This is a genomic window from Pseudomonas sp. D3-27 (assembly GCF_051132165.1).
Taxonomy (GTDB): Bacteria; Pseudomonadota; Gammaproteobacteria; order Pseudomonadales; family Pseudomonadaceae; genus Aquipseudomonas.
Window position 1 is genome coordinate 1,309,494 of the sequence record NZ_CP071667.1, and the last position, 224,741, is coordinate 1,534,234.

Below are 224,741 nucleotides of genomic sequence, written 5' to 3' on the forward strand. Positions count from 1 at the left end.
GACTAAACCCGATCACTGATGAGCAGTGACGAGATCAAAAGTACCGATGGGATCCAAGGCGCACAAGCCGGCGGATTCTGGCGTATTTGTAGGCAGAGGCGCAAGGAAACGTAGCCTTGCGTCGCACATTTGAAGGACGCCTTTGAAGCCTTTTCCCAAGGGCTTGTAGGAAGAATTCCGTGGCGAGGGAGCTTGCTCCCGCTGGGCTGCGCAGCAGACCCTTCTTGTGAGCGCTTCGCACTCAAGCGGGAGCAAGCTCCCTCGCCACAAGAAATGCGCGACGCTGGAATTGCATATTTATGCAAATCAGCATTTGTCTTCCGCCAAAAGAACAAGCATTATGCGCGTTATGCAAAAACGCAACGTTTCTACTGTATTAAGAGTATTGCTCGATCAGCACGGGATCTCCCCCACGGAGCTTCACCGGCGTACCGGCGTGCCTCAGTCCACCCTCTCGCGGATCCTCAGCGGCAAGATCGTCGACCCTTCGGATAAACACATCTCGAAGATCGCCGAATATTTTTCCGTGAGCACCGACCAGTTGCGCGGGCGCGCGGACGTTGTGCCCGCCGGCAATGCCCGCCGCGACGAGCCGCATTCCGAACTCAAGGACATAAGCCTGTGGGACGATGACACACCCGTCGAGGAAGACGAGGTGTCCGTTCCTTTTCTGCGTGAGGTTGAATTGGCTGCTGGATCAGGAAGATTCGTCATCGAGGAAAGCGAGCGCTCCAGCCTGCGCTTCGGCAAGCGCAGCCTGCGCCACAACGGCGTGCAGTTCGACCAGGCCAAGTGTGTGACGGTACGCGGCAACAGCATGTTGCCGGTGCTGCGTGACGGCGCCACGGTTGGGGTGAACGCGGGCAAATGCGGGATCGGCGATATTGTCGACGGTGACCTCTACGCCATCAACCACAACGGCCAACTGCGGGTGAAACAGCTATACCGCTTGCCCACTGGCATTCGTCTGCGCAGCTTCAACCGCGATGAACATCCGGATGAGGACTACACGTTCCAGGAAATGCAGGACGAGCAGATCGTCATCCTCGGTCACGTCTTCTGGTGGGGTATGTACGCCCGTTAACCCCTCCGCTGTCAGATAAAACCCGCCGCCGCGCGGGTTTTTTTTCGCCTCCTGAAAACTGGCAACCCTCAGTGTTTCTGCGGGATTCATGCGTTCATGCATTTGCCATGCATAAATAAATGCATTTACGCATTGACTGTATATGCATCCATGCATATTCTGTGTCCAAGCCGCTCGACAAAGCGGCTGGCAACAAAGCTCTTTAGTTCCACCAACAGGCAGCGATGAACCGGCCTTAACGGTTCAGAGGGTTGGCAACTGGCCCGGGTGTGCAGCGTAAAGCACCAGAAGCAGTTATCCGGCGGGCAGGGACCGCGGCCGGAAAAACAATTTGAATGGATCCGTACCGCGCCAGTCGCGCCGAAAGATCAAGCGCATTACTGAAAAGCCTGGGTAACCGGGCTTTTTGGAATGCCTGTGCCGCGAGGCACTTCAAACCGCCGCCAATGGGAGGGCTTTCGATGCTGAAGGATTTCAGATGCGGTCACTGTAAAAAACTTCTGGCCCGGATGGGCGAGAACACCGAACTCCAGATCAAGTGTTCCCGATGCGGGACGTTGAATCATGTGAAGGCCGTTGAGCTTCGAGTGAACGCCAGCGAGCGAACAGCGTGCGGGATAGTCCCTGCATGCCGTACCCAATGACAGTCCTTCGCGAACAATCATTCGACTCAATAGGTATCACCATGAACTCTATTAAAAAAACCATTGCTCCATTCCTGCTGGCCTTCACGCTATTCAGCGCAACGGGCAACGCCACGGCGGCCAATCTTTTGGTCAACGGCAGCTTTGAACAGCCGGGCTGCGCTGACAGTTGTGTGTTGAATAGGACGGGACAGGCCGATTTCATCACCGGTTGGACAACCTTCCTGTCTGGGGCGGAGTACTTCAATGTCGCCGCTTCGATCCGTGGTTCCGTAGCGCCGGCAGGTGTGGTGATTGTCGATTTGGCTAACAGCGTTTATAGCAACGGAGGTGGGATTCAACAGAACTTCGCCACGGTGGCCGGTGCTAAATATCGCTTGACCTTCAGCGCAGGTAATTCGGTTTACGCCAATCGCTCTGGGGAAGGTGTTATCCAAGTGAAAGTCGCCGGGCAAACCGCAACATTCAATACGCCAGTAGCCCGAGGCAGTGTGGTCGAATGGGCCACCATGACCTTGGATTTTACGGCGGTCACCACTCAAACAACCCTGGCCTTCTCCAACGAACAGAATCCTTACGTCAACTTCGCTTTCATCGACAACGTCATCGTTGAGCGACTGTAGAACGTCGCCTGTCTCCAAACGCTCATTACTCACCCCCAGGAAGCCTGACATGACAAACGAGCAACAAGCGTTGCTGGACATGCCGATCTGGCTGGTCATCGTGCTCGCCCTGGTGGGCGGGGTGTCCGGCGAGATGTGGCGCGCCGACAAGGAGGGAGCCCGTGGCTGGCCGTTGCTGCGCCGCGTGGTTCTGCGCTCCGGTGCCTGCGTGGTCTGCGGCGTATCGGCAACGATGCTTTTGTACGCCCTCGGGATGTCGATCTGGAGCGCTTGTGCCCTGGGTTGCCTGACCGCCATGGCCGGTGCCGATGTGGCGATCGGTCTCTATGAACGCTGGGTCGCCAAGCGGATTGGCGTCTGCGAAGTGCCACCGCGGGACATTCCTCCCGACCAGCCGTGAATCGTCCTCGCTGATCCAAAATAAAGGAGGCGATCAATGCCCGTCCTTATCGAAAAACCGTCGCAGCTGTTCTTCGCCATTGCCCAGACGCTGCGCGCCACTTATCCCGCCTTGAAGATCGGCAGCCCCCAAGAATTCGACGGCACCGACGACCAACCTTGGGTGCTGATCGCCATTGAGCGCGATGCGTCCGGCCTTCGCGCCAACGACGGGCGTATCGCCCATGTGCTGACGGTGTCTTTGCAGGTGGTCATGGCCGTTCCGGGATGGGACGCCTGCGATTTGGCCGCAGAGCTGAAGCAATTGGTCATGGATAACCGCTGGGGGCTGTCCGGTGATCAATGCGACCTGCCGACGGAGCTCGATGGCCTCCCGTCTACATTCATCCATCCGGCGCGGCAATACACCGCCTGGACCCTTTCTTTCAGCCAGGCCCTGTACCTGGGGCCAACGCTGCTGGATGACCCGTTGGGCATTCCGAAATTCGCGCGAACCTGGGAAGTCTCGAGCATCGACGACCCAGATCAATACACAGCACTCGAGGGTTGAACCATGTTTGATGCGCTGTTGCGGATGCATCTGGGGCCGATCATCGAGCGTCTGGCGCAAATGGAAACCGAGCTCGAAGACCTGCATCGGCGTGCGGAAAGTTTCTGTCGCATCGGTGTGTGTCAGGAAGTCGATGCCGCCACCAATACCTGCAAGGTCAGCCATGGCGGGCTGCTGACACCGGCGATCCGCTTCTTCAACCCGAGCGCCGGCGCCCAGAGCGAGTCGCGGATTCCGTCCGTGGGCGAGCAGTGCCTGTTGCTCAACCATGGCGGCGGCGACGGCGGTGGCCAAGCGGTGGCGCTGTTCGGCCTTAACGGTGGTCAGTTTCCGCCCGTCTCGACCCAGGCTTCGCTGACGCGTCGCCTCTATCAGGACGGCGCGGAAAACGGCTACGACCACGCCAGCCATGTCCTGCATTGGAACAACGGTCCGGCGGCATTCAGCGGTTCCCGCGAATCCCTCCGGTTGAACATTGGCCCATCCAGTTTGGTGATGACGCCGCAAACCATCGAGTTGCAACTGGGCGCTGTTGGCATTCGCCTCGACGCGTCGGGTGTGCACCTGAGCGGCCCGGTGGTGGATCACCAGGGACGCGTCATCAGTACCGCATAAGAGATTTCCCCATGATTGGAATCGATCGAAATACCGGCGCCACGGTCGACGACTGGCTGCAGTTCGTGCAGCGCGCTACCCGTGCCTTGACCACGCCGTTGGGCACTCGTCAGAAGCGTCCGTTGTATGGCTGCGCACTCACGCAGTTACTGGGGCAGAACCTCGGTGACGACCTGCTGATCCTCGCCCAGAGCCATGCGGCCCAAGCGTTCTACAACCCGCACAACGGTATCGATGATTTCGAGCCGCAGGTCATCGTTGCCAGCCGGCACGGTGCGGGATTGCTGCTGCGTTTCGCCGGCACCTGGAGAAACCGCAAACAGACTTTCGAGGTGGTGGCATGAGCATGTTGATACCCGGCCAGAACCAACTGGCCGAACCGGCCATCGTCACCGTCGAGGCATTCGAGGATCTGCTCGCAGAATTCAAGACCTTCGTGGTGGAGTATGTCGCGGCACGCTCTCCCGCAAGCGCCGCAAAACTGGTGGACAGCCTCGAAAACGAAAGCGAACTGCTGACCCTGGCCCTCGAGGCGTTCTGTGTCCGGCTGCAAACCCACGAGCGCAAATACAACGCCCGCATCAAGCAGATGCTGGCGTGGTGGGCCACCGGCACCAACCTCGATGCTCGCCTCGCGGACATGGGTCTTGAACGCCAGTTGCTCGACCCGGGCGATCCGGCGGCATTCCCGCCCGTTCCCCCGGTCTACGAGAGCGATGACGATGCGCGGCTGCGCTACTACCTGGCGCCCCATGCCCCGGCGGCTGGCTCGCGCATGCAATATCGACGGGAAATTTTCACCCTGGGGCAACGCCCCGTCGTGAAGGTTGAAAGCGCTTCGGCGGGTGTGGTGACGGTCACGTACACCTTCGACCCGGACAGCTACGCCGCCCAGATCAAGGACGGCAACGGACGCCGCACCGCGCCCGGCGAAGTCACGGTCACGGTGCTGTCCCGCGACGGCGATGGAACGCCATCCGAAGGGCTGCTCGACGGTGTTCGCGAGCACTTCGCCCGACCGGATGTACGACCGGAAACGGACCGGGTCATCGTCCAACCCGCGCAGATCGAGAGCTACAAGATCCGCGTCGTGGCGAAGATCAATCCCGGCCCTGACTCGGGCCTGACCCAGGTTGCTGCACAGCGGCAACTGCAGGAATACGCCGAGGCCTGCCATCGCCTGGAAGGTCGGGTGGACCCGAGCTGGATTGACTACACGCTGCACAGCGCCGGCGCGGTTCAACTGCAGATTCTCGAACCGCTTGTGCCGATCGTGACGACGGCTTTCCAGGCGCCGTACTGCACGGGCGTCGAGGTCGAGGTGGATACGTTATGAGCGACGACACATCTCGACCGAGCCTGCTGCCGGTCAACAGTTCACCGCTGGAGCGGGCGCTGGATCTTGGGTTTGCCCAATTGCTGGAACGCATCGATCCGCCGTTTCCCGAGTTGATGAACCCGGCGGCCACGCCTTTGGCGTTCCTGCCGTATTTGGGGGCGGATCGTGGGGTCAGTGAATGGGACACAGGAGCCGACGACCTGGAAAAGCGCTTGACCGTTTCGTTGTCCTGGCAGATCCAGCGTCAGGCTGGTACGCGTCGAGCCCTGAGTCATGCCGTCGAGTCCATGGGGTTTATACCCCATGTTGTCGCCTGGTATGAGCAGCAACCTCCTACACATCCCTACACCTTTGATGTGCAAGCGATCATCGGCCAGAGCTGGTCCAGCGGCGACCACAATCGCTTGATACGGCGCATCAATGCCGCCAAGAGCGAGCGCGACCAGGCCACTATCACGCTTGTACATCAAACGAGGGGCAGTCTGGCGCTCGCGTCAGCTCCCCATGGAGCATTGAGCGAAGCAGAGCTGTTTCTGTGGGGGGCGCTGCCAGCACTTGATCTTGATGCACGACTTATCAGCACCAGCTTTTTCCAACCCTACACCATTAACGATTACGACCTCAGGGCGCAGCCATGACAGAAGACATTACGCGCTTGGTTCGTTTCACTTCCGCCGGCCTGGCCGAAGTGCTGCAGGCAAAGAACCAAGGCTTGAAAGGTGAGATCACTCACATTGGAGCTGGCACCGCCCGCTACGATCCCAACGGATCGGAAACGGCGCTTCGCAATGAGCGACAGCGTGTGCCAATCGTGGATTACGAAGGCCTGGATACAGGGCAGTTGCGAATGGCCGCTTTGTTTGAGGGGGCGGATGAATATGAGATTGGCGAGTTCGGTTTTTATCTTTCCACGGGCACGTTGTTGGCGGTGTATTCGGTGGCTGGGAAGCTGCTGACCTACAAAGCCGCTGCAGCGCGAGTCTTGCAAAAGTTCACGCTGGATATTTCACCATTGCCGGCGCAAAGCGTCACGGTGGTGGTCGGGTCCGACAACCTGAACATTCTATTGAGTGAAGAAATCGCCACGTTGGCTACCGCTAATATCGACAACATGGCGCGGCACGTTGGCCTGATATTTCGGGTAATGGCGCTCGAAGCCAAATAATCAAATAGCACAAGGAACCTGAATGTGAGTCTGGAAACCACTATCGCGTCGCTGGTATCAGCGGCCAACAATTTGACCTCGGTGGTCAATGGGAAAATCGGCAGTATCAACACGACCATGGCCACGGCGCTGACGCAGTTCAACGAATGGCGAAGTCAGAAGGATGTAGAAGGGGATCCAAGCGCGCTCGGTACGATTCGTCGCAATGTGCTGCAGGGCCATGTCTATGGGACTGGTGGTGTCTATGGCGCCACGGCTCAAGGTGATTTTGTATCGACGAACCTGGGTGCCAGCGCGAATGTCTATATGCATTTCAAAGTGCCGTTGAACATCAATGTTCACTCGGAGATGTTCTGGTTCAACATCAAGGGTTACAGCTACGGCACAGCAAAAATAATCGACGAAACGTTGGTGGGGTATTGCTATCAGCCCACTCGGGTTCTGCAAAACGCTTCGACTTTTGGAAACATGACCCCTTCTATCTATGTCGATACTAACGGCAATATCGTCATGCGAATTCTGATTCCAAACATTTATTACACCACCGTGCGCATTGACACCATGCGCGTGGGCAATGGTCGGTTGTTCAATCTTGGGGACTTGGTCACCAGGTTGTCGCTGGCCGAAACCGTTATTTTCAGCTAAGGAACGAACATGTCTGATCTGTCCAACATTGACATACCCGAAATTCCACTTGCCGTACCGTCGCCTGAAATCGAATGGGCCGCCATTCGCACACGCCGTAATCAACTGTTGCGAGACACGGATTTCACCCAATTACCAGACTTCCCCGCAACAGAAACCCAGCTCGCCGATATCAAGGCTTATCGCCAGGCCTTGCGAGACATCCCCGAAACGGATGTGGAGCCGTCCAGCCTGCTCTGGCCCGTGCTGCCAGATTTCATCAAGTAATCCACGACCGCGAGAGCGGTTTTTTTCGCCTGCACTAAGCCCCGCCATGGGGCTTTTGTGTTTTTCGCATCTGGAGAGACCGTAGATGCCCGTTCGTAAGCAATACACCGTGCTGCTGCCATTTCCTACCGGCGGTGGGCACTGGTCGAGCGTCGGCCAGACGTTGGATTTGTTGGATGTTCAGGCCAGCGCGTTGCGCAGTGCCGGTCGCCTCGAACTGACCAGCGTCCTGAATTCGCAGGAGCCGGCTTCTGACACGCAAGCCACCACAACCACCCCGGCCAAAAAGGCCACCACCAAAAAGGCTGAATAACCATGGCTGAGGTTTTGAACTTCGAGCACAACGGCATCACCGTCAATGCCACCGAATCTCCCGAGGCCATGGGTGGCCTGGGGGACAACGTCATCGGGCTGGTCGGCACCGCGCCGAATGCCAACCCGCTGATTCCGAAAAATACTCCGTTTCGCATCAACAGTTTTACCACCCAAGCCCAGCTCGACCCGAGCGGTGCCGAGGCCGGGACGTTGTTCCACGCGGTGTACCAGATCCTCAAAGTGGTCAAGGTGCCGGTGTATGTGGTCATCGTCGAAGAGGGCGCGACACTGGCCGACACGCAGAACAATGTAGTCGGCGGCATCGAGGCGCAGACCGGGCGCAAGTTGGGCCTGGCCGCGTTGAGTGGCGTGGCCGAAGACCTGACGATCATCGGCGCGCCGGGCTTCACCGGCACCAAGGCCGTGGCCGGCGAGTTCGCTTCGTTCGGCAAGCGCATCAAGGCCCGTGTGGTGCTGGATAGCAAGGACGCCTCGGTCGCTGATCAAGTGACCTACAGCCAGGAGTTGGGCGGCGCCGACCTCGGTTTCGACCGTTGCCTGGTGGTGCACAACATGCCGGCGGTGTACTCCAAGGCGGCGAAGAAAAACGTCTTCCTGGCCCCGTCGAGCCTGGCCATCGCCGCACTTGCCAAGGTCAAGCAGTGGGAGAGTCCGGGCAATCAGGTGACTTTCGCCGAGGACGTTTCCCGCACCGTCGAATACAACATCCTCGACACCTCCACCGAAGGCGATCTGCTCAACCGCTACGGCGTCAGCTACTACGCCCGCACCATCCTCGGCGGCTTCTCTTTGCTGGGCAACCGTTCCATCACCGGCAAGTTCATCAGCTACGTCGGCCTGGAAGACGCCATCAGCCGCAAGCTGGTGAAGGCCGGCCAGAAAGCCATGGCCAAGAACCTGACCAAGTCGTTCATGGACCAGGAGGTCAAGCGCATCAACGACTGGCTGCAAACCCTGGTGGCCGACGAAACCATTCCTGGCGGCAGCGTGTACCTGCACCCGGAACTGAACAGCGTCGAGAAGTACAAGAACGGCACCTGGTACGTAGTCATCGACTACGGCCGCTATGCGCCGAATGAACACATGATTTATCAACTCAATGCCCGCGATGAAATCATCGAGCAGTTTCTGGAGGACGTTCTCTAATGTTTACCAACCGCGTAAGACAGGCCATTGCGGCCACCCTGCAGGGCCTGCCGTTGTCGGCGACCGTGGAAGAATTCACGCCGCCGAAAATTGAATTCGAAATGGAAGAAATGCGCGGCGGACGCTTCATCGGCGAGGAAATGGCCAAGAGCGGCAAAGCGCTGACAGCCAAACTGGTGCTGCAAGGTGTCGGCCCGGAAATCATGCTGGCGCTGGGCGTGAGCGTCGGAGACGACATCCTGCTGAACGTGCGCGAGGCGGGCCAGGATCAGGACGGCAATACCTGGTTCACCTACCACACTGTGGGCGGCAAGTTGAAATCCCTCGACGAAGCCGCCCTGAAAATGAACGAGACGCCCACCACCACCCTGGAGCTGTCCTGCCGCACCTACAGCCGCCTGGAAAACGGCATCCCAGTGATCGACATCGACGTGCGCACCCAGAAGTTCGTGCTCAACGGCGTCGACATTCTTGGCGATGCGCGTCGTGCGGTGTTGCTGCCTTAAGCAGTTGCCAGCCGGCTAGATGCAATCCCTGTGGGAGCGAGCTTGCTCGCGATAGCGGAGTGTCAGACACCTTGATATTGAATGAACCGTCGCCATCGCGAGCAAGCTCGCTCCCACAGGGGATCCCCGATTTTTCAAGGAATTGATTTTATGTCCTGGATGCCTCCAACCCTTGAGCTGTTATCGCCGATCACCGATGACGATGGTTCGCAGCTCGAGCAACTGCAACTCAGGCCGCTGTACTACGCCGCGCAAAAAGACGCCTTGGCCCGTGCCGGCGATGACGAAGACGAGCAATTCTTCGAATTGGCCAAATTGGCCACCGGCCTGTCGGGCAAGGAGCTCGATCAGCTCAAGCGTCCGGATTACGTGAGCATTGCCCAGTACGTGCACGAAATGTCCACGCGCCCGGCGTCGTATTTTCTGGATGACCCACAGGCCGATCCTGACCAGATGCCGCTGCTGCAACCACTCGACGTCGCGGGCCGCAGCCTGACCTCATTGACCCTGGAAATGCCGGTTCTGCGGGCCACCAAGGCGATGAAGAAACTGAAGACGGCCAAGGAACGCGCCGAGTTCATCACGGCTCATTGCACCGGCCTGATGCTGCCCGATCTGGCCTCGCTGACTGTGCCTGACTGGACGCAACTTCAGGTGCGCATCGACGATTTTTTAAACAAACCGGCGGACTTCTTTCGGAGCGCGACATCGAAGTGATCCTCGATGTGGTGCCGCTCATTTACTCGGTAAGTGAAGCGGAAATCCTGGAGTGGGACGCCGGCAAGGCCTTGCGCCGATACGACATCGCGATCACTCGCCTTGGCGTGAAACTGGAGTAGAGCGGGATGGCGGACGATAGATATTCGCTCAGATACGCAGCCTTCACTGAGAGTGGGTCGGCGGCCTCAAATACGAACCCTGCGAGCAGTGTGATCATCTCCGCTGGGGATCGGCTGCCAGGACTGAGCCTCGCGATGGAAAACCTTGGGCTCAAGCTCGGCCGACTGACCACGGCAATCGAGTCGCTGACCGTCAAGCTTTCGGCGCAGCGATTGTTTTCCCAGGCAATGGGAACCGGCGCCAAGGGCGAGACAGCCAAGGAACCGAAGGGTCAGCCGGCCGGCGGTATTGAGCCACCAGAACTGCTGAAACCCGCGATAGCGATGGATTCAGCCATTGCCGATCTGAAGCTGGCCACCCAATTCGGCCCTCGCCAGATTGCCGAGATGGCTGAGCCCACCCAGCGCATCGCCAGCGCGCCATTGGTGGCGGCGGGCGGGACCACGGCGGTTGATGTCGTGAGGATGGAAAGCCTGGCGGCCAGGGCGGGAATCAGCAGCGATCTGCCCAATGCCTCGGACCGGCAATTGGCACTGTTGCGCTTTGCCAGTGATGCAGGCGTGACGGCATCCACATTCAAGATGCCGGCCATGGAAGCCGCCGAGATGCTGCTCGGCTGGCGCACCGCCATGAAACTCAGCGCTGAAAAAGCGTTCGACCTGGCGGATGCAACCAACCACCTCGGCAAGCTCCCCGGCGGTGCGAAAGCCAGTGAGATCGGTACCGTGTTGCAGCGTGACGGTGCGGCCGCGACCTCGGCGGGTTTGCAACCAGCGCAAGCCGCAGCGTTGACGGCGGCGTTGCTCAACACCGGTTCGCAACAAGCTGAAGCCGGCGCCGCGCTGGATAGCTTCGCGAAGGCTTTGGGCAAGGGCAATCAAGCCTCCGCGACCGAGCAGGCAGCCTGGAAGCAGTTGCGGCTTGACCCAGAGGAAGTGGCGAGTGGGCTGCGTGACAAAGACGCAGCGCCCGGTACGGTGATGTCGGTATTGGCGGCCTTGAATGCGCAGCCTGTGGACCAGCGCCCGAACCTCGCCGCTTCGCTGTTTGGCGTGAGCGACCAAGCGGTGCTACGCATGGCGCAGAAGCTTGACGATGTGAACGCAGCGTTCTGGCAGGTGAAAGACCCGGCCCACTACGCCACGTCGCTATTGGGTGACAAGGGCTCGGTGCGGCAGGATGCGTTGGCGTTGTCGAACACCCAGCAAGGTCGGTGGAACGTCTTCAACGCCAGCAATGAGCGTTTGTCGGCGGCCGCTGGCAATGCCGTGACACCCGTTGTGGACAGCTCGCTGCAATGGCTCGGGTCGTTGAACGATGACATGAGCGAGTTGGCCGAAACCTCACCTAAAGCCGCCGCCGCCATTGTGCTGGTCGGCGCGGCGATCAAGCCGCTGGTGGGGGCGTTGCTCAAGGCCCTCACGGATGAATTGGGCAGTCGAGCTGCCAAGCGAATTTTGGAGCCGACGAGCGCTGCGAAGGCCGAGGGTGGTGTGAGCGGCGGCCGCTCCCTGCAAGGCGTGACCAGTTCATTGCGTACGGTGACTCGTTTAATGCCCAAAGCGATGGTTTTAGGTGCCGCCGCTGAGGTCGTCGAGGGCGCGATCAATGGGGACGGCGGAATGATCGGAGAGGGCCTGGGGGCCGCTGGCGGCGGCTGGGCGGGCGCGTCGGCAGGCGCTGCGATTGGCACCTTTTTCGGTCCGGGCATCGGCACCGTCCTCGGTGGAGCGATCGGCGCGCTTGTTGGCGGCCTGACGGGAAGCTCGATGGGCAGGGAGGCGGGGTCCTGGCTGGGTGACAAACTCGCCACGCCCGCCGACAGGCTCGCCGTCCCAGAGCAGGTCAGCAAAGACCTGGCCGGCACCCAGGCAACCACCCAGCAAAACACCCTGACCGCAAACATCTACATCAACGGCCAGGATCAGGCCAGTGCCGCCCAATTGGCGAACCTGGTGGTGCAACAAATCAGCAGCCAATTCCAACTCATGCCCAACTCACTCGCCATGCGCAGTGACGCGGCCCTGACGGACGGAGGTACGTGATGCGTCAACAAATGGCGTTGGGCAATTTCATTTTCGGCCTCTCCCGCAACTTCGCTTATCACTCGCTGGTTCGCACCTCGGACGGTGGCTGGAAAAACATCGACATCCTCACCAGCAAACCAAGGTCCAGTCAGGTCGGGCAAGGCTTGCAAGGGCTGACGATCACCGGCAAATCGATGTACGCGACCGCCATGGATCGCCTCGATGAATTGCGAGCGCTGCAAGCCTTGCGCATCCCTTTGCCATTGGTCGATGGCATCGGTCGAAACTGGGGGCTGTGGCAGATCAACAAGGTGTCGGAGACCCAGACCGAGGTCATCGACGATGGCACGGCGATGGTGGTCGGTTGGGTGATTGATTTGACGGAGTTCGCCAATGCGTAGGGTTCGAAGTATCGCCGGTGATTCGGTGAATCTGTTGCTGTACCGCGAGCTTGAGCGCTGTGACGACCTCGTTGAGGAGGCGCTCTGGCTGCTCAATCCGGGGTTGGCGCAATGGGGCCCGGTATTGCCGGCGGGCGTATGGATCGTCCTGCCGGAAGTGGATCTCAAGCCCGTGGCGATCCCTCCGGTTTCGGCCTGGGATTAAGGAGGCGACATGTCATTGGGTTTCACGCCTGCGGTGGAAATTTATGGTGCGAACGCCGCGCTGCTCAACGAACGCCTGCTCGGTTGGAGCCACGTCGACGCGGCGGGGATCGAGTCCGATCAATTGACGCTCACCATCAGCCTGGACGGACTCGAAGGGTTGCCAAGCCTGGGCGGGAAAATCGGCCTGCGGGTCGGTTATCTTGAATCGGGGCTGGTGGACAAAGGCGAGTTTGTCATCACTCGGCGCACGCCGTTGCTGTTTCCTCTGCAACTCGTTCTGGTGGCCATGGCGGCGCCGTTCAGCGCGGCTGACCAGACGGGCTTCAAGCAGCGCCGATCCATCAGCCATGGCCCGACGACCCTGGGGGCGTTGTTTCGGGAGCTGACGTCCAGGCACGGGTTCTCGCCCCGTGTGGCGCCGGAGCTTTCGCTGATTAAAGTCGAGCACATTGACCAAACCAACGAAACCGACATGGGCTTGCTGACCCGCCTGGCCCATCGTTATGACGCTGTGGCCAAACCAGTCAACGAGTTGTATGTGCTGGCCCGGCGCGGTCAGGCGAAGTCGTTGTCGGGCAAGGTCCTGCCCGAGATAAGGCTGTCGGTGACGACGAACAACCGCCCGGGCGACCACGCTTTCATTTCGGCCAAGCTGGATGAAACCGCGCGGGCGAAGTACGAGGGTTGCAAGACCTGTTGGTGGGATGCGGCGGCGGGCAAGCTGCGGGTCGAGGAGAGCGGCATCGCGCCGTTCAAGACCCTGCGCCAGCGCTTCCAGAGCGCAGAAGAGGCCCGCGCCGCCGGCGAAGGCGAGGTGCGCCGGATGCTGCGCGAGGCCCTCAAGGTGACGATCGAATGCCCGGGTAACCCGGGGCTGTCCGCCGAGGGCATCGTGCTGCTCGATCCTTCCTGGCCCGATTTCATGCGCGGTCGCTGGTCGATTGACAAGGTCACCGCCAGCGGTAGCCGGGAGAAAAGCTACCGCTGCAGCGTTGAGGCGACTTGCCTGGATGCAAGAGCGTGACCGGGGCTTGGAGGGGCCATCATTCAGTTACGTAGCATTCGCCGTGCGTCGTCGAGACTGATTTTTTTGATGATATCTGCCGGCACCCTTGAGGTCGCGGACAAGTTATACACCTGAAAATCATCATCAATGATCTGCTTGGACATCAGTTTTAGAGAAGGCAGGATGCGAGTCTTGTAATGCTGATCCAACCCGCAGGGCGAGCGTTTGCTTTCGACCGTTTCATAGAATCGGCCGGCCGCTTGGTCCAAGTCGAAACCTACAAGGAAAACCCTATTGAAGCCCAGATGGTAGGCGACCTGTAAGGCCAAATACATCACCGTCCTGGCATCGAAGCAACCGAGGGTCATATTTTTGCTGAAGCCGATGTCTTTGCTTCGCTTGCTAAAAAGAGATCTGTACCTGACGAGAGACTTCTGCGGGTTGAATAACGTGGAGCAGATCGAGGCCCTGGGAGCTTTTTTCAAGCCGAAGGCTCGCCCGCTTGGCTTAGCTTGGACGATGTCGAACTGGTCCTCCCATAAGGCAACGTTCTCACTGAGCCGCATAGCGGTTGCAAAAAGATCGGGCTGCTGGAGCGGGAAGTGGGTATCGGAGCAGATGTAAAAAAAGGGTTTTGTATGCGCTTGGCTGAACATGGATATAGCGCCGTTCATGGTAATCATGGGTACGGCTGAAAACTCCTCCAGCGGAAAGCCCTTCGCTGAGTTGCCCGAGGCGATGATGAAAACCGGTCCACTTTTTACATTCCTACATTCGCTAAAGCTCATGTTTTCAAACGGTGTAAACGATGACTCCGTAATGAGCGATTTCTCAAAACTACTTCGCCTGCTCATTCATTCCATTCCGTTAGTCAATGATCGTTGTTGTATTCATTCGCGTTAAAGAGAGCGCCATGTTCATCACCCCAGCCCAACTACTGCGTATCCTCCCAAGCGCCGGCGACAATGCCGGCGTTTTTGCACCTCTCCTAGGCACTGCCATGGAGCTTTACCAGATCATCGGCCCCAAGCGTGCCGCTGCATTCATTGCGCAGGTGGGGCACGAGTCCGGCCAGCTGCGGCACGTACGGGAGCTAGGCAACGATGTTTATTTATCAAAGTATGACACTGGCCGATTGGCTTCGTGCCTGGGCAACTCCCCCGAAGCCGATGGCGACGGGCAAAAATACCGTGGGCGAGGTCTGATCCAGATCACCGGGCGGGCTAATTACCAGGCCTGCGGTAAAGCCTTGAGTCTGGATCTGATGGAGCAGCCTGCATTGCTGGAGCTGCCGCGATGGGCCGCGCTTTCGGCTGCGTGGTTCTGGGCGTCGCATGGGCTTAATTCTCTCGCTGATGCTGGTCGATTCGACGCCATCACGCAGCGGATCAATGGCGGCCAGAATGGCGCGGCGCAGCGGCGGGCCTTGCATGGGCGGGCGTTGCAGGTGTTGGGATGAATCCGGCGCTGTTGAGGTTCTTTCCCATCACAGTATTGGGGCTTTTACTGCTGGCGACCAGCATGGCATGGAAGGTCCAGGATTGGCGTTACGGCAGGGTCTTGGCCGAGCAAGCGCGGGCGCAGGCCGAGACCTTAAAGCAGATGACCGCGGCAGCTGCGGCTTCCCAGCATAAGGAAACACAGAAACGCCTCGCCCTGGAACAACAACTCTCCACCAGCGAACAAACCCATTACCGAGCCCTGAGCGATGCCCAACGTGATCAGGATCGCCTGCGCGATCGCCTTGCTACTGCCAATGTCCGGCTGTCAGTCCTCCTCGACGCCGACGATGTCGCCGCCGGTTGTACAGTGCCTGCCACCACCGGCACCGGCGGCGTGGATCATGGCGCCTCACGCGCCCGACTTGACCCGGCGCATGCTCAACGAATTATCGCCATCACCGACGCGGGCGACCGTGGACTGATTGCCTTGCAGGCCTGCCAGGCGTATGTCAGGGCGCTGGGCCGGTAATCCGCCGAGTCTTGCAAGCGGCGATTGCTCGTGTACGGTAGGGCCCATTGCGTCGAATCAGGAGAGCAGCGTGGACGACATCACTGAACTGGCCGCTGAATTGGGTAGGCGCTTGCAGGTGCTAAATGCCCATGTCACCACGGCCGAGTCTTGCACCGGCGGGGGGATCGCCGAGGCAATCACTCGGATTCCGGGGAGCTCGGCCTGGTTCGAGGCCGGTTTTGTCACGTATTCCAATCGCCAGAAAACCCAGCAGTTGGGTGTTCCCGCAGAGCTGTTCGACAAAGTCGGCGCGGTCAGTCGCGAGGTGGTGGAGGCCATGGTGCGCGGCGCCCAGCAGAAAAGCCTGGCGCGGTTTGCCGTGGCGGTCAGCGGCGTGGCCGGGCCGGACGGGGGCTCGCCGAGCAAGCCGGTGGGCACGGTGTGGCTTGCCTGGGGTGTTGGCGAGGCGGTGTACAGCGAGCAGAAATTCTTACCTGGCAACCGCGACGAGGTCCGCCGACAAACGGTGAAGGCCGCGCTAGACGGGCTGTTACAACATGCCGCCGCAGAAATCTCAAATCAGGGGTAGGCGATCCCCGATCGCTGTGGAATAATACTGGCTACTTATACAGGTGTTGGCCGTCAGGCCTTATTGATTACGTGAGGACTTTAATGGACGACAACAAGAAGAAAGCCTTGGCTGCGGCCTTGGGTCAGATCGAACGTCAATTCGGCAAGGGTGCCGTAATGCGTATGGGCGATCAGGACCGCCAGGCTATTCCCTCCATCTCCACCGGCTCCCTGGGCCTGGACATCGCGCTTGGCATCGGCGGCTTGCCAAAAGGTCGTATTGTTGAAATCTACGGTCCCGAATCTTCCGGTAAGACCACGCTGACGCTGTCCGTGATCGCCCAGGCTCAAAAAGCGGGCGCTACCTGCGCCTTCGTCGACGCCGAACACGCCTTGGACCCGGAATACGCCGGCAAGCTGGGCGTCAACGTCGATGACCTGCTGGTCTCCCAACCGGACACCGGCGAGCAGGCCTTGGAGATCACCGACATGCTGGTGCGCTCCAACGCAGTTGACGTGATCATCGTCGACTCCGTGGCGGCCCTGGTACCGAAAGCGGAAATCGAAGGTGAGATGGGCGACACGCACGTGGGTCTGCAGGCTCGCCTGATGTCCCAGGCCTTGCGCAAGATCACCGGTAACATCAAGAACGCCAACTGCCTGGTGATCTTCATCAACCAGATCCGCATGAAGATCGGCGTGATGTTCGGCAGCCCTGAAACCACCACCGGTGGTAACGCGTTGAAGTTCTACGCCTCGGTTCGCCTGGACATCCGTCGTACTGGCGCGGTGAAAGAAGGTGATGAGGTTGTCGGCAGCGAAACCCGCGTCAAGGTTGTGAAGAACAAGGTGGCATCGCCGTTCCGTCAGGCTGAGTTCCAGATCCTGTACGGCAAGGGTATCTACCTCAACGGCGAAATGATCGATCTGGGTGTGCTGCACGGTTTCGTCGAGAAGTCGGGCGCCTGGTATGCCTACAACGGCACCAAGATCGGTCAGGGCAAGGCCAACTCGGCCAAATTCCTGGCGGACAACCCGGAAGTCGCGGCAGCCCTCGAGAAGCAACTGCGTGACAAGCTGTTGAGCCCGGTGGCGGACGTCAAAGCCGTGGCCAACCGCGAGACTGCCGACGACCTGGCCGACGCAGATATCTGATTGATCCGATGACCGCCGTACTCGATACCCTCGTCGCGGTGCGGCGAGCTGCGATGGACCTGCTCGCCAGGCGCGAGCACGGTCGTGTGGAGCTGACGCGTAAACTGCGTCAACGCGGGGCTCATGATGAGTTGATCGACGCCGCTCTTGACCGTTTGACGGAAGAGGGGCTGTTGTCGGAAGCGCGGTACCTCGAGAGCTTCGTCTCTTATCGCGCCCGCTCCGGCTACGGTCCGGTGCGCATTCGTGAAGAGCTTGGCCAACGCGGGTTGCAACGAGCGGATATCGAATCAGCCTTGCGCGAGAGCGGTATCGATTGGCAGCAACAGTTAGCTGAGACCTGGCGCCGCAAGTTTTCGGGACATTTGCCTATCGACATTCGGGAGCGTGCCAAGCAAGGGCGTTTCCTGGCGTATCGAGGCTATTCCATGGAAATGATCAACCGCTTGTTCAGTGGTCGCAGCATGGACGACTAAAAACGGCCCGCTATGTCGATAGCGGGCCGTTTTTTTATGGGCTCACGTTACCTTGATCGGCTCCCAAGTCAGGGGGTGGGCCTTGGCGGTGGGTTGGGCCCAGTTTTCCGGCAGGTTGATGTAGTCCACCAATTCCCTTAAACGACCGTGGTCACGGGCGTTGAACGTAAATGCCAATCGCGTCAGATGACTGAAGGGCGCTTCCTCGGGTTCTTCGCCGTTGTAAGCGTGCTGATGGAAACAGTCATTCAGGCACAGGTCGGCGAACTCGGCCTGCATTTGTTGCAGTGCTTGTTCACTGAGTTCGTGATTCATGCGGATCACGAACTGATGCTTGAGCCAGCGGCTGGAATGGAAGTTACGGTAGAACTGGTTGATTTCCTCCACAGCGTCCTCGGCGCAGTACACCAGGCGCATCAACTTCATGTCGGTCGGCAGGATGTAGCGGTTTTCCTCCAATTGTTCGCGGATAAAGTCCAGGGCGCTCTGCCAGAACTTGCCTCCGGGCACGTCCAGCAATACCACCGGTACCAATGGGCTTTTGCCCGTCTGCACCAGCGTCAGGACCTCCAATGCTTCGTCAAGAGTGCCGAAACCGCCGGGGCACAGCACCAAGGCATCGGCTTCCTTGACGAAAAAAAGCTTGCGAGTGAAGAAGAAATGGAACGGCAACAGGTTCTGCGTCCCTTCGACGGTCGGGTTCGCATGCTGCTCGAAGGGCAGGGTGATGTTGAATCCCAGGCTGTGCTCGCGGCCCGCGCCTTCATGGGCCGCGGCCATGATCCCGCCGCCTGCGCCGGTGATCACCATCATGTCTGACCGAGCCAGCGCCGCTCCCAGCTCCCGTGCCAAGCCATACAAAGGGTGTTCGATGGGCGTTCGGGCCGAGCCGAAGACCGTAACCTTGCGGCGCCCTTTGAATTGTTCCAGCGTTCGAAACGCATGTTCCAGTTCCCGAAGGGCCTGAAGCGTGATCTTCGCATTCCAGCGGTTGTGATCTTCCTGGGCCATGCGCAGCACAGTCAGGATCATGTCGCGGTAGATGGGGAGGTTGGGGCTGTTGGGCGATACCAGGTTGAGTTGCTCTTCGACCTTGCGGGTGAGGTCGTGGCCATGGCTCTCAAAATGACGGCTGAGCAGGTCATTCGGTTTGTAAGGCATTCAGCTTCTCCTTCTGAACAGGACCCCGGTCCTGACGAGAGATTCATCAGGGCCACGACACTTCCTGTGCCGTTGTGAGTCCGGGCGCGTGCCCGGGCGTAAACCTGGCTCGACGTAATCTGCAGCAAGGCGGCCAAGCCATCCAACGGGTCCTGCTGTTTCCCTTGGATGAAAAACGGTTGAACATCGCTTATTGGTGAGGGCAGCCTCTTTCTGCCCAGTAAAAACGATACGTTGAATCTAGCCTCTGGCGGTGAACTTCGCTGTCCAGATCATGGCGCTCGAATGTGAACGTTTGCAACATTTCCCCGTAGTCCTACGCTCATCGGTCGCTCGCGATGGGTTCAGTAATGACCTCGGCCCGTACCGCTCGTCAGCTCACCGGCTGGGTGCGTACCGCTCTGATTAACTCCATTAAAGGCGTGCCAACGTAGTTCGACGTCCGGGGCTGGACGTCCGCGCGATGAAATGCTGCATTGATGGGCAGGGAGGCGGGAGAAATGACCAGGGTAACGCTGGAGCTCGAAGGGCAGTTGTATTTGATGTTGTTGGAAGCGGCTCAAGCCAATCGGGTAAGCCTGGAAGAGGAATGTTGCCGTCGGCTGGAAGGTCGGGAATGGCGCTCACGCTATTTGCAGGCGCTGGTGGCGGAACTGCGCGCCGACGAAGAGCAGCGGCGCGCGCGCGCGGGTTGATTATTTCTTGGTCTTGGCCGGTTTCGGGCAATCCGATTCCTGGAAACGTTCGCTGGCGACCGGACGGTTGGTCTTCACTTCGGTGAACTCGTAGCGCATGGTCGCGCCCTTGGCCATCAGTTTGCGGAACCCTGGATTGGTGCACACCGTGGAGCCCAGCTGGAAATAAACCGCCTTGGGATCCGCGCGCATTTTTTGCGCATGGCTGCTTTGGACGCTGAGATGGTTGATCAGCTCGGTGCCTTCGACGGTGTAGCCCTGGTCAAGAATGTCTTCGTTGATCGCACGCGGCGTGCCGACACTGCTTTGCTTGGCAACGTTCTGCAGCATCTTGTTCAGTTCGAGTTCTTTCAGCGACGCAGCCTGAGCGCTGATGGACGTCGCCAGCAGAACGGCAACGGTTGGAACGATAAGGCGCAGCATGAAACTCTCCTGGTTCAGTAACTGGTGGTTCGACCGGTCACGTGACTGTGCGTTCAGTGGCGGCGATTATAGGGAAGCCCGGGTAGACGGTACAGGTTTGCGCGCTCTGGTAGACTGCCGGTCTTCATTGCCCTTGCGAGTGTGGTTCGTGTCAAGTTTTCCTGTCTGCGGGCGTTGCCCGCGATGAGCTGTGCTTCCAACGCCGTAGCCCGCTTGCGCGACCAACGCGTCGATGAAGGCATCAAGCCGCTCCAGGCCCGAGGGTGGCGCGCGCCCCGTTGTGGCGCCTGTCGAGTGATCGAGAGCCATTGCTTGTGTGCCTGGCGTCCGAGCGTCGAGACCCGTTCCGGCGTCTGCCTGATCATGACCAATAAGGAAGTCTTCAAGCCGAGCAACACGGGCTGGCTGATCGCCGATGTGGTACGGGATAACCATGCCTTCATCTGGTCGCGCACTGATGTCGATGAGCAACTCCTGGCTTTGTTGAACGATCCACAATGGCAACCGTACCTGGTATTTCCAGGTGAGTATGTCGAACCCTCCCGGGTAACCCACACGGTTGATCTGGCTCGGGGCAAGCGTCCCTTGTTCATCTTGCTGGATGCCACTTGGACGGAAGCGCGCAAGATGTTCCGTAAAAGTCCTTACTTTGACCGGCTGCCCATCTTGAGCTTGCTGCCCGACAGGCTGTCGCGCTATCGCTTGCGGCGCTCCACACGCAGTGAGCACCTGTGCACCGCCGAGGTCGCGGCGCTGTGCCTTGAGCTGGCGGGCGATAGCGACGCGGCGTCGGCCCTGGACGCCTATTTCGATGTGTTCAGCCAGCATTACCTGGGTGCCAAGCGTCAGCAGGAAGTGAACGTGTCGACTCCGGCCCATGCCGAACTGCTGCCCTTTGTCCGCTCGGCTCAGGCGGCGTTGGCCTAATAGTGGCCCATACTGGGTGCAGCGGTGGCCGTGCAGCTTGACCACCCCGGTTTCGCTGGGCATGCTTGGCGCCGACCAGGGTGCGGCCGGAGTTTAAGACGCTGTGATTGGCGTTGAACGTGCCCCTGTGGATAACGCTGAATGGCGTTATCTTGAGTTGCATGGCGAGGCGCGAATGCATCGGGCCTGCCTTAAAAAAACAGGATCATTTGAAAAATGGCCACATACGAAATCCTGATTGCCGATGACCACCCGCTCTTTCGCAGCGCGTTGCATCAGGCGGTGACCCTGGGCCTTGGTTCGGATGTCCGGTTGACGGAGGTGGCCAGCATCGCGGAGCTGGAAGCCCGATTGGCGGAAAAGGCTGATTGGGACCTGGTGCTGCTGGATCTGAACATGCCCGGCGCGTATGGTTTTTCAGGGCTGGTCCTGTTGCGTGGGCAGTATCCGCAGATTCCTGTGGTGATGGTCTCAGCCCAGGAAGAAGCTTCGGTGATGGTCAAGGCCCGCGAATTTGGTGCCAGCGGGTTCATCCCCAAATCCAGCTCCCTCGAAATGATTCAACGGGCGGTAAAGGCCGTCCTCAGCGGTGATGTATCCTGGCCGCCGCAGGCGTTCGAGGCGGTGAGCGTGTCCGACGAGGCCAAGGCGGCCAGCGAAGGGCTCGCGAGCCTGACGCCCCAGCAGTTCAGAGTGCTGACCATGGTTTGTGAAGGTCTGTTGAACAAGCAGATCGCTTACGAACTGAATGTGTCAGAGGCCACCATCAAGGCTCATGTTACGGCGATCTTTCGTAAATTGAATGTGCGCACCCGGACCCAGGCTGCCTTGTTGTTGCAACAACTTGAGTCAATTTCGCCGCAGTCGTAGCGCCTGAATTCACGCTTTTTTGACTGCAATTACAGTAGCTTCTCCACTCCTATCGATCAGTTGCCCACTCTATGTCTCCTTTCAAAGGCCAAACCGGCCTGAAACGCATCCTCAATGCCTCCGGCTATTCCCTGGACGGGCTGCGTGCAGCTTTCGTCGGCGAAGCGGCGTTCCGTCAACTGGTCCTGCTTAACGTCATCCTGATTCCGTTGTCGTTTTTCCTGAACGTGAGCCGCGTGGAGCAGGCGCTGTTGATAGCGGTGTGCCTGCTGGCCTTGATCGTGGAGTTGCTCAACTCGGCGGTAGAGGCGGCGATCGACCGTATTTCCCTTGAGCTGCACCCCTTGTCGAAAAACGCCAAGGACATGGGCAGCGCGGCCCAACTTGTCGCCCTGACGATGATTGCCCTGGTCTGGGGCCTGGTGCTGCTCTGATTCAAGCGATGGCAGGCAGGACGATCTCGTCGCTGCGCTGGACCCCAGCGGTGAAAGCTCGGCAGAGGTCGAGGAATTCACGCATGGCTGAGGTCTGGTACTTCTGTTTGTGCCAGATGAAATAAAACTGCCGCGCCAGGTCCATGTCCGGGGTTTCCACGGCCACGAGGCTGCCGCGACGGAAAGCATCACGCAAGGCCAGGCGCGAAATGCAGCCAATGCCCAGGCCCGATTCCACTGCTCGCTTGATCGCTTCGGTGTGTTCCAATTCCAGGCGGATGTTGAGCGCGCTGCGGTGGTGGCGCATGGCCTGATCGAAGGTCAGCCGCGTACCTGAACCCTGCTCCCGCAAAATCCACGCTTCATGGGTCAATTCCTCCATGGTCGCCTGACCACGCTTGGCCAGTGGATGCTGGGGCGCGCAGAACACCACCAATTCATCCTCGACCCAGCTCTGCACCTCAATGTCCGGATGGCTGCAATCGCCTTCGATTAGACCCAGATCAATTTCGTAATGGGCGACCTGGTGCACGATATTGGCAGTGTTTTGCACGTGCAGCTTCACCTGGCTTTCCGGATGGCGCTGCATGAATCCGCCGATCAGCAGCGTCGCCAGGTAATTGCCGATGGTCAGCGTGGCCCCGACCGCCAGCGAACCGAAGCCGGACTTGCCGTTGAGTAAGTCTTCGATCTCTTTGGCCTGGTCCAGCAATGCCACGGCCTGGGGCAGCAATTGCTTACCCAAGGCGTTGAGGCTCAGGCGCTTGCCGGCGCGGTCGAACAGTTGGCAGCTGGATTGACGCTCCAATTCAGTGATGGAAGTGCTGGCGGCCGACTGCGACAGATTGAGCAAGCCCGCGGCACGGGACACGCTTTCCTGCTGGGCGACAGCGACGAAGACTTGAAGTTGCCGTAGAGTAAATCGCATATCGATATAACCGATAACCATTATCTTAATAATCCATTTAACAGATATTGTCGCCGCCATTAGAATGCGATGCAATTGCGCAGATTACCGGCGCAGGTATCATTTCCAGGAGTCCCCCGTACATGAGCAACATGAACCACGAGCGTGTCCTCAGTGTTCATCACTGGAACGACACTCTGTTCAGCTTCAAGTGCACCCGCGATCCGGGCCTGCGCTTCGAGAACGGTCAGTTCGTGATGATCGGCCTGCAGCAGCCCAACGGCCGCCCGCTTATGCGCGCTTACTCGATTGCCAGCCCGAACTGGGAAGAGCATCTGGAATTCTTCAGCATCAAGGTCCCTGATGGTCCGCTGACTTCCCAGTTGCAGCACTTGAAGGAAGGCGACGAGATCATCATCAGCAAGAAGCCCACCGGCACGCTGGTGCTGGACGACCTCAAGCCTGGCAAGCATTTGTACCTGCTCAGCACCGGTACTGGCCTGGCGCCTTTCATGAGCGTCATCCAGGATCCGGAAACCTACGAGCGTTTCGAAAAAGTGATCCTGTGCCACGGCGTGCGTTACGTCAATGAAGTCGCCTATCGCGAATTCATCACCGAGCACCTGCCACAGAACGAGTTCTTCGGCGAAGCGCTACGCGAAAAGCTGATCTACTACCCCACCGTGACCCGCGAGCCGTTCGAGAACGAAGGTCGCCTGACCGACCTGATGCGCAGCGGCAAGTTGTTCCGCGACATCGGCCTGCCGCCGATCAACCCGCAAGACGACCGCGCGATGCTGTGCGGCAGCCCAAGCATGCTCGACGAAACCAGCGAAGTGCTCAACAGCTTCGGCCTGACCGTTTCGCCGCGTATGCGCGAGCCGGGTGATTACCTGATCGAGCGCGCGTTTGTAGAGAAGTAAGCTTCGGCAGTTGCGGTGGCTGACCGACCGCCATCGCGAGCAGGCTCGCTCCCACACTGGATATGTATGACCACAACTTTGGTGGTCGCTGCAAATCAGTTGTGGGAGCGAGCCTGCTCGCGACGGCAGCGACTTGGTCCAACTGACAGACCATAAAAAGCCCGCGCCGCCTGATGAAGGCCGCGCGGGCTTTTTCGTTTCCGGGTTTTATCCAGCCGTAGGAACGACTTCCAACACCCGAATCACCCCCGGCTCCGGGTAATGCCAGCGCACGTCCAGATCCCAGAACCGCGCACCGTATTCCCGTTCAGCTGTAGGAACCTGATACGCCGGGCGTGGGTCTTGGGCCAGGCATTGTTCGATCAGCTCCACCAAGGGCTCTTCGAGGCGCCTTGCGTGGTCGCGTGCCTGAAGCAGGGCAGAGTCCGCCCATTGCACTGGAATCAACTCAGGCGCGGCGCTGGCGATCCTGTTGGAGGCCGAGTCGATGATGTCCGCATAGGGGACGTAGGGCTTGATATCGAGCACGGGTGTGCCGTCCAACAGGTCGATGCCCGAGATCCACAGTCGAGCGGCCTCCACCCGTTCCAGCTTCACCACCGACTGGCCGATACCGTTGGGGCGATGGGTGGCTCGGGTGGCGAAGACGCCCATGGATTTATTGCCACCCAGGCGCGGCGGCCGTACTTTCAATCGTGGCTTGTCTTCCAGGGCTTGATGGAACAGGAACAGCAACCAGACATGGCTGACCTGCTCCAGACCCTGCACGGCCTCGCCCTGGTCGAACGGCGCCACCAGCTCCAACACACCGCGCGCGGCCGGGGCCAGTTGTGGTTGGCGCGGAATGGCGAACTTCTCCTTGAAGCAGGAGCGTACGAAGCCGATGGGGGAGACGTTGTAGGTCATGGGCTGGGATCAAGGCAGGGTTGAAAGGGCATCATAGCGCGGGCAGCTGGTCTTGCCGTTTATGGCGGGGGCTTTTGTGGCGAGGGAGCAAGCTCCCTCGCCACAAAAGCTCTGCCACCATCAGCAGCGCTTCAAGAAATGACAGCCCTTCGGCATTAGCCGCGAACGCGCAGCGTCAGGCCCTTGAGGAAGTTGCGCAGCAACTGGTCGCCACACGGCCGGTAGTTGGTATGGCCAAACTTGCGGAACAATGCGCTCAGTTCCGGCTTGGACACCGGGAAGTCGGCGGCCTTGAGGATGGTGTGCATGTCGTCTTCCTTCAGCTCGAAGGCCACCCGCAGCTTCTTCAGGATGATGTTGTTGGTGACCGGCACTTCGATCGGCTGCGGCGGACGGCTTTCGTCCTTGCCGCGCTTGAAGATCACCAGCCCGTCGAGGAAATGCGCCATGACCAGGTCGGGGCAGAACACAAAGCCTTCTTCTTCATCTTTCTTGAGGTAGCCGGCCAAATCTTCCAGGGAGATTTCCAAGCCGCCCAGCTTGATGATCTCGACGACTTTTTTGTCGCTGATGTCGAGCATGTAGCGCACGCTGCGCAGTACGTCGTTGTGAATCATATGTGCAATCCTGATGAAGGCAGTGGGCGCCCCGGTTCGGTGCGGCGCCGGAAAATTAGAATTTCTCTTTGGCGGACAGGTAGCGCCATTGGCCCAACGGCACCTTGCCGATCGACACGCCGCCTATGCGGATGCGGCGGATGGCAACGACCTTGAGCCCGACGGCCTGGCAAAACAGCGCGATAACGCCCGGTTGCGGGTTCTTCATGGCGAAGCGCAGGCGGTTCTCGTTCTGCCAGCTGGCCTTGACCGCCGGCAATTCCTTGCCTTTGTAGGTCAGGCCGTGGTTCAAGCGATTGAGACCGTGGGCGACCATCTCGCCCTCGACTTCCACCACATACTCCTGCTCGATCTTGGCCGCGTCGGCGGTGAGCTTGCGCAGGATCTTCCAGTCTTGGGTGAATACCAAAAGGCCGCTGGCGCCAGCCTGCAAATCGGCGCTGGCGGTCAGGCGCAGGAAGTGGCCCTTGAGCGGGCGCTTGCCGAAGCGATGTTCTTCGCTCAAGGTCTGTGGCCCCAGGGTTGCCATTGCCGCGTCGACATCCATGCCAGCCGGGACGTTCAGCAGGAGGGTCACAGGCTCTGGCGCGGTGGCCTTGGCTTGGGGGTCGAGTTCGACCTTTTGGGTGGTGACCTTGAACTGCGGTTCATCGATGACTTCGCCGTCCACGGTGACCCAGCCGCCCTCGATGAACAGCTCAGCCTCCCGACGGGAACAGCCGACGAGTTCGATGAGACGCTTGGAGAGACGAATCGGGTCAGTCATGACGGGGCCGTAACAAAAAGGGGTGGGCATTGTACCTGTCTGGCGCCGGTTAATCGCGGGTCCATTTGCCTCATGCCGTTTTTAGCCGCGCCCCGCTTTCAGATCGGGCTGCTTGTAGCGCATATGCAGCAGCGGGTAGGGCTGGTCCATGCCATCCTTTGCCGAGCGACCGATAACTTCGAACCCTTGCTTGAGATAAAAGCCAAGGGCTTGCGGGTTCTGTTCGTTGACGTCCAGTTCATCGGCGTTCAGGTGTTCAATGGCATAGCGCAGCAATTGTTTGCCCAGGCCTTGGCCGCGATGCTCGGGGTCGATGAAGAGCATTTCGATCTTGCCAGCCGCGACCCCGGCGAACCCTGTGATGCGCTGGCGTGAATCACGGGTGCAGATGAGCATCACCGCGTCCAGGTAACGGGTGAGCACCAGGTTTCTGAGCAGTTCGATATAACTGTCGGGCAGGAAATCATGGGTGGCCCGTACCGATGCCTCCCAGACCCGGGTCAGTTCCTGATAATCGCTCGGTTTCGGTGTGTGGATGACCGAATGCTGGCGCATGTCCGCCTGTTCCTTGTGGTGGAGTTTTCTTGTCTGCATACGATAGCCGTAAAAAAGCCCTGCTTCTTGTTACAGAGCAGGGCTTCAGAAAGTTTTTTTTAGAGGCGGCGAGTGGCTGGCAAACAACCTGTGGCGAGGGAGCTTGCTCCCGCTCGATTGCGTAGCAATCGCAAGGATAGGGCTACTTCGTAGCCCAGCGGGAGCAAGCTCCCTCGCCACAAAAGCCTATTCGGCTTGAGTCCAGGCCTGGATCAACCGATCTGCTCAGCCCACAAGTCATACTCGTCGGCGTCGGTGACCTTGCACCAGACCTTGTCGCCCGGCTTGAGATTGCTGCCGTTGTCGATGAACACGTTGCCGTCGATTTCCGGAGCATCGAAGAAGCAGCGGCCGACGGCACCTTGTTCGTCGACTTCGTCCACCAGCACTTCGATCTCACGGCCGATGCGCATTTGCAGGCGCGCCGAGCTGATGGCCTGCTGGTGCGCCATGAAGCGCTCCCAACGGTCCTGCTTGACGTCATCCGGCACCACGTCCAGGTTCAGGTCGTTGGCCGGTGCGCCTTCGACGGGCGAGTACTGGAAGCAGCCGACGCGGTCGAGCTGGGCTTCGGTCAGCCAGTCCAGCAGGTATTGGAAGTCTTCTTCGGTTTCGCCCGGAAAGCCGACGATGAAGGTCGAGCGGATGATCAGCTCGGGGCAGATTTCACGCCAGCTCTTGATGCGCGCCAGGGTCTTGTCTTCGAAAGCCGGGCGTTTCATGGCCTTGAGGACTTTCGGGCTGGCGTGCTGGAACGGGATGTCCAGGTACGGCAGGATCTTGCCGGCGGCCATCAGCGGGATCAGCTCGTCGACGTGCGGGTACGGGTAGACGTAATGCAGGCGGACCCAGACACCGAGGGTGCTGAGGGCTTCGCACAGTTCGGTCATGCGGGTTTTCACCGGCGCGCCGTTCCAGAAGCCGGTGCGGTACTTGACGTCGACGCCGTAGGCGCTGGTGTCCTGGGAAATCACCAGCAATTCCTTGACGCCGGCCTTGACCAGGCGCTGGGCTTCGTCGAGCACGTCACCCACCGGACGGCTCACCAGTTTGCCGCGCATCGAGGGGATGATGCAGAAGCTGCAGCTGTGGTTGCAGCCTTCGGAAATCTTCAGGTAGGCGTAGTGACGCGGGGTCAGCTTGATGCCTTGTGGCGGCACCAGGTCGATCAGCGGATTGTGGTCCTGGCGCGGCGGCACGACTTCATGCACGGCGTTGACCACTTGTTCGTACTGCTGCGGCCCGGTCACGGACAGCACGCTCGGGTGCACGTCGCGGATGTTGCCTTCTTCCACACCCATGCAGCCGGTCACGATGACCTTGCCGTTTTCCTTGATGGCTTCGCCGATCACTTCAAGGGATTCGGCCTTGGCCGAGTCGATGAAGCCACAGGTGTTGACCACCACCACGTCGGCGTCCTGGTAGGTGGACACAACGTCATAACCTTCCATGCGCAGCTGGGTCAGGATGCGCTCGGAGTCGACCAGCGCTTTCGGGCAACCCAGGGATACGAAGCCAACCTTGGGATTGGCTGGCGCGGTAGTGGTGGACATGTCTAACCTCGGTGTAGGGGGATCGTCTCTTGCGGAGACAGGGCGCCTGACGCGCCTCTGATCAAAAAGTGCGCAATTCTATCCGTGGTCGCCGCACTTGACCAGCTTTATACCGGGAAATACGACGAGTGCTGCGCTATGCTTCGCGCCTTTGCCTTCTGGCGAACGCTGCAGTCAACAGAACGTCTGTTACAAAGCGTAAAACCGCCCATGCTGCGTCACAAGAGCGTACGGCTTCTTTCAAGAAGGCAGGTCTGGAAATCAGGAGTGTTGGATGGGTCATGCAGGTAGTCAGGCGGCGGGCGCCGAGCACTCGGCGGCCAAACCGCTGAGCATGCTGGTCGCGGCGGTCGGGGTGGTTTATGGCGACATTGGCACGAGCCCGCTGTACACCCTTAAAGAAGTGTTTTCCGGTGGTTATGGCGTGCCCGTCAACCATGACGGGGTGCTGGGGATCCTGTCGCTGATTTTCTGGTCGCTGATCTGGGTCGTGTCCATCAAGTACATGATGTTCGTCCTTCGCGCGGACAACCAGGGCGAAGGCGGAATCATGGCCTTGACTGCCCTGGCGCGGCGCGCGGCGGCCGGCAGGGCGCGGCTGCGTACGTTGTTGGTGATCTGCGGTTTGATCGGTGCGGCGCTGTTCTATGGCGACAGCATGATCACCCCGGCGATCTCGGTATTGTCGGCGGTCGAAGGCCTGGGCCTCGCATTCGAAGGCATCGATCACTGGGTGGTGCCGCTATCGGTGGTGGTGCTGGTGGCGTTGTTCCTGATCCAGCGCCACGGCACCGCGCGCATTGGCATCCTCTTTGGTCCGATCATGGTGACCTGGTTCCTCGTCCTCGGCGCCTTGGGCGTGTATGGCATCAGCCAGCACCCGGAAGTATTGAACGCAGTGAACCCGGCCTGGGCCGTGCGTTTCTTTGTCGTCCACCCGGGCATGGGCGTAGCGATCCTTGGCGCGGTGGTGCTGGCGCTGACCGGGGCCGAAGCGCTGTACGCCGACATGGGCCACTTCGGCCGTAAACCCATCGCCCGTGCCTGGTTCATCCTCGTGCTGCCGGGCCTGATGCTCAACTATTTCGGCCAGGGCGCCTTGCTGCTCGGTGATCCTGAAGCGGCGCGCAACCCGTTCTATCTGCTGGCGCCGAGCTGGGCATTGCTGCCCTTGGTGGGCCTGGCGACGCTGGCGACGGTGATTGCCTCGCAAGCGGTGATCTCCGGCGCGTTCTCCCTGACGCGCCAGGCAATCCAGCTCGGCTACATCCCGCGCATGTACATCCAGCACACCTCCAGCGCCGAACAGGGCCAGATCTACATCGGCGCGGTGAACTGGTCTTTGATGGTCGGCGTGGTCTTGCTGGTGCTGGGCTTCGAGTCGTCCGGAGCGCTGGCATCGGCCTACGGCGTGGCGGTGACCGGTACGATGTTGATGACCACGATCCTGGTCTCCGCCGTGATCCTGTTGCTATGGAAATGGCCGCCGCTGCTGGCGGTGCCGGTGCTGTTCGGTTTCTTGCTGGTAGATGGGCTGTACTTCGCCGCCAACGTGCCGAAAATCATCCAGGGCGGCGCATTCCCGGTCATAGCCGGCATCGCCTTGTTCGTATTGATGACCACCTGGAAACGCGGCAAGCAGCTGTTGGTGGAGCGGCTGGACGAAGGGGCGTTGCCGCTGCCGGTCTTCATCAGCAGCATCCGCGTGCAGCCGCCGCACCGGGTCCAGGGCACGGCGGTGTTCCTGACGGCGCGCTCGGATGCGGTGCCCCATGCGCTATTGCACAATCTGCTGCACAACCAGGTGCTGCATGAGCAGGTGGTGTTGCTGACAGTGGTCTACGAAGACATTCCCCGCGTGCCGCCACAACGGCGTTTCGAGGTCGATGCCTATGGCGAGGGCTTCTTCCGGGTGATCCTGCATTTCGGTTTTACCGACGAGCCGGACGTGCCCGAGGCGCTCAAGCTCTGTCATTTGGACGACCTGGATTTCAGTCCGATGCGCACCACCTACTTTCTCAGTCGCGAGACTGTTATCGCCTCCAAGCTGGAGGGCATGGCGCGTTGGCGTGAATCGTTGTTTGCTTTCATGTTGAAAAATGCCAACGGCAACCTGCGCTTTTTCAATCTGCCGTTGAATCGGGTGATTGAATTGGGGACGCAGGTGGAGATGTAGCACCGGGAAACAAAAAGCCCCCATTGCCTTGCGGCGGTGGGGGCTTTTTTGTGGGAGCCTCTTGGGCATTTGGTCGGTTTGTCTTTCCTTACCTTGATTTGCGTCTAATATGACGTAATATTTTACAGTTAAAGATGCGTTTTAGAGTATGCGGAATCAGGTAAAAGGAGGTGGGGTATGGCAGCACTACTGGAGCGGGCGGATCAAGCGATATCCGTTACGGCAATGGTCAGGGGGTTCAGCGCGAAGCTCAAGGAAGTATCGAGTCGTGCAACCGAAAGGCTGGTGATCTTCAAGGACAATGAACCCGCAGCGGTGATCATCAACGTCGACGCTTATCAGGAAATGCTCGATGAGCTGGAAAATCTTCGCGTCGAGGCGACGGCTCGTGAACGCTTGATCAATTTCGATCGGGCCAAGGCCGTCAGTCATGAGGATATGCGGGCGCGGTATGCCAAAAACGACTGAAGGGGCGGTGAATGGCTTGGAACGTTGTTTACCATCCGGAGGTTCAAGACGATCTGGATCAGTTGGGTGCTGCGGCTGCGAACCGTATCCTTGATGTCATCGAAGAGCGGATCATCAATGGCGAGCCGGACAAGATCGGCAAGCCGCTCAGAGCCAGCCTGGCCGGGTGCCGAAGGATCCGAACGGGTGATACCCGCATTGTTTACAGGGTCGACGGAAAAGCGATTCAGGTGCTGATAGTCGCCGTTGGCGCGCGGCGAGATAAAGAAGTATACGACGCGGCAGAACGTCGCCGTTAACAAAAGCCCCCAAGTGCCTTGCGGCGGTGGGGGCTTTTGTCTGGCTTGCCCCCCGCTTATTGCACGGCAGGCTTGGTTTGGCGCTTGTCGATCTCGCCGATCAGGCGCTTGGCCAGGGCCGGGTAGTTTTCATCGAAGTGGTGGCCGCCCGGCAACTTGATGACTTCGCCCACGGCAGTCTTGTCGGTGCAGCCGCTTTCGTTGGCCTCTTCGGCGCCGTAGATGCACACCACTTTTTCGGCGGGCAGCTTGGCCATCTCCGGGCCGGTTGCGGCTTCGGTGCCGGCGTTGCCGAGCCAGCCCTCGACTTCGATTTCGAAGCTGCCGGTGCGAGCGAAGGCGAGCAGGATGATTGCATCGACACGCTGTTGCTCTGTCGCCGGTAGACGGTTGTAGATCGCCGGCAGCACATCGGCGCCGAAGGAGTAGCCGGTCAGGATGAAGCGCTTGGTGCCCCAGATCTGGCGGTAGTGTTGCATCAGCTCGGTCAGGTCGGCGGCGCTCTGTTCGGGGCTCTTGTGCTGCCAGTAGTAACGCAGGGTGTCGATGCCGACGACCGGGTAGCCGACCTTGGCCATTTCATCGGCCACGTCGCGGTCCAGGTCACGCCAGCCACCGTCGCCAGAGAGAAACAGCGTCACGGTATCCCGGGCCTGGCTGGCGGGCACCTCCACCACCGGGATGCTCAGGCCGCCCTTGCCCTTTTCGGCACCTACCAGGATCTTGCGCAGTTCATTGTTCAGCACTTGCGGCAGGTTGATGTCGTAGTCGCTGATGCTGGTTTCGGCATTGTGTTGATCACGAACGAACCCGGCGCTGGTGTCGTCGGGGTTATCGTTCCAGGCGACCAGCCAGTGACCGTGTGCGGCGCTCTTGGGCAGCAGGTGCGTGCAGCCAGGTTTTTCCAGAGCCAGGTCCACCGAGACGGCCCGGGCATTGTCGTCCTTCTGCTCGGCCAACCAGCGCCAGGCCAGCACGGCGCCGGGGCCGATGCCGCTGACCAGCGTGGCCGGGCCGTGGAGTTGTCTCAGGCCGGCCTGTAGAGCACGGCCTTGCAACATGCAGTCCTTGGGCAGGATCACTTGGACGATCTGTGCCGAGCCGCTGCGGCTGAGGGTCGTCAACTGGGTGTCGCTGAGCTTTTGGTCCTCATTCACGGCCACCAGCACCTGGGCGCGGGGCTTGGTGCCGGGGATGATGCGCGTCATTGGCACGCCGTCGGCGGGTTCCAGTTGTTCCAGGGTCGGTTGCGGGGCAGGGCGGTTCCAATACCAGTAGCCGCCACCGAGAATCACAGCCAGCACCAGCAGGGCGGCCACTACGTATCGCCACGAGCGTTGCATCATCAGCGTTTCACCAATCCAGTCAGGCCGCCTGCAATCAGGGCGGCGGTATCAGCCAGTGCAACCAGCGGATCGAGTCCGGCGGGCACGGCCATGTAACGAGGTTCCCAGTCAGGCTGGAATTTGTCTTTGAAGCGGCGCAGCCCCTGGAAATTGTAAAGCTGCTCGCCACGGCGAAACACCATCGACCCCAGGCGCTGGGTCAGCGGTGCGCCGCGACGCGGCTGCAAGCCCGACAAAGGGACCATGCCGAGACTGAAGCGAGCGTAGCCATGGTTTTTGTAATGCTGAATCAGGCCGACCATCATGAATTCCATGGTCAGCTTCGGCGCCTCGGGGTGGGCGCGCATCAGGTCGAGGCTGGCCAATTCGTGGTTGTGGGTTTCCAGCAGGTTGGCGAATGCCACCGGCCGGCCTTCGAAACGAATCACCGCGATGCGGAAATGCTTGAGGTAGTCATCGCTGAATCGTCCGAGGGAGAAGCCTTTTTCCCGGACGTTCTTGCCGGTCAGCCAGGCGTCGGAGATGACTTTCAGTTCGTCCATGGGCGCCTGGCCCGGCTCGTGGATTTCCAGCGACAGGCCATCGCGGGTGCCGCGATTCCAGGTGTAGCGCAGGTCCTTCATCTCTTTGCCCTTGGCTTCGAGATCGAAACGTTTGAGGTCGACTCGCGCCTCTTCGCCCAGCTTGATCGCGGTCAGGCCGATGTCCATGTAGTAAGGCAGGTTCTCGGCGCGTACCTGGTAGAACACTGGCCGGGCGTGATAGATGTCGCACAGGTCACGGAACTGCCAGATCATTTCCGCCCGTTGCTGGGTCGGCCCGATCGGGTCGTACAGCGCGACAAGGCTGCGGCCGCGACGGGCGTACATCAAAAATGCCTCGTCGTTGGGGTGAAACAGCAGCGCCTTGTCGACGGTCAGGGCCAAGCCGCCGTCGGGTTGAGACGACGCCATGAGAATGGTCTTGGCGCGTTCCAGCTCTTGTGCCGTAGGCAAGTGAATCACCGGCCGCGCGGTGCGCAGCAACCAGGTCAGCGACACCACCACCAGCAGCACCGCGGCACCTAGCAATGAGCGCAGGCCGCGGGGAGCGTCGGCATCCAGGGTGAATTGCCACCACAGTTGATGGCTGTAGGGCACGTCCTGATAGGCGAACAGCAACAGCCAGATCGACGCCCCCAGGACGCACAGGCTAGCGATCAAGAACAACGGCGAAAACGGCAACTCGGTCAGGCGACTCGGCCTGTAGAACGAACGCCGGAAGATCGACAGCAGGGCAGCAGTCAAGGTCAGCAGCGTGGCTTCTTCCCAATCAAAGCCCTTGAGCAGCGAGAGCAGGGCACCCACCAGCAATAACACGGTGGTGAGCATCCAGGCGGCGGACAGGCGACGGCGCAAGCCTTGGGCCAGCAACAGGCACAGCACGCCAATCAGGCTGGCGCCAAAGTGCGAGGCATCCACCAGTCGGTGAGGAATCAGAAACCCGATGTGCTCCAGGCGGGTGTCGATTTCGGGTGTCACCCCGGAAAACAGCAGCACCACGCCCGACAAAAACACCAGCACGGCCAGGATCGGTGCCGCGAAACCTGACGCCGCCCGCAAGGACTGGCGTGTCTGGAAGAGTCGTTGCGCCTCGTTGATCAGCAGCAGCACGCACGCTACCAGCATCGGCAGCAGCACGTAGATCAAGCGATACAGCAGCAAGGCGGCCGCCAGCGGCGCGGCACCCAGCTTGTCGGCAAACGCGGCCAGCAGGATCGCCTCGAACACCCCGACCCCGCCCGGCACGTGGCTGAGTACACCGGCGGCCAGCGCGAGCAAGTACACCAACAGGAATGGACCGAACGGGGGCGCCTCGGGCAGCAACAGATAGAGCACCGTCGCGGCAGCTGCGACGTCCAGCGCGGTAATCACCAATTGCAGGAGCGTCAGGCGTCGGCCGGGCAGCCGCAAGGTCCGGCGACCGGCCCTGACCAGCAGGCTGTCGCGGTAGGGTTGGTCCGGCAGGCGACGGCGATAGATACCCACCGCCAGCACGCCAGTCAGCAGCAGCACCGCGACGGCGATCGATCCCAGCAACGTGGCTGGAAGATGCAAGGCGGCGGATGCCGCAGGCAGATTGCTCAGTGTCGCCAGGGCGGCCAAGGGCGGCAGGGCGCAGCCCAGCGACAGGCTGGCGAACAACGTCATATGGGCGACGTCCGTCGCCCCCAGGCCATGGCGAGCATACAGGCGATAACGAACCGAGCCGCCCGACAGCAGCGACAGGCCGATGGCGTTGCCAATGGCGAAAGCGCTGAAGCCCCCTAGCACCAGGGTTTGCGGCGGCAGCTTCACCCCCGCGTAGCGGCTGGCGGACCACTCATAGCCCAGCAGAATGACAAAACCGGCCACGGTCGCGGCGATCGCGCCGAGCAGGGCCGGCCTCGGCACCTCGAGGATCGAGTCGTGAAGGGCGTAAAGGTCGAGCTCGCTCAACAGATGGCGGCAGGCGATCAAGGCAATTGCAAACAGGAGCAGCGTGACAGCGAGGCCGATCGGTTGCCGGTACTGGCTGATCCGCTCCATCCAGCGCAATCGCTCGGCCTTGATCGGTTGTGTCGCAGAAACAGTGTCTTGTGGGTCAGACGAGTGGGCGCGCATCAATCACCTCTTGAGCTATGCGCGACAGGATGGGGGTATCCAGCCAAGTTACCAATCCCTGCGGTGGAAAATATTACAAAATATTTGTCATGGAGTTTTTTCGACACGCACAAAAAAGGCCACTCTTTCGAGTAGCCTTTCTTGATGTTTGGTTGCGGGAGCCGGATTTGAACCGACGACCTTCGGGTTATGAGCCCGACGAGCTACCAGACTGCTCCATCCCGCGTCTGTGTGGCGGCATTCTACAGGCGAACGCCAGAGTGTCAACCGTTAATAAGGGGCTGGGTGAAATAAACGACGAGTTCACCTAAATACACGAAAACAAAAGAAAATTGTCCTACAACCATCAGCAAGGGCTTAGGTTGATAGAAGCGCCATGGGGCGCAGGCGCATAAATCAGGCGTGCACAAAAAAGGCCACTCTTTCGAGTAGCCTTTCTTGATGTTTGGTTGCGGGAGCCGGATTTGAACCGACGACCTTCGGGTTATGAGCCCGACGAGCTACCAGGCTGCTCCATCCCGCGTCTGTGAGGCGGCATTCTACAGAAGATCGACGGGCTGTCAACCCTTGCTTAGGAAAAACATGTTCCGCTTCAAGCGGTTAGCCCAGGGGCAGGGCCAGGTTTCGCGCTGTGACGCAAGCCGGGCAAGGGCTGGCGCCCTATTGGCGGGCTCTGGGTGATTGAGGAAATACATCCATGTAGGAATTTTCAAGGTTCAACGAAGGATCTTTCAAAGCACTGGTGCTATATACAGGTTCGAATGAGATACTGGCGCCCCGAATCAATCCGTGTGCCGCTTCTCTCATGACGCAACGCAAAATCATCCACGTCGACTGCGACTGCTTCTATGCCGCTATCGAGATGCGTGATGATCCGCAGCTGGCCGGCAAGCCATTGGCGGTCGGCGGCTCGGCGGACCGGCGCGGCGTAATCGCGACCTGCAACTATGAGGCCCGAGCCTATGGCGTGCGCTCTGCCATGTCTTCCGGCCATGCGCTGAAGCTCTGCCCTGACCTGACCATCGTCAAGCCGAGGATGGACGCCTACCGAGAGGCGTCGAAGGAAATCCACACGATCTTCAGCGATTACACCGATCTGATCGAGCCGCTGTCCCTCGACGAGGCTTACCTGGATGTTTCCGCCAGCGCGCATTTTGGCGGCAGCGCCACGCGTATTGCCCAAGACATTCGCCGGCGTGTCTCCAATCAGCTGCACATCACCGTGTCCGCTGGCGTTGCGCCGAACAAGTTTCTCGCCAAGATCGCCAGTGATTGGAAGAAGCCCAATGGCTTGTTTGTCATCACCCCCGACCAAGTGGAAGATTTCGTCTCGGCATTACCGGTGAATAAACTCCACGGTGTTGGCAAGGTCACCGCCGACAAGTTGAACAGGCTCGGGATCACCGATTGTTCACAGTTGCGTCAGTGGGACAAGCTCGCCCTGGTGCGTGAATTCGGCAGTTTTGGCGAGCGCCTCTGGAGCCTTGCCCGTGGGATCGATGAGCGTCTGGTGCACAACGACAGCCGTCGTCAGTCCATCAGCGTGGAAAACACCTACGACGTTGATCTGCCCGATCTGAAAAGCTGCCTGGATAAGTTGCCGGAGCTGATGGAAACCCTCAGCGGGCGCATGGCGCGGATCGACAGCAGTTACCGCCCGGGCAAGCCATTCGTCAAAGTCAAATTCCATGATTTCACCCAGACCACCCTGGAGCAGTCCGGGGCCGGGCGGGATCTGGGCAGTTACCAGCTTTTGTTGACCCAGGCCTTCAACCGTGGCGGCAAGCCGGTGCGGTTGTTGGGGATCGGGGTACGGTTGGAGGATTTGCGGGGAGGGTATGAACAGTTGGAGCTGTTTGATCGGTAAGCGCTCGTTGTGGTGAGGGATAATCCCCTCACCACAGGGGAAGCATCCCTCGTTCAGCCAGGTTCAACTCGCCCCTGGATCCGCCACCAACCGTCCGCCATCCTTGGTCAAAGCCTTCAGGAACTCGGTCTGCAGTTCCGGATCGTTGCGGGTCAGTTCGATCAGGCTTTGCTCCAGCTCACTGGCTTCTTCTTCAAGGCCCAGTTCCGACAGGCGTTTGACCCGGTGAACCCACTGGCTCACTTCGTCATCTTCCAGGTCGTCGTAGATCAATGCGTGGGCTTCGACCAATTTGCTGCGCAGGGTGCTGCTGATGCTCAGCGACGAGTCGGTATGCACCTCGTCCTGGGCATCCGTCACGCTGATCTGCAATTTGCCGAACTGGCTCAGGTCATGTTCGGCGAACGGGCTTTCCAGCAGGTTCAAGCGCAGCACCCCGTTGCGGTCGGTGCTCATCTCGAATGTCTGGCGGGCGGCCTTCACCTGTACCGGGCGTTCGCTCCAGGGCAGGCTCGAGTGCTCGGTGCGCTTGTCGCGCTGGATTTCGTCGATACCGGCCAGGTTTTGTTGCGCTCGACCGTTGGACGGGACGTTCATGAATGGGTTCAGGCCGGCGAAACCGTAGCTGATCCAGTCACGGGTCGCGGTGTCAGGCAAGGTGCCCAGGGCGAACACATTGACCACGTTCGCGCCGACACCGGCCACCACCGCCACCGCGCCCAGCGGGATCTCATAGACCTCGCGCCATGGCTGGTAGGGCGTGTAGCGATCGTAGTGCCGGGTGACTTCGAATTCAGTGACCTCGAAAGTCTTTTGCTCGTTGATCCGAACCCGACGCTGCGGCAAGTCGAGCACCTTGGGCTCGCCCACATCGATCTGCAGACTATGGTCGAGCAGCTTGCGCTCGATCCGTTCTTCGTGCTCGTTGCGTTGCGACATCTGGTTGGCGCAGCCGCTGACCAACAGGGCGCCGCACAGTGCGGCGCCCCCGAGGCCTAAGGTGTTTCGCTTGAACATGACGTCTCTATCTGGTCTCAGCGGCGGATACGAGCCTGGAGGAAGGACAGCGCTTCGGCGACCGGTAGCGCTTGCGGCTCGGCCTCGGTGCGGCTCTTGTATTCCAGGTTGCCTTCGGCCAGGCCGCGATCACTGACTACGATCCGGTGCGGGATACCGATCAGTTCCATGTCGGCGAACTTGATACCGGGGCTGGTTTTCTTGTCGCGGTCGTCCAGCAGCACCTCGAAGCCAGCGGCCGTCAATTCGGCGTAGAGCTTGTCGGTCGCTTCGCGAACCTGTTCGGTTTCATAGCGCAGCGGCACCAGCGCGACCTGGAAGGGCGCCAGTGTGTCGCTCCAGATGATCCCGTTCTCGTCGTTGTTCTGCTCGATGGCAGCGGCCACCACGCGGGATACACCGATGCCGTAGCAGCCCATCTGCAGGGTGACCGGCTTGCCGTTGTCGCCCAGCACCTCGCATTTCATCGCCTTGCTGTACTTGTCGCCCAGCTGGAAGATGTGTCCGACTTCGATACCGCGCTTGATTTCCAGAGTGCCCTTGCCGTCCGGGCTTGGATCGCCGGCCACCACGTTGCGCAGGTCCGCGACGGCTGGAACCGGCAGATCGCGCTCCCAGTTCACGCCGAAATAATGCTTGTCGTCGATGTTGGCGCCGATGGCGAAATCGCTCATCAGCTCCACCGAGCGATCAATGATGATCGGCAGCGGCAGGTTCAGCGGGCCGAGGGAGCCGGCGCCGGCGCCGATGGCGTCGCGCAGCTCGGCGTCGGTGGCCATGACCAATGGGCTTGCGACGCCAGGCTGGTTGGCCGCCTTGATTTCATTGAGCTCGTGATCGCCGCGGACGATCAGGGCGATCAGCTTGCCTTCTTCTTCCGCGCGCACGATCAGGGTCTTGATGGTGCGTTCGATCGGCAGGTTGTAGCCTTCCACCAACTGGGCGATGGTCTTGGTGTTGGGTGTATCCACCAGGCGCAATTCTTCGGTCGGCGCGGCGCGGGACGTTTCCCGTGGCACGGCTTCGGCTTTCTCGATGTTCGCGGCGTAGTCGGAGCCGTTGCTGAAGACGATGTCGTCTTCGCCGGACTCGGCCAGTACGTGGAATTCGTGGGAGCCGGCACCGCCAATGGAGCCGTTGTCGGCTTCAACCGGGCGGTATTTCAGGCCCAGGCGGGTGAACACGTTGCAGTACGCCTGGTGCATGCGGTCGTAAGTAACCTGCAGCGACGCCAGGTCGGCGTGGAACGAGTAGGCGTCCTTCATGATGAACTCGCGACCGCGCATCAGGCCGAAGCGCGGACGGATCTCGTCACGGAACTTGGTCTGGATCTGATACAGGTTGATGGGCAGCTGCTTGTAGCTGCTCAACTCGTTGCGCATCAGGTCGGTGATCACTTCTTCGTGGGTCGGGCCTGCGCAGAAGTCGCGACCGTGACGGTCCTTGATGCGCAGCAGCTCGGGGCCGTACTCCTCCCAGCGTCCCGACTCCTGCCACAGCTCGGCCGGTTGGGTGCTCGGCATCAACACTTCCAGAGAGCCGGCGGCGTCCATTTCTTCACGGACGATGGCTTCGACCTTGCGCATGACCCGCAGGCCCATCGGCAGCCAGGTGTACAGGCCGGAGGCGAGTTTGCGGATCATGCCGGCACGCAGCATCAGCTGGTGGCTGATCACGACGGCGTCGGAAGGCGTTTCTTTCTGTGTGGCGAGCAAAAATTGACTGGTGCGCATGGTTGGCCGTTGTCGGTTGCTGATGACGAGAAGTGACGCAGCATTGTACGGGCGAGATGCCCTGGCGTACAGGCGCGTGGCCTGTTGCCGGATCCAGGCGCCGCTTTCTTCGGCGCCTGCTGAGCTTTCCTACGATTCTTGGGCCTACGACTCTTGGGCGGGCCGGGTCGGCGTCGATTTCGACTCCGGCTCTGACTCCGTTCCGTGCGTCGAGTCCTGGCGGCGATTTTCCTGGTACCAGTGGAGCGCGATCAGCAGCAAGGTTGGAACGCCGAGCAGGGCGGTGATCAGGAAGAAATCGTGATAGCCGAACTTTTCCACCATGACCCCGGAATACCCACCGATCAGGCGCGGCAGCAAGAGCATGATCGAGCTGAGCAGGGCGTACTGGGTTGCGGAGAATTTCAGGTTGGTCAGGCTGGACAGGTACGCAACAAATGCCGAGGTCGCCAGGCCGGAGCTGAAATTGTCCAGGGAGATGGTGACAATCAGCATCTCCAGGTCGGCGCCCATCCCCGTGAGCATCAAGAACAGGATATTGGTGGCCGCCGAGGACACGCCGCCAATGAACAGGATCGGCAAGATGCCGAATCGCACGATGAGCAGGCCGCCCATGCCGGCGCCCACCAGCGTCATGATCAGCCCGAATATCTTGCTGACGCTGGCGATCTGGTCCTTGGTAAATCCTTGGTCGATGTAGAACACGTTGGCCATGACGCCCATGACCGTGTCGGACATGCGATAGGTGGCGATCAGGCCGAGCAGCAGCAGCGCCTGCCAGCGGTAGCGCAGGATGAAGTCGTTGACGGGGGTGAGCACCGGCGCCAGGCCGCGACGGCCCATCGACGACAGGCACATGACAGTCAGGAGGATATAGAGGATGGCGCGCAGGAACGCCCGGTCCTCGAGCAGCAGGTCGAGCAGGCTGACGCCCTCGAACAGCACGCTGGCGAAGTCGGTGTTATAGAGTTGGGTGAACATGGCCGGGACCGACACCAGGAGCACGATCAGGACGAACACCGATGCGAGCTGATGGACGAAGGTATAGCGCCCGGCCTGCAACTGTGTGCGCAGTGGCACCGGAGGCTCGCGCATGAACAGTGAGGTCAGCAAGGCGGGCACCATCAGCACGCCGAACAACAGGTACGTGCCCGCCCAGGCCGAATGTTTGTAGCTGAACCCGGTGGAGCCGAAGCCCTCGGCGAAAAACAGCGCGCCGGCCGTGGCCAGCAGGGCGGCGACCCGGTAGCCGGACATGTAGCTGGCGGCCAATGCGGCCTGGCGGGTGTCGTCCACGATTTCCAGCCGATAGGCATCGACGGCGATGTCCTGGGTCGCGGAGGCGAAGGCCACTATCACCGCGATTGCGATCAGCCAGGACAGGTGCTTTTGCGGATCGCAGAAACCCATGCCCACCAGGCCCAGGATGACCAGCCCTTGGGATAGCACCAGCCAGGATCGGCGGCGTCCCAGCTTGCCCAGCAGTGGCAGGCGCCATTGGTCCAGCAATGGCGACCAGACCCATTTGAAGGCGTAGGCGAGGCCGATCAGGCTGGCGTAACCAATGGTCTCGCGAGCCACGCCGGCTTCGCGCAACCAGACCGAGAGCGTGGAAAACACCAGCATGTACGGCAAGCCGGCGGCGAAGCCAAGCAGCAACAGCACGAGCGTCGAAGGACTGGCATAGGCGGCGAGGGCGGCGCGCCAGGTTTTACGGGGCATGGGCTGGAGTCTGCCTCAAAAATTGCGAAAACAAAGCGCGCACTCTAACCGCTGTGCTCTACCGGGCGCCAGCCATGGCGCTGAATATCAACACGATTATTCAGGACACTGATCCCCTCCGTGCGCAAGCGCGCGCGTTGTTCGTCCCCTGAGGGGCTTCCCACCGGCAGGCTGATCCGACCGCCGGCACCGAGCACGCGATGCCACGGCAGCTTCGTGTCGCCGGGCAATTGGCTGAGGGTTCGTCCGACCCAGCGCGCGGCGCGGCCCAGCCCGGCCATTTCGGCGAGTTGGCCGTAGGTTACGACTTTGCCGGCAGGCACCTGTGCCAGAGTGAGGTAAAGCGTGGTGCGGCGGATCTGGGCGGCGTTCTCGGTGGCCGAAGTGGCGTCAGTCACAAGCGCGGTTCCTGAAAGTGTCCGTCTGTAGATTAATTCCTACAGGGCGGGTTGATAAATGAACTCATCTTCCATACGTGGGTCAGTCGTTGCTGAGGTGTCATCCTGGGGGATAATGCCGCTTTTTCATCGCAAACTTGAGCCCATTATCGCTTATGTTGTCCAGAACCCTGCTTTGCCTAGCTGTTACGAGCGCCTCCATGCCTTTGCTTGCCGATACCGTCTGGTTGAAGAACGGCGACAAGCTCAGCGGCAAGATCACCGTTTTCGACGGCGGCAAGTTGCTGATCCAGACCGATTATGCCGGCGCGGTCCCTATCGATTGGAAACAGGTCAAGACCCTTGAAAGCGACCAGCAGTTGTTGGTCAAGCAGGACGCTTACAGTGGCGAGAAAGCCAAGGCGTTGCAGGCGGCCGAGGATGGCAAGGTGACCTTGGCCAATGGTGATGTGCCCAAGACCGTCGAGCTGGCGAGCATCCAGCAGATTCTCAAGCCCAAGCCGGTGGTCGAGGATTTGGTGTGGAAGGGCAATATCGACGCCGCACTGGATTACCAGCGGGCGGAAAACGACACCGACGACTACGACATCGACTTCAAGACCTCGGCGCGCCACGGCAGGTGGCGGCACACCGCCGAAGGCGAATACAACCGCGAATTCCAGGACGACATAGTCTCGGCTGATAACTGGCGACTGGAGTACTCCCTCGACCGGTTCATCACCGATAAATGGTTCTGGCAAGGTCGGCTCAACTACAAGCGCGACAAAGTCGAGGACCTGGCCCGCCAGCGTGTCGTGGGTACCGGTCCGGGCTACCAGTTCTGGGACGACGAACTGGGTGCGTTCTCCCTGGGTTCGCTGCTCAACCGCACCGATTACGAGTACAGCGATGGCGGCAAGGACAACTTCTATTCCGTCGCCATGAAATGGGACTACAACCGTTACCTGATCGGCAAGCGGGTTGAGTTTTTCACCAATGGCGAAGTCGGCAAGCCGCTGTCTGGCGTGGCGGATTATGCCTACGACGCAGAGTTGGGGTTGCGCTATAAAGTGACCGACTGGGCGTCACTCAATCTCAAGGCCGAGAAAGATGTCATCGAAGGGACGGAAGACAGCGACATCAGTAAGACGCGCTACACGGCTGGGTTCGGTGTGACCTGGTAATCCCAGGCTAATCAACGAACCCTCCTGTGGGAGCGAGCTTGCTCGCGATAGCGGTGGATCAGACAGACCGCTATCGCGAGCAAGCTCGCTCCCACAGTTTTTTTGTGCCTGAAAAATCAACAGGCACAAAAAAGCCCCGCTTTTAAGGGCGGGGCTTCTTACTAAAGCAAGTACAAGTTAGATAACTTGAACTTCTTCAGCTTGCATGCCTTTCTGACCGCGGGTAGCGATGAAAGAAACCTGTTGGCCTTCTTTCAGGCTTTTGAAGCCGTCGGATTGGATAGCTTTGAAGTGAACGAACAGATCGTCACCGGATTGTGGAGTGATGAAGCCGAAGCCTTTTTCATCGTTGAACCACTTAACGGTACCGGTTTGGCGATTAGACATGGTGTAACTCCTTGAACAAAGATAACTGCGACTCAGGAAGAACCCTGGCCGAGACTGAGTGCAAAGAGCAGGAAAAATTCTTGTAGATGGTTGGATCGAAATTCAACATATCGTGTAGAGATTCTCAGTGACACAAGCAGCACAGTGACGCCACCTTAACCCTTTTTCCGGAACGTGCCAATGGTCTTTGCGAAGGTTTCTCGGTTTTAATGACTGACGGCGCTGACGGTTGCCGCCAGGGCCCGGAAATCAAGGTGGATCGGCGAGAATTGCGTCCCGCACTTTGAACCCGCCCCGCGCCCCGGTAAGATGCCGGACAGTTTTTTCCACCTCGCTATTTCAGGAAACCCGCCATGAGCATCAAATCGGACAAGTGGATTCGCCGCATGGCGCAAGAGCACGGCATGATCGAGCCCTTCGTAGAGCGCCAGATGCGTGGCGAAGGCGCCGACCGGCTGATTTCCTTCGGTGTTTCCAGCTACGGCTACGATGTGCGCTGCGCCGATGAATTCAAGGTGTTCACCAACATCAACTCGGCCACAGTCGACCCGAAGAACTTCGACGAGAAGAGCTTCGTCGACATCAAGAGCGATGTCTGCATCATTCCGCCGAACTCCTTCGCCCTGGCCCGCACCGTCGAGTATTTCCGTATTCCGCGCAACGTGCTGACCATTTGCCTGGGTAAAAGCACCTATGCCCGTTGCGGCATCATCGTCAACGTCACGCCGCTGGAACCGGAATGGGAAGGCCATGTGACCCTGGAGTTTTCCAACACCACGACCCTCCCGGCCAAGATCTACGCCAACGAAGGCGTGGCGCAGATGCTGTTCCTCGAATCCGATGAAGAGTGCGAAGTGTCCTACAAGGACCGGGGTGGCAAATACCAGGGCCAGCGCGGCGTGACACTGCCGCGCACCTGATTCTGACGAGCTGTTGGAATTCCTGGGCGGGCAGGCACTCTATGAAGTGTACTGCCCGTTTTTTGCGTCAGCCCAATGGGCCTTCGCTCAGGAGTAGCTCTATGAAGATCGATCCGCGAATCAGTGCCGAACTGGCAAGTCTTGAGCCCAATCAGATCGGCGTCCTGGCTTGGTCACTGCTGGCCCATCCTGCTGAAGCGGCAGGCGGCATCCCCGGTCAGCCAGATCCCGATACCCCCAACGAGCAGCCAACCGAACCCGGCGAACCGACACTTCCCGACGAGCCGCCTCCTGCGCCCGTAGCCTGATCACATATGGCCCGTCAGTTGAAGCGAATGCGCTTCAGCTGACGGGCCATATTTCGTTGTCGCCAATCACGAAGATCTTGCAGTCGTTGTCCTGCTCGACCCGATAGCCTCCGGTGAACGCACCGAAGGCCGGCAGCAGGCTGACATCACTACCGAGGCGGAAACACGGAAGCCGAAGCCGTTGCCGGCCTTTGCCTGTCAAGTGATAGACCGGGTGCACATGCCCGGCCAGCACATGTCGGCTTGGGTGCGGCGTGGGTTCGTGTTGCACGGCGAACGGGCCCAGCAGCAGTGGCTCGGGTACGACGCGGATATTCATCGAGGGCGGTGGATCGCCAGCGCTCTTGTCGTGATTGCCACGTATGAGCGTGATGGGAAGTGCTTGATGCCGTTCACGCCAACCGGCGAGAGCGTTCAGAGTGCCGGGGGCATGGGAACCAGGCCCGTGAAGGAAATCCCCAAGGAAAATCAGCAATCGGCACGGCACGCTTGCCAGCAGTTGATCCAGCACGACGATATTGCTCGCCGTCGTGCCGTGGGGCACCGGTTGGCCGAGGCTGCGATAGGCAGCGGCCTTGCCGAAATGTGCGTCGGCCACCATCAGGGTTTCCTGGGCCGGCCAGTACAGGGCTTTGTGCGGCAGCAGCCAGAGTTCTTCACCGGCGAGGTTGATGGGGTAGGGCGCGGGCATCAGACGGTACCTTTATCGGCGGTTCGTTCCAGTTCGCTGACCATCCGGCGGATGCGATCGGCAAGTTTTTCCGAGCTCATGCTTTCGCGGAACCGTTCCACCAATAACGGGAAGCCCAGCGGGGTGGGGCGTTTAATGATGTGCAGGTCCAGCTTCAACGTATCGAGGCGTTCCAAGGTCTGCTCCAATCGGCGTATATCCAATTCTTCGCGCAGGACCTCCTCGCCGGCCTGGGCCAGCAGCAGGTTATCGGCGTCGTATTGCTTGAACACTTGAAAAAACAGTCCGCTGGAGGCCTGGACTTGCCGTGTGCTCTTCGGCGCGCCGGGATAGCCGGCGAACACCAGCCCGGCGATTCGGGCGATCTCGCGAAAGCGCCGCAGCGCCAGTTCTCCGGCATTCAGGCTGGCGAGCACGTCCACCAGCAGATTATCGGTGCGCAAGAGCCCCGGGTTCAGGTGCGCTGACCAGTCCACTTGGGTGGCGCTGAGCAGTTCCAGTCCGTAGTCGTTGACCGCGATGGAAAATGTCACCGGTTGTCGCTGGCTGACGCGCCAGGCCAGCAGGCTGGCAAGCCCGAGGTGAACCTGGCGCCCGGCGAACGGATAGAGGAACAGGTGCCAGCCCTCCCGGGACTTGAGCGCTTCGGCCAGCAACGTGCCCTGCGTGGGGAGGCCGGACCAGCGCAGTTGCGTCGATAGCAATGGTTGCACGGCGCGCATCTCCGGGCCGTCGAAATGGCCTGCGGCGGCCTCGCTCAGGCGTGCTACGACCGCGGCGGCAAGTTCGCTGGAAAGTGGCATGCGGCCGCCGTTCCAGCGTGGCACGGCAGCTTTTTTCGCCTGGCTGCGCCGCACGTAGGCCGTCATGTCTTCGACCCGGACCAGTTCCAATAACCGCCCGGCGAAGAGAAACCCGTCGCCGGGACGCAGCCGCGCGATAAAACCTTCTTCCACGCTGCCCAAGGTTTTTCCGCCACCGCCCTTGCTCCAGAACTTCAGCTGCAGGCTGGCGTCGCTGACGATGGTGCCGATGCTCATGCGGTGGCGCCGGGCCAGGCGTGCGTCAGGCACGCGCCATACGCCGTGCTCGTCCGGCTCGACCCGTCGATAGTCAGGGTAGGCCGTCAACGAGAGTCCACCGTGGCGCACGAACGCCAGGGCCCATGCCCATTCGGCAGGGTTCAAATCGCGGTAAGCCCAGGCGCCACGCACCTCGTCGAACAGTTCGTCGGGCCTGAAACCGCCGCCCAGGGCCATGCTGACCAAATGCTGGACCAGCACGTCCAGGGGTTTGTGCGGCGATTCCCGGGGCTCGATGCGCCGCTGCGCCACGGCGTCCTGCGCGGCGGCGGACTCGATCAGTTCCAGGCTATGGGTCGGCACGAGTGTGATTCGCGAGGTCCGTCCCGGCGCGTGACCGGAGCGTCCGGCGCGCTGCATCAGCCGCGCCACACCCTTGGCCGAGCCGATCTGCAACACCCGTTCTACCGGCAGAAAATCCACCCCAAGGTCCAGGCTTGAGGTGCACACCACCGCTTTGAGCTGGCCATCCTTGAGGGCTTGTTCCACCCAATCCCTGGTCTCGCGGGACAACGAGCTGTGATGCAGCGCGATCAGCCCGGCCCAGTCCGGACGTGCCTCGAGGATCGCCTGGTACCAGATTTCCGACTGCGCACGGGTGTTGGTAAAGACCAGGCAGCTGCTGCTGGCGTCGATTTCGGCGACGACCTGGGGCAGCATTTTCAAGCCGATGTGCCCGGCCCAGGGGAAACGTTCAAGGGTCGGCGGCAACAGCGTATCGACCTGTAGGGCCTTGGCGTTGGCACCCTGCACGCTGGCACCATTGCCTTGTGGGATAAGCACCTGTTCGGCGTGGGCCTGGTTACCCAGGGTCGCGGAGACTCCCCACACGATCAGCCCCGGATGCCAGCGCCGCAAGCGGGCCAGGGCCAGTTGCAGCTGCACGCCACGCTTGTTGCCGAGCAATTCGTGCCATTCATCCACCACGACCATGCGCAAGGTCGAAACGGCGGTTTGCGCGTCGGCGCGGGCCAGCATCAGGGTCAGGCTTTCCGGGGTGGTGATCAGCGCCGTGGGCAGGCGTCGGCCTTGGCGGGCGCGTTCGTTCGCGCTGGTGTCACCGGTGCGCAGGCCGACGGTCCAGGGGATCTGCAACGGGTCGAGGGGCGCTTGAAGTGCCTTGCCGGTATCAGCGGCCAGCGCGCGCATCGGCGTTATCCACAAGACTGTCAACGGCTCGGCCGCAGGTTTGCGTTTTCGGGGTTTGTCCGGCGGCGGCACGGCGCGGGCGAAACGGTTGAGAGCGGCAAACCACACGGCGTAGGTCTTGCCGGCGCCGGTGCTGGCGTGCAGCAGCCCCGACTCGCCGCGCTTGACCGCGGCCCACACATTTTTTTGAAAAGCGAACGGCTTCCAGCCCCGGGCGTCGAACCACTTTTTTGCGAAGTTGCTGGATGTCGCCATGCGTGCCGTGTGCGCCCTGAAGGTCCTTCTTCAGTGACCACGGCAGGAGATGAAGGTTTATTTGATCGACTGGTCGGGCGCGGACCCCTGTGGGAGCGAGCTTGCTCGCGATAGGGCCAGCTCAGGCAGCATCGATGGCGACTGGTCTATCGCCTTCGCGAGCAAGCTCGCTCCCGCAGGTATTGCTGTGTTTAAGACTCGTTGATTGAACGCCAGCGGGAGCAAGCTCCCTCGCCACGGAGGCGGGGAGTTATTTCAGATTGCCGCTGAGGAACTGCTTGAGTCGCTCGCTCCTGGGGTTGCCCAGCACGTCTTGCGGCGCGCCTTCTTCTTCCACCAGGCCCTGGTGCAGGAACAGCACCTGATTGGAAACCTTGCGGGCGAAGCTCATTTCGTGAGTCACCATGATCATGGTGCGGCCTTCTTCCGCCAGGCCTTGGATCACCTTCAACACTTCTCCCACCAGCTCCGGGTCGAGGGCGGAAGTCGGTTCGTCGAACAGCATGACTTCCGGCTCCATCGCCAAGGCGCGGGCAATCGCCACGCGCTGTTGCTGCCCGCCGGACAGGAACGCCGGGTATTGCTCGGCGACGCGGGCCGGCAGGCCGACCTTGTCGAGATAACGACGGGCGCGCTCGTCGGCTTCCTGCTTGCTGACGCCCAGCACCCGGCGTGGCGCCATGGTGATGTTTTCCAGCACGGTCATGTGGCTCCATAGGTTGAAGTGCTGGAACACCATGGCCAGGCGCGTACGGATGCGTTGCAGCTCGTCGGCATCGGCCACGCGCATGCCGTGATGATCCTTGATCATCTGGATCGACTGGCCGTCCAGGGTCATGGCGCCGTCGTTGGGTTGTTCGAGGAAGTTGATGCAGCGCAAGAAGGTGCTTTTGCCCGAGCCGCTGGCGCCGATCAGGCTGATCACGTCGCCGGTCCTGGCCTTGAGTGAAACCCCTTTGAGCACCTCGTGCTGGCCATAGCTCTTGTGCAGGCCTTCGATGGTCAGTTTGTACATGGAACAGGCATCCTCAAGGCGAAAGTAAGTAGCCGCTGCGGTAGGCTTCGGTTCCGGCGACATGGGCGATGACCATGCCGGCGGTGGCCATGCGGCGCAGCGAGCGGGCATAAAGCAGCCCGGCGTTGCGGCAATGAACGGGCGTGACGGTGTCGTTGACCGGGTCGATGATTTCGGCGATCAGTTGCCCCGCCTGCATGTACTCGCCGGGCAGGGCGTTGTACACCAGCAGCCCGCCAACCGGCGTCGCCACCGGTTCGACGGCCGCCAGCGGCGTGGCCGGGTAGGGCAGGTCGGGCAACGGCACCGGTTCGCCGTCGATGGCGCCGTAGTTGATCAGGTACTCGATCAGTGCCTGGCAGTCGAGGCTCGCCAGGCCGTGGTTGACGTCACCCTGGCCGCGCAGTTCGACGGTGACGGAAAAGCTTCCCAGGGGAATCTCGAATCGTTCGCCAAAACGTTCCTTGAGTTGCCACCACAGCAGCGTGAAACACTCATCGAACGACTGGCCGCCCGAGTCGGTGGCCAACAGGCTGGCCTCGGCGCCGATGTAGCGCGCCAGCGGCTCGACCTGCGGCCAGGCTTCGGGGGTGGTGTAGAGGTGGGCCACGGCTTCGAAATCGCAATGCAGGTCGAGCACCATGTCGGCGTCGCAGGCCAGCCGCTGCAGGACCAGGCGCTGGGATTGCAATTGCGTGCTGGCGCTCTGGCGGCTCAGGGCATCGCGCAGGCTGGTACGGATCAGCATCAGGTTGTGCTGCGGGTCGTCGGTCAGCAAGCCTTCGATTTCGTTGCCGATCTCTTCGCTCAAGTCGACGAACCGGCGGTTGAAATTCTGCCCGCTCTCCAACTCATAGCGGCCCAGCGGCACGTCCATCAGCACTTGTTCAAGGCCGATGGGGTTGGCGATCGGCACCAGCACGATCTCGTGTCGCAAATGGCCGGAGGCCTCCAACTCGGCCAGGCGCTGCTTGAGGTGCCAGGCCACGAGCATGCCGGGCAGCTCATCGGCGTGCAGGGACGACTGGATGTAGATTTTGCCATCGGCCTTTTCCGGGCCGAAGTGAAAGCTGTGGATCTTGCGTGCGGTCCCCGGCAGCGGGGCCAGCAGGTCATGTATCTGGTGGCGCATGTGCGTGTATGTCCTGGAACGGAAGCCTTAGTGGGTTGGCCCGAGGAAGGCCAGCCAGCGGCGTTCGGCGAGGCGGAAGAGGCCCACCAGTGCAAACGTTATGGTCAGGTAGATCAAGGCGGCGATCCCGAACGACTGGAACGTCAGGAACGTGGCCGAGTTTGCATCCCGCGCGACCTTCAGCACGTCTGGAACGGTAGCGGTGAACGCCACGGTCGTCGAGTGCAGCATCAGAATCACTTCGTTGCTGTAATACGGCAGCGAACGACGCAGGGCCGACGGCATGATCACGTAGGCGTAGAGTTTCCAGCCGGTCAGGCCGTAAGCCTTGGCCGCCTCGACCTCGCCGTGGTTCATGCTGCGAATGGCCCCGGCGAAAATCTCCGTGGTGTAGGCGCAGGTGTTCAAGGCGAATGCCAGGATCGTGCAGTTCATCGCGTCGCGAAAGAAACTGTCGAGCATGGGTTGGGCGCGCACCGCCTCGAGGCTGTAGATGCCGGTGTAGCAGATCAGCAGCTGAATGTAGAGCGGCGTGCCACGGAACAGGTAGGTGTAGAACTGCACCGGCCAGCGGACGTAGAACCTGGGTGAAACCCGGGCGATGGACAGCGGGATCGATACCACGAAGCCGATCAGCAACGAAGCGCTGAGCAGCCACAGAGTCATCGCCAGGCCCGTGATGTTGACGCCGTCGCTGTAGAGAAACGGTCGCCAGTATTCCTGCAGGAGTTCGATCATCGCACCGCCTCCCGGGCTCCGGCGGCGTAGCGCCGTTCAAGCCAGCGCAGGATGATATTGGACGCGCTGGTGATCATCAGATAGATCAGCGCCGCGAGCACCAGAAAGTAGAACAGCTGGTAGGTGCTCTTGCCGGCGTCCTGGGCCGCCTTGACCAGGTCAGCCAGGCCGATGATCGACACCAGCGCGGTGGCCTTGAGCATCACCATCCAGTTGTTGCCAATGCCCGGCAGGGCGAAGCGCATCATTTGCGGGAACACCACGTAGCGGAAACGCTGGCCACGCTTGAGGCCATAGGCCGTGGCCGCTTCGACCTGCCCGCGAGGCACCGCGAGGATCGCGCCGCGAAAGGTTTCGGTGAAGTACGCGCCATAAATGAAGCCCAGGGTGATGACCCCGGCGCCGAATGGGTTGATCTCGATGTATTCCCATTCCATGAAATCGGTAAAAGACGTCAGCCAGGTTTGCAGGCTGTAGAAGATCAGCAGCATCAGCACCAGGTCGGGTACACCGCGAATCAGCGTGGTGTAGAGCTGGGCTGGAACACGCAGCAGCTTGACGCTGGACAGCTTGGCGCTGGCGCCCAGCAGGCCGAGCAGAACGCTTAACAACAGGGACAGGGCAGAGAGCTTGATCGTCATCCAGGTGCCTTGCATCAGGAGCGGGCCAAAGCCCTGCAGGCTGAAGGCCGAGAGCCCCAGATTTTGTAGGAGTTGTTCGAACATGGAAGATTGCCTTGGGCAGAAAAAAAGTGCCCACCCGAAACCGGGTGGGCACTGCGCATTATTTGCCGCTGTACAGATTCAGATCGCCAAAGTGTTTTTTCTGGATTTCGGCGTACTTGCCGTCGTCGTGTAACGCTTTGATACCTTTATCCAAAAGCGCTTTCAGCTCTTTGTTACCTTTCTTGATACCGATAGCGGTCTTGGAGGGCAGCAATTCACTGTCAACAGGCTTGCTGACTTCATAGCCTTCGCCTTTTGGCGACTTCAGGAAGCCCAGCTCAGCCTGAAGCATGTCCTGGATCGCGGCATCGAGGCGGCCGGAGGTCAGGTCGGAATAGACCTGATCCTGGTTCTGGTAGGCCTGGGTCTTGACGCCAGCCTTGTCCAGCACGGTCTTGGCGTAGGTTTCCTGGATGGTGCCTTGCTCGTAGCCAACGGTCTTGCCTTTGAGCGAGGCAACGTCTTCGCTCAGGCCCGAACCTTTCTTGAATACATAAGCCGTTGGGCCGGAGAACAGCTCGTTGGAAAAGTCGATGACTTTTTCGCGGGCCGGGGTCACGGTCATGGACGAGATCACGCCGTCGAATTTATTGGCCTTGAGGCCTGGGATCATGCCGTCGAAATCGCTTTCGACCCATTTGCATTTGACCTTCAGTTCTGCGCAGATCGCATTGCCCAGGTCGATGTCGAAACCCACCAGATTGCCGTCGGCGGCCTTGGATTCGAACGGGGCGTAGGACGGGTCGACACCAAAACGCAGTTCCTTGTATTCCTTGGCCGTGGCAGCGCCAGCAGCCACGCACAATGCCAGTGCAGAAAGGGTCAGCAGTGCTTTTTTCATTATTGAGTCCCTAAAACCAATTTGAGCGCTTGTGGCGCGTTGGATTGTTACCGGTGAAGGTCTGAACGGTATGACGGCATAAAGGTAGCAATTTCCGAACCATAGTGCCGAACAAGTGTTTTAAAAGCACTCGCGGCAGGTGACGGAACGCGATGGTGCGCGGGGATGAGCGTACATCAAAAAGCGCACCGGGATGGAGCGTGCGCTGTTTGGAAAAACGCTATGGCAAAAGACGAACGGTTTTTTGTGGCGAGGGGTGTTATTTCAGCAAGTCCTGAAGGGTTGCCAGTGTGTCGGCCTCATCGACGCTCTTATCCTGGCGCCAGCGCAACATTCGCGGAAACCGCACCGCGATCCCACTCTTGTGGCGCTTGGACAGGGCGATGCCTTCGAAGCCCAATTCGAACACCAAGGTGGGGGTGACGCTGCTTACCGGGCCGAACTTTTCCACGGTGGTCTTGCGCACGATGCTGTCGACCTGGCGCATTTGTGCATCGGTCAGGCCTGAATAAGCCTTGGCGAACGGCACCAGCGTGCGTTCGCGACTGCCCGGCGGGTTGTCCCACACCGCGAAGGTGTAGTCGCTGTACAGGCTGGCGCGTCGGCCATGGCCGCGTTGGGCGTAGATCAACACGGCATCGACGCTGAACGGATCGATTTTCCATTTCCACCAAACGCCCATGTCCTTGGTCCGCCCGACGCCGTACAGCGCATTGCGGGCCTTGAGCATCATGCCTTCGACGCCGAGGCTGCGTGAGGCTTCGCGCTGGCGGGCGAGGTCGAGCCAGTCCCGGCCGGTCACGACGGGCGACGGCAACAGCACGGGGCTGTGGCAACGGGCGACCAACGTTTCCAGCTGTTCGCGACGCTCGGCCTGGGGCCGGCTGCGCCAGTCCTCGCCTTGCCATTCCAGCAGGTCATAGGCCATCACCACCACGGGGGCGTCTTCGAGGATTTTCTTGCCCAGGGTCTTGCGACCAATGCGTTGTTGCAACAAGGCGAAGGGTTGCACCGCAGGTTGCAGTGGCGCCTGCGGGTCGAAAGCGTCGTCGGTGACTGACTGCGGCGCTTTCCAGACGACGATCTCGCCGTCGATTACCGTGCCGTCGGGCAACGCCTGGGCCAGGGGGTGCAGTTCCGGGAATCGTTCGGTGACCAGGTCCTCGCCTCGGGACCAGATCCACAAGTGGCCGTCGCGCTTGATCACCTGGGCGCGGATCCCGTCCCATTTCCACTCAACCTGCCAGTCACTGGCTGGCCCCAGCAGGGTGTCGAATTGCTCCGCCGGTTGCGACAGGGCGTGTGCCAGGAAGAACGGATATGGCTGGCCGCCGCGCTGGGCATGTTCATCGTCGGACTCGGCGGCGATCAGCTTGAGGTAGCTGGCCGCCGTGGGACGATGGGACAGATCGGTGTAGCCCACCAGTCGTTGGGCCACCCGTTTGCTGTCCAGCCCGGCCATTGTCGCCAGGGCACGGGTCACCAATAGCTTGGACACACCGACGCGGAAACTGCCGGTGATCAGCTTGATGCAGAGCATCAGGCTCGACCGGTCGAGCTGCGCCCATAGCGCCGGAAGCCGTTGAGCCAGGACGTCGGGCGACTCACCGCGCAGCGGCAACAGTTTCTCTTCGATCCAAAGCGCCAGGCCCTCGTCGCTGTTGTGGGTCGATTCGGGAAGGACCAGAGAAATGGTTTCGGCCAGGTCGCCCACGGCCTGATAACTCTCCTCGAACAGCCAGAGCGACAACCCGGACACCCGGACCGCCAGCTCACGCAGGATTTTCACCGGCACCAGTTGCCGTGGACGGCCACCGGAGAGGAAGTACACGGCCCAGGCGGCATCTTCCGGCGATGCCTTGCCGAAATAATCCTGCATGGCGGCCAGCTTGGCGTTGCTGGAGGTGGTGGCGTCCAGTTCGGCATACAGCTCGGCGAAGGCTTTCATGGTGCCTCCTCGCCGCTGACGGGTGCCTGGGCGAGGTCTTCTTCATCGTCGCCGTACTCGGTGGTGAAACCCTGGGCGTCGAGACCTTGTTCGCAAAGGTGGCGCACCAGCACGGCGACCGAACCATGGGTGACCATGACCCGCTCGGCGCCGGTCTGCTCGACGGCCCAGAGCAGGCCAGGCCAGTCGGCGTGGTCGGACAATACGAATCCGCGGTCCACGCCGCGGCGCCGACGGGTGCCGCGCAGGCGCATCCAGCCACTGGCGAAGGCGTCGCTGTGGTCGCCGAAACGACGCATCCAGCTGCTACCGCCGGCGGAAGGTGGAGCAATGATCAGCGCCTGGCTCATGATCGGGTCGTTCTTTTTGAAATCGCCCGCATAAAGTGTCGGCGGCAGGTGAATACCTGCTTCTCGGTACACCCGGTTCAACGGTTCCACCGCGCCGTGGGCGAGGATCGGCCCGAGGCTGTCATCGATGCCGTGGATAATCCGCTGGGCCTTGCCGAAGGAATAGCAGAACAACACGCTGGCCCGGCCGGCGGCAATGTTCCCGCGCCACCACTGGTTGATCTCATCAAAGACTTGCGCCTGGGGTTGCCAGCGATAGATCGGCAGGCCGAAGGTGGATTCGGTGATGAACGTGTGACAATTCACCGGCTCGAACGGTGCGCAGGTGCCGTCGGGCTCGACTTTGTAATCGCCGGAGGCGACCCACACTTCGCCTTCGTATTCCAACCTGACCTGGGCCGAGCCCAGCACATGGCCGGCGGGATGAAAGCTCAGCGTCACGCCGTGATGCCGCAGGCGTTCGCCATAGGGCAGCGTTTGCAGGTTGATGTCCTGGCCCAGCCGGGAACGGAGAATGCCTTCGCCGGGGGCCGCTGCGAGGTAGTGCTGGTTGCCGCCGCGGGCATGATCGCCGTGGGCGTGGGTAATCACTGAGCGTTCTACCGGGCGCCAGGGGTCGATGTAGAAATCTCCGGGCGGACAGTACAGGCCTTCGGGGCGGGCAATGACAAGATCCATGCGGTCACCGGGGCGATGGGCTTGTCAGGTAGAGGCGGGGGCGGGGGGAGAAGTTCGATCGGTTTTCAGAGGACGGACTGACGCCATCGCGAGCAAGCTCGCTCCCACAGTGGCTTGGTGTGATGCGGAAATACGGAACTCAACACCGCCTCATTGTGGGAGCGAGCTTGCTCGCGATGGCAGTTTTCAACTCACCGCAAATCTCAAAGGCCGTTCCAGGTTATTTTCCAGGCACCAACGTCAACCGCGCCTTGCCATACCCGCGATCAAAGTTCTGTGGTTGCATCGGCAGGCTTTGATACTGCGCCTTGATCCACGGATCGATGCCGTTCACATAGTTCGGGCTGGCCGGGTTCCCCGATTGACCGGCGCCGCCCTGGATCGTCAACGGCTCGGGCTGGCTGAAATCGACGATCAAGCGCAGGGCCGGCGCCAGGGCGGTGTTGAAATCCTGGCCCCAGGCGAATGCGGCGGCATTGAGCGTGGTGCCATCACCGCCAGCCGCCAACGGCCCACGTACGACCTGGCCGCTGGTGTTTTTCCACTCGTAGCGGTGCAGTTTCCCCCACTGCCAAGTGGTGTGATCGCTGCCCAGTTGGCTCTCGCCGACAGTGATTGCCGCTGCCAGGCTGCGAGCCAGGATCACGGCCTTGTCTTCTTTCTGCGGGGTGCGCACGTCGTCCCAGAACGGGCTGTCCTCGCGGCCGAGCAGGTGATCGGCCTGGGCCGAGTAGGATCGTTGGCCGTTCGCGACCAGTGCTTTCCAAGCCGGGCTGCTTTCCGGACCCAGTTCATCGAGGAACGTCTGCTTCATGCTTTCCTGCAGGAACAGCTCGTAGAGCGCCGCGTCGGTGGACACCGGGCTGAGCCTGCCGTCGAACGCCATCAGGCGGGTGTAGGCCTCGCGAGCCTTGGCCCGGTCCGCCACCGGCAGGGCTTCGATCGCCTGTTTCAGCGGCTGGGCCATGCCTGGGGCTTCGAAGACTTTCTTGAGTTTGGCCGCGAACGTCGTGGTCTGGTCATATTGCATGGCGCTCAGGCTGCGGGCGTCGTGCTTGCCGGCGCCGGCCAGTTCGGCCAGGCGCTCGCCACGCTCCGGCGCCGCCCAGGAGTTAGACAATTGCATGCCGTAGCCATGGGGAATGACTCGCTGGTTGGTAGTGCCGAGCCAACCCTGGACCGGGTCCTGGTCGTAGGGGTGCAGCATCGGGTCGGCATAACCGTCCCAGTCATAGCGACCCTCCCAGCCGGGCGATGGCAGCAATCCTTCGCCTTCACGGCGGTTGGGGTAGCGGCCGGTCACTTGCCAGCCGATGTTGCGCGCGTCGGCAAACACCATGTTCACCGCCAGGGCGCGAATCTCCCGGCTGGCATCCGAGGCTTTCTCGATATTTCGCGAGCGTGACAGATCGAAAAACGCATCCAGGGTCTTGTCGTCGGTGAAACTCGGCAATTGCAAGGCCAGCCCCAGACCGTTGGCCATGGCTGGGCCTTGGGCGCTGTTGAGCAGGGGGCCGTGGCGGGTCTCGTACACGGCTTCACGAATAGACCGTTGACCCTTGATGAAATAGGTTTCGTTGCGCACGGTCGCCGGCTGCCATTTGCCGTTCACTTCGTAGGACAGCCCGTTGCCCTGGCGTCGGATCTTTTCCAGGAACAGGTCTTGGTTGTCACCAAGGACGCTGGTCATGCTCCACGCCACGTGGCCGTTGAAGCCGGCCAGGATCATCGGAATACCCGCCACGGAAAGCCCGGCCGCCTGGTACTTGGGCGCGCGGATCTGCACCGGGCTCCAGAGCGACGGCACGCCCAGCGGGCCATGGCTGTCGCTGGCCAACAGGCTTTTACCGTTGCGGCTGCGTTGCGGGGCGATGGCCCAGTTGCTCGAAAACGCTGCGCCCAACAGATTCAGGTCGGACAACTGGGCGCCAGCCTTGCTGATTTGGTCCAGGCCGGGCACCTGGCCATTGAGGCGGACGCCCTGAAGTTTATCGGCTTCCGCCAGGGGCAGCGGTTCATCGGGGTAGGACGGGCTCAGCCAGGCCAGTTTGTCGTTTGTGACGGTCTGGGCCAGCACCAGGGTGGCCAGCTCTTCCGGCAAGTTGGCCGACTGGCTGAAATTCAGCAGGCAGAACAGCAGCGCCGAGTCTTCCGGCTTCCAGTATTCGGGCTTGTAGCCGGTGGCAGCCAAGTCCGCCGGCAACTTGTCGCGATAGCGGAACAGGTAGGCATTGACGCCCCGGGCATAGACTTCAAAGAATCGCTTGAGGCGCGGCGATGACGCTTTATAAAGCTCGTCGGCGTTTTTCTTCAGGTTCACCGCCCGCATGTAGCGGTCGATATCGAGCCGTTCGGCCCCGGACATTTCCGCCAGCCGACCTTGGGCAAGCAGGCGCAGGGTCGCCATCTGCGTGATCCGGTCACTGGCGTGGACATAGCCGAGGGCGAACAGGGCGTCGTGGAAACTGTTGCTTTCGATCAGCGGCATGCCCATGGCGTTGCGCCGGACCGAGACATTCTGCGCCAGCCCCTTGAGCGGTTGCACGCCGGTGGTAGGCGGGACAGTGTCCTGGGTATTCCAGGCCTGGCAACCGCTCAAACCGAGCACACTGGCCGCTGCTGCGGCTACGCCGAGCTTGGGAATGAGGGAAATAAAGGCTGGCGAGGCCATGGCAAAGCTCCTGCGGGAGGGGTGGCACCAATAAAGGCGCTACGTTAGTGAGCAGGAAGGGGCCGCGCAAGCGGGCGGTGGGGTTATTTGTTGATTTGGCGATGAAAGCCTGCGGCGAAGCCCGCGGCGAAGCTCGCAATCCGCTGAACACGTGGCGATGAAGCGGCCCCTCGCCACGGGCCGATCGACGACTTGCTCGTAGGGAACGGTGATGTTCAAGTGGTGCAAAATCCAACGATCGATCATGGGAAATCCGACATGGATCTACAGAAAAACGCGGCGCTGATTCTTATTGATCAACAAAAAGGCATCCTCCACCCCAAGCTCGGCCCCCGCAACAACCCCGAGGCGGAGCTGCGCATGCTTGAGCTGCTTGCCCGCTGGCGGAATTCGGCGCGGCCTGTCATCCATGTCCACCATCTGTCCCGCTCTGAAGACTCGGTGTTCTGGCCCGGGCAATCAGGCGTGCAAGTCCAGGAACGGTTCGAGCCGATGGCCGGGGAGCGGTTGGTTCAAAAGCAGGTGCCGGATGCGTTCTGCGGCACCTCCCTGGAGGCGGATCTGCGCGGCGCGGGAATCGGGCAACTGGTGATCGTCGGCGTCGCGACGAACAATTCGGTGGAGTCCACCGCGCGGACGGCCGGCAACCTGGGATTCGATACATGGGTGGCCGAAGACGCCTGTTTCACCTTCGACAAGGCCGATTACTTCGGCAATGCCCGTTCGGCTGCCGAGGTGCATGGGATGTCCCTGGCTAACCTGCACGGGGAATATGCGACGGTGGTCAGTGTGATGCAGATTCTGCAGGCGGGGTAATGGATGGGGTACAGGGCGGCCGCATCGCGAGCAGGCTCGCTCCCACAACATTCTTAGGCGGACTTTGAATCCTGTGAGAGCTAGCTTGCTCGCGATGACGGTCTAACAGGCAAAAAACCTTTTAGCCATCAAGCCCCGTGGCACTTCTTGAATTTCTTGCCATTGCCGCAAGGGCATGGATCGTTGCGGCCCACATCCTTCAAGGCATTGCGCACGGGCTCTTGGTGGGCGTGGCCGCAGTTCGGGCCATGGACGTGGCCGTGATCATGGTCGTGGTGGTCATGATCGTGGTTGCAATCAGGGCCATGGACATGGGGTTGCTGTGTCATCGGGGTTACTCCGCAATTAAATCGGCGGCGATTATCACGCCATTGCGCTCCAGGTGCACGTAGTGGGCGATGAATAAACCGGTTTCCAGCTCACCTTCCAGGCGATAGGGGATCTGCTCACGAGGTTTCTCCAACAGCTTTACCAGCTCCCGCACCTGGGGCCACAGGTTGGTGCGAACCGGCAGCTTGAAATACCCGCTGCGTCCGGGGCGAACCGTGAACCAGTGCTCATGCTCGCCTTCGGTCAGCAAGAGGTCGCCCAAATGAACCCGGTAGGTCAGGCCGCGCACGGTGAGGTCGCTATCACCGGGGTTGTCGACGCGAAAGTGCAGCATGAACCTTTGTTCCACCAGGCGCGCCCGCACCACCTCGACCTTGACCAGGTGGACTCGCGGCTCGGGTGCCTCTTCAGCTTGCCAGGACGCGCAACCGCCGAGCCCTACGATCAGTAGCAGGCAGGTGACGCATAGCCATTGGAGTTTGAAGGTCATGTCCGTGCCTCTGGTTTGTCCCCAGTTTAGCCCTCGGGTGGTGGACGAGCGTCAGACGTTTGCAAAATCAGCGATTGAAATACCCGGCGCAGCATTTTTTGAATTTATGCCCGCTGCCACAAGGGCAACTGTCGTTGCGGCCGATCTTCACCGGCACGGTGGGGTCGATGAAGTACCAACGCCCGCCGTTCTGCACGAACGATGACTGTTCGCGATGGCTGTGCTCACCTTGGCCGTCGTGCCAGCGCGCGGTGAACGTAACGAAAGCGTGTTCCGGTTGGCCGCCGAACACTTCGCTGCTTTCCACTTCCAGCCCCAGCCAGGTGCTCCTGGCGCTCCATTCGCTGATGGACTGGCGATCGAGGCCATCCTGCTGGGCCGGCAGAGTGGTGCTGACCAGGTAGTCCACAAGGCCCAGTACATAAGCGCTGTAGCGCGAGCGCATCAAGGCTTCGGCACAGGGCGCGGGATGGCCGTCATGGTAACGGCCGCAGCAGCCATCCAATGGGTTGCCACTGCCACAAGGGCAAATGGTCGTGTGCAGGCTTGTGTCCACAGCTACCACCAATATTTTCCAAAGTTTTCGGGGTTAGCCCAAAACCGTGAGTTGAGCCAGTCGGGGACCTGCTTGTATTCAAGCAGATCGTAGGTAAACAGGGTCAGCACCTGGTCCTCGCGCTGGAACCGCTCGCTGGCTTGCAAGGCCAGGGAAAAGAAGTCCGTTTCCTGCCAGCCGCAGGCGTTGAGGTCGGCCAGCACCGCAATCCGGCTGGCGTTGAGATTGCGGATGCCGCCCAACAGGTTCAGACCGTCGCGCTTGGGCAAATGCTCCAGGCAATCGAGCGCAAGGGCCAGGTCGAAACGCCGCGCCGCCACGTCCGCCGGCAGCGCGCCGGGGCCCGCGTGGACCACTTCGGTGGCGGGATGGGCCTGCTGGAACGCCTCCAGCGCAGGAAAGCTGCTGGCGCCGATCAGCAGCAGCCTTTGCGGGGCGTAACGGTCAAGCACGGCGGCCAGGGCTTGCTGGGGCGTACGCGAAGAAATGGCAACGGTCATCGAAGTTCCTCAATCAGAACCGCCAAGATAGCCTGCCCGGACATCATGGCCTAGAGCGGTTTGTCCACGAACGTACGGAACCTGCGCAAACACGTGGCGAAAACCTGTAATCGTTGGGGCTGGCGCAGATCCGAAGTCCGGTCTTTACTCCCCTGAATCGGCGGCGAAGCCGATCCTTCAAGGAGAAAACCCGATGAGCATAGTTCGGACAGCGTTACCCCTGGTTCTGCTAACGAGTGTGTTGACTGGTTGCGCAGGTTTGCAGAAAACCGACTGGCCGATCTGTGCGGCCACCGGTGGTGTCGTGGGCGCGGGATTGGGCGCCATCGAGAGCAGTTCCTGGATTGGGCCGGGCGCGTTGGTGGCCGGCACCGTGGCGGCAGGTTGGTGCTGGGCCCATGGCGATGGCGACGAAGACGGCGATGGCGTCCCGGACAGCCGCGACAAGTGCCCGGGCACACCGAAAGGCGTGCAGGTCGACGCCGACGGCTGCCCACCGCCCGCCCCGGCGCCAATGGCCGAAGAGCCGGTAGTGGTCAAGGAAGAAACGATCGTGGTGCGCGATGTGCATTTCGAATTCAACAAGGCCACGCTGACACCAACCGACAAGGAAGTACTGAGCACCATCGCGACCCGGTTGAAACAGGAAACCTCCACCGCGCAACTGCGGGTGACGGGGCACACCGACAGTGTCGGCAGTGATGCCTACAACCAGAGACTGTCGGAAAAACGCGCCAATTCCGTGGTGCAGTACCTGGTGGAAAGCGGCGTGCCTCGCGCCAGTTTCGTCTCGGTGGAAGGCGCCGGGGAAGGCCAGCCGGTGGCGGACAACAAAACTGCTGATGGCCGGGCGATGAACCGTCGTACCGAAATCAAGATAAACCGTTGAAACCCTTGTCATCCGCGGCTTGTACAGTCGCGGATGCGGGTCTTTACTCCTGTGTGACCGGTATGGGCCGGTGACACAGGAGCATTCATCATGAAGGTTCTCATCAGGGTTGCCATGCCGGTGCTGCTCGCGAGCAGTCTGTTATCCGGTTGCGCCACTCACAGCGACGGCAGCGCATCACTCAATCAACGCACCTGGCCGATCTGCAGCCTGATCGGCGGGCTCGTCGGCGGCGGTCTGGGTGCCATCGAAAGCACTGGCTGGGCGGCCGGTGGCGCCGCGTTGGGGCTGCTCGGCGGTGGCTTGATCTGTTATGCCCAGGATGGCGACGAAGATGACGATGGCGTGTTCGATCGTCGCGACCGTTGCCCCGACACGCCGGCCGGTACGGCCGTTGAACACCACGGTTGCCCGCTGCCGCAGTATCCGGCCAGCGCACCACCGGACGAGCCGCAAACGCCGACCAGTGAAGTCATCACCCTCAATGACACCGGCAAGGTGCTGTTCGAATTCGATAAATCCGATCTCACCCCGGCGGCTCGAAGCCAGCTCGACGAGCTGATGGGCAAGCTGAGCCACGCCAACGTCGCGAGCATTCGCGTGGTCGGCCATACCGACGGTGTCGGTACCGACGCTTATAACGAAGGCCTTTCCGAGCGCCGGGCCGGCAGCGTCGTGGAGTATTTGCTGACCCAGGGCGTGGCGCCGGCAAAAGTCACCAGTGAAGGCAAGGGCGAAAGCGAACCGGTGGCCGACAACGAGACCGACGAAGGCCGCGCCCAGAACCGTCGGGTTGAGTTGCGCATCCAGCGTTGATAACCGTTGCGACAAAGGGCCAGAGCCGTCGGATCGCAAAATTAAATTTGCCCGGCCCTCTGGCTTATCCTTTGCGCGAGCCGTTACTGTTCACGCAAAGAATAATTTCGAATGGGGGGCGTATGAAGGTGTTTTGGGGGCTGGGGCGCTTGTTGACCCTGCTGTTCTGGCTGGTGGTGCTGGTCAACCTGCTCTTGCCGTTTGTCCACCCGCTGCATGTCTTGGTCAATCTCGCCGGGGCGCTGTTGCTGGCGGTCCATTTGCTTGAGCTGTTGTTGTTCAGGGCACAGTTTCGCGGGCGTCCCGCTCCGGGCCGTGATCGCCTCCGAGTGCTGCTGTTCGGCATCTTCCACTTGCAAACCCTTCCGACCGCGCCAGAGGCTTCCCATGCGTAAATTGTGTCTACTCGCGGCATTCGTGTGCCCGTTGGCCTGTGCCCAAGTGGTTCAGGTCGAAAGCAATTCCTTGATGCGCCTGCCGAACACCACCAGCGTGCTGGCCCTGGAGCGCTTGGATGTGGCCGATTACGGCACGCTGTTGGTGCCTTCGAACGTCACGCAACTGTCCATCGCAGAGCTGCACCTGGGGCGCGAGGCACGCATTGCGATCGTGCCGGCGCAACAGGCATTGGAGATGAAGGTGGCCCAGGCCGAACTGGACGAAGGCAGCCAGATCACGGCTCGCGGCGCGCCGGGAACCTACACGAAGGCGGCGCGGCCGGGGCGCAATCTCAACCTGCGCTTCAATGCGCTGAACGCACCGCTACTGTCAGTCGATGCCCGTGGCGGCAGCGGTGCGCCAGGTTATGTGGGGCTCGACGGCGCCAACGGACAAGCTCCGGGGTGTACCTGGGGTTCGGCCGGTCGCGGCGCCGACGGCAGCAATGGCGGCGACGGCCAGCCGGGCGCGGCCGGTGCGCTGGTGCGGCTCGAGTTGCCTCGCGCCTACCCCGATGAACAGATAAAGGTCACGGTGGACGGCGGCGCCGGCGGCAAACCTGGGCACGGTGGCAAACCCGGAGCAGGCGGCAAGGCCAAGGGATGCCTGGTCTATACCGCCGACGGTGGCAAGAGCGGCCGGCCAGGCGCCGATGGCCAGCCAGGGCCTGCCGGAACGGCGGGCGCGGTGACGGTGCAGCGGTTCTGAATAACATTCATGACCCAGAGGGAGCGAGTTCCCACTGGGTTTGATGCGATATCAAAACATCGGCCGCGCCGCGCCTATCGCCACCACCAGCAACCCGATCAACAGATTGATGCCCACCAAGCGGCGTATCTTGCCCAGCATCGCTGCGCCAGTCGGCCAGTCTTGGGCCGTCACGGCGGTGCGCAATGCAGGCAGTTGCAGGCCCTGAATGCGGATGAACAGTGCCGTCATCACGATATACAGCCCCATCATCACCTGCACATAACGTGGCGCGGTTTCGAAGCCGGTGAAGCGCAGGTGGATCAGGCCCACGCCGCTGATCGGCAAAAGCACCACCGCCACCCAGACCCAGACAAAAAAACGCTGAAACACTTCTACCCATAGTTTTAGCCGGGCGGGGCCTTCAAGCGCCGTCATTGCGGCGGGACGCAGGATCATCCAGGCGAAAAACATGCCGCCGACCCAGATCAGGGCCGCCAGTAAATGCAGGGTGTAGACGAGGGCAAAGGGTGTCATTGGGTCACTCCGTTCTGCGCGAGATTCATTAGCGGGGTATGATAGCCGCCGATCCGAACCACTGAAAATTTATCCAGCGTTTTTTGCGCCCGACATTCATGATCAGCACCGAACTCAAAACCACGATCCAGGGCGCCTACTCGCGTTTTCTCGAAGCCAAGAGCCTCAAGCCGCGATATGGCCAGCGCCTGATGATTGCCGAAGTGGCAAAAGTCCTGGGCGACATCGACACCGATGACGAAGGACGGCGCAGTGGCGAGCCGGCCGTCGTGGCGGTCGAGGCCGGCACCGGTACCGGCAAGACCGTGGCCTACAGCCTGGCGGCGATTCCGAGCGCCAAGGCTGCCGGCAAGCGGCTGGTGATCGCCACAGCCACCGTCGCCCTGCAGGAGCAGATCGTCTACAAGGACCTGCCCGACCTGATGCGCAACAGCGGGCTGAATTTTACCTTCGCCCTGGCCAAGGGCCGCGGGCGCTATATGTGCCTGTCCAAGCTCGACATGTTGCTGCAGGAAGGCCACGCCCAGACCGCCACCGCGCAGTTGTTCGAAGAGGAAGGCTTCAAGATCGAAGTCGACGAGGCGAGCCAGAAGCTGTTTACCAGCATGATTGAAAAACTGGCCGGCAATAAGTGGGACGGTGACCGCGACAGCTGGTCAACGGCCCTGGAAGACGCCGACTGGTCGCGCCTGACCACGGATCACAGCCAGTGCACCAATCGTCACTGCCCTAACTTCGGCCAGTGTGCTTTCTACAAGGCGCGCGAAGGCATGGGCAAGGTCGACGTGATCGTCACCAACCACGACATGGTCCTGGCCGACCTGGCCCTGGGCGGTGGTGCGGTGTTGCCGGACCCGCGCGACACCATCTACGTGTTCGACGAAGGCCATCATCTGCCGGACAAGGCCATCGGCCATTTCGCCCATTACACGCGGCTGCGCTCCACCGCCGACTGGCTGGAAACCACGGCGAAGAACCTGACCAAGCTGTTGGCTCAGCACCCACTGCCGGGTGACCTGGGCAAATTCATCGAACAGGTGCCCGAGCTCGCGCGTGAGATCAAGACGAACCAGCAGTTCATGTTCACCGCATGCGAACAGGTGGCTGATTTCAAGCCAGGCGAAGATGTAGAGGGCCGCGAGCGGCCTCGCCATCGGTTTGTCGGCGGGATCATCCCCGAGCATATGCGCGAGATGGGCATCGAGCTCAAGAAGGGCTTCGCGCGCCTGACGGATTTGTTCACGCGCCTGACCGACTTGCTCAAGGAAGGCATGGATGGCGAGGTGAACATCGGGATCGCCAGCAACCAGGCCGAGGAATGGTATCCGCTGTTCGGCAGCCTGCTGTCCCGCTCGCAAGGCAATTGGGAGCTGTGGACGGCTTTCACCACCGAAGACCCGGAAGACAACCCACCGATGGCGCGCTGGTTGACCCTGGCCGAGAGCGGTTCGCTGTTCGACATCGAGGTCAATGCCAGCCCGATCCTGGCGGCGGACATGCTGCGGCGCAACCTGTGGAACGTTGCCTACGGCGCGCTGGTGACGTCCGCCACGCTGACCGCCCTGGGTACGTTCGACCGTTTCCGTATGCGCGCCGGCTTGCCGAAAATCGCCGTGACGGCCGTGGTCCCGAGCCCATTCCACCATGCCGACGCCGGCGTGTTGCGAGTCCCCGACCTCAAGGCCGACCCACGGGACGCCGCGGCCCACACCGCGGCGATCATCCGTGACTTGCCGGACCTGGTGGAAGGTTCCCGTGGCACCCTCGTGCTTTTTTCCTCACGCAAGCAGATGCAGGACGTGTTCGACGGTCTCGACCGTGACTGGCGCAAGCAAGTGTTCATCCAGGGCAATCTGTCGAAGCAGGAGACCCTGAACAAACACAAGGCGCGGGTCGATGGCGGCGACTCCAGCGTACTGTTCGGCCTGGCAAGTTTTGCCGAAGGCGTCGACTTGCCCGGCGCCTATTGCGAGCACGTGGTGATCGCAAAGATACCGTTTTCGGTCCCGGACGACCCGGTTGAAGCCGCGCTGGCCGAATGGATCGAAGCCCGGGGTGGCAATCCGTTCATGGAAATCTCCGTGCCGGACGCCTCGCTAAAACTTGTCCAGGCCTGCGGTCGCTTGCTGCGCACCGAGGAAGACCGCGGCACCATCACTTTGCTCGACCGCAGGCTGGTGACCCAACGTTATGGCAAGGCCATCCTCAACGCGCTGCCACCGTTTCGGCGGGAGATTTCCTGACGGTCTTGTGTGGCGAGGGGGCTTGCTCCCTCGCCACACAAGACTGCGCTTAACCAGCCGTCTCGCGAAGGTTCACAAAAACATCAATGACTGAAACAATGCCAGCCAGCTGAAAAAAAGCGTGTGTTTCAAAGGAGTTGCGGGTGCAAATTCAAGGCCATTACGAACTTCAGTTCGAAGCAGTGCGTGAAGCGTTCGCGGCACTGTTCGACGATCCGCAGGAGCGCGGCGCGGCGTTGTGCATCCAGGTTGGGGGCCGCACGGTCGTCGACCTCTGGGCCGGCACAGCCGACAAGGATGGCCATGAGGCTTGGCACTGCGACACCATCGCCAATCTGTTTTCTTGCACCAAGACATTCACCGCCGTTGCCGCCTTGCAATTGGTCGCCGAAGGCAAGTTGCAACTGGACGCGCCGGTCGCTCGCTATTGGCCTGAGTTTGCGGCGGCGGGCAAGCAATCCGTCACCCTGCGCCAGTTGCTCTGCCATCAGGCCGGACTTCCCGCATTGAGGGAGTTGATGGCCCCCGCGGCACTTTACGATTGGCAGACCATGGTCGATGCACTGGCTGCCGAGACGCCTTGGTGGACCCCGGGCGAGGGCCACGGCTATGCCGCGATCACGTACGGCTGGTTGGTGGGCGAATTGTTGCGCAGGGTCGATGGCCGTGGGCCAGGCGAGTCCATCGTGGCCCGGGTTGCCAAACCCCTGGGACTGGATTTCCACGTTGGCCTGGCCGACGAAGAGTTTCATCGCGTGGCGCATATTGCCCGCGGCAAAGGCAACGTTGGCGACGCAGCGGCCCAGCGTCTGTTGCAGGTCACGATGCGCGAACCGACGGCCATGACCACCCGGGCCTTCACCAACCCTCCATCGATCATGACCAGCACCAACAAGCCGGAATGGCGGCGGATGCAGCAACCGGCTGCCAACGGTCACGGCAACGCCCGCAGTCTCGCCGGGTTCTACGCCGGCCTGCTGGACGGAAGCTTGCTGGAAGGTGAAATGCTCGACGAACTGACTCGCCAGCACAGTTTCGGCGAGGACAAGACATTGTTGACCCAGACCCGTTTCGGCCTGGGTTGCATGCTGGATCAACCGGATGTGGCCAATGCGACCTACGGCCTGGGGCCGCGGGCGTTTGGTCATCCCGGAGCCGGGGGCTCCATCGGTTTCGCCGATCCTGAGCATGACGTTGCGTTCGGGTTCGTGACCAATACCCTCGGGCCCTATGTCTTGATGGACCCACGTGCCCAGAACCTTGCACGGGTGCTTGCCACTTGTCTATAAAACGCCATTGGCGGTAGTGGGTAAAGGAACAAGGTGTTGTTTTCGCTTTCCAAGCGACTGTTTATGCGGCCGGAACATGGCCTTCGTTTTTTACTTCAGATCATTTTGTGGATATCCAATGTCATCGAACAAAACCCTCGCTCTGGCGCTGTGCTTCGCTATCACCGGTTGCGCACAAAACCCACAAAATGATGCCGAGGGCGGCGGTGGCTGGTGGCCGTTCGGGTCCTCCGACAAGGTCGCGGCCAAGGAGCCGGTCCCGCCGGCTCCCCTGAAACCCGCCGCCGTGGCGCCGCAAGCCAAGGCAGAGGGGGCCACGCATTGGTGGTGGCCGTTCTCCTCCGACGATGGCGCCGATGTCGCCAAGAAAGAAGAAGCGAAACCTGTCGCCAAGCCTGAAACCAAGGCGCCGGCTACCGTCGCCAAGGCCCAAGCCGAGAGCAGTGGCAAGTGGTGGTGGCCGTTCGGCGGCAAAGAGCAGGAGACCGCGAAGGCAGTGCCGATGCCCGACCCGAAAGTCACTCAGGCCTGGCTCGACGACTATGAGCCAAAGCTGCGTACCGCCATCAAGGACAGCAAGCTTGAGCTGGAGCGCCGCGATAATGTGCTGGTGGTTACCGCTCCCGTGGACGGCTCGTTCAACCCGGACCGTCCGGCCATGCTGCTGCCGGTGACACTCGGCCCGTTCACTCGCGTCGCCAAGATTCTAGAGGCCGATCCGAAAACCGCGGTGCTGATCCTCGGTCACGCCGATACGTCGGGCGCGGCGCCGGCGAATCTGAAGCTCAGCCAGGAACGCGCCCAATCCGTCGCGGCGATCTTCCGGCTCAGTGGCTTGCAGCGTGATCGCCTGATGCTGCGCGGGATGGGCTCGGTGGCGCCACGTGCGGCCAACGATAGCGTCGAGGGTCGGGCTTTGAACCGTCGTGTCGAATTGCTGGTCACGCCCGCCAATACCATGGTCGCGTTGTTGAGCAAGTACAACATGCCGACCCCTGCGCCGGTGACCATGGTGGCTGCCCAGGACGTCAAGCCCGCGGCACCTGCCCCGGCCCCGGCGGCGAAAAAATCCGCCGCGCCGGCAACCAAGAAAGCCGCAGCCAAGAAGGCTCCTGCAAAGGCCCCGGCAAAAAAAGCCCCGGCCAAGAAGGCGACTCCGGCGAAAAAACCTGAACCGGCCAAGGCCGCGGCTGACGGAAAAAAAGTTGCTGCCGCCGACTCCTCCAAAAAACAGTGATTGGCTGATCACAAGGAACGCGCCATGACCCAAGCGCTGGCTGATATGCGCCGTGACTACACCCGCGATGGCCTGACCGAGGCGCAAGCCCCGGCCGAGCCGTTCGCGTTGTTCCACCAATGGTTCGCCGACGCGGTGAAAACCGAACAGGCTCCGGTGGAAGCCAATGCCATGACCCTGGCAACAGTGGACGCTGACGGCCGGCCTCATTGCCGGATCCTGCTACTGAAGGGCCTGGATGCCCAGGGCTTTACTTTCTTCACCAACTACGACAGCGCCAAAGGCCAGCAACTGGCTGCGAATCCGTACGCGGCCATGACGTTTTTCTGGCCGACACTGGAGCGTCAGGTGCGTATCGAAGGCAAGGTAGTGAAAGTCACTGCGCAGGAGTCGGACGCCTATTATCAGGTCCGACCGCTGGGCAGCCGCCTTGGTGCCTGGGCCTCACCCCAGAGCCGGGTGATTGCCGGGCGCGGCGAGCTGGAAGACTTGCTCAAGGCCACTGAGCAGCGTTTCAGCGCCAGCCAACCCCATTGTCCCGAGCACTGGGGCGGCTACCGCTTGCTGCCCGAGCGCATCGAGTTCTGGCAGGGGCGCCCCAGTCGCCTGCATGATCGTCTCAACTACCGCCTGCAAGAGGCGGATTGGACTCGCGAGCGCCTGGCGCCTTGATGGGGTAACCTGCCGCTGCCGCCTGGAGCCATTGCGGCAGGTCCCGTCGCTTGACGCCTTGTTCGCGGGCGCGAGCCAGTTGTTGCAGCATGTAGTGTTTTTTCGGTTCATCCTGCCCCGCCAATGACAGCGCCAGGTCTCGGTCCATCCAGCGTTTGATGCGTACGTACAGCCACCAGTGGAAGTACAGGCCGGCTAGGGTGGTAGCGACTATGATGAAGTAATCCATGGAGAGTCCTTGGAGCGGTAACGCTGCTGACTGAATCTGGCGCTGATGTTTGATGAATTTTCTCGGGTGCGGCTGTATCCCACCTGAATGAAAACAATTTTATCCTGGCGAGGCCGTGACAGGTGTCAAGCCGGGGAGTTTAATGGATCCCTGTCTTTTGGAGTTTGATGCTATGCGTAAGTCTGTTTTGCTGGTTGCTTCCTTTTCCACGATGGCGATGTTGCTCACTGGCTGTCAGTCGAGCCTGACCGGTGACTCCTACTCCCGTGACGAAGCGCGTCGCGTTCAGACGATTCGCATGGGCACTATTGAATCCCTGCGTCCGGTCAAGATCGAAGGCACCAAGACGCCTATCGGCGGTGCGGCGGGTGCTGTAGTAGGCGGCGTGGGTGGCAGCGCGATCGGTGGTGGCCGTGGCAGCATCGTTGCCGCCGTAATCGGCGCGGTGGCTGGCGGCTTGATCGGTTCGGCCACTGAAGAAGGCCTGACCCGTACCCAGGGTGTTGAAATCACGGTTCGTGAAGACGACGGCAGCATGCGTGCCTATGTTCAACAGGTTCAGGAGAATGAAGTGTTCCGCGTGGGCGAGCGGGTGCGGATTTCTACTGTCGGTGGAACCAGTCGCGTTTCCCACTAAGTGGCTTTGATCGCGAACGCCGCTGATAACGTTGAATGAACTGGCCTCTTCGCGAGCAAGCTCGCTCCCACAGTGGATCGGGGTATACACCGAATGGTGCGTCCGCCGAAAAAACCGTGGGAGCGAGCTTGCTCGCGATAGGCGCTGGTTCAGCTATGAAAACGCTGGATGAGTGCCCCGCTGTACGGCCCGCTCAACACGTCATGAATGCTGCGAAACGGGCTTGCGACTAGCCATCGCCGTAACCCCATACCCAATTACCGCCGCCAGGATCGACCCGGTAAGAATCCCCATCCGGTCCATTCCTGCATACTCACTTGCACCCGGTGCGAACGCCAGGGAACCCACGAACAGGCTCATCGTGAAACCGATCCCGCAGAGAATCGCCACCCCCAGTATCTGCCCCCAGTTCGCCCCGGCGGGAAGGCTGGCAATGCCGACTTTCACCGCGAGCCAGGTCAGGCCGAACACACCGACTGCCTTGCCCAGCAACAGCCCGACCGCGATGCCCATCGGCACGTGGTGAGTAAAACTTTCGACGGTGACGCCGCTCAACGACAGACCCGCGTTGGCGAAGGCGAACAGCGGCAGGATGCCATACGCCACCCAGGGATGAAGCGCATGTTCGAGGGTCAGTAATGGCGACGTTTCAGCGTTTTTCGTGCGCAGTGGAATGCAGAAGGCCAGGGTGACACCCGCCAGGGTGGCATGGACACCGCTCTTGAGCACGCAAACCCACAGAATCAGCCCGACCACCATGTAGGGGCCGAGTTTGACCACGCCCATGCGGTTCATTGCCACCAATGCCGCGATGCAGGCCGCAGCCAGCCTCAATGACAGGGTCGACAGGTCGCCAGAGTAGAAGATCGCAATGATGATAATGGCGCCCAGGTCATCAATGATCGCCAGCGTCATCAGGAACAGCTTGAGCGACACCGGCACTCGCTTGCCCAGCAAGGCCAGCACGCCCAGGGCGAAGGCAATATCGGTGGCCGTCGGGATCGCCCAGCCGGCCAGTGCGGCTGGGTTGTCGCGGTTGAGGAACCAGTAGATGAGCGCCGGCACCAGCATGCCGCCGACGGCCGCAGCGCCCGGCAGGACAATCTGCGATGGTTTGGACAATTGCCCGTCGAGGACCTCCCGCTTGACCTCAAGGCCGATGAGCAGGAAGAACATAGCCATCAGGCCGTCGTTGATCCACAGCAGCAAGGGCTTGGCGATCTGCAAGGCGCCGACCTGAGCCACCACCGGAGTCTCCAGCAAGCCGTTATAAAGCCAGTCCAGCGGCGAATTGTTGATCACCAGGGCCAGCACAGCGGCCGCGATCAACAGAAGACCGCTTGCCGCTTCCAGTTGGAAAAAACGTGTCATAGAGCTACGTAGAGCCAAGACTGCTCTCCATTCATCGGATCCAAAGATAGGGACACCCTAACCCGTACCCTTAGTTGTTAAAACAAAAGTTATATTCTTTTTTGTTATATGCTGTTACAGCGCCTGTATTGCCGTCGGGCAGTTGACGGGCATATTGGACCTTAGCTGTACCTGTGCGCGATGTCGGTTTTTTCCTAAGCTTGCGTCTCGTATTTCCGAACCAGATCGTGCCCCGTGGCTATCGGTCTGCCTGCGTCGTACCGATCCAGCGAGAAAACACCATGAACGACCACCGCCAGTGGGCGCGTGAAGCCATCCGTATCATCGAGGCGGACTTCCAGCGCAGCGCCGATACGCACTTGATCCCACTGCCGTTGCCGGGGTTGCCGGGCATTGAGCTGTACTTCAAGGATGAGTCCAGCCATCCCACTGGGAGCCTCAAGCATCGATTGGCTCGTTCGCTTTTCCTCTATGCGTTGTGCAACGGCTGGCTCAAGCCGGGGGCGCCGGTGATCGAAGCCTCCAGCGGATCGACGGCAATTTCCGAGGCCTACTTCGCCCGGTTGCTGGGCCTGCCATTCATTGCGGTGATGCCGGCGACGACCTCTCGGGAAAAAATCGCACAGATCGCCTTTTATGGCGGCCAGAGCCATTTGGTGGATGATCCTACGCAGATCTACGCCGAGTCCGAACGCCTGGCGCGTGAGCATGACGGCCATTTCATCGACCAATTCACCTACGCCGAGCGCGCTACGGACTGGCGCGCCAACAACAACATCGCCGAGTCGATCTTCCAGCAGATGCGTTTTGAGCAGCATCCGGAACCGACCTGGCTGATTTCCAGCCCCGGAACCGGTGGCACGACCGCCACCCTGGGACGTTATGTGCGTTACCGCCAGCACTGTACCCGTGTGCTGTGTGCCGACGCCGAGCGCTCGGTATTCTTCGATTACTACCGCAGCGGCGACGCCAGCCTGCGCCTGGATTGCGGCTCGCGGATCGAAGGCATCGGCCGACCACGGGTCGAAGCGTCGTTCCTGCCCACGGTCATCGATGCGATGGTCAAGGTCCCGGACGCCTTGTCTCTCGCGGCCATGCATTACCTGGCCCAGCGGTTGGGGCGAAGGGTAGGTGGGTCCAGCGGTACCAACCTGATCGGCGCGCTGATCGCCGCGAAGGGGATGGTGGATGCTGGTGAGTCAGGGTCGATCGTGGCCATTCTTTGCGACGGCGGGGAGCGTTATGCCACGACTTATTATGATCCGGCGTGGCTCAAGCAGCAGGGGTATGAGTTGAGTGGGTTGATCGATGCGGTGGCTGCGTGTGCGGAACGCGGAGAAGCGCTGCCGGAGAGTGTGTTGCGGGCTAACATCTGAGTTCTTGAACACGCTGAGATCCCTTGTGGGAGCGAGCCTGTTCGCGATAGCGGATCAACATTCAACACAAATGCTGGCTGATCCACCGCCACCGCGAGCAAGCTCGCTCACACACCGGGATGAATGTCAGGCCTCGAGGCCGAGCATATCCCGCGCCACCGCCTCGGCAATCCGGATTCCATCCACGCCCGCCGACAGGATGCCGCCTGCGTAACCGGCGCCTTCACCTGCGGGGAACAAGCCCTTCACATTCAGGCTTTGCAGCGTTTCGTTTCGCGTGATGCGCAGCGGTGACGAGGTGCGCGTCTCGATGCCGGTGAGCACTGCATCGTGCAGCGAATAGCCACGGATCTGTTTCTCGAACGCCGGTAACGCTTCACGAATGGCTTCGATGGCGAAATCCGGCAGGGCCAGGGCCAGGTCGCCCAAGGCAACCCCCGGTTTGTAGGACGGTTCAACGCTGCCCAGCGCCGTCGAAGGCTTGCCGGCGATGAAATCGCCCACCAGTTGCGCGGGGGCCTCATAGTTGCTGCCGCCAAGTACGAAGGCGTGGGACTCCAGACGCTCCTGCAACTCGATTCCCGCCAGCGGGCCCCCCGGGTAATCCACTTCCGGGGTAATGCCGACAACGATGCCGGAGTTGGCGTTGCGCTCGTTACGTGAATACTGGCTCATGCCGTTGGTCACGACCCGGTTCGGCTCGGAAGTCGCCGCCACCACTGTACCGCCCGGGCACATGCAGAAGCTGTACACCGAACGGCCGTTCTTGGCGTGGTGCACCAGTTTGTAGTCGGCCGCGCCGAGCTTCGGATGGCCGGCGTACTTGCCCAGGCGTGCACTGTCGATCAGTGATTGCGGGTGTTCGATGCGGAAACCCACCGAAAACGGCTTCGCTTCCATGTACACGCCACGGCTGTGGAGCATGCGGAACGTGTCCCGGGCGCTGTGGCCCAGGGCAAGGATCACGTGTTTGGAATGGATCTGTTCACCGCTGGCCAACTCGACACCGACCAATTGGCCGTCTTCGATCAGCACATCGGTGACTCGCTGCCCGAAGCGCACTTCGCCGCCCAGCGCGCGAATCTGCTCACGCATGTTTTCCACGACGCCTGTCAGGCGGAACGTACCGATGTGTGGCTTGCTGACGTAGAGGATTTCTTCGGGCGCCCCGGCCTTGACGAACTCGTGCAGGACCTTGCGCCCAAGGAATTTAGGGTCCTTGATCTGGCTGTAGAGCTTGCCGTCGGAGAATGTCCCCGCACCGCCCTCGCCGAATTGCACGTTGGATTCAGGGTTGAGCACGCTTTTGCGCCACAGGCCCCATGTGTCCTTGGTGCGCTGGCGCACCTCCGGGCCGCGCTCGAGGATGATCGGCTTGAAGCCCATCTGCGCGAGCAACATGGCGGCGAAAATGCCGCACGGGCCGAAGCCGACCACGATCGGCCGTTCGCCCAGGTCGGCCGGCGCCTGGCCAACCACTTTGTAGCTGACGTCCGGCGCTTCGTTGACGTTACGGTCATCGGCGAACTTGCGCAGCACGCTGGCTTCATCGCGCACCGTCAGGTCGATGGTGTAAATGAAGCACAGTTCGGAAGATTTCTTGCGTGCGTCATAGCTGCGCTTGAACAAGGTGAAGTCGAGCAGGTCATCGCTGGCGATGCCCAGGCGTTGCACGATGGCGGGACGCAGGTCTTCTTCGGGATGGTCGATCGGCAGCTTGAGTTCGGTGATTCGTAACATGACAGGATCCGGTTCGCGGGGCGCACAACTGCGCCAGGGCGTGCTTCAAACCGGCGATTATAAGCTGCATTCCCTGCTACCCGTGAGGTTAAAACAGACTGGCGACAAGTCAGTCGTCCCGTGCGCCACCGAAATAGGCACATCCGCGCTGGACCTGGCCGTTGACCCGCAATTCGGCGCTCATGTGTTGCACGCTGCCGCTGGCGCTGTCGACACAGCGAGCCGGGGTGACCCATAGCTCGACTTTCTGGCCATTGGCTTCGGTACCGAGGTTGAACCTGCCATCGCCCAATTGCTCCTCGACATAGGGCACCGCCAGTGGCGGCTGACCTACCCGATCCAGCACCAGGCCCTTGCCGCTGGCCGTGAGGGTCCATTCAGGGCTGTGGCCCGTTGCACGCAGAATCACGCGCTTGAAGTCTGCGTCGCCGCACGCGGTCCCCGAAGGTTCCAGGCGATAGAGCTGGCCAACGTCCAGCTGGCTGTCGGCGCCGGCCGATGCGCTGGAAACGATGCGGCCGCGCAGGTCGGCGAACAACTTGCCGCTATCATCCGCCAGGGTGGCGGCTTGTTGCAGGACGCTGGTGCCGCCGGCGTCATTGACCATGTAGCGGCGCTGTTCCTGGCACGGCTGGAACATCAACTTGCCGTCCGCGGCTGTCAGTTCGCCTTGCATACGTGTTTGCCCCGCATGGGGCGCGCTCTGGCGCGGGGCTTCGAGCAGCTGGCAGCCGGCGAAAAGCGGGAGGAGGGCGACAAACAGCAGGGAACGAGCGGCACGCATCATTGGGTCTCCAGACAAGTGCCGCCACGTTACTCAGACTGTCCCTCTATCACAAGGGGTCAGCCCACGTGAAAGGTCTGGCCGGTTTGCAGGCCTTCGACACTCTTCGCGTAGGCCAACGCCACTTCCGCCGCAGGAACGGGCTTATAGCCACGGAAGTACGGCGCATATTTGTCCATGGCTTCCAGAAGCACGTTCGGGCTTACCGAATTGACCCGTAGCCCGCGCGGCAATTCGATTGCCGCCGCGCGCACGAAACTGTCGAGGGCGCCGTTCACCAGTGCCGCCGAAGCGCCGCTCTTGATGGGGTCGTGGCTAAGTACGCCAGTGGTGAAGGTAAAGGATGCACCGTCGTTGGCGAACTCGCGGCCGATCAGCAGCAGATTGACCTGGCCCATCAGTTTGTCCTTCAGGCCTAGGGCAAAGCTGTCTTCGGTCATGTCGCCCAGAGGAGCGAAGGTGACATTGCCCGCGGCACAGATCAGCGCGTCGAAGCGGCCGGTCTTTTCAAACAGGGCGCGGATCGAGGCGCTGTCGCTGATATCGACTTGTACGTCACCGCTATGGCGGCCGATGCGTACGATTTCGTGGCGGGGCGATAATTCATTATCGATGGCCGAACCGATGGTGCCGTTGGCGCCGATCAACAGGATTTTCATGGGCTGTTCCTCATTGGTTTGAACGAGGTTGCAGTTTAGGCTGGATTTTCTTCGGGATAATCGTGCTAATAGGAAACCTTTGGTTTTCAATTGGAAACAATCCAGTGAGCGAGATAGATGACCTCGCAGCGTTCGCCGTGCTGGTGGAGGCTGGGAGTTTCACCTTGGCGGCGCAGCAGTTGGGGTGCAGCAAGGGGCAACTGTCCAAGCGCATCAGTCTGTTGGAAGAGCGGTTTTCGGTGCTGCTGCTCCAGCGCACGACACGACGCCTTAGCCTGACGGCGGCGGGCGCTGCGCTGTTGCCCCAGGCCCAGGCATTGTTGGTCCAGGTGGAAAGGGCGCGTCAGGCGTTGGCGCGCTTGAAGGGCGAAATTTCCGGGCCGGTGCGCATGACGGTTCCGGTTTCGTTGGGCGAAACGTTCTTCGAGGGATTGCTTACGGAATTTGCCTGTGCCTATCCCGACGTGCAGATTGAGCTGGAGCTCAACAATGGTTACCGCGATTTAACCCGCGATGGCTTCGATTTGGCGATTCGTTCGGATGCGGCGGTCGATGAGCGGTTGGTGGCTCGACCGTTGCTGGCCTGGCATGAAATGACCTGCGCCAGCCCGGCCTACCTGGAACGCTACGGCGAACCCGAGTCCCCCCACGCCTTGGTGGAGCACAAGTGCCTGCTCAACAGCCACTACAGTGGTCGGGAAGAGTGGCTGTATCACCAGCAGCACGAATTGTTGCGGGTGCGAGTGTCCGGGCCGTTCGCCAGTAACCATTACAGCCTGTTGAAAAAAGCCGCCTTGGCCGACGCGGGTATCGCCCGTTTGCCATCGTATTTGCTCCATGAAGAGCTGGCGGACGGACGCCTGCGTTGGCTGTTGCGCGATTTCCAGACCCGGCGCATGCCGATGTACCTGGTGCATCCTTATCAGGGTGGGTTGCCCAAGCGTACCCAGGTGCTGGCTGATTATTTGATTGAATGGTTCAAGCGCAGTGGGGAGGCGTTGGATCGGTTGTAGAGTGAAGACGCTATACCCGTGGCGAGGGAGCTTGCTCCCGCTCGGTTGCGTAGCGACCGCAAGAACTGGGGGCCGCTACGCCCGAGGCGTCGGACCGGCCCAGCGGGAGCAAGCTCCCTCGCCACGGGGGCGTGCGCATCCAGATAAAAAAAAACGGCCCGAAGGCCGTTTTTTTCTTGGTGACAGCCTCAGCCGCCCAGGTACGCCTCGCGCACTTTCGGGTCGGTCAGCAGCGCTTCACCGGTGCCTTGCATCACCACGCGACCGTTCTCCAACACGTACGCCCGGTCGGCGATTTTCAGCGCCTGGTTGGCGTTCTGCTCCACCAGGAACACCGTCACGCCATCCTTGCGCAGCTGTTCGATGATGTCGAAGATCTGCTGGATGATGATCGGTGCCAGGCCCAGGGAAGGCTCGTCGAGCAGCAGCAGCTTGGGCTTGCTCATCAGCGCACGGCCGATGGCGAGCATTTGCTGTTCGCCACCGGACATGGTGCCGCCGCGCTGGGTAAAACGCTCTTTCAGGCGTGGGAAAAGGTGCAGCACCTTGTCCATCTGTTCCTGATAGTCGCCCTTGTCGGTGAAGAACCCGCCCATGGCGAGGTTTTCTTCCACGGTCAGCCGGGCAAATACCCGACGGCCTTCAGGCACCACAGCGATGCTCTTGCGCATGATCTGCGCCGACTCCTGGCCCACCAGTTCCTCGCCCATGTAGCGGATGCTGCCGCTGTGGGCCTGGGGCGAACCGCAGAGGGTCATCAGCAGCGTCGATTTGCCAGCACCGTTGGCGCCGATCAGCGTGACGATTTCGCCCTGGCGGACCTCGACGTTGACGCTGTGAAGCGCCTGGATCTTGCCGTAGAAGGTGGAAACGTTTTCGAATTGCAGCATTTACGCTTCCCCCAGGTAGGCTTTGATCACTTCGGGATTATCGCGGATCTGTTCCGGCGTACCGTCGGCCAGCGGCGTGCCCTGGTTGATCACGACGATGTGGTCGGAAATGCTCATGACCAGCTTCATATCGTGCTCGATCAGCAGGACGGTGACGTTGTGCTCCTCGCGCAACACGCTGATGAGCGCCTTCAGGTCTTCGGTTTCCTTCGGGTTCAGGCCGGCGGCCGGTTCGTCGAGCATGAGGATCCGCGGGCGGGTCATCATGCAGCGGGCGATTTCCAGGCGCCGTTGCTGACCGTAGGCCAGGGTGCCGGCGGTACGGTTGGCGAACTCGGTGAGGTTGACCTTGTCCAGCCAGTACGCGGCGTACTCCATCGCCTCGCGTTCGCTCTTGCGGAACGCCGGGGTCTTGAACAGGCCCGCGAAGAAGTTGGTGTTCAGGTGACGGTGCTGGGCGATCAACAGGTTCTCGACCGCCGTCATGTCCTTGAACAGCCGCACGTTCTGGAAGGTCCGCACCACGCCCTTGCGAGCGATGTGATGGCCGGCCAGGCCCTGGATCGGCTCGCCGTCCAGCAGGATGGTGCCGCCGGTGGGCTGGTAGAAGCCGGTCAGGCAGTTGAACACTGTGGTCTTGCCCGCGCCGTTCGGCCCGATCAGGGCAACCACCTGTTTCTCTTTCACGGTCAGGGCCACGCCGTTGACCGCAAGCAAGCCGCCGAAGCGCATGCTCAAGTTTTCAACTTTGAGGATCTCGCGGCTCATTTGCGCAGCTCCATGTGTGGGCGTTGCATAGGCAGCAGACCTTGAGGACGCCAGATCATCATCAGCACCATCAAGGCGCCGAACATCAACATGCGGTATTCACTGAATTCACGCATCATTTCAGGCAGCAGGATCATCACGATCGCCGCCAGGATCACGCCCAGCTGCGAGCCCATCCCGCCCAGCACGACGATGGCGAGGATGATCGCCGACTCGATGAAGGTGAACGATTCGGGCGTCACCAGGCCCTGGCGAGCCGCGAAGAAGCTACCGGCGAAACCGGCGAACGCAGCACCGAGGGTGAAGGCCGACAGTTTGATCACGGTTGGGTTGAGACCCAGCGCGCGGCAGGCGATTTCGTCTTCACGCAGCGCTTCCCACGCACGGCCGATCGGCATGCGCAGCAGGCGATTGATGACAAACAGTGCCGCCAGTGCCAGCAACAGGGCAACCAGGTACAGGAAGATCACCTTGTTGATCGAGTTGTATTGCAGGCCGAAGTACTCGTGGAAGGTCTGCAAGCCTTCGGCGGCCTTGCGCTCGAAGGTCAGGCCGAAGAACGTCGGCTTCTCGATGTTGCTGATGCCGTTCGGACCACCGGTGATGTCGGTCATGTTACGCAGGAACAGCCGGATGATCTCACCGAAACCCAGGGTCACGATCGCCAGGTAGTCACCACGCAAGCGCAGGACCGGGAAACCCAGCAGGAAACCGAAGGTCGCAGCCATCAGCCCGGCGATCGGCAGGCAGATCCAGAAGCTCAGGCCGAAGTAGTGGGACAGCAGCGCGTAGCTGTAGGCGCCGACGGCGTAGAAACCGACGTAACCCAGGTCCAGCAGGCCGGCCAGGCCTACCACGATGTTCAGGCCCAGGCCGAGCATCACGTAGATCAGGATCAGCGTAGCGATGTCCACCGCGCCGCGCGAGCCGAAGAACGGCCATACCAGCGCGACGATGATGAGGGCGATGATGAAATAGCGCTGAGTCGTTGGCAGGGTCAGGAAGTTGCTGGCCTTGGCCGGGATCAGCGGCAGGCCTGGGGAGGAGCGCCAGGCCTTGCTGATTTGCTGGTTGAACAGCACGCGCAGGAACATCAGCACCGAGCAGATCGCGATGGTCGCAAGCACCGCAGGGCTGGTGTTGTGCACTTCCAGGTTGATACCGACGATGGTCAGTTTCAGACCGAGTACCGGGTAGGCCACGGCCCAGACCAGCAAGGCACTGAACAGTGCCTGTTTAAGATTCCTAGTCATACTTTCTCAACCTCTGGACGGCCCAGAATGCCGGTCGGACGGAACAACAGCACCAGAACCAACAAGCCGAATGCAACGACGTCCTTGTACTGGTCGCCGAAAATATCGGCGCCAAAGGCTTCCGCCACCCCCAGCACCAATCCACCGAGCATGGCTCCGGGAATGCTGCCGATGCCGCCCAATACCGCAGCGGTGAAGGCCTTGAGGCCGACGAGGAAACCAGCGTTCGGGTTGATCACGCCGTATTGCATGCTCAGCAGAACAGCCGCAACGGCTGCCAGCGCAGCACCAATGACAAAAGTCAGGGCGATGATGTTGTTGGTGTTGATGCCGAGCAGGTTGGCCATCTTGATGTCCTCGGCACAGGCGCGGCAGGCGCGGCCCAGGCGAGAACGGGAGATGAACAGGGTCAGGCCGAGCATGGCGATCACAGTGACGACGAACACCACGATCTGCATGTAGGAAATCAGCACTTCTTGTGCGCCACCCGGACCGAAGGCGAAGTTGCCAGGGATCAGGTTGGGGATTGCTTTGTCCTTGGAGTCTTGCGCCAGCAGAACGGTGTTCTGCAGGAAAATCGACATACCAATGGCGGAAATCAGCGGGATAAGACGGTTGCTGCCGCGCAAGGGGCGATAGGCGATCCGTTCGATGCTGTAGCCATAGGAACTGGTGACCACGATGCTCGCGATAAAAGCCGCGGTCATCAACAGCGGGACACTGTCGAGTCCCATCATGGTCAGCCCGGCAATGGCGATGAACGCCACGTAGGAGCCGATCATGTACACCTCGCCGTGGGCGAAGTTGATCATTCCAATGATGCCGTAAACCATCGTGTAGCCGATGGCGATCAGGGCATACATGCTGCCAACGTTAAGGCCGTTAACCAGCTGTTGGAAGAAGTGATAGATGTCAGGCATTACAGCGCTCCTAAAAACCTGATACGCATTTCACTGGTGGAGTCATTTTCCCGCCCGGCCCCGTGGATCTCTATCCACTTCGAATCCGGGTTTTGCCAGCGAACCGCTGATGACGGTTTTGAGATTTTCAGGTGGGGAGACTGGCGGATCACGCCAGCGCGGCCCATACATTCGTAAAACAAAGCCCACGGCACGCCGTGGGCTTTATTGGCAGTCAGTGAGGCAGCGCCTTACTGAGGCGAAACTTCAGTTTTAGGTTTGCCGTTGTGCCACTCGTAAACCACGAATTTGAAGTCTTTCAGGTCGCCCTTTTCATCGAAGCTCAGGTCACCGGTCGGCGTCTTGAAAGTGCCGGCGTGGATGGCTTCAGCCACTTTGGTCGCGTCTTCGGACTTGGCCGCCTTGATGCCTTCGGCAATCACGGTCACTGCGGAGTAGGACGGGAACACGAACGGGCCGCTCGGGTCTTCCTTCTTCGCTTTGAACGCGTCAGCCAATGCAACGTTGGCCGGATCCTGGTCGAAGGACTTCGGCAGGGTCACCAGCAGGCCTTCGGAAGCATCCTTGGCGATCTGGGTGATCGAATCGTTGCCCACGCCTTCCGGACCCATGAAGCGGGCTTTCAGGCCCTTTTCCTGGGCTTGACGCAGGATCAGGCCCAGCTCCGGGTGGTAACCGCCGTAGTAAACGAAGTCGACACCGGCTTGCTTGAGCTTGGCGATGATCGCGGAGAAGTCCTTGTCGCCGGCGTTGACGCCTTCGAACACGGCAACCTTGGTGCCTTTCTTCTCGAGGGTGGCTTTCACCGCGCTGGCGATGCCTTCACCGTACTGCTGCTTGTCGTGCAGGACCGCAACGATTTTCGGCTTGACGTGATCGGCGATGTAGTTGCCGGCCGCTGGGCCTTGGGCACTGTCCAGACCGATGGTGCGGAAGATCATCTTGTAGCCACGGGCGGTGATGTCCGGGCTGGTGGCCGCTGGGGTGATCATGATCACGCCTTCGTCTTCGTAGATGTCCGAAGCCGGCTGGGTGGAGCTGGAGCACAGGTGGCCGATCACGAACTTGACGCCGTCGTTGACGACCTTGTTCGCGACGGCGACCGCTTGTTTTGGATCGCAGGCGTCATCGTATTCAACGGCTTCGAGTTTCTTGCCGTCGACGCCGCCCTTGGCGTTGATTTGCTCGATCGCCATCTTGGAGCCGCTGAACTGCATGTCGCCGTATTGGGCTACAGGGCCGGTTTTCGGGCCGGCGATGCCGATCTTGATGGTATCGGCGGCAAACGAATGGCTGGCAACCCCGGCCAGAACCATAGCGGCAAACAGTTTGGAAATCTGCTTAGTAGCCTTAGTCATAGTGCTCCACTCATGCTGTTGTAGTTTTTATAGTCCTGGCGCCGTAGCAGCAGAACCGGGTCAGATATCTTGGATATCCTCGCGGAAAATGCCCCCGGCAACTGTACCGGTACAGTGTAGAGCGCCGATTGTTGGCAAGGGAAGCTGGCGCTTGGGGGCAAAACCTGAGGGTGTCGCTTTATTGAAAGAAAAAGACAGATTCGCGGCGAGGGTTGTCCGGTCAAATCGGCAATCCTTGGCTTTGCTGCGCTTTTCAATCGGTGCTGCAATTGCAACTGGGTTTTTCTGCCAGACCACCGACGTTATCATTCGCGCCGATTTCTTTTCCGGACAGCTCCCATGAATCAAGAACCTAGCACCCTCTATGCCAAATTGCTCGGTGAAACCGCATCCATCACCTGGAAAGAGCTGGAGCCGTTCTTTGCCAAGGGTGCCCTATTGTGGGTCGATCCGGCACTGGATCTGATCGCTGCCGCCGAGGCCGTGGCCCAGGACGAAGGTACCAAAGTCGCCGCCTGGCTGGGCGCCGGGCAGGTCGCCAAGCTGTCTGAAACGCGGGCGCTGGATTTTCTGGAGCGCGATCCGCAGCTCTGGGCGGTGGTGGTTTCGCCTTGGATCATGATCCAGGAAAGGGCATCGAATTGATCGATGCACCAACTTGGTTCGCTCCCTGGCTCGGTTGAAAGTGTGTAGGTGAGTAGCGAGATGACAGCCTGCCGTGGCGAAACGCCACAGGGCAGGGTGACGTATACGTAACGGGAACAGTTTATTGGGCAGCCTTTTGGCTGCTTAATTGTTTCTGGATGTTGTTCTGGGGAGAGATTCAAGGCCGCTATCGCGAGCAAGCTCGCTCCCACAATGGGTCTGTGTTCACAAAACCTGTGGGAGCGAGCTTGCTCGCGATTTGGGCGACTCGGTCTCAAGCCAGACTTAATAAGTACGGCCAGTATGGTTATTAAGCGAAATAACCTTGGTCTTGCCGATCCGATGACGGTAGATCTCGCGCAGGTACTTGATGGACTTCTTCACGCAGTCGCGGGACAGGCGGATGTCGTTGATCGAGACGAATTTTTCCTTGTCGCTGATCAGCTCGCGGTATTTCTTTTCATACATCGGCTTGATCGCGTACCAGTTGGTGTCGAGGATTTTCGCCGGGTTCTCGAATTCATTGAGCAGGTCGTCGATGCTTGCCTCGTCGAATTCTTCGTTGATGATGAAGTCCAGGATCGAGTTGTCCAAGGTCTCATCGAAGCGGTACGGCGTACGGGCGAAGCAGCGTTTGATAAACGCCACGATCAGGGTCAGGAAGTCGTCCGAAAGGCACGGGCTCTTGGCGATCAGCGTGGTCAGCGACAGGTTCGCCGAGGCGCCGATCACCAACGCGTAGCGCTTGAGCGTGGTGTTGGGGAACAGGCTGTTGAGGTGGGTCTTGAGCCGGTTCAAGTCCATGTAGGACAGCTTGTAATCCTTGGGCAACGAGACGATCGATACCACCGACGAGCAGTTCTTGAAGAAGTGCAGGTCATGCAGCGCAGCGGCGTCGTAGCCGGAGTTCTTGTACTGCTCCAGCGAGGCGCGGTAGCGCTTGGACTCGATGGGCAACAGGCTGATGCCTTCGATGGCCTGGGTGACTTTGTTGAAGTGCGGCAAGTCGATGGAACGGAAAAACAGGTCATCGATGTTCAAGCGCGGTGGCTCTTTCTCGAACACCTTGAACTTGTCGCCGCTCGGCGCCGGGGTTTCCGGGACCACGGACTCGGCGTAGGCAATCGCCACCGGGCCGGCCAGGCTCATGAACAGGTCGTTGGCGTCCAGGCGAATGGTTTCACCAATGTCGATGCCGGCGCGACGGAAGTAGTTCTGGTCGTAGTCGGTGGTCACGGCCTGGGCCGTCAGGATGTTGAATATCTGCTGGGAAATGTACTGGTTGGCGTGCTTTTCCATGGCATTGACATCAATGTTCTGGATGTTGCCGTCATCACTCTCTTCGGCGTAGCGCATGATGTCGTTGGAGATCAACATCATCGCGTTCCACGGACGGATGCGGCCCATGACGCTGGCTTCGCTGCTGTCTTCGTTGGCGAAGTTGTACGAGAAATCCCATTCTTCCGAGAGGTATTTGCACAACAGCCGACCGGCGTTGATGTGCAGAGCCTCGGACATTTCGCTGCGGTGGTCGGAGATATTAGGCAGCACGCAAATGCCGCTGGTGAAAATCGGCTCGAAGACGAAGGAGTGACCGCTCTTGCTGTCGTGTTCGTCCATCGGCTTGGTGTCGAACGTCTTGTTCATGTAGGAGTACTGCTGGGCCAGGCCAAACTCCGAGGCCATGCCCGAACCGGTACCGCCGCCGGCGCTGAAGATCGAAAAATACAGGCGCGACTGGTTGGCCTTGATGCCGCAGCTGTCGATCAGGTACGAGTGAATCATCTTCCAGTCGGGGCTGGAGAAACGCTGGGTGTCCTTGTTCAGGATGATCTTCGCCAGATACTGGCCGAGGATCGGCGCGTTGCCGGCGCCACCAGCATGGACTTCCGACAGGTCCATGATTTTCATCTTGCTGTAGTCGCGCAAGAAGCCGCTTTTCTCGCCTTTGCGCGAGAAACGGATGCGCCCGGCGATGTCCTTGTCCAAGTCTCCCAGCATGACCAGTGGTTCCACCAGGAACACCGGTTTGCTTGCCTTGCTGTTGCCCAGGCGCAGGTTGCGCATCCACTGCGCCGGGCGATAACTTTTGTCGCCGTAGTTTTTATCCTCGGCATTGAATTCGTTGAGGTAGAACTTGCGGGCGTTGTAGACCAGCTCCGCGACGTCCAGGGCGATGTTGGAACCGCAGCGACCTAGGCCGATCAGGCAAACCGATGGGAACTCCTGCTGGCCACGTTCGCTCTCGTCGTCCACCAGGTGCGGCGGACGGGGGAACACGGCATCGCGCAGGCCGTCGAGGTTGTCGAGGATGCGGTCGGTGTTGGTCTCGGTGAAATACAGGTATTGCTGGGTAGCCAGGGATCGCGAGCTGCTCGACAGCGTCGAGGTTTCAGGGCCGTTGGCGGCTGGGCTCAAGGTCAGATCGGAAACCGCAGTGGCTGTTTTTTTGGAAGTCATTGTGCGCCGTATGCCTGGACTGGTCGGATCGACGACATGTCATCGAACCATCGCGAATGGGAACTCGCGTCCTTTGATGGCAACGCGAATGTCGGCCCAAGCGTTCAGGGCTGCAGCCTGAGCAGCGCTCGGGAGAATCTATTCCTGATCATGTTGGATCGGCCATCGCGCGAGGTTCTTTAATCAAGAGCAGGCAAAATGATGGCAGTTGTTGCAGCAAATTGACCAAAGCAATGAAACACGCCCTGCGCCATGGTTTGGTATCAGCCATGCGAATGATTGGAGACAGCTCGCGTCCCGCTGTCTAGATTGCAGACTCCGGGCTCGGATGCCTCGCCCAACAATAAAAAGAGACGGACCCATGCAGAACTCGACCCAAGCGGCGAATGCCTGGCGCATTCTGTTCCTGTTGTTCCTGGCCAACCTGTTCAACTTCTTCGATCGCACCATCCCGGCGATCATCATCGAGCCGATCCGCATGGAGTGGAGCCTCAGCGACTTCCAGATCGGCATCATCGGCACCGCGTTCACAATCGTCTACGCCATTGCGGGCTTGCCGCTGGGGCGCATGGCCGATACCGGTTCGCGCAGCAAGTTGATGGGCTGGGGCCTGGCCGCCTGGAGCGGATTGACCGCGGTGAATGGCCTGGTGGGCAGTTTCTGGGCGTTCCTGGTGGTGCGCATGGGCGTGGGCATCGGTGAGGCCAGCTATGCGCCGGCCGCCAATTCGTTGATTGGCGATCTGTTCCCGGCTCACCGCCGGGCTCGGGCAATGGGCATCTTCATGTTGGGGCTGCCGCTGGGCCTGTTGTTGGCGTTCTTCACCATCGGCGCGATGGTCAAGGCCTTCGACAGCTGGCGTGCGCCTTTCTTCATCGCGGCGGTGCCGGGGCTGGTGCTGGCGGTGTTCATGTTCTTCATCAAGGAACCCAAGCGCGGCGCGGCGGAAACCGTGCAGGTGTCCCAAGAGAAGGTTGATAAACCGGTTCGCCGGGTGCTGGCGATTCCGACCTTTCTCTGGTTGGTGCTGGCGGGGCTGTGCTTCAACTTCGCCACCTACGCCTGCAACTCATTCCTGGTGCCAATGCTGCAACGGTATTTCGGGATGCCGCTGCACGAGGCGGCCGTGGCGACCGGCATCATGGTGGGCGTGACCGGATTGTTCGGGCTGACCCTTGGCGGCTGGGTCGCAGACAAGATCCACCAGCGCGTGCCCAACGGCCGTCTGTTGTTTGCAGCGTTCAGCCTGGCCATTTCGACAGTGACCACGGCGTGGGCCCTCCATGCCGGGCGCATCGAGATCGGTGTTTTCGTGGCCGTGTTCAGCGTTGGTTGGTTGTTTGCCTATAACTTCTACACCTGCGTCTATACCGCGATCCAGGACGTGGTGGAGCCGCGACTGCGTGCTACGGCGATGGCCTTGTATTTTGCCGGGCTGTATCTGCTCGGCGGCGGCCTCGGGCCGGTGGTGGTGGGCGGCTTGTCCGACTACTTCGCCCACACGGCGATGGCTGTAGCAGGTGCCCCCCAAATGACCGAAGCCTTCAAGGCCATCGGCCTGCATGACGCGATGTATCTGATCCCGGTGGCGCTGTTGCTGACCATGGTGTTCCTGTTCCTGGCGTCTCGCTGCTTCGTGCGCGATGCCAAGCGGATGAAGGACGGGATGAGCGTCGTGGTGGAGCCGGCGGGCGTGGCGGCGACAGCTTGAGATCAAACTGCTGGCGAAACAGCTTTGTGGCGAGGGGATTTATCCCCGCTGGGCTGCAGAGCAGCCCTCGAAAAACACTCAGCTAACCTGACACAGTGCGGCGTCGGTTTTAGGGCTGCTGCGCAGCCCAGCGGGGATAAATCCCCTCGCCACAGGGTTCAGCGCCATCTGCACTAACGAGCCTTTTCCTCTCGCCCGCGCAACAGGCGATCGGGCATGGCCACCGCAGCCGCCAGCCCCAGCAATGACACCGCCGCGCTGATCATCAGCAAGTGCCGGAACGTCGCTTGCAACTCCTCACGCAAGGCGTCCCGTGCCTCTCCGGGAGCGGCGTTCAAACCATCGAGCAGGACGTTGCCGGAATGCCCCTCGCCGATCATCGACGAACCGGCGAGCTGGGCAAAACCGGAATCCTGCAGCAAGGCCAGCAGCAACGCCGACATCAGCGCCACACCCACCGCGCCGCCCAATGAGCGAAACAGGTTAGTGGTGCTGGTAGCGACACCGATGTCCCGTTGCTGCACCGAATTCTGCGAGCCCACCAGCGAAGTGGGAAATTGCATGCCCGAAGCGATGCCGCTGAGCAACATGAACAGGCTGCTCAGCCAGAACACGGCGGGCGGCGTGAAAGCCATGCCAAGAATGGCGAACGGGAAGAGCAGGGCGCCACTGAGGATCATCGGTTTGTAGCGCCCGGTGATCGAGGTGCGCCGCCCGGCGAAATAGGCGCCCATCGGCAAACCCATCGCCAGCGGCAGCAAGTGCAGCGCGGCGCTGTCGGCGCCGGCGCCGGTCACGCTCTGGAAGCGCAACGGCACCAGCACTGTCAGGGAAATCGCCTGGAAGCTGGTGAAAAAAACCGTGCACCAGCACAGCACCGCGCTGCGGTTGACGAATAGGTGCATAGGCAGCAACGGCTCCCGTGCGCGGCGTTCATGCCAGGCGAAGAGACCCAGCACGAGTACTGCGCCACCCAGCAGCCCGAGCACTTCGCGGCTGTGCCAGGCATGGCCTTGGCCGATCTGGGTAATGCCCAGCAGCAGCGAGGTCAGACCGATGATCAGCAACACGGTGCCCAGGTAATCGATGATTGGTGTGCGTTGTGGCACCGGCAGCCCCACCAGGGCGCGCCGGGCCACCAGCCAGGCGCCCAGGCCCAATGGCAGGTTGATCCAGAAGACCCAGCGCCACGACAGGTACTCGGTCATGTAGCCGCCCAGCACCGGTCCGGCCACGCTGGCCACCGCATACATGCTGCTGAAATAACCCTGGTAGCGCCCACGCTCGCGGGGCGGGATGATGTCGCCGATGATCGCCTGGCTCACAGAAATCATGCCGCCGGCGCCGATGCCCTGGAAAATCCGCGCCAGCACCAGTTGCTCCATGTTCTGTGCCAACCCGCAAAACAGCGAAGCGAGGGTGAACAGGCCCATGCCGAACAGCATCAGCGGGCGCCGGCCATACAAGTCGCCCAGCTTGCCGTAGATCGGCACCGCTACGGTCATGGCGACCATGTAGCCGGAGATCACCCAGGCCAGCAGGCTGACATCCTTGAATTGCGCGGAAATGGCCGGCATCGAGACCGCGACGATGGTCTGGTCCAGCGCACCGAGGAAAATCGCCAGCATCAGCGCCACCAGCACGCTGCGGATAGCGGGTTGCATAGCTTGAGGCGTATCGAGCTGAGTCAAGGCAGGACCTGCGGGCATCGCGCCTGGCGGCGAGGGGACGAAGCCCGCAGTTTAATTCGGTAGCCGCCTATTCGATAGCCTCATAAGGAAGGCCGACGTAATTTTCCGCGATGGTTTTGCGCCCCGCCTCGGAGTCGACGAAATACTCCAGCTCCGCCTCGCTGATGCGCTGGTTGAACGCGTCGTCATCGAAGCGGTGCAGCATCGACGTCATCCACCAGGAGAAGCGCTCGGCTTTCCAGACCCGTCGCAGGCAGATGTCGGAATAGCGTTCCAGCAGATCCGCGCGACCGTCGCGATAGACCTTAAGCAAAATATTGAATAGCGTGCTGACATCGCTGGCAGCCAGGTTCAGCCCCTTGGCCCCGGTCGGCGGGACGATGTGGGCGGCGTCGCCCACCAAAAACATCCGCCCGTACTGCATCGGTTCCACGACGAAGCTGCGCAGTGGTGCGATGCTTTTTTCTATGGAGGGACCGGTCACCAGGGTTTCGGCCAGGTCGGTGGGCAGGCGTATTTTCAGTTCATCCCAGAAACGCTCGTCCGGCCAGTCGGCCACTTGTTCCTCGGCGGGCACTTGCAGGTAATAACGGGTGCGGGTCCGCGAGCGCATGCTGCACAGGGCAAAGCCGCGCTCGTGGCGAGCGTAGACGAGTTCTTCGTGGACGGGCGGGGTGTCGGCGAGGATGCCGAGCCAGCCGAACGGGTAGACGCGTTCGAAGACCTTGAGCTTTTGCGCCGGGATCGATTGCCTTGCCGCGCCATGGAAACCATCGCAGCCGGCCACGTAATCGCAGTCCAGGCGCCAGGTTTCGCCGGCGTGTTCAAAGGTCACGAAGGGGTGCTCGGTCTTCAGGTCGTGGGGCTGGGCGTTGTCGACCTGATACAGCGTCTGGGCGCCGGATGCCTGCCGGGCGGCCATCAAGTCGCGAGTGACTTCGGTCTGACCGTAAATCATGACGTTCTGGCCACCGGTCAGCCCTTTGAGATCGATGTGGACGCGCCGACCGTTGAGGACCAGCTCGAAGCCATCATGGGACAAGCCCTCGGCGTCCATGCGTTGGCCAACTCCGGCCTGGCGCAGCAGATGGACCATGCCCTGCTCGAGTACACCGGCGCGGATCCGGCCGAGGACGTAATCGGGAGTCTGGCGCTCGAGGATCACGGTGTCGATCCCTGCGTTGTGCAATAACTGGCCGAGCAGCAGCCCAGAGGGGCCGGCGCCGATAATGGCGACTTGGGTCTTGAGGGTTTTCATTGTTGTTATGGCTCGCAAGAGGCACGCGACCAGGGTCGGCGTTTATTTTTAGTAATCCTGGCGTGCATTTTTCGCTTGCGGACCTGTCAATTGAAGGGGAAAACTGAGCTGAAACCTGCACATTCTGCCAATCGGTGCGATTACCGCCCGTAACCCAAGGCCGATCCTCGTTATGAAGAAAACTGAGCTGCCTTCGATTCCCGTGTTCAAGCTCTACGGCGAGAGCCAGGATTGGCCCACGCCGGATCTGCTGCACTGCGAAACCATTTCCAGCCGCAGCAGCGAGCACCAATGGGAAATAAAACCCCATAGGCATGCCGATCTGTGCCAGCTGCTTTTTGTGTTCAAGGGTCAAGCGGAACTGGAAATCGAAGGCCAGCGTACACGGCTCGACGAGCCGGCCGTGCAGATCCTGCCGCCGCTGTCGGTCCATGGTTTCCGTTTTTCGGAGGATGTGCAGGGTTATGTCGTGACCCTGGCGGCGCCGCTGGTCACGCACCTGCAAGCCCAGCTAGGCCATTCGGTCAATGTCCTGGCCCAGGCGGAAGCCTATCCGGCCGGAGAGAACGCTGATTACCTCAATAGTTTGTTCAGTGCCATGCAGGCGGAGTACGTGGGCCATCAACCGGCCCGGGAAATGCTCATGCATGCCTTGGTCAGCGTGATCATGGTCTGGGTGAGCCGCCAGGTGATGAACCGGCGTATCTCCACCCAGCGCCCGCAGCGGGCCCGGGAATACCTCAACGGGTTCATCCAATTGGTGGAAGAGACCTATCGCCAGCACGTCAAGGTCGAGGACCTGGCCCATCGCCTGGGCATCTCGGTGTCGCACCTCAATGGCACCTGTCGCGAACTCGCGGGACAGCCGGCACTGCAAATCATGCACGAGCGCCAGTTGCTGGAAGCCAAGCGGCTGCTGACCTATACAGGCATGACGATCTATGAGATCTCCGAGATGCTTGGCTTCTCCGACCCGACCAACTTCACCCGACTGTTCCGTCGGCGCGTCGGTATCTCGCCCAAAGCCTTCCGAGACCGGCTCAAGACCGATCAGCAGGACGACTGAAACCGTCTCAGCGCAGCGCGTTCAAGGTTGCGTTGTGCGGTATGCAGCGTTCGAAGTTGCAGCTGGCGTATTCACGGGGCAGCTGCCTGGCCTGCTCGACCCGATAAGCCGCGGTGCCATACAGCGCCAGCGTGGCGGTGCAGGTGACAAAGATGGCGAGGCGTCTTCTTGTTTTGATGTTCATGGCGATGACCTCTGAACGAATACCCGGGGGTACTGTTTTCAGCATAGGTCAGCCATGGCGGGTTGCCAGCCAGGCGGTTTGTGTATGTAAGCAGATATTCAGCTCGCTGATGTTCCCTATGGGAGCAAGCTTGCTCCCACAGGGATTAGGGTTGTTCTTTCGAGCGTTCTATTCCAAATGCTCAGGTTTCATCGGATCCCCCGGCTTGACATCCAACTGGTGGCGCACGTCTTCGAACATTTCGTCGTAGTACTTGTGCATCGCGCCGATGTTCGTGCTCTTGGGCAGGCCGTAGTATTGGGCAATGCGGGTGGCGTGGCGGGCGAAGTCGAAGGCTTGGTCCTTGGCCAGGAAAAACGTCTCGTCTACGTTCTTGTCTTCTACCGTGCCGTGCAGGCGAAATGACATGCCCTTTCCCTCGTCGGGATCCTGGGCTATTTCGTAATCGATGCACAGGTTGTAGCTGAAATCATCCTTGTTCAGCGCATGGCGCTCCATGTGCAGGTGTCCGGGTTGGAACGTGGCCATCAGCGTCTCTCCTTCGAAGGCGTGGAGAACGGCAGACACCGCGCCTGCCCCATAAGTTTTCCCGTTATCGATAAACATGTCGGGCGACGGGTGCGGTCTATTGAACCATCACCATTGCGCGCGGTGGGCGCCCAGGTCAGCGGCCGGCAACTTCCATTGCAGCGGCGTGCCGGGCATTTTCAGCGGTACCTGCAAGCGATGCGCCGGACCCCAGGGCGTCTGTTCCACCAGCAACCCCTGGTCAGCCTCGTCTTCGGGGCGCAATGCAACCTCACTGCCGGCGCCGCCCTCGATCAACAGCTTCGCCGTGCGCGCCAGTGACAAGCGTGCCGAGCCCCCACGGCCGTTGGCCAAGCGTCGATTCAGCAACACGATTGCGCTGGCGGCCATCAGGTAACCGGTGCCGTGGTCCAGCGCCTGGACCGGCAGAGGCGTCGGTTTGTCCGTGTGTTTCCAGGCCATGCCGGCCTCGGCGATACCGCAGCTCATCTGCACCAGGCTGTCGAAGCCGCGGCGGTGTTGCCAGGGGCCGCTCCAGCCGTAGGCGTTGAGGCAGACGTCGATCAGGCCGGGCGCCAACTGCCGACGTTGTGTAGCGCCGTAGCCCAGGCGTTCGAGCGCGTCGGCGCGGTAGCCGTGCAACAGGATGTCCGCCTCCTGGAGCAGCGCCTCGAACGCTGCTCGATCGGTGGGCTGGCGCAAGTCGAGGCGGGCGCAACGTTTGCCGAGGGTGACTTCAGGCACCACGCCGGGTTCGTTCCAGGTCGGCGGGTCGATGCGCAGCACGTCGGCCCCCAGCCCGGCGAGAAAGCGACTGGCAACCGGGCCGGCCAGCACGCGGGTCAGGTCCAGCACCTTGAGGCCCGCCAAGGGCTGGGCGACGGAGCCGAGCCAGGGGCCAGGCGCGCCTTGCGCTCCGCTATCCAAATGAACGAGGGGCTCGGCATTGACAGCGATGCCCTGGGGATGCGCCTGCCATGCCAGCCATGAACGCATCTGCGCGGCGCAACCGCCGGCATCGATCACGGCCTGTTCCAGTTCGGCCTTGTTCCACCGGACCACTCTGCTGGCCATGTCGGCGCGGTCGGTGCAGGCGCCGAGCACCTTTTGCGCCGCCTGGCGATGATGCGGCGCGTTGGTGTGCAGGCGGATCCAGCCGTCGGCGGTGGCGTAGTCGCCCGCCACCGGATCCCACAGGGGCGGCACGCCCCAGCCGATGGGCCGCAGGGAGGTGGAAAACCAGAATGAGGCCAGGCGCCGGTCGACTTCCATCGACGGCAGGCGACCGGTTTGCTGGCGGATCAGTTCGGCGACCGCTTGACCGGCCGTGGCGATGCTCGCGCAGGCCAGCTCGGTGACGGCGAAGGCGGAGGGCAGGGCGCCTTCGCTGGTGAAGGGGATGGGTGTCGTGGGCAAGCCCATGGCGGTTTGCATGGGTGTGAGTAGGTCTGACATTTGGAAACCCTCCTGAACCAGAGAGCGAGCATAGATCAAACAAACGTCGGGGGCCGCTACGCCCGAGGCGTCGGACCGGCCCAGCGGGAGCCAGCTCCCTCGCCACGATTCTCCGGTCTGGACCAGATCCAGAGATTACTCAGGCCCATGCCTGCGAGTGCCAGGTATACCGGCCAGCGGTGATCGAGCATCAGCAGCATAAACCCTGCACAGCACAGCATGCTGACCGTTGCAGCGATCTTGGCCCGGCGCGGGATAACCTTGCCGTTGCGCCAGTTGCGCAGCATCGGCCCGAACAACCGATGGCCCTCCAGCCAAGCGCTCAGGCGCGGCGAACTGCGGGTCGCGGCCCAGGCGGCAAGCAGGATGAATTCGGTGGTGGGCAAGCCCGGCACGACGATGGCCACCAGGCCGATGGCCAGGCTGGTGTAGGCAAGGAGGGCGAAGAGCAGGCGAGTGAATCTGGAGGGGCGTTTCATCAGTGTTCTTCTTTCATGCACATTCCCTCTGGGAACGAGCCGGCTCGCGATGGCGGTGGGTCAGGCGACTTCTGTGGCGACTGAGCCAGTGTCATCGCGAGCAGGCTCGCTCGCGCAAGGGAAACTGTGAAGGCTTCAGGCCAACTCGGTCGCGTAGGCTTGCTCCAGTAACACGGTAAAGCGGTTGAAGGCCGCCAGCGCTCCTTTGTCCGCCTCGGCTTCCTGCTGTTCGGTGAGGGGCAGCGCGTCGAGGATCTGGGTGAAGGTTTTCCAGCCTTCGGCACGCCCGCCCGCCGGTTCTGCCAAGTGTCGGGCACCAACGGTTTCGCTCAGCCCCAGCCCCACGGCGCGCTTGATCAGGAACGCGGCGCCAAGCTTGGAACCCTCGGACACGAACAGCCAGCCGAGGGCTTCGGCCTGGGTTGGGTTTTTCACTGCGCCGGCCACTGGCGGCGGCACTTCGGTGTGCAGGTCCGCCAGGTCGGCCTTGGCCGCTTCGGCGCGGCAGCGCGCGGGCAGGTCGGCAATCAGCGCGGTCAGTTGCGCGTCGTTGTACAGCGCCACCAGTTCCGACTGGAATTGGTACTGGGCGACGACAAAGCGGGCGTAGCTGGCCTGGGTTTCGAATGGGGCGTGAGCCTTGACCAGCGCGTCGAGCTTGCCGTGGGGCTCGTGGGTGATCTGGTTCAGGCGTTGGGAGCGGGAAAGGGTGCGTTGTGTGCTCATAGCAATTCCTTCGAGTGTAATACATCGTGGCGAGGGAGCTTGCTCCCGCTCGGTTGCGCAGCGAGCGTTAGATCTGTGGGCGCTTCGCCCGAAGCGTCGGACCGTCCCAGCGGGAGCCTGCTCCCTCGCCACAGGTAACTGTTTTACGTGAAGAATCGGATCAGATATCCCAGATCAGGTTGACCGCGAAGTTGCGCCCAGGGGCGGTCAGGCGGTCGAGGTTGGCCGGGCTCAGCACTGCCGCTTCGCCGACGCTGTCGTAGCCGCGCACGTCGTCCCACAGCCAGTATTTCTTGTCGGTGAGGTTGTAGAGGCCGCCGCTGACGGTGACGTCGTCGGTGACCTTGTAGTACCCGCTCAGGTCGAGGATGCCGAAGCCCGGCGTCTTGAACTGGCTGCTGACGCCGTCAGGAGAGTTGAAGTTGCTGTCGTCGACGCGGTTTTTCTTCTTCACCAGGGTCCAGCTGAGCAAAGTGCCGAACTGCTCCTGGTCATAGCCCAGGCCGAATACGCCGGTCATCGGGTTGATGCTGTTGAGCGGTTCGCCGGTGTCGTCGTTGCGGCCTTGGAGGTAAGCCACCGAACCTTGGGTATAGAGGCCCCGTGGCGCGCCGAACACGTCCAGGTCCAGGCGCCCCTTGGCCTCGATGCCCTTGATGGTGGCGTGCTTGATGTTGTTGCTCTGGAAGGTCAACTGGTCCGCGCCAGGGGTAATGGCGTCCTCGTTGATGAAATCGCGGTACTTGTTGTAGAACACCGCCACGTCGAACGAACCGGAGTCGAAACGACCGCGCAGGCCGGTTTCGTAGCTCTTGCTTTTTTCCGGCTCCAGGTCGGGATTGGGTTCCACGCTGTAGCCCGCGTCCGGGTTATCGAAGCGCCCGTACAGAGCCTTGGCGGTCGGGGTGCGGAAACCCTCGGCGTATTGGCCAAACCAGGTGTATTGGTCGGTCAGGGCGTAAGTCAGCCCGAACTTGGGCGAGACGCGGTGCCAGGTCTTGTTCTCATCACTGACTTTACCGCCGGCGGTAGGGTCAACGGTGCTGAGGAATTCTTCGGTCAGGTGTGGCTTGAGCTGGGTGTAGTCGTAACGCAGCGCCGGTGTGAAGGTCCATTTTTCCCAGCTGATCTGGTCCTGGGCGAACAGGCTGTAGGTGTTGATGGTCGGGTCCGGGAAGTCACTGGCTTTTGCCAGTACGTCCCGCGTGCTGATGGCGCCGACGGCGGCACAGCCCACGCCGACCGCCAGGCACACGCCATTGCCGCTGCGCGAACCGGTGACTTTCTGCTGTTTGAGCGTGGTGCCGTAGGTCAGCGTGTGATCGGTGTCGGCAATGCTGAATGACTTGTCGACTTGCGCATCAAGCACCCACTGTTTTTCTTCATACAGGGTCTCTCGCGTGCGAAGGACCCTACGGGTGATCGGGAAGTAGAATTCGGCGGTGCTCTGGTCGGTCTTGGCGACCTGGTGGTTCAGGCTCCACTTGATGTTATCGGCCAGCAGGCTGTCGAGCGCGAAGCTGTGCTCCAGGCCGAAACGTTCGCGGGTGATGGTGTCGTTGCCGGTGCGCCACTGGTACATGCCGCCCGGCAGGATGGAGGCGGGAATGGCCGGTTGGCCGTTGGCGTAAGGACCGCCGTAGGCGCTTTTCAGATCGGTGTCACGGTCGTCCTTGTACTTCTCGTAGACCAGGCTCAGGCGTGCGTCATCGTTGTAGTTCCAGCCGAGCTTGGCCAGCACGTTGTTGGCGCGCACGTCCTGCGGGTTGGCCGCGGTGCGGTCCAGGCCGGTGCCATTGTTGCTGCCGTAGGATTCGGTTTCATGGCCGTCGCGCTGGCTGTAGTGCAGCAGGCCGTCGAAGGGCCCGCTGCGACCGGCGATGGTGGCGGACTTGAGCCAGCTCTCGTCGACGGAGCTGTAGCCAGTCTTCAGGCGCGCGCCAACATCCTTGCCCGGCTTGATGATGTCATCCGCATCGAGGGTGAAATAACTCACGACGCCACCAATGGCGTTGCTGCCGTACAGCACCGAGGCCGGTCCGCGCAGGATCTCCACGCGCTTGATGATCTCCGGGTCGACATAGTTGCGCTGGGTCTTGGCGTAGGGGCCGTTGAAGAAACCGCCGGGCACTTCCACGCCGTCGACCTGGGTCAGGATGCGGTTGCCGTCGATGCCGCGGATGTTGTAGCCGCTGATGCCGCCGCGCTCGCCCGCGCCGCCCACCGATACGCCGGGCTCGTAGCGCACCAAGTCCTTGATGGTGTTTACGTTGTTACGGTCCAGTTGCTGGCGATCATGAACGGAAACGGTGCTCGGTACGCGGGTGATGTCCTGTTCTTGACGGGTGGCGCTGATGGTCACCTGCTGCAAGTCCAGCACGTTGCCCGCGCTGCGTTTTTCCAGAACGATGTTATTGCTGCCCAGTTTGCGGTAGCGCAAGTCGGTCCCCACCAACAGGCGCTCCAAGGCTTTCTCCGGCGACAGCGAGCCGTTGACGCCCGGCGAGGCGATGCCTTCGGCCAGTTCAGCCGGCAGCCCCACCTGCCAGCCTGTGACGGCAGTGAACGCGTTGAGCGCGGAGACCAAGGGCTGCCGGGCGATGTTGAAGCTGTAGTCGCCCATGTTGTGCGCGGGCGGTTGGCCAGCGGCGGCAAGGGCGGCCGGCGCGGCACCGGCCATCAGGATGGCGGCGGTCAGCAATGAAAGTGCGCGGGAAGGGGCGGGTAACCGGCAAGTAAGGCGAGAGGACATCGATAGCGCTCCGTGTCGCATCTGTTATAGGTGCAGATCGGCATCGTGGAGATGCGAATCAATTGCATTGGCTATAACGAGACGAACCAGCGGAGGCTATCGAGTAAAAATAATTCTCATTTAGTTCAAAATCACCAGCGCCGGGAATTCCTGCAGGCGCGCGGAGGTGATCTGGGCCAGGGAGCGGACCACGTCCAGGGGCTGGTCGAGGCGGTAGTTGCCCGTCACCGCGACGTTGGCCAGCCGTTCGTTGGTGTTGATGATCCAGCCTGGGTAGTAGCGTCGCAACTCCGCCAAGACCTGGCTCAGCGGACGGTTCTCGAACACCAGTCGGCCCTGCACCCAGGCAAGGTCGGTGCCGGCATCGAGCCGTGCCGGGCGGTCGAAGCCATTGGGGCCGATGCGGATGCTTTCGCCAGCCGACAGCCGCACGTGGGTGTCGTAGCGGGTGGCCCGCAGGTCGACGTCGCCGCGCTGCACCTGGACTTGCGCGACGCCATCCACGTAGCGCACGGCGAACGAGGTGTCGCTGACGCTGGCGGTGACCGGGCCTGCGTCCAGCTCCAACGGCAAATGACGGTTGGCTGGCACCTCGAAGAAAGCTTCGCCCTTGTAGAGCCGGGCCACCTGCCGTTGGTTGTCGAATGAGCTGGAGAAGGCCGAATCGGTATTGAGCAGCACCTTGGAGCCGTCTTCCAACTGCAGGCGCTGGCGTTCACCGACCACGGTCAGGTGGTCGGCCTGGAAGCGCAGGGGCAGGTCGCTGAAATTGAACAGTCCCAGCAACAGCACGGCGGCGGTGGCCAGGGGTTTCCAATGGGCGCGCAGGCGCGACAGCGTGGTGATCTTTGGCCGGTCCCTCAGTTGCCGGGCGCTTTCGATTATCTGCGGGCCGTTCCAGATCGCCTGGGCCCTGGCGAACGCTTCGCCATGGCGTGGATCGGCCGCCAGCCAGGCCTGGAAGTGTCGGCGCTGCTCCTCGCTGGGGCTGTCGAGCAGGATCAACCAGTCCAGCGCCTGATCCATGGCGTGGGCGGTGTCCTGCGCCTCGGCGGCTTCAGGTGGGCGATGGTTGTCCGTCACGGTGGATTCTCATTATTGGCGGCAAGCACACGCTACAAGCCGCAAGCGGTAGCTGGCAAGCCCACATCCCGCTTGCGGCTCGAAGCTTGTGGCTTGCCGCTTGTATTCACGGGTTGCGTTCGGCCACGCCCACGCAGATGGCCATGATCAGTTTCAGGTCTTTTTGCACCGTGCTCAGGGACACGCCTAATCGTTGCGCGATGTCCTGGTAGCTGTGGCCATGCAGCCGGCTGAGAATGAAGATCCGCTGTTGACGGGGGCTGAGGGATTGCAGGCTGACGTTGAGGCGTTCGAGCATTTGCGCGGCGTGGGCGGCATCTTCGGCGCTGCTTTGAGGGGCGACGACGTTGTTCACGATGTCCAGCGGCACGTCGTCGACCAGGGCCCGCGACTGGATCCGCCGCGCGCGCAGATGATCCAGCGCCAGATTGCGGGCGGTCTGGAAAACAAAGGGTTCGAGATGATCGACGGTGCGTTCGCTCAAGGCGCGGGTGACACGCAGGTAGGTTTCCTGCAGCAAGTCTTCGGCGGTGCTCGGGTTGTTGACCATCCGCTCGAGGGTGCGCAGCAGCGGGGTACGCTGGGCGAGAAAAATGTGGTGAAAACGCGATTGACTCACGATAGGGCCCGATCCGGTTCGAGTAGATGATAATGCTTATCATCTACGTCGATGGTCAAGCCTTCATTTCATGAGTGTTGAAACCCTGTGGGAGTGAGTTCGCCAGCGATAGCGGTGGTCCAATCACCCTATGATCCAGGCTGACCGGACGCTATCGCGCGCAAGCTCGCTCTCACAGAAAAGCTTCCTGCTGCTGGGCAGTTACTCCGCGTTACACAACGCCAGGCAGTTATCCAGCATGCGGTTGGAGAAGCCCCATTCGTTGTCATACCAGGCCAGCACCTTGAGCAGCTTGCCGCTGGCTTTGGTGTGGTTGGCATCGAAGATCGACGACAACGGGTTGTGGTTGAAATCGCTGGAGACCAACGGCAGGGTGTTGTAGCCGAGGATCTTGGAGTGCTGGCTGGCCTGCTTGAGCAGTGCGTTGACTTCATCGGCCGACGCTTCGCGCTTGAGTTGCACGGTGAGGTCCACCAGGGAGACGTTGATCACCGGCACGCGCACGGCCATGCCGGTCAACTTGCCCGCCAGTTCCGGCAGCACCAGGCCCACGGCTTCGGCGGCGCCGGTCTTGCTCGGGATCATGTTCTGGGTGGCCGAGCGGGCGCGGTACGGGTCGCTGTGATAGACGTCGGTCAGGTTCTGGTCGTTGGTGTAGGCATGGATGGTGGTCATCAGGCCGCTTTCGATGCCGAGCTCGCGGTGCAGCACCTGGGCCACCGGGGCCAAACAGTTGGTGGTGCACGACGCGTTGGAAATGATCTGGTGGGACTGGCGCAAGATGTCATGGTTGACGCCGTACACCACAGTGGCATCGGCGCCCTTGGCCGGGGCCGAGATAATCACTTTGCGAGCGCCGGCACTGATGTGGGCGGCAGCCTTGGCGCGGTCGGTAAACAGACCGGTGCATTCAAACACCACATCGATCTTTTCGGCGGCCCAGGGCAGCTCGGCCGGGTTGCGGATGGCACTGACCGAAATGCGGTCGCCATTGACCGTCAGGCTTTCGTGATCGTGCTGCACGTCGGCATCGAAAGTGCCATGCACGGTGTCGAACTTGAGCAGATGAGCGTTGATCGCACTGTCGCCCAGGTCGTTGATGGCGACGATCTGCAGGTCGCGACGATAGCCTTGGGTATACAGTGCGCGGAGGACGTTGCGGCCGATGCGGCCAAAACCATTGATTGCGATTCGAAGAGTCATTAACTGCGCCGCCATCGATTTGTTGTTGGAATTACAAGATTATTCGCATAAAAATAGAAAACAAGCCTTTTTAGTGGCAATATTTTGTTTTATCTACAACGAGTGACCTGAATCAACTGGTCCGATTGGTCAAAAACCGTTTGTCGCCTTGTCTTTCACCGGGTGTGCAACGGGCTTTGAACCAGCATAGACAATCAGGTCGCCACACCCGCTAGCCTGGAGTTCTACACATGCATCCCCGCGTACTTGAGGTCACCGAACGGCTTATCGCCCGCAGTCGCGCTACGCGCGAGGCTTACCTTGCACTGATCCGCGGTGCAGCCAGCGACGGGCCGATGCGCGGCAAGCTGCAGTGCGCCAACTTCGCCCATGGCGTGGCCGGTTGCGGCACTGAAGACAAGCACCACCTGCGGATGATGAACGCCGCCAACATCGCCATCGTGTCGTCCTACAACGACATGCTCTCGGCCCACCAGCCCTACGAAACATTTCCAGAACAAATCAAGAAAGCCCTGCGCGAGATCGGCTCGGTTGGCCAGTTCGCCGGCGGCACGCCCGCCATGTGCGACGGCGTGACCCAGGGTGAGGCGGGGATGGAACTGAGCTTGCCGAGCCGTGAAGTGATCGCACTGTCCACGGCGGTGGCGTTGTCCCACAACATGTTCGACGGCGCGCTGATGCTCGGCATCTGCGACAAAATCGTCCCTGGCCTGATGATGGGCGCGCTGCGCTTCGGTCATCTGCCGACGATCTTCGTGCCCGGCGGGCCGATGGTCTCGGGCATTTCCAACAAGGAAAAAGCCGACGTACGCCAGCGCTACGCCGAGGGCAAGGCCAGCCGTGAAGAGCTGCTGGAATCGGAAATGAAGTCCTACCACAGTCCGGGCACCTGCACGTTCTACGGCACCGCCAACACCAATCAGTTGCTGATGGAAGTGATGGGCCTGCATTTGCCGGGCGCTTCGTTCGTCAACCCGAACACGCCGCTGCGCGATGCGTTGACCCGTGAGGCCGCGTTCCAGGTGACGCGCCTGACCAAGCAGAGCGGCAACTTCATGCCCATCGGCGAAATCGTCGACGAACGCTCACTGGTCAACTCCATCGTTGCACTGCACGCCACCGGCGGTTCCACCAACCACACCCTGCACATGCCGGCCATCGCCATGGCGGCGGGCATCCAGCTGACCTGGCAGGACATGGCCGACCTCTCCGAAGTGGTGCCGACCCTCAGCCACGTCTACCCGAACGGCAAGGCCGACATCAACCACTTCCAGGCGGCGGGCGGCATGTCCTTTCTGATCCGCGAATTGCTGGAAGCCGGCCTGCTCCACGACAACGTCAACACCGTGCTCGGCCATGGCCTGAGTCGCTACACCCAGGAGCCGTTCCTGGAGGATGGCGAGCTGGTGTGGCGCGACGGCCCGACCGAAAGCCTCGACGAAACCATCCTGCGTCCGGTGGCCCGTGCCTTCTCCCCAGAAGGCGGGTTGCGGGTGATGGAAGGCAACCTCGGGCGTGGGGTCATGAAGGTTTCGGCCGTGGCCTTGGAAAACCAGATCGTCGAAGCGCCGGCCATGGTCTTCCAGGATCAGCAGGACCTGGCGGATGCGTTCAAGGCGGGTCTGCTGGAGAAGGATTTTGTCGCGGTGATGCGCTTCCAGGGCCCGCGCTCCAACGGCATGCCGGAGCTGCACAAGATGACGCCGTTCCTCGGCGTGCTGCAGGACCGTGGCTTCAAGGTGGCGCTGGTCACTGATGGACGCATGTCCGGGGCATCCGGGAAAATCCCGGCGGCCATTCATGTCAGCCCTGAAGCTTATGTCGGCGGCGCGTTGGCGCGGGTGCAGGAGGGCGATATCATCCGCGTCGATGGCGTCAAAGGCACCTTGGAGCTGAAGGTCGACGCCGAGGAATTCGCCGCGCGCGAACCGGCCAAGGGCTTGTTGGGCAACAACATCGGCACTGGTCGCGAGCTGTTCGGTTTCATGCGCATGGCCTTCAGCTCGGCAGAGCAGGGCGCCAGCGCCTTCACTTCTGCCTTGGAGACGCTTAATTGAAACTGGCTTTGGTCGGTGACATCGGTGGGACCAACGCGCGTTTCGCCCTGTGGAAGAACCACAACCTGGAGAATATCCAGGTGCTGGCGACAGCGGATTACGCCTGCCCGGAAGATGCCATCGAGGTTTACTTGAATGGCATGGGAATGAAACCGGGCGCCATCGGTTCGGTGTGCCTGTCGGTGGCCGGCCCCGTGAGCGGCGATGAGTTTCGTTTTACCAACAATCACTGGCGCCTGAGCAACCTGGCGTTCTGCCAGAGGTTGCAGGTGGAGAAACTGTTGCTGGTCAACGACTTCTCCGCCATGGCCCTGGGCATGACCTGCTTGCGTCCGGATGAGTACCGGGTTGTCTGCCAGGGCACGCCGGAGCCGATGCGCCCGGCGGTGGTGATCGGCCCGGGCACCGGGCTGGGCGTCGGTACGCTGCTGGACTTGGGCGAGGGCCGTTTTGCGGCGTTGCCAGGGGAGGGCGGCCATGTCGACCTGCCGATGAGCAGTCCGCGCGAGACCCAGCTCTGGCAGCACATCTACAACGAGATCGGCCACGTCAGCGCCGAAACCGCCCTGAGCGGCAGCGGCCTGCCCCGTGTCTACCGGGCGATTTGCGCGGTGGACGGTCATGACCCGGTGCTCGATACCCCCGAGTCGATCACTGCCGCCGGGCTGGCCGGCGACCCTATCGCCCTGGAAGTGCTCGAGCAGTTCTGCCGATGGCTGGGCCGCGTGGCCGGCAACAACGTACTCACGGTGGGCGGGCGTGGTGGCGTGTACATCGTTGGCGGCGTGGTCCCGCGGTTTGCCGATTTCTTCGTCGAAAGCGGTTTCGCCAAATCCTTCGCCGACAAGGGCTGCATGAGCGATTATTTCAAGGGTATTCCGGTCTGGCTGGTGACGGCGCCATACTCCGGCCTGATGGGCGCGGGCGTGGCGTTGGAGCAATCCTCCACGATTTGAAATTGGAAACCGCTCCTGTGGGAGCGAGCTTGCTCGCGATGATGGAGTGTCAGTCGCCATTGAGATTGACTGATACACCGCTATTGCGAGCAAGCTCGCTCCCACAAGGGGCTCTGTAGTGTTTGTAAAACCCGGCCATCAGGCATAATCGCCCCCAATCCACACAACAAGGACGAGGCCCCGTGAGTGCAGTGAACAAATCGATTTTGTTGGTCGACGATGACCAGGAGATTCGCGAACTGCTGGACACTTACCTCAGCCGTGCGGGTTTCCAGGTGCGCACCACGCCTGATGGCGCCGGGTTTCGCCAGGCCTTGAACGAGGCGCCAAGCGACCTGGTGATCCTCGATGTGATGCTGCCCGATGAGGACGGTTTCAGCCTGTGCCGCTGGGTTCGCGAACATCCACGCCAGGCCCATGTGCCGATCATCATGCTCACCGCCAGCTCCGACGAAGCCGACCGGGTCATTGGCCTGGAATTGGGTGCCGATGATTACCTGGGCAAGCCGTTCAGCCCGCGTGAATTGCAGGCGCGCATCAAGGCGCTGCTGCGCCGGGCGCAGTTCGGCCAGGAGCGGACGGGCGGCGACGTGCTGGCCTTCGACGAATGGCGGCTGGACATGGTCAGCCATCGGCTGTTCCACGCCGACGGTGAAGAGGTGATTCTCTCCGGTGCTGATTTTGCCCTGCTCAAGTTGTTCCTCGACCACCCTCAGGAAATCCTCGACCGTGACACCATCGGCAACGCCACGCGTGGGCGCGAACTGATGCCCTTGGACCGGATCGTCGACATGGCGGTCAGTCGCCTGCGCCAGCGCCTGCGCGACACGGAAAAGCCGCCGCGGTTGATCCGCACGGTGCGCGGCAGTGGTTATCAACTGGCGGCCAGTGTGGTTGCCAGCAATGGTCACTGAAGCGATCAGGAAAGTCGTGCGCCGGGTGCCCGTGCCACGCTCGTTGCTGGGGCGGATGCTGCTGCTGACGCTACTGGTGGTGCTGTTCGCCCAGACGCTGTCCAGTCTGATCTGGGTCTCCCAATTGCGCGCCACCCAGCTTGAAGGCCTGGTCACCAGCGCGCGCAGCCTTGCCCATTCGATGACCGCCACTGTCAGTTATCTGCGCTCGCTGCCGGTGGCGTACCGGCCCCTGGTGCTGGACCAGTTGCGCAGCATGGGCGGCACACGCTTTGTCGTCACCCTCAATGACAAGCCGCTGGGCATGGACGTGCTGCCCGTGACGCCGCGAAAGCTGGCGGTGCTCCAGGCCGTGGATGACGTGCTGCGGCGCTCCCTGGGCAGCAGCGCCGACATCTCGGTCAAATTCGTTAGCCCTGAAGACCTGCGGATTTTCAACGGCGGGCTCAAGCTCGACGAGCTGCCGCGATCATGGGCCCATTACGCCTTGACGCTTGAGCCGGTGAATCCGCCGGTCCTGGTCACGCAAATCCAGATGGCGCCGGGTGAATGGCTTTACATCGCCTCGCTGCTGCCCGAACCCTATACCAGCCTCGAAGAGCAGGATCTGCCCAAGCAACAGGTGGGCTTCATCGTGCTCACCAGCAGCCTGTTGCTGTTGTTCATCGGCTTGCTGGTGCATTGGCAGAGTCGACCATTGAAACGCCTGGCCCGAGCGGCGCGGGACATGTCCCTCGGTGCCGAAGTGGAACCGGTGGCCGAGGGTGGCGGCAGCGAAGTGGTGGAGGTGGGCCGGGCTTTCAATGCCATGCGCGAGCGCATCAGCCGCTATTTGACCGAGCGCAGCCAGTTGTTCAGCGCCATCTCCCACGATCTGCGCACGCCGATTACCCGGCTGCGGTTGCGGGTCGAGCTGCTGGAGGATGAAAACCTGCAAGCCAAGTTCGGCCGAGACCTGGATGAGCTGGAGCTGTTGGTCAAGGGGGCGCTGCAATGTGTGAAGGACACCGACATCCACGAAAACATCGAGCCGGTGGACCTCAACCATGTGCTGGATTGCCTGGTAGAGCCTTATCTGGCGCCCAACGGCAACGGCCGAGTGACCCAGGATGGCCGGGCGCTGGCGCCGTATCCCGGCAAGCCGCTGGCCCTCAAGCGGTGCATCGGCAACCTGATCGACAACGCCTTGAAATACGGCCAGAGAGCCCATTTGCACATCGATGATGATGAGTCGGCGTTCATTCTGCACGTCGATGACGAAGGCCCGGGCGTACCGGAACAACGCCTCGAACAAGTCTTCGAGCCGCACTTTCGCCTGGCCGGGCAGCAGCAGGGGTACGGCCTGGGGCTGGGTATCGCACGCAACATTGCCCACAGCCATGGCGGTGAGGTGAGTTTGCAGAACCTGCGCGAGGGTGGGTTGCGGGTGACGTTGCAGTTGCCTCGCAGCGTGGATTGATTAGACCGCGTTATCGTTCGTCGCGAGCAGGCTCGCTACCACAGGGGATCTGCGTCAAACAGGATATGCGCGTCAATGAAGTCCAATGTGGGAGCGAGCCTGCTCCGGGCGGCGTTCCGACGGAGGCGCCCATCGCTTCAACACATATCCATGCCAATGTCACAACTCGGTGACATAACTCGCCCCTTTCGTTACCTGCCGTCAACCCTCCCTTGTTTAGACTCCCTGCGTCAAAACAACAAAAAAGGTATCTCGATGGACACCTTCCAACCGGCGTTCAGCAGTTGGCTGAATGCGCCCGCCCACCAGCAATGGCTTGCCGCAGAAGGCTTGCGTCTGCTGACGTTCGCCAAGGCCTCCAAGCTGCCGGACGGCTTTGGCAACCTGGACGAATTGGGCCGCCTGCCGGCCGATGCCCGGGCCGAAACCATGAATACCGCGCGCATGACCCACAGCTTCGCCATGGCCCACATCCAAGGCCTGCCGGGGTTCGCCGAGCTGGTTGACCATGGCGTACAGGCGCTCATGGGGCCGCTGCGCGATGCCGAGCATGGCGGTTGGTTCGCCAAGACCGATCCGGCTGAAAACGAGACTGGAAAAGCCGCTTACCTGCATGCTTTCGTTGCCCTGGCAGCCAGCTCTGCGGTCGTGGCCCAGCGCCTTGACGCCGAGGCACTGCTCAAGGAGGCGGTGCGGGTCATCGACGAACATTTCTGGTGCGAGGAGGAGGGTGCCCTGCGTGAATCCTTCAACCGCGACTGGTCAGAAGAAGAGGCCTATCGCGGCGCCAACAGCAACATGCACGGCACCGAAGCCTTCCTCGCCCTCGCCGATGCCACGGACGATCCGCGCTGGCTGGCTCGCGCGTTGCGTATCGTCGAGCGGGTGATCCATGGTCACGCGGCCGCCAACGACTACATGGTCGTCGAGCATTTCGACCGCGACTGGCAGCCGCTGCGCGAGTACAACCACGACAACCCGGCAGATGGGTTTCGTCCCTACGGCACCACCCCTGGCCATGGTTTCGAATGGGCGCGGCTGTTGTTGCACCTCGAGGCCGCGCGCGTGCAGATCGGCATGCTGACGCCGGGCTGGCTGGCCCAGGACGCTCAGAAACTGTTCGACCAGAACTGCCGCCATGGCTGGAACGTCGACGGCGCCCCGGGCATCGTTTACACGCTGGACTGGGACAATCGCGCCGTGGTTCGCCATCGCCTGCACTGGGTGCATGCCGAAGCGGCAGCGGCGGCCAGTGCCTTGCTCAAACGTACCGACGAGGCTCGATACGAAGCGTGGTACCGGCGCTTCTGGGAATTTTGTGACAAACATTTCATCGATCGCTGCAACGGCAGCTGGCATCACGAGCTCGACCCGCAGAACCGCCCCAGCGCCGACATCTGGCCGGGCAAGCCGGACCTTTATCATGCCTGGCAAGCGGTATTGATCCCTCGTCTGCCGTTGGCCCCGAGCATGGCGTCAGCCTTGGCGCGGTTGTCCGATCCTGCGCCTGTGTAACCATGTCGTGACATATCCACGTCCCTTCGTTACCTGCGAAGGGATAACCCCTGATTAGAATCCATGCAGCGCAAGCACCAGACTTGCATGCATAACAACAAGAAAGGTACTTCTAGATGAATGGGATTTCTCGCCTCGCTACTGTCATTTCTCTTGCTTCCTTGCTTCCCGTCGCAGCATTCCCTGTCAGCGCCCTGGCCGCCGAATCGAAAGGTTCCGTGGAAGTCGTCCACTGGTGGACGTCGGGCGGTGAAAAAGCCGCGGTCGATGTGCTCAAGGCTCAAGTAGAAAAAGACGGTTTTACCTGGAAGGACGGCGCCGTCGCTGGCGGTGGCGGTTCTACCGCCATGACCGTGCTCAAGAGCCGCGCCGTGGCCGGCAACCCACCGGGCGTTGCCCAGATCAAGGGCCCGGACATCCAGGAATGGGCGACCACCGGCCTGCTCGACACCGACGTCCTCAAGGACGTTTCCAAGGCAGAAAAGTGGGACAGCCTGCTCGACAAGAAAGTCTCCGATACCGTGAAGTACGAAGGTGACTACGTAGCCGTGCCGGTGAACATCCACCGCGTCAACTGGCTGTGGATCAACCCGGAAGTCTTCAAGAAAGCCGGTATCACCAAGAATCCAACCACCCTCGAAGAATTCTACGCCGCCGGCGACAAGCTCAAGGCCGCGGGCTTCATCCCCCTGGCCCACGGTGGCCAGCCTTGGCAGGACAGCACCGTGTTCGAAGCGGTGGTGCTCTCGGTCATGGGCGCTGATGGCTACAAGAAAGCACTGGTCGACCTGGACAACAAAGCGTTGACCGGCCCGGAAATGGTCAAGGCGCTGACCGAGCTGAAGAAAGTCGCGACCTACATGGACGCCGATGGCAAGGGCCAGGACTGGAACCTGGAAGCGGCCAAGGTCATCAATGGCAAGGCCGGCATGCAGATCATGGGTGACTGGGCCAAGAGCGAGTGGACCGCCGCCAAGAAAGTCGCCGGCAAGGACTACGAGTGCGTAGCGTTCCCGGGTACCGAGAAGGCCTTCACCTACAACATCGACTCCCTGGCGGTGTTCAAGCAGAAGGATGCAGGCACTGCGGCGGGCCAGCAGGACATCGCCAAGGTCGTGCTGGGTGAGAACTTCCAGAAAGTCTTCAGCATCAACAAGGGTTCGATCCCGGTGCGTAACGACATGCTGGCCGACATGGGCAAGTACGGTTTCGACTCCTGCGCCCAGACCGCCGCCAAGGACTTCCTGGCGGACGCCAAGAACGGCGGCCTGCAACCGAGCATGGCGCACAACATGGCGACCACGCTGGCCGTGCAAGGCGCGTTCTTTGACGTCGTGACCAACTACATCAACGACCCGAAAGCCGACCCGGCCGACGCCGCCAAGAAACTTGGCGCAGCGGTTCAGTCTGCGAAGTAACCGCTAACCCCTGTGGAAGCGAGCCTGCTCGCGAAAGCATAGTGTCAGGCAGCAGTGCATGAGCTGATACGACGCCATCGCGAGCAGGCTCGCTCCCACAAGGAACAAACTTGTAGTTTTTCCTGGTACTGGATTTCCCCATGAGTTCTGTTGCTGTGTTCAGCAAGGCCTCGCCTTTCGATGCATTGCAGCGCTGGCTACCAAAACTGGTGCTGGCGCCGAGCATGTTCATCGTCCTGGTGGGCTTTTATGGCTACATCCTGTGGACGTTCGTCCTGTCGTTCACGACGTCGACTTTCCTGCCTACCTATAAATGGGCGGGCCTCGCTCAGTATGCGCGGCTGTGGGACAACGACCGCTGGTGGGTGGCCAGCAAGAACCTCGCGGTGTTCGGCGGGATGTTCATCGGCATCACCCTGGTCATCGGCGTGCTGCTGGCGGTGTTTCTCGACCAACGTATTCGCCGCGAAGGTTTCATCCGCACCATTTACCTGTACCCAATGGCGCTCTCGATGATCGTCACCGGTACCGCTTGGAAGTGGCTGCTCAACCCGGGCATGGGCCTGGACAAATTGTTGCGTGACTGGGGTTGGGAAGGCTTCCGCCTGGACTGGCTGATCGACCCCGATCGCGTGGTGTATTGCCTGGTGATCGCTGCCGTTTGGCAGGCCTCGGGCTTCATCATGGCGATGTTCCTGGCCGGCCTGCGAGGCGTGGACCAGTCGATCATCCGCGCCGCGCAGATCGATGGCGCGAGCATGCCGCGCATCTACTGGAAAGTCGTACTGCCGAGCCTGCGCCCAGTGTTCTTCAGCGCCGTGATGATCCTGGCGCACATTGCGATCAAGAGCTTCGACCTGGTGGCGGCCATGACGGCCGGTGGTCCGGGCTACTCCTCCGACCTGCCTGCCATGTTCATGTATTCGTTCACCTTCAGTCGCGGCCAGATGGGCATGGGCTCGGCCAGTGCAATCCTGATGCTCGGTGCGATCCTCGCGATCATCGTGCCTTACTTGTATTCCGAGCTGAGGGCCAAGCGTCATGACTAGTCTCGCTGCGAAACCTTCCATCAGCCGCATCGCGATCTATGCGGTGCTGATTGTTGCGGTACTGCTTTACCTGGTGCCGTTGGTGGTCATGCTGTTGACCAGCTTCAAGACGCCGGAAGACATCAGCACCGGCAACCTGTTGAGCTGGCCGACCGTGGTCAGCGGCATCGGCTGGGTCAAGGCCTGGGCGACGGTCAACGGTTATTTCTGGAACTCGATCAAGATCACCGTGCCGGCCGTACTGATTTCCACGGCCATCGGTGCACTGAACGGTTATGTGCTGTCGATGTGGCGCTTCCGTGGCTCGCAGTTGTTCTTCGGCCTGCTGCTGTTCGGTTGCTTCCTGCCGTTCCAGACCGTGCTGCTGCCGGCCTCGTTCACCCTCGGCAAGATGGGCCTGGCCAGCACCACCACTGGCCTGGTGTTTGTCCACGTCGTTTACGGCCTGGCGTTCACCACGCTGTTCTTCCGTAACTACTACGTGAGTATTCCCGACGCGCTGGTGAAGGCGGCGCGCCTCGATGGCGCCGGGTTCTTCACCATCTTCCGGCGGATCATCCTGCCGATGTCGACGCCGATCATCATGGTCTGCCTCATCTGGCAGTTCACGCAGATCTGGAATGACTTCCTGTTCGGCGTGGTGTTCTCCAGCGGTGACTCCCAGCCCATCACGGTGGCGCTGAACAACCTGGTCAACACCAGCACCGGGGCCAAGGAATATAACGTGGACATGGCGGCGGCGATGATCGCCGGGCTGCCGACCCTGCTGGTCTATGTGATCGCAGGCAAGTATTTCGTGCGCGGCCTCACGGCTGGCGCGGTCAAGGGGTAATCATGGCTACGCTTGAACTTCGCAATGTAAACAAGACCTACGGCGCGGGCCTGCCCGACACCTTGAAAGACATCCAGCTGTCGATCAAAGAAGGCGAATTCCTGATCCTGGTCGGTCCTTCGGGCTGCGGCAAATCGACCCTGATGAATTGCATCGCCGGCCTTGAGACCATCACCGGCGGCGCGATCATGATCGGCGATCAGGATGTCAGCGGCATGAGCCCGAAGGATCGCGACATCGCCATGGTGTTCCAGTCCTACGCGCTGTACCCGACCATGAGCGTGCGCGAGAACATCGAGTTCGGCCTGAAGATTCGCAAGATGAAACAGGCGGACATCAACGAAGAAGTGGCGCGGGTCGCCAAGCTGTTGCAGATCGAGCACCTGCTAAACCGCAAGCCTGGCCAGCTCTCCGGTGGCCAGCAACAGCGCGTTGCGATGGGCCGGGCCCTGGCGCGGCGGCCGAAGATCTACCTGTTCGACGAACCGTTGTCCAACCTCGACGCCAAGCTGCGGGTCGAGATGCGCACCGAAATGAAACTGATGCACCAGCGACTGAAGACCACCACGGTCTACGTCACCCACGACCAGATCGAAGCCATGACCCTGGGCGACAAAGTGGCGGTGATGAAGGACGGGATCATCCAACAGTTCGGCACGCCGAAGGACATCTACAACAACCCGGCGAACCTGTTCGTGGCGAGCTTCATCGGTTCGCCGCCAATGAACTTCATCCCGCTGCGCCTGCAACGCAAGGACGGCCGCCTGCTGGCCTTGCTCGACAGCGGACAGGCCCGTTGCGAGTTGCCGCTGGGCATGCAGGACGCCGGCCTGGAAGATCGCGAAGTGATCCTTGGCTTGCGCCCGGAGCAGATCGTGCTGGCCGGCAACGAGCCGAACGGCATGCCAGCCATTCGCGCCGAAGTGCAGGTCACCGAACCCACCGGGCCAGACACCCTGGTGTTCGTCAATCTCAACGACACCAAGGTCTGCTGCCGCCTGGCGCCAGACGTGGCGCCGCAGCCGGGAGAGACCCTGACGTTGCAATTCGACCCAGCGAAAGTGCTGCTGTTCGACGCCAAGTCCGGCGAACGCCTGGGCGTGGCTGCGCAGCCGCAGGCCGAAGACCGACCTGCCAACGTGGCGCAGTTCAAAGGCCGGTGATGAACAAGTGTGGGGGGAGCAAGCCCGCTCCCACAGGAAGGAGTATGCGACGGGTGGGGACATCCGTCGCAATCGTTGTAAACCGCGTTAGATAAAAACAGTTAATAACAATAAAGACGAGGATGTAGGGATGAAGAAGAAGAACAATGCCCAGCTTATCTGCCAGTTGTCAGCCGTTGCGGCGATGATGCTGGCCGGTAGCGCACACGCTGCCGACGCGTTCAGCGCCGATTCGCAGTGGATGACGGGCGACTGGGGCGGTGAACGGACCAAGCTGATCGAGCAGGGTATCGACATCAAGGCCGATTTCGTCGGTGAGATGGGTGCCAACCTCCACGGCGGCTACAACGATGACAAGACTGCGCGTTGGTCCCAGCAGTTTGGCCTGGGTGTCGCGCTCGACCTGGAAAAACTGGCGGGCTGGAACGATACCGAAGCCAAGATCCAGTTCACTCGCCGGGATGGTCGCAACATTTCCAACGACCGTATCGGTGACCCGCGTGCCGGCACGCTCAGTTCGTCCCAGGAAGTCTGGGGTCGCGGCCAAACCACGCGTCTGACGCAGTTGTGGATCAAGCAGAAGTACTTTGACAGCAAGCTGGACGTCAAGGCCGGTTACTACGGCGTGGGCGAGGATTTCAACACTTTCCCTTGCGACTTCCAGAACCTGGCCTTCTGCGGTTCCCAAGCGGGTAACTGGGCCACCGGCATCTGGTACAACTGGCCAATCATGCAGGCAGCGATTCGGTTCAAGTACAACATCACCCCTGAGCTCTACGCGCAAATCGGTGCGTACAACCAGAACCCTTCGCAACTGGAAAACAACAACCGTTACAAGCTCAGCGGCAGCGGGACCGAGGGTACGCTGATTCCGGTCGAGTTGGTCTGGTCGCCCAAGCTCAACAACCTGCCTGGCGAATACCGTGTCGGTTACTACAAGAGCACGGCCAAGGCCGATGACGTCCGTGAGGACGACAACGGCAACGACGCCGCAACCACCGGCAGCGCCTATCGCAGCCACAGCAGCAAGGACGGCTACTGGTTCGTCATGCAACAGCAGCTCACCACCCACAATGGTGACGCTTCGCGCGGCTTGAACATCGCGGCCAACGCCACCTTCCACGACAAGGACACCAACATCGTCGACAACTACCAGTCGCTGATGTTCGTGTACAAGGGCCCATTCGATGCGCGTCCAAAGGATGACGTGGGTATCGGCTTCGCCCGTATCCATGTCAACGAAGACGTGAAGAAGAACGCCGATCTGACCAACGTAGCCAATGGCGTGACCGATTACGACGATCCGCTGTTTTCGCCGTTGCGCAGCACCGAGTACAACTACGAAATCAACTACGGCTTCCACGTCACCAACTGGCTGACCGTGCGTCCGAACCTGCAATACGTCACTCACCCGGGCGGTGTTGACGAGGTGGACAACGCGCTGGTGGCCGGCCTGAAAATCCAGTCGGTGTTCTGACGCTGTTGCGATAAGCTCTCCTCTATGTGCGCATATTTGCGGACGGCCAAGGCTGTCCGCTTTTTTTTGCGGAGCGATCAATTGTTTGGTTGGGGGCCGAACCTGTGGCGAGGGGATTTATCCCCGCTGGGCTGCGGAGCAGTCCTCAGCTGGCCAACTCGGTGCGTCAGGCAGATTATCTGCAACCTGTTTTGGGGCTGCTCCGCACCCCAGCGGGGATAAATCCCCTCGCCACCAAAACTGTCGCATCAATTGAGAGTTCAGTGATTCCCAGGACTACAGCCCATGCATGAGCATCCGCTACAACGCTTTTTCAGATCCTTGCGCGAGCGTCCGGTGTTTGCGTGGGAGCGCTATCAGCAGCGCGACGTCTTGGTTATTGACCATCCGTTGTGCCAAGCGGTTTTCAGCCGCCAGGGTGCGCAGTTGTTGCACTTCCAGCCGCGAGGCCAGAAACCTTGGCTGTGGTGCGCGGCCAAGTGGCCCCAGGTCGGCGCGATACGCGGCGGGGTACCGGTGTGTTGGCCTTGGTATGGCCGCCATCCGAGTGAAAATGCCTGGCCGTCTCATGGTTGGGCGCGGCTGATCGATTGGAAGTTGCTCGACAGCGCCAGCGATGACGATGGCGTGCATCTGCATTGGCAATTGCAGCTGTGCGACTGGCAAGTGGACCTGCATGCCGACTTGGGCGACCGCATGGAATTGCGCTTGAGCACCGAGCATCAAGACAGCCTGCCTTGCCAATTGAGCCAGGCCTTGCATGCCTATTGGCGCATTGGTGACGTTGGCGAGGTAGCGCTGTCTGGACTCGAAGGCGCGCAAGGTTACGACCAGTTGAACCGTGCGGTTTGCCGGCAGGAAGGCGAGTTGCGGGTCGAGGGCGGCTGTCAGCGAGTGTTCCAGCATGAAGGAGAGTTGCAGCTCAAGGATCACGCCTGGCAGCGGGAATTGTGCATCGACACCGGTGAAAGCGCCGACACGGTGGTGTGGCATCCCGGTACACGGCCGTTGCTGGGCGTGAGCTGGGATGAGGTCAACGAGTTCGTTTGCGTCGAAGCGGCCAGTGGCGGCACCGACAGCCTGAGCCTGGCGCCCGGGGAGCGGGCGCATTTGAGTTTGCAGGCGCGGGTAGGGGCTTAGCTCTGGATCTACGGTGTGGCGGCTGCCGTCATCGCGAGCAAGCTCGCTCCCACACAGGTTCTCTGGCGTTCACAAAACCCCTGTGGGAGCGAGCTTGCTCGCGATGACGACCTATCAGGCACCAAAAGTTCCGGAACGAATCAGTTGAACTCATCCCCAACCGGATACCGGCTGGCATTGAGGCTTTCCTTGATCTTGCGCAGGTGCGGCTGGAAGTCCACCCCGCGGCGCAGGGTCATGCCGGTGGCGAGCACGTCCAGTACGGTGAGCTGGATGATCCGCGAAGTCATCGGCATGTAGATATCGGTGTCTTCGGGCAGCGGAATATTGAGGCTCAAGGTGCTGGCCTTGGCCAGTGGCGAGCCCTCGGCGGTCAGGCCGAGTACCGATGCGCCGTTTTCCCGGGCGATACGCGCGACTTCCACCAGTTCGCGGGTACGACCGGTGTAGGAAATGATCACGAACAACTCACCGGTATGGGCCACCGAGGCGATCATGCGTTGCATCAGCACGTCGGCGTGGGCGGTCACTGCCAGGTTGAACCGGAAAAACTTGTGCTGGGCATCCAGCGCCACCGGAGCCGAGGCGCCGAGGCCGAAGAAGTGGATCTGCCGGGCCTGGATCAGCAGGTCGACCGCGCGGCTGATCAAATTTGGATCAAGGGCCTGGCAGGCACTGTCCAATGAGGCAATGGCGCTGCCAAAGATTTTCTGGGTGTAGGCTTCAGGGTTGTCGTCGGCTTCCACTGCGCGGCTGACATAAGCCGCGCCGCTGGCCAGGCTTTGGGCCAGTTGCAGCTTGAGTTCCGGGTAACCGCTCACGCCGAACGAGCGGCAAAAGCGGTTGACGGTCGGTTCGCTGACCGAGGCCGCCTGGGCGAGGGCGGCAATGCTGAAGCGGGTAGCCTGCTGTGGGTTGAGCAGGATCACCTCGGCCACCTTGCGTTCGGCCTTGTTCAGGTCTTCCAGGCGACTCTGGATCTGCTCCAGTAGATTTCGCACGCGGTCCATACAGGATTCCTAGAGAGACGGGTCTTTGATACGACCCTTTGCGGTGGCCTATCCTACTGATGGCTCCGACGGACCACCACTCGGAATCGGTATTTTCGGAAAATGTTGTAGTTATTACTACATTTTTCCTTGAGTGATGCCTTGAAAAAAGGTATTTGTAGCTTAACTTGATAAAAGAACAAACATCATGCATTCGATTACGGTTGAACCGTGTACTTTTGCCTTGTTCGGCGCGTTGGGCGACCTGGCGCTACGCAAGCTGTTTCCTGCCCTTTACCAGCTCGATGGCGCCGGCTTGTTGCACGAAGACACGCGGATCCTGGCGCTGGCCCGTGAACCGGGCAGCGAACAACAGCATCTGGCGTTCATCACCACCGAACTGCGGCGTTACGTCGGTGATAAAGACCTCGACGAATCCGTGATCGAACGCTTCCTGGCGCGGCTGACGTACCTGCACGTGGATTTTCTCAAGGCGGACGATTACGTCGCGCTTGCCGAGCAGGTCGGGCTGACGCAGCAACAAGTCATTGCCTATTTCGCCACGCCGGCGGCGGTCTACGGCGCGATTTGCGAGAACCTGGCGAAAGTCGGCCTCAGCGAAAACACCCGTGTGGTGCTGGAAAAGCCCATCGGTTCGGACCTCGAATCGTCGCGCAAGGTGAACGACGCCGTGGCGCAGTTCTTTCCGGAGAACCGCACTTACCGCATCGACCATTATCTGGGCAAGGAAACGGTACAGAACCTGATCGCGCTGCGGTTCGCCAACAGCCTGTTCGAAACCCAGTGGAACCAGAATTACATTTCCCACGTGGAAATCACCGTGGCCGAGAAGGTCGGGATCGAAGGGCGCTGGGGCTATTTCGACAAGGCCGGCCAACTGCGGGACATGATCCAGAACCACCTGCTGCAGCTGTTGTGCCTGATCGCCATGGACCCCCCGGCGGACCTTTCCGCCGACAGCATCCGTGACGAGAAGGTCAAGGTGCTCAAGGCCTTGGCGCCGATCAGTCCGGAAGGCCTGACCACCCAGGTGGTGCGTGGCCAGTACATCGCCGGCCACAGCGAAGGCAAGGCGGTGCCCGGCTACCTCGAAGAGCCGAATTCCAATACCCAGAGCGACACCGAGACCTTCGTTGCCCTGCGCGCCGATATCCGCAACTGGCGCTGGGCCGGGGTGCCGTTCTACCTGCGCACCGGCAAGCGCATGCCGCAGAAGCTGTCGCAGATCGTGATTCACTTCAAGGAACCGTCCCACTACATCTTCGCCCCCGAGCAGCGCTTGCAGATCAGCAACAAACTGATCATCCGCCTGCAACCGGACGAAGGGATTTCCTTGCGGGTAATGACCAAGGAGCAGGGCCTGGACAAGGGCATGCAGTTGCGCAGCGGTCCGCTGCAACTCAACTTTTCCGACACCTACCGCAGCGCACGGATTCCCGATGCCTACGAGCGGTTGTTGCTGGAAGTCATGAACGGCAATCAGAACCTGTTTGTTCGTAAAGATGAAATCGAAGCCGCGTGGACGTGGTGTGACCAGTTGATCGCCGGCTGGAAGAAGTCTGGCGATGCGCCCAAGCCTTATGCCGCTGGGTCATGGGGGCCGATGAGCTCCATTGCACTGATCACGCGGGATGGGAGGTCATGGTATGGCGATATCTGAATTGAAACTGCCCCAGGGTGTCACTGCCCTGGAGTTCAAGAGCCCAGTGGTGCTGGCGGAAAAATTGGCGGTGAACGTGGCGGAGCAATTGCGCGCCGCGATCGATGCCAAAGGCGCGGCGACCTTGGTGGTGTCCGGCGGTCGTAGCCCGGTGGCGTTTTTCCAGCATCTGGCCAAGCAGGCGCTGGACTGGTCGAACGTGGTGGTGAGCCTGGCCGATGAGCGCTGGGTGCCGGTTGAACATGCCGACAGCAACGCCGGCCTGCTCAAGCGTTATCTGCTTCAAGGGGCTGCGGCCAAGGCCCAGTTCCTGAGCCTCTACAGCGCCAGCGCCAATCTGGAAGCCGCCGCCGAGCAGGCGGATCGCCTGCTCGCCGAGCTGCCGCCGATCGACGTGCTGATACTGGGCATGGGCGATGACGGGCATACCGCGTCGCTGTTTCCCGACAGCCCGAATCTGGCCGAGGCCCTGGATAAGAATGGTGCTCGCCGCTGCTGGCCGATGCTCGCGCCGACGGTCCCACACCAACGCCTGACCATGAGCCGCGCCTTGCTGGCGTCGGCCACGCACAAAGTGCTGTCTATTTCCGGTCAATCGAAACTGACCACCCTGAATGCCGCGGTGTCTGGTGACGATGTCGCCGAGATGCCGATCCGCGCATTTCTGCAACCTACGTTAGAGATTTACTGGTGCCCATGAACCAAGGATCAGCCGCTATGACAAACCCATCCCCGACCGTTTCCATGGCGGACAAAGTGACGCTGATCGACAGCCTCTGCGCCAAGGCGCGGATCCTGCCGGTGATTACCATCGCGCGTGAACAGGACATCCTGCCGCTGGCCGATGCCCTGGCCGCCGGTGGCCTGACGGCACTGGAAGTGACCTTGCGCTCGCAATACGGGCTCAAGGCCATTCAGGTCCTTCGCGAGCAGCGCCCAGAGCTGGTGACCGGTGCCGGCACGGTGCTCGATCGCCACATGCTGGCCGCCGCCGAGGCTGCCGGTTCGCAATTCATCGTGACGCCGGGTATCACTCGGGATCTGTTGGAAGCCAGCGTCCAGAGTCCGATTCCGTTGCTGCCGGGGATCAGCAATGCCTCGGGCATCATGGAAGGTTATGGCCTGGGCTATCGCCGCTTCAAGTTGTTCCCTGCGGAAGTCAGCGGTGGCGTTGCTGCCATCAAGGCATTGGGCGGGCCGTTCGGCGAAGTGAAATTCTGTCCGACCGGCGGCGTGAGCCCGGCCAATATCAAAAGCTACATGGCGTTGAAAAACGTGATGTGCGTAGGCGGGAGCTGGATGCTCGATCCGGAGTGGATCAAGAACGGCGACTGGGCCCGCATCCAGGAATGCACCGCCGAGGCATTGGCGCTGCTGGACTGATCGTCCTACCGAACTTCGTTGTGTGTTCTACGGCTTTACGGTGCGCTTGGTCGGCGCACCGTTTTTTTTTGCCTGTTTTTTGGCTGCAGATCCCCGTGGCCAGGGACCAAGCGCCCTCGCCACGGGTTACGTACTGTTCAGGTTGATCAGTGCCGCAGTCAACCGCTCCATATCCCGCGCCAAGGTAATCAACCCCGGCGTAATGCGGATGCAGAGGCCGACGCTGGTCTTGCGCACCACGGTAAAGATCCCATATTCCTTGAGCAGTCAGTCGGCCATCACCTGTTGATCAGGCTGGTTGGTGAATCGCATGGACGTGATACCGCAATAGAGGCGTCGGTCGTCTGGGGTCATGACCTCGATGCCGGGCACATCGCGCACCGCGCTCACCCACAGGTCCCGTAGATAACAGAGCCGAGCACCCTTGGCCGGTGCTCCGCCCAGGGCACGGTGCTCTTCGAATACCAGGGGCAGCGTCAGCAGGGCCGGGATGTTGGGCGTGCTGTGGGGCGTGCGCGAGCGTATATCGGTGGTGGGGTAGTGGCCTTCGTCCATGTCCGGGTCGATGTCGGCCAGCCGGTGTGGAGCGATATAGAGAAAGCCCAGGGCCAGAGGGCCGCCGAGCCATTTCTGCAAGTTGAACCCGGCAAATTGAATGCCGAGCTTATTGAGATTGAAATCGATCTGCCCCAGGGCGTGGGCGCCGTCGAGAATGATATCGACGTCGAACTCCCGTGCCGTCTCGGCTATCGCCTGGACCGGCATCACCAGGCCGGTCAGGTGGTTAACGTAGGTCAGCGCCATCAGCTTCAGGCGCGGATAACGAATGAAGGCTTCTCGATACGTGCCCACCAGGCTGTCGAAACTGGCGGGGTGCGGATGGACCAGCTCGATGACCTCGGCGCCACGCTGGCGGGCGAGCCAGCGCATCGCGCTTTTGACCGACTCGTACTCCACGTCGCTGATCAGAACCTGGTCGCCAGGCTTGAGCTGGTTGTAATTGCGGATCAGCGTCTGCAAGGCGTCAACCGCGTTGGTGGCCAACGCCACGGTGGACGCTGGGGCGTGGATGAGCTGCGCCACCTCTCGGCGAATCACTTCGCAATGCTCCAGGTCGAACTGTTGGCGCACGTAGACCGAATTGCCGCGGTTCACCCAGTCGATATTGCGTTGGTACTCCGCGACCACCGTACGGGACATCCGGCCAAAGTAGCCGTTTTCCAGGTTGAGCGGACCATTGACGTCGACATCGTAACGACCGACAAAGGTTTCCCAGAAGGCTTCGTCGTGGGCACGCAGCGTATTTTCGGGCATCGCAGAGCTCAGTCAGTCAATGGCGGGGGTCAATGGCGAGGTTTGGGCAAGCCATGTTTAGCCCGCAGCGGATCCAGCAGGTCAGACAGACCGTTGTGGTCGATTTCCTGCATCAATGCCAGCAACCCGCCCAATTCGCCGTGAGGGAAGCCCTCCCGCGCGAACCAATTCAGGTATTGGCCTGGCAGGTCGGCAAGAATTCTGCCCTTGTACTTGCCGAAGGGCATCTGGCGGGTGACCAGCAGCTCAAGCTTTTCTGGATTCATAGGGCGGCTGTCTTATTGAAAGTCCTAGGCAAAATACAGGCATTCTGCATGCAGGCCAAATGACAGATCATGCAAATAACGCGGATACAGATTTCTCATGTGTTCATAACTTATTGATTTAAATGGATTTTAAGTTGTGATGATGGCTGGCATGGCCGATGCAATATCCCTTGCAGGTTTTTATTCACCAAGCAAAGGAACTGAAAAATGACTGACATCAACAAAGAATCCATCTCTGTCTTGAACGACCTGATCGAGACCAGCAAGGATGGCCAGGAAGGATTCAAGACCTGCGCTGAAGACATCAAGCACCCTGAGCTCAAGGCGCTGTTTGTCAAGCGCGCCGCCGATTGCGCCACCGCTGCGGCTGAGCTGCAAGCCGCCGTGCGTTCCCTGGGTGGCGATCCGGAAACTTCTACCAGCGTTGCCGGTGACCTGCACCGCCGTTGGGTCGACGTAAAATCCATGTTCACCGGCAAGGACGAAGAGGCTGTGCTGAACGAAGCCGAACGCGGCGAAGACCACGCGCTGAAGGCTTATAAGGAAGCCATCGAGAAGATCAACAAACACAACCTGGTGGGCATTCGTGACCTCGTGGAGCGTCAGTACCACGGCGTGCAACGCAACCATGACCAGGTCAAGGCTCTGCGCAACCAGGCGCGCGCCAGCTAACATCCGCGTGTGAAGAAAAACGCCAGCTTGCCTGGCGTTTTTTTATGGGAGCGATCTGGGCAGTAAGACCTTTTCGGCACCAATTCGCAAGAGTGTTTGTCAGAACGCTCAACAATCAACTCTGGACGTGAATAGATAGCTCCCTAATAATTGCGCCGCCCATCTCACGATCTATCGTTACATCATCTCAAGAAGAGTTTTGCGCGTGCCCATCACCTTTCAGGCTCTGTTCGCCCCTGATCGTCTCGCTGTGCAGTTCGCCATCAAGACTGTGCTCGGTGGCGGCCTGGCGTTGTGGCTGGCGTTGCGCTGGGGATTGGAGCAGCCGTCGTGGGCGCTGATGACCGCGTTTATCGTTGCCCAGCCGTTGTCTGGGATGGTGGTGCAGAAGGGCCTGGCACGCTTGGTCGGGACTCTGGTGGGGACAATCATGTCGGTGGTGTTCATGGGCCTGTTCGCCCAGGCGCCCTGGTTGTTCCTGCTGGCGCTGGCGTTGTGGCTGGGCGTGTGCACGGCCTGTTCGACGCTCTTGCGCAGCGCGTGGTCGTATTCGTTCGTGCTGGCTGGCTACACCGTGGCGATCATTGCCTTGCCGGCCATCGCCCATCCGCTTGGAGTGTTCGACCAGGCGGTGGCGCGTTGCACCGAGATCAGCCTGGGCATCACCTGCGCCACCGTGACCAGCGCCTTGCTCTGGCCGTTGCGGGTTGAACGGCAATTGGCGGATCAGGCACGTGCCGCCTGGCAAAGTGGCATGCAGGCGGCGCGCGCCACATTGGCCGGCGATGCCCAGGCGCGCAAAGGTCTGTTGGAAATCCTCGGCAAAATCGTCGCGGTAGACGCCCAGCGCGAACATGCCTGGTTCGAAGGCCGCCTGGGCCGCCAGCGTGCCCGGGCCATCAGTGGCTTGAGCCAGAAACTGTTGATGCTGCTGCGCATTTCGCGCTCGGTACGCCGACAATGGAACCAGCTCGACCCTCAAGAAGCCCAAGCGCTGCAGCCGTGGATGAGCGAGGTGCAGCAAGCCCTCGACGCCGACAGCACGACATTGCAGGCACTGCGGCCGCGGGTATGGGATGCGTCTCACGAAGCACGGTTCAGCTCGGCGCAAAGTTATTGCCTGGCACGTTTCGCTTTGTTGCTCGACACCGCCCTGGCGGCCTGCGCTGCGCTGTCGGCGGTGCAAGAGGGCAGGGCGGCGGCCGATCCGCCACGCACCCTGGCGCCCCATCGGGACTTGTCCCTGGCGATGGTGTTTGGAGCCCGCAGCGCCCTGGCGTTCCTGGCAGTGGCGTGTTTCTGGCTGGCCACTGCCTGGCCTGCCGCGTCGGGCGCGCTGTTGCTGACGTGTGTGGTGTGCAGCCTGTTCGCCAGCCGCGAAAATGGCGCGCAGATCGGCATGAGTTTCTTGCGAGGCATTCTCCTGGCGGTACCGACCGCGTTTGTGATCGGTGAAATCCTGCTGCCCCAATGGAGCAGCTTTGCGATGCTCTGCATGGCCATGGGCGTACCTCTGTTCCTGGGGGCGCTGGGCATGGCCAAGCCGCCGCTCTACGCGACCGCCACCTCGTTCTGCCTGCACTTCGTGGTGTTGGTATCGCCGCTTAACGCCATGAAGTACGACGTTGCGACATTTTTCAACAATGCCCAGGCCATGATGATCGGTGTCGGCGCGGCCGTGCTGGCATTCAACTTGTTGATTCTGCGCAACCCGGCCTGGCACAGCCGTCGGTTGCTGGCGGCAACGCTCGATGACCTGGTGCGCTTGACCCATCGCAATCTGCGCGGCGCCGAGAGCTGGTTCGGCGGGCGCATGGCCGATCGTTTGCTGCAACTGGCGCGGCACTATCCGGAGCTGCCGGTGCCGGCGCGCAGTCGTTGGGACGATGGTTTGCTGGGCCTGGACGTCGGGGACGAATTGCTCCATCTGCGCTTGAGCCTGGCCGTCGCCCAAGTCCCGGACAGTCCAGCCCAACGCCGATATTTCGAAACGTTGGAGCAGGTACTGGAGCACGGCCCGGCGGGCGGGCAGGCCGACGCACTGGCCCAGGCGAGCGACGATTATCTGGCAGCGCTTTCAAAGCAACCGCCAAGCGACGCGCTGAAGCTGGCCCAGGGCGCGGTGGTGCAATTGCAGAACAGCTGGCGCGCCTGGTGCCGCCAGCACGAATCTTCAGAAGGGAAACATAGCCATGGGCTTGCATGAATGGTCGATCGGCGGGGTGCTGCTCAGCCCGTTTTTGATTTATGTCGTGCTGGCCTTGTTGGTCACCGGAGCCTTGCGACTGCTGCTCAGTCTCGTGCCGGCAGGGCGCTGGATCTGGCATGAAGCGCTGTTCGACTGCGCTCTGTATGTCTGTGTTTTGACTGTCATTACCCTGGTCCTCGGACCGTCATGAGGAGTTGAACATGCGTACTTCCGTACGTGTCGCCGTCACGTTGAGCGTGGTGGCCCTGGCGATCTTCGCCGGTTTTCATTTGTGGCAGTACTACATGCTCACGCCCTGGACCCGGGACGCGCGGATCCGTGCCGACGTGGTGGTGATCGCCCCAGACGTCTCGGGTTGGGTGCGCGAGCTCAGGGCCGTGGACAACCAGCACGTCAAGGCGGGGGATTTGTTGCTGAGTATCGATCGCGAGCGTTTCGAGGCCGCGGTGGAGAAGGCCCGCGCGGTAGTGCAGACCCGCCAGCAGCAGTTGAGCCTGCGCGAACACGAAGCCAGCCGTCGAGCGGCCCTGGGACCCCAGGCCATCAGCGCCGAATTGCGCGAGAACGCCCAGATCAATGCCGGCATCGCCCGTGGCGAGCTACGCGAGGCCCAGGCCGAGGCCAAAGTCGCGGAGCTGAACCTGGCTCGCAGCCAGGTCCTGGCCCCACGCAGCGGCCACGTCACCAACCTGCGCCTGGCCGAAGGCAACTATGTGAACGCCGGGCAACCGGTCATGGCGTTGGTCGATGATTCGACGTTCTACGTGCAAGCTTACTTCGAGGAAACCAAGTTGCCGCGCATTCGCGTCGGCGATCCGGTCAAGGTCTGGTTGATGAGCGCCGGCCATGCGCTGGACGGCCATGTGGAAAGCATCAGTCGAGGCATCACCGACCGCAACACCAACCCCGATGCGCAACTGCTGGCAGAGGTCGAGCCGACCTTCAACTGGGTGCGTCTGGCCCAGCGGATCCCGGTGCGGATCAAGCTGGACAAGGTGCCGGAAGGGGTGAGCCTGAGTGCCGGGATGACAGCGAGTGTGCAGGTGCAGGACGAACAGCGATAGCCGCTGCGCCGCGCACCCCGTGGCGAGGGAGCTTGCTCCCGCTCGGCTGCGAAGCAGTCGCAAAACGAACGTTGCGTTGTTCAGGTTGGACGCGCAAGCCTTTTCCAAGGGGCGCTTCGCACCCCAGCGGGAGAAAGCTCCCTCGCCACGGGAGTGTGGAGTCGCATCAGCCGATGCTGATTGCCGGCAACTCGGGCAAGGTCACGGTCTGCTGCTTGCGCGGCGCCAGGATCTCCGCTTCGCCGTCCACCACCAGCTCATCGCGCTGGTTGAACACGCGCGTGGCGATACGCACGCGGAATTTCGGCAGCTTTTCCAGGATCTCCAGGCGCACGGTCAGGGTATCGCCAATCTTCACCGGCTTCTGGAAACTCATCTGCTGGCCGATATAGATGGTCCCCGGCCCAGGCAACTCACAGGCCACTGCCGCGCTGATCAGCGCACCGCTGAACATGCCGTGGGCGATGCGTTCCTTGAACATGCTGGCGGCGGCGAATTCGGCGTCCAGGTGTACCGGGTTGTGATCGCCGGACATGGCGGCGAACAGCTGGATGTCGCGCTCTCCGACGGTCTTGCTGTAGCTGGCGGTCTGGCCGACTTCGAGGGCTTCGTAAGGGATGTTGGTAACCTGGGTCATGTCTGGATCCTGTGACGTGTAGAGAAAAAACGCTGCAAACCTACTCGCTGCGTGGTGGTCGCTGGTGGCTTAGCGTCTGGGCAATCCAGGCCAGCACATCGGCGGTCACCTCATCGCGGTTGGTTTCGTTGAACACTTCGTGCCGAGCCTGCGGATAGATCTTCAGTTGCAAACGTTGGTTGCCGGCGTCGCGCAGGGCATCGGCCAGATCTCTCAGACGCTTGCCTTCGCTCACCGGATCACATTCACCGCCAATCACCAGCAGCGGCAGCCCTGGATCGATCTGCGCGAGATTGGACGCTTTGCTGATCTGCTGCAACCCGCCGAGCAGGTCGATCCATAGTTGATTGGTGCAACGAAAGCCGCACAGCGGGTCGCGAATGTATTTGTCGACTTCGCCGGGGTCGCGGCTGAGCCAGTCGAAGGGCGTGCGGGTCGGTTTGAACTTTTTATTGAAGCTGCCAAATGAGAGCCATTCGATCAGGGCGCTACGCCCAGTGGCGCCCTGCCGCCTGCGTTCGAAGCGGGCGATTAGCCGCGCCGCGCGGTAAAGCGCCACGGGTTGGAAGTTCGAACCGCTGAGGATGGCCCCGTGCAGGCTGGCGCTGTGGTGCAACAAATAGCCCTGTGCGATATAGCTGCCCATGCTGTGCCCCAGCAGCAGGATTGGTGTTTCTGGATGTTGCTGGCCGATGTGATGGTTCAGGCTTGCCAGGTCGCCCACAACTTTGGCCCAGCCGTCCTGGTCGGCAAAATGACCCAGGATCGCTTCTTCGCCGGTCTTGCCGTGGCCACGTTGGTCCGGCGCGTAGACGCCGTAGCCTTCATCGCACAACGCCTGGGCCAGGCGCCCATAGCGGCCACTGTGTTCCGCCATGCCGTGAGCCAGCATGATCACCGCCAGCGGGGCGGTTTCGGGTAGCCATTGGTTGACTAGCAAGCGGCTGTGATCGGTCGCGGTCAGCCAGAACGTTTGGTGGATCATGGCGGTTCCTTGCACAAAGTCAGACGCAGCGTCGCTGCATTGTATAGCGCATCCGTTGCGCCAGGCGATTCAGCAAGATTCACACAATCTATGACGCAAGTTGCCATATTTGCCTGATTGGCCATAGCTGCTAGTGTCCCATGAGCTCCGCCTGTGCAAGCGATACGCAAGCGGTTACCGGATATGTTCAGGTAAAGAGGACAAAAACAATGCAGCCTGATTTCTGGAATGACAAACGCCCGGCCGGCGTGCCCTCGGACATCGACCTGAGTGCCTACAAGTCAGTCGTCGAGGTGTTCGAGCGTTCCTGCAAGAAATTTGCCGACCGTCCGGCGTACAGCAACATGGGGGTGACGATCACCTACGCCGAATTGGAGCGTTACAGCGCGGCCTTCGCCGGTTACCTGCAAGCCAATACCGACCTGGCGCCCGGCGATCGTATCGCCGTGCAGATGCCCAATGTCCTGCAATACCCGATCGCGGTTTTTGGTGCCCTGCGCGCCGGGCTGGTGGTGGTCAACACCAATCCGCTGTACACCCCCCGGGAAATGCGTCACCAATTCAAGGACTCCGGCGCCCGGGCGCTGGTGTACATGAACCTGTTCGGGCAGAAAGTGCAGGAAGTGCTGCCCGACACCGACCTGCAATACCTGATCGAGGCGAAGATGGGCGACCTGATGCCCACCGCCAAGGGCTGGCTGGTCAATACAGTCGTGAGCAAGGTCAAGAAAATGGTCCCGGCCTATTCGCTGCCCCAGGCCATTTCCTTCAAGAGCGCCTTGCGTTTGGGACGGGGCCAGGCCATCAAGCCGCTCAATGTCAGCCTCGGGGACATTGCCGTGCTGCAATACACCGGCGGCACCACCGGCTTGGCCAAGGGCGCCATGCTGACCCACGGCAACCTGGTGGCCAACATGCAGCAGGCCCGCGCCTGCCTGGGGCAGATCGGCGACGACGGCAAGCCTTTGTTGCGCGAGGGCCAGGAGGTGATGATCGCACCGCTGCCGCTGTATCACATCTACGCCTTCACGGCGAACTGCATGTGCATGATGGTCACGGGCAACCACAACGTGCTGATCACCAATCCAAGGGACATCGGCGGTTTCATAAAGGAGCTGAAGAACTGGCGGTTTTCGTTGCTGCTGGGGCTCAACACGCTGTTCGTCGCGCTGATGGACCATCCGGATTTCAAGACGCTGGATTTCTCCAACCTCAAGGTCACCAACTCAGGCGGCACCGCGTTGGTCAAGGCCACCGCCGAACGTTGGAAGCAGTTGACCGGTTGCGGCATCACCGAGGGCTACGGCCTGACGGAAACCTCGCCAGTGGCCAGCGCCAACCCTTACGGTGGCAAGTCGCGCCTGGGCACGGTGGGGCTGCCGGTGCCGGGTACGCTGATGAAAGTCATCAGTGACGACGGTGTCGAGCTGCCCTTGGGCGAACGCGGCGAGCTGTGCATCAAGGGGCCGCAGATCATGAAGGGCTACTGGAACAAGCCCGAAGCGACCGCCGAAGTGCTCGACAGCGAGGGCTGGTTCAAGTCCGGAGATATCGCCGTGATCGACCCCGACGGGTTCGTGCGCATCGTCGATCGCAAGAAAGACATGATCATTGTCTCGGGCTTCAACGTGTACCCGAACGAAATCGAGGATGTGGTGATGGCCCACCCGAAAGTCGCCAGCTGCGCGGTCATCGGCGTGCCGGACGAACGTTCGGGCGAGGCGGTGAAACTGTTCGTCGTGGCCCGTGAGGCGGGCGTCAGCCTCGAAGAGCTCAAGGCGTACTGCAAGGAGAATTTCACCGGCTACAAGGTGCCCAAGCACATCGTGTTGCGGGAATCGTTGCCGATGACACCGGTGGGCAAGATCCTGCGCCGGGAGTTGCGCGATATCGCCTGAGGCCGGCGCGACAGACCCTTAGTGGGAGCGAGCTTGCTCGCGATGGCGGTGTATCGGTGCCAGAAAGATTGGCTGATACATCGTTATCGCGAGCAAGCTCGCTCCCACAGGTTTTATGGATTCGGGACAATTAAATAAGGCTTAGAATTTTTACTCTAAAAATGACCATTGAATGTTCTTGAGTCATATTTGTGACTGTAGGGGCCGCTTTTGGCTCTAGGCGACCCTTGGCAAAGCTGCTACTCTCGGCGCGCTTTTGTGACTTCTCGGCCGTTATCCAAGCCAGATTCACCAATAGACATACACCAATAATAATCGCATCAAATGCGGTGAGAATTCGCGTTGCTGAGGAGTGGGGCTTCCATGATTGAAAACTTTTGGAAGGATAAGTACCCAGCTGGGATTGCTGCCGACATCAATCCAGATGAGTATCCGAATATTCAGGCGGTGTTGAAGCATTCCTGCCAACGCTTCGCCGACAAGCCGGCATTCAGCAACCTCGGCAAGACCATCACCTACGGTGAGCTCTACGAATTGTCCGGTGCCTTTGCCGCGTACCTGCAACAGCATACCGATTTGCAGCCGGGCGATCGAATCGCCGTGCAACTGCCCAACGTCCTCCAGTACCCAGTGGCTGTGTTTGGCGCCATCCGCGCCGGACTGATCGTGGTCAATACCAACCCGCTCTACACCGCGCGGGAAATGGAGCATCAATTCAACGATTCCGGTGCCAAGGCACTGGTCTGCCTGGCTAACATGGCGCACCTTGCCGAAAGCGTGGTGCCCAAGACTGGCGTCAAGCACGTCATCGTCACCGAAGTGGCCGACTTGCTGCCGCCGCTCAAGCGCCTATTGATCAACAGCGTGATCAAGTACGTCAAGAAGATGGTCCCGGCCTATCATTTGCCCAAGGCCATCAAGTTCAACGACGTCCTGAGCAAGGGCCACGGCCAGCCTGTGAACGAAGCGAGCCCCACCAGTGATGATGTGGCGGTGTTGCAATACACCGGCGGCACCACGGGCGTGGCCAAGGGCGCCATGCTGACCCACCGCAACCTGGTGGCGAACATGCTGCAATGCAAGGCGCTGATGGGTTCCAACCTCAATGAGGGCTGTGAAGTACTGATCACGCCGCTGCCGCTGTACCACATCTACGCGTTTACCTTCCATTGCATGGCGATGATGCTGATCGGCAACCACAACATCCTGATCAGTAACCCGCGCGATTTGTCGGCGATGGTCAAGGAGCTGTCGAAATGGAAGTTCAGCGGCTTCGTAGGGCTCAACACGTTGTTCGTGGCGCTGTGCAACAACGAAGCCTTCCGCAAGCTGGATTTCTCGGCGCTGAAGGTTACCCTGTCTGGCGGCATGGCTTTGCAGTTGGCGGCGGCGGAGCGTTGGAAAGCGGTCACCGGTTGCCCGATCTGCGAAGGCTACGGCATGACCGAGACGAGCCCGGTTGCCACGGTCAACCCGATCCAGAACATCCAGGTCGGCACCATCGGCATTCCGGTTCCGTCGACCTTGTGCAAGGTCATCAATGACGCGGGCGAAGAGTTGCCTTTGGGGGAAATCGGCGAATTGTGCGTCAAAGGCCCGCAGGTCATGAAGGGCTACTGGCAGCGCCAGGACGCCACCGACGAGATCCTCGACAGCGAAGGCTGGCTCAAGACCGGTGACATCGCCGTGATCCAGCCGGATGGCTACATGCGCATCGTCGATCGCAAGAAAGACATGATCCTGATCTCCGGTTTCAACGTGTACCCCAACGAGCTGGAAGACGTGCTGGCGGCCTTGCCGGGCGTGCTGCAATGCGCGGCCATCGGTGTACCTGACGAGAAATCCGGCGAGGCGATCAAGATATTCATCGTCGCGCGTCCGGGTGTCACGCTCACAAAGGAACAGGTGATGGAGCACATGCGCGCCAACGTCACCGGCTACAAGGTGCCCAAGTCCGTGGAGTTCCGCGATGCACTGCCGACCACCAACGTCGGCAAGATCCTGCGGCGTGAGTTGCGGGATGAAGAGCTCAGGAAGCTGGGGCTGAAAAAGTAACAACCCCACCAATGAAAAGCCCCGCTGATGCGGGGCTTTTTGTTGATCGAGTGGAGCGTTACAACCGAAACTGCGCAAAATCCAGATTGGTGCCGCCGGGCCGCATGTCTTGCAGGTACGAATCCTTGTCTGCGCTGAGCTCCAGGCTCAGGGCTGCCTTGCGTTTGCCCTGGTTGCGCACTTCCAGGCCTTCCATTTTTTCCCGCAGGAACACGGTGGGCACTTTCAGGTGCAAGAGTTCGTCGGTGGCAGGCGTGTGCAGCAGCAGGTGAATCCATTCGTACTGCCCAATGGCCAGGCGGGCCACCGGGATGTCGAACCAGAAGATGTTGCGGTTGCGGTTCAGTTCGCTGAAATGGCAGTTGTTGACACCCAGGACGGCACCGCCCAGTTCCTGGTTCCTGCGGGCGATGGCCTGCTTTTTATCGAGTTTCATAACGTTCCTACGGGAATTGGAGCTTCAGGCGCAGCCTGAATACGTGGAGCATTCTCGGGTGTGGGTCGGCAAACATAAAGCGCAACCTGCATCTGACGATGAAATGCGCCGCTGAAAAAATGAAACTCCCTGCAAACGGCGCCGGTCAACCCCTATGTAATGACTTTTCTTACAGTTGTTCACAGGAGAAACATCATGGGAAGCACGAACGATAAAGTGAAGGGCGTTGCCAACGAAGCTGTCGGCAACATCAAGCAAGGTGTCGGCAAGGCCACCGACAATGACCGCATGCGCGCCGAGGGCGTGGTCCAGGAGAAAAAAGGTGAGGCCCAGCAAACCGCGGGCAAGGCCAAGGATGCAGTCAAGAAAGGCGTTGACGAGGCATAACCGGCCTGTAAAAAAGCGATTGGAACGGCCATCCGCGGGTGGCCGTTATCATGTCGGCTCGAACTTGCACCGGGGAAATTGTTCCAAAGTCGCCAAACAGGTTACTTTTGTCACGGATAGCAGCCCCGTGAGTCGCCAGGCGACCTTCCTCTTTTGCGGCGAAAGGAGACGCACATGATGTTCCCGGCCTTGAAAGGCTTGCCCCTGCATCGCGTGATGATGCGCACGGTGACCGAGTTTCTCGACGACGAGATGTCGACCTACGCCTCCGCACTGGCTTACCAGATGCTGTTTTCGCTGTTTCCCTTCATTCTTTTCCTGATCGCGCTGATCGGCTTCCTACACCTGCCGGATTTCTTTTCCTGGCTGCGCCTGCAGTCGGAACTGGTGCTGCCGCCCCAGGCGCTGGAGCAGGTCAACCCGGTGATCGACCAGCTCCAGCAATCCAAGGGCGGCTTGCTCTCGGTGGGTATCGTCATTGCGCTGTGGACCGCGTCGGCCGGCGTGCGGCTGATGATGAGCGCCATGAACGCGGCGTACGACGTGGTCGAGGGGCGCCCGGCCTGGAAGCGCTTTCCGCTGTCGATTCTTTATACGGTCGGTATCGCCGGCATGCTGTTGGTCGCCGCGGCCTTGATGGTACTGGGCCCGCAAGTGATGGGTTGGATTGCCTCGCAGATCGGGCTGGAGGAGTTCATCGTCACCGTCTGGACCCTGGCGCGCTGGCCGGTCATCGTGTTTTTGCTGATGGTGGCAGTGGCGCTGATCTATTACGTGATGCCTGACGTCAAACAGGAGTTCCGCTTCATCACGCCGGGCTCGGTTTTGGCGGTGGTGGTGTGGATCATCGCGTCCCTGGGTTTTGCGTTCTATGTGAAGACCTTCGCCGACTACAACGCCATGTATGGCAGTATCGGCGCGATCATCGTGTTGTTGCTGTATTTCTATATCTCTGCGGCGGTGTTGCTACTCGGCGCCGAGATGAATGCGGTCATCGAACACATGTCCGCCGAAGGCAAGGACACCGGTGAAAAGACCCCGGGCGAGCACGAGAAACAGCATGTGTCGGGCCTGGGGCGCGACCATTCCGTTGCTCATACCCCTACAGACGAAGCCCGACCATGATCCGCGAAATCCTGAAGATGGGCGACGAACGCCTGCTGCGCATCGCCCCGCCGTTGCCGCCGGAAATGTTCGACAGCGCCGAGTTGTGGCAACTGATCGACGACATGTTCCAGACCATGGAAAGCGTCGGCGGCGTCGGCCTGGCGGCGCCGCAGATCGGCGTGGACCTGCAACTGGTGATCTTTGGCTTCGAGCACAGCGAGCGCTATCCCGATGCCGAAGCGGTGCCGCAGACGATCCTGATCAATCCTTTGATCACGCCGCTGAGTCCGTTGATGGAAGAAGGCTTCGAAGGTTGCCTGTCGGTGCCAGGCTTGCGCGGCGCGGTGGATCGTTACCAGCATATCCGCTACGAAGGTTTCGACCCCAAGGGCGAGCCGATCATGCGCACCGCCTCGGGCTTTCATGCCCGGGTGGTCCAGCATGAGTGCGATCACTTGATCGGCCGCTTGTATCCGTCGCGCATCACTGATTTCAGCAAGTTCGGGTTTACCGAGGTGATGTTTCCGGATCTGGACCCTATGGCTGACGACTAGCTAAAACCGACACAAAAAAATTGTGGGAGCGAGCCTGCTCGCTCCCACAATGAACTGTGTTCGGCGTCAGGAGAGTATGTTGGGCTCCAACCCCATCGCAATCATCGGCTTGCTGCGCGCATACCGGCTCAGCCTTTCAGCCATCGCATAGGGCAGTTCGGGGTCGAAGCTGAAGCCCCGTCGTTCATAAAACCCGCGCAAGTCCGGGTGACAGAACAGCCACACCGGCTCGTCCAGCCCCTTCACCGCTTCTGCGATCAGTCGCGCGGCGACGCCTTGTACGCGGTGCGCCGGGTCGACGAACAATCCCGTCAACCAATGTCCGCCCGAAACCGGTCGAAGGCACAGCGCCGCGATGATGTCTTCGCGCCGTGCCACCCACAGCTGGGCGTCGCGCACGGCTTTCATCGAGGATTGGTGGGCGCGGTAGAACCTGTTCATCAACGGCCACAGAGGCTCGTCGAGACGTGTGTAGTGGAAGTCGGGCATGGCGAGGGCGGAGAGGGCAGTGGAGATGGGCGCTTATAAGGGAACAAACAATGCGCCGGGACATCTCCGGCGCCTGTCTGCAAGGTCTACAGCGAGGCGAGGAACATGTCCGTGGCCGGATTTTTCTCATCCGTCCGGCTTTCCTGGGCTTTTTCCACCTGCGCCATAGCGGCCTTGTCCTGCATGCGCTGGGCAATTTCCTCGCCGACCGCCCGTTGTTTCTCGGGCGGCATCTGCGCGTACTCTTCTTCAGTGATGCCCATTTCCTCAAGAATGCTGTCACGCAAGCGTTCTTCAGGCGTCTTGCTCATGTATTCCTTGAACTCCGTCATGGCAGAGCTGCGTGCTTTCTTCACCTCGTCGGCGGCTGACGAAGCGACGGTCTGCAGTTGCACGCGAGTCTTGGCGAAGGCCTCGTCGACGTTGTCGCTGATGGCGGTGGCGGCGTTGACCTGCTGCGTGGCTTGCCGGGTGATGGATTCCTGGACCTGGGTGCTGCCCTGGTTGGCCTGGGCCTGGACGTTGTCACGCAGCGATTGCAGGGCGGCGCTTTGCAAGCCGCTGGCGGCTTCGGCGGTCGGGTCTTCGCCGGGGCGTTTGAGGGGCAGGTTTATCGCTTGTTGTTTTACGCTGACCAACATGATGTGTACCCGTAGGTAATGGCTGAGCGATGGTGGGAGCAATTACCATGCCGTCGCGCAAGGCCCCGTTTTTCAAGGGCTACGGGCGAAAAGCATAGCGCGGTGCGGCCAATCCTTGCCGTTCGTCGGCATGGATCGACCGCAGGGTGGCGGGGCGCTCAGGTGCTTTCGCGAATCTTGAGTTCGAAACCCAGGTCGACGACCGGCTGGGCGATGCGGTTGCCGGCCATCAACGTGAGCATCTGTTCGGCGGCGCGCCGGCCGATTTCTTCTCGCGGGGTGCTGATGCTGCTCAAGCGCGGGACCATGTGGGCCGAAGCGGGCAGGTCGTTGAAGCCCAGTATCGAAACCTGTTCGGGAATCCTGATGCCGCAGCGCAACGCTTCGAGCAGGGCGCCGTGGGCCAGGTCGTCGTTGCCGAAGAAAATCGCGTCGACGTCTGGATGGCTGGCCAGCAATTGCAGGAACAATTCGCCGCCCAGGCCCACCGACGACGGGCGAGGGGTCAGCACTTCCAGGTCAGGGTCATAGAGCCCGGCCTTCTGGAGGGCGCGACGAAAGCCTTCGCCGCGCAGCAACGTGCGTTGATCCAGTTGCGCGCCGATGTAGGCCAGGCGCTTGCGGCCTCGGGAGATCAAATGCTCGGCGGCGGTCTCGCCGGCCTGGAGCTGGGAGAATCCCACGCAGTTGAGGCCGGCGCCCGGATCCAGTTCCATCATGTACACGCAGGGGATATTGCTGGCCTCGATCATGCGCCGGGCGCTTTCGGTCCGGTCGAATCCGGTCAGCAACAGACCGCGCGGCTGATAGGCCATGTAATTGCGCAGCAGGTCTTCTTCTTCGTCCCGGGAATAATGGTAGTTGCCGATCACCACTTCGAATCCCTTGGGCCGCAAGACGCGATGGATGGCTTCCAGGGTGTCGATGAACAACAGGTTGGACAGTGACGGCACCAGTACCACCACTGAATGGCTCTGGGCCGAAGCCAAGGCCCGGGCCGCGGGATTGACGACGTAATTGAGTTCCAGGGCGGCCTGGCGGACCTTGTCCACCAGTTCGACGGCCACGGTGCTGACGCCGCGCAGGGCACGGGAGGCGGTGATCGGGCTGACCCCGGCCAGGCGGGCGACTTCATTGAGCGTGGGGCGACCGGTGGTGCGAGTATTCTTATCGTTTTTAGGGGCGGTCATCAGGGCGGCTTGCCAAACAAAAATCAAGGCACTAAGGTAGCGCTGTCTCGGCGCGGCTGCAAATGCGTTGACAGGGTTTGCCTGATCCCTGTCCCGTGGGTGTCGTGGACGAACATGCTGCAACCACGAAAATGACAAGAAGGCGTCGGCAACTTCTGCTTTTGCTGCGGTGTCATAACTGGCAAAGGTAGCGCTGTCTGCGCGCTGAGGTGTTACATGAATAATCCAATCACCGCCCTGGTCATCATGGGCGTTGCCGGTTGCGGCAAAACTTGCGTCAGCCAGGCCCTGTGCCAACTGAGCGGCGCCACCGCCATCGAAGGCGACACGTTCCACCCCGCGGCCAACATTCAGAAGATGAGCGCCGGTATTCCCTTGACTGACGACGACCGTGCCGGCTGGCTCGACAGCCTGTGCGACGAGTTGCGTCGTGTCGACGGCACGGGCGAGCGCCCGGTGCTGACCTGCTCGGCCCTCAAGCACAGCTACCGCGAGCGCCTACGCAGCGCCCTGCCGGGCCTGGGCTTCGTATTCCTTGAATTGACCCCCGAAGTGGCTGCCGATCGTGTCTCCCACCGTCCGGGCCATTTCATGCCGTCGACCCTGATCGACAGCCAGTTTGCCACCCTCGAATCCCCTGTCGGCGAGCCCCTGACCCTGGCTCTGGACGCGTCCAGCCACAGCATCGATGAATTGGCCCGCCAGGCCTACGTCTGGTGGCTGGCCCACGGTTTGAAACTCGCCGGCTGAGTTTCGAAAAATATGCGTCAGAAAGATAGCGCTGTCCCGACGGCCCATAAATAACTGCTTCAATAACAACAACAAATCAGGAGACACCTCCCATGTTCGGCATGTCCCACGAGACGTTTCTACTGCTTGATGCAGTGGTCACGGTGATCGGACTCATCGTCCTTATCACCAAGTTCAAATTCCACCCGTTCATTGCGCTGACCATCGCCGCCGCGTTCCTCGGCCTGACGTCGGGCATGCCGACCGGCACCATCATCAAGGCGTTCCAGGACGGCTTCGGTGGCGTGCTCGGTTTTGTCGGCATCATCCTGGCGCTGGGCACGATGCTCGGCAAAATGATGGCTGAATCGGGCGGGGCCGATCAGATCGCCCAGACGCTGATCCGTGCCTTCGGCAAGGAAAAGGTGCAGTGGGCGATGATGTTCGCCGCGTTCCTGGTGGGCATCCCGCTGTTCTTCGAAATCGGCTTCGTGTTGCTGATTCCGTTGGTGTTCATCGTGGCGCGCCGCACCGGCGTGTCGATCATCAAGATTGGTATCCCGCTGCTGGCCGGCCTCTCCGCGGTCCACGGCCTGGTGCCGCCGCACCCGGGGCCACTGCTGGCGATCGGCATCTTCGGCGCCGACATCGGCAAGACCATTCTTTATGGCCTGATCGTCGCGCTGCCGACCGCTATCATTGCCGGCCCGATCTTCGGTACCTTCATCGCCAAGCACATCCCCGGGCATCCAAATCAGGAACTGGTGGACCAACTGGCCCGTGAGACGAACGCCGCCGAGCTGCCAAGCTTCAGCATCACCCTGATCACCGTGCTCTCGCCGGTGTTCCTGATGCTGCTCAAGACGTTCGCTGATGTGGCGCTGCCGGATGGCAACCTCTTCCGCGTCTGGATGGACATGATCGGCCACCCGATCTCGGCGCTGTTGTTGGCGTTGCTGCTATCGCTTTACACCTTCGGCTACAAACAGGGGATCGGTTCCAGCCAGATGTTGAAATGGCTCGACGCGAGCCTGGCCCCGACCGCCGCGATCATCCTGATCATCGGTGCTGGTGGTGGCTTCAAGCAGATGCTGGTGACCAGCGGTGTGGGCGATGTGATCGGTCACATGGCGGTGAGTGCACAGATTTCGCCGATCCTGCTGGCGTGGCTGGTGGCGGCGGTGATCCGTATCGCCACAGGCTCAGCAACCGTGGCGACCATTACCGGTGCGGGGATCGTGGTGCCTGTCGTGGGGATGATGCCGGGCGTGAACCGTGAGCTGCTGGTGCTGGCGACTGGCGCCGGTTCGCTGATCCTGTCCCACGTCAACGATGCGGGTTTCTGGCTGGTCAAGCAGTACTTCAACATGACCGTGGCCGAGACTTTCAAGACCTGGACCGCGATGGAAACCATTCTGTCCGTGGTGGGCTTGATCTTCATCCTGCTGCTGTCGCTGGTGATCTAAGAACACCTTGGACTAACTGTGGCAAGGGAGCTTGCTCCGCTGGGCCGCGAAGCGGCCCCAATCCAGTCAATTCCTCTCATGGAGTGAGGCGACCGGTTTGCGACTGCTTCGCAGTCGAGCGGGAGCAAGCTCCCTCGCCACATAGAGGTTGTGGTTGGCCGTCAGGCTTGTTTACCAGCCAACCCATCCGCCCGGAACATCCCACGGATCCCCCGCACCGCCTGGCGAATCCGGTCCTGGTTCTCGATCAGCGCAAAGCGCACGTGATCATCCCCATATTCCCCGAACCCCACCCCCGGCGAGACGCAGACCTTGGCTTCGGCCAGCAGCTTCTTGGCAAACTCCAGTGAGCCCAGGTGCGCATAGGCTTCGGGGATCTTGGCCCAGACGTACATCGACGCCTTCGGGTTTTCCACCATCCAGCCCAGCTCGTGCAGGCCCTTGACCAGCACATTGCGGCGCTGGCGGTACTGCTCGGCGATGTCGCGCACGCATTGCTGGTCGCCTTCGAGGGCGGCGATGGCGGCCACTTGCAGCGGGGTGAAGGTGCCGTAGTCGTGGTAGCTCTTGATCCGCGCCAGGGCGCTGACCAGTTCCGGGTTGCCGACCATGAAACCGATGCGCCAGCCGGCCATGTTGTAGCTCTTGGACAGGGTGAAGAACTCCACCGCGATGTCTTTGGCCCCTGGCACTTGCATGATCGACGGCGCTTTCCAGCCGTCATACACGATGTCGGCGTACGCCAGGTCGTGGATCACCAGCACGTCGTATTGCTTGGCGAGGGCGATGACCCGTTCGAAAAAATCGAGCTCCACGCATTGCGCGGTCGGGTTGGATGGAAAGCCGAGGATCATCATCTTCGGCTTGGGGATCGAACCGCGAATGGCCCGCTCCAGCTCATCGAAGAAATCCACGCCGGGCACCAGCGGCACCGAACGCACCTGGGCGCCGGCGATCACCGCGCCGTAGATGTGGATCGGATAGCTGGGGTTGGGCACCAGCACCGTGTCGCCCTGGTCCAGGGTCGCCAGCATCAGGTGCGCGAGGCCTTCCTTGGAACCGATGGTGACGATGGCTTCGCTTTCCGGGTCGATGTCCACCTCGTAGCGGTCCTTGTACCAACGCGAAATGGCGCGGCGCAGGCGCGGGATGCCTTTGGACGTGGAGTAGCCGTGAGTGTCTTCACGCTGGGCGACGGTGACTAGCTTCTCCACGATATGTGAGGGCGTGGCGCCATCGGGGTTACCCATGCTCAAGTCGATGATGTCTTCGCCGCGCCGACGCGCAGCCATCTTCAGCTCGGCAGTGATATTGAATACGTACGGGGGGAGTCGATCGATGCGCGCAAAGCGGCGCGGCGAACCTTGTTCGGCCATTGTTGCCTCGAGATACGTGAGCGCCCGGAACCGTCCGAGCGACGTTGGCCACTGCGGTGGCCTGCGGCGCAAGATAATCGGGCGGATGTCGAATTGTCCAGTAGCCGCGCCGAACTATTTTCGACGACACTGTCGCCCTGGCTGCGGCGCCCCCGAAAGGCCCCGCAGGCGGCTGAACACGCCTATCCAATCCTGATGGAACGAATCATGGAATTTTCCAGCGGCTTCCTGCTGAGTCTTTCGCTGTGCCTGGACATTGGCGTGGCCAACATCGCGATGATCACGCTGGCGATGCAACGCGGCTATTTCCAAGGCTTCGCCTTGGGCCTGGGCACGTGCGTGGGCGACCTGGTCTATGCAGTCCTGGCGCTGGCCGGGATGACCGTTTTGCTGCAATACGAACCGGTGCGTTGGGCGCTGTGGATTGGCGGCTCGGTGCTGCTCTTGTATTTCGCGGCGAAAATGGTTCATTCGGCGATCTATCACAACGCGGTGCTGGCTGAGGCGGGCGAGAATCGGGCCAACTCGCCGCGCCAGGAATTTTTTCGCGGGATTTTCCTCGCCATGTCATCGCCCAGCGCCATTCTCTGGTTCGCCGCAGTGGGCGGAACGCTCATCGCCCGCTCGGGTGGCGGCACCGTGCTCAGCTCGGCCTTGTTCCTGGGCGGATTCCTCAGCGCCGGGCTGCTCTGGAGCGCTGGCCTGTGCCTGGCAGCGACCCAGGGCGGGAAAATGCTAGGCGACAAGTTGCTGCGGTACTCCTATTGGGCATCGGCGGCGATCTTCTGTTATTTCGCGGTCTACGTGATCGTTTCTGGTTATAACGAGTTTGTAGGAACGGTAAACGCCCCCAGCTTGCCGGGACTTTAACAAGCGAAACGGCCTGGCAATTACGGTTTGGCTTCTATACTGCCAAACCCGACTTCAAGTTTTCGGAGTGTTGAGCAATGGAAACGCAAAAACGCGCTAACGCAGCCGAGCCGCGCTTCGAGCAGGGACGCTTTCAGCTCATCGCCGGTTTCGGCGCGCGTTTTACTCAGGAAACCGCCCAGGACATCCCGCAGCTCTGGGAAAAATTCCTGCCTTGGCTCGGCAAGGTGCCCGGACAGAAAGACGAGGTGACGTACGGGGTGTGCTGCAACCCGGACGGCCAGGGCGGCTTCGAGTACATCGCTGGCGTGGAAATCAGCCGGCTCGATGACCTACCCGAACAATACCGCTGGATCGAGATCCAGCCCGGGTCCTACGCGGTCTTCGAGCACAAAGGGCCGCTCAAGGATCTGCCGGATACGTTCCAATACATCTGGAAAGAATGGCTGCCGCAATCCGGCCATCAGGCGGCGGATGAACCGGAGTTTGAGCGCTACAGTGAAGATTTCAATCCCCGGACCGGCGAAGGCCACCTGGAAATCTGGATACCGCTCAAGCCGAGTTGATCACCTCGGGTCCCTGTGGAAGCGAGCTTGCTCGCGATAGCAGCGGATCAGCCAACGTCGACGACGACCGATATGCCCTCATCGCAAGCAAGCTCGCCGCCAGACTTTGCAGCTATTGATCGTTGGCCCTGTTTGTCAAAACACCAACCCCATCCGCCGCTCATAACCGATGCGGCCTTTGTAGGCTTCGCCACTGTCGACCCAGCCCAGTCGGGTGTAGAGGCCGATGGCCGAGTGGTTGTCAGCATCGACGGAGAGCTCCAATCCCCTGATTTCCGGCCAGGCCGCGCGGGCCGCGGCGGGTAGCGCTTGCAGGCACGCCTTGCCATAGCCTTTGCCCTGGGCGCGGTGGTCAACTTGCAACGCGTGCAGGGTCGCGCTGTGTTCGTTGGCCCAGGCCGGCAGCACGGGCGGGCGCTTGAGCAGCAGGAATGCCACGGGCACCTCGTCGTCCAACAAGGCGAAGCCCTTGACCCCCGGGCCGGGCTTGGACAGCAGTGTGTGCAGCGCGCCGTGGATGTCGCCAGAGAACTTGATTTGGTCGGGGTAAATCTCGATGGATTCGACCTGTTGCCGTTGCAGTGGGGTCAGGTCTTCATAGGGTACGAGCTGAGCAGTCACGAAAACGTCCGTTGTTTGTCGACAGAATGGACCTTGGATTCTAGCGAAATTTTTTCTTTGGATTATTTTTGTTTAGCTGTCGATTTGCCGTTTCTCCAAACGACAAAGGGTGTCTCTAACAAAAAACTGCGGAGAATCACCATGAATACCCAAGCTGCCGATACCGAGATCCAGACCCTGATCGATACTTATCGCCAAGCGGTCATGGCCAAGGATGTAGAAAAGGTCATGGCGCTTTATGACGATGGCATCGTTTCGTTCGACGCCATCCAGGCCTTGCAATTCAAGGGCAAGGTCGCCTACCGGGCGCACTGGGAGGCTTGCATGGAAATGTGCCCCGGCCCGCACAAGTTCGATTTTCACCAGGTGCAGATCAACGCAGCCGATGACATTGCGTTTGCCCACTGGCTGGCTTATTGCGGTGGCACCAACGACAAGGGCGAGGAGCAGGCCTGCTGGATGCGCGTGACGGCCTGCTACAAACGTTCGGCCGGGCAGTGGAAAATCGTCCACGAGCATTGGTCCGCGCCGTTCGATCCCATGGCCGGGACGGCGATTTTCGATTTGCAGCCCTGAGCGGCTGCGGTTCGCTTCTGCCATCCTTGTCGATCAGCCGATCACGGAGCTCTCCATGAAGTATTTATGCCTGGTGTATAGCAACGAAGAGGTCCTGCACAACTCGCCGGACAGTCCCGAGGACGCCGAATGCATGGCCTACGCCGAATCAGTCCAGGGCAGTGGCCGGATGGTCGCGGCCGAAGCCCTGGAGTCGGTGCAGACCGCCACCACGGTGCGCATGCGCGGCGGCAAGCTGTCCATCACCGATGGCCCGTTCGCCGAAACCAAGGAGCAATTGGCGGGCTTCTACTTGATCGACGCCAAGGACCTGAATGAAGCCATCCAGGTCGCCGGCCACATACCGGCGGCCCGGGTCGGCTGTGTCGAGGTTCGACCGGTACGTCAATTGAATCCTTGAAAACGATGATCAACAGGATTGCTTCCATGAACCTTGAGCTTGTTTCTTCCATGCGATCCATCAGCCCAGTGACCAGGGGGCTGTCCGGCTGATGTCGGCCGAAGTGGTCAAGGCGCGGGTCGAGCAGGTCTACCGGCAGGACTCGCGGCGGATCCTGGCGACCCTGATTCGCCTGCTGGGAGACTTCGACCTCGCTGAAGAGGCTATGCACGAGGCCTTTTTCATCGCGGTGGAGCGCTGGCAGCGCGACGGAGTGCCGGACAATCCGCGAGCCTGGCTTGTATCGGCGGGGCGGTTCAAGGCGATTGACGGCCTGCGCCGGCGGGCGCGCTTCGCGGCATCTCAACCGATGCTGATTGCGCAGCTCGAGGAACTGGAGCAGGCCGATTGGAGTGACGAGGACGTGGAAGACGATCGCCTGCGGCTGATTTTCACCTGCTGCCACCCCGCGCTGGCGGCTGACGCCCAAGTGCCGTTGACCCTGCGAGAAGTGTGCGACCTGACGACCGAGGAGATCGCCCACGCATTTCTCGCGGCGCCGGCGACCATCGCCCAGCGCATCGTGCGGGCCAAGGCGAAGATCCGTGATGCACGAATTCCTTACCAGGTGCCGTCCCGCACCGAATTGCCTGAACGCCTCGACAGCGTCCTGCGCGTGATCTACCTGGTGTTCAACGAAGGGTACTCGGCGTCGATGGGCGCCGAGTTGACCCGGGAAGACCTGACCCGCGAAGCCATACGCCTGGCACGCCTGTTGATGGAGCTGTTGCCCGAAGCCGAAGTCATGGGATTGCTGGCATTGATGCTGTTGCACGAATCGCGGCGGCCGGCGCGGACTTCCATGACCGGTGAGCTGGTCTTGCTGGATGAACAGGACCGATCGCTGTGGGACCAGGCAATGATTGCCGAAGGCTGCGCCATGATCGAGGCGGCGCTCAATACCCGGCGGTTCGGACCGTATTGCCTGCAAGCGGCGATCGCTGCGGTGCACGCCGAAGCGCCGACAGCGCAGCAAACCGACTGGCCGCAGATCGTCGGCCTCTACGATGTGCTGCTGCGTGCCGTGCCATCGCCGGTCATCGAACTCAACCGCGCGGCCGCCTTGGCCAAGCGCGACGGGCCGCTGGCTGGGCTGAGCCTGATCGATGGAATACTGGGTAGGGGCGAATTGACCGACTATCACCTGGCCCATTCGGCGCGGGCGGAGTTTTGTCGGCAGTTGGGACGGGTGGAGGAGGCGAGGGCGGCGTACCGTCGTGCGCTGGCGTTGACGCAGCAGTTGCCGGAGCGGCGGTTTATCGAAGCCAGGCTTGCCGGCTTGCACTGATGGCACGAGCAGGCCCGTGGCGAGGGAGCTTGCTCCCGCTGGGGCGCGAAGCGGCCCCCTGCGATGTGTCGGCTATATGAAGGAGCTGCTGCGTCGGCAAATCCTGCATCACTGCGCTTGACCCACCGCCTTCGCGAGCAGGCTCGCTCCCACAAGGGAGGTTATCGCACGCATGGAATTCATGTATCCAGAAACCAACGTGGGAGCGAGCTTGCTCGCGATGGGGGTGGCCCAGCCAACATCATGGTTGGCTGGTAGACCCCATCGCGAGCAAGCTCGCTCCCACGGGTTTATCGGTGACCGAACCGGCGTTGATCAGAACTCGTGATCAGCGCTGTCCGGGTTCAGGTCGCTGATGCCCAGCTTGCCTGCGGCCTGTTCGATCGAACCGGTCTGCTTGACCAGGGCGGCAATGGCGTCGCGCACGACCTGGTTGCCCGCGGTGTTGCCAGCGGCGATCAGTTGGTCGTAGTGCTCACCCTTGTTGGCGTGATCCACCATGACCTGGATCTTCGCTTCGGTATCGGCCAGGTCGGCCTTGAGCGCGGTGTCGGCGGCCGGGTCGGCCTTCGCCACCAGGGACGACAGGCTGGCACCGGTCATCTTGGTGCCGTCTACGCGTGTGTATTCACCCAAGTAAACGTTACGCACGCCCTTGGCATCGTAGAAATGCGAGTTGTGGGTGTTGTCGCTGAAGCAATCCTGTTCGTCTTCCGGGGAGTTGGCTTCCAGGGAGACTTTCATGCGCTCGCCCGCCAGTTCACCCAGGGACAGGCTGCCCATGCCGAACAGCATCTTGCGCAGGCCGGTTTCGGCAGGCTCGGCTTCCAGGGTGGCGCGATAGTTGTCGGCTACGTTCGGCTTCCAGTTGCCGACCATTTCCTGCAGGTCGTTGACCAGCAGCTGGGTGACGGACTTCAGGTAGGCGCGACGACGATCGTTGTGGCCGCCCGTGGCGCCGGCGCCTTCCAGGTAATCCGAGGCCGGGCGATTGCCAGCGCCAGGGCCGGTGCCGTTGAGGTCCTGGCCCCACAGCAGGAATTCGATGGCGTGGTAGCCGGTGGCGACGTTGGCCTCGGAACCGCCCAGCTCGTTCAGGCTGGCGAGTTTTTCCGGGGTGATGTCCTTGACGTCGACCTTGTCTTCGCCGACCTGCACCTCGGTGTTGCCAATGATATTGGCGGTGGCGCCCGGGTTACCCAAGGCATGCTCGTAGGATTTGTCGACGTAGTCGATCAAGCCCTCGTCCAGGGGCCATGCGTTCAACTGACCTTCCCAGTCGTCGATGATGGTGTTGCCGAAGCGGAACACTTCGCTCTGCAGGTATGGCACGCGTGCGGCGACCCAGGCAGCCTTGGCGGCTTTCAGGGTGTCGGCGTTCGGCTTGGCCAGGAAGGCATCGACGGCGGTCTGCAGGTTTTTCGCGGTGGATTCGGCATCGCTGTAGACGGCGTAGACGATGTCGGCGTAGTGCGCGACAACAGCCTTGGCGGCGGCTTCATCGATCTTGCCAGCGGCAGCGGGGGCAGCCGGTGCAGCGGTGCTGGCGGCCGGCGTTGGCGCTTGCGGCGCGGCGGCCTTGTCTTTGCCTTCGCCGCAACCGGCGAGGGAAATAGCAATGGCCAACAGACTGGCGGTAGCCAGAGGCATACGAATCATGGCGAACATCCTGCTTCGGTGATGAATGGGACAGGCGCGAGGGCGCGCAAAACTGCGACATAATGCGAAAGATTTGCATTATGTGTAAAGGGTTGTGCCTGTAAATATTTCTTATTCACTCGAGCGGATCGCTGTCTTTCGACGACGTCCGTAAGAAATTTCCGATGACGGGGCCGGCGAGGATCAGACGATGGAAGCCTTGATGCGCTCCGCCTGCTTCAGATAAAGGCCCAACTCCCGTGCGGGCAGGGGTTTGCTGTAGTAGTAACCCTGGCCTTCATGGCAGCCCTCGGAAATGATGTACGCCTCCTGCTCGATAGTCTCGACACCTTCGGCAATGACCTGCATGCCCAGGCTCTTGCCCAGCTGGATGATGGCGCGAACGATTGTTGCATCGTCTTCGTCATCGAGCAGGTCCTGGACGAAGCTCTTGTCGATCTTGATCTTGTCCAGCGGCAGGCTCTTGAGATAACTCAGCGATGAGTAGCCAGTGCCGAAATCGTCAATGGCGATCAGCGCGCCGGAACGGCGCAGGCTCAGCAAATGCTGGGCAGCGGTGGTGATGTCCTCCATCAGGCCGGTCTCGGTGACTTCCAGCTCCAGGCTGCGCGGCGGCAGACGGTACATCTGCAGGAAGTTGTTCACCACCCTGGGCAACTCGGCGTGGTGCAGCTGCACGGTGGACAGGTTGACCGCCATGCGCAGGTCGACGAAGCCCTGGTCATGCCAGTCGCGCAGCTGCTTGCAAGCCTGGTCCAGGACCCATTCGCCGATCGCGATGATCGTGCCGTTCTGCTCGGCCAGAGGAATGAACAGGTCTGGCGGCACGAAACCGTGTTCGGGATGGTTCCAGCGAATCAGCGCTTCGGTGCCCACCACGCGCAGGTCGCGATAGCTGATCTGCGGCTGGTACACCAGGGTGAACTGCTCGCGCGACAGGGCTTCGCGCAGGTCCTTTTCCAATTCGCGACGGCGGCGCATCTCGCTGTCGACGCTGGCAATGTAGAACTGATAACGATTGCGCGAGCGGGTCTTGGCCAGGGTCATGGTCTGCTCGGCTTTTTGCAGCAGCTTTTCGGTGCTGTCGCCGTCTTCAGGAAACAAGGTGATGCCAATGGTCGCCCTCAGGCGGATCTCCTGGTCGTCCAGCGCGAACGGAGCTTCCAGGTCGTCAAGAATGCTCTGGGCCAGTTCGGCGGCTTCATAGGGTTGCTCGATATCGGCCTGGACCAGCGCAAACTGGTCACCGCCCAGTCGCGCCAATGCGCCGAGGCGTCCGCTGTGGGCGCGCAGCCGATCGGCCAGGGCAAGCAGCAGCTGGTCACCGGTCTGGTAGCTGAACTGTTCGTTGATGCTCTTGAAATCATCCAGCCCCACGCACAGCACCGCGACGCGACGTTGCAGACGTCCGGCATCCACGAGGATCTTGTCCAGTTGCTGTTGCAGTTGCTGGCGATTGGGCAGGCCGGTCAGGAAATCGTACTGGGCCATGCGCAGCAGGCTGTTTTCGGCCTCGTGGCGCAGGTGGGTGTTGCGCTCGATGGAGGCCAGCAATTGATTGGCGGTGTTGATCCATAGGCCCAGTTCGTTGTGCTCGTGACCCCTTAGCTGCGGGATCTTGTGGGCACTGGGGCGGTCCGGGTTAATTTCGGTCAGGTGCTGGATGATTCGCGACAGAGGCTTGGTCAACAGCCAGTGGTAGACCAGGTACAGCACCAGGCCCATGGCCAGAGCCCGCAGCATTCCGGAAATGAAGATGATGACCGAACTGACGATAAAGCCCTGGCCATAGGTGGCGGTGTCGAGCGTGATGCTCAGGTCGCCATAATATTCACTGTAGGGGCCGCGGCCCACCAGTTGCGTGGTGAAGGTCCGCTCCTGGCCCAGTATCAGGTCGGTCAGCCAGCGGCTTTCAGACTTCTGCAGAGGCCGGGTTTTTTCGGCCAGCATGGTTTCGCGCGGATGCCCGATGGACGCCATGCGCACGGCTTCATCTTGGAACAGGCCTTCGATCACCTGCATGCCCATCTCGCGGTCCAGGCTATAGACCGCCTGGGTGGACGGGTCGCGGAACATATCGAGGATGCGCTGGGCGTCGTCGGCGACGGCCCGGTTGGTTTTGTAGGCGTCGAAGACGATCTGGGCGCAGCTCAAAACCATGCCAACGATCAACGCCGAGAGGAGCACGACCCGGAGCAACTTCACAGACAAGCTGTTTTTGAGTTCCAGCTTCAAAGAGGGATTCCTTGTTCCGTGCGGGTAGCGTCAAGATGCCATGAGTATTGGCAATCCTGTGATGTCAGTCAAAGGGACAATCAAACACAAGGGATTTCGCCTGAAACCTGGCCGTTATACGGTGTTTGCAGAGTGATGACTCTACGACCATTGTTTCGGTTGGAAGGGCCTGCAACTTGAGGCTAGGCGGGATTTTTATTGGTTTTTCGGACGCGAGGTCATTTACCTGGGGCGATATTGCTTGATCACCGCGAAGCTTGCCGAGGGGCAAGCTCGCTCGCGCAGAGCAATCCAAGTCTAAAAAAAACGGCGCTTTCCCGTCGGAAAAGCGCCGTTTTTCAAGACATCACAGCTTAGGCAGTAAAGGTCTTGCCTTCGAACTGCTGAGCCACGAACTCCCAGTTCACCAGGTTCCAGAACGCCTCGACGTATTTTGGACGCACGTTACGGTAGTCGATGTAGTAGGCGTGCTCCCAGACGTCGCAGGTCAGCAGCGGGGTGTCGCCGCTGGTCAGCGGGTTGCCGGCGCCGATGGTGCTGGCCAGGGCCAGGGAACCGTCAGCCTTTTTCACCAGCCAGCCCCAACCGGAACCGAAGGTGCCGATGGACGTCTTGCTGAATTCTTCCTTGAACTTGTCGAACGAACCGAAGGCAGCATTGATGGCTTCAGCCAGCGCGCCGGTAGGTTGGCCGCCGCCGTTAGGCGTCAGGCAGTTCCAGTAGAAGGTGTGGTTCCAGACCTGAGCGGCGTTGTTGAAGATACCGCCCGAGGAAGTCTTGACGATTTCTTCCAGGGTCTTGCCTTCGAACTCGGTGCCAGGCACCAGGTTGTTCAGGTTCACGACATAGGTGTTGTGGTGCTTGTCGTGGTGGTATTCCAGCGTTTCTTTGGAGATGTGTGGCGCCAGTGCGTCGTGTGGGTACGGCAGCGGCGGCAATTCGAAAGCCATGGTGATTCTCCTAATCAGGTCAGTTGCGGTGAGCGCAAGGCCGATCACGGGCGGCCAGACTAGCGCCGGGGAGTTTGTACTCTTTGCGGCGCAGGAGTCGGATCATAGCACCGGGGGTGCGGCATAACCACGCAACAACTGTGTGGAATAGAGGTTCCAGAGCGGTTTGGAATATCAGCCCGACACGATCAGTTGCGCTGCTACCGTGAACATCATCACGGCCACCAGCAGGTCCAGGACGCGCCAGGTCGCAGGGCGGGCCAGCCAGGGAGCGAGCCACGCGGCACCCAGGGCCAACGTGGAAAACCACAGCAGCGAAGCACTGGCCGCGCCCACGACGTAGGCGCCAGGCACGCTCTGCTGGGCACCGAGAGAGCCGATCAGCAACACGGTGTCGAGGTAGACGTGAGGGTTGAGCAGCGTGACCGCCAGCGCGCTCAGCAGCACGGTTCGCAGAGACCGCGCGACCTGCTTTTCATCCCGCTCCAGACTTTGCCTCGAACAGGCCCGACGCAGCGCCTGGCTGCCGTACCAAAGCAAGAACGCAGCGCCGCCCCAGCGAGCGATCGAAAGCAACAATGGGCTCTGGGCCAGCAGCGTTGCCAGGCCGAACACCCCGGCGGCGACCAACAGCGCATCACAGGCGATGCACAGCGCAGCCACCGGCAGGTGATGCTCGCGGCGCAGGCTCTGGGCCAGCACGAACGCGTTCTGCGCGCCGATCGCCATGATCAACCCAAGGGCCACCAGCAGCCCGTTTACATAGCTTTGCCACATAACGTTGTCACTCCAGGAGTTCGCAAATTGCTGGCCATTCTCCGGGGTGCGGGAGTATAAGAAAAACAAATCATGCTGATCGGCCATAAGGAAAACTGATGTTCGATTACAAACTGCTTTCCGCCCTGGCGAGCGTTGTCGAGCAAGCTGGCTTCGAGCGAGCCGCGCAGGTGCTGGGATTGTCGCAATCGGCCATCTCCCAGCGGATAAAGCTACTCGAAGCGCGGGTCGGCCAGCCCGTGCTGGTGCGCGCCACGCCTCCGACGCCCACGGAAATCGGCCGTCGCCTGCTCAACCATGTACAACAGGTGCGTTTGCTGGAGCGCGACCTGCAAAGCCTGGTGCCGGCGCTGGACGAAGAGGGCCTGCCGGAGCGCCTGCGCATTGCGCTGAACGCCGACAGCCTGGCCACATGGTGGGCCAGCGCGGTAGGGACATTCTGTGCCGAGCAGCATGTGTTGCTCGATTTAGTGGTGGAGGACCAGACCGTAGGCCTCAAGCGCATGCGCGCCGGAGAGGTCGCCGCTTGTCTTTGCGCCAGTGAACGCCCGGTGGCCGGCGCCCGCAGCGTGTTGCTGGGGGCCATGCGCTACCGGGCGCTCGCCAGCCCCGCCTTCATTGCCCGGCATTTCCCCGGCGGGGTGCGCGCCGATCTACTGGCTCGCACACCTGCCCTGGTGTTCGGGCCGGATGATTTCCTGCAACACCGGTATCTGGCTTCCCTCGGCGTCGAAGGCGGATTCGAACACCATTTATGTCCATCATCCGAAGGTTTCCTTCGCCTTATCGAGGCGGGGCTTGGCTGGGGGCTAGTGCCCGAGCTGCAAGTTCGCGATGCACTGGAAAGAGGCGAACTGGTGGAATTACTCGCAGATAAGCCGATTGACGTGCCGCTGTACTGGCATCATTGGCGCAATGGTGGGCAGCTGCTCGGTTTGTTGACCGAGCAGCTGGTCGCAGCGGCAGGCAGCACGCTGCATGGGGTGAACTGATGCAGCTGGCTTGTGGCACGAAACTGATTTAGGAGCATTTCATGAAAATTCTGGTCACCGGCGCAAGCGGCTTCATTGGCGGACGCTTTGCGCGTTTCGCCCTGGAGCAAGGCCTGGATGTTCGGGTCAATGGCCGCCGGCCTGAAAACGTCCAGCACCTGGTGACGCGCGGCGCCGAGTTCATCGAGGGCGATCTGGGCGACCCGATGTTGGCCCGGGACCTGTGTCGCGATGTCGACGCCGTGGTGCATTGCGCCGGCTCGGTGGGGTTATGGGGACGCTACCAGGACTTTCACCAAGGCAATGTCCAGCTCACCGAGAACATCGTCGAGGCTTGTCTGAAGCAAAAGGTCCGGCGACTGGTTCACCTTTCTTCGCCCTCGATCTACTTCGATGGTCGTGACCACTTGGGATTGACCGAAGAACAGGTGCCCAAACGTTTCAAGCATCCCTACGCTGCCACCAAATACCTGGCCGAACAGAAAGTCTTCGGTGCTCAGGAGTTCGGTTTGGAAGTGCTGGCCCTGCGCCCGCGATTCGTCACCGGTGCCGGCGACATGAGCATTTTCCCGCGGCTGCTTAAAATGCAGCGCAAGGGACGCCTGGCGATTGTTGGCAACGGCTTGAACAAAGTGGATTTCACCAGCGTACAGAACCTCAACGAAGCGCTGCTCAGCAGCCTGCTGGCCACCGATTCGGCCTTGGGCAAGGCTTATAACATCAGCAATGGCGCGCCTGTCCCACTGTGGGATGTGGTCAATTATGTGATGCGGCAGATGGAAGTCCCGCAGGTCAGGCGTTACCGCTCCTATGGACTGGCCTACAGCGTTGCGGCCATGAACGAAGGTCTTTGCGCAATCTGGCCCGGACGGCCTGAACCGACGCTGTCACGCCTGGGCATGCAGGTGATGAGCAGGAATTTCACCCTGGATATCGACCGGGCACGGCACTGTCTGGATTATGATCCGAAGGTCAGCCTCTGGGCCGCCCTCGATGAATTCTGCGCCTGGTGGCGCGTCCAGCATGGCCGCTGATCGCCCCGTCATGAACCGAGTGCCCGGTTCGGGGTCAATGGGTGCGGCGGGCGAGGGGGTTATACTCGCCGCATCGAGTCACCACCGATTTCCCAAAGGTTGAACCCATGCCCACGCGTAACGATGCCAACGACGACTTCGACGATGTACCGAGCCTGCGGATGCGGGCGGACATCCCCGATGACGATGACTTCCTGAGCAATCGCCCGCCCCACGTGCAGGCGCGTCCGGCGTCCGTTGCGGCGGCGAAGGTCAAGGCACCGAGCACCGGGCCGCTGTGGGCCTTGGTCGGAGCCTTGCTGTGCGCGCTGGCCTTCCTGGCGTGGTGGAGTTTCCAGCAGATTTCCCTGATGGAACAGCAATTGGTGGCCACCCAGGAAAGCTTCGCCCGCATCAGCGAGGATGCGGCCGGGCGCTTGCAGGACATTTCCGGCAAGGTGGTCGCCGGACAGTCCAATGTCATGAGCGACAGTGAAGCCTTGAAACTGCAGATCAGACAGTTGGAAAACAAGATGCAAGAGCAGGGCCGCCAATTCGACGGCAAGCTGCAGGAACAATATAAAGCGCTGCAAGGCGCCTTCGGCCCGTCCGCCGACCTGGACACGCAACTGGCCAAGATGATCACCCAGGCTTCGCAGCAGGAAAACACCAACACCCAGCTGCAAGCGGCCAACAAGGAACTCCAGGCTCAGGTCAAGGCGTTGGCGGCGGAAGTGTCGGCCTTGAAGAACCAAGGCGAGGGTGGTGCCCTGGATGCGCAGCTCAAGAGCATCGGTGCGGACATCACGGCTTTGAAACGAGCCACTTCCAACTCGGCCATCGAGCGTTTGGAGCAGGACATGGTCGTGCTCAAGAGCCAGCAGGAAAACCGTTCCGGCAACACCGCCGAGTTCGATGCCTTCCGCGGCCAGGTCACCCGCAACATCAACACCTTGCAATCGCAGATCCAGTACCTGCAACAGCAACTGAGCAACCGATCTCAGTAACGAACCCTGTGGGAGCGAGCGTGCTCGCCCCCACACGGAAACGAAAGCCCAGCCGAAATTACCCCGCCACCAGCACCCGAATTGCCTCCAACCGCAACGCAGCCTTCTCCAACATCGCCAACCCTTGCTCACGCTGCTGGCGCAAAGCCTCCAGCTCGCTGTCCCGCACGGTTGGGTTGACCGCTTGCAACGCGGTCAAGCGTGCCAGCTCTTCTTCGGTATCAGCCGCCAGGCGACGTTGGGCCTCGGCCACGCGCTCGGCATGGCGTGGGATTATTTTCTGTTCGCCGGCATTGATCCGCGGCGCGAGTTGGTCGCGCTGGGCCTGGATGAATTTGTTGGCGCTGGCGCGTGGCACGCTTTCGAGCTGGTCGTTCAGGGTTTCGAAAGAGACCCGGGCCGCCAGGTCGTTGCCGTTGGCGTCCAGCAGGCAGCGCAGGGCCGCTGGTGGCAGGTAGCGGCCCAGCTGCAGCGAACGCGGGGCGACCACTTCGCTGACATAGAGCAGTTCCAGCAGCACGGTGCCGGGTTTGAGTGCCTTGTTCTTGATCAGCGCCACGGCCGTGTTGCCCATGGAGCCCGACAGCACCAGGTCCATGCCGCCTTGCACCATCGGGTGCTCCCAGGTGATGAATTGCATGTCCTCGCGAGACAGCGCCTGGTTGCGGTCGTAGGTGATGGTCACGCCTTCGTCGTCGCCCAAGGGGAAACTGGCGTCGAGCATTTTCTCGCTCGGCTTGAGGATCAGCGCGTTGTCTGAATGGTCCTCGCTGTCGATACCGAAGGCGTCGAACAAGGTCTCCATGTAGATCGGCAGGGCAAACTGGTCATCCTGTTCGAGAATGGCTTCCACCAGCGCATCACCTTCACCCGCGCCGCCGGAATTGAGCTCCAGCAGGCGATCGCGGCCGGTATGCAGCTCGGCTTCCAGGCGCTCGCGCTCCACGCGGGCCTCGTCGATCAGCGCTTGCCAGTCGCCATCGTCGGCTTCTTCGAGCAATGGCAGCAGGCGCGGGCCGAATTGATGCTGCAAGGCGTTGCCGGTCGGGCAGGTGTTGAGAAACGCGTTCAGGGCTTCGTGATACCACTGGAACAGCCGGGCCTGCGGGCTGGTTTCCAGGTAGGGCACGTGCAGCTCGATGGTGTGTTTCTGGCCGATCCGGTCCAGGCGGCCGATCCGTTGTTCCAGCAGGTCCGGGTGCGATGGCAGGTCGAACAGCACCAGGTGATGGGCAAACTGGAAGTTACGACCTTCGCTGCCGATTTCCGAGCAGATCAGCACCTGGGCGCCAAACTCTTCATCAGCGAAGTAAGCGGCCGCGCGGTCGCGCTCCAGAATGTTCATGCCTTCGTGGAACACCGTGGCAGGGATGCCAGAGCGCACGCGCAGGGCGTCTTCCAGGTCCATGGCGGTTTCCGCGTGGGCGCAGATCACCAGGACCTTGGTGCGCTTGAGCATTTTCAACTGGTCGATCAGCCATTCGACGCGCGGGTCGAATTTCCACCAGCGCTCTTCTTCGCTGGCGTCCGGCTGGGCCTGGAAGCTGACTTCCGGGTACAGCTCGGCATGATCGCCCAGCGGCAGTTCCAGGTATTCGTCCGGGCATGGCAAAGGATAAGCGTGCAGCTTGCGCTCCGGGAAGCCTTGCACGGCGGCGCGGGTATTGCGGAACAGCACGCGGCCAGTGCCATGTCGGTCGAGCAATTCACGAACCAGGCGGGCGCTGGCTTCGATGTCGCCATCGTTGACAGCCGTCAGCAGCGCTTCGCCCTCGTTACCCAGGAAACCGTGGATGGTCTGGTGGGCTTCGGGCGACAGGCGCCCTTTGTCCAACAACTCCTGGACGGCTTCGGCGACCGGGCGATAGTTCTCGCTTTCGGCACGGAAGGCCTGCAAATCATGGAAACGGTTCGGGTCCAGCAGGCGCAGACGGGCGAAGTGGCTGTCCTGTCCCAGTTGCTCAGGTGTCGCGGTCAGCAGCAGTACGCCGGGAATGGTTTCGGCAAGTTGCTCCACCAGCGCGTATTGAGGGCTGACATGGTCTTCGTGCCACACCAGGTGATGGGCTTCGTCGACAACCATCAGGTCCCATCCGGCGGCAAACAGCGCGTCCTGGGCCTTCTCGTCGTCTACCAGCCATTCCAGCGCCACCAGCGCCAGTTGGGTGTCTTCGAAGGGGTTGCTGGCATCGCTTTCAATGAAGCGTTCTTCGTCGAACAGCGCCACCTGCAGGTTGAAGCGCCGGCGCATTTCCACCAGCCACTGGTGCTGGAGGTTTTCCGGGACCAGGATCAGGATGCGGCTGGCGCGCCCGGAAAGCAGTTGGCGGTGGATGATGAGGCCGGCTTCGATGGTCTTGCCCAGGCCCACTTCGTCTGCCAGCAGTACCCGTGGCGCAATGCGGTCAGCCACTTCACGGGCGATGTGCAGTTGGTGGGCGATCGGTTGGGCGCGAACGCCACCCAGGCCCCAAAGCGGGGACTGCAATTGGCGGCTGGTATGTTCCAGCGTGTGGTAGCGCAGGGAAAACCAGGCCAGTGGGTCGATCTGGCCGGCGAACAGGCGGTCGCTGGCCAAGCGGAACTGGATGAAGTTCGACAGCTGGGTTTCGGGCAGCGTGACGACTTCGTTCTGGCCGTCAAGGCCGTGGTAGACCAACAGTCCATCGACGTCGTCGACTTCGCGCACGGTCATTTTCCAGCCTTCGAAGTGAGTGATCACGTCGCCCGGCGAAAACCGTACGCGGGTCAAGGGCGCATTCCGTAGCGCGTACTGGCGAGTGTCGCCAGTGGCCGGATAGAGCACGGTCAACAAGCGGCCGTCCTGTGCCAGAACGGTGCCTAAACCCAGCTCGGCTTCGCTGTCACTGATCCAGCGTTGCCCCGGTTGATACTGCTGCGCCATGCTGCCTGACTCCCGCCGTGAAAAAGCCGGCTATCTTAACGGAATGAGCCGCCAGACCAAAGGATTTACGCACATCTGCCAGGCCTCGCGTGGGCGTTCCCCGTCAACCTGGCCAAGGGAACTTAAACGGGTTGCGCGATCAAACAAGCTTGTGGGCTGGCAGGGCGCAATGCCAACCGGGTCACAAGTTTCGGACCAGCGGTTCAAGCTGTCCCCGCCACAGCCGACAACCTGAAGACAGGAGACCTTTATGTTGCCACCCATGCTTCCCTTGAGCGCCGTACCCGTTACCGCGCAGCAGGATCCTATCCGGCCGCGACCGGATATTCCGCCCGTGGTCCCTGTTCAGGAAAGCTCCAGCGAAAGCACCATCGACCTGCAAAAGCGCGATCCTGAAGAAACCGCGTTGTTGCTGCGCGAGGAACAGCGCCGCCAGCAGGAGCGTGAAAGGCGTCGCCGTGAAGCCGATGAAGACCCCGACGAACATTTGGCGGTGCCGGGCACCGAGCTGAACGCCGACAACACCGTACCGGTCGTACCGCTGGTGGAAGGGGAGTCGCGCCAAGGCCTGTGGGTCGATATCCAGATCTGATCCAAGCCCGCCGAGACGGCCGGGCTGGTCAACGCAGGAAGCAGCCCGCATCATGGGCGCATCCGAACTCACCGTATGATGCCGACACACCATGAGCCAAGAAGACAAGCTGATTGACCTGGGCGCTGAGCGCGCCAAGCGCGTTCACGACCTCAACGAAAAACGCCTCAATGAAGTTCGCCAGGCTTTCGAGCAGGCCATGCCGCTGGGCAAGCCAAAGAAAAAACCGAAAAACAAACCGAAAAAGCGCTGAGCGCCCCTCGATTCATTGATCCAAATCAATTATTCCCTCTTCATTTCGCTCCGTCGCGAGCGGTATTGATTCCGGTCAATTTTCATCCAGGCCCGATTGGTTAACTTGGCTCCAACGAAACAGGGGCAAGACCAGGAGGCCAGTCATGTTTATCGATAATGTGGTGTTTGCCGGTGTGTTGACGGTCGGCCTCATGTTCGTGTTTTTCGCAGGTTTTGGATTATTCATCTGGAAAGATGCGCACAAGCGCAAGAAGCCGTAGGCCTTTTCAGCGACAGCGAGCACGCAAGGCATTTTGGGCGACTTCGGTCGCCCTTTTTTTGGCAAATGTTCCGGTTTCCCATAAAAACTATTTTGGAAGCGTGCTTGCTCGCGATAGCGGTATGCCTGTAGATACCTGTGTTGGCTAACCCACCGCCATCGCGAGCAAGCTCGCTCCCACAGGTGGCTGGGCATGAAAAAAGGTGCGAACCGCAAGGAACGCACCTTTTTTCATAACTGCCAGAGACTCAGCCGCTGATGGCCTTGGACGCCAGCCAGAACAGCGCCGCCGACAGGGCCACCGTTGCCGGCAAGGTCAGCACCCAGGCCAGCAGGATGGTCTTCACCGTGCCGCCTTGCAGGCCGCTCTTGTTGGCGACCATGGTGCCCGCCACGCCGGAAGACAGTACATGGGTGGTGGAAACCGGCAGGCTGAAGACGTTCGCCGCGCCAATCATGCAAGCGGTGGTGATCTGGGCCGACATGCCTTGGGCGTAGGTCATGCCTTGCTTGCCGATCTTCTCGCCGATGGTCAATACCACGCGCTTCCAGCCGACCATGGTGCCCAGGCCCAGCGCCAGGGCAACCGCCAGGATCACCCAGAACGGCGCGTATTCGGTGGTCGCGGTCAGGTCTTTGCGCAGCTTGTTCAGGTCGTCTTTCTCACGAGCCGCCAGGCCCGGCAGCTTGCCGACCTTTTTCGCCGTGTCGTCCAGGCAGAGCAGGTAGCGACGCACTTCGATACGGCTTTCCGAAGGCAGCGAGTGGTAGTCCGCCACGCCTTTGAGGGTGTCGAGCAGCGCGTTGATGGTCGGTTCGGTCTGTTGCGGGTTGCAACGGAATTTCTCCGGCAGATCGCCTTCGACACTCTTGCCCAAGGCCAGGAATTCGCCGAGGGATTCACTGTTGCGCTTGTAGAACTGGCTCAAGTGCAGGGTCGCGTCGCGGGTACGCTCGATCTGGTAGGTCGTGCTGTTCAGGTCGAGTACGAACTGCGCGGGGACGATCCCGATCAGCACCAGCATGATCAGGCCGATGCCTTTCTGGCCGTCGTTGGAACCGTGGACGAAGCTGACGGCCATGGCGGAAATCACCAGCACCAGGCGGTTCCAGAATGGCGGGTGTTTCTTGTCGTCGATCTTGCGGCGCTGTTCCGGCGTCTTGTGCATCTTCGACAACGGACGCCACCATTTCAGGCCGATCAACACCAGGGCGGCGATCAGGAAGCCGGCCATGGGCGAGAACACCAGGGAAGCACCGATGTCGATTGCCTTCTGCCAATTCACGCCATCGCGCAGCGCAATGTCATTGATCAATGCGTTGGCCAGGCCGACGCCAAGGATCGAGCCGATCAGGGTGTGGGAGCTGGAAGCCGGGATACCGAAGTACCACGTGCCCAGGTTCCAGGTGATGGCCGCCGCAAGCAGTGAGAACACCATGGCCAACCCGTGGCCGGTGTTCACGTTGATCAACAGTTCCACGGGCAGCAAGTGCACGATGGCATACGCCACCCCCACACCGCCCAGCAACACGCCGAGGAAATTGAACACACCGGAAAAGAACACCGCCAGGTGAGGCGGCATGGCTTTGGTGTAGATAACAGTGGCAACCGCGTTAGCGGTGTCATGAAAGCCGTTGATGAACTCGAAGGCGAGGACAAAAGCCAGGGCGAGCAAGAGGCTCACGAGCACCCAAGCATCCAGTCCGCTGAATAAATCGATCATGAAGGTTTTCTGACCCGGTCATAAGGGGGCGCGATTATGCCAGAAAACCTCGCAAATCGATGCATTGCCTGCTCATCGGTAACAATCTTCTGCTAAGCGACCGGGGTGCCGGCTGTCTTTTTCGAGGGGCGCCAGGAGGCTGCAAGCCTTTGTTTACAAGGATCAAAGCTCTGTTGGCGTGTTCGCCTCGCGCCGGGATCGTCGGAAGAAAAAAACTGAAGGACGAGCAGTCGTTACGGTTACCCGACCGATGGCTGGTGAGTTGAAGCGGCCCGCTTTTGGCGGGCGTCCGCTGCCGTGTCCGGCCTGGGTGGCGACCGGACACGGCCCGTAACAACATCAAGTGCGCGACGTTATCCTTCTTCGGACTTGAGCTCTTTTTCCATCTTTTGAAGTTCCTGGCTGAAAGCCTGGTCCTGGACGGTGGCGCGTTTGCGCCAAGGTTTGCGTTCCGGTTCGGGTTGCGCGGCGTAGGTGGTGATTTCCCCGCCGTAGACTTCCTTGTAACGTTGTTCCTGGCGCTCAAGTTCCGCGCGCAGTTCTTCTTTCGTCACAGTATTACCTAATGAATTGAAAATTAATCTGGTGATACGCACTGCATGCAGTCATGCAGACGGCCACGGCACCAGAGCTGACAGCTGACGTAGCATCAGGGCTTCGGGTTATTGCCGACACAGAGGAAGCGGTCATCGATGCTTCACGCACCGGTTGCCGACATGACAGTTAGAACTGTCGTGCCCGCGGACGGGGACTGGCCGATTGGCCGCGCCGTCACTGAGCGCATTATAGCGGTCCATCTGAATAACACTATCGCTAAAGTTAAAACGTTCGGTTGCCTTGTGTGAACCAATGTTTGTATGTGCAAGTTGTGTCAACAGAGTTTCAAGACGTACCACAAGTTCAATATTGAGCCTCGTTTGTTGCAACCCGTCACGGCCCATCTTTGTTATTTCCATACCCGAGTGGGCGATATCAGGAGCATGGCCAGATGAAGAGCTGATGCATGGATTGCGATTATCGGTCGCCAGTTCGATAATCGAACGGTCTTGATCGCCAGGTGCTTGTCTGTCGGCCGGGCAGCCGCTTGTAATAGTCGTCAATTTCCGAGGACCTGACATGAACGACCAATTGCGCAATGCCTTTACGTCAGTCGCGCCACCGATCGTCGCCTCGCCGGCCAAGCGGATCCAGGCCATGACGGGTGACCCGGATTTCATGACCTCGCTGGCCCGGGGCCTTGCCGTGGTCCAGGCTTTCCAGGAGCGCAAGCGGCACCTGACCATCGCGCAGATCAGCCATCGCACGGAAATCCCCCGCGCCGCCGTCCGCCGTTGCCTGTATACCTTGATCAAGCTCGGCTATGCGACCACCGATGGGCGTACCTATTCATTGCTGCCCAAAGTACTGACGCTGGGCCACGCCTATTTGTCATCGACGCCGCTGGCCGTGTCCGCCCAGCCTTATCTGGACCGCATGAGCGAACAGCTGCACGAGGCCTGCAACATGGCCACGCTCGAAGGCGACGATATCCTCTACATCGCCCGGTCGGCGACCACCCAGCGGCTGATTTCCGTGGACCTGTCCGTCGGCGGCCGCCTGCCGGCGTATTGCACGTCCATGGGCAGGATCCTGCTGGCGGCCCTGGACGACGCTTCGCTGCGAGATTACCTCGACCATGCCGACCTTCAGGCCAAGACCAGCAGGACCCTGCATACGCCCGAGGCGCTGCTTGAATGCTTGCATCAGGTCCGGCAGCAAGGGTGGTGCATCGTCGATCAGGAGTTGGAGCAGGGGCTGCGCTCAATTGCCGTGCCGGTCTATGACGCGTCGGGTCAAGTAGTCGCGGCCCTGAATGTCAGCACGCATGCCGGGCGGGTCAGCCGCAATGAGTTGGAGCAACGTTTCCTGCCAGGTCTGCTGGGGGCCAGCCGCGACTTGAGCGCACAGTTGTTTTCTTAAGCTGTTCGATAAACGCACACACTCGGCTGCGATGAATTGACGGTATTTGCCCGGCCTCATTAATGTCGCGCAGCGTCATCTGGCGTCTCTTGCGTGGAATAAAAATAAAATGAATCAGCCCCAGACTTCCGTAGGCACCTGCCTCGATGTGCAGTCCTTCATCAACGCTCAACCGATCTCACGCTATCAGTGGCGCGTGGTCATTCTCTGTTTCCTGATCGTCTTCCTTGATGGCCTCGATACCGCGGCCATGGGTTTCATCGCGCCGGCGTTGTCCCAGGATTGGGGCATCGACCGGGCCAGCCTTGGCCCGGTCATGAGTGCCGCGCTGATCGGCATGGTCTTCGGCGCCCTGGGCTCCGGCCCGTTGGCCGATCGCTTTGGACGAAAACTCGTATTGGTCGGCGCGGTCGTGTTGTTTGGCGCGTTCAGCCTGGCCTCGGCGTTCTGTACCAATGTCGATCAATTGCTGGTGCTGCGCTTCCTGACCGGCCTGGGATTGGGCGCCGGCATGCCGAACGCCACCACTCTGCTGTCGGAATACACCCCGGAGCGCAAGAAATCCCTGCTGGTGACCAGCATGTTCTGTGGCTTCAACCTCGGCATGGCCGGCGGCGGGTTCATCTCGGCCAAGTTGATCCCGGCATTTGGCTGGCACAGCCTCCTGCTGATTGGCGGCGTTCTGCCGCTGATACTCGCGGTCGTGCTGGTGTTCTGGTTGCCGGAGTCCGCGCGTTACCTGGTTGTGCGTAACCGTGGCACCGACAAAGTGCGCAAGACCCTGGCGCCGATTGACCCAACGACTATCGCCCAGGCGTCCAGCTTCAGCGTGCCGGAGCAGACAACCGTGAAGGCGCGCAACGTGCTGGCGGTGATTTTCTCGGGCACTTACAGCGCCGGCACTTTGTTGCTGTGGCTCACGTATTTCATGGGCCTGGTGATCGTTTATCTCCTGACCAGTTGGTTGCCGACCCTGATGCGTGACAGCGGCGCGAGCATGGAGCAGGCGGCGTTCATCGGCGCGCTGTTCCAGTTCGGTGGGGTATTGAGCGCCGTTGGCGTGGGCTGGGCGATGGATCGGTTCAATCCGCACAAGGTCATCGGCATTTTCTATCTGTTGGCAGGGCTGTTTGCCTATGCGGTAGGGCAGAGTCTGGGCAACATCACCCTGCTTGCCACCTTGGTGCTGGTGGCGGGCATGTGCGTCAACGGCGCCCAATCGGCGATGCCGTCCCTGGCGGCGCGCTTCTACCCGACCCAGGGCCGGGCCACCGGTGTTTCCTGGATGCTGGGCATAGGTCGCTTCGGGGCGATTCTCGGGGCCTGGATGGGCGCGACCCTGCTGGGGCTGGGCTGGAACTTTGAACAGGTCCTAACCGCGTTGGTGATCCCGGCGGCCCTGGCGACCGTGGCGGTGGTGATCAAGGGCATGGTCAGCCATGCGGACGCAACCTGAGCCATAGAGTTTGAGCCTGTAAAAGACCTGTGGGAGCGCGCTTGCTCGCGATGGCGGTGGGTCAGTCAACATTGATGCAAGTTGATACGGCGCTATCGCGAGCAAGCTCGCTCCCACAGGGAATTTGCTGTGTCCTGATAAATAGATAGCCAAGCAACAATCTGTTCGATAAACGAACGCTCTGTCGATTATCGGATTGTTTTGCCTTCATCCCGAAGCTTAATCTTCAGTCATTCCGGCGCCTAACCTCGCGCCTTATTCATGTCGGTCTACTGGAAAACGGGAGCCTGCCCCATGGCTGAAATCCTTTCGCTGCACGATGCGGTGAAGCAGTTCGTCAACGACGGCGATACCGTCGCGCTCGAAGGCTTCACCCACTTAATCCCGACAGCGGCGGGTCATGAAATCATCCGTCAGGGCAAGAAAGACCTGACGCTGGTGCGCATGACGCCCGACCTGATCTATGACCAGTTGATCGGAGCCGGTTGTGCCCGCAAGCTGATTTTTTCCTGGGGCGGCAACCCAGGCGTGGGCTCGTTGCATCGGTTGCGTGACGCAGTGGAAAAGCAATGGCCGCATCCGCTGGAAATCGAGGAGCACAGCCACGCAGACCTGGCCAATGCCTACGTTGCCGGTGCCTCCGGCCTACCGTTCGCGGTGCTGCGGGCCTACGCGGGTTCCGACCTGCCGAAGGTCAACCCGCTGATCAAGAGCGTGACCTGTCCCTTTACCGGTGAGGTGTTGGCCGCCGTGCCTTCGGTGCGCCCGGACGTCACGGTGATCCACGCTCAGAAAGCCGACCGCAAAGGAAACGTGCTGCTGTGGGGCATCCTCGGCGTGCAGAAAGAAGCCGCCCTGGCCGCCAAGCGCTGCATCGTCACCGTGGAAGAAATCGTCGATGACCTGAATGCGCCGATGAACGCCTGCGTGCTGCCGACCTGGGCGTTGAGCGCCGTGTGCCATGTGCCCGGCGGCGCCCATCCGTCCTACGCCCACGGTTATACCGAGCGAGATAATCGTTTCTACCAAGCGTGGGACCCCATCGCCCGGGATCGCGATACGTTTAGCGCTTGGATCGACGGATACATTCGCTGCACCCAGGATTTCAGTGAATTCCAGGCCCGGCTCGCAGCCGCTTCGCAGGTGAAACCATGACCTATTCCACCAATGAGATGATGACGGTCGCGGCGGCGCGGCGGTTGAAGAACAATGCCGTGTGCTTCGTGGGCATCGGTTTGCCGTCGAAAGCGGCCAATCTGGCACGGCTGACTTCGTCACCCGATGTAGTACTGATCTACGAGTCCGGTCCGATCGGTGCCAAGCCCAGCGTATTGCCGCTGTCCATCGGCGACGGTGAGCTGGCGGAAACCGCGGACACTGTCGTACCGACCGGTGAGATTTTCCGCTACTGGCTGCAAGGGGGGCGTATCGACGTCGGTTTTCTCGGTGCGGCCCAGGTCGACCGTTTCGGCAACATCAACACCACGGTGGTGGGTGACTACCATCAGCCGAAAGTCCGCCTGCCCGGCGCGGGTGGCGCGCCGGAAATTGCCGGTTCCGCCAAGAGTGTGCTGATCATCCTCAAGCAGTCGGCCCGTTCGTTTGTCGACAAGCTGGATTTCATCACCTCGGTCGGACACGGCGAAGGTGGCGACTCGCGCAAGCGCCTTGGCTTGCCGGGTGCCGGGCCGGTGGGGATTATCACTGACCTGTGCATCATGGAGCCGGAAGCTGGCAGTCATGAATTCGTGGTCACCTCGCTGCACCCTGGCGTGACTCGCGAGCAAGTGATCGCGGCCACCGGGTGGGCGATCCGCTTCGCCGACCAGGTGCAGACCACCGCCGAGCCGACCGAGGTGGAGCTGCGCGCACTGCGTGACCTTGAGGCCCGCACTGCGGCCGCCCACGGGCAGACACCGGGAGAAGCCTGATGCGCGACGTTTTTATCTGTGATGCGATTCGAACCCCCATCGGCCGGTTCGGCGGCAGCCTGGCCGCCGTGCGTGCCGATGATCTGGCCGCCGTGCCGATCAAGGCATTGATGGAGCGCAACCCATCCGTGGACTGGAATGCAGTGGACGAGGTATTCCTCGGCTGCGCCAACCAGGCCGGCGAGGACAACCGCAACGTCGCGCGCATGGCGCTGCTGTTGGCGGGCCTCCCTGAAAGTGTTCCTGGCGTGACCCTCAACCGCCTCTGCGCTTCGGGCATGGATGCTATCGGGACCGCGTTCCGCGCCATCGCCAGCGGCGAGATGGAACTGGCGATTGCTGGCGGCGTGGAGTCGATGTCCCGTGCGCCGTTCGTGATGGGCAAGGCCGACGCGGCGTTTTCCCGCAACATGAAACTGGAAGACACCACCATCGGCTGGCGCTTCATCAACCCTTTGATGAAAGCCCAGTACGGCGTGGACGCGATGCCGCAGACGGCGGATAACGTGGCCGACGACCATGTTGTCTCCCGCGCCGACCAGGACGCCTTCGCCGTGCGCAGCCAGCAGCGGGCGGCAGCGGCCCAGGCGGCCGGTTTTTTTGCCGAGGAAATCGTGCCGGTGCGCATCGCCCACAAAAAAGGTGAAACCGTGGTCGAGCAGGACGAGCATCCACGGGCTGACACCACGCTGGAGACCCTGAGCAAGCTCAAGCCGGTCAACGGCGCGGACAAAACCGTCACCGCCGGCAACGCCTCGGGTGTGAATGACGGCGCGGCCGCGATGATCCTGGCGTCTGCAGAGGCGGTTAAAAAACATGGCCTGACGCCTCGGGGCAAAGTGCTGGGCATGGCCAGTGCCGGGGTGGCGCCCCGGGTGATGGGCATCGGCCCGGTGCCAGCGGTGCGCAAGCTCACCGAGCGCCTGGGAATGGCCGTCGCCGATTTTGACGTGATCGAGCTTAACGAAGCCTTTGCCAGCCAAGGCTTGGCGGTACTTCGGGACTTGGGGCTGGCGGACGATGCGCCGCAAGTCAACCCGAACGGTGGCGCCATCGCCCTGGGCCACCCGCTGGGCATGAGCGGGGCACGGTTGGTACTGACCGCATTGCATCATCTGGAAAAGACCGGCGGCAAGAAAGGCCTGGCGACCATGTGTGTTGGGGTCGGCCAAGGTCTGGCGCTGGCGATCGAACGCGTCTGACGGTCGTTTCACTAATAAGAAACCGAGGAATGCTTCATGACTGACAAGCCTGGTTACCGCCGCCCTCAAGTGGGCACCCAGCCGGAATACCTGCACCCGTCGTACCAGTCCACCAACCTGCGTTCGCCGTCGAAACCTTTGGTGTATCTGCCTCATTCGCTGTCGGAAATCACCGGCCCGACTGTGGGCGCAGATCGCATTCAGGAGAAGGACCACGACCTGACCGCCCAGCACGCTGGCGAGCCGCTCGGCGAGCGGATCATCATTCATGGGCGCGTGCTGGATGAGCACGGCGAGCCGGTGCCGGGCGTTCTCGTGGAGATCTGGCAGGCCAACGCCGCCGGACGCTACAACCACGACCGTGACAACCATGACGCGCCGCTGGACCCGAACTTCACCGGCACCGGTCGCACCGTCACCGACGCCGACGGTTGGTATCAATTCCAGACCATCAAGCCCGGCGCCTACCCGTGGGGCAATCACCACAACGCCTGGCGCCCGGCGCATATCCACTTCTCACTGTTCGGGCCGAGCATCCTGACGCGCCTAGTGACGCAGATGTATTTCCCCGGCGACCCGTTGCTGGAATACGACCCGATCTATAACTGCGTGCCGGACACCAGTGCCAAGGAACGCTTGATCGCCCGGTTCGACCTGGAAAAAACCGTCCCTCACTACGCCCTCGGTTATCGCTGGGACATCGTCTTGCGCGGCCGCGATGCCACGCCGATGGAGAAATAAGATGACGCTCAACGCCACTACGTCCCACACCGTCGGGCCTTACTACCACATCGGCCTGACCTGGCTGAACCGCGAAGACCTGACCGACGAGCAGACCCTCGGCCAAAGGGTGGCGATCACCGGGCAGGTGGTCGATGGCAATGGTCAGTTCGTCAACGACGCGATGCTGGAAGTCTGGCAGGCCAACGCGGCCGGCAAGTACGCCCACCCGGAAGACGACCAGGACAAACCCCTCGACCCGCATTTCGACGGTTTTGGTCGGGTACCGGTGGATGCCGAGGGACGTTTTCGTTTCACCACCATCAAGCCCGGCACCGTGCCGGGGCTGGGCGGCACGACCCAAGCCCCGCACCTGGTGGTGTTGGTGTTCGCCCGTGGGCTGGTCAAGCATCTGCTGACGCGGATCTATTTTGACGATGAACCCGGTAACGAAGCCGACCCGCTGCTGGCCTGCGTGCCGCAGGAACGACGCGGCACCCTCGTGGCCAAGCCCGATGCGTCGGGGGTGTACCAGTGGAACGTGATCCTGCAGGGCACGGATGCCGAAACGGTGTTCTTCGATTACTGAGTGAAAATCTCGGTGGCGAGGGAGTTCGCTCCCGCTGGCTTGCGACGCATTTCGTCAGACCAATCGCGCTGCCTGGTTTGCGACTGCTTCGCAGCCGAGCGGGAGCAAGCTCCCTCGCCACGGGTGTGATGCAAGCCCTGTGGGAGCGAGCTTGCTCGCGATAGCGTTGGTACAGGCGCTACTGCATGAAAGACTGTTTGTGGAACGGGACTGTTACGAAGTGTGTCTAGACGACGTCAGCCCCCAACGAGTGAAAAATCATGACCACCCCAACCAGCCACTACACCGGTGAAGAGCGCAGCAAGCGTATCTTTGCCATCGTCGGTGCCTCATCCGGCAACCTGGTCGAATGGTTCGACTTCTATGTCTATGCCTTTTGCGCCATTTACTTCGCGCCGGCATTCTTTCCGTCGGACAATCCCACCGTGCAATTGGTCAACACCGCCGGTGTATTCGCCGCCGGGTTCCTGATGCGGCCGATCGGCGGTTGGATTTTCGGCCGGGTGGCGGACCGTCACGGGCGCAAGAATTCGATGATGATCTCGGTGCTGATGATGTGCTTCGGCTCGTTGCTCATCGCCTGCCTGCCCACCTACAAGGACATCGGCGTCTGGGCGCCGGTGCTGCTGTTGCTCGCCCGTCTGCTGCAAGGCCTGTCGGTGGGCGGCGAGTACGGCACCACTGCCACCTACATGAGCGAAGTCGCCCTGAAAGGCCAGCGCGGCTTCTTTGCGTCGTTCCAGTACGTGACGCTGATCGGCGGGCAGCTGCTGGCGGTGTCGCTGGTGGTGATCCTGCAACAGTTCCTCAACGAGGACGAGCTGCGGGCCTACGGCTGGCGGATTCCGTTCGTGGTCGGCGCCGTGGCGGCAGTGATCTCCCTGTTCCTGCGCCGCTCACTGAAGGAAACCAGCAGCAAGGAAATGCGCGAAAACAAGGACGCCGGCAGCATCGCTGCACTGTTTCGCAGCCACAAGGCCGCCTTCATTACCGTACTGGGCTACACCGCCGGTGGTTCGCTGATTTTCTACACCTTCACCACGTATATGCAGAAATACCTGGTGAACACCGCCGGGCTGCACGCCAAGACCGCCAGCTACATCATGACCGGCGCGCTGTTCCTTTACATGTGCATGCAACCGCTGTTCGGCATGCTGGCGGACAAGATTGGCCGGCGTAACTCCATGCTCTGGTTCGGTGGCCTTGGGGCGCTGTGCACGGTGCCGATCCTGCTGACACTCAAAAGCATTAGCAGCCCGTTCCTGGCATTTGTCCTGATCACGTTGGCGTTGGCGATCGTCAGCTTCTACACCTCCATCAGCGGTTTGGTGAAGGCTGAAATGTTTCCACCGGAAGTGCGCGCGCTGGGAGTAGGGTTGGCGTATGCGGTGGCGAATGCGATTTTTGGCGGTTCGGCCGAATACGTCGCCTTGAGCCTGAAGGCCCAGGGCATGGAGAACGCCTTTTATTGGTATGTCACGGTGATGATGGTAGTGGCGTTCCTGTTCAGCCTGCGCCTGCCCAAGCAGCCGGCGTATTTGCATCACGATCTTTAAGGCTTGCTTGATTCATTGTGGCGAGGGGATTTATCCCCGCTGGGCTGCGCGGCAGCCCTCTCTTGTGAGCGCTTCGCACTCAAGCGGGAGCAAGCTCCCTCGCCATAACTGCATCTATTTTCTCAAGGAATGTTTATGAGCGAACGACCGGGCAATCAGCTCTTCGATGCCTACTTCACCGCCCGCGACATGCGCGACGTGTTCTGCGATGCGGGGCGGGTGCAGGCCATGCTGGACGTCGAAGCGGCACTGGCCCGGGCCGAGGCGCGAGTGGGGCTGATCCCCCACGAGGCGGTGGCGCCGATCGAGAACGCCTGCCACGCCCACCTGTACGATTTCGGCGCGTTGAGCGAAGCGATCGCCAGTGCCGGCAATTCGGCGATCCCGCTGGTCAAGGCGTTGGGCAAGCGCATCGCCATCCAGAGCCTGGAAGCTGAGCGGTACGTGCATTTGGGTGCCACCAGCCAGGACGTGATGGACAGCGGTCTGGTGGTGCAACTGCGCCAGGCGCTTGGGCTGATCGAAAACGAACTGGCGCAACTGGCCGACAGCCTGGCCCGACAAGCCGAACGCTACGCCGCGACGCCATTGGCCGGGCGTACGTGGTTGCAACACGCCACGCCGGTGACCCTGGGCATGAAGGTCGCCGGTTGGCTGGGGGCGATCACCCGCAGTCGCCAACGCTTGCGCGAGCTCAAGCCGCGCCTGCTGGTGCTGCAATTCGGCGGCGCTTCCGGGACGCTCGCTGCCTTGGGTGAGCACGCGCTGCCAGTCGCAGAGGCGTTGGCCGCCGAGCTGCAATTGAACCTGCCGGAGCAGCCGTGGCACACCCAGCGCGATCGCCTGGTGGAGTTCGGTTCGGTGCTGGGCCTGATCGCCGGCAGCCTGGGCAAGTTGGGGCGTGACATCAGTCTGTTGATGCAAACCGAAGCCGGCGAAGCGTTCGAACCCTCGGCGCCGGGCAAGGGCGGTTCGTCCACCATGCCCCACAAACGCAACCCGGTGGGCGCGGCCGTGCTGATCGGCGCGGCGACGCGCGTGCCGGGCTTGTTGTCGACGCTGTTCAGCGCCATGCCCCAGGAACATGAGCGCAGCCTGGGGCTGTGGCACGCCGAATGGGAAACCCTGCCGGAGATCTGCTGCCTGGTATCCGGCGCGCTGCAACAGGCGCGGCTGCTGGCCGACGGGCTGGAAGTGGATCCGTCGCGCATGGCCCGTAACCTGGAGTTGACCCAAGGGCTGCTGCTGGCGGAGGCCGTGAGCATCGTCCTGGCCCAGCGTGTGGGGCGCGACACCGCGCATCATCTGCTCGAACAATGCTGCAAGCGTGCCGTGGCCGAACAACGGCACCTGCGCGAAGTGCTGGGGGACGAACCTCAGGTCACCGCGCAGCTATCCACGACCGAGCTCGATCATCTGCTCGACCCGGCCCACTACCTTGGACAAGCCCAGACCTGGGTCGCCCGAGCCGTGGCCGAACACCTTGCCTTGAATGCCTGAAAGGAGATTGTTGTGGGATTCGTCAAACTCGCCGAGGGCGATCTGAATTATCGATTGGACGGGCCGGAAGACGCGCCGGTTCTGGTGCTTTCCAACTCCCTGGGCACCGACCTGCACATGTGGGACGAGCAGATCCAAGCTTTCAGCGAACACTTTCGCGTGCTGCGTTTCGACACGCGTGGTCATGGTCAGTCGTTGGTGACCGAAGGCCCCTACAGCATTGAACAGCTGGGGCGCGATGTGCTGGCCATGCTTGATGCCTTGAGCATCGACAAGGTGCATTTCTGCGGATTGTCCATGGGCGGGCTGATCGGCCAATGGCTGGGAATCAACGCGGGCGAGCGGTTGTTCAAACTGGTCATCTGCAACACGGCGGCCAAGATTGGCGACCCGTCGGTGTGGAACCCGCGCATCGAAACCGTGCTGCGTGACGGCCAGGCGGCGATGGTGGCCTTGCGTGACGCGTCGATTGGCCGCTGGTTTACACCGGACTTCGCCGAGGCGCACCCCGCGACGGTAAAGAAAATCACCGACATGCTGGCTGCCACCTCGCCCCAGGGTTATGCGGCAAACTGCGCGGCGGTGCGGGACGCCGATTTCCGCGAGCAGTTGGCGTCGATCCGCGTGCCGTTGTTGGTTGTGGCGGGCACCGAGGATGCGGTGACACCGCCGTCCGGTGGGCATTTTATACAAGAGCGGGTCAATGGGGCCAAATATGCCGAGTTCCGCGCCGCGCATTTGTCCAACGTCCAGGCCGGCGCTGCGTTCAGCGCGCGGGTGCTGGATTTCCTGCTTGATTCTGGCCGGGCCTGAGGAGTTTTTTGTGGACGAGAAACAACGTTACGACGAAGGCATGCAAGTGCGCCGCGCCGTGCTGGGCGATGCCCACGTGGATCGCAGCCTCAACGCCCTGACCGAATTCAACAGCGAATTCCAGGAGATGATCACCCGTCACGCCTGGGGCGACATCTGGACCCGCCCGGGACTGCCGCGCCATACCCGCAGCCTGATCACCATTGCCATGCTGATTGGCATGAACCGCAACGAAGAACTCAAGCTGCACCTGCGCGCCGCCGCCAACAATGGCGTCAGCCGTAGTGAGATTAAGGAAGTGATCATGCAAAGTGCGATTTATTGCGGCATTCCGGCGGCCAATGCCACCTTCCATTTGGCCGAATCGGTCTGGGATGAACTGGGTGTCGAGTCGCGGGGTTAGGGCATACCTCGATTCCTGTGGGAGCGAGCCTGCTCGCGAAAGCGGTGGGTCAGCTTGCATCGATGTTGGATGTGATGACGCCATCGCGAGCAAGCTCGCTCCCACAATGATCTCCAGCGGCCATTGAATCTACGTCCACCGCCAATCCCCTGTGGGAGCGAGCCTGCTCGCGAAAGCGGTGGGTCAGCTTGCATCGATGTTGGATGTGATGACGCCATCGCGAGCAAGCTCGCTCCCACACTGATCTCCAGCGGCCATTGAATCTACGTCCACTGCCAATCCCCTGTGGGAGCGAGCTTGCTCGCGATGACGGTGGTACAGCCTCCATCCATCTTTGGTTTTTACAGCAGGCTGATCGGATAGCTGACAATCAACCGGTTCTCATCGAACTCATTGGTACTGAAGTCCCTACGCATCGTCGAATTACGCCATTTCACGTTGAGGCTCTTGAACACGCCGCTCTGCACCGTGTAGGCCAGCTCACTTTCCCTGCCCCATTCCTTACCGTCGTCGACCGTGGCGGTGTGAACGTTGTCACCGCTGATGTAGCGGTTCATCAGGGTCAGGCCCGGCACGCCGACGGCGGCGAAGTTGAAGTCGTGGCGCAGTTGCCAGGATTTTTCCTTGGCGTTGTCGTAGCTGGAGTTGTAGCTGTCGTTCGCCAGGGTGCCGCCGCTGGTGCCGTTGACGCGCATCCAGGCATCGTCGCCGCCGACTTTCTGCAGGCCGACGTAGAAGGTGTTGCCGCCGTATTTGGCGGAAAGCATGGCGAAGGCGGTTTTGTTGTCAAGGTCGCCGGCCAGTGCGCTGCCGTCTTCCTTGCCGGTGAAGTAACCGAGGTTGGCGCCCAGGGTCCAGTCGCCGATCGGCTGGCTGTGGGTCAGGTTGAAATATTGCTGTTGGTAGATGTCGGACAGTTCCGCGTACCAGACGCCGACCTGGGTGCGTTTTTCGTTGAAGGCGTATTCGCCGCCACCGAAGTTGAAACGGTCGGAGGTGAATGCACCGCGGCCGTTCATCGACATGTCTTCCATGCTCGCGTCGTTACGCGGGCTGTTGGCGCGGAACTGGCCGCCGTAGAGGTTCAGGCCGTTGATTTCGGTGGAAGTCACCTGGCCGCCACGGAAGGTTTGCGGCAGGGAACGGCCATCGTCGGAACGCAGGATCGGCAACACTGGCATCCACTCGCCGACTTTCAATTCGGTCTTCGAGACCTTGGCCTTCAGGGCCACGCCCAGGCGACCGAAGTCATCGGCCGGGCGGCCGTCGTCGTGCACCGGCAGCAGCTGGGTGCCGGCCGTGCCACGACCGCCGTCGAGCTTGACCGAGTACAGGCCCAGCACGTCAACGCCGAAACCGACGGTGCCCTGGGTGAAGCCGGACTTGGCGTCGAGGATGAAGCTCTGGGTCCATTCCTCGGCTTTGCCCTGGGCATTGTCCGGGTTGGTGAAGTTGCGGTTGATGTAGAAGTTGCGCAGGTTCAGCGTGGCTTTGGCATCTTCGACGAACCCCGATTCCGCCGCCAGGACGGGGAGGGCGGTGCTGGTCAGGGCGACGGCAATGAGGCTGGGGAACAAGTGCTGTGTGGGCTTCATGGGCGTTGTCTCTTATTTTTTGTAGACGAAGCGAGTTGTTGCCGCATTTTTTGGGTGCGAACGGTACGGTGGGGGCAGGTTGTTAAAGCGACTGAGGATCAGCCGGACGGTGCAGGGCGTGGGGACATGGCATCGAACCTGTTGTTATTGGTTTTGTGCGAGCGATGGTGAAGGGCGGCCCGGGATCGGTTCAATTGCTGTTTGCGGGTTTTGGGCGATTATCGAACAGCAAAACAATCGAATGGATGGTCGCAATCCCCTGTGGGAGCGAGCTTGCTCCGGGCGGCGATCCGACGATGGCGGCCTGACAGCTGGCCTGAATTTTTGACCGGGTACATATCCGTTGCTGCGGTCACGGCGGCTTAGGGTTCCGCCCTTATCCCGGCATCCATGCCGGGATGCCCACTCCACAATGCCTGCGTTCGGCCATCGTGATTAACGGGGCGTCGAGATCAAAAGCAGATCAAAAGCAGATCAAAAGCAAGAGCAAGAGCAAGAGCAAGAGCAAGAGCAAGAGCAAGAGCACGGGGGCTTTCGCTGCACCTATGTGATAGAGCCATTGCTGTCGCGAGCAGGCTCGCTCGCGAAGAGGCCGCCTCGTTCTTGATCTTGATCTTGATCTTGATCTTGATCTTGATCCTTGGCGCCCCGTTAACCACGATGGCCGCACGTAGGTCTTGCGCAGTGGGTACCTCGGCATGGATGCCGAGGTAGCCGCGCTGGGCCATGGATGGCCGTTCGCGGCGGCCCACGGAGCAAGGCCGGAGTGCGGGCATGCCGAGCCTAGGCGAGGCACCGAGTGGTGGGGCGAAGCCTTTTTTGCTTACTTTTTTTGGCGTCTGAAAAAAAGTAAGCCGCCGTAAGGGCGGAACCGCCAGCGGCCGTTACCGCAGAAATAGATATGTACCCAGCCAACAAAAGCAGGGCCGACCGTCAGGCCGCCACCCGCGAGCAAGCTCGTTCCCACACGATTTGTTCCGGTCTGACAGACGCAACGATTTTTCCGACGAGATTTTAAGGTTGCTGCTCGGAAGCGATATCTCTAGGTTCTTCGTGTCGCTGCCAATTCAGCGATCGGGACTGCAAGCCCGCCGAATTTGTTAGGCGCCTAGCCGCGCCCCTATAATCCATGGCGCTTTGGTGCCATCGTTTTATGGTGGCTGTGTGCGGGAGACCTCCGGTCTGCCGAGGTTGCCTAACGACTCGGTCTTGCAGACCCGCATACAGCTGCCACCTATCATCTGCAAGTGATGCTGGCGGCTCTCATTTTCGTTAGGAGCACCATCATGATCAAAGAAACACCAAATCCCCCAACGCCTGAATCCACCTTCCCCTACAACGACCCCGATCCACAAAAACTCCAAGAAGCCGCAGACCGAGCACTCAATTACCATCTGGGCACCACTCCCGACCCCAAGCCCAAGACCTCAACCACCCAAGTGTTCACCGTCATCGATACCCTCGACACCGAGTGTCTACTGGCAAATCTCAGCGAAACCCTGGCCTCGGCCAATGCCATGCTCAACGACCTGGCGTTCGATCTGGGAGGCTCGCGACGGCATGTCGCGCTAGGCGTTGCGCAGATGATTGACTTGAGCGAGTTGCTGGCCAGTCGAGCGCTGGATATCGTCGACCCGCGTTAACCCTGTCGTTGTAAAAAAAGGCCCTAACAAAAAGCCCACCTTTCGGTGGGCTTTTTGTTTTCAGTACATCAATCAGAACAACTTCGTCTCCGGCGCTTTTTCCGCCAGCGGTTCGTGCTTGCCCGTCTCGGCATTCCAGCCACCACCCAGGGCCTTGTACAAATTGACCTCGCTGGTCAGTTGCGCAAGGCGGTCGGTGATCAGCGATTGTTGTGCGCTGAACAACTGGCGTTGGGCGTCGAGGAAGGTCAGGTTGCTGTCGACGCCGATGCGGTAGCGACGCTCGGCCAGGCGGTAGTAGTCCTGGTTGGCGGCGACGAAGTCGGTCTGGGCCTGCAGCTGTTCGTTGTAGGTCTGGCGCGCGGCCAGGCCGTCGGAGACTTCCTGGAACGCTGTCTGAATCGACTTCTCATACTGCGCGACGTTGATGTCTTTCTGGATCTTGGCGTAATCCAGGCTCGCCCGCAGGCTGCCGGCGTTGAAGATCGGCAGGTTGATCTGCGGCGCGAAGGTCCAGGTGCCCGAACCGCCCTTGAACAGACCGGACAGGTCAGGGCTCAGGGTACCGGCGTTGGCCGTAAGGCTGATGCTTGGGAAGAACGCGGCCCGTGCGGCGCCGATGTTGGCATTGGCGGCGAGCAGGTTGCGTTCGGCCTGGAGAATGTCCGGACGACGTTGCAGCAGGTCCGACGGCAGCCCGGCCGGCACTTCGCTGAGCAGGTCATCGCTCAACGGTTGAGTGCGCAGGTTGGCCGGCAGGCCGGTGCCCAGCAGCAGCGTCAGGCTGTTTTCATCCTGGGCCACTTGGCGGGTGTAGCGAGCCAGTTGCACGCGGGCGTTTTCCACCGCGGTGCGCGCCTGGCTCAGGTCCAGGGCCGAGGCCACGCCGACTTCGGCGCTACGCGAGGTCAGCTTCAGGCTCTGTTCGTAGGTGCCCAGGGTGTCCTGGGTCAGCTTGAGCAGTTCCTTGTCCGCCTGCCAGGTCAGATAGGCGTTGGCGACGTTGGCCACCAGGCTGATTTGGGTGCTGCGACGGGCTTCTTCGGTGGCGAAGTAGCTTTGCAACGCTTGCTCGCTCAGGCTGCGGACGCGACCGAACAGGTCCAACTCGTAGGCGCTGATCCCCAGCGTTGCGGAGTAGGAACTGCTGATGGCCGCTTCGCCGGTCTGCGAAGCCCGTGCCGGCACGCGCTGGCGGCTGCCGGAGCCGGTTGCCGAGACCGCCGGGAGCAGGTCCGCCCGCTGGATGCGGTATTGCGCGGCGTAGGCGTCGATGTTCAACGCAGCGACCCGTAGGTCGCGGTTGTTTTCCAGGGCAACCTGGATCAGCTGTTGCAGCGCAGGGTCATGGAAAAACTGCTTCCAGCCCTGCTCGGCGGCTGCCTGGCCGGGGGCGTTGGCCGGTTCGTAGGCCAGGCCTTGCGGGTACTGCGCCGCGACCGGAGCTTCGGGCCGCTGATAGTCCGGGATCAGCGAGCAACCGCTGAGCACGACCGCGGCGATGGTCAGGGAGAGTAGCGACTTGCTCATTGGCCAGCCTCTTTAGAAGTTTCAGGAGTGTTGTCCTGGTCGGCATTTTTGCGACGACCTAACGACGACACTGTCACGAAGAACAATGGCACCCAGAAGATTGCCAGGATGGTGGCCGTGAGCATACCGCCGATCACGCCGGTACCGATGGCGTGCTGGCTGCCCGAACCGGCGCCGGTGGAAATCGCCAGCGGGACGACGCCGAGGACGAACGCCAGGGACGTCATGATGATCGGCCGCAGACGCATCCTACAGGCTTCGATGGCGGCTTCCACCAGGGTCCGGCCTTGTTCGTGGAGTTCCTTGGCGAACTCGACGATCAGGATGGCGTTTTTCGCCGCCAGGCCGATCGTTGTCAACAAGCCCACCTGGAAGTACACGTCATTGGACAGACCGCGCAGGCTGGTGGCCAGCAGGGCACCGATAATCCCCAACGGCACCACGAGCATGACGGCGATCGGAATCGACCAGCTTTCATACAGTGCCGCCAGACAGAGGAATACCATCAGCAGCGAGAGCGCGTACAGGGCTGGGGCCTGGGAACCCGACAGGCGTTCCTCGTACGACAGGCCTGTCCAGGAGATGCCGACGCCGGCCGGCAACTTCTTGGCGATGGCTTCGACCTCGGCCATGGCTTCACCGGTGGAATAGCCCGGCGCCGGAGCACCCAAGACTTCCATCGCTTCCACGCCGTTGTAGCGCGCGAGCTTCGGCGAACCGTAAGTCCACTCGCCTTTGGCAAAGGCGCTGAACGGTACCATGGTCCCGGCGCTGTTGCGCACGTACCACTTCTTCAGGTCTTCCGGACTCATGCGAGCGCCCGGCTGGCCTTGCACGTAGACCTTTTTAACCCGGCCACGGTCGATGAAGTCGTTCACGTAGCTACTGCCCAGGGCGATCGACAGGGTGTTGTTGATATCGGCCAAGGTGATGCCCAGCGCGCTGGCCTTCTCGTCGTCGATCTCGAGCTGGTATTGCGGCTCGTCGTTCAGGCCGTTCGGACGGACCTGGGTCAAGACCTTGCTCTGGGACGCCATGCCCAGGAACTGGTTACGGGCTTCCATCAGCTTGTCGTGGCCGATGCCGGCGCGGTCCTGCAGGAACACGTCGAAACCGGTGGCGTTACCCAATTCCAGCACTGCTGGCGGGGCGAAGGCGAACACCATTGCGTCACGGAAGGTAAAGAAATGCTGCTGGGCGCGAGCGGCCAGCTTGAACACGCTGTTGTCGGCGTTACGCTCCTCCCACGGTTTCAGCATGATGAACGCCATGCCCGAGCTCTGGCCACGACCGGCGAAGTTGAAGCCGGTCACGGTAAACACCGAGGCCACGGCATCGCCTTCACCACCGTCCTTGCTTGGACGCAGCAGGAACTCGCGCATCTTGTCGACCACCACCTGGGTGCGCTCGGCACTGGAGCCGGCCGGTGTCTGTACCTGAGCAAACAACACGCCCTGGTCTTCTTCGGGCAGGAACGCGGTGGGGATGCGGGTGAACAGCCAGACCATGCCGACCACAATAATCACGTAAGCGAGCAGATACGGAGCCTTGCGCTGGAGCATGTTGCCCACGCCACGCTCGTAGCTCCTGACGCCACGGTCGAAAGTGCGGTTGAACCAGCCGAAGAAACCGCGTTTCGGCGTGCCGTGCTCGCCTTTTGGAATGGGCTTGAGCATGGTGGCGCACAGGGCCGGGGTGAAGATCAGGGCGACCAACACCGACAGCGCCATCGCGGAGACGATCGTGATGGAGAACTGTTTGTAGATCACGCCGGTGGAGCCGCTGAAGAACGCCATCGGCAGCAGCACCGCCGAAAGCACCAGGGCGATACCCACCAGGGCGCCCTGGATCTGGCCCATGGACTTCTTGGTGGCTTCCTTGGGCGACAGGCCTTCTTCGCTCATCACCCGTTCGACGTTTTCCACCACGACGATGGCGTCGTCCACCAGCAAGCCGATGGCCAGCACCATGCCGAACATGGTCAGGGTGTTGATGCTGAAGCCGGCCGCCGCGAGAATCCCGAAGGTACCCAGCAACACCACCGGCACCGTCATCGTGGTAATGATGGTGGCTCGGAAGTTCTGCAGGAACAGGAACATCACCAGGAACACCAGCACGACCGCCTCGACCAGGGTTTCAACCACACCCTTGATCGACTCGCTCACCACCGGCGTGGTGTCGTATGGGAACACCACTTCTACGCCCTGGGGGAAGAACGGCTTGAGGTCGTCAATGGTCTTGCGCAGGGCTTTGGCCGTGTCGAGTGCGTTGGCACCGTTGGCCAGTTTTACCGCCAGGCCCGACGCTGGTGCGCCATTGAACTGGGCGCTGATGCTGTAGTTCTCGCCGCCCAGGCCAACGTCGGCCACATCGCCAACGCGCACTTGGGAGCCGTCCGGGTTGACCTTCAGCAGGATCGCCTTGAACTGCTCGGCGGTCTGCAAGCGGGTCTTGCCGATAATGGTCGCGTTCAGTTGCTGGCCGGGCAGGGCAGGCAAGCCGCCGAGTTGGCCGGACGAGACCTGGACGTTTTGCGCGGCGATAGCGTTTTTGACGTCCACCGGGGTCAGGCTGAAATTGTTCAACTTGGCCGGGTCGAGCCAGATCCGCATCGCATACTGGGCCCCGAAGACCTGGAAGTCGCCGACACCGGCAGTGCGCGAGATCGGATCCTGCATGTTGGACACGATGTAGTTGGACAGATCGTCCTTGGTCATGCTGCCGTCGCGCGACACCACCCCGATCACCATCAGGAAGTTTTTCACCGACTTGGTCACGCGGATGCCTTGCTGCTGCACTTCTTGCGGCAACAGCGGGGTGGCCAGGTTCAGCTTGTTCTGGACCTGGACCTGGGCGGTATCGGAGCTGGTGCCCTGCTCGAAGGTCGCGGTGATGGTCATGCTGCCGTCGGAGTTACTTTCCGAGGACACATAACGCAGGTTGTCGATGCCGTTGAGCTGCTGCTCGATGACCTGCACCACGGTGTCTTGCACGGTTTGTGCGGAAGCACCTGGGTAGGTCACCTGGATCGCAATGGCCGGCGGCGCGATGCTCGGGTACTGGTTGATCGGCAACTTGAGGATCGACAAAGCGCCGACCAGCATGATCACCAGGGCGATCACCCAGGCGAAGATCGGACGGTCGATAAAGAATTTCGACATGGTTTACTCCCCTTTGCCGCCGGCGGCTTTGTCAGCTGCCTGAGCGGGGGCCGGGTTCTTAGCGCCAACGTTGGTGGCTTCGGTGGCTTTGACTTCTACCCCTGGCCGTACGTACTGCAACCCTTCGGTGATCAGGCGATCACCGGCCTTGAGGCCGTCTTCGATCAGCCATTGGTTGCCAACGGTGCGGCTGGCCTTGAGCTGACGCAGTTCGACCTTGTTATCGGCGCCCACGACCATGGCGGTCGGCGTACCCTTGAGGTCGCGGGTCACGCCTTGCTGCGGTGCCAGGATCGCCGCGCTGTTCACGCCAGCCTGCAGTTGCGCGTGGACAAACATGCCCGGCAGCAACGTGTGGTCGGGGTTGGGGAACACGGCGCGCAAGGTCACGGAGCCGGTGGTCTGGTCGACCGAGACTTCGGAGAATTCGAGCTTGCCTTCATGGGGGTACTGGCTGCCGTCTTCCAGGGTCAGCTTGACCATGGCGGCGTTGTCGCCGGCCTTCTGCAGGCGGCCGCTTTCCAGCTCGCGGCGCAGTTGCAGGAGCTCGACGGAGCTTTGCGTCACGTCGACATAGATCGGGTCGAGTTGCTGGATGGTCGCCAGGGCATCGGTCTGCCCGTTGCTGACCAGCGCGCCTTCGGTCACCGAGGAACGTCCGATGCGACCTGAAATCGGCGCATAGACCTTGGTGTACCGCACATTGATCTGCGCGGTCTGCAGGCTGGCTTCCGACTCCAGGCGATTGGCCATGGCAGTGTCGTATTCCTGGCGGCTCACGGCTTGTTCATCAACCAATTGCTTGTAGCGATCAGCGATCGACTTGGTGGAACGCAGGTTGGCCTCGGCGCTCTTGAGGTTCGCTTCGTAAACGGCGGGGTCGATCTGGTACAGCTGCTGGCCGGCCTTGACGTCGGCGCCTTCCTTGAACAGGCGCTTGAGGATGATGCCATTGACCTGAGGGCGCACTTCGGCAACGCGGAACGCACTGGTGCGGCCCGGCAGTTCAGAGGTCAGCGTAAAAGGCTGGGTCTTGAGGGTTACGACGCCGACCTGAGGAGGGGGAGGCGCGGGTGCAGCCTCTTCCTTTTTGCATCCGCTGAGCAGCGATGCCAGGGCGATGGCAGTGACCAGAGCGGTAACAGCTGGCTTGAATTGCATGGAAATCCTCGGGTCCAGGCGCGTAACAGGCGCGCTCGAAAGTGAAAGGTGAAAAAAGAGCCAGATAAGCAATTAGTAGGATGCTAAGAAATATACTTACGTACACGGTTGTTTGTAAACAGCCAAATTGCGTACCATCCGGATTTACAAAAGCCTGACAAAGGCCAATGCGGACCGGGGACGCGTGCAGGCAGACGTTGCCTATAGATTGTCCTGCTGATCCTTACGCATTGCTTACGCATCCTGATTGAGGTGTTTACTGCCATGGTCCGTCGTACCAAAGAGGAAGCCTTGGAGACTCGCAGCCAGATACTCGAAGCGGCCGAAAAAGCCTTCTTCGAGCGAGGCGTTGCGCGTACCACGCTGGCCGATATCGCGACGCTCGCCGGTGTGACACGGGGCGCCATCTATTGGCATTTCAGCAACAAGGCGGATCTGCTCCAGGCCATGCTCGATACGCTGCATGAACCGCTCGATGAATTGGCCCGCGCAAGCGAAAACGAGGAAGAGCTTGATCCCCTGGGGTGCGTGCGCAAGTTGTTGGTACGGTTGTTCCAGCAGGTGGCCCTGGACCCGAAAACCCGGCGCATCAATGAGATTCTGTTCCATAAGTGCGAGTTCACCGATGAAATGTGCGATTTGCGCCAGCAGCGACGTGAAGTCAGCCTCGACTGCAACGTGCGTATCGCCTTGTCGTTGCGCAATGCAATGAAACGCGGCCAGTTGCCGGATGACCTCAATCCCGAAAGGGCGGCGGTTGCCATCCATGCCTATATCGACGGCATTCTTTACCAGTGGTTGCTGGCTCCAGACAGTTTCGCCCTGGCGAATGAAGCCGAACGCTGGGTGGACATCGGGCTGGATATGCTGCACCTGAGCCCTAGCCTGCGCAAATGAAACAAAATGCGTAATTGAATCGGTTTGTGTCAATACGGGCGCGTGAGAAAGGCTTTATAAACTGACGTCGGCCAAGGGTATATAAAATCGGTGGCGAATTTTGTAGGAAAATTGTTTCGCGGTTGTAAGCGCAGTGGCCCGGTGCGCTTACAAAGTGGAAATATGTGCCCCATCGGGTTGGCCTGACGGGGCAGTATCTTCAGCTAATTACGATTTCTACGGTAAAGCCGTAGGGTTCTCCCTCCGCCGCGTGCGTGATGCGAGTTGTGCAATTGACGGGCGTTGCGCCAATAGAGGTCACGTTATGGGTCCGTACCGGTGTCAGGGTGGGGGTGAAAACGCCAAAAGAAGTCTCCACGCGTAAGCCGAAATCGAAGCGGAATCCACATTGTTTGTCGCCAAACACAATGAAGTGTTGGAACATATCCTTGCTACGGCTGCGCAATGTCCTGACGTACGAGAAGTCGAATTTCAACGCCTGGATATCCCCGCGACGGATATTGAAGAAGTCATGATCAATGGCGTTCAGGCTGAGGTTGTTTTCGCGAAATTGAAAAGCCTGGTCGGTGTGGTTGAATATCTTGACCAGCAATCGGGTTTTATCCTGGCGAATCTTTTCTTGCTCCCAGGCTTGAATCTTCCGGTCGACCTCATCGTTCTTTTTGTTCTTTTCTATCAAGGCGTTAAGTGCCTCGGCGTACTCTGTCGTGTCGAGTGACTTGAATTGCTCGTACAAGACTGACAAGGGCAAAAAGCGGAACTGTGAAAGGAGTCTCTCGATAAGGTCGTTATTGGCCGGTGGCGTGCTGTCCGTCGCGTCATTCATTCTCAAATTCCTTTTTTCAATGTTGCCTTTCAATGGCAGGAGGGGAACGCCGTATGCGCTCACTGTTCCCGATAATGAGCGGCTTTGCCTTGATTACAAAGTTCTTATGTTTGACCGAATATTGGAAATTAAAAAAGCCCTGGCTCTTTCGAGGCAGGGCTTTTATAGAGGTGGAGATTAAAGTACAGGGTAATCGATATAACCCACCGGGCCTTTCCCGTAGAAGGTTTCCGGATGCGGCTCGTTCAATGGCGCGTCGGCTTTCAAGCGTGCCGGCAGGTCCGGGTTGGCAATGAATGGCACGCCAAACGCCACGGCGTCCGCCTTGCCTGCTGCCAGCCAGGCGTTGGCGCTTTCCTTGGTGAAGTGCTCGTTGGCAATGTACGGGCCGCCGAAGGCTTGCTTGAGTTGTGGGCCGATGCTGTCGTCGCCTTCTTTCTCGCGGGAGCAGATAAAGGCGATGCCACGCTTGCCCAGCTCGCGGGCGACATAGCTGAAGGTTTCCAGACGGTTCTCGTCGCCCATGTCATGGGAGTCGGCGCGCGGCGCCAGGTGTACGCCCACGCGGCCGGCGCCCCAGACTTCGATGGCCGCATCGGTGACTTCCAGCAGCAGGCGAGCGCGGTTTTCCAGGGAGCCGCCGTAGTGATCGGTGCGCTGGTTGGTGCTGCTTTGCAGGAACTGGTCGAGCAGGTAGCCGTTGGCACCATGGATTTCCACCCCGTCGAAACCGGCGGCCTTGGCGTTTTCGGCACCGACGCGGTAGGCATCGACGATGTCGGCGATTTCAGCGGTTTCCAGTGCTCGCGGTGTCGGGTAGTCAGCCAACGGGCGAACCAAGCTTACGTGGCCCTTGGGCTGGATGGCGCTCGGTGCCACTGGAAGTTCGCCGTCCAGGTAGGAAGGGTGGGAGATCCGGCCCACATGCCAGAGCTGCAGGAAGATCTTGCCGCCGGCGCCGTGGATGGCTTTGGTCACGTTGGCCCAGCCGCGTACCTGGTCGTTGGACCAGATGCCAGGGGTGTCCGGATAACCCACGCCCATTGGCGTGACCGACGTGGCTTCGCTGAGGATCAGGCCGGCGGAAGCGCGTTGCACGTAGTATTCGGCCATCAAGGCGTTGGGTACGCGGCCTGCGTCGGCGCGGCAGCGGGTAAGCGGGGCCATGATGATGCGGTTCTTCAGCTCGATGTCGCCGAGTTTGATGGGGTCGAAAATTGTTGCCATGAAATACAACCTCGCAAAGTGAAGGATCAGAAGTCAGTGAGTGGCAGGTGCCAGGTCGGCATGGCCGCCCTGACGGAAAGTGATCAGGGTCACCAGCAGCGCCAGCACGGCCAGCGCGCCGGCGGCGAGGGGCACGGTGGTCAGGCCCAGGCCATGGTCGATGACAGTGCCGCCGACCCAGGCGCCCAAGGCATTGCCAATATTGAAGGCGCCGATATTCAAGGTGGACACCAGGTTGGGCGCGTCTTTGCCGAAGGTCACCACGTTGACCTGCAGGGCCGGCACGGCGGCGAAGCAGGCGGTGGCCCACAGGAACAGCGTTATCTCGGTCGGGATCAGCGCCACGCTGGTCCAGCTCAGGACGGTGGACACGACGGCCATGGTCAGGAATACGCCCATCAGCGTGTTCGCCAGGCTCTTGTCCGCCAGCTTGCCGCCAATGATGTTGCCCAGGGTCAGGCCGAGGCCGATCAGTACCAGGGTCCAGGTCACGCCACGGGGCGACACGCCGGTCACTTCGCCGAGCAGCGGGGCGACGTAGGTGAACAGGGTGAATACCGAGGCGGAGAACAGCGCGGTCATGCTCAACGACAGCCACAAGCCGGCGCCCTTGAGCGCCACCAGCTCTGAACGCATGTCGAGTTTTTCCTCGTCGCGCTTGGCCGGCAGGAAGCGGATCAGGCCGATCAGGGCAATCACGCCAATGATCGTCACGGCCCAGAAGGTCGAGCGCCAGCCGGCTTGCTGGCCCAATGCAGTGCCCAGCGGTACGCCAAGCACATTGGCCAGGGTCAGGCCGGTGAACATCAGGGCCACGGCCGAGGCACGCTTGTTGGGCGCCACCAGGCCGGCGGCGACGACCGAGCCTATGCCAAAGAACGCACCGTGGCAGAGGGCGGTGACGACTCGGGCAAACATCAGCACGTTGTAGTCGCTGGCTACTGCGCAGAGCAGGTTGCCGACAATGAAAATCCCCATCAATGCCACCAACGCAGCCTTGCGCGGCAGTCGCGCGGTGGCCAGGGCCATGAACGGCGCACCGATGGCCACGCCCAGGGCGTAGCCGGTCACCAACCAGCCGGCGCCGGGAATCGATACGCCCAGGTCCGCCGCCACATCGGGCAACAGGCCCATGATGACGAATTCCGTCGTGCCGATGGCGAAGGCGCTAAGCGCCAGAATCAAGAGTGAAAGGGGCATTTCGAATCCTTGTCGGTTTAGAGCTCTTGGCTCATTTGCTTGAGGAACTGCTGGATCGCTTCCTCGTTGCGTTTGAAGAAGTGCCATTGGCCGACCTTCTGGCTGGTGATCAACCCGGCCCGTTGCAACACCGCCAGATGCGCCGAAACCGTGGACTGCGACAGGCCGCAGCGCTGGTCGATCTGGCCCGCGCAGATGCCGAATTCGTGGTTGTGCAACTGTTCGGGAAACTGGGCCTTGGGGTCCTTGAGCCAGTTGAGGATGTCTCGCCGTACTGGGTGTGCCAGGGCTTTTATTATTTCGTCGAGGTCGAGAGTCATTGGGGCAGCTCACATGAATAACGCTATATCGCGATGAGGCGAACCTTAAATCGTTGCTTCGCGATATACCAATATGTATTTGATCTGAAGATCTTTCAAATCGCTATATCGGGTTATAACGATATAGGCGTCGGGGTGCTAAGCTGCGGGCCATGAACTATCTCGCACACCTGCACCTCGGCGGCCCTGGCCGGGAACAACTGCTCGGCAGCCTTTATGGCGACTTCGTCAAAGGGCCGCTGCAGGGCCAATTCAACCCGCGGATCGAAGCGGCGATAGCCCTGCATCGACGCATCGACATGTACACCGATCGCCATCCGCTGGTGGATATCGCCTTGTCGCGTTTTTCCACGGTGCGGCGGCGTTATGCCGGGATCGTGCTGGATGTATTCTTCGACCATTGCCTGGCCCGGGATTGGACGCTGTACAGCGAAGGACCGCTGATGGACTTCACCTCCCGGGTCTATCAGGTCCTCGCTGCTGAACCGCAACTGCCGGGGCGGCTGGCGCAGATCGCACCTTATATGGCGGCGGACGACTGGCTGGGGTCGTATACGCAATTCGAGGTGCTGGGCCAGGTGCTGCGCGGCATTTCCCGGCGGCTATCGCGGCCGGAGGAACTGGCGGGGGCGATGTCAGAACTGGTCAGGCTCTATGAGCCGTTGAGCGAAGACTTTCGGTTGTTCTATCCGCAGTTGCAGGATTTTGCGCGGAATCAGGCCTCACCGCAGGACTAAATTGTGGGAGCGAGCTTGCTCGCGATGGCGGTGTATCAGCCAGCACATCTGCCGCATTCGGATCAAGCCGCAATCGCCGCGGGCCGAACCGGAATTGTCTGCTTCTCGGGCATTTCGCCGAACAATGCTTTGTGTACCGCTTGTTGCGCCTGGAAAGCCAGGGCCGCGCGTTCCTGGCCGTGGCAAGCAATCGGTTCCAAGAGATGGATTTCCACATCGCCACGATCATTGGCGAACAATCGCATCAGGTGCGACAGCAGATCGTCATCGCCAATGAACGGCGCCAGCAAATCGGGTTCGCCCTTGCGCAGGTAACGGATCGCCACCGGTTGCAAGGCCACGTCGGCATCGATGGCCGCCGACAACAGGCGGCCGTGGAAAGTGCGCAGCGTCCGGCCGTCGGTGGTGGTGCCTTCGGGGAACATGAGCAGCGGATAGGCCTGCTCCAGGTGACGGCTCATCTGCTTGCGAATCAACTGACTGTCGCCCGAACCACGACGGATGAACAGGCTGCCGGCCTTGGCTGCCAGCCATCCGGCGACCGGCCAGGTACGCACTTCGGCCTTGGACAGAAACGACAGGGGCGTGAGCATGCCCAGCAGTGGGATATCGGTCCAGGACACGTGGTTGCTGACCCACAGCATCGGCTGTTTCGGCAGTTGCCCATGGACGGTGACGCGAAAGGGCAGGGCGTTGGTCAGCCGCGCCATGAAGAAACGCGACCAGCACTGGCGGCGCACCATCGAATGAGCGAGTCCCAGGCGTTCCAGCAGCCCGAACACACTGGCCATGGCCAGGCCCAGGGTGACGACCAGCAATACTCGCGCGATTCGCGCGTACACCCGCAACCGGCTCATCAGACCGCCGCCTTGAAGTGACGGGCATAACGCGGGCAGAGCTCGTCGCGCTTGAGCAGGATAAACACGTCGGCCACCTGGAAGTCTTCATCCCAGCAGGGCTCGCCGCAGATTTTCGCGCCCAGGCGCATGTAGGCCTTGAGCAGCGGGGGCATTTCGGCGATGACGTTGGACGGGACGTCCAAGGCCGGCAACGGCTTTTTCGGCACCGCTTGCAGGTGTTCGGTGCACAGGTAGCGCTCGCGCAGGCGCTGCATGATTGCCTGGGCCTGGATGCCGCCGTCCTGCATCGGGATGCTTGCGCAACCCATCAAGTAGCTGTAGCCGCCTTGATTGAGGACTTCGGCCAACTCGCCCCAGAGCACCGCGATGGTACCGCCGTTGCGGTAGGCCGGGTCCACGCAGGTACGGCCTATTTCCAGAATCGGGCCTTGGAGATGAATCAGGCCGTGGAGGGCGAATTCTTCTTCGCTGTAGAACCGGCCCAGGCTGCTGGCGGCCTGATGGTCGAGCAGGCGAGTGGTGGCCACGAGGCGCCCAGTGTTCAGGTCGCGTACGCCAATGTGAGCGCAGTGAACATCATAGTCATCCATGTCCAGACCCATCTCCGCGCCCTTGAGCTTGGCGTTGAATTCGCCGCTGAAGACGTTGAAGCGCAGGGCCTGTGCTTCTTGCAAGGCCTGGGCGCCGATCAGGCGTTCGGCTTGCAGGCGGCGTTCATTGCCGGTGTCGCTGATGCGGGCGATCTGGGTCATAGCGAATCTCCGTGCGGGCTGTTCAGTTGCAGCCTGTCGACTTTCTTTATGCAGCCATGTTGTGCAAAGTCAGGCTATGTAGCCCCGGTGTCATCGCCATGAAGCTTTGGTGATGCTTATATGACAGCCCACAAGGAGGCCCAGATGCCTTGGCAAACCCTGATCGAACGCGGCGAGCGGCTGCCCGCCTGTGCGGATCTGGCCGAAGGTTATGCCGCGTTGCTGCATCGCCTGGGGTCGGTGACGCCGTTCGAGTTGGCCGTGGTCGGCGGTCGGTCGATGGCCACGCCCGGGTTGGCGTTTCTGGTGGGTTACCAAGCGGCGTTGCGGGCGCTTTGGCCGAGCGCGCCCCAAAGCCTCGGTGCGTTGTGCGCCACCGAGCAGCGCAGCTTGCGCCCGGCGGACATGCAGACCCGACTCGCCGACTTGCGGCTGAGCGGGCGCAAGGATTTTGTCACCGCGGGCGATGCCGCCGAGTGGTTGCTGGTCGCGGCCCGAAGCGAGGCTCCCGACGAGGCGCCGCGATTGAACCTGGCGGTGGTGCATGCGGGCGAACCGGGCGTGACGCTGGAAAAGTTGCCGACGTTGCCGTTCATGCCGGATATCAGCCATGGGCGGATGTTGCTGGACGGTGCGCTGTGCCAATTGCTCCCCGGCGACGGCTGGGACGTCTACGTCAAACCGTTTCGCACCTTGGAAGATGTCTACGTGCTCAGTGCAATGACCGCCTGGTTGTACGGCTTAGGGCAAGAATGCGGCTGGCCCCGGCCGTTGCAACTGCGTCTGTTGGCGTTGCTCGCCGGTTGCGCGCAGACGAGTCGCCACAACCCTTCGAGTGCTGTCGCGCATGTGTTGCTGGGTGGGCTGTTCGCCCAATTCAAAGGGCTCGATGCTGAGTTGGACGATGCCTTGGCCGATGGGCCGGCGGCGTGGCGTGAGATGTGGGGGCGTGACAAGGCGGTGATGGACATCGCGGCGGGGGCGCGGGCCAAGCGGTTGGACAAGGCGTTGGGGTCTTCGTCGATTTGAAGGGCCTCATCGCGAGCAAGCTCGCTCCTTCGGGGCTTGCGTCGCGCATAAGGTCCGCTGTGGGAGCGAGCTTGCTCGCGATGGCGTCCTTTCGAACACCAAAACTCAAACTGTCATCAAGTCTGAATAGGCTCTGCAAGTTCACCTCTGCGAGCCCCGCGCATGCCCAAAGGCTGGTTGTTGCTTTCGCTCCTGCTGCTGACCCTGACGGCCCGCGCCGAAGTCTGGCCTGGCGAACAATGGCCGACCGGCCAGGCCTCGAGTGGGCCGGCCATCGAAGCCTTGGCGCATTACGCTTTTGCACCCAGGGACGACGCCACCCGCCAAGGCATCCGCACCGACGCGCTGGTGGTTATCCAGGACGGTCGACTGGTCTACGAACGCTACGCCGGACCGACTGACGCACAGACCCCGCACCTGACCTGGTCCATCAGTAAAAGCCTGCTGGCGACGGTGTTCGGCGTCGCCTACGGTGAAAAACGCTTTGCCCTGGATGATCCAGCCGCCCAGTACTACCCGCCGCTCAAGCGACATCCGGACATGACCCTGGCCGATCTTTTTCATTGGGCGTCTGGCCTGGACTGGCAAGAAGACTATGAATACGCGCCACTCAATTCCTCGATCGTGGCGATGCTCTATACCCGTGGGCGCCACGACATGGCCGCGTTCACCGCCAGGCACGACAGCTTCAGCCCACCCGGGCAGGTGTTCCGTTATTCCAGCGGCGACAGCAATCTGCTGGCGGCAGCCCTGAAAAATATCGTCGGCCCGGCGCGTTATGCCGATTACCCCTGGACAGCCTTGTTCGAGCCGCTGGGCATCCGCCATGCGACCTGGGAAACCGACGCCAGCGGCACGTTTGTCGGTTCGTCCTATGCCTATCTCACCGCCCGGGACCTGGCGCGTGTCGGCCTGCTGATGCAACGCGATGGCCGTTGGGGCGATCGGCAATTGATTCCCAAGGATTGGATTGCCTTCAACCGCGAGCCTTTCGCTCGGTTTCAGGCGGGCCAGGACGAAGCCGTGCCTGGCGGACACTGGTGGCTCAATCGCGGCGCCGACCCGTCGATCCGACCGTGGCCCGACGCGCCGCCGGATACGTTCGCCGCCCTGGGCCATTGGGGCCAGGCGCTGTATGTCATCCCCAGCGCCAGGCTGGTGATCGTGCGCTACGGCGATGACCGCGACGGCACCTATCGCCACAACGAGCTGCTCAAGCGTGCCATGGCGGCCTTCGCCGGGACGGTGCAACCATGAAGCGCAGGATAGTGCTCATTCTTTTGTCGATGTTGCTTGTTGGCCTGTTCGGTTGGGGCTGGCAGGAGCGGGTGGCCTTGCGGGCGTTCCCCGACATCATCAGCGCCTATACCGCGAAGGAATACTGCTCGTGCCGCTATGTGATGCGGCAACCTGCCGACTATTGCCGCGGCTATGTGAAGCAGTCGGTGCCGATCAGCGATTTCCTCGAGACCGTCGAAGCAAAACGCATCACAGTCAGCGGCTTGGGGCGTAGCCACAGTGCGCGGTGGATGGGGGAGCGGGAAGGCTGTCGGTTAGAACCCTGAATGCTGTTTCAGCGATGCCTTTTGTGGCGAGGGGGCTTGCTCCCGCTCGAGTGCGCAGCGCTCGCAAATCCTTCAGTCAATCGCGACTTGGGGCTGCTTCACAGCCCAGCGGGAGCAAGCTCCCTCGCCACTGGGTTATGTTGGCAGCAGCGATGTTGTGAAACAGACAGTTTGCAAGCGCCCTCGGCCCGGTTAAGGTTCGCCACAGGTTTATCTGCCCCCCGAGTCTGTATGTTCAAGCGGTTATTTTCTCGCGCTGTCACCACCTTGCTCCTGGCCTGCGCCACGCTGCCGGCCCAGGCCGACTGGTACCTGGATGGTGAGTCATCGCGACTGTCCTTTATCAGCAGCAAAAACGGCAATGTCTCCGAAGTCCAGCGTTTCCTGGTGCTTCATGGGCAGGTCCAGCCCAAGGGCCAGGCACGGTTGGAGGTCGAACTCGAATCCATCAACAGCGGTATCCCCCTGCGGGACGAGCGCATGCGCGCCGAGTTGTTCGATATCAAGCAATTCGCCGAAGCCACCATCACCGCGCAGCTCGACCTGATGCCGATCCAGGACCTGGCCAACGGCGCGCAACTGGAACTGCGCCTGCCGGTGACCGTGGACCTGCATGGCAAGCAGCATGAGTACAACGTCCAACTGCTGGCGACTCGCCTGGATGAGCGGCGTTTTCAGGTCGTGACCCTGGAACCGGTGGTGCTCAACGCGGCGGATTTCGACCTGGCGCCGGGGTTGGAGAAGCTGCGCGACCTGGCCGGATTGTCGACCATCAGCCTGTCGGTGCCGGTGAGTGCGGTGCTGATTTTCACGGCGCGCTGACATGAGCGGCCCGGTCTTTCCCTGGCGTGAAGGCAATCGCTTCGAGCTGTTGATCGACGGCCCGCAATTTTTCCCGCGCATGCTGGTGGAAATCGCCCGCGCCCAGGAACAGGTCGAACTGGAGTTGTACCTGGTGGAAGCGGGCGCTTGCGCCGAGGCGATGGTCCAGGCCCTTGTCCAGGCGGCCGAGCGCGGGGTGCGCGTGCGCTGTCTGTTCGATGACTATGGCAGCCTGGCGTTTACCTTGGGCCTGCGCAATCGCCTCATCCAGGCGGGCGTGGAGCTGCGGTTCTACAATCGCCTGAGTTGGCGGCGTTGGGTGCGCAATCTCTACCGCGATCACCGCAAGTTGCTGTTGGTCGACCAACGCTTGGCGGTGGTGGGCGGTACCGGGGTCACCGACGAATTCTGGAACCCTTCGGACGACCGAAGCGATTGGCACGAAGTGATGGTGGAAATCGTCGGCCCGCTGGTGCTGGACTGGCAGTTGCTGTTCGATCGCCAATGGCTTGCCAACCGCCATCGACGGGCCTGGAAACCGGCGTCCAATTTCGGCCTGCCCCGTCTGCCTCGCGTCCCGCCGGTGGGCGAAGGCATGGGCCGGGTCGCCTATGCCGACGCCCGCCAGCACCGCGACATCCTGCAGTCGCTATCCCGGGCATTGAACAGCGGCCAGAAACGCATCTGGATGGCCACGCCATACTTTTTGCCGACCTGGAACGTGCGCCGCTCCTTGCGCAAGGCCGCGGCGCGAGGCATCGACGTGCGGCTGCTGCTGACGGGCCCGCGCACGGATCATCCATCGGTGCGATACGCAGGCCATCGCTATTACCCACGGTTGCTCAAGGCAGGGGTGAAAATCTACGAATACCAGCCCTGCTTCCTGCACTTGAAAATGGTGCTGGTGGACGATTGGGTCAGCATTGGCTCATGCAATTTCGATCATTGGAACCTGCGCTTCAACCTCGAAGCCAACCTGGAAGCACTGGACTCTGGGCTGAGCAAGGCCGTGGCCGCCAGTTTTGAACGGGACTTCGAGCAGAGCCTGCAAGTGAGCCTCGACACCTGGCAGCGCCGGCCATTGTGGAAGCGCTTCAAGCAAAGGGTGTGGGGGTTGGTGGATCGGGTGGTGGTGAATCTGCTGGATCGGCGGGGCTAACCATCCACCGTAAAACCAATGTGGGAGCGAGCTTGCTCGCGATGGCGGCCTGACAGTCGATGATGCGGTGACTGATGGGGCCTCATCGCGAGCAAGCTCGCTCCCACAAAGGTATTGCAGTGTCGTTGGATCAGAGCAACTCAAAACTCTGCTGCTTCACGTCCTGGGAATCCAGGCCGATCTGCACGTTGAACTTGCCTGGCTCTGCCGCGTACTTGAGCTGCGCGTTGAAGAACTTCAGGTCGTCTTCGGTGATGTCGAAGTGGATGACCTTCTTCTCGCCGGCCTTGAGCATGACCTTGCGGAAGTTTTTCAGCTCCTTCACCGGACGGATGATCGAGCCGGTAACGTCCTGGATGTACAGCTGCACCACGGTTTCGCCGTCACGATCGCCGGTGTTTTCCAGAGTGATGCTGGCGTCGAGCTTGCCGGTCTTGTTCAGCGTGGTGGACGACAGGGCCATGTCCGACAGGCTGAACGTCGTGTAGCTCAGCCCATAGCCGAACGGGTAGAGCGGGCCGGTGGTGTCGTCGAAGTACTGCGAGGTGTAGTTGCCTGGCTTGCCCGGCGTGAACGGCCGACCAATGCTCAGGTGGTTGTAGTAGGTCGGAATCTGCCCGACCGAGCGTGGGAACGTGATCGGCAGCTTGCCCGACGGGTTGTAGTCGCCGAACAGCACGTCCGCGATGGCGTTGCCGCCTTCGGTACCGCTGAACCAGGTTTCCAGGATCGCATCGGCCTGCTGTTTTTCTTCCAGCAACGACAGCGGGCGGCCATTCATCAACACCAGCACCAACGGCTTGCCGGTGGCCTTCAGGGCCTTGATCAGCTCGCGCTGGCTGGCGGGGATGTTCAGTTCGGTACGGCTCGACGATTCATGGGACATGCCACGGGACTCGCCCACGGCGGCGACGACTACGTCCGCTTCTTTCGCGGCTTTCACCGCTTCATCGATCAGCACTTGGGCCGGACGCGGATCGTCCACCACTTCCGGGGCATCGAAGTTTAGGAAGTTCAGGTAGTCGAGCACCTTCTTGTCGCCCGTGATGTTGGCGCCACGGGCATAGATCAGCTTCGACTCACCGCCCAATGCGCGGGCCATGCCGTCATACACCGTGACCGACAACGCCGGGCGCCCGGCGGCGGCCCAACTGCCCATCATGTCGATCGGCGCCTTGGCCAGCGGGCCGACCAGGGCGATCTTCGCGGTTTTCTTCAAGGGCAGGGTCTGGTTGCGGTTTTCCAGCAGCACCAGGCTGCGGCGCGCCACGTCACGGGCATCGGCGCGGTGCATGCGGTTGTCGGCATAGACATCGGCCGGGTCGTCCTCGGCCTTGCCGATACGCAGGTACGGATCCTTGAACAAGCCCATGTCGTACTTGGCGGCCAGCACTTCACGCACCGCGTTGTCGAGGTCGCTCTGCTCGATCTCGCCCGCCTTGAGCAGCCCTGGCAGCTCCTTGCCATAGAGCGAGTCGTTCATGCTCATGTCGATGCCGGCCTTGATCGCTAGCCTGGCCGCTTCGCGACCGTCCCGAGCGACGCCATGCTTGATCAGCTCGAAAATCGCGCCATGGTCACTGACGGCCAGGCCCTTGAAGCCCCATTCCTTGCGCAGCAGGTCGTGCATCAGCCATGTGTTCGCGGTGGCCGGTACGCCGTTGATGGAATTCAGCGCGACCATCACCCCGCCCGCGCCGGCGTCGATGGCGGCGCGATAGGGCGGCAGGTAGTCCTGGTACATTTTCACCGGGCTCATGTCCACGGTGTTGTAGTCCCGGCCGCCTTCCACGGCGCCGTACAGGGCGAAGTGCTTGACGCTGGCCATGATGCTGTCGGCGGCGTTGGCGCCGGTGCCCTGGAACGCCTTGACCATCACCCCGGCAATGCGCGACACCAGATAAGTGTCTTCGCCGAAGCCTTCGGAGGTCCGGCCCCAGCGTGGATCGCGGGAGATATCGACCATGGGCGCGAAGGTGATGTCGATGCTGTCGGCCGCTGCTTCCTTGGCCGCGATGCGGCCGGAGCGGTAGATGGCGTCCATGTCCCAGCTCGAGGCCAGGGCCAGGGGAATCGGGAAAATGGTGCGATGGCCATGAATCACGTCATAGGCGAAGAACATCGGGATCTTCAGCCGGCTGCGCATGGCCGCGTCCTGCATCGGACGGTTCTCATCGCGGGTAATGGAGTTGAATGTGCCTCCGATGTTGCCGGCGGCGATTTCCTTGCGGATCATCTCCCGGGGCATCTCCGGGCCGATGCTGATCAGGCGCAGCTGGCCGATCTTTTCCTCGAGGGTCATTTGCTTCATCAGGCTGCTGATGAAAGCGTCCTTGTTCTCTATGGGGGCTGGCAGGTTGTCGGCTAATACGGATTGACTGGCCAGACTGACAAACAGGCCCAGCAAACACAGCTTCTTCATGAATAGTTTTCTCGCAAGCCTAAAGGGCGGTGATCAGGACACGCCGGTCAGCCTAAATGTGAGGAACGGCTATTGTTGTTCGGGTGTTATCCAGTTAAATGCAGCACACTTTCGAACCTGTGCCGATGAACTTAGTTTCGCACTGCGCATCTTTTAGCCCATAGACCCGATTCGATCCAGTGCGGCGGCGATTATGCCCCAGACGCCGGTAAGATAGGTGGCGGTGTTTTCTTAATGCAATACAAGGGAGAGCTTCACCCGATGATTCGACGACTGAACCACCGCAGCGCGCTGCAAATGCTGGCCCTGATGCTGTTCACCACGCTGCTGGCCGGTTGCGGCATCAACAACATCCCGACCCTGGACGAGCAGGCAAAGGCGGCCTGGGGCCAGGTGCAGAACCAATACCAGCGCCGCGCCGACCTGATTCCCAACCTGGTGGAGACCGTCAAGGGTTATGCCCAGCATGAGCAGGAAACCTTGACGGCGGTGATCGAAGCCCGGGCCAAGGCCACGTCCATTCAGGTCGATGCCAGCACCCTGGACAACCCGGAAAAACTCAAGCAGTTCCAGCAGGCCCAGGACCAGTTGAGTGGCGCATTGAGCCGCCTGATGATGGTATCCGAGCGCTACCCGGACCTGAAGGCCAACCAGAACTTCCTGGCCTTGCAATCGCAACTCGAAGGCACCGAGAACCGCATCGCCGTGGCGCGTCGTGATTTCATCCTGGCCGTGCAGAAATACAACACAGAGATTCGTACCTTCCCGGGTCGCCTGTGGCACAGCGTGATGTACAGCGATCTGCCAGTTCGCGATACTTTCGAGGCCACCAGCCCGAATGCCGAAAAAGCGCCTGAAGTGAAGTTCTGATGGAGCAGCCTCAAGTTCTGAGCGGCAAGCTGCAAGCTCAGGTAACGCGTACGGCTTTCGGCTTGAGGCTTGCTGCTCGAAGCTTGAAGCTGTTCGTGCTGTTGCTCTGGGCTTTTGCAGCCACGGCCCAGGCAGAATTGAGCTTCCCGGCGCTGACCGGGCGGGTGGTGGACACCGCCCAGTTGCTCGACCCATCGGTGCGCACGCAACTCGATGCGCAACTCAAGGCCCATGAACAGGCCACCGGCGAGCAGGTGGTTGTCGTTACGCTGGCGAACCTTCAAGGCGCCAGCATCGAAGACTTCGGTTATCAATTGGGGCGCCATTGGGGCATCGGGCAAAAGGATAAAAACAACGGCGCGCTGCTGATCGTCGCCCGCGATGACCGTAAACTGCGCATCGAAGTGGGTTACGGGCTGGAAGATCGCCTGACCGACGCCCAGAGTTCGGTGATCATCAACCAGGTGATCACCCCGGCGTTCAAGACGGGCAACTTCAACAAGGGCATCAGTGACGGTGTGGCGGCGATGCTCGTGGTGTTGGGTGGCAACCCCCTCGATGAACCGGCTGCGGCATACAGCGCGGGCAGTGCGGACGAGGGCGATTTCGTCGAGCGCCACCCAGGCTTGTTCATCTTCCTCGCGATGCTTTTCATCCTGACGATTTTCGTTTGCCAAGTGCTCGGTATCCTGCCCAGCGGAGGGGGCTCCGGCGCAAGTTATAGAGGCGGAGGAGGCGGCTTCGGCGGCGGTGGTGGCGGTGGCTTCAGCGGTGGTGGCGGCAGTTTCGGCGGCGGCGGTTCGTCCGGCGGCTGGTGAGAATAACAATGAGCGGGCATTTTCAAACATGGCATTACTGACTGAACACGAACAGCGCAAAGTGGCCGAGGCGATCGCTCGGGTCGAGCGCGACACCGACGCCGAACTGGTCACGGTGCTCGCCGCCCGCGCCGATGACTACGCCTATATCCCCTTGCTCTGGGCCAGCCTGCTGGCGCTGGTGGTGCCGGGCATCCTGCATTACGTGACGGGATGGCTGAGCGTGCATAGCCTGTTGTGGGTGCAATGGGGTGGTTTCATCGTGCTGTGCCTGATGTTTCGCATTCCTGCCGTCACCACGCACCTCATTCCTCGCTCGGTACGCCACTGGCGGGCTTCCAACCTGGCGCGCCGGCAATTCCTCGAACAGAACCTGCATCACACCGTAGGCAGCACCGGCATGCTCATTTTCGTCTGCGAGGCCGAGCGGTATGTGGAAATCCTGGTGGACGAGGGTATTTCCAAGCGACTCGACAACAGCCATTGGGATGCCATTGTCGGTACGTTCACCCAGCAGGTTCGCCAGGGCCAGACGTTGCAAGGTTTTGTGGCGTGCATCGAGGCTTGCGGCGAATTGCTCAAGGAGCACGTGCCGGTGACCCATGCGCGTAATGAGCTGCCGAATCGGTTGGTGGTGTTGGGCTGATTGGCTGCCGGCCACCATGGCGAAGGCGCCTTGTGGGGAGGGAGCTTGCTGCCGCTGGACCGCGAAGCGGTCCCCATCGATTCCAGGGTCAGGCAACGGGCTCGCACATCGACGACTGCTTCGCAGCCGAGCGGGAGCAAGCTCCCTCGCCACAAAAGCGCGCTGCCACCTAGATTGCGCTGCGCATTTCGCACCGTTGGGGAAATTCCCCGTGCCCCCGCATCCGATCCCCCCTAAAATACCCGTCATTCCCGATCCGCCCGCCCCGAGGCCGCTTTTCCATGTCCGTCACCGCAACTCCCACCCGTCCCGGGCCGGATCACCACGCACAGTTCATCGAGCTTTTGCAAACCAGTCTCGAACAAAACGCGTTCATCAAGCTGGTGCTGGCCAAGTACGTCGGTGACGAAAGCGATCTGCAGCGGCTGATCGTCAAGCAACTGACCGTCAAGGACCAGCCGTGCCTGTCCTTTGTCTATCGCTACAAGACCCGCGACATCACCAAGAATTTTTCGCTGGCCGAAGGCGTGGATGCCATCGCCACGCTGTTGCCGACTTCGTTCAAGAATGCTCACTTGTTGGCGATTACCGACGAGGCGCAGTTGGAATACAGCAAGAAAGGCAAGAGCTCGCTGTTCAAGAGCAAGCCGCAGCAACTGCGGGAAGTACCGTCCGCCGGGCACAACCGCGAGAAAAACCGCTTCCTCGACCTGAATCGGCCCTTTTTGGCCGACCTGGGGGTGACCAACCATAAGCACGAATTGATCCCGGCCATGTCGCGCAAGTGGAAGCAGATCAACAAGTTCATCGAAGTGTTCAGCCACGCGCTGACATCTTCGCCATTGGCCTTGGACAAGCCGGTGCGAGTCTCGGATTTCGGCTCGGGCAAGGGCTACCTGACCTTCGCCATCCATGATTACTTGCGCAACACCTTGCAGGCCGAAGGCGTGGTGACGGGTGTCGAGCTGCGCGAAGACATGGTCAAGCTGTGCAATGAAGCCGCGGCACGACTGGAGCATCCGGGCCTGAGTTTCCAGCACGGTGACGTGCGCACCGTGGCGCCGAGCGCGGTGGATGTGATGATCGCCTTGCACGCCTGCGACATCGCCACCGATTACGCTATCCACATGGGCATCCGCTCGGGCGCCTCGATCATCATGTGCTCACCGTGCTGCCACAAGCAGATCCGCCTGCAAATCCAGAGCCCGGCGCTGCTCAAGCCGATGTTGCAATATGGCCTGCACCTGGGCCAGCAGGCGGAAATGGTCACCGACAGTTTGCGGGCGTTGTTCCTCGAAGCCTGCGGCTATGAGACCAAGGTGTTCGAGTTCATTTCCCTGGACCACACCAACAAGAACAAGATGATCCTGGCGGTCAAACGCCCCGAACCGGTGGAGCCTACCGAACTGCTGGCCAGGATCGACGAACTCAAGGCGTTCTACCACATTACCGAGCACTGCCTCGAAACGCTGCTGCGGGCGGATGGTTACCTGGCCTGACAAACCGATCTGAACCCTGTGGGAGCGAGCCTGCTCGCGAAGAACGATAACGCGGAATATCTGACAAACCGCGCTGCCTGATTCGCGAGCCTGCTCGCTCCCACCCATCAAGTGGTGCAGTCTGTCAGTTAATGGCGGGCTGTCGTTACAGCGGTCTACCTTTAATGCGTCCACTCTCACGCATTCCAAAGGAGCCCATTCCATGGCCGCCAAGAAAATCCTCATGCTGGTCGGCGATTACGTCGAAGATTACGAAGTCATGGTGCCGTTTCAGGCCCTGCAGATGATCGGCCACACCGTCCATGCCGTGTGCCCGGATAAAACGACCGGGCAGTCTGTCCGCACGGCGATTCATGACTTCGAGGGCGACCAGACCTACAGCGAAAAACCGGGACATCTGTTCGCCCTCAACCATGACTTCGCCAGCGTCGAGGCGGCCGACTACGATGCGTTGCTGGTGCCAGGCGGTCGCGCTCCGGAATACTTGCGGCTGAATGAAAAAGTCTTGCAACTGGTGCGCGATTTTGACTTGGCGGGCAAGCCGATCGCGGCGGTGTGCCACGGGGCGCAATTGCTGGCGGCGGCGGGCATCCTGGAGGGGCGCGAGTGCAGCGCCTATCCGGCCTGTGCCCCGGAAGTGCGCTTGGCCGGCGGGACGTTCATCGACATCCCGGTGACCGAAGGCCATGTCCAGGGCAACCTCGCCACGGCACCGGCCTGGCCGGCGCACCCGAGCTGGCTGGCGGGGTTCCTGACGTTGCTCGGTACGGCGATTACCCTATAGGGCGCCGGGCCAATCGGAGCGGTCTAGACCTCCACCGGCACCGACAGCTTCGGATCGCCCAGTGGATGGCTCTTGGCATCGAAGAAACGCAGCTCTGTGTCCAAACCCTGGAACAGCTTGGCGTAATGCCGTTTCTGGTGCTGGATGAACGCCTGGCTGCGTGGGTAGATCGAGATGGCGACGGTCTTCGGCGCGGCTTGGCGCAAGGCATCGACAATGTGGCTGTCCTGCTCGCCCAGGGCGTGGCCGAACAGGCACAGATTGTCGTGGTGGTGCAGCAGTTGGTCGTAGCAGAACGACAGATAGTCGCTGCTGCGAATCGTTTTGAGTTTGTCCTGGCTCGGCCCTTCGCTGACCAACAACGGCACATCGTCGAGGGTCTTGATGGTGTTGTTGATGGCGAAGCTGCCCAGCAGCGTGCCTTCGGTGGAGGTGAGCTTGCGTGCCGTGCCGTCCTGGTTGCGCACCAGGTGCAGGCCACCGTGCAGGTACAAGAGACGGGGTTTGTCGAGGTGGGCCTGGCTCAGGTCAAAGCTGTGGTCGGCCCCCAGGAACAGATCGGTGAGGGTTTCGGGCGCTTGTTGGATCGCCCAATAGCTCAGCAGATCGTAGTTGGTGGTAAACACCGTACGGTAGCTACCCAGTTCCTGATTGAGGTTCTCCAGGGTCGACGGTTGTACCAACCGCCAAGGAATATGCACCGCATGTACGGTGTTGATCAGCGCTTCCTTGATCGCGTAATAACGATTGCGCGGCGCCGCGGAGCTGACGGCCAAGGCCTTGTTGACCCGACTGGTGGTTTTCAGCGCCCCCAGCACTTGTTCGAAACTGCGTGTCTGCAGCGCGTCGAACACGCTCAGTTCCGACGCGCTCAAGGGTTTTTCCTCGACGGTGCGGGCGTTCTCGAACAACGAGTCATAGCCGAAATCATCCCACACGGCGCGGCTGGCGCCATTGCCCACCAACAAGCCGCTGAAGGCGATGTCGGCGCGCAAGGTCTCCCAATCTTCGAGCCGGGCGTCGTATTCCTGGAAATCGGTCATCGCGAAAATCATCTCAAAACGTGGCTAAGGCAGGGCGTGACTTTATCACGACCCAGTCTTGAGCCAGATCGAGATGCGTTTTGAACAGTCGATTTCCTGTGTTTTTACCGACCCGGTCCATTTGGCGTGAACCTGGCGCACAGCGTCGCCGCCGTCGCCAATAACATGCATAAAACCGCGAGTGGCCACGCCTGTTGGCTTAGCAAGAGGCTGGCAATCGCGCCGATCATAGACGCCATCAGCTGGTGCAGGAAACCGCTCAACGCCATGGCGTAAGCACCGGCGATCGGCGAGCCTTCGTTTGCCAGCGACAGGCTGATTGGATAATTCAACGACTGGCCGAACACCGCGAAGCAGTATGGCAACCAGAACAAAAGCGCGACGCTGCTCAGTGAAACGCTTCCTGCCAGCATGGTCGCGCTGCCACCCAGGACCAGGGCAATGCCCCAACCCATCAGCCGGCGCTGGCCCGTGCGCAGCACAAAGGCATTGACCGCGAGCGCGCCCAGCAAGTACGCGCCGCTGATCGGCCAGCCCAACAGCCCATACTCGATGGCAGACCAGTGAAAGCCCTGTTGCAGGATCAGCGGCGCGGCGGTGTTGAAGGCGATGATCACGCCATAACCCAACCCGCCCGCCAACGCAGGCAACAGAAAACCACGATGCTGGAGTATCCGTACGTAGATCCCCCAAGCCGACTGTCCATTGCTGTTTTCGGCAAGTACCGGGAACGCCGCCGTGGACACCGCGGCGGCCATGACCAGGCTGGCCGCGCCCAATCCGAGAAAAATCGCCTCCCATCCAAACGCAGCCTGGATCAGTGAGCCGAGGTACTGGCCGATGCCGAGGGCAACCACGAAGGCGATCGATATCCAGGACAAGGCCTTGGCCAGCTGGTCGCCGCTGAAGCTGTCACGGATCAGCACCCTCGCCATCACCGAAATACCGCTGGCGCCGACGCCCTGGACCAACCTGAACGCCAGGAACGTTTCTATCGTCGTACCCAACGGCAGCGCCAGGTTTGCGAGGCCGTACAGCGTCAATGCCGCCAACAGCACCGGTTTGCGTCCAAGACGCTGGCTCAGGCTGCCCCACATCAGCATCGGCAAGGCCATGCCGACCAGGTACACCGACAACCCCCACGACACTCGGGATGCATCGGCGCTCAGAGCCTGGGCGATATCCGGCAGGGCTGGCAGATAGATGCTCATGCCCAGCTGTGCCAGGAAGACCGTGGTGCAGGTGACGATCAGTGTTGTACGGTTTTTCATCAAGGGCTCGTTTCAAGGACGGATATCACGGCCGTGGGCCACCAAAAGACTGGTCAGCTGTTCGCAGAACAAACGAATCACGTCCGGCTCCATGTCGGCGCGCAGGGTGATGCGGATCGCGGCCTTGTCTTGCGGCACCACGGGGAAAAAGACCGCTGAAGTGAAATACCCCAGGTCGGCCAACTCCACCGCCAGGCGGGTAGCCAGGGCTGCCTCACCGCAGCGCACCAGGCGGATTGCCATGGGGCTTGCATACTGTTCGGTGCGGATGAGGCTGTCGAAAAAACGGATATTAGCCTGCAAACGTTCTTGCAAGGCGTGGAATTCTCGACTGCGATGCAAGCGGATCGAGGCCATGCCGGCGCCGATAGCCGCCGAATTGAGGCTCTGCGACCAGTTGGCGGGGCCGCCGTAACGCTGCACCAGCGTCTTGTGCCGCTCGCTGCCGAACATGGCCAGCCCGCCACTGGCCCCGAAGGACTTGGCCAGCGAGGCGACGATCAGGGTTCGCTCATCCAAGGCGTGGATCCGTGAGCGTACCCGACCGATGCCGCAGGGCCCCACGGTAGACACGGCATGGGAATCGTCCAAATAAAGGAACAGACCATAGCGCTGTTTGAGGTACAACAAACTGTCCAGGTCCGCCATGCCGCCCATGCTGTAGGCACCGTCCGTCACGTAGGCCACGTTGCCCTGGCGTTTGCAGACGTCCTCAAGAAAATCCATGTCGTTGTGTGGGCAGGTGAGGACCTGGGTTTCATCCGCACAAGCGGCCTTGATATGGTTCATCGAGTAGTGGGCGTGCTTGTCGAACACCATCACCGGCGGGCGGTTTTTCGTCAGCGCGCCGCTGGCCAGCAGCGGCAGGATTCCCGCACTCGCCGCACTGCAGGACAACGCACTGAGGCAGCTGGCGCCGAACAACTCCGACAGCTGGGTTTCGTATTGGTCCAGGATTGCCAGCCGGCTGCGGTTTCTGGAATTGGCGACACGCAGTGTTCCTGTTTCCCACAGCGTGGTCATGGCGCCATCCAGCAAGGCGGGGTGGTAATCCAGGCCCAGGTACGACGTGGTGCAAAAGTGATGCAAGGTGCGACCATATTGGTCGATGAGCACGTTGGGAGACTGGACCTCGACGTTCAGTCCAGCGATCTTTCCGTTTTCGGCGTTCTGCCAGTCCCGGTCCGCCAGGGAAATGATTTTGCGATAGTTACTGAAGTGCTGAGTGGGCTGCGCAATCTGGTTCATGGCGTGAATACATTCCTTGGTTAGCGTTGCTGTCCGTGGGGCTTGTGTGTCCAGACTTTACAGACCGATGGGCGGGGCTTTGAATCGGCTGATTCCGGCGTGTTTGAGTGTTACCGGAGACTTCTGCGTAGGACCCTGCCTAGGACCTTGGCCGGGAAATCCATTTGCCATGTCGGAGCAGCTTCCTCGCCTCTGAGCCCGGGGCGTTTGCTATCCTCAGGCGTCTGGGCACCCCGCGTGTCGATACCCTGCGCTATCCTCATCGGTACCGTGGGGGGCGCGTCGGCTTTGCATGCTCCGTCGGCGTCATGAACGGGGGCGACCCGGTTCGCCCATTGCTTGATTACCCGGATGGCTTGCGCGTCATGGACACCCGAAACTCCACGCCGTTGGCCAGTTACCTCGACCTGCTGCTCGATGCCGTCTGCGCCGTCGATGTCCAGGGACGCTTCGTATTCGTCAGCGCCGCCTGCGAGCGTATTTTCGGCTATACCCCCCAGGAACTGATCGGTCGGTCGATGATCGAGCTGGTTCATCCCGCCGATCGCCAACGGACCCTCGAGGCGGCGCGGGAGATCATGGGGGGCGAGCCCAAGCTCAATTTCGAAAACCGCTATCTGCGCAAGGACGGTGGCGTGGTGCACATCTTGTGGTCGGCGCGCTGGTCGGAGGCTGACCAGCTTCGGATCGCCGTGGCTCGCGACATCACCGAGCGCAAGCAGGCGGAATCCAGGCAGGCCGCGTTATATGCAATTTCCGAGGCGGCCCATGCCGCCGCCGACTTGCTGGCATTATTCAAGCGTATCCACCTCATCATTGGCGAGTGGTTGCCGGCGCTGAATTTCTCGGTGGCGTTGTATGACGAGCAGTGCGCACAGCTCAACTTTGCCTATCACGTCGACGATCGAGAACGACAGCCCGAGCTGCCTGGCACGGCTATCGGGCGCTTGTGCGCCGAAGTGGTACGCAGCGGCCAGCCGATCCTGCTCACGCCCGGTTGCAGCTCGTCGCCCGTGGAATTCTGCGACCTCGTGGCGAAGCCTGATGCGCCTTGCTGGCTGGGTGTACCGCTGAATTCGCAAGGCAGTACGATCGGCGCATTGATCGTCAAGAGTGCTCCGGACAGTGGTCGCTATACGGAGCAGGACAAGGAATTGCTGCAATACGTCTGCGCCCAGATCACCCTCGCCATCGAGCGCCAACAACTGCACGCCCGGCTTCAGCACATGGCGCAGTACGACCAACTGACCCAGGTACCCAACCGTGAGTTGCTGCGGGATCGGTTCAAGGCCGCGTTGGCCACGGCCCGTGTTGTTTCCGGACGGATGGCGTTGTTGTACATCGACCTGGATCGTTTCAAGCAAGTCAACGACACCTACGGCCATGGCGTCGGCGATATGCTGCTGCAAGCGGTCGCCAGCCGATTGAAGGGGTGCATACGTGACGCCGACACCGTCGCGCGCATCGGTGGCGATGAGTTCGTCGTGTTGCTCCATAGCGTCCACAGCGTGGAAGATGCCGGCAGGGTACAGGAGAAAATTCGTCTCGCATTGGCCCAACCTCTGCGGCTGGACGGCCACTGTCTCAGCATCGAGCCGAGCATCGGTCTGGCCTGTTTTCCTGACCACGGGACCGAAGACGTAACGCTGTTCCGCCATGCCGATGAGGCGATGTACGCAGCCAAGCGCCACAGTCATAGGGCTTTCGGCATTTGAATACGCGCCACCGTTCGTCGTGGCGTGAGCGTTTTTTCCAAACCTTGAATCCCAGGTCACTTCAAATGAATACGGGGCAAGCGTGCCCATCATTCTTTGTTTACGGAGGGTTGGACTATGGGCGGATCAAGCAACATTTATCCGGGAAACATTGCCCACGATCGAACGAAGGTGTCCGAAGCGGGTCGCAAAAGTGGGAGAACCACCATCGCGAGTGTCGATAAAAGTCCGCTGAAAGCCGAGATTGGCCGCAGGCCGGGCGGGACGTCTCGCTGAATGTTCAACGGTGGTTCTGATTTCTGCGGCGCAAAATCCCGTCGCAATATCTTTCAGAGGAGGGCGCGACCATGAGCCGGATGGCCACCTTTTTACGCACCACCAGTGTTGTTGTACTGATGGGCCTGGGTGCCAACAGTGCGTGGGCCCAGTCACCTGTCGAATTCATCAACGATGCATCCGCCAAAGGCATGGCCGACATCGAAGCCAGCCGCGAGGCACATTCGAAGGCGGAGTCACGGGAGGTCAAGGATTACACCATCATGGTGATCAACGACCGCACCACCGCCAACCAACATCTGGCGAAGATCGCCAAGAAACTCGACTTGCCTGTCGCGCCGCGGGAAGTAGTGGCGGACAAAGCGAAGACTCTGCAGCCGCAAGTCGCCGAGGGCGAGTCGTTTGAAGCGGCGTATGCCGCCAGCCAGGTCAAGGCCACTGAGGACGCCATCGCGCAGATCCAGCAGCAGGCCCAGACCACTGACGTGCCGGAGATCAAGGCATTCGCCGACGAAACCCTGCCTAAATTGCAGACGCACCTTGAAATGGCCAGGGCCCTGCAAGCCAGCCGTTGATCTTCGCTGCACCTGTGTCAATTCCAGGGCCGGGGCGCCAACGTCCCGGCTTGTTTTGCCCGCTGAAAAGGAGAACCTCGATGTCTACACGCCGAGAACCCAACCAATACGCGATGCAGAATCCGCTGACCCAATACCCGCGTCCGGAATTTCCCGACCAGCCGCAGTCACCCCCTGGCATTGATCAGGATATGGAACCGCAACCGGATCATGGTGAAAAAAGCTATCAAGGTTTTGGTCGCCTGGAGGGGCGCAAGGCCTTGATCACGGGCGGCGATTCGGGGATTGGTCGCGCCGCTGCCATCGCCTACGCCCGGGAAGGGGCTGATGTCGCGATCAATTATCTGCCCAGCGAAGAGCGCGATGCACAACAAGTCATCGAACTGATCAAGGCTGAGGGCCGCAAGGCCATCGCCATACCAGGCGACCTGAAGGATGAGGCGTTCTGTGTCCAGATGGTGAAGATGGCGCAGCAGCAACTCGATGGCCTGGATATCCTGGTGAATGTCGCCGGTAAGCAGGAGGCGCAAAAAGACATTGCCGACATCACCACCGCGCAATTCGATGACACCATGAAGACCAACATCTATGCGATGTTCTGGATCTGCAAGGCGGCTGTTCCGCTGATGCCAGCTGGGGCAACCATCATCAATACCGCCTCTATCCAATCCTACGATCCGTCCGCGACGCTGCTGGACTACGCCACCACCAAAGCGGCAATCGTGGCGTTTACCAAGGCGCTGGCCGGGCAAGTCATCAGCAAGGGCATTCGTGTCAATGCAGTCGCGCCGGGTCCAATCTGGACCGTGCTGCAACCCAGCGGCGGACAACCTAGGGAGAAGATTCCTACGTTCGGCTCCCAGGTTCCGATGAAACGTCCGGGCCAACCCGCTGAATGCGCGCCGCTTTATGTACTGCTCGCTTCCCAGGAGTCGAGCTATATCACCGGGGAAGTATTTGGCGTGACGGGAGGCAACCCGTTGCCCTGATGCCCAAGGGAGTGCGCGAGTGGCATGGGCCCCTCGCGCATCAGTATCAGCATTGGTTCAGGTCTACCTTTTTTTCCTGTTCGACGCCATCAAGGCTCTTGGCGTCGACCTTGCCCATGTCCTGATACCGCTTCCTCAACGCTTCAAGTTGTTTGAGATCAAGCGACTCGAGACCGAGCATTGCGTTCTGCGCGTCCTTGGACGCCCGAAGCAATTCATCCACTTTCAGGTGCAGGATATCCGTATCGCGGTTCTGCGTATTCTGGATGAGGAACACCATCAGGAAGGTGATGATCGTGGTCGAGGTGTTGATGATCAGTTGCCAGGTATCGTTGAAACCGAACAAAGGTCCGCTGGCAGCCCAGAGCACCAACAGCACGATGGCCCCTAGGAAGGTCTTGGGGCTCCCGGCCCAGAGGGATAGTTTTTGAGCGATTTTGGCGAACGTCATTGCTGTGTTTCCTTTTGGGATGCACCTGTCTGGTGAGACAGCAACGAGGCGGTGAAAATTCTACTTACATTTCAATCGCAAGGTCCCTTACGTTCATCGTGCAGCACGATGACAGTCGCAACCATTGCCGCTGCCACGGGTCACTCATGAAAGCCCTCAGCATTGGAGTACATCATGAATATCGCCCGCACCCTTTGCCTCGCCTGCTGCCTGTTCGCTTTGCAAGGCTGCTTCGACAACTCGGGTAACGAGACCAAGGACAACACCGACGGCAGCAAGTCTTCGGTGCAGATGCAGGAGTCCAAGTCGGAGAGCAAGTAGAATCGGTGAAACGGTGGGAGCGAGCTTGCTCGTGATGGCTCTGTGTCAGACAACCTGATATCGCTGACCCTACGCCATCGCGAGCAAGCTCGCTCACACCGGTTCGTGTTTCGTCAGTGATTGCTCATCGCCCTTGCTGCAGCACCTTCAGCGCTGCCGATGCGAGGAAGCCGGAGCGGCTCTTCTCTTCGGGATGGTGCAATACATATTCATCGATCCGGTTGAGCAGGTAGCCGGGTAACGTGATGTTGAGTTTCTGCGCCTTGCCCAGGTACTTGGTCACATCGATGTCCACCAGCGCCCAGGTGCAACCGGCGTATTGTGGGTTGGCTGCGTGCAGGGTAACGGTGTTGGCCGATGGAATGGGCGAACCGTCTTCGGCCAGAATCTCGAAATGACCCTCGATGGCCTCCCGCGCCATCGCCATGGCCTCGTCCAGGTCGTCACCTGCGGAAAAACAACCGGGAATATCCGGCACTTCCACACCCCAGGCGTGCTTGTCATCGCCCATGGAAATCGCAATTGGGTAAAGCATTCAATCGTCCTCTGGAAAAGCGCGGCAACCAGGCGTCTGGAGGAGGGCCTGTTGCAAGATACTGATAGCCGTCTTCTTGAGCAGGTCCTTCTTGGGATGAGGAACCGTAACCAGCCCCGGTTTGGTTGGGTGTTTGAAGTGATGGTGACTGCCTCGGATACGCACCAGATACCAACCATCCGCAACAATTTGGCTTATCAAAAATCGGCTGTTCACAACACCTCCCTGTGGTGTCATCGGTAAGTACTATACCTACTGAAGAAAAATGATCAACACCATAACCACCATTGAGGACGGTTGGGGCTGGCGAGCTCTTTGCTTGGAGTCTAGGAGCAGCGTCACGCTAGGGTGGGAAAGGGCGGGTTGGCTTTATTTCGGGATGTGAGACGGGGTGGTTGATATTGACGTGGCGAGGGAGCTTGCTGCCGCTGGGCTGCGGAGCAGCCCTGGTTTTTCAGCGTATCCGCTACAAATCCATAGGACTCACGACTGCTGCACAAACGTCAGCCGGACCGCAAAACCGATCAGCAAACCACCAAACACCCACCGCTGCACGCGCTGGGCCGAAGGCGAGCGTTGGAGCCATCGCCCAAGCGCTACACCGATCAATGCATAAGCGCTGTCGAACAGCAGGCCAACGCCGACCAGTACTACACCCAATATCGCGAATTGTCCCAACACAGGCCCGTCCTGTGGATCGATGAATTGCGGGAGCAATACCGAGCAGAACAGCAACGCCTTGGGGTTGAGCAAATTCGTCAACAGACCGCGCCGGATCGCCTGATGCCATTGCCGCTTCTCGATTTCAGCGGCGGCTCCTTCGAAGCGGGGCAACAACGTCGTCCGCAAACATTGAAACCCGATCCAGGCCAGATAAGCAGCCCCGGCCAGGCGCACCGCATCAAACGTCCACGGCGCCGTCTTGAACAATACCGAAAGGCCCATCGCTGCCAGCGCGACATGACATGCCCGGGCGACGCCCAATCCCAGCGCCGTTGCCAATGCCACGCCTTTGCCCTGTCGAGCGCCGGTTTGCAGCACCAGGATCATGTCCGGCCCAGGCAGTAGATACGCCACCGTCAATGCCATGAAAAACAACCAGAGCCCTGTCATTGCAAGCCCTCCGCATTCTGTAGATTGGAGACGCCAGTCTAGGGTCGAAGGGCAGGGCAGGTGGTTGCGTAGTCAGCTTCTAAAGCTCTTGAAATTGGCATAACCTGCCACTTAATCGAATGATTGAAACGGATAATGCCAAATTATGAAATTGGATACGTTCGACCGCAAAATCCTGACGGCACTGCAACGGGACGGTAGGCTGAGCAACGTGCAACTGGCCGAAGAAATCGGCTTGTCTCCCTCACCCTGTCTGCGTCGCGTGCGGATGCTTGAAGAGGCGGGGGTGATTCGCGGTTATCAAGCCATCCTGGATCGCGATGAAGTGGGACTTGGGATGACGATTTTCGTTGGCATCAAGGTCGAACGGCACACCGACGAGCGAGCCGAGGCTTTCCGTCAGGCGGTGACCGCGCTGCCCGAAGTGATCTCGGCGTTCCTGGTGTCCGGTGAGTCCGACTTCCTGCTGCAAGTGGTGGTGCCTGACCTGCGAGCCTATGACCGTTTTGTCACGGGCAAGCTGCTGAAGTTGCCAGGGGTCAGTGATATTCGCAGCAATTTCGCGATCAACACGGTGAAGGCGCCGGGGCCGTTGCCGTTGGGGCATTTGGGTGGGGATTGAGGCGGTTGTCTGTCGTAAGCAACTTGCTGTTTTATGTCGACGAACCAAGCGCTGATCATCCGCCGCCTTACCGCCCTTATGGAAAACAATAAATGACTGGCGTAAGCGTCAGGACAGCAACCCCACAAACCCCAGACCAAAAAAACCGGCCACCAAGAGCCGGTTTTTTCAATCTCCCGTCAAAAACCACCACGACGCGAGATCAGAATTCGATTGGAGCGGGTGAAGGGAATCGAACCCTCGTTATCAGCTTGGGAAGCTGGAGTAATGCCATTATACGACACCCGCTCAGAGCGGCTGACTTTGTACCAGATGTCGCCTTGGATTTGAAGTTTTTCTTTCCGGCCGGTCAGGTCATCCGTCTGCGCAAGCCTTAAAGCAGAGCGGTCGTCGCGGGCAAGCCTCGTTGTGGGAGGCTCGCTCGCGATGACTTTTTTCAGATAGCCAGTGCATGGTAGTCCTGCACATAGCTGTAGCGCGGTCGGCTTTCGTGGCGGGTCGGCTTGAGGAAGCCCAGCAACGCGTCGCGGCTGTCGCGGCAGGCGGCTTTGTGTTCCATGTCCAGGAAGTGCCCGGTCGCTTGCAACGTGGTGAAGCTGCTGTGCTGGACGTGGTCGGCGAAGAGCCTGGCGTCGGTTGCCGAGGTGTACTCGTCCCATTCGCCGTTCAGGAACAGCACCGGAACGTTGACCTTCCTGGCTGCGTTGACGTAGCACTGTTGGTCGCTGTGAAGCACGTCGTTGATGTGAAAGTGCATCTGTCCGTATTCATGCTCGGCCAGGTTGCTGACGTGGCGATAGTTGAAGCGCTTGAACAGGGGCGGCAGGTGCTTGCCGATGGTGCTGTTGACCAAATGTCCAACACGGTCGCCGTCCAGGCTGCTGAGGTAGTCGACACCGCGTTCCAGGTAGTCGCGCATCGGCATGTTGAGCACCGGTGAGAACGAGCTGATGACGGCTTTTTCGATGCGCCGCGGGCGGTGGGCCAGTGCCGTCAGCGCGGCCGCGCCGCCCCACGAAAAGGACAGCACGTGTTCGGCGGCGAAGTGGTCGATCAACTCCAGGAGGATCTGCCCTTCGATTTCCTTCGTGAGCATTTTCTCGTGACGGTTATGGGCCTTGGACTTGCCCGCGTAGGGCTGGTCGTACAGCACGACGTTGAATTGCGGGTAGAGGTTCTTGGCGGTCTGGGCAAACGACGCGGTGGTGGCCATCGAGCCGTTGACCAGGATGATGGTCTTTTGCGCGGCGTCTGCGCGATAGAACTCCGTGTAAACCCGATACTGACCCTGTATATCCAGCACAGCGATTTCTGGCCTCATGTCATAAGACTCCTGGCAAGCGGGTATGCGCGCAATGAGATTGCACGGGCAATGTGACAGGTAGGCATACGCCTGGAAGATAAGGCCCATGTCGATCCATGACATTCGGTCGACGGGTATTGTTATGGCGGGCAGTTTGCCGGAGGGATGGGGCGGAACCTGGGGGCTCCAGCCGGCAAAAAGTTTCTTAGAGGTATGAGGTGACTCGTCGGTCACATTTCGGCCGACGGTTTGATTCAAGCAGGGGGTCGAGCGTTGCGCAAGTGCTCTTTGAAAATTGTCCGGCACTTCTGCCCAGCGGTCGTTGACTCAGACCAGGCAGATCTCCTCGGGGCCAAGGGCACGGTAGCGACCGGGCTCGAGATCCGAGTCCAGCACCAGGGGGCCCATGCTCTCGCGGTGCAGGCGCAGCACCTTGTTATTGAAGTGACCGAACATGCGCTTGACCTGGTGGTAGCGACCTTCAACGATGCTCAATCGCGCGGACTTCGGCCCTAGCAGCGTCAGTTGCGCCGGTTGCGTGGTCAGGTCTTCGAATCCGAAATACAGGCCTTTGGCAAAGGTGGGGGCGTACTCGGCGGTGAGGGGCTGCTCGGTCTCGACGTAGTAGACCTTCGCCAGTTTGGTTTGCGGTTGGGTCAGGCGCCGCGACCAACTGCCGTCGTTGGTGATCAGCATCAGCCCGGTGGTGTTGAAATCCAGGCGGCCGGCGATGTGCAAGTCGTCCTTGTCCGGCTCGTCCAGTAGATCGAGCACGGTGCGGTGCTGTGGATCGCGGGTGGCACTGACGCAGCCAGGCGGCTTGTGCAGCATGAAGTACCGCGCGGGTCGGCCTGCTTGCAATACGTCACCATCGACTTCGACGTGGCTGAACTCGCGCACCGGCGCGTGTGGGTCGGTGACGGTCTGGCCATCGATACGCACCCGACGCCCCACCAGGAGCAGGCGGACCTGCTGCCGATTGAAACGCGGCAGATTACTGAGGAAACGGTCAACGCGCATGGGACGTTCAGGCCAGGAAGCGGGGGCGCAATATTACGCGATCGGTCGCGGATTGGCGCGCAGTTGGTCGTCGACCTGAGCGCACCGTGGGCACAGGCAGGATCTGTTCCGTAGCTCGGCCGGCAATGCCAGGAGCACAGCCGGGTCGATGCTGACGCCATAGCACCAGCAGGCGCGGTCGGCGGTCCTCGGATCGGCGAGGGTGCAGTCGTTGGCGCCGCCGCAGGCCGGGCAATGGTCAGGTTCATTCATAGCTGGAGTGAGGCATTTCCACGCAGGTTCGGTTGCTGCCGGTTTGTCGGGCGCGTTGCAGCGCATGATCGGCTCGGGACAGCAGGCTATGCAAGGTGTCTTTGTCCTGCAAGGTGGTCAGGCCGATGCTGACGGTGACCTGCAATTGTTTCCCGCTGCAAAAGTAGCGCTGCAACTCGATGCGCTGGCGAATTTTCTCAGCGATTTTCAGACCGTTCTGTCCATCGGTGTCCTTGAGTAGCATGACGAAGGCGTCTGTGCCCCACCGACACACGATGTCCGAGTGCCGCAATGTGTCGGTCAGGTCGTGGGCGAAACCGCTCAGCAATTGGTCGCTGACGACATGGCCGTGGGTGGCATCCAGTTGTTTGAAAGCATCCACCTCCAGCAACAACGCGCTCAAGGGCTTGGGTTCTCGCTGGGCTTCGTGCAGCGCTTGCACCGCCAGCAGGTCGAAGCCCCGGCGATTGGGCAGTTCCGTCAGCCCATCCAGAATCGCTTGGGCGTCGATCCGGCGTTGGAAACTGGCGATCAGCCGATAAAGCATGACGAACACCGTCACCGTGACCAGTAGGCCAATCAGGAGGTTGACGTACAACGCCTTGAGGATGTTGTCCTTGAGTGACGTGTTGGCGGCGTAATAAGCCAACAGCGAAGTCAGCAGGAAGGCGGCACCCAGCAAAACGGCGAGCATCAGCACCGGTGAGCGCTGGGAATACAGCGGCGAACGAAGCGACATGGCGATTCCTCAGGAGTGACCCGATGGAATCAGTTTAGTGGCCTTGTGAGAAAAGGAGCCCCTGGATTTGCGATTTGTGAAACGGTGGCGAGGGAGCGGACTCCCTCGCCACCGGTTCATCGCGATTCCAGGGTTCGCAAATAAGCCCGCCATCCGCCCAAATGGCTGATGTCCTGTGCGCCGTCCAGGCCATACGGCTCGCAGATGAAACCGCTTTCCCAGCGCCCGTCGGCCAATTGCACCTTGCCCAACCCAAGCGGTGCGGGGATACCGGTCAGGAACGAGCCCAGTTCACTGGTTGGCAGATCCCAGATCTCCACCTCGATCGCCATGCCTCCCTCGCCAACCCGAAGCATGCCGGGGCGCATTGGCGGGCCGCCGGCGAGGGCATAGAGCCGATAATCCGGCGAGCTTTGGCTGACCTCGACCAGCCGGGCCCCACGCTGCTTGAGTTGCCAATTCAACGCTAAACCCTCCAGGTGCGCGCCGCACACCACCAGCCGAGCCCGATCATGGCGCGCAGGATTGGCGGGGGTTGGCAAGTCATCCAGTTGCTGACGCTGCAAGGCGTCGGCCACGCCCAGCAGGTATTGATCGGTGAAGGCCCGGCCGAACAACGTCACGCCCCAAGGCAAACCGCTGGCCATGAAGGCGCTGGGCACGGCGACGGCGGCGTAGTCCAGCAGGTTCATGAAGTTGGTGTAATAACCCAGTTCAGCGTTGCGCTGCAGCGGTTCGGCAGCGAGTTCGGCGAGGCTCACCGGGCGCCCGATGGTGGGGGTGAGCACGCAGTCGAGGGCTTCCATCGTTCGGTCGCACTGGGCCTTGAGCGCTTGCAAACGGTACTGGGCGCGGAATGTTTCTACACCCGTTACGGTAGGCGCTTTCGCCAGCACGGCGCGGATGACCGGCAGTACCGCGCTGGAGTCGCGCTCGATCAGGTCCCCGGCAACGCTGTAGCGCTCGGCGACCCAAGGTCCCTCATACAGCAAGCGCGCCGCTTCGAGGAAGGGCGACAGGTCCAGCTCGACGACTTCGCCGCCCAGACGTTCGAGTCGCTCAATGGCGTCGCGGAACAACCGTGGGCCTTCGTCGCAGCCAAAAAATTCCAGGTCTTGCCAGCGAGGCACACCGAAACGAAAGCGCCGTGGCGCGCCGAACGCCGAGCCGTCGTTCCATTGCGGGTTGCGGCGGCTGTATTCGTCGCGCGGGTCGAAATGCGCGGTCAATGCCAACAGCTGGCTGGCTTCCCGCGCCGTCGCGGTGAAGGTCGTCACGCAGTCCAGCGTACGGCAGGCCGGCACCACGCCGGCGGTGGAAACCAAACCTTTGGTGGCTTTCAGCCCGACCAGATTGTTCAGCGCCGCGGGCACCCGGCCGGAGCCCGCGGTGTCGGTGCCCAAGGCAAAGCTTGCCACACCCAGGGCCACCGCCAGCGGCGAGCCGGCACTCGAGCCACCCGCCGGATAATCCGCCAGCACGCTGTTGCGGCAGGCACCGTAGGGGGTGCGGGTGCCGTTGAGCCCGGTGGCGAACTGATCGAGGTTGGTCTTGCCCAGGGGAACAGCGCCCAACGCCAGCAACTGCTCGACCACCGTGGCCGAACGTTGCGGTACGTAGGCAAACGCCGGGCAGGCGGCCGTGGTGGGAATGCCGGCCAGGTCAATGTTGTCCTTGATGGCGAACGGCACGCCATACAACGGCAAGCTGTCCAGGTCGCGACTTTCCAGGGCCGCCAGATAAGGCTCCAGTTCCTCGGGCGACAGCAGGTGAATGAACAGGTGGTAGTCCGGGTTGAGCGCAGCGGCTTTTTCCCGCAGGGCCAGCAGCAACTGGCGGGGTGTCGTTTCCCCTTTGCGATAGGCGTCGCGAAGGTTGTCCAGGCGCAGAGAAAGGTTCATCGCGTTAATCCTTTGATTGAGTTCAGTCACGTTCCAGCACCACGACACGCTGCCCTGCGCGCACCGCCGAACCGGGTTGGACGCGTACTTCACGTACCACGCCGGCCATGGGCGCAAGCACCGGGATCTCCATCTTCATGGACTCCAGAATGACCAGTACGTCACCGGCGGCAACTCGCGTACCCACCTGCACTTGGACTTGCCAGAGATTGCCGGCGATGTGGCTGTCGACGCTCAGTTGGCCCGCGTCCAGCAACGCATCTTCGTTCGGCGCGAGTGTCGGTTCCTCACTGTCGAAATGAGCCTGGCCGCTGGCGATCCAGCGCTCGCGCTCGGCGTTGAAGGCACGTTGTTGCTGCTGGCGGAATGCGCCGATGCTGTCCGCTTCCCGGGCCAGGAAATGCTGGTAGTGCGCGAGGTTGAGTTGGCTGTGCTCGATCTTGAGGTCGAAGCGGCCCAGCGGGAAATCCCGGCGGATGCGCAACAGCTCATCGGCGCTGACCGGGTAGAAGCGGATCTGGTCGAAGAACCGCAGCAACCAGGGCTTGCCATCGAACGCGGCGACGTCCCGATAACGATTCCACATCTGCAACGTGCGCCCGACGAACTGATAGCCGCCGGGACCCTCCATGCCGTACACGCACATGTAGGCGCCGCCGATGCCCACCGAGTTTTCCGCGGTCCAGGTCCGTGCCGGGTTGTATTTGGTGGTCACCAGGCGATGGCGCGGGTCCAGCGGGGTGGCGACCGGCGCTCCGAGGTAGACGTCTCCCAGCCCCATCACCAGGTAGCTGGCGTCAAACACCGTGCGCTGGACCTCGTCGAGGTTCGGCAGGTCATTGATGCGGCGGATGAACTCCAGGTTGCTTGGGCACCAAGGGGCGTCCTTGCGCACGGTGGTCATGTATTTTTCGATGGCCAATTGGCAGGCCGGATCGTCCCAGGACAGTGGCAGATGAACGATGCGCGACGGCACTTGAAGATCTCGCGCGGCGCACACGGCGCCCCACTCGCCGGCGACGATTGCCAGCAGTTCGGCCAGAGGCAGTTGTTCGGGTTGGTAATGCACTTGCAGCGAACGGATGCCAGGCGTCAGGTCGATCACGCCGTGCAGGTGTTTTTGTTCCAGCGCCTGCATCAAGGCGTGGGCGCGAAAGCGCAGCACCAGGTCCAGTTCGGGTGCGCCGATTTCCAGCAGCAGATGGGTGTCGCCGGACAGGCGTGCGACCAGGCGGGTATCGTCCTGGCCGATGTCCAATACCACAGGCGACACCATCCCCTGTGGGAGTGAGCCCGCTCGCGAAGAAGTCGACGCGGTGGTTGAACTGGCCCCTTCGCGAGCAGGCTCGCTCCCACATTGATCCCATTTTAATGCAAGGGAGCGGGCGGTCTTCAGATCCACCGGTACGAACCGCACCTTGTCCCCCGCCTTGAGCTGCCCCAACTGCCAGAGGTCCGCCTCGATCACCGTCACCGGGCAGACGAAGCCACCCAGGCTAGGGCCGTCGGGGCCGAGGATGACAGGCATGTCGCCGGTGAAGTCCACGGCGCCAATGGCGTAGGGATTGTCATGGATATTGGACGGGTGCAGGCCTGCTTCGCCGCCGTCGGCGCGCACCCATTGCGGCTTGGGCCCGATCAGTCGCACGCCGGTTCGGCTGGAGTTGAAATGCACTTCCCAGGAGGTATCGAAAAACGTCTGGATGTAGCGCTCGGTGAAATATTCCGGCGCGCCATGGGGGCCGTAGATCACCCGGATTTGCCGCACGGCTGGCAACAGCAGAGGCGGCTCGTCCGCTGTCGGCAACACGGCGTGCTCATCCAGCGCAGCCAGGTGCAGCACATCGCCGGTACACAGCGCCCGTCCGCCATGGCCGCCAAACTGGCCGAGGGTGAAGGTGCTTTTGCTGCCGAGGTAATTCGGTACCTGCAAGCCACCTTGCAGGCACACATAGCTGCGCGCCCCGGCGCCGGTGATGGTGCCCAGGGCCAGAGTGGATCCGGGATTGATCGACAGCGGGGCGTTCATCGGCACCGCTTCGCCGTCCAGGGTCAGGGCAATTTGCGCACCGGTCACCGCCACCCGGGCGTTGCAATTGAAGCGCAGCACCGGCCCGCTCATGGTGATTTCCAGGGCCGCCGCGCCTTCGTCATTGCCCAGCAGGCGATTGCCCAAGCGCTGCGAGCGGCTGTCCATCGGACCCGACGGCGGTACGCCCACGGCCCAATAACCGAGGCGGCCGGGGTAATCCTGCACGCTGGTCTGGGTGCCAGGGCTGAGCACTTCGAAGGTGTTGGCGCGATAGGCCAGGGTTTCCAGGCAGCGCGTCCAGGGCTGGCCGCCGGCGAAGGGCGCGTCGAGAAGAATTTGTTGCAGGTAGATGCGGTTGGTTTCCACGCCGTAGAGCAGGCTTTCGTCCAGCGCTTGATGCAATCCCAAGCGCGCCTGTTCACGGGTCGGCGCCCAGCGAATCACCTTGGCGATCATCGGGTCGAAATAGGGCGGGATCTGGCAGCCGGCCTCGACCCACGTGTCGATGCGCAGTTGTTGCCCGTCGGCATGGGGGAATTTCACGGCGGTCAACAGGCCCGGGCTCGGCTGGAAATCCCGGCCCGGATCCTCGGCATACAGGCGCGCCTGGATCGCGTGGCCCTCAGCTTTCAGGCCCAGGCTCAGCTCGCTCAAGGGCGGCAGTTCGCCGGCGGCCAGTTGCACCATCCAGCGCACCAGGTCCACGCCCCATACCTGCTCGGTAACGCCGTGCTCCACCTGCAGGCGCGTGTTTACTTCCAGGAAGTAGAAGCGCCCGGCGTCGCTGTCGTAGACGAATTCCACGGTGCCCGCGCTGCGGTAGTTCACTGCCCGGGCCAGTTTGATCGCCGCTGCGCAGAGGGCGTCGGCCATGCCCTCGGGCAGGTTGGGCGCGGGCGTTTCTTCGATGACCTTCTGGTTGCGCCGCTGCACCGAACAGTCGCGCACGCCGAGGGCGATCACTTGGCCTTGGCCGTCGCCGAAGACCTGCACCTCCAGGTGCCGTGCCCGTTCGATGTATTTTTCGATGAACACGCCGGCGTCGCTGAAGTTGTTCTGTCCCAGGCGCTTGACCGCTTCGAAGGAATCGCTCAATTCGGCGGCGCTACGGCACACACGCATGCCAATCCCACCGCCGCCAGCCGTACTTTTCAGCATTACCGGGTAACCGACCTGCGTTCCGGCCAGCAGCGCGGCGTCGAGGCTGTCGAGCAGTTCGGTGCCTTCGAGCAGCGGCACGCCGTGCCGCTTGGCCAGGTCTCGGGCGGTGTGCTTGAGGCCGAACACCCGCAGTTGTTCCGGCGTGGGGCCGATGAAGGCGATACTGGCGGCCTCGCAGGCTTCGGCGAAAGCGGCGTTTTCCGAGAGGAAACCGTAGCCGGGATGTATCGCCTTCGCGCCGCTGCTTTTGGCGATTGCCAGGAGCTTATCCACCGCCAGGTAGGTGCCCGCCGCCGCGCCTTCGCCCAAGCAGTGGGCTTCGTCGGCCTGAAGGATATGCAGGCTGGCTTCGTCCGCTTGGGAGTACACCGCGATGCCTTGGACATTCAGCTCGCGCAAGGTCCGCAGGACGCGGCAGGCAATAGCGCCACGGTTGGCGATGAGGATTTTTTCGAACATGGCATTACCCCCTCAGGCATGGGTGCTGCCTGAACTGGGATGCGGGCCGTCCCGCAGTTTTCGATGGCCGCCGGGGTCGTCCCCGTGGGCGAAACTTTCTTAAAAACACCATCGGACCTTGTGGGAGCGAGCTTGCTCGCGATGGCGGCGGCACATCCAACCTCGATGTAGCTGACAGACCGCTATCGCGAGCAAGCTCGCTCCCACAGGACCGGCGGCGTTCAGCCGATCATTGAATGCACTGCCCCGACCGGCTCTGGCACAACGCGAACAGCCAACGGCGCAGGCGCATGAGTTTCAGTTCCATATCAAAAGCTCCGCAGGCGTGGGGTTATAGGCGTTACATGGGTTATTCAACTGCGGGCAGTTGGAGATCAGGACGATCACGTCCATCTCGGCCCGTAGGTCGACGTATTTGCCCGGTGCCGAGATCCCGTCTTCGAAGGTCAGGCCGCCCTCGGCGGTCACCGGTACGTTCATGAAGAAATTGATGTTCGGCCCGATGTCGCCTTTACCGAGGCGGCCGTCGTGGGCGCAGGCCCGCAGGTAGTTATCGCGGCAGCTGTGCATGTAGCGTTTTTCCAGGGCGTAGCGCACGGTGTTGCTTTCCTGGGCGCAGGCGCCGCCGAGGGTGTCGTGACGTCCGCAGGTGTCTTCGATGATCGTCAGCATCGGTCGACCGAGGTTGGAGTACAGCACGCTGCCGGTACTTAGATAAACGCTGTTCTGCCGGCGCAGGGTGCGTTGCACGTCGTAGCGTTCCTTGGGGTTGGCCAGGCTGTAGAACAGCGTATCGACCGCCTGGTTGCCTTCCAGGTCCAGGATGCGCAGGGTCTGGCCGGCCTTGACCTCGGTCAGCCAGGGTTCCCCGGCGGGAATCGTGGCGCGGTAGACGGCGGTCTCGGCGTGCTTGTGTGCGGTGGCGATGGCGAGTGACATGGCGACGATCCTCAGGCGAACAGGCGGTCGGTATTGATGAAGCCCCGCTGGTTTTCCGGGCGCGAAAGGCGGCAGTGTTCGGCGACGCTGGGGTTGGCATTCATCCAGCTGAGCTTGAGCGGCTGCGGGGCGTATTGCGGGTTCGGGTCCATCGGGTGTTGCAATGCGGTCAGCACCACCAAGGTGTCCATTGGCGCGTACAACTCGATGTAGTCGCCCGCCTTGGAGTTGCCTTCCACGAAATGAAAGTGGCCGGCCTCGTCGACATCGACCCGGCTGAACAGGTTGAGGGTCATCAGCAGGTCGGACAGGCCCAGCCCCCATTTGCCCAGTTCCACCAACAGGTTGTCGGTGCCGTTGCGAAAGAAGCCGTTGCGCAGTTCCTGATAGCGGCCCTGGCCATATTTTTCAGCGACTTCCTCGGCGCAGAGCACACCGCCCAGGCTGTCGCTCCAGCCGCAGGTGTCGACGGTGATCGCCGCCAATACCCGGCCCATGTCGGAATAAAGGCAATGGCCGGCGGTGAGCTTGGCGGTGTGTTGGCACTTAAGGCTGTCCGGCAGGTTCAGGCGTTCGGTTTTTTCGTTGGCGTTGAGCAGCGTCAGGCTCACGTTGGCGCCGCCGCGAAGGTTGGTCAGGCGCAGCAGTTGGCCGCGCTTGAGCACGAAGGAACGGTGGCCGCCGCCGGGCAGAATCTCTTCAGCGAAGGGGGGAAAGACTTGGATCGAATCGGTCATGGAAAAGCTCCTTTCAAGCGATACGCAGCGTGCCGGCCAGTTCGGCGGGCAGGGCGTCGACGGCGGCACGGGCGGTGCGACGGTCGCTGTTCAATGGAATGTCGTAGGTGATGCGTGCGCCATAGGCGCCAGGGGCATGTGGATCGACGCGGACCTTGTCGAACACCAGCAGGCGTGTGCCGAGGCTGAAACCTTCGGACAGATCATGGGTGACCATGAATACCGTCAGCCGGGTTTCGCGCCACAGTTCCAGCAGCAGGGCGTGCATGTCTTTGCGAATGCCCGGGTCGAGGGCGCCGAACGGTTCGTCCAGCAGCAGGACCCGGGGCTTCATGATCAACGCCTGGGCAATCGCCAGCCGTTGCTGCATGCCGCCGGAGAGCTGCGCCGGGTATTTGTCCAGCGCGTGGCCGAGGCCAACCTTGTCCAACAGTTGCGCAGCCTCTTCGCGAGCCTGGCGTTTGGCACTGCCGAACAAACGCCCCAGCATCGGCGAGCGCGGCAACTCCAGGCCCAGGGCGACGTTGTCCAGCACCGTCAGGTGCGGGAACACCGAATAGCGCTGGAACACTACGCCCCGGCTGGCATCCGGCTCGCCCGCCAAGGGTTCGCCGTCCAGCAGGATCTGTCCGCGACTGGCGCGCTCCTGGCCGAGCAGCAAGCGCAGGAAAGTCGACTTGCCGCAACCCGATGCGCCCACCAAGGTGCAAAATTCACCCTCGGCGACGTTCAGGTTCAAGCGTTCCAGCACGACCTGATCGGCGTATTGCTGCCAGACATTGTTCACACAGATAAAACTCATGCCTGCGCTCCCTCGTACCAAGGAAACGCTCGACGGGTCAGGCGCTTGAGACCCCAGTCCATCAGCCAGGCGAGCAGGGTGATCCACACCACGTACGGCAGGATCACGTCCATCGCCAAGTAACGACGCACCAGGAAAATCCGATAACCCAGCCCATCGGTGGACGCGATGGCTTCGGCGGCGATCAGAAACAGCCAGGCCGAACCCAGCATCAACCTCAGGGAGATCAGCAAGCGTGGCAGCAGTTGCGGCAGGACCACGCGCAAGATCAGAGTCCAGGTTGACGCGCCGAGGGTCTGGGCCTTGATCAGCAGCTCACGGGGAATCTCCCGGGCGCGCTGTTCCAAGTCCCGGGCCAGACACGGTGTGATGCCGATCACGATCAGCATCACTTTCGACAGTTCCCCCAGGCCGAAGACGATGAAGAGGATCGGCAGAATCGCCAATGGCGGCACCATCGACACCACGATGAGCAACGGTGAAAGCGGTGCGCCCAACAGCGGCAGCGTGCCAGCCGCGATGCCCAGGCACAGCCCGACCAGGGCGCTGATGCCCAGGCCGATCGCCAACCGGCGCAGGCTCGACGCGGTGTCTTGCCAGAGCAGGTAGTCGCCACTGCGCGCATCGGCGGTAAAGGCCAGGCGTTTCACCGCATCGGCCATCTGCCCGGCGCTGGGCAGCAGCTTGTCGTTGGGGTTGTCCGTCAACCGTTCGGCCGAGCCCATGAAGTAGGCGAACAGCACCAACGCGAACGGCAGGATCACCAGCAACAAGCGGCTGGGACGGTCCGGGTAGCGGTTGATCAGGCGCATGCCAGCTCCTCCGGTTTACAGCTTGGCGTCGGCGGCCAGCTGTACGTAGGTCGGATCAAAGCGCAGCTTCAGGTTGGCCTTGTCGCCGCGAGTCACGCCATTGGCGAACGCCATGCCGACCGCATCGGTGTCCTTGGCGCCTTCGCCCAGCAAGCCGTGCTGGAACGAAAACGCCGCCACCTTGCCCATGGTGGCGGGCAGTTGTTCGCTGGTGACGAAGGCCAGCGCTTCCGTGGGCGTGGCGAACAATTTGGTGGTGTCCAGTTGCGCCTGGAAACCTTTGAGGTCAGTGCCCGACGCTTTGGCCATGTGTTCCAGCGCAGCGTTGGCGGCAGCGTTCCTGGCGTTCATCAGCGCCACCACTTCAAACCAGGCGCCGGTCAAGGCCTTGCCCAGGGCTGGGTTGTCTTTCAGGGTCTGGGTGTTGACCACCATCATGTCCATGATCTCGCCGGGCACTTGGCTGGAGTTGAACACTTCGCTCACGCCCGGCTGGGCCTTGATGTCCGAAAGCATCGGGTTCCAAGTGGTGACGGCCTTGACCTGGTCGGTGTTGAAGGCAGCGGAGATATCAGCGTCGGAGGTGTTGACGACTTTCAGGTCTTTCTCGGCGAGGCCGACCGAATCCAGGGCACGGGCCAGCAGGTAATGGGACACCGACAGTTCCACCAGGTTGACGTCCATGCCTTTAAGGTCGTCGACTTTCTTGCCTTCGCCCTTGAGGACGATGCCGTCGTTGCCGTTGGAGAAATCGCTGACGATCAGCGCGGTGCTGTCCACGCCACCTGCGGCGGGAATGGTCAGGGCGTCCATGTTGGTCATGGTGCAGCCGTCGAACTGGCCGGCGGTGTACTGGTTGATGGATTCAACGTAATCGTTGAGCTGCACGACATCGATGGTGATGCCGTACTTTTTTGCCCACTTGTCGACGATGCCTTGGCTGCCCGCGTACTCCCAGGGCATCCAGCCGGCATAAATGGTCCAGCAGACGCTGAAGTGGTCTTTTTGCGCGGCGGCGGATGAGAAGCTCAGGAAAGCCGAGAGGACGGCGACGAGCAGGGCGGACAGACGAAGCTTGAACATGGTGGTTCTCCAGTTGATCAAGGGCGGACAGGAGCAACGCGGCACCGCGAACGGTGTCTTGTCTCCCGGGCTTTTGTCCCGCCGTGTAACCTCAACTGGAGGTCGCCAACTCTCGGACCAGCCACTCGCCAGAGGCGAGCCGGAACCCTAGTCAGCCATTGCAAATTGTGGTGCCGCGAACCTGTGATGACTCCTGCACGGGATTGGTAAAGCGAGAGCCGTGCCAATTCGGGCAGAGGCCCGGGCCAGAGGGGGTGGGTCTGAGGGAGCAATGATCGGGGGGCGGATTTGTGCTTGGTTGTGGTGCTGTCGCGCACCGGAAGAGGGCGACGAGGGACATGTTTCCAGTTGTTGCCAGGTCGCACCAGATTCCGATTTCGCTGTCAGATTAATCGTCAGTCACCCCAATAGATGACTGCCGCCCATCAGCGTCGCTGGTGCGGCCCATTCGCGGTCCAGGAGGCCGCCATGTATCGACGACTGCTCCTCATTGCGTTTCTTGGTCTGACTCTTTCGGCATGCGTGCCTTACTACGACGGAGGCTCGAGCTACTATCGTTCAGAGGTCTATACCTCACCAGCGCCGGCCTATTACAGCGGTGGGTATTACTCGGCCCCACGGGGCTATTACGCCCCACGGTACTACCAACCGGCGCCCCGTTATTACTCGGCCCCGCGCTACTACCAACATGGCCCGCGCTATTACTCGCCACCGCGAGCGGCGTACCGGCCTTATCCACACCGAGGCGGCTGGGATGGTCGCGATCGAGGCGGCTGGAACGATGACCGTCGTGGCCGGGGCGGGCGTGACCGCGGACATGACCATCGAGGACGTGGTCATGATGGGCGAGGCAACCATCGGTAAAGGACAGGCAGCAAAAAGCGGCGCATGAAGCGCCGCTTTTTTTGTGCCTGCGATAAATCCGGCGGGATGACCTCTGTGGGCGTGAGTTTTCTCCTGCGCGGATATGATTCTGGCTCGGTTATTCGTTGGACAAATCCGCCAACGGATGCCGACCCTCCCACACCTTGTGAAAATGCGCTTGCACCGCTGCTTCCGGTACATGATTGATGTCCGGCCAGTGCCAGTGGGGTTTGTGATCCTTGTCGATCAATCGCGCCCGCACGCCTTCGCTGAATTCCGGATGGCGACAGCAGTTCAGGCTCAAGGTGTACTCCATGCGGAACACACCGGCCAGCGACAAATGCCGCGCCCGGCTGATCTGCTCCCAGACCAGGTGCGCCGTCAACGGCGAGCCCTCGGTCATGGTCTTGGCCGCGCGGGCGATCAGCGGATCAGGATGCTCCACCAGCAAGCTGAGGGCCTTCCAGGCGCAGCGGACGTCACTGACATCCAGCCATTCGTCGATTTTGTGCCGACGGGGCAACCACTGGGCTTCGGGCAACTGGGTCAGCGCTTCTTGCTGCAAGGCCTTGAGCAGACTGTTGAGTTGCATCTCGGTCTGTTCCTGCCAATTGAGTTGCAACAAGCCCTCGATCAGGTCGTCCTGCTGCTCATCGAGTAAAAAACGATCGGCCAGGCCCAGGTCGATGGCGTCGCGCGCGTTCATGTGGGCACCGGTCAGGCCGAGAAACAGGCCCAGCTTGCCCGGCAGGCGCGACAGGAACCAACTGGCGCCTACATCCGGGTACAACCCGATGCTGATTTCGGGCATCGCCAACCGACTGCTCGGCGTGACGATCCGCGTGCTCGCGCCTTGCAGCAATCCCATGCCGCCGCCGAGCACGTAGCCATGGCCCCAGCACAGCAATGGCTTGGGGTAGGTATGGAGATTGAAGTCCAAGCGATATTCGGCGGCGAAGAATTGCGCGGCCAGCGGCGGCACCTCCCCGGGGTGGGCGCGGCAGGCTTCTGCCAGGCTGCGGACCTCGCCACCGGCGCAAAACGCTTTGGCACCTTTGCCGCGCAGCAATACGCAGACTATCTGCGGGTCCCTGGCCCAGGTGTCGAGCCGATCACGCAGGGCGTTGATCATTGGCAGGGAGAGGGCGTTCAAGGATTTTTCGGCGTCCAGGGTGGCGATGCCCAGGCGCGCGCCATCGATGCCGGTGAGTTCTTCGAAGTGCAGATTCATCGTGACCTCGATCAGAAATTGAATGATCAGTATGACTGCTGTACGGGAAAGTGCCGGATCCGTGTCAGATCAATTGACAAGCCTTGTGGGCTTTCCTAGGGTGCGCCCATTGTTTTTACCGGGTACAACCATGACCGCTGACGACCGTATCAAGCTCGAACCCAGCTGGAAGCAGGCACTGCGTGCCGAGTTCGACCAGCCCTACATGGCAGAGTTGCGCGAATTCCTGCGCAGTGAATACGCCGCCGGCAAGGAGATCTACCCTCCGGCCCCGTTGATTTTCAACGCCCTCAATTCCACTCCGCTGGACAAGGTCAAGGTCGTGATCCTCGGCCAGGATCCCTACCACGGGCCGGGCCAGGCACATGGCTTGTGCTTCTCGGTGCAGTCGGGCGTGCCGACACCGCCATCGCTGGTGAATATCTACAAGGAATTGAAGCGCGACCTGAACATCGACATTCCCAACCACGGTTACCTGCAAAGTTGGGCCGAACAGGGCGTATTGCTGCTCAATACCACCCTGACCGTTGAACGCGCCAATGCCAACGCCCACGCCAAGAAAGGTTGGCAGCACTTTACCGACAGGGTCATCGAGGTGGTCAGCGAACACCAGTCGAACCTGGTGTTCCTGCTGTGGGGCGCCCATGCCCAGAGCAAACAGAAGCTGATCGATGCGACCAAGCATTTGGTCTTGACCTCAGTGCATCCGTCACCGCTGTCGGCCCATCGGGGCTTTATTGGTTGCGGGCATTTCAGCCGGGCCAACAAGTTTCTGGAGCAGCACGGCGAGAAGCCGATCGAGTGGCGGTTGCCGCCGGTTTGACGCGCTAGTCGAGCGGGCCCCATCGCGAGCAGGCTCGCTTCTACAAAGGTTTTGTGGTGGGACGCCAAATGGATACTCGCCGCAGACTCCCGTGGGAGCGAGCCTGCTCGCGATGAGGCAACTCGGTTACAAGCTTGAACCTGTCTTGCGCATCCAATACCTGAACAACGGCTCCGCCAGGAACAGCACGAACAGCAGCCGCATCACCTGCAACGCCGTGACCAACGGCACCGACAATTGCAACGTCTCCGCCGTCAGGCTCATCTCCGCGATGCCACCGGGCATCATGCCCAGGGTCAGCGAACGCAAATCCAGGTGAGTCAAGGTGCTCAGGCCCAGGGCCGCGAGCGTGGCGATCAGCATCGTCAATACCGTGCCAACCAATGTACGCCCCATGAACGACGGTGCCCGGCGGAAGAACTGCCGGTTGAAATGACAGCCCAGGCCGCTGCCGATCAGCCATTGGCCGATCTGGCTACCGCCGTCGGGCAGGCCGATGTGCAAATCCCAGCCGATGCTCACCGCCGCGCTGACCAACAGCGGACCGAACAGCCATGGGTTGGGCTGGCGAAGGCGCTCCCAGATCCAGGCGAGCAGTGCGCCGGCCGGGAACAGGATCGCCAGCCACATCCAGTCCACCGTCGTGGCGTGTTGCAGTGGGGTGCCTTCGCCCAGCAGGTACTTGAAGGCGGCGGGAACGCACAGCACCACCACCAGCACGCGTAGGCTCTGGCCCGCGGCGACATGGCTGAGCATCGCGCCGTTGCGGGCGCCGAGGTTGACCATCTCGCCGGAACCGCCTGGCATGCTGGAAAAGAAAGCGGTGGCGCGGTCCTCGCCGGTGCGGCGCATCAGCCACACGCTCACCACGCTGGACACGCTGGTGATCAGCGCGCCGAAGAAAATCAGGCCGAAGTGGCTCAGGACTTGCTCCATCACCACTGGCGTAAAGTGCAGGCCGATACCGATGCCCACCACCCATTGGCCGCATTTGCGGCCGCCGGGGATTTCCATCAATTGCCATGGCGTGAGGCAGCGCACCAGGATGATCGCCAACAGCGAGCCGACCATCCAGGGCAAGGGCCAGCCGATCAGGCTGGCCAGATAACCGCCGGCCAGACCGACCAGCGGTGTTCCCCACCATTGTCTGAAAGTTGTCGTCTCAGGCATTGGCCAGGGCACGACGCTGGGCACTGCGGCGACGCCAGATGCGCAGCAGCGGCAGGAACAACATGATTGCGGTCAGGACCCAGCAACCGAAGGTGATCGGGCTCGACCAGAGGATTTCCAGCGCGCCGTTGGAGATCGACAACGCACGACGCAGGTTCTGCTCCATCAGGCCGCCAAGGATGAAGCCCAGCAGGACTGGCGACAGCGGGAACTCAAGCTTGCGCAGGATATAGCCGAAGATACCGATGCCGATCATCAGAAACAGGTCGAACGTGGTGGCGTGTACCGCATAGACACCGATCCCGGTGATGATTGCGATGACCGGCACCAGCGCCCAGTTCGGCACCGCCAGGATGCGCGTAAACACGCGGATCATAGGGATGTTGAGGATCACCAGCATGACGTTGGCGATGAACAACGAGGCGATCAGGCCCCAGACGATGTCCGGTTGCTGTTGGAACAGCAGCGGGCCGGGGGTGATGTTGTACAGCGACAGCGCGCCGATCATGACCGCCGTGGTGCCCGAGCCGGGAACGCCGAGGGTCAGCATAGGCACG

The 224,741-nt window shown here is 61.1% G+C and carries 222 protein-coding genes, 3 tRNA genes, 3 pseudogenes and 1 riboswitch (1 of these 229 only partly in view); of the genes and pseudogenes, 119 read left to right on the plus strand and 109 right to left on the minus strand.

Going from position 1 to position 224,741, the window contains the following annotated elements; genetic code table 11:
- The first annotated feature begins 349 nt into the window (after positions 1-349).
- The 20 genes from J3P92_RS06125 (at position 350) to J3P92_RS06220 (ending at position 13,818) form a co-directional block, all read left to right on the plus strand.
- Positions 350-1,084 (plus strand): LexA family transcriptional regulator, encoded by a 735-nt coding sequence (locus J3P92_RS06125; protein WP_434651103.1) that lies wholly within the window; start codon positions 350-352, stop codon positions 1,082-1,084.
- A gap of 461 nt (positions 1,085-1,545) precedes the next feature.
- Positions 1,546-1,728: a Com family DNA-binding transcriptional regulator gene (locus J3P92_RS06130; RefSeq protein ID WP_434651105.1), complete on the plus strand. Its 183-nt coding sequence runs from the start codon at positions 1,546-1,548 to the stop codon at positions 1,726-1,728.
- 41 nt (positions 1,729-1,769) lie between these two features.
- Entirely contained in the window at positions 1,770-2,351 is a 582-nt protein-coding gene (locus J3P92_RS06135) for a DUF642 domain-containing protein (protein ID WP_434650109.1), read from the plus strand.
- Between the two features lie 49 nt (positions 2,352-2,400).
- Complete coding sequence (locus tag J3P92_RS06140) at positions 2,401-2,751, plus strand: phage holin family protein (protein WP_434650110.1); 351 nt, start codon at positions 2,401-2,403, stop codon at positions 2,749-2,751.
- A gap of 36 nt (positions 2,752-2,787) precedes the next feature.
- Positions 2,788-3,300, plus strand: coding sequence for a hypothetical protein (locus J3P92_RS06145; protein ID WP_434650111.1), 513 nt, complete (start codon positions 2,788-2,790; stop codon positions 3,298-3,300).
- 3 nt (positions 3,301-3,303) lie between these two features.
- Entirely contained in the window at positions 3,304-3,915 is a 612-nt protein-coding gene (locus J3P92_RS06150; RefSeq protein ID WP_434609857.1) for a phage baseplate assembly protein V, read from the plus strand.
- Positions 3,916-3,926: 11 nt separating this feature from the next.
- A complete protein-coding gene (locus tag J3P92_RS06155; protein ID WP_420764265.1) occupies positions 3,927-4,259 on the plus strand; it encodes a phage baseplate protein in 333 nt (110 codons plus the stop codon).
- On the plus strand, positions 4,256-5,251 hold the full coding sequence (locus J3P92_RS06160) for a baseplate J/gp47 family protein (protein ID WP_434650112.1): 996 nt from the start codon (positions 4,256-4,258) through the stop codon (positions 5,249-5,251). The genes J3P92_RS06155 and J3P92_RS06160 overlap by 4 nt, the downstream gene beginning before the upstream one ends.
- Positions 5,248-5,892, plus strand: coding sequence for a phage tail protein I (locus J3P92_RS06165; protein WP_434609861.1), 645 nt, complete (start codon positions 5,248-5,250; stop codon positions 5,890-5,892). Before J3P92_RS06160 ends, J3P92_RS06165 begins: the two co-directional genes overlap by 4 nt.
- Entirely contained in the window at positions 5,889-6,419 is a 531-nt protein-coding gene (locus J3P92_RS06170) for a hypothetical protein (protein ID WP_434650113.1), read from the plus strand. The genes J3P92_RS06165 and J3P92_RS06170 overlap by 4 nt, the downstream gene beginning before the upstream one ends.
- A gap of 24 nt (positions 6,420-6,443) precedes the next feature.
- Complete coding sequence (locus tag J3P92_RS06175; protein ID WP_434609865.1) at positions 6,444-7,064, plus strand: hypothetical protein; 621 nt, start codon at positions 6,444-6,446, stop codon at positions 7,062-7,064.
- A 9-nt stretch (positions 7,065-7,073) separates the two neighbouring features.
- Positions 7,074-7,331: a tail fiber assembly protein gene (locus J3P92_RS06180; RefSeq protein ID WP_434650114.1), complete on the plus strand. Its 258-nt coding sequence runs from the start codon at positions 7,074-7,076 to the stop codon at positions 7,329-7,331.
- A gap of 85 nt (positions 7,332-7,416) precedes the next feature.
- Positions 7,417-7,644 (plus strand): hypothetical protein, encoded by a 228-nt coding sequence (locus J3P92_RS06185; RefSeq protein WP_434609869.1) that lies wholly within the window; start codon positions 7,417-7,419, stop codon positions 7,642-7,644.
- A gap of 2 nt (positions 7,645-7,646) precedes the next feature.
- Positions 7,647-8,813, plus strand: coding sequence for a phage tail protein (locus tag J3P92_RS06190; protein WP_434650115.1), 1,167 nt, complete (start codon positions 7,647-7,649; stop codon positions 8,811-8,813).
- Complete coding sequence (locus J3P92_RS06195) at positions 8,813-9,319, plus strand: phage major tail tube protein (protein ID WP_420764272.1); 507 nt, start codon at positions 8,813-8,815, stop codon at positions 9,317-9,319. Before J3P92_RS06190 ends, J3P92_RS06195 begins: the two co-directional genes overlap by 1 nt.
- Before the next feature lie 150 nt (positions 9,320-9,469).
- Positions 9,470-10,036: a phage tail assembly protein gene (locus J3P92_RS06200; protein WP_434609873.1), complete on the plus strand. Its 567-nt coding sequence runs from the start codon at positions 9,470-9,472 to the stop codon at positions 10,034-10,036.
- 257 nt (positions 10,037-10,293) lie between these two features.
- Positions 10,294-12,204 carry a phage tail tape measure protein gene (locus J3P92_RS06205; RefSeq protein WP_434650116.1) on the plus strand — a complete coding sequence of 637 codons (1,911 nt, stop codon included), beginning with the start codon at positions 10,294-10,296 and terminating at the stop codon, positions 12,202-12,204.
- The gene (locus J3P92_RS06210) at positions 12,204-12,587 is read left to right on the plus strand and encodes a phage tail protein (protein WP_420764275.1); all 384 of its coding nucleotides are present in this window, start codon (positions 12,204-12,206) and stop codon (positions 12,585-12,587) included. The genes J3P92_RS06205 and J3P92_RS06210 overlap by 1 nt, the downstream gene beginning before the upstream one ends.
- The gene (locus tag J3P92_RS06215) at positions 12,580-12,792 is read left to right on the plus strand and encodes a tail protein X (RefSeq protein ID WP_420764276.1); all 213 of its coding nucleotides are present in this window, start codon (positions 12,580-12,582) and stop codon (positions 12,790-12,792) included. The genes J3P92_RS06210 and J3P92_RS06215 overlap by 8 nt, the downstream gene beginning before the upstream one ends.
- Before the next feature lie 9 nt (positions 12,793-12,801).
- Positions 12,802-13,818, plus strand: coding sequence for a phage late control D family protein (locus J3P92_RS06220; protein WP_434562582.1), 1,017 nt, complete (start codon positions 12,802-12,804; stop codon positions 13,816-13,818).
- Between the two features lie 23 nt (positions 13,819-13,841).
- Here the strand turns inward: J3P92_RS06220 and J3P92_RS06225 are convergent, their stop codons facing one another.
- Positions 13,842-14,654: a lipopolysaccharide biosynthesis protein gene (locus tag J3P92_RS06225; protein ID WP_420764278.1), complete on the minus strand. Its 813-nt coding sequence runs from the start codon at positions 14,652-14,654 to the stop codon at positions 13,842-13,844.
- A 59-nt stretch (positions 14,655-14,713) separates the two neighbouring features.
- Between J3P92_RS06225 and J3P92_RS06230 the strand changes: the two genes are divergently transcribed.
- From J3P92_RS06230 to recX, 5 genes are all read left to right on the plus strand, one after another.
- Positions 14,714-15,259, plus strand: a complete 546-nt coding sequence (locus J3P92_RS06230) for a glycoside hydrolase family 19 protein (RefSeq protein ID WP_434650117.1) — start codon at positions 14,714-14,716, stop codon at positions 15,257-15,259.
- On the plus strand, positions 15,256-15,771 hold the full coding sequence (locus J3P92_RS06235) for a lysis system i-spanin subunit Rz (protein WP_434609880.1): 516 nt from the start codon (positions 15,256-15,258) through the stop codon (positions 15,769-15,771). The genes J3P92_RS06230 and J3P92_RS06235 overlap by 4 nt, the downstream gene beginning before the upstream one ends.
- Before the next feature lie 70 nt (positions 15,772-15,841).
- Positions 15,842-16,342 carry a CinA family protein gene (locus J3P92_RS06240; RefSeq protein WP_434562588.1) on the plus strand — a complete coding sequence of 167 codons (501 nt, stop codon included), beginning with the start codon at positions 15,842-15,844 and terminating at the stop codon, positions 16,340-16,342.
- Positions 16,343-16,425: 83 nt separating this feature from the next.
- Positions 16,426-17,478 carry a recombinase RecA gene (gene recA / locus J3P92_RS06245; protein ID WP_420764282.1) on the plus strand — a complete coding sequence of 351 codons (1,053 nt, stop codon included), beginning with the start codon at positions 16,426-16,428 and terminating at the stop codon, positions 17,476-17,478.
- Between the two features lie 8 nt (positions 17,479-17,486).
- Positions 17,487-17,954, plus strand: coding sequence for a recombination regulator RecX (gene recX / locus J3P92_RS06250; RefSeq protein WP_434650119.1), 468 nt, complete (start codon positions 17,487-17,489; stop codon positions 17,952-17,954).
- A 42-nt stretch (positions 17,955-17,996) separates the two neighbouring features.
- Here recX and J3P92_RS06255 read toward each other — a convergent pair whose 3' ends face one another.
- A complete protein-coding gene (locus J3P92_RS06255; protein WP_420764284.1) occupies positions 17,997-19,115 on the minus strand; it encodes a TIGR00730 family Rossman fold protein in 1,119 nt (372 codons plus the stop codon).
- A gap of 500 nt (positions 19,116-19,615) precedes the next feature.
- Between J3P92_RS06255 and J3P92_RS06260 the strand changes: the two genes are divergently transcribed.
- Positions 19,616-19,810 carry a hypothetical protein gene (locus J3P92_RS06260; protein WP_420764285.1) on the plus strand — a complete coding sequence of 65 codons (195 nt, stop codon included), beginning with the start codon at positions 19,616-19,618 and terminating at the stop codon, positions 19,808-19,810.
- Here the strand turns inward: J3P92_RS06260 and J3P92_RS06265 are convergent, their stop codons facing one another.
- Complete coding sequence (locus J3P92_RS06265) at positions 19,811-20,233, minus strand: quorum-sensing-regulated virulence factor family protein (RefSeq protein ID WP_420764286.1); 423 nt, start codon at positions 20,231-20,233, stop codon at positions 19,811-19,813.
- 183 nt (positions 20,234-20,416) lie between these two features.
- Here J3P92_RS06265 and J3P92_RS06270 point away from each other — a divergent pair, with 183 nt between their 5' ends.
- From J3P92_RS06270 to J3P92_RS06280, 3 genes are all read left to right on the plus strand, one after another.
- On the plus strand, positions 20,417-21,160 hold the full coding sequence (locus tag J3P92_RS06270) for a tRNA-uridine aminocarboxypropyltransferase (RefSeq protein ID WP_434562590.1): 744 nt from the start codon (positions 20,417-20,419) through the stop codon (positions 21,158-21,160).
- A gap of 216 nt (positions 21,161-21,376) precedes the next feature.
- Complete coding sequence (gene erdR, locus J3P92_RS06275; protein ID WP_434562592.1) at positions 21,377-22,030, plus strand: response regulator transcription factor ErdR; 654 nt, start codon at positions 21,377-21,379, stop codon at positions 22,028-22,030.
- Positions 22,031-22,101: 71 nt separating this feature from the next.
- Positions 22,102-22,464 (plus strand): diacylglycerol kinase, encoded by a 363-nt coding sequence (locus tag J3P92_RS06280; RefSeq protein ID WP_420764289.1) that lies wholly within the window; start codon positions 22,102-22,104, stop codon positions 22,462-22,464.
- A 1-nt stretch (position 22,465) separates the two neighbouring features.
- Here J3P92_RS06280 and J3P92_RS06285 read toward each other — a convergent pair whose 3' ends face one another.
- Positions 22,466-23,392 (minus strand): LysR family transcriptional regulator, encoded by a 927-nt coding sequence (locus J3P92_RS06285; protein ID WP_039594356.1) that lies wholly within the window; start codon positions 23,390-23,392, stop codon positions 22,466-22,468.
- Positions 23,393-23,514: 122 nt separating this feature from the next.
- On the opposite strand from J3P92_RS06285, the gene fpr reads away from it, so the two are divergent.
- A complete protein-coding gene (fpr, locus tag J3P92_RS06290) occupies positions 23,515-24,294 on the plus strand; it encodes a ferredoxin-NADP reductase (protein WP_003198368.1) in 780 nt (259 codons plus the stop codon).
- A 207-nt stretch (positions 24,295-24,501) separates the two neighbouring features.
- Here the strand turns inward: fpr and tsaA are convergent, their stop codons facing one another.
- The 5 genes from tsaA to rimO all read right to left on the minus strand — a co-directional run bounded on the left by tsaA (position 24,502) and on the right by rimO (position 28,730).
- Positions 24,502-25,200, minus strand: coding sequence for a tRNA (N6-threonylcarbamoyladenosine(37)-N6)-methyltransferase TrmO (tsaA, locus tag J3P92_RS06295; protein ID WP_420764290.1), 699 nt, complete (start codon positions 25,198-25,200; stop codon positions 24,502-24,504).
- 155 nt (positions 25,201-25,355) lie between these two features.
- The gene (locus tag J3P92_RS06300; RefSeq protein ID WP_434650121.1) at positions 25,356-25,817 is read right to left on the minus strand and encodes a DUF1456 family protein; all 462 of its coding nucleotides are present in this window, start codon (positions 25,815-25,817) and stop codon (positions 25,356-25,358) included.
- A gap of 55 nt (positions 25,818-25,872) precedes the next feature.
- Positions 25,873-26,583, minus strand: a complete 711-nt coding sequence (locus tag J3P92_RS06305; RefSeq protein WP_420764292.1) for an rRNA pseudouridine synthase — start codon at positions 26,581-26,583, stop codon at positions 25,873-25,875.
- An 81-nt stretch (positions 26,584-26,664) separates the two neighbouring features.
- Positions 26,665-27,138, minus strand: a complete 474-nt coding sequence (locus J3P92_RS06310; RefSeq protein WP_420764451.1) for a GNAT family N-acetyltransferase — start codon at positions 27,136-27,138, stop codon at positions 26,665-26,667.
- Between the two features lie 251 nt (positions 27,139-27,389).
- Positions 27,390-28,730 (minus strand): 30S ribosomal protein S12 methylthiotransferase RimO, encoded by a 1,341-nt coding sequence (gene rimO, locus J3P92_RS06315; protein WP_434650123.1) that lies wholly within the window; start codon positions 28,728-28,730, stop codon positions 27,390-27,392.
- Positions 28,731-29,064: 334 nt separating this feature from the next.
- On the opposite strand from rimO, the gene J3P92_RS06320 reads away from it, so the two are divergent.
- The 3 genes from J3P92_RS06320 (at position 29,065) to J3P92_RS06330 (ending at position 31,673) form a co-directional block, all read left to right on the plus strand.
- Positions 29,065-30,906 carry a potassium transporter Kup gene (locus tag J3P92_RS06320; RefSeq protein ID WP_420764452.1) on the plus strand — a complete coding sequence of 614 codons (1,842 nt, stop codon included), beginning with the start codon at positions 29,065-29,067 and terminating at the stop codon, positions 30,904-30,906.
- Positions 30,907-31,083: 177 nt separating this feature from the next.
- A complete protein-coding gene (locus tag J3P92_RS06325) occupies positions 31,084-31,374 on the plus strand; it encodes a type II toxin-antitoxin system Phd/YefM family antitoxin (protein ID WP_434562598.1) in 291 nt (96 codons plus the stop codon).
- 11 nt (positions 31,375-31,385) lie between these two features.
- Complete coding sequence (locus tag J3P92_RS06330; RefSeq protein WP_434562600.1) at positions 31,386-31,673, plus strand: type II toxin-antitoxin system RelE family toxin; 288 nt, start codon at positions 31,386-31,388, stop codon at positions 31,671-31,673.
- Between the two features lie 56 nt (positions 31,674-31,729).
- Here the strand turns inward: J3P92_RS06330 and J3P92_RS06335 are convergent, their stop codons facing one another.
- The 4 genes from J3P92_RS06335 to J3P92_RS06350 all read right to left on the minus strand — a co-directional run bounded on the left by J3P92_RS06335 (position 31,730) and on the right by J3P92_RS06350 (position 36,184).
- A complete protein-coding gene (locus tag J3P92_RS06335; RefSeq protein ID WP_434609897.1) occupies positions 31,730-33,019 on the minus strand; it encodes a virulence factor family protein in 1,290 nt (429 codons plus the stop codon).
- Positions 33,019-35,586, minus strand: a complete 2,568-nt coding sequence (gene mprF, locus J3P92_RS06340) for a bifunctional lysylphosphatidylglycerol flippase/synthetase MprF (RefSeq protein WP_434651107.1) — start codon at positions 35,584-35,586, stop codon at positions 33,019-33,021. Before mprF ends, J3P92_RS06335 begins: the two co-directional genes overlap by 1 nt.
- A 224-nt stretch (positions 35,587-35,810) precedes the next feature.
- A tRNA-Met gene (locus J3P92_RS06345) sits at positions 35,811-35,887 on the minus strand.
- A gap of 220 nt (positions 35,888-36,107) precedes the next feature.
- Positions 36,108-36,184: transfer RNA gene (locus J3P92_RS06350), tRNA-Met, on the minus strand.
- Positions 36,185-36,466: 282 nt separating this feature from the next.
- Here J3P92_RS06350 and dinB point away from each other — a divergent pair.
- Positions 36,467-37,528, plus strand: coding sequence for a DNA polymerase IV (gene dinB, locus J3P92_RS06355; RefSeq protein WP_420764295.1), 1,062 nt, complete (start codon positions 36,467-36,469; stop codon positions 37,526-37,528).
- Between the two features lie 63 nt (positions 37,529-37,591).
- On the opposite strand, the gene J3P92_RS06360 is transcribed toward dinB, so the two are convergent.
- From J3P92_RS06360 to J3P92_RS06375, 4 genes are all read right to left on the minus strand, one after another.
- Positions 37,592-38,545 carry a hypothetical protein gene (locus tag J3P92_RS06360; RefSeq protein WP_434562606.1) on the minus strand — a complete coding sequence of 318 codons (954 nt, stop codon included), beginning with the start codon at positions 38,543-38,545 and terminating at the stop codon, positions 37,592-37,594.
- Positions 38,546-38,562: 17 nt separating this feature from the next.
- Positions 38,563-40,278 (minus strand): proline--tRNA ligase, encoded by a 1,716-nt coding sequence (locus J3P92_RS06365; RefSeq protein ID WP_434650125.1) that lies wholly within the window; start codon positions 40,276-40,278, stop codon positions 38,563-38,565.
- Between the two features lie 144 nt (positions 40,279-40,422).
- On the minus strand, positions 40,423-42,000 hold the full coding sequence (locus J3P92_RS06370) for an AmpG family muropeptide MFS transporter (RefSeq protein ID WP_420764298.1): 1,578 nt from the start codon (positions 41,998-42,000) through the stop codon (positions 40,423-40,425).
- Between the two features lie 44 nt (positions 42,001-42,044).
- Complete coding sequence (locus tag J3P92_RS06375) at positions 42,045-42,398, minus strand: MGMT family protein (RefSeq protein WP_434562610.1); 354 nt, start codon at positions 42,396-42,398, stop codon at positions 42,045-42,047.
- 155 nt (positions 42,399-42,553) lie between these two features.
- On the opposite strand from J3P92_RS06375, the gene J3P92_RS06380 reads away from it, so the two are divergent.
- Positions 42,554-43,561, plus strand: coding sequence for a DUF481 domain-containing protein (locus J3P92_RS06380; RefSeq protein ID WP_420764300.1), 1,008 nt, complete (start codon positions 42,554-42,556; stop codon positions 43,559-43,561).
- Between the two features lie 177 nt (positions 43,562-43,738).
- Here J3P92_RS06380 and J3P92_RS06385 read toward each other — a convergent pair whose 3' ends face one another.
- Positions 43,739-43,948, minus strand: a complete 210-nt coding sequence (locus J3P92_RS06385; protein ID WP_002554837.1) for a cold-shock protein — start codon at positions 43,946-43,948, stop codon at positions 43,739-43,741.
- A gap of 353 nt (positions 43,949-44,301) precedes the next feature.
- On the opposite strand from J3P92_RS06385, the gene dcd reads away from it, so the two are divergent.
- Complete coding sequence (gene dcd / locus J3P92_RS06390; protein WP_017126297.1) at positions 44,302-44,868, plus strand: dCTP deaminase; 567 nt, start codon at positions 44,302-44,304, stop codon at positions 44,866-44,868.
- Positions 44,869-44,969: 101 nt separating this feature from the next.
- Positions 44,970-45,176 carry a hypothetical protein gene (locus J3P92_RS06395; protein WP_420764301.1) on the plus strand — a complete coding sequence of 69 codons (207 nt, stop codon included), beginning with the start codon at positions 44,970-44,972 and terminating at the stop codon, positions 45,174-45,176.
- A gap of 34 nt (positions 45,177-45,210) precedes the next feature.
- Here the strand turns inward: J3P92_RS06395 and pdeM are convergent, their stop codons facing one another.
- The 10 genes from pdeM to J3P92_RS06445 all read right to left on the minus strand — a co-directional run bounded on the left by pdeM (position 45,211) and on the right by J3P92_RS06445 (position 58,451).
- On the minus strand, positions 45,211-45,867 hold the full coding sequence (pdeM, locus tag J3P92_RS06400; protein WP_434650127.1) for a ligase-associated DNA damage response endonuclease PdeM: 657 nt from the start codon (positions 45,865-45,867) through the stop codon (positions 45,211-45,213).
- Positions 45,867-48,353 carry a ligase-associated DNA damage response DEXH box helicase gene (locus tag J3P92_RS06405; protein WP_434650129.1) on the minus strand — a complete coding sequence of 829 codons (2,487 nt, stop codon included), beginning with the start codon at positions 48,351-48,353 and terminating at the stop codon, positions 45,867-45,869. Before J3P92_RS06405 ends, pdeM begins: the two co-directional genes overlap by 1 nt.
- A gap of 250 nt (positions 48,354-48,603) precedes the next feature.
- Positions 48,604-49,368, minus strand: a complete 765-nt coding sequence (locus J3P92_RS06410) for an ABC transporter ATP-binding protein (protein WP_420764304.1) — start codon at positions 49,366-49,368, stop codon at positions 48,604-48,606.
- A 13-nt stretch (positions 49,369-49,381) separates the two neighbouring features.
- Positions 49,382-50,500 (minus strand): succinylglutamate desuccinylase/aspartoacylase family protein, encoded by a 1,119-nt coding sequence (locus J3P92_RS06415; RefSeq protein ID WP_434650130.1) that lies wholly within the window; start codon positions 50,498-50,500, stop codon positions 49,382-49,384.
- A 27-nt stretch (positions 50,501-50,527) separates the two neighbouring features.
- A complete protein-coding gene (locus J3P92_RS06420) occupies positions 50,528-51,238 on the minus strand; it encodes an ABC transporter permease (RefSeq protein WP_434562618.1) in 711 nt (236 codons plus the stop codon).
- Positions 51,235-51,963: an ABC transporter permease gene (locus J3P92_RS06425; protein ID WP_420764307.1), complete on the minus strand. Its 729-nt coding sequence runs from the start codon at positions 51,961-51,963 to the stop codon at positions 51,235-51,237. The genes J3P92_RS06420 and J3P92_RS06425 overlap by 4 nt, the downstream gene beginning before the upstream one ends.
- Before the next feature lie 58 nt (positions 51,964-52,021).
- Positions 52,022-52,804 carry a transporter substrate-binding domain-containing protein gene (locus J3P92_RS06430; RefSeq protein ID WP_434609912.1) on the minus strand — a complete coding sequence of 261 codons (783 nt, stop codon included), beginning with the start codon at positions 52,802-52,804 and terminating at the stop codon, positions 52,022-52,024.
- Between the two features lie 259 nt (positions 52,805-53,063).
- Positions 53,064-54,752 carry an ATP-dependent DNA ligase gene (locus J3P92_RS06435; protein ID WP_434650132.1) on the minus strand — a complete coding sequence of 563 codons (1,689 nt, stop codon included), beginning with the start codon at positions 54,750-54,752 and terminating at the stop codon, positions 53,064-53,066.
- Entirely contained in the window at positions 54,749-55,780 is a 1,032-nt protein-coding gene (locus tag J3P92_RS06440; RefSeq protein WP_434650134.1) for a ligase-associated DNA damage response exonuclease, read from the minus strand. Before J3P92_RS06440 ends, J3P92_RS06435 begins: the two co-directional genes overlap by 4 nt.
- 220 nt (positions 55,781-56,000) lie before the next feature.
- Positions 56,001-58,451 (minus strand): penicillin acylase family protein, encoded by a 2,451-nt coding sequence (locus J3P92_RS06445; protein ID WP_434650136.1) that lies wholly within the window; start codon positions 58,449-58,451, stop codon positions 56,001-56,003.
- Positions 58,452-58,709: 258 nt separating this feature from the next.
- Between J3P92_RS06445 and J3P92_RS06450 the strand changes: the two genes are divergently transcribed.
- Positions 58,710-59,267 (plus strand): cysteine hydrolase family protein, encoded by a 558-nt coding sequence (locus J3P92_RS06450; RefSeq protein WP_434562628.1) that lies wholly within the window; start codon positions 58,710-58,712, stop codon positions 59,265-59,267.
- Between the two features lie 128 nt (positions 59,268-59,395).
- Here J3P92_RS06450 and J3P92_RS06455 read toward each other — a convergent pair whose 3' ends face one another.
- The 4 genes from J3P92_RS06455 to J3P92_RS06470 form a co-directional block, all read right to left on the minus strand.
- Positions 59,396-59,596 (minus strand): SEC-C metal-binding domain-containing protein, encoded by a 201-nt coding sequence (locus J3P92_RS06455; protein ID WP_034146774.1) that lies wholly within the window; start codon positions 59,594-59,596, stop codon positions 59,396-59,398.
- A 5-nt stretch (positions 59,597-59,601) separates the two neighbouring features.
- Positions 59,602-60,087, minus strand: coding sequence for an LEA type 2 family protein (locus J3P92_RS06460; protein WP_420764313.1), 486 nt, complete (start codon positions 60,085-60,087; stop codon positions 59,602-59,604).
- Positions 60,088-60,154: 67 nt separating this feature from the next.
- Complete coding sequence (locus tag J3P92_RS06465) at positions 60,155-60,631, minus strand: YchJ family protein (RefSeq protein WP_434611530.1); 477 nt, start codon at positions 60,629-60,631, stop codon at positions 60,155-60,157.
- Between the two features lie 14 nt (positions 60,632-60,645).
- Positions 60,646-61,143: a DUF6231 family protein gene (locus J3P92_RS06470; RefSeq protein ID WP_420764314.1), complete on the minus strand. Its 498-nt coding sequence runs from the start codon at positions 61,141-61,143 to the stop codon at positions 60,646-60,648.
- A 193-nt stretch (positions 61,144-61,336) separates the two neighbouring features.
- Here J3P92_RS06470 and J3P92_RS06475 point away from each other — a divergent pair, with 193 nt between their 5' ends.
- The 4 genes from J3P92_RS06475 to J3P92_RS06490 all read left to right on the plus strand — a co-directional run bounded on the left by J3P92_RS06475 (position 61,337) and on the right by J3P92_RS06490 (position 63,994).
- The gene (locus J3P92_RS06475; protein WP_420764315.1) at positions 61,337-62,032 is read left to right on the plus strand and encodes an OmpA family protein; all 696 of its coding nucleotides are present in this window, start codon (positions 61,337-61,339) and stop codon (positions 62,030-62,032) included.
- A 90-nt stretch (positions 62,033-62,122) separates the two neighbouring features.
- Complete coding sequence (locus J3P92_RS06480; RefSeq protein WP_434650138.1) at positions 62,123-62,848, plus strand: OmpA family protein; 726 nt, start codon at positions 62,123-62,125, stop codon at positions 62,846-62,848.
- Positions 62,849-62,970: 122 nt separating this feature from the next.
- Positions 62,971-63,243 (plus strand): DUF1145 domain-containing protein, encoded by a 273-nt coding sequence (locus tag J3P92_RS06485; RefSeq protein WP_420764317.1) that lies wholly within the window; start codon positions 62,971-62,973, stop codon positions 63,241-63,243.
- Positions 63,236-63,994 carry a collagen-like protein gene (locus J3P92_RS06490; protein ID WP_420764318.1) on the plus strand — a complete coding sequence of 253 codons (759 nt, stop codon included), beginning with the start codon at positions 63,236-63,238 and terminating at the stop codon, positions 63,992-63,994. The genes J3P92_RS06485 and J3P92_RS06490 overlap by 8 nt, the downstream gene beginning before the upstream one ends.
- Before the next feature lie 51 nt (positions 63,995-64,045).
- On the opposite strand, the gene J3P92_RS06495 is transcribed toward J3P92_RS06490, so the two are convergent.
- A complete protein-coding gene (locus J3P92_RS06495) occupies positions 64,046-64,510 on the minus strand; it encodes a CopD family protein (protein ID WP_420764319.1) in 465 nt (154 codons plus the stop codon).
- Between the two features lie 98 nt (positions 64,511-64,608).
- On the opposite strand from J3P92_RS06495, the gene dinG reads away from it, so the two are divergent.
- The 4 genes from dinG (at position 64,609) to pdxH (ending at position 69,951) form a co-directional block, all read left to right on the plus strand.
- Positions 64,609-66,753 (plus strand): ATP-dependent DNA helicase DinG, encoded by a 2,145-nt coding sequence (gene dinG / locus J3P92_RS06500; protein ID WP_420764320.1) that lies wholly within the window; start codon positions 64,609-64,611, stop codon positions 66,751-66,753.
- Positions 66,754-66,896: 143 nt separating this feature from the next.
- Complete coding sequence (locus J3P92_RS06505) at positions 66,897-68,042, plus strand: serine hydrolase domain-containing protein (RefSeq protein WP_434609925.1); 1,146 nt, start codon at positions 66,897-66,899, stop codon at positions 68,040-68,042.
- 118 nt (positions 68,043-68,160) lie between these two features.
- On the plus strand, positions 68,161-69,279 hold the full coding sequence (locus J3P92_RS06510) for an OmpA family protein (protein ID WP_420764322.1): 1,119 nt from the start codon (positions 68,161-68,163) through the stop codon (positions 69,277-69,279).
- A 24-nt stretch (positions 69,280-69,303) separates the two neighbouring features.
- Positions 69,304-69,951 carry a pyridoxamine 5'-phosphate oxidase gene (gene pdxH / locus J3P92_RS06515; RefSeq protein ID WP_434650140.1) on the plus strand — a complete coding sequence of 216 codons (648 nt, stop codon included), beginning with the start codon at positions 69,304-69,306 and terminating at the stop codon, positions 69,949-69,951.
- Here the strand turns inward: pdxH and J3P92_RS06520 are convergent.
- Positions 69,899-70,180: a hypothetical protein gene (locus J3P92_RS06520; RefSeq protein ID WP_420764324.1), complete on the minus strand. Its 282-nt coding sequence runs from the start codon at positions 70,178-70,180 to the stop codon at positions 69,899-69,901. The genes pdxH and J3P92_RS06520 overlap by 53 nt on opposite strands.
- Before the next feature lie 172 nt (positions 70,181-70,352).
- On the opposite strand from J3P92_RS06520, the gene J3P92_RS06525 reads away from it, so the two are divergent.
- Positions 70,353-70,817 (plus strand): glycine zipper 2TM domain-containing protein, encoded by a 465-nt coding sequence (locus J3P92_RS06525; protein WP_024776354.1) that lies wholly within the window; start codon positions 70,353-70,355, stop codon positions 70,815-70,817.
- A 201-nt stretch (positions 70,818-71,018) separates the two neighbouring features.
- On the opposite strand, the gene nhaA is transcribed toward J3P92_RS06525, so the two are convergent.
- Positions 71,019-72,206 (minus strand): Na+/H+ antiporter NhaA, encoded by a 1,188-nt coding sequence (nhaA, locus tag J3P92_RS06530; protein ID WP_434650141.1) that lies wholly within the window; start codon positions 72,204-72,206, stop codon positions 71,019-71,021.
- A 263-nt stretch (positions 72,207-72,469) separates the two neighbouring features.
- Between nhaA and J3P92_RS06535 the strand changes: the two genes are divergently transcribed.
- Positions 72,470-73,564 carry a PLP-dependent cysteine synthase family protein gene (locus J3P92_RS06535; protein ID WP_434609933.1) on the plus strand — a complete coding sequence of 365 codons (1,095 nt, stop codon included), beginning with the start codon at positions 72,470-72,472 and terminating at the stop codon, positions 73,562-73,564.
- 126 nt (positions 73,565-73,690) lie between these two features.
- Here the strand turns inward: J3P92_RS06535 and J3P92_RS06540 are convergent, their stop codons facing one another.
- The 3 genes from J3P92_RS06540 to J3P92_RS06550 form a co-directional block, all read right to left on the minus strand.
- The gene (locus J3P92_RS06540) at positions 73,691-75,304 is read right to left on the minus strand and encodes an NAD(P)/FAD-dependent oxidoreductase (protein WP_434562636.1); all 1,614 of its coding nucleotides are present in this window, start codon (positions 75,302-75,304) and stop codon (positions 73,691-73,693) included.
- A 109-nt stretch (positions 75,305-75,413) separates the two neighbouring features.
- Complete coding sequence (locus J3P92_RS06545; RefSeq protein WP_434564084.1) at positions 75,414-76,088, minus strand: COG3650 family protein; 675 nt, start codon at positions 76,086-76,088, stop codon at positions 75,414-75,416.
- A 59-nt stretch (positions 76,089-76,147) separates the two neighbouring features.
- Positions 76,148-76,747, minus strand: a complete 600-nt coding sequence (locus J3P92_RS06550) for a short chain dehydrogenase (RefSeq protein WP_434650142.1) — start codon at positions 76,745-76,747, stop codon at positions 76,148-76,150.
- A 104-nt stretch (positions 76,748-76,851) separates the two neighbouring features.
- Here J3P92_RS06550 and J3P92_RS06555 point away from each other — a divergent pair, with 104 nt between their 5' ends.
- A complete protein-coding gene (locus J3P92_RS06555; protein WP_434562640.1) occupies positions 76,852-77,760 on the plus strand; it encodes a LysR family transcriptional regulator in 909 nt (302 codons plus the stop codon).
- Positions 77,761-77,948: 188 nt separating this feature from the next.
- Here J3P92_RS06555 and J3P92_RS06560 read toward each other — a convergent pair whose 3' ends face one another.
- The 6 genes from J3P92_RS06560 to J3P92_RS06585 all read right to left on the minus strand — a co-directional run bounded on the left by J3P92_RS06560 (position 77,949) and on the right by J3P92_RS06585 (position 83,246).
- Positions 77,949-78,650, minus strand: a complete 702-nt coding sequence (locus tag J3P92_RS06560; RefSeq protein ID WP_072409624.1) for an ABC transporter ATP-binding protein — start codon at positions 78,648-78,650, stop codon at positions 77,949-77,951.
- A complete protein-coding gene (gene livG / locus J3P92_RS06565; protein ID WP_420764330.1) occupies positions 78,651-79,418 on the minus strand; it encodes a high-affinity branched-chain amino acid ABC transporter ATP-binding protein LivG in 768 nt (255 codons plus the stop codon).
- Positions 79,415-80,671, minus strand: a complete 1,257-nt coding sequence (locus J3P92_RS06570; protein WP_420764331.1) for a high-affinity branched-chain amino acid ABC transporter permease LivM — start codon at positions 80,669-80,671, stop codon at positions 79,415-79,417. Before J3P92_RS06570 ends, livG begins: the two co-directional genes overlap by 4 nt.
- Positions 80,668-81,591, minus strand: coding sequence for a high-affinity branched-chain amino acid ABC transporter permease LivH (livH, locus tag J3P92_RS06575; protein ID WP_434609939.1), 924 nt, complete (start codon positions 81,589-81,591; stop codon positions 80,668-80,670). Before livH ends, J3P92_RS06570 begins: the two co-directional genes overlap by 4 nt.
- A 230-nt stretch (positions 81,592-81,821) precedes the next feature.
- Positions 81,822-82,949, minus strand: a complete 1,128-nt coding sequence (locus J3P92_RS06580) for a branched-chain amino acid ABC transporter substrate-binding protein (RefSeq protein WP_420764333.1) — start codon at positions 82,947-82,949, stop codon at positions 81,822-81,824.
- Positions 82,950-83,009: 60 nt separating this feature from the next.
- A complete protein-coding gene (locus J3P92_RS06585) occupies positions 83,010-83,246 on the minus strand; it encodes a hypothetical protein (RefSeq protein WP_434650143.1) in 237 nt (78 codons plus the stop codon).
- A gap of 42 nt (positions 83,247-83,288) precedes the next feature.
- Between J3P92_RS06585 and J3P92_RS06590 the strand changes: the two genes are divergently transcribed.
- Entirely contained in the window at positions 83,289-83,594 is a 306-nt protein-coding gene (locus J3P92_RS06590; protein WP_264428324.1) for a DUF2288 domain-containing protein, read from the plus strand.
- Positions 83,595-83,879: 285 nt separating this feature from the next.
- Here the strand turns inward: J3P92_RS06590 and J3P92_RS06595 are convergent, their stop codons facing one another.
- The gene (locus tag J3P92_RS06595; protein ID WP_434650144.1) at positions 83,880-86,054 is read right to left on the minus strand and encodes a hypothetical protein; all 2,175 of its coding nucleotides are present in this window, start codon (positions 86,052-86,054) and stop codon (positions 83,880-83,882) included.
- A 361-nt stretch (positions 86,055-86,415) separates the two neighbouring features.
- On the opposite strand from J3P92_RS06595, the gene J3P92_RS06600 reads away from it, so the two are divergent.
- Positions 86,416-87,765, plus strand: coding sequence for a spinster family MFS transporter (locus tag J3P92_RS06600; RefSeq protein WP_434562648.1), 1,350 nt, complete (start codon positions 86,416-86,418; stop codon positions 87,763-87,765).
- Positions 87,766-87,938: 173 nt separating this feature from the next.
- Here J3P92_RS06600 and J3P92_RS06605 read toward each other — a convergent pair whose 3' ends face one another.
- Positions 87,939-89,429 carry an MDR family MFS transporter gene (locus J3P92_RS06605; protein WP_420764337.1) on the minus strand — a complete coding sequence of 497 codons (1,491 nt, stop codon included), beginning with the start codon at positions 89,427-89,429 and terminating at the stop codon, positions 87,939-87,941.
- Positions 89,430-89,523: 94 nt separating this feature from the next.
- Positions 89,524-90,714 (minus strand): 4-hydroxybenzoate 3-monooxygenase, encoded by a 1,191-nt coding sequence (gene pobA / locus J3P92_RS06610; RefSeq protein WP_434650145.1) that lies wholly within the window; start codon positions 90,712-90,714, stop codon positions 89,524-89,526.
- 172 nt (positions 90,715-90,886) lie between these two features.
- On the opposite strand from pobA, the gene J3P92_RS06615 reads away from it, so the two are divergent.
- Positions 90,887-91,780, plus strand: coding sequence for a helix-turn-helix domain-containing protein (locus J3P92_RS06615; protein ID WP_420764339.1), 894 nt, complete (start codon positions 90,887-90,889; stop codon positions 91,778-91,780).
- 7 nt (positions 91,781-91,787) lie between these two features.
- Here the strand turns inward: J3P92_RS06615 and J3P92_RS06620 are convergent, their stop codons facing one another.
- The 9 genes from J3P92_RS06620 to gap form a co-directional block, all read right to left on the minus strand.
- The gene (locus J3P92_RS06620; protein WP_420764340.1) at positions 91,788-91,964 is read right to left on the minus strand and encodes a hypothetical protein; all 177 of its coding nucleotides are present in this window, start codon (positions 91,962-91,964) and stop codon (positions 91,788-91,790) included.
- Between the two features lie 168 nt (positions 91,965-92,132).
- A complete protein-coding gene (locus J3P92_RS06625; RefSeq protein ID WP_434609953.1) occupies positions 92,133-92,492 on the minus strand; it encodes a DUF5064 family protein in 360 nt (119 codons plus the stop codon).
- A gap of 108 nt (positions 92,493-92,600) precedes the next feature.
- Positions 92,601-93,947, minus strand: a complete 1,347-nt coding sequence (locus tag J3P92_RS06630; RefSeq protein WP_434609955.1) for a CoA transferase — start codon at positions 93,945-93,947, stop codon at positions 92,601-92,603.
- 56 nt (positions 93,948-94,003) lie between these two features.
- Complete coding sequence (locus J3P92_RS06635; RefSeq protein WP_434650146.1) at positions 94,004-94,426, minus strand: YbaN family protein; 423 nt, start codon at positions 94,424-94,426, stop codon at positions 94,004-94,006.
- A gap of 135 nt (positions 94,427-94,561) precedes the next feature.
- Positions 94,562-95,152 (minus strand): biliverdin-producing heme oxygenase, encoded by a 591-nt coding sequence (locus J3P92_RS06640; protein WP_434650147.1) that lies wholly within the window; start codon positions 95,150-95,152, stop codon positions 94,562-94,564.
- A 160-nt stretch (positions 95,153-95,312) separates the two neighbouring features.
- A complete protein-coding gene (locus J3P92_RS06645) occupies positions 95,313-97,904 on the minus strand; it encodes a TonB-dependent receptor (protein WP_434650148.1) in 2,592 nt (863 codons plus the stop codon).
- 120 nt (positions 97,905-98,024) lie between these two features.
- The gene (locus J3P92_RS06650) at positions 98,025-98,987 is read right to left on the minus strand and encodes a FecR family protein (RefSeq protein WP_420764346.1); all 963 of its coding nucleotides are present in this window, start codon (positions 98,985-98,987) and stop codon (positions 98,025-98,027) included.
- A gap of 106 nt (positions 98,988-99,093) precedes the next feature.
- Positions 99,094-99,606 (minus strand): RNA polymerase sigma factor, encoded by a 513-nt coding sequence (locus J3P92_RS06655; RefSeq protein ID WP_434650149.1) that lies wholly within the window; start codon positions 99,604-99,606, stop codon positions 99,094-99,096.
- Between the two features lie 201 nt (positions 99,607-99,807).
- Positions 99,808-100,809 (minus strand): type I glyceraldehyde-3-phosphate dehydrogenase, encoded by a 1,002-nt coding sequence (gene gap / locus J3P92_RS06660; protein ID WP_039593774.1) that lies wholly within the window; start codon positions 100,807-100,809, stop codon positions 99,808-99,810.
- 230 nt (positions 100,810-101,039) lie between these two features.
- Here gap and edd point away from each other — a divergent pair, with 230 nt between their 5' ends.
- From edd to J3P92_RS06715, 11 genes are all read left to right on the plus strand, one after another.
- A complete protein-coding gene (gene edd, locus J3P92_RS06665; protein ID WP_434650150.1) occupies positions 101,040-102,866 on the plus strand; it encodes a phosphogluconate dehydratase in 1,827 nt (608 codons plus the stop codon).
- A complete protein-coding gene (locus tag J3P92_RS06670; RefSeq protein WP_420764393.1) occupies positions 102,863-103,822 on the plus strand; it encodes a glucokinase in 960 nt (319 codons plus the stop codon). The genes edd and J3P92_RS06670 overlap by 4 nt, the downstream gene beginning before the upstream one ends.
- Before the next feature lie 182 nt (positions 103,823-104,004).
- Complete coding sequence (locus J3P92_RS06675; RefSeq protein ID WP_420764394.1) at positions 104,005-104,736, plus strand: response regulator; 732 nt, start codon at positions 104,005-104,007, stop codon at positions 104,734-104,736.
- The gene (locus tag J3P92_RS06680; RefSeq protein WP_420764395.1) at positions 104,726-106,195 is read left to right on the plus strand and encodes an ATP-binding protein; all 1,470 of its coding nucleotides are present in this window, start codon (positions 104,726-104,728) and stop codon (positions 106,193-106,195) included. Before J3P92_RS06675 ends, J3P92_RS06680 begins: the two co-directional genes overlap by 11 nt.
- Before the next feature lie 255 nt (positions 106,196-106,450).
- Positions 106,451-107,710 (plus strand): AGE family epimerase/isomerase, encoded by a 1,260-nt coding sequence (locus J3P92_RS06685; RefSeq protein ID WP_434650151.1) that lies wholly within the window; start codon positions 106,451-106,453, stop codon positions 107,708-107,710.
- A 116-nt stretch (positions 107,711-107,826) separates the two neighbouring features.
- On the plus strand, positions 107,827-109,128 hold the full coding sequence (locus J3P92_RS06690) for an ABC transporter substrate-binding protein (RefSeq protein ID WP_434650152.1): 1,302 nt from the start codon (positions 107,827-107,829) through the stop codon (positions 109,126-109,128).
- Between the two features lie 140 nt (positions 109,129-109,268).
- Positions 109,269-110,177 carry a carbohydrate ABC transporter permease gene (locus J3P92_RS06695; RefSeq protein WP_030139360.1) on the plus strand — a complete coding sequence of 303 codons (909 nt, stop codon included), beginning with the start codon at positions 109,269-109,271 and terminating at the stop codon, positions 110,175-110,177.
- A complete protein-coding gene (locus J3P92_RS06700) occupies positions 110,170-111,009 on the plus strand; it encodes a carbohydrate ABC transporter permease (RefSeq protein ID WP_420764398.1) in 840 nt (279 codons plus the stop codon). Before J3P92_RS06695 ends, J3P92_RS06700 begins: the two co-directional genes overlap by 8 nt.
- A 2-nt stretch (positions 111,010-111,011) precedes the next feature.
- A complete protein-coding gene (locus tag J3P92_RS06705) occupies positions 111,012-112,172 on the plus strand; it encodes an ABC transporter ATP-binding protein (RefSeq protein ID WP_434650153.1) in 1,161 nt (386 codons plus the stop codon).
- A 130-nt stretch (positions 112,173-112,302) separates the two neighbouring features.
- Positions 112,303-113,649, plus strand: coding sequence for a carbohydrate porin (locus J3P92_RS06710; RefSeq protein WP_420764400.1), 1,347 nt, complete (start codon positions 112,303-112,305; stop codon positions 113,647-113,649).
- Positions 113,650-113,934: 285 nt separating this feature from the next.
- Positions 113,935-114,789, plus strand: a complete 855-nt coding sequence (locus tag J3P92_RS06715; protein WP_420764401.1) for a D-hexose-6-phosphate mutarotase — start codon at positions 113,935-113,937, stop codon at positions 114,787-114,789.
- A 140-nt stretch (positions 114,790-114,929) separates the two neighbouring features.
- On the opposite strand, the gene J3P92_RS06720 is transcribed toward J3P92_RS06715, so the two are convergent.
- Positions 114,930-115,790, minus strand: coding sequence for a MurR/RpiR family transcriptional regulator (locus J3P92_RS06720; RefSeq protein WP_181289374.1), 861 nt, complete (start codon positions 115,788-115,790; stop codon positions 114,930-114,932).
- A 196-nt stretch (positions 115,791-115,986) separates the two neighbouring features.
- Between J3P92_RS06720 and zwf the strand changes: the two genes are divergently transcribed.
- Genes zwf through J3P92_RS06735 form a run of 3 tightly spaced genes read left to right on the plus strand, consistent with a single transcriptional unit; the run spans position 115,987 to position 118,842 of the window.
- Complete coding sequence (zwf, locus tag J3P92_RS06725) at positions 115,987-117,459, plus strand: glucose-6-phosphate dehydrogenase (RefSeq protein ID WP_434562672.1); 1,473 nt, start codon at positions 115,987-115,989, stop codon at positions 117,457-117,459.
- Positions 117,446-118,159 (plus strand): 6-phosphogluconolactonase, encoded by a 714-nt coding sequence (gene pgl, locus J3P92_RS06730; RefSeq protein ID WP_434562674.1) that lies wholly within the window; start codon positions 117,446-117,448, stop codon positions 118,157-118,159. The genes zwf and pgl overlap by 14 nt, the downstream gene beginning before the upstream one ends.
- Positions 118,160-118,176: 17 nt before the next feature.
- Positions 118,177-118,842, plus strand: coding sequence for a bifunctional 4-hydroxy-2-oxoglutarate aldolase/2-dehydro-3-deoxy-phosphogluconate aldolase (locus J3P92_RS06735; protein ID WP_283556083.1), 666 nt, complete (start codon positions 118,177-118,179; stop codon positions 118,840-118,842).
- 126 nt (positions 118,843-118,968) lie between these two features.
- Here the strand turns inward: J3P92_RS06735 and J3P92_RS06740 are convergent.
- Both J3P92_RS06740 and J3P92_RS06745 read right to left on the minus strand, forming a co-directional pair.
- Positions 118,969-120,156: pseudogene (locus tag J3P92_RS06740) on the minus strand (aminotransferase class V-fold PLP-dependent enzyme).
- Between the two features lie 29 nt (positions 120,157-120,185).
- Positions 120,186-120,422, minus strand: a complete 237-nt coding sequence (locus J3P92_RS06745) for a DUF3820 family protein (protein WP_060738861.1) — start codon at positions 120,420-120,422, stop codon at positions 120,186-120,188.
- Between the two features lie 207 nt (positions 120,423-120,629).
- On the opposite strand from J3P92_RS06745, the gene J3P92_RS06750 reads away from it, so the two are divergent.
- From J3P92_RS06750 to J3P92_RS06765, 4 genes are all read left to right on the plus strand, one after another.
- The gene (locus tag J3P92_RS06750; RefSeq protein ID WP_186709209.1) at positions 120,630-121,094 is read left to right on the plus strand and encodes a PA2169 family four-helix-bundle protein; all 465 of its coding nucleotides are present in this window, start codon (positions 120,630-120,632) and stop codon (positions 121,092-121,094) included.
- 205 nt (positions 121,095-121,299) lie between these two features.
- The gene (locus J3P92_RS06755; protein ID WP_434650154.1) at positions 121,300-123,300 is read left to right on the plus strand and encodes an FUSC family protein; all 2,001 of its coding nucleotides are present in this window, start codon (positions 121,300-121,302) and stop codon (positions 123,298-123,300) included.
- On the plus strand, positions 123,287-123,493 hold the full coding sequence (locus J3P92_RS06760) for a DUF1656 domain-containing protein (RefSeq protein ID WP_420764406.1): 207 nt from the start codon (positions 123,287-123,289) through the stop codon (positions 123,491-123,493). The genes J3P92_RS06755 and J3P92_RS06760 overlap by 14 nt, the downstream gene beginning before the upstream one ends.
- A gap of 10 nt (positions 123,494-123,503) precedes the next feature.
- Positions 123,504-124,367, plus strand: coding sequence for an efflux RND transporter periplasmic adaptor subunit (locus J3P92_RS06765; RefSeq protein WP_420764407.1), 864 nt, complete (start codon positions 123,504-123,506; stop codon positions 124,365-124,367).
- A 166-nt stretch (positions 124,368-124,533) separates the two neighbouring features.
- Here the strand turns inward: J3P92_RS06765 and J3P92_RS06770 are convergent, their stop codons facing one another.
- Both J3P92_RS06770 and J3P92_RS06775 read right to left on the minus strand, forming a co-directional pair.
- On the minus strand, positions 124,534-125,004 hold the full coding sequence (locus J3P92_RS06770; RefSeq protein WP_434650155.1) for a MaoC family dehydratase: 471 nt from the start codon (positions 125,002-125,004) through the stop codon (positions 124,534-124,536).
- 40 nt (positions 125,005-125,044) lie between these two features.
- Positions 125,045-125,989, minus strand: coding sequence for a lysophospholipase (locus J3P92_RS06775; protein WP_434650156.1), 945 nt, complete (start codon positions 125,987-125,989; stop codon positions 125,045-125,047).
- Positions 125,990-126,198: 209 nt separating this feature from the next.
- Between J3P92_RS06775 and fadD2 the strand changes: the two genes are divergently transcribed.
- Both fadD2 and fadD1 read left to right on the plus strand, forming a co-directional pair.
- Positions 126,199-127,887: a long-chain-fatty-acid--CoA ligase FadD2 gene (fadD2, locus tag J3P92_RS06780; RefSeq protein ID WP_420764410.1), complete on the plus strand. Its 1,689-nt coding sequence runs from the start codon at positions 126,199-126,201 to the stop codon at positions 127,885-127,887.
- Positions 127,888-128,250: 363 nt separating this feature from the next.
- Positions 128,251-129,942, plus strand: coding sequence for a long-chain-fatty-acid--CoA ligase FadD1 (gene fadD1, locus J3P92_RS06785; protein WP_420764411.1), 1,692 nt, complete (start codon positions 128,251-128,253; stop codon positions 129,940-129,942).
- A gap of 58 nt (positions 129,943-130,000) precedes the next feature.
- On the opposite strand, the gene J3P92_RS06790 is transcribed toward fadD1, so the two are convergent.
- Positions 130,001-130,378: a hypothetical protein gene (locus tag J3P92_RS06790; protein ID WP_030139341.1), complete on the minus strand. Its 378-nt coding sequence runs from the start codon at positions 130,376-130,378 to the stop codon at positions 130,001-130,003.
- A gap of 195 nt (positions 130,379-130,573) precedes the next feature.
- Here J3P92_RS06790 and J3P92_RS06795 point away from each other — a divergent pair, with 195 nt between their 5' ends.
- The 3 genes from J3P92_RS06795 (at position 130,574) to def (ending at position 132,426) form a co-directional block, all read left to right on the plus strand.
- Complete coding sequence (locus J3P92_RS06795; protein ID WP_420764412.1) at positions 130,574-130,765, plus strand: CsbD family protein; 192 nt, start codon at positions 130,574-130,576, stop codon at positions 130,763-130,765.
- A gap of 174 nt (positions 130,766-130,939) precedes the next feature.
- Complete coding sequence (locus J3P92_RS06800; RefSeq protein ID WP_420764413.1) at positions 130,940-131,890, plus strand: YihY/virulence factor BrkB family protein; 951 nt, start codon at positions 130,940-130,942, stop codon at positions 131,888-131,890.
- The gene (gene def / locus J3P92_RS06805) at positions 131,887-132,426 is read left to right on the plus strand and encodes a peptide deformylase (protein WP_434562684.1); all 540 of its coding nucleotides are present in this window, start codon (positions 131,887-131,889) and stop codon (positions 132,424-132,426) included. The genes J3P92_RS06800 and def overlap by 4 nt, the downstream gene beginning before the upstream one ends.
- 66 nt (positions 132,427-132,492) lie before the next feature.
- Here def and J3P92_RS06810 read toward each other — a convergent pair whose 3' ends face one another.
- The 3 genes from J3P92_RS06810 to J3P92_RS06820 all read right to left on the minus strand — a co-directional run bounded on the left by J3P92_RS06810 (position 132,493) and on the right by J3P92_RS06820 (position 134,746).
- The gene (locus J3P92_RS06810) at positions 132,493-132,915 is read right to left on the minus strand and encodes a GNAT family N-acetyltransferase (RefSeq protein WP_434650157.1); all 423 of its coding nucleotides are present in this window, start codon (positions 132,913-132,915) and stop codon (positions 132,493-132,495) included.
- 86 nt (positions 132,916-133,001) lie between these two features.
- Positions 133,002-133,556: a hypothetical protein gene (locus J3P92_RS06815; protein WP_434650158.1), complete on the minus strand. Its 555-nt coding sequence runs from the start codon at positions 133,554-133,556 to the stop codon at positions 133,002-133,004.
- Positions 133,557-133,714: 158 nt separating this feature from the next.
- On the minus strand, positions 133,715-134,746 hold the full coding sequence (locus tag J3P92_RS06820; RefSeq protein ID WP_420764417.1) for a LacI family DNA-binding transcriptional regulator: 1,032 nt from the start codon (positions 134,744-134,746) through the stop codon (positions 133,715-133,717).
- A gap of 216 nt (positions 134,747-134,962) precedes the next feature.
- Between J3P92_RS06820 and J3P92_RS06825 the strand changes: the two genes are divergently transcribed.
- Positions 134,963-135,496, plus strand: a complete 534-nt coding sequence (locus J3P92_RS06825; RefSeq protein WP_420764418.1) for a gluconokinase — start codon at positions 134,963-134,965, stop codon at positions 135,494-135,496.
- 92 nt (positions 135,497-135,588) lie between these two features.
- Positions 135,589-136,941: a GntP family permease gene (locus tag J3P92_RS06830; protein WP_305496305.1), complete on the plus strand. Its 1,353-nt coding sequence runs from the start codon at positions 135,589-135,591 to the stop codon at positions 136,939-136,941.
- A 161-nt stretch (positions 136,942-137,102) separates the two neighbouring features.
- On the opposite strand, the gene alaC is transcribed toward J3P92_RS06830, so the two are convergent.
- Complete coding sequence (gene alaC / locus J3P92_RS06835; RefSeq protein WP_434650159.1) at positions 137,103-138,317, minus strand: alanine transaminase; 1,215 nt, start codon at positions 138,315-138,317, stop codon at positions 137,103-137,105.
- A gap of 207 nt (positions 138,318-138,524) precedes the next feature.
- On the opposite strand from alaC, the gene J3P92_RS06840 reads away from it, so the two are divergent.
- Both J3P92_RS06840 and J3P92_RS06845 read left to right on the plus strand, forming a co-directional pair.
- A complete protein-coding gene (locus tag J3P92_RS06840) occupies positions 138,525-139,187 on the plus strand; it encodes a LysE family translocator (protein WP_434609996.1) in 663 nt (220 codons plus the stop codon).
- 77 nt (positions 139,188-139,264) lie between these two features.
- A complete protein-coding gene (locus J3P92_RS06845) occupies positions 139,265-139,753 on the plus strand; it encodes a GyrI-like domain-containing protein (RefSeq protein WP_420764420.1) in 489 nt (162 codons plus the stop codon).
- A 135-nt stretch (positions 139,754-139,888) separates the two neighbouring features.
- Here J3P92_RS06845 and J3P92_RS06850 read toward each other — a convergent pair whose 3' ends face one another.
- Entirely contained in the window at positions 139,889-140,374 is a 486-nt protein-coding gene (locus tag J3P92_RS06850) for a GNAT family N-acetyltransferase (protein ID WP_434562698.1), read from the minus strand.
- A gap of 141 nt (positions 140,375-140,515) precedes the next feature.
- Here J3P92_RS06850 and J3P92_RS06855 point away from each other — a divergent pair, with 141 nt between their 5' ends.
- The 3 genes from J3P92_RS06855 (at position 140,516) to J3P92_RS06865 (ending at position 142,677) form a co-directional block, all read left to right on the plus strand.
- On the plus strand, positions 140,516-140,950 hold the full coding sequence (locus J3P92_RS06855) for a YybH family protein (RefSeq protein ID WP_420764422.1): 435 nt from the start codon (positions 140,516-140,518) through the stop codon (positions 140,948-140,950).
- 55 nt (positions 140,951-141,005) lie between these two features.
- The gene (locus J3P92_RS06860) at positions 141,006-141,350 is read left to right on the plus strand and encodes a YciI family protein (protein ID WP_434562700.1); all 345 of its coding nucleotides are present in this window, start codon (positions 141,006-141,008) and stop codon (positions 141,348-141,350) included.
- A gap of 91 nt (positions 141,351-141,441) precedes the next feature.
- Positions 141,442-142,677 (plus strand): RNA polymerase sigma factor, encoded by a 1,236-nt coding sequence (locus J3P92_RS06865; protein ID WP_434650160.1) that lies wholly within the window; start codon positions 141,442-141,444, stop codon positions 142,675-142,677.
- 315 nt (positions 142,678-142,992) lie between these two features.
- Here the strand turns inward: J3P92_RS06865 and J3P92_RS06870 are convergent, their stop codons facing one another.
- From J3P92_RS06870 to J3P92_RS06885, 4 genes are all read right to left on the minus strand, one after another.
- The gene (locus tag J3P92_RS06870) at positions 142,993-144,336 is read right to left on the minus strand and encodes an imelysin family protein (protein WP_420764425.1); all 1,344 of its coding nucleotides are present in this window, start codon (positions 144,334-144,336) and stop codon (positions 142,993-142,995) included.
- 183 nt (positions 144,337-144,519) lie between these two features.
- Entirely contained in the window at positions 144,520-146,571 is a 2,052-nt protein-coding gene (locus tag J3P92_RS06875) for a putative bifunctional diguanylate cyclase/phosphodiesterase (protein WP_420764426.1), read from the minus strand.
- Positions 146,572-146,924: 353 nt separating this feature from the next.
- The gene (locus J3P92_RS06880; protein WP_420764427.1) at positions 146,925-147,521 is read right to left on the minus strand and encodes a superoxide dismutase; all 597 of its coding nucleotides are present in this window, start codon (positions 147,519-147,521) and stop codon (positions 146,925-146,927) included.
- A gap of 174 nt (positions 147,522-147,695) precedes the next feature.
- Positions 147,696-148,298 (minus strand): LysE/ArgO family amino acid transporter, encoded by a 603-nt coding sequence (locus J3P92_RS06885; RefSeq protein WP_434562704.1) that lies wholly within the window; start codon positions 148,296-148,298, stop codon positions 147,696-147,698.
- Positions 148,299-148,396: 98 nt separating this feature from the next.
- Between J3P92_RS06885 and J3P92_RS06890 the strand changes: the two genes are divergently transcribed.
- The 3 genes from J3P92_RS06890 to J3P92_RS06900 all read left to right on the plus strand — a co-directional run bounded on the left by J3P92_RS06890 (position 148,397) and on the right by J3P92_RS06900 (position 151,310).
- Entirely contained in the window at positions 148,397-149,290 is an 894-nt protein-coding gene (locus tag J3P92_RS06890) for a LysR family transcriptional regulator ArgP (RefSeq protein ID WP_420764429.1), read from the plus strand.
- A gap of 41 nt (positions 149,291-149,331) precedes the next feature.
- On the plus strand, positions 149,332-150,324 hold the full coding sequence (locus J3P92_RS06895) for an NAD-dependent epimerase/dehydratase family protein (protein ID WP_420764430.1): 993 nt from the start codon (positions 149,332-149,334) through the stop codon (positions 150,322-150,324).
- A gap of 107 nt (positions 150,325-150,431) precedes the next feature.
- Complete coding sequence (locus tag J3P92_RS06900) at positions 150,432-151,310, plus strand: ATPase (protein WP_420764431.1); 879 nt, start codon at positions 150,432-150,434, stop codon at positions 151,308-151,310.
- Positions 151,311-151,368: 58 nt separating this feature from the next.
- On the opposite strand, the gene rapA is transcribed toward J3P92_RS06900, so the two are convergent.
- Complete coding sequence (gene rapA / locus J3P92_RS06905) at positions 151,369-154,215, minus strand: RNA polymerase-associated protein RapA (protein WP_420764432.1); 2,847 nt, start codon at positions 154,213-154,215, stop codon at positions 151,369-151,371.
- A gap of 250 nt (positions 154,216-154,465) precedes the next feature.
- Between rapA and J3P92_RS06910 the strand changes: the two genes are divergently transcribed.
- From J3P92_RS06910 to ccoM, 3 genes are all read left to right on the plus strand, one after another.
- The gene (locus tag J3P92_RS06910; RefSeq protein ID WP_420764433.1) at positions 154,466-154,807 is read left to right on the plus strand and encodes an aspartate-semialdehyde dehydrogenase; all 342 of its coding nucleotides are present in this window, start codon (positions 154,466-154,468) and stop codon (positions 154,805-154,807) included.
- 91 nt (positions 154,808-154,898) lie between these two features.
- Entirely contained in the window at positions 154,899-155,060 is a 162-nt protein-coding gene (locus J3P92_RS06915; RefSeq protein WP_305496283.1) for a hypothetical protein, read from the plus strand.
- 145 nt (positions 155,061-155,205) lie between these two features.
- Positions 155,206-155,322, plus strand: a complete 117-nt coding sequence (gene ccoM, locus J3P92_RS06920) for a cytochrome c oxidase subunit CcoM (RefSeq protein ID WP_030139315.1) — start codon at positions 155,206-155,208, stop codon at positions 155,320-155,322.
- Between the two features lie 247 nt (positions 155,323-155,569).
- On the opposite strand, the gene J3P92_RS06925 is transcribed toward ccoM, so the two are convergent.
- The 3 genes from J3P92_RS06925 to J3P92_RS06935 all read right to left on the minus strand — a co-directional run bounded on the left by J3P92_RS06925 (position 155,570) and on the right by J3P92_RS06935 (position 158,145).
- Positions 155,570-157,045, minus strand: coding sequence for an inorganic phosphate transporter (locus tag J3P92_RS06925; protein ID WP_420764435.1), 1,476 nt, complete (start codon positions 157,043-157,045; stop codon positions 155,570-155,572).
- A gap of 353 nt (positions 157,046-157,398) precedes the next feature.
- The gene (locus J3P92_RS06930) at positions 157,399-157,599 is read right to left on the minus strand and encodes a hypothetical protein (protein ID WP_420764436.1); all 201 of its coding nucleotides are present in this window, start codon (positions 157,597-157,599) and stop codon (positions 157,399-157,401) included.
- Positions 157,600-157,731: 132 nt separating this feature from the next.
- On the minus strand, positions 157,732-158,145 hold the full coding sequence (locus J3P92_RS06935) for a hypothetical protein (protein WP_434610013.1): 414 nt from the start codon (positions 158,143-158,145) through the stop codon (positions 157,732-157,734).
- A 16-nt stretch (positions 158,146-158,161) separates the two neighbouring features.
- On the opposite strand from J3P92_RS06935, the gene pcaR reads away from it, so the two are divergent.
- The 11 genes from pcaR (at position 158,162) to pcaC (ending at position 169,174) form a co-directional block, all read left to right on the plus strand.
- A complete protein-coding gene (gene pcaR / locus J3P92_RS06940) occupies positions 158,162-159,004 on the plus strand; it encodes a pca regulon transcriptional regulator PcaR (RefSeq protein WP_420764438.1) in 843 nt (280 codons plus the stop codon).
- 109 nt (positions 159,005-159,113) lie between these two features.
- Positions 159,114-160,460 (plus strand): MFS transporter, encoded by a 1,347-nt coding sequence (locus J3P92_RS06945; protein ID WP_434562714.1) that lies wholly within the window; start codon positions 159,114-159,116, stop codon positions 160,458-160,460.
- 294 nt (positions 160,461-160,754) lie between these two features.
- Positions 160,755-161,615 (plus strand): CoA transferase subunit A, encoded by an 861-nt coding sequence (locus J3P92_RS06950; protein WP_434650161.1) that lies wholly within the window; start codon positions 160,755-160,757, stop codon positions 161,613-161,615.
- Positions 161,612-162,391 carry a CoA-transferase subunit beta gene (locus J3P92_RS06955; RefSeq protein ID WP_420764441.1) on the plus strand — a complete coding sequence of 260 codons (780 nt, stop codon included), beginning with the start codon at positions 161,612-161,614 and terminating at the stop codon, positions 162,389-162,391. The genes J3P92_RS06950 and J3P92_RS06955 overlap by 4 nt, the downstream gene beginning before the upstream one ends.
- Positions 162,388-163,593 carry a 3-oxoadipyl-CoA thiolase gene (gene pcaF, locus J3P92_RS06960; RefSeq protein ID WP_434611535.1) on the plus strand — a complete coding sequence of 402 codons (1,206 nt, stop codon included), beginning with the start codon at positions 162,388-162,390 and terminating at the stop codon, positions 163,591-163,593. Before J3P92_RS06955 ends, pcaF begins: the two co-directional genes overlap by 4 nt.
- A gap of 36 nt (positions 163,594-163,629) precedes the next feature.
- Positions 163,630-164,334, plus strand: a complete 705-nt coding sequence (gene pcaH / locus J3P92_RS06965; protein WP_434650162.1) for a protocatechuate 3,4-dioxygenase subunit beta — start codon at positions 163,630-163,632, stop codon at positions 164,332-164,334.
- A 1-nt stretch (position 164,335) separates the two neighbouring features.
- Complete coding sequence (gene pcaG, locus J3P92_RS06970; RefSeq protein WP_420764443.1) at positions 164,336-164,902, plus strand: protocatechuate 3,4-dioxygenase subunit alpha; 567 nt, start codon at positions 164,336-164,338, stop codon at positions 164,900-164,902.
- A 260-nt stretch (positions 164,903-165,162) separates the two neighbouring features.
- Positions 165,163-166,458 (plus strand): MFS family transporter, encoded by a 1,296-nt coding sequence (locus J3P92_RS06975; RefSeq protein WP_434650163.1) that lies wholly within the window; start codon positions 165,163-165,165, stop codon positions 166,456-166,458.
- Positions 166,459-166,593: 135 nt separating this feature from the next.
- Positions 166,594-167,958, plus strand: a complete 1,365-nt coding sequence (locus J3P92_RS06980; RefSeq protein WP_434650164.1) for a 3-carboxy-cis,cis-muconate cycloisomerase — start codon at positions 166,594-166,596, stop codon at positions 167,956-167,958.
- Between the two features lie 12 nt (positions 167,959-167,970).
- Positions 167,971-168,771: a 3-oxoadipate enol-lactonase gene (gene pcaD / locus J3P92_RS06985; RefSeq protein ID WP_434650166.1), complete on the plus strand. Its 801-nt coding sequence runs from the start codon at positions 167,971-167,973 to the stop codon at positions 168,769-168,771.
- 10 nt (positions 168,772-168,781) lie between these two features.
- Positions 168,782-169,174 carry a 4-carboxymuconolactone decarboxylase gene (gene pcaC, locus J3P92_RS06990; protein WP_030142291.1) on the plus strand — a complete coding sequence of 131 codons (393 nt, stop codon included), beginning with the start codon at positions 168,782-168,784 and terminating at the stop codon, positions 169,172-169,174.
- Between the two features lie 341 nt (positions 169,175-169,515).
- Here pcaC and J3P92_RS06995 read toward each other — a convergent pair whose 3' ends face one another.
- Together J3P92_RS06995 and J3P92_RS07000 are read right to left on the minus strand one after the other, a co-directional pair.
- A complete protein-coding gene (locus J3P92_RS06995) occupies positions 169,516-170,769 on the minus strand; it encodes an OprD family porin (protein ID WP_434650168.1) in 1,254 nt (417 codons plus the stop codon).
- A gap of 629 nt (positions 170,770-171,398) precedes the next feature.
- Positions 171,399-171,497, minus strand: a pseudogene (locus tag J3P92_RS07000) (nucleoid-structuring protein H-NS); the annotation flags it as partial.
- A 558-nt stretch (positions 171,498-172,055) separates the two neighbouring features.
- On the opposite strand from J3P92_RS07000, the gene J3P92_RS07005 reads away from it, so the two are divergent.
- Entirely contained in the window at positions 172,056-172,412 is a 357-nt protein-coding gene (locus J3P92_RS07005) for a DUF6124 family protein (RefSeq protein ID WP_434562724.1), read from the plus strand.
- A gap of 72 nt (positions 172,413-172,484) precedes the next feature.
- Here the strand turns inward: J3P92_RS07005 and adeC are convergent, their stop codons facing one another.
- Genes adeC through J3P92_RS07020 form a run of 3 tightly spaced genes read right to left on the minus strand, consistent with a single transcriptional unit; the run spans position 172,485 to position 178,264 of the window.
- Positions 172,485-173,942, minus strand: a complete 1,458-nt coding sequence (adeC, locus tag J3P92_RS07010) for an AdeC/AdeK/OprM family multidrug efflux complex outer membrane factor (RefSeq protein ID WP_434650169.1) — start codon at positions 173,940-173,942, stop codon at positions 172,485-172,487.
- On the minus strand, positions 173,939-177,103 hold the full coding sequence (gene emhB, locus J3P92_RS07015) for an efflux RND transporter permease subunit EmhB (protein WP_434562726.1): 3,165 nt from the start codon (positions 177,101-177,103) through the stop codon (positions 173,939-173,941). Before emhB ends, adeC begins: the two co-directional genes overlap by 4 nt.
- A 3-nt stretch (positions 177,104-177,106) precedes the next feature.
- Complete coding sequence (locus tag J3P92_RS07020) at positions 177,107-178,264, minus strand: efflux RND transporter periplasmic adaptor subunit (protein ID WP_420766761.1); 1,158 nt, start codon at positions 178,262-178,264, stop codon at positions 177,107-177,109.
- 264 nt (positions 178,265-178,528) lie between these two features.
- On the opposite strand from J3P92_RS07020, the gene J3P92_RS07025 reads away from it, so the two are divergent.
- Positions 178,529-179,161 (plus strand): TetR family transcriptional regulator, encoded by a 633-nt coding sequence (locus tag J3P92_RS07025; RefSeq protein ID WP_420766760.1) that lies wholly within the window; start codon positions 178,529-178,531, stop codon positions 179,159-179,161.
- A 199-nt stretch (positions 179,162-179,360) separates the two neighbouring features.
- Here the strand turns inward: J3P92_RS07025 and J3P92_RS07030 are convergent, their stop codons facing one another.
- From J3P92_RS07030 to J3P92_RS07045, 4 genes are all read right to left on the minus strand, one after another.
- Positions 179,361-179,987, minus strand: a complete 627-nt coding sequence (locus J3P92_RS07030) for a hypothetical protein (RefSeq protein WP_434650171.1) — start codon at positions 179,985-179,987, stop codon at positions 179,361-179,363.
- A gap of 177 nt (positions 179,988-180,164) precedes the next feature.
- Positions 180,165-181,214 (minus strand): alkene reductase, encoded by a 1,050-nt coding sequence (locus J3P92_RS07035; RefSeq protein ID WP_434650173.1) that lies wholly within the window; start codon positions 181,212-181,214, stop codon positions 180,165-180,167.
- Positions 181,215-181,247: 33 nt separating this feature from the next.
- Entirely contained in the window at positions 181,248-182,414 is a 1,167-nt protein-coding gene (locus J3P92_RS07040; RefSeq protein WP_420766757.1) for an MFS transporter, read from the minus strand.
- A 17-nt stretch (positions 182,415-182,431) separates the two neighbouring features.
- Entirely contained in the window at positions 182,432-182,734 is a 303-nt protein-coding gene (locus J3P92_RS07045; RefSeq protein WP_434610033.1) for an ArsR/SmtB family transcription factor, read from the minus strand.
- A 152-nt stretch (positions 182,735-182,886) separates the two neighbouring features.
- On the opposite strand from J3P92_RS07045, the gene J3P92_RS07050 reads away from it, so the two are divergent.
- On the plus strand, positions 182,887-183,471 hold the full coding sequence (locus J3P92_RS07050) for an ACP phosphodiesterase (protein ID WP_434650175.1): 585 nt from the start codon (positions 182,887-182,889) through the stop codon (positions 183,469-183,471).
- Positions 183,472-183,533: 62 nt separating this feature from the next.
- Here J3P92_RS07050 and J3P92_RS07055 read toward each other — a convergent pair whose 3' ends face one another.
- Both J3P92_RS07055 and olsB read right to left on the minus strand, forming a co-directional pair.
- Complete coding sequence (locus J3P92_RS07055; protein WP_434650176.1) at positions 183,534-184,328, minus strand: lysophospholipid acyltransferase family protein; 795 nt, start codon at positions 184,326-184,328, stop codon at positions 183,534-183,536.
- Complete coding sequence (gene olsB, locus J3P92_RS07060) at positions 184,328-185,083, minus strand: L-ornithine N(alpha)-acyltransferase (protein WP_434562738.1); 756 nt, start codon at positions 185,081-185,083, stop codon at positions 184,328-184,330. Before olsB ends, J3P92_RS07055 begins: the two co-directional genes overlap by 1 nt.
- Positions 185,084-185,227: 144 nt before the next feature.
- Between olsB and J3P92_RS07065 the strand changes: the two genes are divergently transcribed.
- The 5 genes from J3P92_RS07065 to J3P92_RS07085 all read left to right on the plus strand — a co-directional run bounded on the left by J3P92_RS07065 (position 185,228) and on the right by J3P92_RS07085 (position 189,658).
- On the plus strand, positions 185,228-186,112 hold the full coding sequence (locus J3P92_RS07065) for an acyl-CoA dehydrogenase (RefSeq protein WP_434610039.1): 885 nt from the start codon (positions 185,228-185,230) through the stop codon (positions 186,110-186,112).
- Between the two features lie 162 nt (positions 186,113-186,274).
- On the plus strand, positions 186,275-187,369 hold the full coding sequence (locus tag J3P92_RS07070; protein WP_434650177.1) for a serine hydrolase domain-containing protein: 1,095 nt from the start codon (positions 186,275-186,277) through the stop codon (positions 187,367-187,369).
- Positions 187,366-187,677 (plus strand): amidase, encoded by a 312-nt coding sequence (locus J3P92_RS07075; RefSeq protein WP_434610043.1) that lies wholly within the window; start codon positions 187,366-187,368, stop codon positions 187,675-187,677. The genes J3P92_RS07070 and J3P92_RS07075 overlap by 4 nt, the downstream gene beginning before the upstream one ends.
- Positions 187,678-187,908: 231 nt before the next feature.
- Positions 187,909-188,499, plus strand: a complete 591-nt coding sequence (locus J3P92_RS07080) for a YceI family protein (RefSeq protein WP_420766750.1) — start codon at positions 187,909-187,911, stop codon at positions 188,497-188,499.
- Position 188,500: 1 nt separating this feature from the next.
- On the plus strand, positions 188,501-189,658 hold the full coding sequence (locus tag J3P92_RS07085) for a phospholipase D-like domain-containing protein (protein WP_434562748.1): 1,158 nt from the start codon (positions 188,501-188,503) through the stop codon (positions 189,656-189,658).
- 130 nt (positions 189,659-189,788) lie between these two features.
- Here J3P92_RS07085 and bglX read toward each other — a convergent pair whose 3' ends face one another.
- Positions 189,789-192,080: a beta-glucosidase BglX gene (gene bglX / locus J3P92_RS07090; RefSeq protein ID WP_420766748.1), complete on the minus strand. Its 2,292-nt coding sequence runs from the start codon at positions 192,078-192,080 to the stop codon at positions 189,789-189,791.
- Positions 192,081-192,341: 261 nt separating this feature from the next.
- Here bglX and J3P92_RS07095 point away from each other — a divergent pair, with 261 nt between their 5' ends.
- The 5 genes from J3P92_RS07095 (at position 192,342) to J3P92_RS07115 (ending at position 196,697) form a co-directional block, all read left to right on the plus strand.
- Entirely contained in the window at positions 192,342-192,950 is a 609-nt protein-coding gene (locus J3P92_RS07095) for a LemA family protein (RefSeq protein WP_434650178.1), read from the plus strand.
- Positions 192,950-193,768: a TPM domain-containing protein gene (locus tag J3P92_RS07100; protein WP_434562750.1), complete on the plus strand. Its 819-nt coding sequence runs from the start codon at positions 192,950-192,952 to the stop codon at positions 193,766-193,768. The genes J3P92_RS07095 and J3P92_RS07100 overlap by 1 nt, the downstream gene beginning before the upstream one ends.
- Before the next feature lie 28 nt (positions 193,769-193,796).
- Positions 193,797-194,414, plus strand: coding sequence for a TPM domain-containing protein (locus J3P92_RS07105; RefSeq protein WP_420766745.1), 618 nt, complete (start codon positions 193,797-193,799; stop codon positions 194,412-194,414).
- Between the two features lie 281 nt (positions 194,415-194,695).
- Positions 194,696-195,913, plus strand: a complete 1,218-nt coding sequence (locus J3P92_RS07110; RefSeq protein ID WP_434650179.1) for a class I SAM-dependent methyltransferase — start codon at positions 194,696-194,698, stop codon at positions 195,911-195,913.
- A gap of 202 nt (positions 195,914-196,115) precedes the next feature.
- Positions 196,116-196,697 carry a DJ-1/PfpI family protein gene (locus J3P92_RS07115; RefSeq protein ID WP_434650180.1) on the plus strand — a complete coding sequence of 194 codons (582 nt, stop codon included), beginning with the start codon at positions 196,116-196,118 and terminating at the stop codon, positions 196,695-196,697.
- Between the two features lie 23 nt (positions 196,698-196,720).
- Here the strand turns inward: J3P92_RS07115 and J3P92_RS07120 are convergent, their stop codons facing one another.
- The 3 genes from J3P92_RS07120 to J3P92_RS07130 form a co-directional block, all read right to left on the minus strand.
- Positions 196,721-197,740, minus strand: a complete 1,020-nt coding sequence (locus tag J3P92_RS07120) for a DUF4917 family protein (RefSeq protein ID WP_434650182.1) — start codon at positions 197,738-197,740, stop codon at positions 196,721-196,723.
- Between the two features lie 104 nt (positions 197,741-197,844).
- Entirely contained in the window at positions 197,845-199,011 is a 1,167-nt protein-coding gene (locus J3P92_RS07125; protein WP_434610057.1) for an MFS transporter, read from the minus strand.
- 12 nt (positions 199,012-199,023) lie between these two features.
- Positions 199,024-200,259, minus strand: coding sequence for an aminotransferase class I/II-fold pyridoxal phosphate-dependent enzyme (locus J3P92_RS07130; protein ID WP_434650184.1), 1,236 nt, complete (start codon positions 200,257-200,259; stop codon positions 199,024-199,026).
- Between the two features lie 365 nt (positions 200,260-200,624).
- Between J3P92_RS07130 and J3P92_RS07135 the strand changes: the two genes are divergently transcribed.
- The 3 genes from J3P92_RS07135 (at position 200,625) to J3P92_RS07145 (ending at position 203,814) form a co-directional block, all read left to right on the plus strand.
- A complete protein-coding gene (locus J3P92_RS07135; RefSeq protein ID WP_434650186.1) occupies positions 200,625-201,974 on the plus strand; it encodes a diguanylate cyclase domain-containing protein in 1,350 nt (449 codons plus the stop codon).
- Between the two features lie 347 nt (positions 201,975-202,321).
- Positions 202,322-202,825 (plus strand): DUF4142 domain-containing protein, encoded by a 504-nt coding sequence (locus J3P92_RS07140; protein ID WP_420766738.1) that lies wholly within the window; start codon positions 202,322-202,324, stop codon positions 202,823-202,825.
- Between the two features lie 80 nt (positions 202,826-202,905).
- Entirely contained in the window at positions 202,906-203,814 is a 909-nt protein-coding gene (locus tag J3P92_RS07145; protein WP_420766737.1) for an SDR family oxidoreductase, read from the plus strand.
- 46 nt (positions 203,815-203,860) lie between these two features.
- On the opposite strand, the gene J3P92_RS07150 is transcribed toward J3P92_RS07145, so the two are convergent.
- Positions 203,861-204,265 (minus strand): low affinity iron permease family protein, encoded by a 405-nt coding sequence (locus J3P92_RS07150; RefSeq protein ID WP_420766736.1) that lies wholly within the window; start codon positions 204,263-204,265, stop codon positions 203,861-203,863.
- 174 nt (positions 204,266-204,439) lie between these two features.
- On the opposite strand from J3P92_RS07150, the gene J3P92_RS07155 reads away from it, so the two are divergent.
- A complete protein-coding gene (locus J3P92_RS07155; protein WP_434562766.1) occupies positions 204,440-204,586 on the plus strand; it encodes a hypothetical protein in 147 nt (48 codons plus the stop codon).
- A 124-nt stretch (positions 204,587-204,710) separates the two neighbouring features.
- Here J3P92_RS07155 and J3P92_RS07160 read toward each other — a convergent pair whose 3' ends face one another.
- The 3 genes from J3P92_RS07160 to J3P92_RS07170 all read right to left on the minus strand — a co-directional run bounded on the left by J3P92_RS07160 (position 204,711) and on the right by J3P92_RS07170 (position 206,234).
- Positions 204,711-205,121, minus strand: a complete 411-nt coding sequence (locus J3P92_RS07160; protein ID WP_198797116.1) for a type II toxin-antitoxin system HicB family antitoxin — start codon at positions 205,119-205,121, stop codon at positions 204,711-204,713.
- Complete coding sequence (locus tag J3P92_RS07165; protein ID WP_420766734.1) at positions 205,122-205,337, minus strand: type II toxin-antitoxin system HicA family toxin; 216 nt, start codon at positions 205,335-205,337, stop codon at positions 205,122-205,124.
- A gap of 267 nt (positions 205,338-205,604) precedes the next feature.
- Positions 205,605-206,234, minus strand: a complete 630-nt coding sequence (locus tag J3P92_RS07170) for a LysE family translocator (RefSeq protein WP_420766733.1) — start codon at positions 206,232-206,234, stop codon at positions 205,605-205,607.
- Positions 206,235-206,379: 145 nt separating this feature from the next.
- On the opposite strand from J3P92_RS07170, the gene J3P92_RS07175 reads away from it, so the two are divergent.
- On the plus strand, positions 206,380-206,856 hold the full coding sequence (locus tag J3P92_RS07175; protein WP_434650188.1) for an Lrp/AsnC family transcriptional regulator: 477 nt from the start codon (positions 206,380-206,382) through the stop codon (positions 206,854-206,856).
- A 214-nt stretch (positions 206,857-207,070) separates the two neighbouring features.
- On the opposite strand, the gene J3P92_RS07180 is transcribed toward J3P92_RS07175, so the two are convergent.
- The 12 genes and pseudogenes from J3P92_RS07180 to J3P92_RS07235 form a co-directional block, all read right to left on the minus strand.
- Positions 207,071-207,144: transfer RNA gene (locus J3P92_RS07180), tRNA-Gly, on the minus strand.
- Between the two features lie 148 nt (positions 207,145-207,292).
- Positions 207,293-208,177, minus strand: a complete 885-nt coding sequence (locus tag J3P92_RS07185; RefSeq protein ID WP_420766731.1) for an alpha/beta fold hydrolase — start codon at positions 208,175-208,177, stop codon at positions 207,293-207,295.
- 309 nt (positions 208,178-208,486) lie between these two features.
- Complete coding sequence (locus tag J3P92_RS07190) at positions 208,487-209,179, minus strand: pseudouridine synthase (protein WP_434650190.1); 693 nt, start codon at positions 209,177-209,179, stop codon at positions 208,487-208,489.
- Between the two features lie 33 nt (positions 209,180-209,212).
- The gene (locus J3P92_RS07195; protein WP_434650192.1) at positions 209,213-209,431 is read right to left on the minus strand and encodes a cysteine-rich CWC family protein; all 219 of its coding nucleotides are present in this window, start codon (positions 209,429-209,431) and stop codon (positions 209,213-209,215) included.
- Positions 209,424-210,041: pseudogene (locus J3P92_RS07200) on the minus strand (GGDEF domain-containing protein); the annotation flags it as partial. The gene J3P92_RS07195 and the pseudogene J3P92_RS07200, both read right to left, overlap by 8 nt.
- A 245-nt stretch (positions 210,042-210,286) precedes the next feature.
- On the minus strand, positions 210,287-212,071 hold the full coding sequence (atzF, locus tag J3P92_RS07205) for an allophanate hydrolase (protein WP_434650194.1): 1,785 nt from the start codon (positions 212,069-212,071) through the stop codon (positions 210,287-210,289).
- Positions 212,072-212,093: 22 nt separating this feature from the next.
- The gene (gene uca, locus J3P92_RS07210; protein ID WP_434650195.1) at positions 212,094-215,723 is read right to left on the minus strand and encodes an urea carboxylase; all 3,630 of its coding nucleotides are present in this window, start codon (positions 215,721-215,723) and stop codon (positions 212,094-212,096) included.
- 297 nt (positions 215,724-216,020) lie between these two features.
- Positions 216,021-216,662, minus strand: a complete 642-nt coding sequence (locus J3P92_RS07215; protein ID WP_434610080.1) for an urea amidolyase associated protein UAAP2 — start codon at positions 216,660-216,662, stop codon at positions 216,021-216,023.
- 11 nt (positions 216,663-216,673) lie between these two features.
- On the minus strand, positions 216,674-217,399 hold the full coding sequence (locus tag J3P92_RS07220) for an urea amidolyase associated protein UAAP1 (protein ID WP_434650197.1): 726 nt from the start codon (positions 217,397-217,399) through the stop codon (positions 216,674-216,676).
- A gap of 13 nt (positions 217,400-217,412) precedes the next feature.
- On the minus strand, positions 217,413-218,201 hold the full coding sequence (locus tag J3P92_RS07225) for an ABC transporter ATP-binding protein (RefSeq protein ID WP_434610084.1): 789 nt from the start codon (positions 218,199-218,201) through the stop codon (positions 217,413-217,415).
- Positions 218,198-219,013, minus strand: coding sequence for an ABC transporter permease (locus J3P92_RS07230; RefSeq protein ID WP_434650199.1), 816 nt, complete (start codon positions 219,011-219,013; stop codon positions 218,198-218,200). Before J3P92_RS07230 ends, J3P92_RS07225 begins: the two co-directional genes overlap by 4 nt.
- Positions 219,014-219,028: 15 nt before the next feature.
- The gene (locus J3P92_RS07235; protein WP_434650201.1) at positions 219,029-220,096 is read right to left on the minus strand and encodes a putative urea ABC transporter substrate-binding protein; all 1,068 of its coding nucleotides are present in this window, start codon (positions 220,094-220,096) and stop codon (positions 219,029-219,031) included.
- 60 nt (positions 220,097-220,156) lie between these two features.
- A riboswitch (guanidine-I (ykkC/yxkD leader) is annotated at positions 220,157-220,258 on the minus strand.
- A 306-nt stretch (positions 220,259-220,564) separates the two neighbouring features.
- Between J3P92_RS07235 and J3P92_RS07240 the strand changes: the two genes are divergently transcribed.
- Positions 220,565-220,960 (plus strand): hypothetical protein, encoded by a 396-nt coding sequence (locus tag J3P92_RS07240; protein ID WP_420766721.1) that lies wholly within the window; start codon positions 220,565-220,567, stop codon positions 220,958-220,960.
- Between the two features lie 118 nt (positions 220,961-221,078).
- Here the strand turns inward: J3P92_RS07240 and J3P92_RS07245 are convergent, their stop codons facing one another.
- On the minus strand, positions 221,079-222,191 hold the full coding sequence (locus tag J3P92_RS07245; RefSeq protein ID WP_420766720.1) for an enoyl-CoA hydratase/isomerase family protein: 1,113 nt from the start codon (positions 222,189-222,191) through the stop codon (positions 221,079-221,081).
- Between the two features lie 130 nt (positions 222,192-222,321).
- Here J3P92_RS07245 and ung point away from each other — a divergent pair, with 130 nt between their 5' ends.
- Complete coding sequence (gene ung / locus J3P92_RS07250; RefSeq protein WP_434562806.1) at positions 222,322-223,014, plus strand: uracil-DNA glycosylase; 693 nt, start codon at positions 222,322-222,324, stop codon at positions 223,012-223,014.
- Between the two features lie 126 nt (positions 223,015-223,140).
- On the opposite strand, the gene J3P92_RS07255 is transcribed toward ung, so the two are convergent.
- Together J3P92_RS07255 and J3P92_RS07260 are read right to left on the minus strand one after the other, a co-directional pair.
- A complete protein-coding gene (locus tag J3P92_RS07255) occupies positions 223,141-224,184 on the minus strand; it encodes an AbrB family transcriptional regulator (RefSeq protein WP_434562808.1) in 1,044 nt (347 codons plus the stop codon).
- On the minus strand, positions 224,177-224,741 hold the 3' end of the coding sequence (locus J3P92_RS07260; RefSeq protein ID WP_420766717.1) for a tripartite tricarboxylate transporter permease. Its footprint extends 950 nt past the window's final position; only the last 565 of its 1,515 coding nucleotides appear in the window; the start codon falls outside the window, past its right edge — the gene reads right to left on this strand; its stop codon occupies positions 224,177-224,179. Before J3P92_RS07260 ends, J3P92_RS07255 begins: the two co-directional genes overlap by 8 nt.

Coding starts and splice junctions, on each gene's coding strand:
- J3P92_RS06125 (WP_434651103.1), top strand. CDS start 350: ATGCAAAAACGCAACGTTTCTACTGTATTAAGAGTATTGCTCGATCAG.
- J3P92_RS06130 (WP_434651105.1), top strand. CDS start 1,546: ATGCTGAAGGATTTCAGATGCGGTCACTGTAAAAAACTTCTGGCCCGG.
- J3P92_RS06135 (WP_434650109.1), top strand. CDS start 1,770: ATGAACTCTATTAAAAAAACCATTGCTCCATTCCTGCTGGCCTTCACG.
- J3P92_RS06140 (WP_434650110.1), top strand. CDS start 2,401: ATGACAAACGAGCAACAAGCGTTGCTGGACATGCCGATCTGGCTGGTC.
- J3P92_RS06145 (WP_434650111.1), top strand. CDS start 2,788: ATGCCCGTCCTTATCGAAAAACCGTCGCAGCTGTTCTTCGCCATTGCC.
- J3P92_RS06150 (WP_434609857.1), top strand. CDS start 3,304: ATGTTTGATGCGCTGTTGCGGATGCATCTGGGGCCGATCATCGAGCGT.
- J3P92_RS06155 (WP_420764265.1), top strand. CDS start 3,927: ATGATTGGAATCGATCGAAATACCGGCGCCACGGTCGACGACTGGCTG.
- J3P92_RS06160 (WP_434650112.1), top strand. CDS start 4,256: ATGAGCATGTTGATACCCGGCCAGAACCAACTGGCCGAACCGGCCATC.
- J3P92_RS06165 (WP_434609861.1), top strand. CDS start 5,248: ATGAGCGACGACACATCTCGACCGAGCCTGCTGCCGGTCAACAGTTCA.
- J3P92_RS06170 (WP_434650113.1), top strand. CDS start 5,889: ATGACAGAAGACATTACGCGCTTGGTTCGTTTCACTTCCGCCGGCCTG.
- J3P92_RS06180 (WP_434650114.1), top strand. CDS start 7,074: ATGTCTGATCTGTCCAACATTGACATACCCGAAATTCCACTTGCCGTA.
- J3P92_RS06185 (WP_434609869.1), top strand. CDS start 7,417: ATGCCCGTTCGTAAGCAATACACCGTGCTGCTGCCATTTCCTACCGGC.
- J3P92_RS06190 (WP_434650115.1), top strand. CDS start 7,647: ATGGCTGAGGTTTTGAACTTCGAGCACAACGGCATCACCGTCAATGCC.
- J3P92_RS06195 (WP_420764272.1), top strand. CDS start 8,813: ATGTTTACCAACCGCGTAAGACAGGCCATTGCGGCCACCCTGCAGGGC.
- J3P92_RS06200 (WP_434609873.1), top strand. CDS start 9,470: ATGTCCTGGATGCCTCCAACCCTTGAGCTGTTATCGCCGATCACCGAT.
- J3P92_RS06205 (WP_434650116.1), top strand. CDS start 10,294: ATGGAAAACCTTGGGCTCAAGCTCGGCCGACTGACCACGGCAATCGAG.
- J3P92_RS06210 (WP_420764275.1), top strand. CDS start 12,204: ATGCGTCAACAAATGGCGTTGGGCAATTTCATTTTCGGCCTCTCCCGC.
- J3P92_RS06215 (WP_420764276.1), top strand. CDS start 12,580: ATGCGTAGGGTTCGAAGTATCGCCGGTGATTCGGTGAATCTGTTGCTG.
- J3P92_RS06220 (WP_434562582.1), top strand. CDS start 12,802: ATGTCATTGGGTTTCACGCCTGCGGTGGAAATTTATGGTGCGAACGCC.
- J3P92_RS06225 (WP_420764278.1), bottom strand. CDS start 14,654: ATGAGCAGGCGAAGTAGTTTTGAGAAATCGCTCATTACGGAGTCATCG.
- J3P92_RS06230 (WP_434650117.1), top strand. CDS start 14,714: ATGTTCATCACCCCAGCCCAACTACTGCGTATCCTCCCAAGCGCCGGC.
- J3P92_RS06235 (WP_434609880.1), top strand. CDS start 15,256: ATGAATCCGGCGCTGTTGAGGTTCTTTCCCATCACAGTATTGGGGCTT.
- recA (WP_420764282.1), top strand. CDS start 16,426: ATGGACGACAACAAGAAGAAAGCCTTGGCTGCGGCCTTGGGTCAGATC.
- recX (WP_434650119.1), top strand. CDS start 17,487: ATGACCGCCGTACTCGATACCCTCGTCGCGGTGCGGCGAGCTGCGATG.
- J3P92_RS06255 (WP_420764284.1), bottom strand. CDS start 19,115: ATGCCTTACAAACCGAATGACCTGCTCAGCCGTCATTTTGAGAGCCAT.
- J3P92_RS06260 (WP_420764285.1), top strand. CDS start 19,616: ATGACCAGGGTAACGCTGGAGCTCGAAGGGCAGTTGTATTTGATGTTG.
- J3P92_RS06265 (WP_420764286.1), bottom strand. CDS start 20,233: ATGCTGCGCCTTATCGTTCCAACCGTTGCCGTTCTGCTGGCGACGTCC.
- J3P92_RS06270 (WP_434562590.1), top strand. CDS start 20,417: ATGAGCTGTGCTTCCAACGCCGTAGCCCGCTTGCGCGACCAACGCGTC.
- erdR (WP_434562592.1), top strand. CDS start 21,377: ATGGCCACATACGAAATCCTGATTGCCGATGACCACCCGCTCTTTCGC.
- J3P92_RS06280 (WP_420764289.1), top strand. CDS start 22,102: ATGTCTCCTTTCAAAGGCCAAACCGGCCTGAAACGCATCCTCAATGCC.
- J3P92_RS06285 (WP_039594356.1), bottom strand. CDS start 23,392: ATGCGATTTACTCTACGGCAACTTCAAGTCTTCGTCGCTGTCGCCCAG.
- fpr (WP_003198368.1), top strand. CDS start 23,515: ATGAGCAACATGAACCACGAGCGTGTCCTCAGTGTTCATCACTGGAAC.
- tsaA (WP_420764290.1), bottom strand. CDS start 25,200: ATGACCTACAACGTCTCCCCCATCGGCTTCGTACGCTCCTGCTTCAAG.
- J3P92_RS06300 (WP_434650121.1), bottom strand. CDS start 25,817: ATGATTCACAACGACGTACTGCGCAGCGTGCGCTACATGCTCGACATC.
- J3P92_RS06305 (WP_420764292.1), bottom strand. CDS start 26,583: ATGACTGACCCGATTCGTCTCTCCAAGCGTCTCATCGAACTCGTCGGC.
- J3P92_RS06310 (WP_420764451.1), bottom strand. CDS start 27,138: ATGCGCCAGCATTCGGTCATCCACACACCGAAACCGAGCGATTATCAG.
- rimO (WP_434650123.1), bottom strand. CDS start 28,730: ATGTCCACCACTACCGCGCCAGCCAATCCCAAGGTTGGCTTCGTATCC.
- J3P92_RS06320 (WP_420764452.1), top strand. CDS start 29,065: ATGCTGGTCGCGGCGGTCGGGGTGGTTTATGGCGACATTGGCACGAGC.
- J3P92_RS06325 (WP_434562598.1), top strand. CDS start 31,084: ATGGCAGCACTACTGGAGCGGGCGGATCAAGCGATATCCGTTACGGCA.
- J3P92_RS06330 (WP_434562600.1), top strand. CDS start 31,386: ATGGCTTGGAACGTTGTTTACCATCCGGAGGTTCAAGACGATCTGGAT.
- J3P92_RS06335 (WP_434609897.1), bottom strand. CDS start 33,019: ATGATGCAACGCTCGTGGCGATACGTAGTGGCCGCCCTGCTGGTGCTG.
- mprF (WP_434651107.1), bottom strand. CDS start 35,586: ATGGAGCGGATCAGCCAGTACCGGCAACCGATCGGCCTCGCTGTCACG.
- dinB (WP_420764295.1), top strand. CDS start 36,467: ATGACGCAACGCAAAATCATCCACGTCGACTGCGACTGCTTCTATGCC.
- J3P92_RS06360 (WP_434562606.1), bottom strand. CDS start 38,545: ATGTTCAAGCGAAACACCTTAGGCCTCGGGGGCGCCGCACTGTGCGGC.
- J3P92_RS06365 (WP_434650125.1), bottom strand. CDS start 40,278: ATGCGCACCAGTCAATTTTTGCTCGCCACACAGAAAGAAACGCCTTCC.
- J3P92_RS06370 (WP_420764298.1), bottom strand. CDS start 42,000: ATGCCCCGTAAAACCTGGCGCGCCGCCCTCGCCGCCTATGCCAGTCCT.
- J3P92_RS06380 (WP_420764300.1), top strand. CDS start 42,554: ATGTTGTCCAGAACCCTGCTTTGCCTAGCTGTTACGAGCGCCTCCATG.
- J3P92_RS06385 (WP_002554837.1), bottom strand. CDS start 43,948: ATGTCTAATCGCCAAACCGGTACCGTTAAGTGGTTCAACGATGAAAAA.
- dcd (WP_017126297.1), top strand. CDS start 44,302: ATGAGCATCAAATCGGACAAGTGGATTCGCCGCATGGCGCAAGAGCAC.
- J3P92_RS06395 (WP_420764301.1), top strand. CDS start 44,970: ATGAAGATCGATCCGCGAATCAGTGCCGAACTGGCAAGTCTTGAGCCC.
- pdeM (WP_434650127.1), bottom strand. CDS start 45,867: ATGCCCGCGCCCTACCCCATCAACCTCGCCGGTGAAGAACTCTGGCTG.
- J3P92_RS06405 (WP_434650129.1), bottom strand. CDS start 48,353: ATGGCGACATCCAGCAACTTCGCAAAAAAGTGGTTCGACGCCCGGGGC.
- J3P92_RS06410 (WP_420764304.1), bottom strand. CDS start 49,368: ATGTACAAACTGACCATCGAAGGCCTGCACAAGAGCTATGGCCAGCAC.
- J3P92_RS06415 (WP_434650130.1), bottom strand. CDS start 50,500: ATGCGCCACCAGATACATGACCTGCTGGCCCCGCTGCCGGGGACCGCA.
- J3P92_RS06420 (WP_434562618.1), bottom strand. CDS start 51,238: ATGATCGAACTCCTGCAGGAATACTGGCGACCGTTTCTCTACAGCGAC.
- J3P92_RS06425 (WP_420764307.1), bottom strand. CDS start 51,963: ATGTTCGAACAACTCCTACAAAATCTGGGGCTCTCGGCCTTCAGCCTG.
- J3P92_RS06430 (WP_434609912.1), bottom strand. CDS start 52,804: ATGAAAAAAGCACTGCTGACCCTTTCTGCACTGGCATTGTGCGTGGCT.
- J3P92_RS06435 (WP_434650132.1), bottom strand. CDS start 54,752: ATGAAAGCCTTCGCCGAGCTGTATGCCGAACTGGACGCCACCACCTCC.
- J3P92_RS06440 (WP_434650134.1), bottom strand. CDS start 55,780: ATGGATCTTGTCATTGCCCGCCCCGAAGGCCTGTACTGTCCGCCCGGA.
- J3P92_RS06445 (WP_434650136.1), bottom strand. CDS start 58,451: ATGGCCTCGCCAGCCTTTATTTCCCTCATTCCCAAGCTCGGCGTAGCC.
- J3P92_RS06450 (WP_434562628.1), top strand. CDS start 58,710: ATGGATCTACAGAAAAACGCGGCGCTGATTCTTATTGATCAACAAAAA.
- J3P92_RS06455 (WP_034146774.1), bottom strand. CDS start 59,596: ATGACACAGCAACCCCATGTCCATGGCCCTGATTGCAACCACGATCAT.
- J3P92_RS06460 (WP_420764313.1), bottom strand. CDS start 60,087: ATGACCTTCAAACTCCAATGGCTATGCGTCACCTGCCTGCTACTGATC.
- J3P92_RS06470 (WP_420764314.1), bottom strand. CDS start 61,143: ATGACCGTTGCCATTTCTTCGCGTACGCCCCAGCAAGCCCTGGCCGCC.
- J3P92_RS06475 (WP_420764315.1), top strand. CDS start 61,337: ATGAGCATAGTTCGGACAGCGTTACCCCTGGTTCTGCTAACGAGTGTG.
- J3P92_RS06480 (WP_434650138.1), top strand. CDS start 62,123: ATGAAGGTTCTCATCAGGGTTGCCATGCCGGTGCTGCTCGCGAGCAGT.
- J3P92_RS06485 (WP_420764317.1), top strand. CDS start 62,971: ATGAAGGTGTTTTGGGGGCTGGGGCGCTTGTTGACCCTGCTGTTCTGG.
- J3P92_RS06490 (WP_420764318.1), top strand. CDS start 63,236: ATGCGTAAATTGTGTCTACTCGCGGCATTCGTGTGCCCGTTGGCCTGT.
- J3P92_RS06495 (WP_420764319.1), bottom strand. CDS start 64,510: ATGACACCCTTTGCCCTCGTCTACACCCTGCATTTACTGGCGGCCCTG.
- dinG (WP_420764320.1), top strand. CDS start 64,609: ATGATCAGCACCGAACTCAAAACCACGATCCAGGGCGCCTACTCGCGT.
- J3P92_RS06510 (WP_420764322.1), top strand. CDS start 68,161: ATGTCATCGAACAAAACCCTCGCTCTGGCGCTGTGCTTCGCTATCACC.
- pdxH (WP_434650140.1), top strand. CDS start 69,304: ATGACCCAAGCGCTGGCTGATATGCGCCGTGACTACACCCGCGATGGC.
- J3P92_RS06520 (WP_420764324.1), bottom strand. CDS start 70,180: ATGGATTACTTCATCATAGTCGCTACCACCCTAGCCGGCCTGTACTTC.
- J3P92_RS06525 (WP_024776354.1), top strand. CDS start 70,353: ATGCGTAAGTCTGTTTTGCTGGTTGCTTCCTTTTCCACGATGGCGATG.
- J3P92_RS06535 (WP_434609933.1), top strand. CDS start 72,470: ATGAACGACCACCGCCAGTGGGCGCGTGAAGCCATCCGTATCATCGAG.
- J3P92_RS06540 (WP_434562636.1), bottom strand. CDS start 75,304: ATGTTACGAATCACCGAACTCAAGCTGCCGATCGACCATCCCGAAGAA.
- J3P92_RS06545 (WP_434564084.1), bottom strand. CDS start 76,088: ATGCGTGCCGCTCGTTCCCTGCTGTTTGTCGCCCTCCTCCCGCTTTTC.
- J3P92_RS06550 (WP_434650142.1), bottom strand. CDS start 76,747: ATGAAAATCCTGTTGATCGGCGCCAACGGCACCATCGGTTCGGCCATC.
- J3P92_RS06560 (WP_072409624.1), bottom strand. CDS start 78,650: ATGCTGCAATTCGAAAACGTTTCCACCTTCTACGGCAAGATCCAGGCG.
- livG (WP_420764330.1), bottom strand. CDS start 79,418: ATGAGCCGCGAGATCCTCAAAGTTGAAAACTTGAGCATGCGCTTCGGC.
- J3P92_RS06570 (WP_420764331.1), bottom strand. CDS start 80,671: ATGACTAGGAATCTTAAACAGGCACTGTTCAGTGCCTTGCTGGTCTGG.
- livH (WP_434609939.1), bottom strand. CDS start 81,591: ATGCCTGACATCTATCACTTCTTCCAACAGCTGGTTAACGGCCTTAAC.
- J3P92_RS06580 (WP_420764333.1), bottom strand. CDS start 82,949: ATGACTAAGGCTACTAAGCAGATTTCCAAACTGTTTGCCGCTATGGTT.
- J3P92_RS06590 (WP_264428324.1), top strand. CDS start 83,289: ATGAATCAAGAACCTAGCACCCTCTATGCCAAATTGCTCGGTGAAACC.
- J3P92_RS06595 (WP_434650144.1), bottom strand. CDS start 86,054: ATGACTTCCAAAAAAACAGCCACTGCGGTTTCCGATCTGACCTTGAGC.
- J3P92_RS06600 (WP_434562648.1), top strand. CDS start 86,416: ATGCAGAACTCGACCCAAGCGGCGAATGCCTGGCGCATTCTGTTCCTG.
- J3P92_RS06605 (WP_420764337.1), bottom strand. CDS start 89,429: ATGCAACCCGCTATCCGCAGCGTGCTGGTGGCGCTGATGCTGGCGATT.
- pobA (WP_434650145.1), bottom strand. CDS start 90,714: ATGAAAACCCTCAAGACCCAAGTCGCCATTATCGGCGCCGGCCCCTCT.
- J3P92_RS06615 (WP_420764339.1), top strand. CDS start 90,887: ATGAAGAAAACTGAGCTGCCTTCGATTCCCGTGTTCAAGCTCTACGGC.
- J3P92_RS06620 (WP_420764340.1), bottom strand. CDS start 91,964: ATGAACATCAAAACAAGAAGACGCCTCGCCATCTTTGTCACCTGCACC.
- J3P92_RS06625 (WP_434609953.1), bottom strand. CDS start 92,492: ATGGCCACGTTCCAACCCGGACACCTGCACATGGAGCGCCATGCGCTG.
- J3P92_RS06630 (WP_434609955.1), bottom strand. CDS start 93,947: ATGTCAGACCTACTCACACCCATGCAAACCGCCATGGGCTTGCCCACG.
- J3P92_RS06635 (WP_434650146.1), bottom strand. CDS start 94,426: ATGAAACGCCCCTCCAGATTCACTCGCCTGCTCTTCGCCCTCCTTGCC.
- J3P92_RS06640 (WP_434650147.1), bottom strand. CDS start 95,152: ATGAGCACACAACGCACCCTTTCCCGCTCCCAACGCCTGAACCAGATC.
- J3P92_RS06645 (WP_434650148.1), bottom strand. CDS start 97,904: ATGTCCTCTCGCCTTACTTGCCGGTTACCCGCCCCTTCCCGCGCACTT.
- gap (WP_039593774.1), bottom strand. CDS start 100,809: ATGACTCTTCGAATCGCAATCAATGGTTTTGGCCGCATCGGCCGCAAC.
- edd (WP_434650150.1), top strand. CDS start 101,040: ATGCATCCCCGCGTACTTGAGGTCACCGAACGGCTTATCGCCCGCAGT.
- J3P92_RS06680 (WP_420764395.1), top strand. CDS start 104,726: ATGGTCACTGAAGCGATCAGGAAAGTCGTGCGCCGGGTGCCCGTGCCA.
- J3P92_RS06685 (WP_434650151.1), top strand. CDS start 106,451: ATGGACACCTTCCAACCGGCGTTCAGCAGTTGGCTGAATGCGCCCGCC.
- J3P92_RS06690 (WP_434650152.1), top strand. CDS start 107,827: ATGAATGGGATTTCTCGCCTCGCTACTGTCATTTCTCTTGCTTCCTTG.
- J3P92_RS06695 (WP_030139360.1), top strand. CDS start 109,269: ATGAGTTCTGTTGCTGTGTTCAGCAAGGCCTCGCCTTTCGATGCATTG.
- J3P92_RS06700 (WP_420764398.1), top strand. CDS start 110,170: ATGACTAGTCTCGCTGCGAAACCTTCCATCAGCCGCATCGCGATCTAT.
- J3P92_RS06705 (WP_434650153.1), top strand. CDS start 111,012: ATGGCTACGCTTGAACTTCGCAATGTAAACAAGACCTACGGCGCGGGC.
- J3P92_RS06710 (WP_420764400.1), top strand. CDS start 112,303: ATGAAGAAGAAGAACAATGCCCAGCTTATCTGCCAGTTGTCAGCCGTT.
- J3P92_RS06715 (WP_420764401.1), top strand. CDS start 113,935: ATGCATGAGCATCCGCTACAACGCTTTTTCAGATCCTTGCGCGAGCGT.
- zwf (WP_434562672.1), top strand. CDS start 115,987: ATGCATTCGATTACGGTTGAACCGTGTACTTTTGCCTTGTTCGGCGCG.
- pgl (WP_434562674.1), top strand. CDS start 117,446: ATGGCGATATCTGAATTGAAACTGCCCCAGGGTGTCACTGCCCTGGAG.
- J3P92_RS06735 (WP_283556083.1), top strand. CDS start 118,177: ATGACAAACCCATCCCCGACCGTTTCCATGGCGGACAAAGTGACGCTG.
- J3P92_RS06745 (WP_060738861.1), bottom strand. CDS start 120,422: ATGAATCCAGAAAAGCTTGAGCTGCTGGTCACCCGCCAGATGCCCTTC.
- J3P92_RS06750 (WP_186709209.1), top strand. CDS start 120,630: ATGACTGACATCAACAAAGAATCCATCTCTGTCTTGAACGACCTGATC.
- J3P92_RS06760 (WP_420764406.1), top strand. CDS start 123,287: ATGGGCTTGCATGAATGGTCGATCGGCGGGGTGCTGCTCAGCCCGTTT.
- J3P92_RS06765 (WP_420764407.1), top strand. CDS start 123,504: ATGCGTACTTCCGTACGTGTCGCCGTCACGTTGAGCGTGGTGGCCCTG.
- J3P92_RS06770 (WP_434650155.1), bottom strand. CDS start 125,004: ATGACCCAGGTTACCAACATCCCTTACGAAGCCCTCGAAGTCGGCCAG.
- J3P92_RS06775 (WP_434650156.1), bottom strand. CDS start 125,989: ATGATCCACCAAACGTTCTGGCTGACCGCGACCGATCACAGCCGCTTG.
- fadD2 (WP_420764410.1), top strand. CDS start 126,199: ATGCAGCCTGATTTCTGGAATGACAAACGCCCGGCCGGCGTGCCCTCG.
- fadD1 (WP_420764411.1), top strand. CDS start 128,251: ATGATTGAAAACTTTTGGAAGGATAAGTACCCAGCTGGGATTGCTGCC.
- J3P92_RS06790 (WP_030139341.1), bottom strand. CDS start 130,378: ATGAAACTCGATAAAAAGCAGGCCATCGCCCGCAGGAACCAGGAACTG.
- J3P92_RS06795 (WP_420764412.1), top strand. CDS start 130,574: ATGGGAAGCACGAACGATAAAGTGAAGGGCGTTGCCAACGAAGCTGTC.
- J3P92_RS06800 (WP_420764413.1), top strand. CDS start 130,940: ATGATGTTCCCGGCCTTGAAAGGCTTGCCCCTGCATCGCGTGATGATG.
- def (WP_434562684.1), top strand. CDS start 131,887: ATGATCCGCGAAATCCTGAAGATGGGCGACGAACGCCTGCTGCGCATC.
- J3P92_RS06810 (WP_434650157.1), bottom strand. CDS start 132,915: ATGCCCGACTTCCACTACACACGTCTCGACGAGCCTCTGTGGCCGTTG.
- J3P92_RS06815 (WP_434650158.1), bottom strand. CDS start 133,556: ATGTTGGTCAGCGTAAAACAACAAGCGATAAACCTGCCCCTCAAACGC.
- J3P92_RS06820 (WP_420764417.1), bottom strand. CDS start 134,746: ATGACCGCCCCTAAAAACGATAAGAATACTCGCACCACCGGTCGCCCC.
- J3P92_RS06825 (WP_420764418.1), top strand. CDS start 134,963: ATGAATAATCCAATCACCGCCCTGGTCATCATGGGCGTTGCCGGTTGC.
- J3P92_RS06830 (WP_305496305.1), top strand. CDS start 135,589: ATGTTCGGCATGTCCCACGAGACGTTTCTACTGCTTGATGCAGTGGTC.
- alaC (WP_434650159.1), bottom strand. CDS start 138,317: ATGGCCGAACAAGGTTCGCCGCGCCGCTTTGCGCGCATCGATCGACTC.
- J3P92_RS06840 (WP_434609996.1), top strand. CDS start 138,525: ATGGAATTTTCCAGCGGCTTCCTGCTGAGTCTTTCGCTGTGCCTGGAC.
- J3P92_RS06845 (WP_420764420.1), top strand. CDS start 139,265: ATGGAAACGCAAAAACGCGCTAACGCAGCCGAGCCGCGCTTCGAGCAG.
- J3P92_RS06855 (WP_420764422.1), top strand. CDS start 140,516: ATGAATACCCAAGCTGCCGATACCGAGATCCAGACCCTGATCGATACT.
- J3P92_RS06860 (WP_434562700.1), top strand. CDS start 141,006: ATGAAGTATTTATGCCTGGTGTATAGCAACGAAGAGGTCCTGCACAAC.
- J3P92_RS06865 (WP_434650160.1), top strand. CDS start 141,442: ATGTCGGCCGAAGTGGTCAAGGCGCGGGTCGAGCAGGTCTACCGGCAG.
- J3P92_RS06870 (WP_420764425.1), bottom strand. CDS start 144,336: ATGATTCGTATGCCTCTGGCTACCGCCAGTCTGTTGGCCATTGCTATT.
- J3P92_RS06880 (WP_420764427.1), bottom strand. CDS start 147,521: ATGGCTTTCGAATTGCCGCCGCTGCCGTACCCACACGACGCACTGGCG.
- J3P92_RS06885 (WP_434562704.1), bottom strand. CDS start 148,298: ATGTGGCAAAGCTATGTAAACGGGCTGCTGGTGGCCCTTGGGTTGATC.
- J3P92_RS06890 (WP_420764429.1), top strand. CDS start 148,397: ATGTTCGATTACAAACTGCTTTCCGCCCTGGCGAGCGTTGTCGAGCAA.
- J3P92_RS06895 (WP_420764430.1), top strand. CDS start 149,332: ATGAAAATTCTGGTCACCGGCGCAAGCGGCTTCATTGGCGGACGCTTT.
- J3P92_RS06900 (WP_420764431.1), top strand. CDS start 150,432: ATGCCCACGCGTAACGATGCCAACGACGACTTCGACGATGTACCGAGC.
- rapA (WP_420764432.1), bottom strand. CDS start 154,215: ATGGCGCAGCAGTATCAACCGGGGCAACGCTGGATCAGTGACAGCGAA.
- J3P92_RS06910 (WP_420764433.1), top strand. CDS start 154,466: ATGTTGCCACCCATGCTTCCCTTGAGCGCCGTACCCGTTACCGCGCAG.
- J3P92_RS06915 (WP_305496283.1), top strand. CDS start 154,899: ATGAGCCAAGAAGACAAGCTGATTGACCTGGGCGCTGAGCGCGCCAAG.
- ccoM (WP_030139315.1), top strand. CDS start 155,206: ATGTTTATCGATAATGTGGTGTTTGCCGGTGTGTTGACGGTCGGCCTC.
- J3P92_RS06925 (WP_420764435.1), bottom strand. CDS start 157,045: ATGATCGATTTATTCAGCGGACTGGATGCTTGGGTGCTCGTGAGCCTC.
- pcaR (WP_420764438.1), top strand. CDS start 158,162: ATGAACGACCAATTGCGCAATGCCTTTACGTCAGTCGCGCCACCGATC.
- J3P92_RS06945 (WP_434562714.1), top strand. CDS start 159,114: ATGAATCAGCCCCAGACTTCCGTAGGCACCTGCCTCGATGTGCAGTCC.
- J3P92_RS06950 (WP_434650161.1), top strand. CDS start 160,755: ATGGCTGAAATCCTTTCGCTGCACGATGCGGTGAAGCAGTTCGTCAAC.
- J3P92_RS06955 (WP_420764441.1), top strand. CDS start 161,612: ATGACCTATTCCACCAATGAGATGATGACGGTCGCGGCGGCGCGGCGG.
- pcaH (WP_434650162.1), top strand. CDS start 163,630: ATGACTGACAAGCCTGGTTACCGCCGCCCTCAAGTGGGCACCCAGCCG.
- pcaG (WP_420764443.1), top strand. CDS start 164,336: ATGACGCTCAACGCCACTACGTCCCACACCGTCGGGCCTTACTACCAC.
- J3P92_RS06975 (WP_434650163.1), top strand. CDS start 165,163: ATGACCACCCCAACCAGCCACTACACCGGTGAAGAGCGCAGCAAGCGT.
- J3P92_RS06980 (WP_434650164.1), top strand. CDS start 166,594: ATGAGCGAACGACCGGGCAATCAGCTCTTCGATGCCTACTTCACCGCC.
- J3P92_RS06995 (WP_434650168.1), bottom strand. CDS start 170,769: ATGAAGCCCACACAGCACTTGTTCCCCAGCCTCATTGCCGTCGCCCTG.
- J3P92_RS07005 (WP_434562724.1), top strand. CDS start 172,056: ATGATCAAAGAAACACCAAATCCCCCAACGCCTGAATCCACCTTCCCC.
- adeC (WP_434650169.1), bottom strand. CDS start 173,942: ATGAGCAAGTCGCTACTCTCCCTGACCATCGCCGCGGTCGTGCTCAGC.
- emhB (WP_434562726.1), bottom strand. CDS start 177,103: ATGTCGAAATTCTTTATCGACCGTCCGATCTTCGCCTGGGTGATCGCC.
- J3P92_RS07020 (WP_420766761.1), bottom strand. CDS start 178,264: ATGCAATTCAAGCCAGCTGTTACCGCTCTGGTCACTGCCATCGCCCTG.
- J3P92_RS07025 (WP_420766760.1), top strand. CDS start 178,529: ATGGTCCGTCGTACCAAAGAGGAAGCCTTGGAGACTCGCAGCCAGATA.
- J3P92_RS07030 (WP_434650171.1), bottom strand. CDS start 179,987: ATGAATGACGCGACGGACAGCACGCCACCGGCCAATAACGACCTTATC.
- J3P92_RS07035 (WP_434650173.1), bottom strand. CDS start 181,214: ATGGCAACAATTTTCGACCCCATCAAACTCGGCGACATCGAGCTGAAG.
- J3P92_RS07040 (WP_420766757.1), bottom strand. CDS start 182,414: ATGCCCCTTTCACTCTTGATTCTGGCGCTTAGCGCCTTCGCCATCGGC.
- J3P92_RS07045 (WP_434610033.1), bottom strand. CDS start 182,734: ATGACTCTCGACCTCGACGAAATAATAAAAGCCCTGGCACACCCAGTA.
- J3P92_RS07050 (WP_434650175.1), top strand. CDS start 182,887: ATGAACTATCTCGCACACCTGCACCTCGGCGGCCCTGGCCGGGAACAA.
- J3P92_RS07055 (WP_434650176.1), bottom strand. CDS start 184,328: ATGAGCCGGTTGCGGGTGTACGCGCGAATCGCGCGAGTATTGCTGGTC.
- olsB (WP_434562738.1), bottom strand. CDS start 185,083: ATGACCCAGATCGCCCGCATCAGCGACACCGGCAATGAACGCCGCCTG.
- J3P92_RS07065 (WP_434610039.1), top strand. CDS start 185,228: ATGCCTTGGCAAACCCTGATCGAACGCGGCGAGCGGCTGCCCGCCTGT.
- J3P92_RS07070 (WP_434650177.1), top strand. CDS start 186,275: ATGCCCAAAGGCTGGTTGTTGCTTTCGCTCCTGCTGCTGACCCTGACG.
- J3P92_RS07075 (WP_434610043.1), top strand. CDS start 187,366: ATGAAGCGCAGGATAGTGCTCATTCTTTTGTCGATGTTGCTTGTTGGC.
- J3P92_RS07080 (WP_420766750.1), top strand. CDS start 187,909: ATGTTCAAGCGGTTATTTTCTCGCGCTGTCACCACCTTGCTCCTGGCC.
- J3P92_RS07085 (WP_434562748.1), top strand. CDS start 188,501: ATGAGCGGCCCGGTCTTTCCCTGGCGTGAAGGCAATCGCTTCGAGCTG.
- bglX (WP_420766748.1), bottom strand. CDS start 192,080: ATGAAGAAGCTGTGTTTGCTGGGCCTGTTTGTCAGTCTGGCCAGTCAA.
- J3P92_RS07095 (WP_434650178.1), top strand. CDS start 192,342: ATGATTCGACGACTGAACCACCGCAGCGCGCTGCAAATGCTGGCCCTG.
- J3P92_RS07100 (WP_434562750.1), top strand. CDS start 192,950: ATGGAGCAGCCTCAAGTTCTGAGCGGCAAGCTGCAAGCTCAGGTAACG.
- J3P92_RS07105 (WP_420766745.1), top strand. CDS start 193,797: ATGGCATTACTGACTGAACACGAACAGCGCAAAGTGGCCGAGGCGATC.
- J3P92_RS07110 (WP_434650179.1), top strand. CDS start 194,696: ATGTCCGTCACCGCAACTCCCACCCGTCCCGGGCCGGATCACCACGCA.
- J3P92_RS07115 (WP_434650180.1), top strand. CDS start 196,116: ATGGCCGCCAAGAAAATCCTCATGCTGGTCGGCGATTACGTCGAAGAT.
- J3P92_RS07120 (WP_434650182.1), bottom strand. CDS start 197,740: ATGACCGATTTCCAGGAATACGACGCCCGGCTCGAAGATTGGGAGACC.
- J3P92_RS07125 (WP_434610057.1), bottom strand. CDS start 199,011: ATGAAAAACCGTACAACACTGATCGTCACCTGCACCACGGTCTTCCTG.
- J3P92_RS07130 (WP_434650184.1), bottom strand. CDS start 200,259: ATGAACCAGATTGCGCAGCCCACTCAGCACTTCAGTAACTATCGCAAA.
- J3P92_RS07135 (WP_434650186.1), top strand. CDS start 200,625: ATGGACACCCGAAACTCCACGCCGTTGGCCAGTTACCTCGACCTGCTG.
- J3P92_RS07140 (WP_420766738.1), top strand. CDS start 202,322: ATGAGCCGGATGGCCACCTTTTTACGCACCACCAGTGTTGTTGTACTG.
- J3P92_RS07145 (WP_420766737.1), top strand. CDS start 202,906: ATGTCTACACGCCGAGAACCCAACCAATACGCGATGCAGAATCCGCTG.
- J3P92_RS07150 (WP_420766736.1), bottom strand. CDS start 204,265: ATGACGTTCGCCAAAATCGCTCAAAAACTATCCCTCTGGGCCGGGAGC.
- J3P92_RS07155 (WP_434562766.1), top strand. CDS start 204,440: ATGAATATCGCCCGCACCCTTTGCCTCGCCTGCTGCCTGTTCGCTTTG.
- J3P92_RS07160 (WP_198797116.1), bottom strand. CDS start 205,121: ATGCTTTACCCAATTGCGATTTCCATGGGCGATGACAAGCACGCCTGG.
- J3P92_RS07170 (WP_420766733.1), bottom strand. CDS start 206,234: ATGACAGGGCTCTGGTTGTTTTTCATGGCATTGACGGTGGCGTATCTA.
- J3P92_RS07175 (WP_434650188.1), top strand. CDS start 206,380: ATGAAATTGGATACGTTCGACCGCAAAATCCTGACGGCACTGCAACGG.
- J3P92_RS07185 (WP_420766731.1), bottom strand. CDS start 208,177: ATGAGGCCAGAAATCGCTGTGCTGGATATACAGGGTCAGTATCGGGTT.
- J3P92_RS07190 (WP_434650190.1), bottom strand. CDS start 209,179: ATGCGCGTTGACCGTTTCCTCAGTAATCTGCCGCGTTTCAATCGGCAG.
- J3P92_RS07195 (WP_434650192.1), bottom strand. CDS start 209,431: ATGAATGAACCTGACCATTGCCCGGCCTGCGGCGGCGCCAACGACTGC.
- atzF (WP_434650194.1), bottom strand. CDS start 212,071: ATGAACCTTTCTCTGCGCCTGGACAACCTTCGCGACGCCTATCGCAAA.
- uca (WP_434650195.1), bottom strand. CDS start 215,723: ATGTTCGAAAAAATCCTCATCGCCAACCGTGGCGCTATTGCCTGCCGC.
- J3P92_RS07215 (WP_434610080.1), bottom strand. CDS start 216,662: ATGTCACTCGCCATCGCCACCGCACACAAGCACGCCGAGACCGCCGTC.
- J3P92_RS07220 (WP_434650197.1), bottom strand. CDS start 217,399: ATGACCGATTCGATCCAAGTCTTTCCCCCCTTCGCTGAAGAGATTCTG.
- J3P92_RS07225 (WP_434610084.1), bottom strand. CDS start 218,201: ATGAGTTTTATCTGTGTGAACAATGTCTGGCAGCAATACGCCGATCAG.
- J3P92_RS07230 (WP_434650199.1), bottom strand. CDS start 219,013: ATGCGCCTGATCAACCGCTACCCGGACCGTCCCAGCCGCTTGTTGCTG.
- J3P92_RS07235 (WP_434650201.1), bottom strand. CDS start 220,096: ATGTTCAAGCTTCGTCTGTCCGCCCTGCTCGTCGCCGTCCTCTCGGCT.
- J3P92_RS07240 (WP_420766721.1), top strand. CDS start 220,565: ATGTATCGACGACTGCTCCTCATTGCGTTTCTTGGTCTGACTCTTTCG.
- J3P92_RS07245 (WP_420766720.1), bottom strand. CDS start 222,191: ATGAATCTGCACTTCGAAGAACTCACCGGCATCGATGGCGCGCGCCTG.
- ung (WP_434562806.1), top strand. CDS start 222,322: ATGACCGCTGACGACCGTATCAAGCTCGAACCCAGCTGGAAGCAGGCA.
- J3P92_RS07255 (WP_434562808.1), bottom strand. CDS start 224,184: ATGCCTGAGACGACAACTTTCAGACAATGGTGGGGAACACCGCTGGTC.